The sequence below is a fragment of the Gracilibacillus orientalis genome (assembly GCF_900114645.1).
GTDB classification, from domain to species: domain Bacteria; phylum Bacillota; class Bacilli; order Bacillales; family Amphibacillaceae; genus Gracilibacillus; species Gracilibacillus orientalis.
Genome location: NZ_FOTR01000010.1, coordinates 1 through 185,279, shown reverse-complemented (window position 1 = coordinate 185,279; position 185,279 = coordinate 1). Strand labels below are relative to the sequence as shown.

General features: G+C 36.8%; 157 protein-coding genes, 1 tRNA gene, 1 other RNA gene, 1 pseudogene and 2 riboswitches. Of the genes and pseudogenes, 133 read left to right on the top strand and 27 right to left on the bottom strand.

Translation table 11 applies throughout. The features are described 5' to 3' along the window. Window positions 1–620: 620 nt before the first annotated feature. The 5 genes and pseudogenes from BM121_RS17080 to BM121_RS17060 all read left to right on the top strand — a co-directional run bounded on the left by BM121_RS17080 (window position 621) and on the right by BM121_RS17060 (window position 5,639). Window positions 621–1,952 carry an extracellular solute-binding protein gene (locus BM121_RS17080; protein ID WP_091484958.1) on the top strand — a complete coding sequence of 444 codons (1,332 nt, stop codon included), beginning with the start codon at window positions 621–623 and terminating at the stop codon, window positions 1,950–1,952. Window positions 1,953–2,053: 101 nt separating this feature from the next. Beyond that, entirely contained in the window at window positions 2,054–2,971 is a 918-nt protein-coding gene (locus tag BM121_RS17075; RefSeq protein WP_091484957.1) for a carbohydrate ABC transporter permease, read from the top strand. Window positions 2,972–3,018: 47 nt separating this feature from the next. After that, window positions 3,019–3,831, top strand: a complete 813-nt coding sequence (locus BM121_RS17070) for a carbohydrate ABC transporter permease (protein WP_425432254.1) — start codon at window positions 3,019–3,021, stop codon at window positions 3,829–3,831. Window positions 3,832–3,887: 56 nt separating this feature from the next. Continuing rightward, window positions 3,888–4,910: pseudogene (locus tag BM121_RS17065) on the top strand (LacI family DNA-binding transcriptional regulator); the annotation flags it as partial. A 96-nt stretch (window positions 4,911–5,006) separates the two neighbouring features. Further along, window positions 5,007–5,639, top strand: coding sequence for a YesL family protein (locus BM121_RS17060; protein ID WP_091484973.1), 633 nt, complete (start codon window positions 5,007–5,009; stop codon window positions 5,637–5,639). 180 nt (window positions 5,640–5,819) lie between these two features. On the opposite strand, the gene BM121_RS17055 is transcribed toward BM121_RS17060, so the two are convergent. Genes BM121_RS17055 through BM121_RS17040 form a run of 4 tightly spaced genes read right to left on the bottom strand, consistent with a single transcriptional unit; the run spans window position 5,820 to window position 11,280 of the window. Then, window positions 5,820–6,767 carry a substrate-binding domain-containing protein gene (locus BM121_RS17055; RefSeq protein ID WP_091484952.1) on the bottom strand — a complete coding sequence of 316 codons (948 nt, stop codon included), beginning with the start codon at window positions 6,765–6,767 and terminating at the stop codon, window positions 5,820–5,822. A 14-nt stretch (window positions 6,768–6,781) separates the two neighbouring features. Continuing rightward, window positions 6,782–8,287, bottom strand: a complete 1,506-nt coding sequence (locus tag BM121_RS17050) for a response regulator (RefSeq protein WP_175495478.1) — start codon at window positions 8,285–8,287, stop codon at window positions 6,782–6,784. 2 nt (window positions 8,288–8,289) lie between these two features. Further along, on the bottom strand, window positions 8,290–10,014 hold the full coding sequence (locus tag BM121_RS17045) for a sensor histidine kinase (RefSeq protein ID WP_091484948.1): 1,725 nt from the start codon (window positions 10,012–10,014) through the stop codon (window positions 8,290–8,292). Window positions 10,015–10,038: 24 nt separating this feature from the next. Then, entirely contained in the window at window positions 10,039–11,280 is a 1,242-nt protein-coding gene (locus tag BM121_RS17040; protein WP_091484946.1) for a HAMP domain-containing protein, read from the bottom strand. Between the two features lie 299 nt (window positions 11,281–11,579). Between BM121_RS17040 and BM121_RS17035 the strand changes: the two genes are divergently transcribed. From BM121_RS17035 to BM121_RS17005, 7 genes are all read left to right on the top strand, one after another. Continuing rightward, window positions 11,580–12,659 carry an ABC transporter substrate-binding protein gene (locus BM121_RS17035; protein WP_091484945.1) on the top strand — a complete coding sequence of 360 codons (1,080 nt, stop codon included), beginning with the start codon at window positions 11,580–11,582 and terminating at the stop codon, window positions 12,657–12,659. 84 nt (window positions 12,660–12,743) lie between these two features. Then, on the top strand, window positions 12,744–14,258 hold the full coding sequence (locus BM121_RS17030) for a sugar ABC transporter ATP-binding protein (RefSeq protein ID WP_091484943.1): 1,515 nt from the start codon (window positions 12,744–12,746) through the stop codon (window positions 14,256–14,258). A gap of 1 nt (window position 14,259) precedes the next feature. Further along, a complete protein-coding gene (locus BM121_RS17025) occupies window positions 14,260–15,303 on the top strand; it encodes an ABC transporter permease (RefSeq protein WP_245780835.1) in 1,044 nt (347 codons plus the stop codon). Next, window positions 15,300–16,286: a galactofuranose ABC transporter, permease protein YjfF gene (gene yjfF, locus BM121_RS17020; RefSeq protein WP_245780834.1), complete on the top strand. Its 987-nt coding sequence runs from the start codon at window positions 15,300–15,302 to the stop codon at window positions 16,284–16,286. The genes BM121_RS17025 and yjfF overlap by 4 nt, the downstream gene beginning before the upstream one ends. A 27-nt stretch (window positions 16,287–16,313) precedes the next feature. Further along, entirely contained in the window at window positions 16,314–21,644 is a 5,331-nt protein-coding gene (locus BM121_RS17015) for an immunoglobulin-like domain-containing protein (protein ID WP_091484941.1), read from the top strand. Between the two features lie 212 nt (window positions 21,645–21,856). Then, the gene (locus BM121_RS17010) at window positions 21,857–24,061 is read left to right on the top strand and encodes a family 43 glycosylhydrolase (RefSeq protein WP_091484968.1); all 2,205 of its coding nucleotides are present in this window, start codon (window positions 21,857–21,859) and stop codon (window positions 24,059–24,061) included. Beyond that, a complete protein-coding gene (locus BM121_RS17005; protein ID WP_091484939.1) occupies window positions 24,058–27,930 on the top strand; it encodes a family 43 glycosylhydrolase in 3,873 nt (1,290 codons plus the stop codon). Before BM121_RS17010 ends, BM121_RS17005 begins: the two co-directional genes overlap by 4 nt. Window positions 27,931–28,054: 124 nt before the next feature. Here the strand turns inward: BM121_RS17005 and BM121_RS17000 are convergent, their stop codons facing one another. The 4 genes from BM121_RS17000 to BM121_RS16985 all read right to left on the bottom strand — a co-directional run bounded on the left by BM121_RS17000 (window position 28,055) and on the right by BM121_RS16985 (window position 31,642). Further along, window positions 28,055–28,783, bottom strand: a complete 729-nt coding sequence (locus BM121_RS17000; RefSeq protein ID WP_091484938.1) for a 5-oxoprolinase subunit PxpA — start codon at window positions 28,781–28,783, stop codon at window positions 28,055–28,057. Continuing rightward, window positions 28,771–29,742 carry a 5-oxoprolinase subunit C family protein gene (locus tag BM121_RS16995; protein ID WP_091484936.1) on the bottom strand — a complete coding sequence of 324 codons (972 nt, stop codon included), beginning with the start codon at window positions 29,740–29,742 and terminating at the stop codon, window positions 28,771–28,773. The genes BM121_RS17000 and BM121_RS16995 overlap by 13 nt, the downstream gene beginning before the upstream one ends. Continuing rightward, window positions 29,732–30,412: a 5-oxoprolinase subunit PxpB gene (pxpB, locus tag BM121_RS16990; protein WP_091484934.1), complete on the bottom strand. Its 681-nt coding sequence runs from the start codon at window positions 30,410–30,412 to the stop codon at window positions 29,732–29,734. Before pxpB ends, BM121_RS16995 begins: the two co-directional genes overlap by 11 nt. Before the next feature lie 189 nt (window positions 30,413–30,601). Further along, window positions 30,602–31,642 (bottom strand): FUSC family protein, encoded by a 1,041-nt coding sequence (locus BM121_RS16985; protein WP_091484933.1) that lies wholly within the window; start codon window positions 31,640–31,642, stop codon window positions 30,602–30,604. A gap of 210 nt (window positions 31,643–31,852) precedes the next feature. Here BM121_RS16985 and BM121_RS16980 point away from each other — a divergent pair, with 210 nt between their 5' ends. From BM121_RS16980 to BM121_RS16965, 4 genes are all read left to right on the top strand, one after another. Then, window positions 31,853–32,305 carry an IDEAL domain-containing protein gene (locus BM121_RS16980; protein ID WP_425432252.1) on the top strand — a complete coding sequence of 151 codons (453 nt, stop codon included), beginning with the start codon at window positions 31,853–31,855 and terminating at the stop codon, window positions 32,303–32,305. Window positions 32,306–32,397: 92 nt separating this feature from the next. Beyond that, window positions 32,398–33,171, top strand: a complete 774-nt coding sequence (locus tag BM121_RS16975; RefSeq protein ID WP_091484930.1) for an SDR family oxidoreductase — start codon at window positions 32,398–32,400, stop codon at window positions 33,169–33,171. A gap of 12 nt (window positions 33,172–33,183) precedes the next feature. Next, a complete protein-coding gene (locus tag BM121_RS16970) occupies window positions 33,184–34,176 on the top strand; it encodes a Gfo/Idh/MocA family protein (RefSeq protein ID WP_091484928.1) in 993 nt (330 codons plus the stop codon). A 62-nt stretch (window positions 34,177–34,238) separates the two neighbouring features. After that, complete coding sequence (locus BM121_RS16965; RefSeq protein ID WP_091484927.1) at window positions 34,239–35,195, top strand: nuclease-related domain-containing protein; 957 nt, start codon at window positions 34,239–34,241, stop codon at window positions 35,193–35,195. 97 nt (window positions 35,196–35,292) lie between these two features. Here BM121_RS16965 and BM121_RS16960 read toward each other — a convergent pair whose 3' ends face one another. Together BM121_RS16960 and BM121_RS16955 are read right to left on the bottom strand one after the other, a co-directional pair. Beyond that, the gene (locus tag BM121_RS16960; protein WP_091484925.1) at window positions 35,293–37,317 is read right to left on the bottom strand and encodes a penicillin-binding transpeptidase domain-containing protein; all 2,025 of its coding nucleotides are present in this window, start codon (window positions 37,315–37,317) and stop codon (window positions 35,293–35,295) included. A gap of 55 nt (window positions 37,318–37,372) precedes the next feature. Beyond that, on the bottom strand, window positions 37,373–37,963 hold the full coding sequence (locus BM121_RS16955; RefSeq protein WP_091484924.1) for a class D sortase: 591 nt from the start codon (window positions 37,961–37,963) through the stop codon (window positions 37,373–37,375). A 302-nt stretch (window positions 37,964–38,265) separates the two neighbouring features. Here BM121_RS16955 and BM121_RS16950 point away from each other — a divergent pair, with 302 nt between their 5' ends. The 3 genes from BM121_RS16950 to BM121_RS22175 all read left to right on the top strand — a co-directional run bounded on the left by BM121_RS16950 (window position 38,266) and on the right by BM121_RS22175 (window position 39,483). Then, on the top strand, window positions 38,266–38,592 hold the full coding sequence (locus BM121_RS16950; RefSeq protein WP_091484922.1) for a helix-turn-helix domain-containing protein: 327 nt from the start codon (window positions 38,266–38,268) through the stop codon (window positions 38,590–38,592). Between the two features lie 213 nt (window positions 38,593–38,805). Continuing rightward, the gene (locus tag BM121_RS16945; protein ID WP_091484920.1) at window positions 38,806–39,288 is read left to right on the top strand and encodes a VanZ family protein; all 483 of its coding nucleotides are present in this window, start codon (window positions 38,806–38,808) and stop codon (window positions 39,286–39,288) included. A gap of 48 nt (window positions 39,289–39,336) precedes the next feature. Continuing rightward, on the top strand, window positions 39,337–39,483 hold the full coding sequence (locus BM121_RS22175; protein WP_175495477.1) for a hypothetical protein: 147 nt from the start codon (window positions 39,337–39,339) through the stop codon (window positions 39,481–39,483). Window positions 39,484–39,531: 48 nt separating this feature from the next. Here BM121_RS22175 and BM121_RS16940 read toward each other — a convergent pair whose 3' ends face one another. Continuing rightward, window positions 39,532–40,173: a YigZ family protein gene (locus BM121_RS16940; RefSeq protein ID WP_091484918.1), complete on the bottom strand. Its 642-nt coding sequence runs from the start codon at window positions 40,171–40,173 to the stop codon at window positions 39,532–39,534. Between the two features lie 156 nt (window positions 40,174–40,329). On the opposite strand from BM121_RS16940, the gene BM121_RS16935 reads away from it, so the two are divergent. The 23 genes from BM121_RS16935 to BM121_RS16825 all read left to right on the top strand — a co-directional run bounded on the left by BM121_RS16935 (window position 40,330) and on the right by BM121_RS16825 (window position 62,078). Further along, window positions 40,330–41,478, top strand: a complete 1,149-nt coding sequence (locus tag BM121_RS16935) for a sensor histidine kinase (protein WP_091484917.1) — start codon at window positions 40,330–40,332, stop codon at window positions 41,476–41,478. Between the two features lie 103 nt (window positions 41,479–41,581). After that, the gene (locus BM121_RS16930; protein WP_091484915.1) at window positions 41,582–42,283 is read left to right on the top strand and encodes a response regulator transcription factor; all 702 of its coding nucleotides are present in this window, start codon (window positions 41,582–41,584) and stop codon (window positions 42,281–42,283) included. 147 nt (window positions 42,284–42,430) lie between these two features. After that, window positions 42,431–43,285: a DegV family protein gene (locus BM121_RS16925; protein WP_091484914.1), complete on the top strand. Its 855-nt coding sequence runs from the start codon at window positions 42,431–42,433 to the stop codon at window positions 43,283–43,285. A 110-nt stretch (window positions 43,286–43,395) separates the two neighbouring features. Next, window positions 43,396–44,733, top strand: a complete 1,338-nt coding sequence (locus BM121_RS16920) for an ATP-dependent helicase ComFA (protein WP_175495476.1) — start codon at window positions 43,396–43,398, stop codon at window positions 44,731–44,733. Continuing rightward, window positions 44,730–45,428, top strand: coding sequence for a ComF family protein (locus BM121_RS16915; RefSeq protein ID WP_091484912.1), 699 nt, complete (start codon window positions 44,730–44,732; stop codon window positions 45,426–45,428). The genes BM121_RS16920 and BM121_RS16915 overlap by 4 nt, the downstream gene beginning before the upstream one ends. A gap of 43 nt (window positions 45,429–45,471) precedes the next feature. Continuing rightward, window positions 45,472–45,894, top strand: a complete 423-nt coding sequence (locus BM121_RS16910; RefSeq protein ID WP_091484911.1) for a TIGR03826 family flagellar region protein — start codon at window positions 45,472–45,474, stop codon at window positions 45,892–45,894. A gap of 199 nt (window positions 45,895–46,093) precedes the next feature. Continuing rightward, on the top strand, window positions 46,094–46,348 hold the full coding sequence (gene flgM, locus BM121_RS16905) for a flagellar biosynthesis anti-sigma factor FlgM (protein WP_091484909.1): 255 nt from the start codon (window positions 46,094–46,096) through the stop codon (window positions 46,346–46,348). Between the two features lie 30 nt (window positions 46,349–46,378). Continuing rightward, on the top strand, window positions 46,379–46,876 hold the full coding sequence (locus tag BM121_RS16900; protein WP_091484907.1) for a flagellar protein FlgN: 498 nt from the start codon (window positions 46,379–46,381) through the stop codon (window positions 46,874–46,876). 16 nt (window positions 46,877–46,892) lie between these two features. After that, entirely contained in the window at window positions 46,893–48,434 is a 1,542-nt protein-coding gene (gene flgK, locus BM121_RS16895) for a flagellar hook-associated protein FlgK (protein WP_091484906.1), read from the top strand. A gap of 6 nt (window positions 48,435–48,440) precedes the next feature. Then, the gene (gene flgL / locus BM121_RS16890) at window positions 48,441–49,337 is read left to right on the top strand and encodes a flagellar hook-associated protein FlgL (protein WP_091484904.1); all 897 of its coding nucleotides are present in this window, start codon (window positions 48,441–48,443) and stop codon (window positions 49,335–49,337) included. Window positions 49,338–49,398: 61 nt separating this feature from the next. Then, on the top strand, window positions 49,399–49,989 hold the full coding sequence (locus tag BM121_RS16885) for a DUF6470 family protein (protein ID WP_091484903.1): 591 nt from the start codon (window positions 49,399–49,401) through the stop codon (window positions 49,987–49,989). 13 nt (window positions 49,990–50,002) lie between these two features. Then, window positions 50,003–50,449, top strand: coding sequence for a flagellar assembly protein FliW (gene fliW, locus BM121_RS16880; protein ID WP_091484901.1), 447 nt, complete (start codon window positions 50,003–50,005; stop codon window positions 50,447–50,449). 1 nt (window position 50,450) lies between these two features. Continuing rightward, entirely contained in the window at window positions 50,451–50,681 is a 231-nt protein-coding gene (gene csrA / locus BM121_RS16875; protein ID WP_091484900.1) for a carbon storage regulator CsrA, read from the top strand. 123 nt (window positions 50,682–50,804) lie between these two features. Then, complete coding sequence (locus tag BM121_RS16870; RefSeq protein WP_091484898.1) at window positions 50,805–51,647, top strand: flagellin N-terminal helical domain-containing protein; 843 nt, start codon at window positions 50,805–50,807, stop codon at window positions 51,645–51,647. A 125-nt stretch (window positions 51,648–51,772) separates the two neighbouring features. Further along, a complete protein-coding gene (locus tag BM121_RS16865) occupies window positions 51,773–52,381 on the top strand; it encodes a hypothetical protein (RefSeq protein WP_091484897.1) in 609 nt (202 codons plus the stop codon). Beyond that, window positions 52,371–54,206 carry a motility associated factor glycosyltransferase family protein gene (locus BM121_RS16860; protein WP_091484895.1) on the top strand — a complete coding sequence of 612 codons (1,836 nt, stop codon included), beginning with the start codon at window positions 52,371–52,373 and terminating at the stop codon, window positions 54,204–54,206. Before BM121_RS16865 ends, BM121_RS16860 begins: the two co-directional genes overlap by 11 nt. Continuing rightward, entirely contained in the window at window positions 54,206–55,171 is a 966-nt protein-coding gene (pseB, locus tag BM121_RS16855; RefSeq protein ID WP_175495475.1) for a UDP-N-acetylglucosamine 4,6-dehydratase (inverting), read from the top strand. The genes BM121_RS16860 and pseB overlap by 1 nt, the downstream gene beginning before the upstream one ends. A gap of 11 nt (window positions 55,172–55,182) precedes the next feature. Continuing rightward, window positions 55,183–56,355 carry a UDP-4-amino-4,6-dideoxy-N-acetyl-beta-L-altrosamine transaminase gene (pseC, locus tag BM121_RS16850; RefSeq protein WP_091484891.1) on the top strand — a complete coding sequence of 391 codons (1,173 nt, stop codon included), beginning with the start codon at window positions 55,183–55,185 and terminating at the stop codon, window positions 56,353–56,355. A gap of 10 nt (window positions 56,356–56,365) precedes the next feature. Beyond that, window positions 56,366–57,100, top strand: a complete 735-nt coding sequence (locus BM121_RS16845) for a cytidylyltransferase domain-containing protein (protein WP_091484890.1) — start codon at window positions 56,366–56,368, stop codon at window positions 57,098–57,100. A gap of 14 nt (window positions 57,101–57,114) precedes the next feature. Continuing rightward, window positions 57,115–58,545: a bifunctional UDP-2,4-diacetamido-2,4,6-trideoxy-beta-L-altropyranose hydrolase/GNAT family N-acetyltransferase gene (locus BM121_RS16840; protein WP_091484889.1), complete on the top strand. Its 1,431-nt coding sequence runs from the start codon at window positions 57,115–57,117 to the stop codon at window positions 58,543–58,545. A gap of 1 nt (window position 58,546) precedes the next feature. After that, a complete protein-coding gene (pseI, locus tag BM121_RS16835) occupies window positions 58,547–59,587 on the top strand; it encodes a pseudaminic acid synthase (RefSeq protein WP_091484887.1) in 1,041 nt (346 codons plus the stop codon). A 260-nt stretch (window positions 59,588–59,847) separates the two neighbouring features. Then, window positions 59,848–61,878: a flagellar filament capping protein FliD gene (gene fliD, locus BM121_RS16830; RefSeq protein WP_091484885.1), complete on the top strand. Its 2,031-nt coding sequence runs from the start codon at window positions 59,848–59,850 to the stop codon at window positions 61,876–61,878. Between the two features lie 23 nt (window positions 61,879–61,901). Beyond that, window positions 61,902–62,078: a YjfB family protein gene (locus BM121_RS16825; protein WP_091484884.1), complete on the top strand. Its 177-nt coding sequence runs from the start codon at window positions 61,902–61,904 to the stop codon at window positions 62,076–62,078. Window positions 62,079–62,267: 189 nt separating this feature from the next. Here the strand turns inward: BM121_RS16825 and BM121_RS16820 are convergent, their stop codons facing one another. The 8 genes from BM121_RS16820 to BM121_RS16785 all read right to left on the bottom strand — a co-directional run bounded on the left by BM121_RS16820 (window position 62,268) and on the right by BM121_RS16785 (window position 69,587). Then, a complete protein-coding gene (locus tag BM121_RS16820; protein ID WP_091484882.1) occupies window positions 62,268–63,371 on the bottom strand; it encodes a hypothetical protein in 1,104 nt (367 codons plus the stop codon). 15 nt (window positions 63,372–63,386) lie between these two features. Then, complete coding sequence (locus tag BM121_RS16815) at window positions 63,387–64,142, bottom strand: hypothetical protein (protein ID WP_091484881.1); 756 nt, start codon at window positions 64,140–64,142, stop codon at window positions 63,387–63,389. A 173-nt stretch (window positions 64,143–64,315) separates the two neighbouring features. Then, complete coding sequence (locus BM121_RS16810) at window positions 64,316–65,092, bottom strand: EAL domain-containing protein (protein ID WP_175495474.1); 777 nt, start codon at window positions 65,090–65,092, stop codon at window positions 64,316–64,318. A gap of 164 nt (window positions 65,093–65,256) precedes the next feature. Beyond that, window positions 65,257–65,892: an LPXTG cell wall anchor domain-containing protein gene (locus tag BM121_RS16805; protein ID WP_091484876.1), complete on the bottom strand. Its 636-nt coding sequence runs from the start codon at window positions 65,890–65,892 to the stop codon at window positions 65,257–65,259. A 103-nt stretch (window positions 65,893–65,995) separates the two neighbouring features. Then, window positions 65,996–66,592 (bottom strand): signal peptidase I SipW, encoded by a 597-nt coding sequence (gene sipW, locus BM121_RS16800; RefSeq protein ID WP_091484874.1) that lies wholly within the window; start codon window positions 66,590–66,592, stop codon window positions 65,996–65,998. Continuing rightward, window positions 66,589–67,521, bottom strand: a complete 933-nt coding sequence (gene tapA / locus BM121_RS16795; protein WP_175495473.1) for an amyloid fiber anchoring/assembly protein TapA — start codon at window positions 67,519–67,521, stop codon at window positions 66,589–66,591. Before tapA ends, sipW begins: the two co-directional genes overlap by 4 nt. 126 nt (window positions 67,522–67,647) lie before the next feature. Next, on the bottom strand, window positions 67,648–68,271 hold the full coding sequence (locus BM121_RS16790; RefSeq protein WP_091484871.1) for a TasA family protein: 624 nt from the start codon (window positions 68,269–68,271) through the stop codon (window positions 67,648–67,650). Window positions 68,272–68,525: 254 nt separating this feature from the next. Further along, a complete protein-coding gene (locus BM121_RS16785) occupies window positions 68,526–69,587 on the bottom strand; it encodes an NAD(P)/FAD-dependent oxidoreductase (RefSeq protein ID WP_091484869.1) in 1,062 nt (353 codons plus the stop codon). Between the two features lie 247 nt (window positions 69,588–69,834). Here BM121_RS16785 and BM121_RS16780 point away from each other — a divergent pair, with 247 nt between their 5' ends. The 38 genes from BM121_RS16780 (at window position 69,835) to BM121_RS16605 (ending at window position 114,088) form a co-directional block, all read left to right on the top strand. Next, window positions 69,835–70,803, top strand: a complete 969-nt coding sequence (locus BM121_RS16780) for an AAA family ATPase (protein ID WP_091484868.1) — start codon at window positions 69,835–69,837, stop codon at window positions 70,801–70,803. Then, entirely contained in the window at window positions 70,800–71,924 is a 1,125-nt protein-coding gene (locus BM121_RS16775) for a DUF58 domain-containing protein (RefSeq protein WP_091484866.1), read from the top strand. Before BM121_RS16780 ends, BM121_RS16775 begins: the two co-directional genes overlap by 4 nt. Then, window positions 71,914–73,224, top strand: a complete 1,311-nt coding sequence (locus BM121_RS16770) for a hypothetical protein (RefSeq protein WP_091484864.1) — start codon at window positions 71,914–71,916, stop codon at window positions 73,222–73,224. Before BM121_RS16775 ends, BM121_RS16770 begins: the two co-directional genes overlap by 11 nt. 195 nt (window positions 73,225–73,419) lie before the next feature. Continuing rightward, window positions 73,420–73,770, top strand: a complete 351-nt coding sequence (gene flaG / locus BM121_RS16765; RefSeq protein ID WP_091484863.1) for a flagellar protein FlaG — start codon at window positions 73,420–73,422, stop codon at window positions 73,768–73,770. 28 nt (window positions 73,771–73,798) lie between these two features. Then, window positions 73,799–74,197: a flagellar export chaperone FliS gene (fliS, locus tag BM121_RS16760; RefSeq protein WP_091484861.1), complete on the top strand. Its 399-nt coding sequence runs from the start codon at window positions 73,799–73,801 to the stop codon at window positions 74,195–74,197. After that, a complete protein-coding gene (fliT, locus tag BM121_RS16755; RefSeq protein WP_091484860.1) occupies window positions 74,197–74,550 on the top strand; it encodes a flagellar protein FliT in 354 nt (117 codons plus the stop codon). The genes fliS and fliT overlap by 1 nt, the downstream gene beginning before the upstream one ends. Window positions 74,551–74,707: 157 nt before the next feature. Continuing rightward, a complete protein-coding gene (gene hpf / locus BM121_RS16750; RefSeq protein WP_091484858.1) occupies window positions 74,708–75,265 on the top strand; it encodes a ribosome hibernation-promoting factor, HPF/YfiA family in 558 nt (185 codons plus the stop codon). A 1,016-nt stretch (window positions 75,266–76,281) separates the two neighbouring features. After that, on the top strand, window positions 76,282–77,391 hold the full coding sequence (locus tag BM121_RS16745) for an AAA family ATPase (RefSeq protein WP_091484856.1): 1,110 nt from the start codon (window positions 76,282–76,284) through the stop codon (window positions 77,389–77,391). Window position 77,392: 1 nt separating this feature from the next. Continuing rightward, window positions 77,393–78,619, top strand: coding sequence for a TadA family conjugal transfer-associated ATPase (locus tag BM121_RS16740; protein ID WP_091484854.1), 1,227 nt, complete (start codon window positions 77,393–77,395; stop codon window positions 78,617–78,619). Between the two features lie 213 nt (window positions 78,620–78,832). Then, on the top strand, window positions 78,833–79,579 hold the full coding sequence (locus BM121_RS16735) for a type II secretion system F family protein (protein ID WP_091484853.1): 747 nt from the start codon (window positions 78,833–78,835) through the stop codon (window positions 79,577–79,579). Between the two features lie 3 nt (window positions 79,580–79,582). Further along, on the top strand, window positions 79,583–80,449 hold the full coding sequence (locus BM121_RS16730; protein ID WP_091484851.1) for a type II secretion system F family protein: 867 nt from the start codon (window positions 79,583–79,585) through the stop codon (window positions 80,447–80,449). A 41-nt stretch (window positions 80,450–80,490) separates the two neighbouring features. Next, a complete protein-coding gene (locus tag BM121_RS16725) occupies window positions 80,491–80,667 on the top strand; it encodes a Flp1 family type IVb pilin (protein WP_091484850.1) in 177 nt (58 codons plus the stop codon). Between the two features lie 26 nt (window positions 80,668–80,693). After that, window positions 80,694–81,320 (top strand): hypothetical protein, encoded by a 627-nt coding sequence (locus BM121_RS16720; RefSeq protein ID WP_091484848.1) that lies wholly within the window; start codon window positions 80,694–80,696, stop codon window positions 81,318–81,320. A gap of 27 nt (window positions 81,321–81,347) precedes the next feature. Next, window positions 81,348–83,735 (top strand): DUF5702 domain-containing protein, encoded by a 2,388-nt coding sequence (locus tag BM121_RS16715; protein WP_091484846.1) that lies wholly within the window; start codon window positions 81,348–81,350, stop codon window positions 83,733–83,735. 79 nt (window positions 83,736–83,814) lie between these two features. After that, entirely contained in the window at window positions 83,815–84,444 is a 630-nt protein-coding gene (locus tag BM121_RS16710) for a DUF4352 domain-containing protein (protein ID WP_091484844.1), read from the top strand. Between the two features lie 188 nt (window positions 84,445–84,632). Continuing rightward, the gene (locus BM121_RS16705) at window positions 84,633–85,274 is read left to right on the top strand and encodes a hypothetical protein (protein ID WP_091484843.1); all 642 of its coding nucleotides are present in this window, start codon (window positions 84,633–84,635) and stop codon (window positions 85,272–85,274) included. A 243-nt stretch (window positions 85,275–85,517) separates the two neighbouring features. Further along, window positions 85,518–86,114 carry a TadE/TadG family type IV pilus assembly protein gene (locus BM121_RS16700; protein ID WP_091484841.1) on the top strand — a complete coding sequence of 199 codons (597 nt, stop codon included), beginning with the start codon at window positions 85,518–85,520 and terminating at the stop codon, window positions 86,112–86,114. Window positions 86,115–86,132: 18 nt separating this feature from the next. Beyond that, on the top strand, window positions 86,133–86,648 hold the full coding sequence (locus BM121_RS16695) for an A24 family peptidase (protein ID WP_091484839.1): 516 nt from the start codon (window positions 86,133–86,135) through the stop codon (window positions 86,646–86,648). Between the two features lie 145 nt (window positions 86,649–86,793). Continuing rightward, window positions 86,794–87,348 (top strand): DUF4352 domain-containing protein, encoded by a 555-nt coding sequence (locus tag BM121_RS16690; RefSeq protein WP_091484838.1) that lies wholly within the window; start codon window positions 86,794–86,796, stop codon window positions 87,346–87,348. Between the two features lie 414 nt (window positions 87,349–87,762). Continuing rightward, window positions 87,763–88,377, top strand: a complete 615-nt coding sequence (locus tag BM121_RS16685) for a DUF4352 domain-containing protein (protein ID WP_091484836.1) — start codon at window positions 87,763–87,765, stop codon at window positions 88,375–88,377. A 67-nt stretch (window positions 88,378–88,444) separates the two neighbouring features. Further along, entirely contained in the window at window positions 88,445–89,062 is a 618-nt protein-coding gene (locus BM121_RS16680) for a hypothetical protein (protein ID WP_091484835.1), read from the top strand. A gap of 152 nt (window positions 89,063–89,214) precedes the next feature. After that, window positions 89,215–90,756, top strand: a complete 1,542-nt coding sequence (locus tag BM121_RS16675) for a DUF6382 domain-containing protein (protein WP_175495472.1) — start codon at window positions 89,215–89,217, stop codon at window positions 90,754–90,756. Between the two features lie 20 nt (window positions 90,757–90,776). Further along, window positions 90,777–90,938 carry a hypothetical protein gene (locus BM121_RS22170; protein ID WP_175495471.1) on the top strand — a complete coding sequence of 54 codons (162 nt, stop codon included), beginning with the start codon at window positions 90,777–90,779 and terminating at the stop codon, window positions 90,936–90,938. Window positions 90,939–90,957: 19 nt separating this feature from the next. Next, on the top strand, window positions 90,958–91,554 hold the full coding sequence (locus tag BM121_RS16670) for a DUF4352 domain-containing protein (RefSeq protein WP_091484832.1): 597 nt from the start codon (window positions 90,958–90,960) through the stop codon (window positions 91,552–91,554). A 70-nt stretch (window positions 91,555–91,624) separates the two neighbouring features. Further along, window positions 91,625–92,425 (top strand): PP2C family protein-serine/threonine phosphatase, encoded by an 801-nt coding sequence (locus BM121_RS16665; RefSeq protein WP_091484830.1) that lies wholly within the window; start codon window positions 91,625–91,627, stop codon window positions 92,423–92,425. 25 nt (window positions 92,426–92,450) lie between these two features. Then, window positions 92,451–93,215: a PP2C family protein-serine/threonine phosphatase gene (locus tag BM121_RS16660; protein WP_091484828.1), complete on the top strand. Its 765-nt coding sequence runs from the start codon at window positions 92,451–92,453 to the stop codon at window positions 93,213–93,215. Window positions 93,216–93,228: 13 nt separating this feature from the next. Beyond that, the gene (locus BM121_RS16655) at window positions 93,229–95,169 is read left to right on the top strand and encodes a protein kinase domain-containing protein (protein WP_091484827.1); all 1,941 of its coding nucleotides are present in this window, start codon (window positions 93,229–93,231) and stop codon (window positions 95,167–95,169) included. 10 nt (window positions 95,170–95,179) lie between these two features. Then, window positions 95,180–95,788, top strand: coding sequence for a hypothetical protein (locus BM121_RS16650; RefSeq protein WP_091484825.1), 609 nt, complete (start codon window positions 95,180–95,182; stop codon window positions 95,786–95,788). After that, window positions 95,785–101,715, top strand: a complete 5,931-nt coding sequence (locus BM121_RS16645; protein ID WP_091484824.1) for an Ig-like domain-containing protein — start codon at window positions 95,785–95,787, stop codon at window positions 101,713–101,715. Before BM121_RS16650 ends, BM121_RS16645 begins: the two co-directional genes overlap by 4 nt. A 443-nt stretch (window positions 101,716–102,158) precedes the next feature. Then, the gene (secA, locus tag BM121_RS16640; protein WP_091484822.1) at window positions 102,159–104,669 is read left to right on the top strand and encodes a preprotein translocase subunit SecA; all 2,511 of its coding nucleotides are present in this window, start codon (window positions 102,159–102,161) and stop codon (window positions 104,667–104,669) included. Window positions 104,670–104,688: 19 nt separating this feature from the next. Next, a protein-coding gene (prfB, locus tag BM121_RS16635) for a peptide chain release factor 2 (protein WP_139220281.1) occupies window positions 104,689–105,790 on the top strand; the annotation gives its coding sequence in 2 pieces (ribosomal slippage) (window positions 104,689–104,760 and window positions 104,762–105,790; 1,101 coding nt in all). A 71-nt stretch (window positions 105,791–105,861) separates the two neighbouring features. Further along, complete coding sequence (locus BM121_RS16630; RefSeq protein ID WP_091484820.1) at window positions 105,862–106,725, top strand: YitT family protein; 864 nt, start codon at window positions 105,862–105,864, stop codon at window positions 106,723–106,725. A 200-nt stretch (window positions 106,726–106,925) separates the two neighbouring features. Continuing rightward, complete coding sequence (gene ftsE / locus BM121_RS16625; protein WP_091484819.1) at window positions 106,926–107,612, top strand: cell division ATP-binding protein FtsE; 687 nt, start codon at window positions 106,926–106,928, stop codon at window positions 107,610–107,612. After that, window positions 107,602–108,495 carry a permease-like cell division protein FtsX gene (ftsX, locus tag BM121_RS16620; protein WP_091484817.1) on the top strand — a complete coding sequence of 298 codons (894 nt, stop codon included), beginning with the start codon at window positions 107,602–107,604 and terminating at the stop codon, window positions 108,493–108,495. The genes ftsE and ftsX overlap by 11 nt, the downstream gene beginning before the upstream one ends. A gap of 40 nt (window positions 108,496–108,535) precedes the next feature. Beyond that, a complete protein-coding gene (locus BM121_RS16615) occupies window positions 108,536–109,957 on the top strand; it encodes a murein hydrolase activator EnvC family protein (RefSeq protein WP_091484815.1) in 1,422 nt (473 codons plus the stop codon). A 102-nt stretch (window positions 109,958–110,059) separates the two neighbouring features. Next, window positions 110,060–111,538, top strand: coding sequence for a S41 family peptidase (locus tag BM121_RS16610; protein WP_091484814.1), 1,479 nt, complete (start codon window positions 110,060–110,062; stop codon window positions 111,536–111,538). A gap of 92 nt (window positions 111,539–111,630) precedes the next feature. Continuing rightward, a complete protein-coding gene (locus BM121_RS22165) occupies window positions 111,631–111,774 on the top strand; it encodes a hypothetical protein (RefSeq protein WP_175495470.1) in 144 nt (47 codons plus the stop codon). Window positions 111,775–112,888: 1,114 nt separating this feature from the next. Then, a complete protein-coding gene (locus BM121_RS16605) occupies window positions 112,889–114,088 on the top strand; it encodes a PDZ domain-containing protein (RefSeq protein WP_091484812.1) in 1,200 nt (399 codons plus the stop codon). A 3-nt stretch (window positions 114,089–114,091) separates the two neighbouring features. On the opposite strand, the gene BM121_RS16600 is transcribed toward BM121_RS16605, so the two are convergent. Further along, a complete protein-coding gene (locus tag BM121_RS16600; protein ID WP_091484811.1) occupies window positions 114,092–117,319 on the bottom strand; it encodes a DEAD/DEAH box helicase in 3,228 nt (1,075 codons plus the stop codon). 154 nt (window positions 117,320–117,473) lie between these two features. On the opposite strand from BM121_RS16600, the gene BM121_RS16595 reads away from it, so the two are divergent. From BM121_RS16595 to BM121_RS16515, 18 genes are all read left to right on the top strand, one after another. After that, entirely contained in the window at window positions 117,474–119,054 is a 1,581-nt protein-coding gene (locus BM121_RS16595; protein ID WP_091484809.1) for a peptide chain release factor 3, read from the top strand. 246 nt (window positions 119,055–119,300) lie between these two features. Beyond that, on the top strand, window positions 119,301–121,286 hold the full coding sequence (gene uvrB, locus BM121_RS16590; protein ID WP_091484808.1) for an excinuclease ABC subunit UvrB: 1,986 nt from the start codon (window positions 119,301–119,303) through the stop codon (window positions 121,284–121,286). A gap of 5 nt (window positions 121,287–121,291) precedes the next feature. After that, on the top strand, window positions 121,292–124,147 hold the full coding sequence (uvrA, locus tag BM121_RS16585) for an excinuclease ABC subunit UvrA (protein WP_091484806.1): 2,856 nt from the start codon (window positions 121,292–121,294) through the stop codon (window positions 124,145–124,147). Between the two features lie 256 nt (window positions 124,148–124,403). Continuing rightward, the gene (locus BM121_RS16580; protein ID WP_091484805.1) at window positions 124,404–124,757 is read left to right on the top strand and encodes a YojF family protein; all 354 of its coding nucleotides are present in this window, start codon (window positions 124,404–124,406) and stop codon (window positions 124,755–124,757) included. Window positions 124,758–124,775: 18 nt separating this feature from the next. Continuing rightward, window positions 124,776–125,432: a bacillithiol biosynthesis deacetylase BshB2 gene (bshB2, locus tag BM121_RS16575; protein WP_091484803.1), complete on the top strand. Its 657-nt coding sequence runs from the start codon at window positions 124,776–124,778 to the stop codon at window positions 125,430–125,432. Between the two features lie 100 nt (window positions 125,433–125,532). Continuing rightward, window positions 125,533–125,730 (top strand): PspC domain-containing protein, encoded by a 198-nt coding sequence (locus BM121_RS16570; protein WP_091484802.1) that lies wholly within the window; start codon window positions 125,533–125,535, stop codon window positions 125,728–125,730. A gap of 2 nt (window positions 125,731–125,732) precedes the next feature. Next, the gene (locus BM121_RS16565) at window positions 125,733–126,074 is read left to right on the top strand and encodes a phage holin family protein (protein WP_091484800.1); all 342 of its coding nucleotides are present in this window, start codon (window positions 125,733–125,735) and stop codon (window positions 126,072–126,074) included. Between the two features lie 694 nt (window positions 126,075–126,768). After that, complete coding sequence (locus BM121_RS22305; protein ID WP_139220280.1) at window positions 126,769–127,041, top strand: hypothetical protein; 273 nt, start codon at window positions 126,769–126,771, stop codon at window positions 127,039–127,041. A gap of 205 nt (window positions 127,042–127,246) precedes the next feature. Further along, window positions 127,247–128,209, top strand: a complete 963-nt coding sequence (gene hprK / locus BM121_RS16560) for an HPr(Ser) kinase/phosphatase (RefSeq protein WP_091484799.1) — start codon at window positions 127,247–127,249, stop codon at window positions 128,207–128,209. Window positions 128,210–128,232: 23 nt separating this feature from the next. Next, entirely contained in the window at window positions 128,233–129,078 is an 846-nt protein-coding gene (lgt, locus tag BM121_RS16555; RefSeq protein ID WP_091484797.1) for a prolipoprotein diacylglyceryl transferase, read from the top strand. A 67-nt stretch (window positions 129,079–129,145) separates the two neighbouring features. Then, a complete protein-coding gene (gene ppaX, locus BM121_RS16550) occupies window positions 129,146–129,787 on the top strand; it encodes a pyrophosphatase PpaX (RefSeq protein WP_091484796.1) in 642 nt (213 codons plus the stop codon). Between the two features lie 2 nt (window positions 129,788–129,789). Further along, a complete protein-coding gene (locus tag BM121_RS16545; protein WP_091484794.1) occupies window positions 129,790–130,332 on the top strand; it encodes an acyltransferase in 543 nt (180 codons plus the stop codon). Between the two features lie 412 nt (window positions 130,333–130,744). Further along, on the top strand, window positions 130,745–131,752 hold the full coding sequence (locus BM121_RS16540; protein WP_245780833.1) for a tetratricopeptide repeat protein: 1,008 nt from the start codon (window positions 130,745–130,747) through the stop codon (window positions 131,750–131,752). Window positions 131,753–131,822: 70 nt separating this feature from the next. Next, window positions 131,823–132,773: a thioredoxin-disulfide reductase gene (trxB, locus tag BM121_RS16535; protein ID WP_091484791.1), complete on the top strand. Its 951-nt coding sequence runs from the start codon at window positions 131,823–131,825 to the stop codon at window positions 132,771–132,773. A gap of 407 nt (window positions 132,774–133,180) precedes the next feature. After that, complete coding sequence (gene rapZ / locus BM121_RS16530) at window positions 133,181–134,062, top strand: RNase adapter RapZ (protein WP_091484790.1); 882 nt, start codon at window positions 133,181–133,183, stop codon at window positions 134,060–134,062. Window positions 134,063–134,064: 2 nt separating this feature from the next. Beyond that, a complete protein-coding gene (locus tag BM121_RS16525; RefSeq protein ID WP_091484788.1) occupies window positions 134,065–135,018 on the top strand; it encodes a gluconeogenesis factor YvcK family protein in 954 nt (317 codons plus the stop codon). A gap of 33 nt (window positions 135,019–135,051) precedes the next feature. Then, window positions 135,052–135,999, top strand: coding sequence for a DNA-binding protein WhiA (whiA, locus tag BM121_RS16520; protein ID WP_091484787.1), 948 nt, complete (start codon window positions 135,052–135,054; stop codon window positions 135,997–135,999). Between the two features lie 101 nt (window positions 136,000–136,100). Then, window positions 136,101–136,358 (top strand): HPr family phosphocarrier protein, encoded by a 258-nt coding sequence (locus tag BM121_RS16515; RefSeq protein ID WP_091484785.1) that lies wholly within the window; start codon window positions 136,101–136,103, stop codon window positions 136,356–136,358. 397 nt (window positions 136,359–136,755) lie between these two features. Here the strand turns inward: BM121_RS16515 and BM121_RS16510 are convergent. Further along, a tRNA-Arg gene (locus BM121_RS16510) sits at window positions 136,756–136,828 on the bottom strand. A 217-nt stretch (window positions 136,829–137,045) separates the two neighbouring features. Here BM121_RS16510 and clpP point away from each other — a divergent pair. The 18 genes from clpP to BM121_RS16420 all read left to right on the top strand — a co-directional run bounded on the left by clpP (window position 137,046) and on the right by BM121_RS16420 (window position 158,646). Beyond that, window positions 137,046–137,642 carry an ATP-dependent Clp endopeptidase proteolytic subunit ClpP gene (gene clpP, locus BM121_RS16505; RefSeq protein WP_091484784.1) on the top strand — a complete coding sequence of 199 codons (597 nt, stop codon included), beginning with the start codon at window positions 137,046–137,048 and terminating at the stop codon, window positions 137,640–137,642. 205 nt (window positions 137,643–137,847) lie between these two features. After that, a riboswitch (SAM riboswitch) is annotated at window positions 137,848–137,955 on the top strand. 91 nt (window positions 137,956–138,046) lie between these two features. After that, window positions 138,047–139,843 carry a PLP-dependent aspartate aminotransferase family protein gene (locus tag BM121_RS16500; RefSeq protein ID WP_091484782.1) on the top strand — a complete coding sequence of 599 codons (1,797 nt, stop codon included), beginning with the start codon at window positions 138,047–138,049 and terminating at the stop codon, window positions 139,841–139,843. A gap of 24 nt (window positions 139,844–139,867) precedes the next feature. Further along, window positions 139,868–140,875 (top strand): aliphatic sulfonate ABC transporter substrate-binding protein, encoded by a 1,008-nt coding sequence (locus tag BM121_RS16495; RefSeq protein WP_091484781.1) that lies wholly within the window; start codon window positions 139,868–139,870, stop codon window positions 140,873–140,875. A 27-nt stretch (window positions 140,876–140,902) separates the two neighbouring features. After that, window positions 140,903–141,760, top strand: coding sequence for an ABC transporter permease (locus BM121_RS16490; RefSeq protein WP_091484779.1), 858 nt, complete (start codon window positions 140,903–140,905; stop codon window positions 141,758–141,760). Window positions 141,761–141,775: 15 nt separating this feature from the next. Then, window positions 141,776–142,501, top strand: a complete 726-nt coding sequence (locus tag BM121_RS16485) for an ABC transporter ATP-binding protein (protein WP_091484778.1) — start codon at window positions 141,776–141,778, stop codon at window positions 142,499–142,501. Window positions 142,502–142,527: 26 nt separating this feature from the next. Then, on the top strand, window positions 142,528–144,210 hold the full coding sequence (gene acsA, locus BM121_RS16480) for an acetate--CoA ligase (protein ID WP_091484776.1): 1,683 nt from the start codon (window positions 142,528–142,530) through the stop codon (window positions 144,208–144,210). Window positions 144,211–144,222: 12 nt separating this feature from the next. After that, window positions 144,223–144,330, top strand: a riboswitch (SAM riboswitch). Window positions 144,331–144,407: 77 nt separating this feature from the next. After that, complete coding sequence (locus BM121_RS16475; protein ID WP_091484775.1) at window positions 144,408–145,325, top strand: alpha-hydroxy-acid oxidizing protein; 918 nt, start codon at window positions 144,408–144,410, stop codon at window positions 145,323–145,325. Window positions 145,326–145,469: 144 nt separating this feature from the next. After that, window positions 145,470–146,432, top strand: a complete 963-nt coding sequence (locus BM121_RS16470; RefSeq protein WP_091484773.1) for an L-lactate dehydrogenase — start codon at window positions 145,470–145,472, stop codon at window positions 146,430–146,432. Window positions 146,433–147,017: 585 nt separating this feature from the next. After that, window positions 147,018–147,272, top strand: coding sequence for a glutaredoxin family protein (locus BM121_RS16465; protein WP_091484772.1), 255 nt, complete (start codon window positions 147,018–147,020; stop codon window positions 147,270–147,272). A gap of 119 nt (window positions 147,273–147,391) precedes the next feature. Then, entirely contained in the window at window positions 147,392–148,411 is a 1,020-nt protein-coding gene (locus tag BM121_RS16460; protein WP_091484770.1) for a sugar-binding transcriptional regulator, read from the top strand. Window positions 148,412–148,459: 48 nt separating this feature from the next. Then, entirely contained in the window at window positions 148,460–149,467 is a 1,008-nt protein-coding gene (gene gap / locus BM121_RS16455) for a type I glyceraldehyde-3-phosphate dehydrogenase (RefSeq protein WP_091484769.1), read from the top strand. Window positions 149,468–149,570: 103 nt separating this feature from the next. After that, window positions 149,571–150,752: a phosphoglycerate kinase gene (locus BM121_RS16450; RefSeq protein WP_091484767.1), complete on the top strand. Its 1,182-nt coding sequence runs from the start codon at window positions 149,571–149,573 to the stop codon at window positions 150,750–150,752. A 20-nt stretch (window positions 150,753–150,772) separates the two neighbouring features. Continuing rightward, window positions 150,773–151,531: a triose-phosphate isomerase gene (tpiA, locus tag BM121_RS16445; RefSeq protein ID WP_091484765.1), complete on the top strand. Its 759-nt coding sequence runs from the start codon at window positions 150,773–150,775 to the stop codon at window positions 151,529–151,531. Continuing rightward, window positions 151,528–153,066 carry a 2,3-bisphosphoglycerate-independent phosphoglycerate mutase gene (gene gpmI, locus BM121_RS16440; RefSeq protein ID WP_091484764.1) on the top strand — a complete coding sequence of 513 codons (1,539 nt, stop codon included), beginning with the start codon at window positions 151,528–151,530 and terminating at the stop codon, window positions 153,064–153,066. Before tpiA ends, gpmI begins: the two co-directional genes overlap by 4 nt. A gap of 28 nt (window positions 153,067–153,094) precedes the next feature. Then, complete coding sequence (gene eno, locus BM121_RS16435) at window positions 153,095–154,381, top strand: phosphopyruvate hydratase (RefSeq protein WP_091484762.1); 1,287 nt, start codon at window positions 153,095–153,097, stop codon at window positions 154,379–154,381. 337 nt (window positions 154,382–154,718) lie between these two features. Further along, window positions 154,719–155,285, top strand: a complete 567-nt coding sequence (locus tag BM121_RS16430; protein WP_091484760.1) for a DUF4256 domain-containing protein — start codon at window positions 154,719–154,721, stop codon at window positions 155,283–155,285. 297 nt (window positions 155,286–155,582) lie between these two features. Further along, window positions 155,583–156,605, top strand: a complete 1,023-nt coding sequence (locus BM121_RS16425) for an ABC transporter substrate-binding protein (protein WP_091484758.1) — start codon at window positions 155,583–155,585, stop codon at window positions 156,603–156,605. 7 nt (window positions 156,606–156,612) lie between these two features. Continuing rightward, window positions 156,613–158,646, top strand: a complete 2,034-nt coding sequence (locus tag BM121_RS16420) for an iron ABC transporter permease (RefSeq protein WP_091484965.1) — start codon at window positions 156,613–156,615, stop codon at window positions 158,644–158,646. A 213-nt stretch (window positions 158,647–158,859) separates the two neighbouring features. Here BM121_RS16420 and ptsP read toward each other — a convergent pair whose 3' ends face one another. The 3 genes from ptsP to BM121_RS16405 form a co-directional block, all read right to left on the bottom strand. Further along, the gene (gene ptsP, locus BM121_RS16415; RefSeq protein WP_091484756.1) at window positions 158,860–160,575 is read right to left on the bottom strand and encodes a phosphoenolpyruvate--protein phosphotransferase; all 1,716 of its coding nucleotides are present in this window, start codon (window positions 160,573–160,575) and stop codon (window positions 158,860–158,862) included. A gap of 7 nt (window positions 160,576–160,582) precedes the next feature. Continuing rightward, on the bottom strand, window positions 160,583–160,852 hold the full coding sequence (locus tag BM121_RS16410) for a phosphocarrier protein HPr (protein WP_091484755.1): 270 nt from the start codon (window positions 160,850–160,852) through the stop codon (window positions 160,583–160,585). Window positions 160,853–160,955: 103 nt separating this feature from the next. After that, entirely contained in the window at window positions 160,956–161,903 is a 948-nt protein-coding gene (locus tag BM121_RS16405) for an alpha/beta hydrolase (protein ID WP_091484753.1), read from the bottom strand. Between the two features lie 134 nt (window positions 161,904–162,037). Between BM121_RS16405 and secG the strand changes: the two genes are divergently transcribed. The 5 genes from secG to ssrA all read left to right on the top strand — a co-directional run bounded on the left by secG (window position 162,038) and on the right by ssrA (window position 166,684). After that, window positions 162,038–162,268 carry a preprotein translocase subunit SecG gene (gene secG, locus BM121_RS16400; protein ID WP_091484752.1) on the top strand — a complete coding sequence of 77 codons (231 nt, stop codon included), beginning with the start codon at window positions 162,038–162,040 and terminating at the stop codon, window positions 162,266–162,268. 184 nt (window positions 162,269–162,452) lie between these two features. Continuing rightward, window positions 162,453–163,193 carry an alpha/beta hydrolase gene (locus BM121_RS16395; RefSeq protein WP_091484750.1) on the top strand — a complete coding sequence of 247 codons (741 nt, stop codon included), beginning with the start codon at window positions 162,453–162,455 and terminating at the stop codon, window positions 163,191–163,193. A 38-nt stretch (window positions 163,194–163,231) separates the two neighbouring features. Next, window positions 163,232–165,505 (top strand): ribonuclease R, encoded by a 2,274-nt coding sequence (rnr, locus tag BM121_RS16390; RefSeq protein ID WP_091484749.1) that lies wholly within the window; start codon window positions 163,232–163,234, stop codon window positions 165,503–165,505. Window positions 165,506–165,748: 243 nt separating this feature from the next. Further along, the gene (gene smpB / locus BM121_RS16385; protein ID WP_091484747.1) at window positions 165,749–166,213 is read left to right on the top strand and encodes an SsrA-binding protein SmpB; all 465 of its coding nucleotides are present in this window, start codon (window positions 165,749–165,751) and stop codon (window positions 166,211–166,213) included. Between the two features lie 131 nt (window positions 166,214–166,344). Then, window positions 166,345–166,684: a transfer-messenger RNA gene (gene ssrA, locus BM121_RS16380) on the top strand. A gap of 415 nt (window positions 166,685–167,099) precedes the next feature. Here the strand turns inward: ssrA and BM121_RS16375 are convergent. Both BM121_RS16375 and BM121_RS16370 read right to left on the bottom strand, forming a co-directional pair. Beyond that, window positions 167,100–167,804, bottom strand: coding sequence for a DUF421 domain-containing protein (locus BM121_RS16375; protein ID WP_091484963.1), 705 nt, complete (start codon window positions 167,802–167,804; stop codon window positions 167,100–167,102). A gap of 624 nt (window positions 167,805–168,428) precedes the next feature. Continuing rightward, window positions 168,429–168,995, bottom strand: coding sequence for a glycerol-3-phosphate responsive antiterminator (locus BM121_RS16370; protein WP_091484745.1), 567 nt, complete (start codon window positions 168,993–168,995; stop codon window positions 168,429–168,431). 331 nt (window positions 168,996–169,326) lie between these two features. Here BM121_RS16370 and BM121_RS16365 point away from each other — a divergent pair, with 331 nt between their 5' ends. From BM121_RS16365 to BM121_RS16335, 7 genes are all read left to right on the top strand, one after another. Further along, the gene (locus BM121_RS16365) at window positions 169,327–170,103 is read left to right on the top strand and encodes an SDR family NAD(P)-dependent oxidoreductase (protein ID WP_091484744.1); all 777 of its coding nucleotides are present in this window, start codon (window positions 169,327–169,329) and stop codon (window positions 170,101–170,103) included. Between the two features lie 48 nt (window positions 170,104–170,151). Further along, entirely contained in the window at window positions 170,152–171,591 is a 1,440-nt protein-coding gene (locus BM121_RS16360; RefSeq protein WP_091484742.1) for an FGGY-family carbohydrate kinase, read from the top strand. 27 nt (window positions 171,592–171,618) lie between these two features. Next, a complete protein-coding gene (locus tag BM121_RS16355) occupies window positions 171,619–173,061 on the top strand; it encodes an FAD-binding oxidoreductase (protein ID WP_091484740.1) in 1,443 nt (480 codons plus the stop codon). A gap of 145 nt (window positions 173,062–173,206) precedes the next feature. Continuing rightward, window positions 173,207–173,866, top strand: a complete 660-nt coding sequence (locus BM121_RS16350; RefSeq protein WP_425432247.1) for an ABC transporter permease — start codon at window positions 173,207–173,209, stop codon at window positions 173,864–173,866. A gap of 24 nt (window positions 173,867–173,890) precedes the next feature. Further along, window positions 173,891–174,868 (top strand): ABC transporter ATP-binding protein, encoded by a 978-nt coding sequence (locus BM121_RS16345; RefSeq protein ID WP_091484738.1) that lies wholly within the window; start codon window positions 173,891–173,893, stop codon window positions 174,866–174,868. 6 nt (window positions 174,869–174,874) lie between these two features. After that, window positions 174,875–175,627, top strand: a complete 753-nt coding sequence (locus tag BM121_RS16340; RefSeq protein ID WP_245780832.1) for an ABC transporter permease — start codon at window positions 174,875–174,877, stop codon at window positions 175,625–175,627. Window positions 175,628–175,651: 24 nt separating this feature from the next. After that, window positions 175,652–176,551: a glycine betaine ABC transporter substrate-binding protein gene (locus tag BM121_RS16335; protein WP_091484736.1), complete on the top strand. Its 900-nt coding sequence runs from the start codon at window positions 175,652–175,654 to the stop codon at window positions 176,549–176,551. A 104-nt stretch (window positions 176,552–176,655) separates the two neighbouring features. On the opposite strand, the gene nagZ is transcribed toward BM121_RS16335, so the two are convergent. Next, window positions 176,656–178,320, bottom strand: a complete 1,665-nt coding sequence (nagZ, locus tag BM121_RS16330) for a beta-N-acetylhexosaminidase (RefSeq protein ID WP_139220279.1) — start codon at window positions 178,318–178,320, stop codon at window positions 176,656–176,658. A gap of 306 nt (window positions 178,321–178,626) precedes the next feature. Between nagZ and BM121_RS16325 the strand changes: the two genes are divergently transcribed. From BM121_RS16325 to BM121_RS16305, 5 genes are all read left to right on the top strand, one after another. After that, window positions 178,627–179,178: a TetR/AcrR family transcriptional regulator gene (locus BM121_RS16325; protein WP_091484733.1), complete on the top strand. Its 552-nt coding sequence runs from the start codon at window positions 178,627–178,629 to the stop codon at window positions 179,176–179,178. Window positions 179,179–179,199: 21 nt separating this feature from the next. Beyond that, on the top strand, window positions 179,200–180,585 hold the full coding sequence (locus BM121_RS16320) for a serine hydrolase domain-containing protein (protein ID WP_091484732.1): 1,386 nt from the start codon (window positions 179,200–179,202) through the stop codon (window positions 180,583–180,585). Between the two features lie 208 nt (window positions 180,586–180,793). Beyond that, complete coding sequence (locus tag BM121_RS16315; protein WP_091484731.1) at window positions 180,794–182,575, top strand: cache domain-containing sensor histidine kinase; 1,782 nt, start codon at window positions 180,794–180,796, stop codon at window positions 182,573–182,575. Then, window positions 182,550–184,088, top strand: coding sequence for a response regulator transcription factor (locus BM121_RS16310; protein ID WP_091484729.1), 1,539 nt, complete (start codon window positions 182,550–182,552; stop codon window positions 184,086–184,088). The genes BM121_RS16315 and BM121_RS16310 overlap by 26 nt, the downstream gene beginning before the upstream one ends. Before the next feature lie 433 nt (window positions 184,089–184,521). Then, on the top strand, window positions 184,522–185,279 hold a 758-nt coding region (locus BM121_RS16305), incomplete at its 3' end, for an ABC transporter substrate-binding protein (RefSeq protein WP_139220278.1).

The window sequence follows — 185,279 nt, the reverse complement described above, 5'->3', positions numbered from 1 at the left end:
TTCTACATGATGCAGTAAACGCAAAAATGATTCTATATAATAAGTTGTAGAACATAACAATAGCGCAGGCCGACCGTTTCGACTCCTGGGGAATTAGCGTGATCTGGAGATCCACTTTGAAAAGCGTTTTCCTTTTCAAAGTTAGCTGAAGAGCATGCCCCCGGAAAGCGAAACGGTCAGCCGAAGCGGTTGCCGTAGCAGATAAAAACATTTCATCATTTCTAACTTGGTTAGGAACCGTCTGTAAGACCCCTACTGATGGAAGTTTCATTTACATCTAGAAACAGAAGAGCTTGCAAAAAGCAAATTATTGCTAGTGTGCTCTAATAAATTATTTTAACAAAGAAATCGTTTTCTTTGTTAAAATAATTTATTTATTAATCTTAGATAAAAAAGTATTGATTTTTTTATATTAAGGAAATATAATCATTGTAGAAAGCGATTACATTTACTGCAGAAGATGTTCGCTGGATTTTTTTAGATCTATGAAGAAACCGGTTTCCTATAAGTCCACTTAGTCAGTCATAATAAATGATGTATTTTATTTCCTACTAGAGGCTACACCTTAGAGCTTTACCTCGTAACATATTAAAATTAAAAATTCAATGGGGGTTAGGAAAATGAAAAAGTGGTTAATGCTTGTGTTAACCGTAAGCTTGTTCATGATGCTAGTGGCATGTAGTGATGATGACACCAGTGGAGATAACACTTCTGATGGTGGAAATGATAGCGAAACAACAGAAACAGAGAATGATGAAGGAGAAGCTGCCAGTGGTGAAGCAATAGAGTTAAATTTTTGGGTATATGGTAGTGCTGGATACGATGTTTTAGTAGATGAATATATGGATGAAAATCCAAATGTTACCATTAATATTAATGAAGGTGAAATGGAAGATGTGCATAATAACTTATTCACTTCGATTTCAGCTGGTAGTGGTGCACCTGATATTTCCATGATTGAGATAAGTAACGTAGCGAAATTTATGGAAGCAAATGATCAATTTTATAACCTGAACGACTATGGTGCAGCAGATATAAAAGATAAGTATTTGGACTGGAAATGGCAACAAGCAGAGAGTGTTGATGGCTCCTTCCAATTAGGATTACCAACAGATATTGGACCGACTACGATGTTCTATCGTACAGATGTAATGGAAGAAGCAGGACTTCCGACTGATCCGGTAGAATTAGCTGGTGAGATTGATACATGGGATTCTTATCGAGAAGCGGCAGAGAAAATATATGATGAAACAGGGAAACCGATCACAGACAGTCCGGAGTTAATGTTTTATGCGATTCGTGATCAACAGGAACAGCAATATTTTAATGAAGATGATGAATTAATTGTAGAAGATACGGTAAAAGAAGCGTATGACTTTACGACACAAATGATTGAAGACGGATATGTAGGACAAAACTCACTGTGGACACCAGAGTGGGGTAGTGCAATGGAGGAAGGTAGCTATGCAACTCTAATTGGTGCTCCTGCCTGGATGATCGCCAATGTCAAAGGGAATGCGCCTGATTCCGGTGGTGATTGGTCTTTAACGACGATTCCCGAAGGTGCAGGTAACTGGGGTGGCTCATTTTTAACGATACCAGCAGAGTCTGAACACCCACAAGAAGCATATGACTTTATTGAATGGTTAGTATCACCTGAAAACCAATTAAAGTCGTTCCATAACAATGGTTTATTCCCATCTGCACCAGAAGTGTATGAAGACGAGGAATTTTTGGCTACTACTGACGAATATTTCAGTGGAGCAGAAACAGCTCGCATTTTTGCAGAAGCAGCAGAAACTGTTCAACCAGTTTACATGGGAGTGAATTACTCCATAGTGAATGATGAGATTGTAACAGCTCTTACCAATGTGGCGGTTGAAGGTGCAGATCCACAAGAAGAATGGGATGCTGCGATCAGCCGAATTGAATCACAATTAGAAAGACAATAACGATAAAGATAAGGCTTGTCCCCTTAAATAGGCAAAACGGCCAATAGTTATATGTTGGTCGTTTTGCCCTTAATGGAAAATGAAGAGAGGAGTGTCCATCATTGGAGCATGTTGATTCACAATCTCGTAAGACTAGAAAATTTTGGAATGAAGATAGAAAAGAAGCTTTTTCAGCATACTTATATGTTTCTCCATTCTTTATTCTATTTGCTGTTTTTGGTTTATTTCCGATCCTATTCAGCTTCTATTTAGGCTTTCAAAAATGGGATGGCCTTGGGGAAATGGAGTATGTCGGATTGCAAAACTTTGAGTGGATTTTGACAGATCCGATCTTTTGGAAATCACTGAGTAATACACTTATTATGTGGGTTTTGGGTACGATACCACAATTAATTTTAGGAATTATATTAGCATATGCGCTGAATTCCGCTCTCATTAAAATGAAAAGCATCTTCCGTGTTTCGATATTTATGCCCTATGTAACATCAACTGTTGCTGTTGCCATTGTGTTTGGTGTCATGTTCAACAGCCAGGATTTTGGTTTGATGAATATAATCATAGGTTGGTTTGGTGTTGATCCACTCAGCTGGACAACTTCTGAATGGGGTGTGAAGCTTGCTATATCAACAATGGTTTTCTGGAGATGGGTTGGCTATAACACGATCATTTACTTAGCAGGTTTGCAAGGAATTCCCAACGAATTGTACGAAGCATCTGATATTGATGGTGCAACAGTAAGACAAAAGATTCAATATGTTACCATACCGATGCTACGACCGATCATCATTTTAACTGTTTTCACATCAACCATTGGTGCATTGCAACTATTTACTGAACCGTTAATTTATATTGGACGTTCGTATCGCGAAGAAGGTATAACAGTAGTGCTTTATTTATATCGTGAAGCATTTGCGAACCTTGCATTCGGACCTGCATCCGCAGCGGCCATTATCTTATTCGTGATTATTATTATTATTTCAAGTATAAATGTCTTTGTAGCAAATCGGATTGGACGTTAGGAGGAATGAATGTGAGTACACAAGCTTCGATGAAAACAAAAAATACCATGGAGAAAGGTTTTATCTATTTAATCTTAGCTGTAGCCGCTATTCTTTCCATCTTTCCTTTTTATTGGATGTTTGTAATGGCGACGAATCATAATAGTGTAATCAACAGTGTGCCACCTGCCTTTATTCCTGGTGCGGAATTGGTGGCGAATTTCAAAAATGTTATAAACACGATCGATTTTTTTGGCGCGATGTGGAATTCTTTGCTGGTTTCGACGATCACGACAATTGGGGTATTGTTTTTATGCTCTTTAGCAGGGTTTGCATTTGCTAAGTTAAAGTTTAAAGGAAAAAATTTCTTGTTTATTGCGATCCTGGTAACTATGATGATTCCACCACAATTAGGTTTAATTCCACAATATATTATCGTAACTAAACTAGATTGGTTAAATGATTTAAAAGCGATTATTTTTCCGGGATTAATTGATGCGTTTGGTATCTTCTGGATGCGTCAATATATTAGCAGTAATGTACCGGATGAATTGGTAGACGCAGCAAAAATAGATGGCTGTACCAACTTTCGGGTATATTGGAACATCGCAATACCCGTAATTATTCCAGCTTTTGCAACACTGGCGATTATACGTTTTATGTATATTTGGAATGATTTCCTCTGGCCATTAGTCGTGTTACGGGAAGAATCCTCTTATACGATCCAGGTTGCCTTACGTGGTCTGATTGATAATTATGTCCGGGATAATGGTATGATTATGTCAGGAACATTTTGGGCAACCGTTCCATTAATCATTATTTTCTTATTATTGAACCGATTATTTATTTCTAGCTTGACAGAAGGGGCAGTAAAAAGCTAAAAATAGAGTAGGAAATGTTTTGATTGTTTGGACATTTTAACTAGTTAAAGAGGCAGAGGGATAAAATCATGAAGTTGACGATACGAGAAATAGCAAAAATGGCAGGGGTTTCACCAGGAACTGTTTCAAAAGTAATTAACCAAACTGGCAGTATTAGCCCAAATACGATTCAAAAGGTAAAGAAGGTTATAGAAGATACAGGCTATCAACCAAGTTTTTCAGCAAAAGCTCTAGCAACCAAAAAATCGAATATGATTGGACTTATTTATGCAGGGGAAGTACATGTAGAATTTAACCATCCTTTTTTTAATCAGGTTATTAATGCCTTTAAAAATACAGTAGGACAACTCGGTTATGATATTCTCGTTTTCTCGAATCAAGCGTTTAATGTTGGGAAAGAGGACTATGTAGCACGAGCAAAACATTTTCAATTAGATGGCTGTTTAATCATAGCAGGGGAGCATATCGAGGAAGCAATATATCAATTAGACCAAAGTGATATTCCAACTGTTGCTGTCGATTTAGAATTGTCCGGAGAGAATTCCAGTTATGTGACGACCAATAATTATAAAATATCCAGACAAGTGGTTGAATATTTTTATTTGAATGGCATCCGAAAATTAGCATTTATTGGTGGGCAAGAAGATTCCATTATATCTAATGTGCGTAAAGCGTCATTTGTTCAATCGATGCAAGATTTTGGTATGGATCTTCGAGATGAATGGATTAAATATGGGAACTACTTTGAAGAAAGCGGCTATGAAAAAATGAAAGAAATTCTGCAGGAGGAAGGTTTACCAGATGCGGTCTATGCGGTTTCTGATATGATGGCATTAGGAGCATTGAAAGCGATTAAAGAGGCGGGGTTATCAGTGCCTAAGGACATAAAAATTGTCGGGTGTGATGACATTGAGGCTTGCAGATATAGTGATCCTGCTTTGGCAACAGTCAAACAGGATCAAGTAAAAATAGGTAGACTAGCAGCCAATATCCTGCACGATTTAATTAATGAGAGAAAGGTACAAAAATCTGTATTGGTTGACCCTGAATTAATTATAAGAGATTCGGGTGAAATTTAATCGCTTAATTCTCATAAGATACGTTTATTATTTTAGAAAAGGGCTATAATGTTAACACAATATTCTAAAATAATATCATGAGAAATGGGTGATGAGATGAACCAAACTGAACCAATGCTGTTTCGTATTTTACATGTATTTGCTTCGTTTGTGACATTGCAGTTATTATGGTTTTTCTTCTCATTAGGGATTATTACGGTAATTCCCGCAACTGTTGCCATGTATGCCGTTGTGTTGGAATGGTCGAAAAATGGCATCGATATAGGGATATGGAAGACGTTCTTTCATTCTTTTAAAATGCATTTTCGAAAAACGTTATTTTTGGGAGTTAATGTAGGTGTAATTGCAATTATTCTATTTATGAATGCGAGCATTATTCCGACATTAACTGGATTCCTGCACTTTTCTATGCAAGTAATATGGTTGTTTGCAGCAAGTGTTTTCCTATTTACCGTAATAGCGATGATTCCATTAATCGTAACTTCTCATTTAAAAGGGATGAAGTTATGGAAGCATGCTTGGATTGCTTCGATTACCATATTGCCTGATATCTTGCTAATTGGAGGTATTGGTGCTGTTTTTGCGATTGTGGGGCTGTATTTTCCGATCGCTATTATCATAGGTGTAAGCCTTTTTGCCTTTATTCACATTAATATATGGCAACGAGCTGTCAAAAAATTACCACAAGACTTTTTAGACCGGTGTTTATTAAAATATCGTTATCGGTAACTGCTTCTCTAATGGAGAAGCAGTTTTTTGTCTAAGAAATAATAACATGCAATAACAATCATGTTTCCTTTACATCGCAGTTTGTTCCTACGTTGAATCAGAAAAATAGAGCTAGATCGGCTGGTTCGTGTTTGGTCTTTCTTATGATGAAAGTGTCGAGAAAGTTGTATAAAGTACAGTTCACTTTTGAATGGTATCAACCTCTACCGTTTCAGTATATTCTCTTTCGTTAACTGTTTCTCCATTGATTAATTCAAATAATCGTTTGACGATGAGTTCTCCCCATTTGCCTTGATTTTGCGAGATAGTGCTTGTGATTTGTCCATTCTTCACTCCTTCCAGAATAATAGGTAAGTTATCAAATGTAACAGCTGTTTTATCAAAGCCATGTGCTTTCCATACAGTAATGGCAGCAGGTCCTGCCAGTGAATCTATTCCAACAAAACCATCAAAATCAGGGTGATGATCTACCAATTCTTCAATCTTTGTTAATGTATCAGGTGCTGTTCCGTTACTATAGGCAGTTGTTTTTATCGATAAATTAGGGTATCGATCGACGACAGCTTTTAGACCTTCTATTCGGAGTCGTAAATTTTCCATCGATTGTAATCCACTACTTACAATTAATTCTCCTTTATACTCTAATTGCTTTGCCACAGTTTCGCCTAAATGTAGGCCAGCTAAATAATTATCTGTTCCAATATAGGTATATCGATTACTGTTCGGTGCATCAGTATCAAAACAAACTATAGGTATTCCTTGCTCTACCGCCTGATTAATGATGGGAGTTATCGTTTCTGGATCTGTTGCTCCGATTGCAATTCCATCAACCTGTTGTTCGATATATGTTTGAAGAATTTTCGCCTGATCTTCAGCAGAAGCGATTTTCGGTGCATCGATAATCAAGCTAATGCCAAGGTCAGATGCGTATTCACGAGCTGTTTCTGTTACCATTTCAAAAAAAGGATGTGCGACTGGATAAATAATGGCAAATGTATGATTTGAAGGTAGTTGTTCCTCATCCTGTCTAGTTTCTTCTTGCAATACGGGAGGATTTGTTCCAGAAAATAAAATAAAAATACTACTAAAAATACTAATACTGATTATGATAAAAATCCATTTTCTCATGTCTATCCCTCTTTTTAGGTGATACTAGTCTTCGGAAAAGTCTCTATTAGATGATTTTTGTATTCCTTTGTTGTCATGCCTGTCACTTTTTTGAATATGTGGCAGAAGTAATGAGAATCATTGAATCCCACTTTATAAGCAATTTCATATGTTTTATTGTTTGTTGTTTGTAGCAGTTCTTTTGCATGGTCCATTCTTATTTTTGTTAAATATTCCGTGATCGTCTGGTTCATTTCTTTACTGAAAATATTACTAAGATAGGAAGCACTAATATTAATTTCTTTTGCAAACTCCTGAAGTGATAAACTAGAATCATGAAATCGGGTAGCAACAATCTGTTTCACTTGTTGTATAACCATTCCATATTTACTGGAATGGTTATCATGGTGAACTAATAATGGATGTAACATTTTTTTCATAAAATAGATCATATCTTCTTTAGTTCGAACTTGATGAAGCGTATTCTCTAATGGTTCAATCATTTCTTTACCACGGTTGTCATACTGTTCTGATTCGTCAAGATGATGTCGGATTGTAATCGTAAAATCTAGCAAAAAATAATAGAGAAATACATTGGAAAGATCCCTTTTTTTATAAATAAAGCTAGCATAGGTTTGAATAAACGTATCCAGTTGATTTAGCTGCCCGAATTTTAGAAAATGAATGAGTTTTCTTCTATCAAAGCACTGCATTAACTCCCGATGCACGTCCTGATGATCTTGTAAAAAGGTATAAGATTGTATTGCACGACTATAGCTATATGATTCTACCGCATTTTCATACGCTATAGTAATATGTTCGGTTCGTGTTTCGATGGAACCTAATCCGAATAAAAGCGGTTGATCATGTGATGTTAATATCTGTTTTATCTCTTTTATTTGCTTTAGTAGCATATGCTCGAAGTCATGTTTTAAAATTAGGATCCATTTCGTTCCTTTTACAAAAAGTAAGGGTTGGTAGCTTGTTAATTTTTGTTTTATCGTTTCTTCCTTTTTTTCAATTACAAGGACAGTGTAGTAACTAGCCATTAAATCTACTTGCAGATTTTTAGCTTGGTGGGTGATTTCCTCTGTTGATAATGAACCTTTGCAAAGTTGCTCATATAACTCTGCCTTTGTTTCAATACTAGTAAAAACTTTCATTGTCGTCTTCATTTTTGATTTTACTTTTCGCAAAATAGATATTAAATCCTGACTGCTGACAGGTTTCAGACAATACTCTTCTACTTGTATTCGTATTGCTTGCCTGGCATACTCAAACTCATCATGTCCGCTTAAAATAACGATTTTAACATGAGGCATTTTTTCTTTTAATATTCTTGATAAAGTTAACCCATCCATGAAAGGCATTTTAATATCAGTAATCACAATATCTGGTTGATGTTTTTCAATTAACGGTAATGCCATTTCTCCATCAGATGCATCACCACAATAGATAAGTCCCTCGTCTTCCCAATCAATTTTTTGTGCAATCCCCCGTCGGATTACTGCCTCATCATCAACTAAAAATACTTTTGTCAATGTTACTCGCCCCTTTTTGGAATTGTTATCGTTATTCTTGTACCAGAGCCTTTCCAACTATTTATTTTTAATCCATACTCTTTTCCGTAATATAATTGTATTCGTTGTTGTACGTTAATAAGTCCAAATCCGTTTTTGGAATCTGGAACTACTTCGCCAGAGATTAAGTGATTTCTCAACTTTTGTAATCGCGCTTCACCCATTCCAATACCATTATCGATAACCTCAAAATGAATCCTATCTTCACCTTCTAATGATCCGTTTATCCGTAAAAATCCCATGCCACGTTTATTTTTAATACCATGATAAATGGCATTTTCCACTATTGGTTGTAATAATAGCTTTAAAATATGATAACGGTAAAGCTCTTGGTCCACATCAACAGCTACATCTAAAATGTCTTCATATCTTGTCTTTTGAATATATAAATAACTATCAATATGGGACATTTCATCTGCAATTGTAATCCAGTCTTTACCTTTGTTGAGAGAGATTCTACTATATTGAGATAAAGCTTTTGTCAGTTCAATTACAGATTCATGTTCTTCTGTTTCAGCTAACCAGACGATGGTATCTAGTGTGTTATATAAAAAATGCGGGTTAATTTGTGCTTGCATGGTACGAAATTCTGCTGCTTTCAGTTTTTTTTGCTCTTCAATACTTAGATCTAGAAGCGATTTTATTTTTGAAATCATTTGGTTGAAACTATGGCCTAAGGTTGCAATTTCATCTTCACCAACTGGATTTACTTTTGCTTTAAGATTTCCGTCGGCAGCCTGTGTCATTTTGGTTTTTAATATACGGATTGGTAATATTAACTTGTTAGAGATAAACATATAAAGTCCGATAATGAAAATAATACTGCTGATTACTGTTAAAAAGATTAAGGTACGAATGTCATTACTATCCTTCATGATTTCGCGGATTGGTGCTTGACCGATCACTTTCCAATCTGTCATTTTAGATGTTTCATATACATAAAATGTGCCATTTTCTGTGTAATAGCCCTGTTCCTTTTCAGAAATGCGTTCCAAATCGAAATAAACATTGTCCGCAGAAGTACGTTGTGTTTTTTGAAAAAAGATATCCCGTTCGGTCGATGTAATAAAAAAGGAACTGCTCTCAGTTAAATTGACATCATCCAGCACCGAAGTGATCGCGGAAACATCAATCGTTATTTTCAACATGCCGATCACAGAATCCGTTATATCCCAAACAATAGCATTTGTTATCACTAGAGTAGGGAAACCATTTCGATAGATTATTTCCATTTTTGATTGTGTTGGATCTTCTGCAAACCCTTCCTCTATTTCCATATCGTTTCGTTGATAAACACCTTTGTTATTGCTAATTGTTTTACCTTCTAAATTCATAATTTGAATGTCAAAAACATCTTCACCTGATAAATAGCTTTTTTGGTAAAAATCAAATAAACTTAGAATTTCTTTGGCTTCATCGTAAGTTTCTTCTTGGTGTAGCAGGAATTGAACGGTACTATGCTGTTTTCCTATCTCATTAAAACGATGAATATCCTGAAAAAGGACATCGATTTCTCTCGTTATTTGACTAGTTTTAATTTGTGCCAAGCTGTATGCTCGTTCTGAAACAATATTAGAAGATTTTATATAAGTTATTAATCCGATTAAAATTAATGGAAAGACTGTTAATAGAACAAACATAACGAGCATTTTAGTACGTAAGCTTTTGTCTAACCAATTCCATTGCATGGCATATCATCCCTCAAGTAGCAGTTAAATTGTAAATTGTCTTAATTGCAGCTGTAGTTGATCTAAATAGGCAAGTTGCTTATCAGAGTATTCGGTAATTTCCTCGATGGTAGTTAATTGTTCTTCGCCTAGTGCTCCGATCACTTCCATATTTGCGAAGCATTTAGTGATTTGTGTTTTAAATTCCTCCATATTTTTTTGTAGTTGAATGATCATGGTGATAGTAATGGAAGTGTGTTCATGGATGAGATGGTGTTCCTCTGGAAGATTATTTACTTGTTTTTGAAATCTTATTTGTTTCTGTAATAATTTTTCATTCTCCCGTTGCAACTGTTCCAATTGTGTGTATTGTAGTTGTAAGTCATGGGTAATGAATTGACTTGTAGATGTCATTTGTTCACCAGCAGCCAAGTTTTCTTCTGTACTTAGATGGATTTGACGAGAGGTGTGGATAATCTTATTACTTGTATGATGAACCTGACTAATAATATGTTTTAAATAATTTGTCATCAAATGAAAACCGTTATATAGATCATCTATTTCATTTGTTGCTGTTACCGGAGTAATCAGGACATTTAAATTTCCTTTAGCAATCTCTTTCGCATGGTTTTGTAGGGAATAGATTGGTTTTAACATGTGTTTTGAAACAATCCAGATAATAAAAAATGTAATCACTACTAATAATATGTAGATGGTGATACTTATAACGATATCACGATTGATTTTTTCTTTAATTGCTTCTTTTTGTACTTCACTTTCTTGCAAGTTTTTTTGCAGTAATGTCTGGACATGTTCATTGATTAACCCAGAGGCAATACCAATATACTCTTGTGTAGTATATTTTTCTTCAGCTGGTGCATTAAATTTAATTTGATGACCAAGACGGTCGACATATTCGGTAGTTGTTTCTAGAATTGTCCTGACGTCTTCTATTTCGTTTGTAAAAGGTTGTGCCATTTCTTTACTTGCTACCGTATTTAGGTGCTCTTCCATTTGGGATAAAATTTGATATTGTCTTCCATCTTCAAAATATACTTTGCCATAAACAATATCTCGAATTTCTTCTTCTAACTGTTCTCTTAACTCCCCGTGAATTGAATTAGTTAAATGGATGGTTTCTGTCATTTCGTTATATTGCTTGATATAGCTGATAAAAAAGAAGAGCTGTACAAGCTGTATGAGGCCAAACCATACAAAAAGCAACACAAATAAAACAAGAAATTTTGAGCGAATCGATAATTTGCGCATTTTTGTAAACGCATTCATTTTGATCTTCACCTCACTTCTAGAATGTATGTAGAAGATATGCTCGTTGTATATTTCAGTTGTACTTGTTACTGACTAGACTCTCATATAGTTTAACTTATTAGAACAAGTTTCTATAGTCTATTCTACGCATTTTATAAAATAATACAATTTTAGTTAAAAAAATTGAACCAAAAAAGAAAAATTAATAAATATTTAATTTTTTTCAAAAAAATTTCTATTACATCTAATATGGAAGCGTTTTAAAATGGACATATACCAACATTTATTGGTAACGAAATAGGGGAGGTTATACGAATATGAAAAAAATTTTAGAAGCTAAAGGGTTATTAGTATTACTATTTGTTCTTTTGTTACTGTTAGCAGCTTGTGGCTCTGCAGATGAAAGCGGAGGTAATGACGAAGTAGCAGGCGACAACACAGAACAAGAGGAAGAAAATGATGCGGAAGAGACAGATAGTGATTCCGGAGAAGAAGAAAGTAATGACCAATCTGGTGAAAAATTAGTGATCGGTTTTTCACAAGTAGGTGCAGAAAGTGAATGGCGTACTGCAAACACGAAATCGATCCAGGATGCAATAAAAGATGCTGGCCATGAGCTGAAATTCTCTGATGCTCAGCAAAAACAAGAAAACCAAATTAAAGCAATTCGTTCTTTTATTACACAAAAAGTAGATGCGATTGTTTTCTCTCCAGTTGTTGAAACTGGATTTGAAACCGTACTTCAAGAGGCAAAAGACGCTGATATTCCAGTGTTTTTAGCTGACCGTTCTGTAGATGTTGAAGATGATTCTCTATGGGTTACCTTTCTAGGCTCTGATTTTGTAGAAGAAGGACGTAAAGCAGGAAATTGGTTATTGGAAGAGATGGCAGATGAAGAAGGACCAGTCAATATCGTAGAATTACAAGGTACAGTAGGTTCAGCACCTGCAATTGACCGTAAAGAAGGTTTTGAAGAAATTATTGGTCAAGAAGATAAATTTGAAATTACCAAATCACAAACAGGTGACTTTACAAGAGCAAAAGGTAAAGAAGTAATGGAAGCATTCTTAAAATCAGATGGCGAAAACATTGATGTTTTGTATTCACATAATGATGATATGGCAATTGGTGCAATTCAAGCAATTGAAGAATATGGATTAAAGCCATCAGAAGACATCAAAATTATTGGTGTGGATGCTGTAAAAGGTGCTTTTGAGGCAATGGCAGATGGAAAAATGAACGTTACAATCGAATGTAATCCATTGTTTGGTCCACAATTAGTAGATTTAATCGAACAGCATTTTGCTGGAGAAGAACTAGACAAACGTATTGCAGTAGAAGAAAGCATGTACACCATGGATCAAGCGGAAGAGCTATTACCAACACGTGAATATTAAAAAATAGAGATAAAGCAATGAAGTAGCCTAAAGCAATACTGATTTGTTTTAGGCTACTTGAATAGGAAGAAGGAGGTAAACAATTTGCCTGAACAACAACCAAAATTAGTAATGGAAAATATCGTGAAAGAATTTCCAGGAGTTAAAGCTCTTTCCAATGTACAACTGTCGCTCTATCCTGGTGAAGTCCATGCCTTAATGGGGGAGAACGGCGCTGGAAAATCAACATTAATTAAAGTTTTAACAGGAGTTTATTCAATTGATCAAGGATCCGTAACACTTGAAGGAAAGCCTGTTCATATTAATAGTCCGTTAGAAGCACAAGAAAATGGAATAAGTACCGTGTACCAAGAAGTGAATCTATGTTCCAATCTTTCGGTAACCGAAAATATTTTTATTGGTCGAGAAATTAAAAAATACGGTAGATTGGCTTGGAAAGAAATGCATCAACATGCTGAAAAATTATTAGAAAAATTACAGCTTAAGATTGATGTGACGAAATTATTATCCTCTTATTCAGTAGCTATTCAACAAATGGTAGCAATCGCACGTACACTTAATGTGTCTGCCAAAATACTAATCTTAGATGAGCCGACATCTAGTTTGGATCGTGATGAAGTGCATCATCTTTTTGCAGTCATCAGACAATTGAAAAAAGAAGGGCTTGCCATAGTGTTTGTCAGTCACTTTTTAGATCAAATCTATGAGATTACCGATCGCTTAACTGTTTTGCGGAATGGCGAATGGATTGGGGAGTATAAAACGAAGGAAATAGATCGTATGGAACTTGTTTCGAAAATGATTGGTAAAGAGTTACAGCAGATGGATGATATTTCTTCCAAAAGTACCGTAAATCAAGAAAAGATACCTGCATCTTTTCTAAAAGCAGACGAGGTTGGGGTAAAAGGAAAAATTGATCCATTTGATCTGGAAATGCGCAAAGGTGAAATCGTGGGGATTGCAGGGTTATTAGGTTCAGGGCGAACAGAGATGGCACGTGTTTTATTTGGAGCTGATAGAGCAGATAAAGGAAAAATGAAAGTAGATGGAAAGGAAGTCAACTTTTCTTCACCAAGAAATGCCATTTTAAAAAACATTGGCTTTTGTTCAGAAAATAGAAAATCGGAAGGAATAATTCCTGAGTTAACTGTACGAGAAAATATGATTCTCGCTATCCAGAGTATATACGGCTGGTTTAATTATCTATCAAAATTGAAACAAATCAAAATTGCAGAAGAATACATTGAATTATTAAATATTAATCCAGCTAATCCAGAACATCTAATAAAAAATTTAAGTGGTGGAAATCAACAAAAAGTTATGCTTGCAAGATGGCTGATAACCAATCCAACGTTACTAATATTAGATGAACCTACTCGGGGTATTGATATTGGTGCGAAGACGGAAATTATGAAATTAATGACACGGCTTAGTAAAGACAATAAGTCGATATTATTCATTTCATCTGAAATAGAAGAGATATTGAGAACGTGTAACCGAATTGCAGTACTTCGAAATAGAAAGAAAGTAAAAGAGTTTTATAACGATAAAGAGTTAACACAACAAGATTTAATGAAAGAAATGGCCGGGGGAATGTAAAATGATCAAATCTATGTTGAAATCCAGCCTATTTTGGCCAATTATCGTATTATTGCTTATTTTGATGATTAATTTATTTTTTGATAGTAGCTTCTTTTCCATAGAAGTACGAAATGGCCATTTAACAGGAAGCCTTATTGATATTTTAAATCGCGGTGCACCTTTAATGCTGATTTCTATAGGAATGACATTAGTGATTGCGACAAAAGGAATTGATTTAAGTGTAGGTACTGTGATTGCAATGTCTGGAGCGATAGGTGCAATGACCATTGCTAGTACAGATGGTACAGGTTTAGGGCCGTTATTTATGGCGATAGGCTTGTCCTTATTAATTTGTACATTAGTAGGTTGCTGGAATGGTCTGCTTGTGTCAAGGCTTGGTGTACAGCCGATAGTAGCGACATTAATATTAATGGTTGCTGGAAGAGGGGTTGCCCAACTGATCACAGGTGGTCAAATCACAACCGTATATTATGATCCTTATTCTTATATTGGTGGTGGCTATTTATTAGCATTACCATTTTCCATTTTTATTGTAGCCTTTGTTTTCTTTGTTGCAGTCTTATTAACGAGAAAAACAGCACTTGGGCTTTTTATAGAAGCAGTTGGCTCAAATCCTGATGCAAGTCGATTAGCTGGGATAAATTCGAAAAACATTATGCTCATGGTCTATATGTTTTCTGGTTTTTGTGCAGGAGTTGGTGGTTTAATCTTATCATCTAACGTAATGAGCGCAGATGGAAACAATGCAGGATTATGGTTTGAACTAGATGCTATTTTAGCTGTTGTAATTGGTGGTACGTCCTTAATGGGTGGTCGTTTTTATTTAATGGGAACTGTTATGGGAGCATTGATCATCCAAAGTTTAACAACTACCATTTATTCAATTGGTGTCCCAGCAGAAATAAATTTAGTAGTAAAAGCGATAGTAGTATTAATTGTTTGTTTATTACAATCACCGGAATTCCGCCGAAAAGTATTTGGTTTTGGTAAAGTAAAAAGATCAGGAGAACAAAAAGAAAGGGAGGGTGTGACATTATCATGATCAATCGACTTTCACTTGACTATAAACAACTTCCTTTACTTGCGACCATTTCTTTATTTGTTCTCATGTTTAGCTTTGGTTCGTTAAGGTACACAGGTTTTTTCTCTACACAAGTATTTCTCAATCTATTTATCGATAATGCATTCCTTATTGTAATAGCAGTAGGAATGACATTTGTTATTTTATCTGGCGGTATTGATTTATCTGTTGGTTCGTTGATAGCTCTGACAAGTATGGTTGCTGCGAGTTTAACAATGGAAGCACAATTATCACCCTGGATCGTCGTACCAATTAGCTTGTTGGTAGGTACTGTTTTTGGTGTTGTTCAAGGTGCTTTGATTCATTTATACAATTTGCAACCTTTCATTGTAACATTAGCTGGAATGTTCTTAGCTAGGGGGCTTAGCTATGTGATTAGCGTCGAAACGATTGCAATTGATCATCCTTTTTTCAGTTATATGGCAAGCATACAAATTCCATTACCGGGAGATAATTTTATTTCTATTAGTGTGGTTATTGCTTTAATTGTTGTCGTTATTGCGATATTTATTGGTCACTTCACGAATTTTGGCAGGACCGTATACGCAATAGGTGGAAGCGAACAATCAGCAATGTTGATGGGCTTACCAGTTGGAAGGACGAAAATACTAATCTATACGTTAAGTGGTTTCTGTGCTTCTTTAGCAGGTTTAATCTTTACTTTCTATATGCTTTCAGGTTATGGCTTGCATGCGAATGGGATGGAACTAGATACGATTGCAGCAGTTGTCATTGGTGGCACACTTTTAACCGGAGGTGCTGGTTATGTTGCTGGAAGTGTAGTTGGTGTATTAATTCTCGGGATTATTCAAACCATTATTGTTTTTGAAGGGACACTTAGCTCGTGGTGGACCAAAATAGCAATCGGCGTATTGTTATTTTTATTTATTATCTTACACAGAGTGATTGTATTAAGAAGTGAGAAGAAGCAGGCTAGTAACTAAAAATGTGATAAGGGAGTTTGAGAAAACATGAAAAATAATCGAAACATTTCTCTCCTTATAATTTTGTTATTATTTCAGGTCATAGTAGGAAGTATTCCCATCACAGTGATTGCAGAAGCAGTGGAAACAAATCAAGAAAGCAATCCCCTCGTTCATTATGATATGAAGCAGTCAGAAGAGGTAGAAGGAAAAACAATTTTTGAAAACCTGTCAGATGATGAGTTTGAAGGTATTTATCAAAATGAAGACAAAGGCCGTCTGTTGGCTAATGAAGAGGTTGGCTTTGTCGCATTAAATGGTGGTTCAGCAGGCGATAACAATGCTTTCATTGAAATTCCTAAGTCTGGTGATGGGAGTGATGTGTTATCGGATTTAGAGAATGTAACCGTAACCACTTTAGTGAATTGGACAAATGATGGTGTGAATCGTTGGATATATGGTTTCGGAAAAATAGACGATGATATTGCAAACGGAAACAGTTATCTATTTACAACACCACAACATGGTAATAGTAATACTGCTGCTTCAGGAATTTCTGAGGCTGGTTGGCAGAAAGAAGCACTGATTACCACAAGTGAAGCAATGTCTGCTAACAATTGGAATGTTGTAACATCTGTTTTTAACGGTGCAGAGGATACGTTGACATTATTTATAAATGGTGATGAAGTAGCACAGGGTTCTACTAATGGTTTACAACTTGCCAATATTATTGATTCTAAAGCCTCGTTTTCAGGATTCATCGGTAGATCGATTTTTCAGGATGATGATTACTTTACAGGAATGGTGGCGGACTTCCGCATTCACGGTGATGCACTATCATCAGTAGAAGTGGCTAATCTGTCATCAGAATTGCAAGCCAAAAAGGATCCTTTAAATCAACTTTTGCTAGAGGATCAAAGGGAACAATTAACAATCGAATCGATGTTACATCAAGGAGATAATGTGGAGCAGGTGTCACATGATTTAAACTTACCGACAAGCGGTGATAACGGTGTAGAAATCACGTGGGATTCCAGTCATCCAGATGTGGTTGCCGTGGATGGTACTGTTCAACGACCTGCCTTAGAGAAAGGGGACACAGTAGTAAAACTAACCGCCACCTTATCCTACCAAGGAGTAACAACCACCAAAACATTTGAGGTGACGGTTGTAAAAGAATTTTCAGATCAGGAAAGAGCAGACCTTGATGCTGCAGCGATTTCTATCTATAACCCTGACAGTGTCAAAGGGAATCTAAATTTACCGACAAGTGGTGATAATGAATCTGAAATTAGTTGGAAATCCTCACATCCTTCCATTATTAAAGGATCAGATGATATAGCCGATCAACCCTATCAATTGGGGTGGGTAGATCGTCCAGATGCAGACACGGAAGTAACCTTGACAGCTACTGTTCAATATAATGATGCAATTACAACAAAGGATTTTCAAGTTATTGTCAAAAAAGACCCCGGTGATAAAGAATATGATGCCTATTTCTTTAGTTATTTTACGGGAGAATATGAAGGTGGAGAAGAAATTTCTTTTGCTGTCGCCGAAGATCCTTTACATTGGCGTGCTTTAAACAATGGTCAATCTGTGATCCAATCAGATATGGGAGAGAGGGGTTTACGTGATCCATTTGTAATTCGTGCACCAGAAGGTGATAAATTCTACATGATTGCAACAGACTTAAAAATGGGTGAAAGCACGAATTTTGATCAAGCGCAAATGACGGGAAGCCATTCAATTATGGTGTGGGAATCAGATGATCTTGTCAATTGGAGTGAACAACGTATGGTAGAGGTTGCTCCAAAAAATGGAGGCAACACCTGGGCACCAGAAGCATTTTATCATGAACCGACTGGTGAGTATGTGGTGTTTTGGGCATCTTCCATACCGAACGAAGAGACATATGGAGATTTCTCAAATGGTCGCCCAAATGGCCAGTATAATGTTATGTACTATGCCACAACAAGAGATTTTCAAACGTTTTCCGATCCCAAAGTATTTATAGATGATAGCTTTCCAACTATTGATACAACGTTTATTGAACACGATGATACATTTTACCGTTTTACAAAATCCGAAGCAAATTACAAAGTCTACTATGAAAAGGCACAAGATATTTTTGATGATTTAGATGGAATAGAGGAAAACGGCTTCCAATTTGAAGAAATTGCAGGAACGAAAGATGGTAATCAAGGTTTAATTGGACATGGCGGTAACAACGAAGGACAAACTATTTTCAAAGCAATTGATGAAGAAAAATGGTACCTTTTCTTAGATTCCTGGCCATATCACGTGCGTTGGACAACTGATTTAGAAGATGGGCCTCAGCTAGTAGATAATGTACTTGATCCATCTGACTATGCACTGCCACCTGGTCCACGTCATGGAACGGTTATTCCGATTACAAGTGAAGAGTACCAAGCTTTAACCAATCATTATCTCCCGGAAGGTCCAGATCCAACTGATGATCCTGTTGTCCATTACTCCTTTGATGAGGAAGAGGATGGTGTTATTACCGACAACAGTGGAAATGGTTATGATGCAACAACACAAGGGAATGCATCCATTGAATCAGAACCATCCATTGGAGATTCCCAGGGGTATATACAATTGGATGGAGAATCTGGATATGTCGATATGCCAAAAAACCTGATTCAACAAGAAAATTTGGAAAAAATGACGATATCGACTTGGGTAAAAGTAGATCGTAATCAAGCAGACCAACGCATTTTTGATTTTGCATCTGATACGGGAAGAACAGCGAACCGTAATAGTATGTATTTAAGTACACAAGGTGACGATGGACAGTTAGAGTTTGCGACAGTAACCCCTTTTACAGAGAAGTTTGCCAATGCTTCATCAGATTTACCTTCTGATTATAAGTATCGCTTAGCTTCAAGTCGGTTAGGATTAAACAATTGGCAACATGTTGCGGTCACTATTGATGGGTTTCAAGCTAGCCTGTTTGTTAATGGTGAAGAAGTATCTTCAAATGATACATTTAATGTTGAACCGCGAATGCTGATGGAGACAACCATGAATTATCTAGGAAAATCAAGTCGTAACAACCAAGCTTATTTTGCAGGTGGGTTCGATGAATTTAAGATATATAACCGCGCTCTATCTGCTACAGAAATTAAAGAGTTAGCGGATGAAGTAACAGTCGAGGTACCTGAAGAACCTGTTTCGGAAGCGTTAAAGGAAGCGATGCAGTCTTTAGTCGTACACAATATTCAGGATGTAAGAGGACATCTGACATTACCGACTAAAGTAGCAGAGATTATTGATGTCACTTGGGAATCTTCTCTTACAGACGTGATTACAACAACTGGTGAAGTAACGAGGCCTGTACATGGTGAAGGTGACACGGATGTTATGTTAATCGCAACATTAGAGTTAGACGGCGAAAAATTACGCAAAGCATTTAAAGCTAAAGTGAAGGAATTACCAGAAGAACAAGATTATCAAGGCTATGTATTCCCTTATTTTACAGGTGAAGGATATGAGAATGGGGAACAAGTCTACTTTGCTTTAAGTGAAGGAAATAATCCATTAAAGTGGCAACAATTAAACGAAGGGGAACCTGTATTCACTTCTGAGTTAGGTGAAGAAGGATTACGTGATCCATTCATTATTCGATCACCTGAAGGCGATACGTTTTATATGATTGCAACAGATCTAAAGATTTATGGTAATGGCGATTGGAACCGTGCCCAAACTCAAGGCAGTCGTTCGATTATGGTTTGGGAATCAAATGACCTTGTCAATTGGTCAGAACAACGGATGGTTGAAATAGCGCCACAAGAAGCAGGAAATACATGGGCACCTGAAATTTTCTATGATGACACAACAGGTGAGTACATCATATTTTGGGCATCGAAGTTATATGAAGAACTGAATGACCGCAATAATGGCAACAGTTATCAGCGGATGATGTATACCAAAACCCGTGATTTTTATACATTTACAGAACCAGAAGTGTATATGGACTATGGTTATTCGGTTATTGATACGACCATGATCGAATATGATGGAAAAATTTATCGTTTTACAAAAGATGAGCGAGGCAATCATCCAGAAAATTCTCCGAATGGGAAATTTATTTTCCAAGAGGTTGGAGATTCTGTGCTAGATCCAAACTTTGAAATGATTAAAGAAGGCGTTGGTAAAGGACACATTAGTCAAGGAGAAGGACCTGCCATCTTTAAATCGAACGCGGAAGAGAAATGGTATCTCTTTATCGACGAATTTGGTGGAAGGGGCTATGTGCCTTTTGAAACAACAGATCTTGATTCAGGTGAATGGACTATTCCAGAAGAATACGATTTACCAGACCGTCCGCGTCACGGTACGGTTTTACCGATTACTGCAAAGGAATATCAAGCTTTATCACAACAAATACCCCAAGAGCAGGAAGAAGTGGCTGATGAGATAACATCCATTTCATTAGTTGAAAAAGATATTACGCTACCTGTAAATGAGACAAAACAACTTTCAGTAGAAGTAACTCCAGATCAATCAATTGAATTGTTATGGGCTTCAAACAATGAAGAAGTGGTGAAAGTCGATTCAGATGGGAAAGTAACGGCTGTTAGTACAGGAGAAGCATTTGTTACTGTATCCACTGCCGAAGGTCTTCATACAGATGTTGCGAGAGTATTGGTAACAGAACAAGATGTAGAAGAACCATCAAATAAGTTGGAAATAGAAAAACAAGCAGAAGTAAAAGCTGGAGAAACTTATTATCTTCAAGGTACCAAAGTAAGTATTAAGATGCCAGATGATCTACCTGAAGGATCTTTATTGACGATAAAAGAAGTGGATGAGGAAGCACTGGCAAGTGACCAAAACGTGGCAATAGCAGGAGAAGTCTTTGACTTTGAAATGGTTTATCCAGAAGGAACAGAAGAACCAAACGATCCATTTGGGTTAACGTTAGGAATAGATGAGATGTCTCAAGAACCTACAATATCTATTTATTATTACAATCGATCACAACAGAAATGGGAAAAACAAGAAAGTGACATGCATGTTGAAGCGGGGACAGTAACATCAAAAGTTTCTCACTTCTCGATTTACGGCGTACTTGAGACGACAGAGCAACAATCAGAAAAACCTGATGAAGATCATAAGGAAAGACCTTCCCAGCCATCTGATAATGATAAGGATACACCAAGTCCAGATGGTCAGCAAAGTGGAAATAACGATGAAGGAGGAAAGCAACAACAGAATTCGGATCTGCAAAAAGACCAAGACAAAGAATTACCAAACACTGCAAACATGCTATTTAATTGGATATTACTTGGTGTAATATTACTATCCATTGGTCTTGGGCTATACTTTAAACGTAAACGAAGTGTTTCATAACTAACTAGTAGATACTAAAAGAGCAAACTGGAATATACGAATAACAAGTATATTCCAGTTGTGCTTTGTATTAACTATCGGGGTCAAATCCCCACTATGATTGGCAAAATGAATCATTTGCACAATTTTCTAAACTAGTGAACAAAGAATGGAAGCTTGTGACTACTGTTGTAAATGGCCCTTTGAATACCATAAAAGAAAGGAGAAGAAATATGTATAAAAAAATCTTTGGTTTACTGTTGGCGCTGACGTTCATTAGCATGGTTGCCACTACATTTGTACATGCAGATAATCCTATTATTAAGGATGAATTTTCAGCGGACCCCGCAGCAATTACACATGACGGAAAAGTGTATCTTTATACCGGACATGATGAAGCAGAAACAAGTGGTAATGATTATGTGCTTAAAGAGTGGAGTATCTATTCCTCTGAGAATTTAAAAGACTGGGAATTAGAGGGAAGGGTGCCTCGTGGCATTTTTGATTGGGCAGTAAATGATACGGCCTGGGCATCGCAAACTATTGAGAAAGATGGCAAATTTTATTGGTACACAACGGTTGAGAATGGTGATAGTTCAGCTCCAGGGATGGCTATTGGAGTTGCAGTATCTGATCATCCGGTTACAGGATGGGAAGATGCTATTGGTGGTCCACTAGTTAAGAGTACGGATACCGAAAACCCAGGTAATATGGGTTCTTGGTCCTGGGATGATATTGATCCTACTGTATTCATTGATGATGATGGTCAAGCCTATCTTTATTGGGGAAATACGCATGTCTATTATGCCAAATTAAAAGATAATATGATGGAATTGGATGGTGATATCCATCGTTTTGACATTCAAAATATGCCTGGTACTTTTACAGAAGCACCATGGCTTCATAAACAAGATGGCATCTACTATTTACTTTATGCGATGAATTTCCCTGAAGAATTGGTATATGCGACAAGTGATAGTCCTGAAGGTCCTTGGGAATACGGTGGTAAATTGATGGATGAATTACCTTTTACAGGGACTAGTCATCCGGCTGTATTAGAATTTAAAGGGGAAACATATATGGTTTACCATAACGCAGCACTACCAACCGGTGGAGATTACAGAAGGTCTGTTGCGATTGAAAAATTACACTTTACACCTGAAGGGAAAATAAGAAAAGTAATCCCTACTGCTTCTGGTATTACGCATGACAGTTTTGCTATAGAGTCGTATGATAAATCAAGCTATATTCGTCATTTGAATAACAGTTTAAGAGTCGATCCCCTTGAAGGAGATACCTATGATTTTAAATGGCATATCGTTGATGGGCTAGCTGATAATGGGGAAGGTACCTTATCCTTTCAATCTGAAAACAATCCAGGGCTTTATCTTGTAAGAGATGGTTCCTCTCTAAGCTTAGAAAAACATGATGGAACGAATAGCTTTGAAGAACGTGCAACATTCAAGCAAGTTCCAGGTTTGGCAGATGATTCTTTGAAGTCATATCAAACATTTCATGATTCACTTTATCTTTCGATAGCAAGTGATAACACTTTACAACTAGTAGCGGAAGATAGTATAGCAGATGAAGCAAATGCTACCTTTCGTATGATGAATGCAGATGCTAAAGGAGTAAGCGTTTCCGAAGATGAAATCGTTATGTTAGAGGATTCCACGACAACAGTTTCCGCAAAAGTATTACCAGGTGATGCATTAAGTAGGGAAGTAGAAGTATACGTGGAAAATGATGAGATCATTGATGTAGATTCCGCGTATCAAGCAGAAACAGGTGAAACGAATGTAACTATTAAAGGAAAACAAGAAGGTGTTACAACGGTTACGGTTTCCACGTTAGATAGAAACCACCAGGCGGTAATTGATGTAGAAGTGAAACAGATCAAAACAACCGTCTCATCATTAGAAGATGTAATTGTTTCTGCCAGTTCAGAAACAAAAAACGTTCAGATAACAGGTACGCTTGGAGAGACAGCAGGTAAGAACGTGACACTAAAAGTAGAAAGTCCAAATGGTGAAGTGGATTATTTGGATCAAGTTTCTTCAAATGATGCAGGTGAATTCAACATTGCATTTATGTTAAAGAGTGAGTTAACGGGTGATTATCACGTTTTAATAGGTGCTAATGATAATGAGCCCTATGAAACTACTTTTACAATAAAAACACAAGATTCAGCAGATACAGATAATGATCAGCAGGAAAGCCCAACAGACAACGATGGCGATAACAATGATCCTTCGGGAAGTGATCGCGATTCATCAACAGATCATGGACCAAAAAATGATAGTGAAAAGCAAGGAAATCAGGATTTACCTAATACGGCAACGAATCTATTTAATTTGATCTTGATTGGTGGAATCCTTATTTTATTAGGTCTCATTGCCACTCTTGTTGTCAGAAAAAGAAAGGAGGAAACGAGATGAGTGAAAGTTTGAAAAAAATCACTCTATTATTGATGATTATTACTTTGGTCATCAGTCCATTTCCTGTGACAGATCTATCCAGTGTGAAAGCGGAAGAGTTGCAATTGGAGGATGGATTGTTATTGCATTATGATTTTGAGAATGCATCAGGCAATGTTATTGAAGATAAGAGTGGGAATAATCATGATGGTGAGCTAATCAATGAAGCCACTCTTATTGAAGATGAAAAAGGTGGGGCACTATCATTAGATGGTGATCAGGACTATGCATTATTGCCTCCAAACCTTTTTGACGGATTGGAAGATGTAACGATTAGTACATGGGTGAAGATTGAAAATCATAAAGATTGGGCAACGATTTATTCTTTAGGTAACTTTATAGATAGTGAAAATAGTGATTATGCCATTAATTATGCAGCCCAAAAAGCTGACTCTGATGAGGGAGCGCTTGAATTGCTTGGACCTTGGCCTTTTCCTATAGTTGAAACAGGTCCAATCACTGAAGGGGAGTGGGTCCATGTTGCAACAATGATCCAAGATCAGGAACTACACCATTATATTGACGGCATCCATCAAGGATCAGTTGAAATTGGTGTGGATGCAGGGGACATAGACATAGAAGAAAACCGCTTTATAGGCTACCATGCTATGCCACATGAACAAGGGGAAGGCAAAGGATTAGACGGTCTTGTTTCCGATTTTCGTATGTACGACCGTGCATTGTCCTTAGTGGAACTCCGTTCTTTAGCGGATTTTGATTTTGATATTCATGCTGTTGATGAAGTAAATGTAAATACGGAGGCTGGTTCCATCCCAGTATTACCCGAAAATGTGACGGTACATTATCCGGATGGAACGTCAGATACGGCTTTAGTAACGTGGGATGAAATAAATCCGGATGGCTATCAAACGCCAGGTGTTGTAACGGTAGAAGGTACCGTAACAGGAACAGAATTAAAAGCAATTGCCAATGTCACTGTAGTTGCAGATAAGACAATAGAGGAAAAAGAGCCTGTTGTTGTTTATGCACACGAAGGAGAACAACCTGATTTACCTGAGCAGATAACAGTAACATACGAAGATAATTCAAATGAGAAAGTGGCAGTTGAATGGGAAGAAATCACTTCAGAACAATTAGCACAGACGGGTATCCATTTTGTCGTAGAAGGGATGATCCCAGAAATTTCCGAAACTGTGACAGCAACGGTATATGTTACAGCAGATGTCGAAGCAGATTTTATTTCGTGGTACAATTTCGATCAATTTCAGAATAACACAGTGTACGATATCTCTGGCAATGAGCAACATGCAACACTTGTTAATGATGCCACCTTAATAGATTCAGATAAAGGTGGTGCAGTTGACTTAGATGGAGATCGTGATCACGTCCGGATGCCAACAGGTCTTTTTGAAGGTGCTGACAATATTACAATCAGCAGTTGGGTCAAAGTTAATACAGCTAAAGATTGGGCAACTTTATATGCCTTAGGAAATTGGGATCAAGGCAATGCGATAAACGTTGCTTTAAAACAAGCAGGTACGGATGAAGGTATGCTTGAATTATTCAGACCAGGTCAATCTTTTTATGAATTGGCAACAGAACCAATTGTAGAAAATAACTGGGCGCATGTAGCAACTGTTATCAAGGATCAGCATATGACACATTATATCAATGGGATTTCCCAAGGAACTGTAGATATAGAAATGGATGCCAGTGATATCGAAGTAAATGAAAATAGGTATATTGGGTTTCATGCAATGGAACATGAACAAGTTGAAGGAAAAGGGCTAGATGGTCAAGTCGCGGATTTCCGTATTTACAATGATGGTTTAAGCGAACAAGAGCTGCAAAAAGTGTTGAGTGAATCATTAACAAATCAAGAAGCCGTTGAAAGAGCGATCACCATGTTTGAATTGGGTGACATGTCAGAAATAATTGCTGATATTGAATTACCTAATTCAATAGGAAATGGTGTCGAGCTCACATGGGAATCCAGTCATTCAGAGATTATTAACGCATCAGGTGAAGTGGCAAGACCTGAACAAGGTGAACAGGACACTGTCGTCACTTTAACAGCAACATTTACTCGTGGTGATAGTAGCCAATCGAAGTCATTTGAAGTAAGCGTTTTAGCAGATAATATTGAAACGGTAGATGAGATCAGTGTGATTACACCTCCACATCACCCAGCAGCATTACCGCGCAAGGTAGAAGTAATCTATTTTGATGGTAGCTCTGGTACGCAAACAGTAGATTGGGAGAATATTAATAGTGACGAATTATCAGAAGTTCAGTCTCCATATACAGTGAATGGTGAGGTTTATGGGACAGATATTCCAGCAAAAGCGGTAATTCATGTAGCGGAACTGGATTATGTTGAGGAGGTGTACGTTGAGACAGAAGTTGGTGTAAAGCCTGATCTGCCAACTACCGTTACTGCACATTATACAAATGGCATGTCAGATGAAATAGCGATAGGATGGAATGATATCGATTCGAATCAATATAAGGAAACAGGTTCCTTTAGCGTAAAAGGAGAAGCAGCAACCTATACGTATACGAATCCATTAATTGAACAACGTGCAGACCCTAACATCTATAAGCATACAGATGGTTATTATTACTTTACAGCTTCTGTTCCAGAATACAATCGCATTATTATGAGGAAGGCTAAAACAATCCAAGGTCTAGCAACAGCTGAAGAGAAAGTTATCTGGGAAGCACATGAATCCGGAGACCAAGCGGCACATATATGGGCACCAGAAATCCATTATGTCGATAACAAATGGTATATCCATTATGCGGCAGGAGCTTCTGATGATATATGGCGGATTCGACCATATGCATTGGAAAATACTAGTTCAAATCCAATGGAAGGTAAATGGGAAGAAAAAGGTATCATTCAAAAGTCATCAGAAGATAATTTTTCTTTTACAGGCTTCTCGTTAGATGCAACTATTTTTGAGCATAATGGTAAGAATTATTATATATGGGCCCAGAAAGTCAACAATGCCTCTAACTTATATATGGCGGAAATGGAAAACGGTTATACGATAAAAGGAGATCCAATGCTTTTATCTACACCGGATTATGCATGGGAACGAATCGGTTTTTGGGTGAATGAAGGCGCTGATGTGATCAAGCGTAACGGGAATATTTTCGTTTCGTATTCTGCAAGTGCGACAGATGATAATTATAAAATCGGGCTCTTAACAGCAGAGGAAGACAGCGATATTATGGATCCGACTTCTTGGACTAAATCACCTGAGCCTGTGATGGAAAGTAATGAAGTAACCGGTCAATACGGTCCAGGTCACAGCACCTTTACCTTCGCAGAAGATGGAGAAACGGATGTTTTAGTCTACCATGCTCGTTCTTATAAAGAAATTGAAGGGGATCCATTATATGATCCAAATCGTCATACTCGAGTTAAAGTATTGCATTGGAAAGAAGATGGTACACCGGATTTTGGTGTTCCGAATGGAGATGGTTTAGTTAACGGTCCAGCTGTAGAGGTAAATGCAACAGTAGAAGTGAAAGAAGCGACAAACTTTAATGTGAGTCAACAGTTTAGTCATGACCAATTAATAGCAAATGAAACACTAACATGCCAACTAATTCTTGAAAATAAGTCGGAAACAGATGAAACGGTAACTGCGATTATTGCACTCTATAATCAAGATAAGCAAATGGTGAAATGGAAGGAAGAACCAATCACGATTAAAACAGGCGAAGAAGAATCAACAGAAATCAGCCTTGATCTGCCTGATGATGTAACTGATCATCTGGTAAAAGTAATGGTTTGGCGTGGAGAAGGGATCAATAATACATCCATGCAGCCAGTTTCACAAGTTTATTCATTAGAATAAGCAAATAGAGAGACTGTCTCATAAAGTTAGTTTGCGAATGTACTTGACGTAGTAACAGTGTTTAGTACAGTAGTGGGGTAACTGAATGAGACAGTCTCAATTTTTTTGAATGAAGCAATATAACTCAAGCAATCACTTTCCGAATGGCTTGTACTATGCTCAATGCTTCTTCTGTATCTCCGTGCACGCAAATCGTATCTGCTTTGATACTGATTTTCTCTCCAGTAACAGTAGTAAGTTTGCCGTCTGCCACCATTTCTTCTACTTGTTTCACTACCTGAGATGGATCGTGAATAACTGCATTAGGCTCAGTTCTTGGTGTTAAGCTGCCATCAGCCTGATAGGTTCTGTCAGCAAAAACTTCATTTACTACGCTTAACCTTTTTGCTTCTCCAGCATTAATTAACTCGCTATCGGCAAGTCCCACTAAAATTAAATTCGGATCCACATCATATATTGCTCGAGCGATGGCATCTGCTAGTACACGATTTTTACATGCCATGTTGTATAAAGCTCCATGCGGTTTGACGTGTGCCAAGCGCATTCCATGTATTGTCAAAAATCCTTGTAATGCACCTAACTGGTAAACAACCAAATCATAGGCTTGTTCCGGTAGTATATCGATATTTCTTCTGCCAAAACCTTGTAAATCCTGAAACCCTGGGTGTGCCCCTATATTAACTTGATATTTTTTAGCTAATTGGACAGTTTTATTCATCGTATGGGGATCCCCGGCATGAAAACCACAAGCAATATTCACTGCATCTACCAGCGGAATGATTGCTTGATCATTACCGATTCGGTACGCACCAAAACTTTCACCTAAATCACAATTCAACGTTATTTCTGACACAGCTTAATCCCTCCCCATTTTTCATGGACAAAGTACTGAATAGTTCGTATTAATCTCTCTCGTCTTGCTAAAAGGGTGATTGCTTTATCGATGGTTATTTTTTTGAATCTAAAAGGCTGACCAGGCCTTAGCTGGCTTACCTTATTCAAATCTACTTCTGCAACCTGTCCGATTTTTGGATAACCTCCTGTTGGTTGACCATCTGCCATTAAAATAATTGGCTGTCCATTCGATGGTACTTGAATCGAACCGAAAGTAGTTGCTTCAGTTAAAAGCTGTTGATCTTTTCTTTGTTTTATCGGGTTCCCTTCTAAGCGGTATCCCATTCGGTTGGACTGGGTGGTGGCAATCCATTCCGTTTGTTCAAAACTGTTGGGCTCGAACCAGTCATACTGGGCACCTTCGATATATCGTATAGTTTTTGCCGGCTGTTCAATATATGTAAAAAGGTCTGGAGTGATTCCCCAGTTGAGCTGATATCCCGTAGTGTAGGAATGAGAAAGGGGAATAGTGTCTCCAACAGAAAGCTTTCTTCCTAACACTCCTTTTACATCTGCTCGTACAATCGTACTGTGACTTCCCAGAATCTCAGGTAAGTCAAGTCCACCTTTAATGGCCAAATATCCAAATCCACCTGTTTTCACCGTGCGAAACTGTAAGATATCATTCTTTTTTACTTGGACAGGTTGGGCAAGAACAACAGGCTGTTCATTTAAATTAGCAGACATATTTCCACCAGTTATCGCAATAATTGTATTCTGATGAAATATAATAGTTGGACCAATAAAGCTCATTTCTATTACTGCTTCGTCGGGGTTATTATCAACAAGTATATTTGCCATCCTGGCAGCGAAATCATCCATTGGACCACTGACTGGAAACCCATAAGATTGAAAACCTAGACGTCCTTGATCTTGGATGGTGGTGTGTAATCCTTCTTCTATTATTTCAATTGCCATTTTTAATACGCTCCTCTTTCTGAAGCTGTTCAAATTCCGTTTTGTTGATGGGATAAAATCTAATCTGATCCCCTGGTACCAATAATGTTGGTCTGTCAGCGTCTAATGGTAATAGATTGATTGGTGTACGACCGATGATTTGCCATCCTCCAGGAGAAGTGCTAGGGTAAATCCCTGTTTGACCACCAGCTATTCCAACTGAGCCTTTCGGTACTTCTAGTCTTGGGTTGTTTTTCCTCGGTGTAGCAAGATGTTGATTCATACCCGTTAAAAAAGGGAACCCCGGTGAAAACCCTAAAAAAGAGACGTTATATGTGGGTGTTGTATGTAATGCAATGATTTTTTGTAAAGAAAGTTGATGTTCTTTCATTACATGTTCTATATCGATGCCAAATGCTTTATCATAACAAACCGGAATGTGATGCAATGTACTATGTATTTGCTCTGCTTGTTTTTGTTCCCAGGTAGCAGTTATGAACGTTAATATCTCTTGGTGAGTAACTTGCAAAGGATTAAAATATACGGTTATGGTTCTGTAACCAATGACTGTTTCCAAAATAAACGCCTGATTGTCTAAGTGGTGCTTGACAGCAATCAAATAAGTAGATAAGTCAGGATTATTTGGTAATGTCATCATGATGGTATTTTCTGAAATAGATTGAAGACGCATCTCCAACAACCTTCTTTCTTTTCAATAATCATTCATTATATTATAACACACAAGAAAACCATCCCTATCAGTTGCAAGGTGTGTAATATTGGACATTTCTTATAAGTAACTTAATGGAAGAAGTATCATCTGATTCTAGATAATTTAAGATTTAAATAGACAAAACTCCCAAACATCTTGGGAGTTTTGTTATTTCTTAATGTCATTTTCGCTAATTAATATCTTTTCTACCAGATTATAAATAGACAATAATTCATATAAGATAATCACTTCTGGTGTGAAAAGGGTAGGATTTTTATCCTCATTTGGCTTTTTACTCTCCCAGAATTGTTTCATCAATTTTTTTACTTGTTGTCGATAGGCACTGGCCTTATAATGATCAGGATATTTCATAAAATCAACTAATGTTTCCACCATTTCCATAATATCTTCGCACTCTTGTTTCGACCAACAGATACTTTGGATGGGTGTATTAATTAAATTACCAATGTGATAATGAATCAATCGCAATCTTACCAGGTTTTTTTTCTCATAGTCAAATACACTTTTCGTTTGCTTGTCCAGTCGATGATATTTGGACTCAGCTGCTTGAAAGTTCAACAATTTATCAGTCTGATCCAAGGTATTTTTTAATGTAAGAAAACGTTGGTCAATCTCTGTTTTCTGATTTGTGCTCCGATCTCTTCCAACTAATTGCTTTAAGATGATCTCTAATTCTTCTCCGGTCTGTTTCAATAAATCATGGATATTAGTCATAATCTTTTTCGTATAGTTAGGTGGTAAGATAAACATATTGACTAATGTCGATACTGACAGGCCAATCGTTGTCGTTCCAAGGCGAATAAAAAATGAGACAAATAAATTAGTATGAATAACTTCGATCATCGCAACCGATGTTAGTGTTGCCACAAGCAGTCCTGCATGAAGGCCTAATCGATAACATGTGATAATCGTTAATAATACGGATAGTGTATACGTAATTGGCGAGTTCCCAAATAAGTAAATAAATAAAACGGCATATGCCGAACCTATCGCCGATGCAGGGAAACGGATAACCCCTTTTTTTATGGAATCAGCAACTGTTGGTTCAATTGTGACAATAGCGGTAATGACAGCGAAAACTGGCGGCCAGCCAATCCATTCACATAGTAGAGAGGTTAAAAAGACAGCCAATGCTGTTTTGATTATTCGTCTACCAAAAATACGGTAGCCTATTTTTGACCATTTCATTAGAAAAAATCTCCTTCAAACATTCTATTGCATAGTATACAGCAGAAAACTGTAGCTTACCATGTTGAATTTTTTTAGTTGACAATACAACAGTTACCATCCAAAAATTTCTTTTTGTTAATTAGTTGTAAACGCTTTCTTATTTCTTGCATATGATGTAAGATAAGAATATATCTCAATCAAGTTAGTGCGTTGTGAATTTTTGAGGAGGTGTTGAACTTGCTTTCCGTGAAAATGTTAAAACCGTATTATGTCAAAGAAGAAGGCAAACACATTCGGGTGGTACTCGCTTATCAATATTTTTCTTTATTAATGGATGATGAAGTATATCATTTTGTTCCTCTCGAAGCTCGAGAAATTCGAATTAATCGCGATACACAACAAATTGAAAATGAAAATGATGTTTTTGTTTTTCAAAAAGGAAAGAAGTATAATCGGATCATTTTATCAGATCTGATAAAAGTAAACGATTTTCAAGAACATCTTTCTACCATATTAAGCCCATACATTATCATGTCACAAACTGATGAGAAAGAAGATAACATCGACCATGTGATTATGGAATTAGAGAGAAGTAATTTATTAAGACTTATTGATCGGGCTTTAGAAGAACACAATCCAGAAAACTTCCATTTATATACAACGATATTAAATGAAATGTAGCAGTTGCTTAGGCGACTGCTTTTTTTTTCAAAGCTCTTGTTACTTGCTATTGTAATCGCATCCCTTTTAAAATAGAGTATAGGAGGTGCGCCATGGATTTAGGAGTAAAGGGTAAGAAAGTTCTTGTCACAGCTGCAAGCAAAGGTTTAGGTAAGGCATGTGCAAAAGCCTATGCAGAAGAGGGAGCGCAAGTTTTTATCGCAAGTAGAAATAAAGCGCAATTAGATAGAGCAGCAAACGAGATTATCGAACAAACAGGTAATGCTAACGTTGAAGCTATTGTCTGTGATCTTACTAAAAGTCAAGATATTGAAAACATGATGCAGTCGATTGGCCGTGTTGATATTTTAATCAATAATGCCGGAGGGCCACCAGCAGGTAAATTCAATGACTTTGATGATGCTGACTGGCAACATGCATTTGAATTATTGCTAATGAATATTATTCGTACGGTCCGAGCTGTAACGCCTGCCATGAGAGAACAACAATTCGGACGCATTGTTAACATTACATCAAGCTCCATGAAACAAGCATTAGATGGACTATTACTATCCAATACGTTTCGACCTGCAATTGTCGGCTTATCCAAGAGTTTATCCCAGGAATTAGCGTCTGATCAGATTTTGATTAATTCAGTAGGCCCAGGCACAATGGAAACCGATCGAATTCGTGATATTTATAAACAGCAACCTTCAGACGAATCTGTCGAAGAACGTTTGAACAAAGCAGGAACAAACATCCCGATTGGTCGAATTGGACAACCTGAAGAATTTGCAAAAGCAATCCTTTTTCTAGGATCAGCTGCTAATACATATATTACCGGCCAAACACTAATCGTAGATGGTGGGGCAATGAAAACATTATAAAGGAGAGGTAAGATGGCAACATTAAAATGGGGAATTTTAAGTACAGCAAAAATCGGAAGAACACAAGTTATACCAGCAATCCAACGATCTGGTAATGGGGAAGTAGTGGCAATCGCAAGTAGGAATCAACAAACGGCAAAAGAAGCCGCAGAAGAACTTAACATTCCGCGTACTTTTGACAGCTATGAGGCGTTAATAGACGACCCAGAAATTGATGCAGTCTATATTCCGCTGCCAAATGCTTTACATAAAGAATGGGTAATCAAAGCAGCTGAAAAGAAAAAGCATGTGCTTTGTGAAAAACCGGTTGCTGTTACCAATGAAGAACTGGAAGAAATGATAATCGCATGTGAAAAAAATAGTGTAGTATTCATGGAAGCGTTTATGTATCAATTCCATCCACAGCATCAAAAAGTAAAGAAATTAATTCATGAGGGTGTGATTGGTGATGTAGCTTTCATGCGTGCAAGCTTTTCCTTTTATCTAGAAGATCGTTCCAACATTCGCTTAAATCATGACCTTGGTGGCGGATCGATGTTTGATGTCGGATGTTATTCATTACACGCGATTCGCAATATTTTAGAGCAAGAACCAGTTTCCGTTTATGCCAGTGCTCATTATCATCCAGAATTAAATGTCGATACTACCATGACGGGCACGCTTAACTTTGGAAATGGTATTGTCACATCTTTTGACTCCAGCTTCGATTGTGCATCACGTGAACAATATGAAGTAGTCGGTTCAAAAGGAAACATTACCATAACATCTGCATTCCGTCCAGATACGAACGAAGGCATGATTGGAGAAATTCATGTAAAAACAGATGAGGGTACAGAAGTGTTGGAAGCGGCTGGAGATCAGTATACATTAATGGCAGAAAACTTCGCCAACGCAGTCCTTAACAAGCAATCATTATTTTACGATACCACCAAAATGCGTAATCAAATGAAAGTACTCGACGCTGTCTATGAAAGTAGTAAAACAGGGCAAGTAATTTCATTATAAAGGAAAGCACAGTAGATTTCTGCTGTGCTTTTTGCTACTATATATTGGAAAGGGGAGGAGAAATGATACCAGATACTTCATTAAAATTATTGAAGCACAAAGTACTAGTGGAACGTCTTCCGGAACATCATCCACAATATAGTCATATTTATCAAAAATGGCGGCAATTTGAATCAGGACAAGCAGGAGAAGCAAACCTCGAATATTATCTTCAACAAGCCAACCTTGATTCACCCCAATTCCTTAACGGTCTCCGCATCGAGCACAAATCAGCATTCCAGATCGACTGGATCCTTTTTGATCTAGGCTATCGTGTCATATTAGAAATCAAGAATTATACCGCACCCATCTACTTTGATCCGCATTCCCGACAGTTAATACGAACGAAAGCAGGGGAAAAAGAAGGATTTCCCGATCCATTACTGCAAGTAGATCTCCAACATGCACAATTACGCCGGTTTCTGGATGAGCATAACATCGAGCAGCTCCCCACCTTTACCATAGCCGTTTTCGTCAACCGTAAAGCTATATTACACCTTCAGGATTATCCCGAAAGGCGCCGTATTCTCACAGCACAAGCAATTCCATCCTTTTTAGAAAAAATCGCACGAAAACACCCAGCCAAGATATCATCTGCACAAAATCAAGAAATTGTCTCTTTTTTGCGTGATCACCACCAAGAAGCTCATTTTCCTATTCTCGAAAGATTTGGGATTGAGTGGAGAGATATCATCAAAGGTGTGCCCTGCCCCAGATGTGGGAGATTTGCTATGAACAGGATACGGTTGCGTTGGCAATGTCCACATTGCGACGAGCGCAGTACCGATGCCCACTTGCACACCTTATTTGAATTAGCATTACTATCGGAGAATAGGATAACAAAGAGGATGGCTCGGGAGTTTTTAGGAGAATTATCTCCAGATGCTGCAAGGAAAATAATGCAACGAGCAGGATTTGTCAAAGTGGGAACTAGCAAAGGTGCTTATTATAGACATCCTGATCTAGCACCATTTATATAAGTGTCCAGATAATATGAAAAAGTGTCCAGATTATCATCAAAAGCGTCCAGATAAAAAATAGCTAGCCCCAAACCAGGGGCTAGCTCACTTTCTATTTTTATTTAATTTCAGAAAAAACATTCCCGACTTTTTCTGCGACATAGCCACTGCCATGATCTTTGTCCTCAATATTTTCTACCATCATAGAAATGATTAAACTGCCGTCTTCCGGATAGCCGACGAACCAGCCATTCTCAGCAGCACCTTCTTCATCAAGGGTTTTCTTCAGTTCAGCAGTTCCGGTTTTTCCAGAAATACCTAATCCACTAACATTTGCGCTTCCTCCGGTACCGTCTGTTACGACAGCACGTAATGCATCGCGAATGATGTCGGCATTATCACTGGAGAGCAGTCCTTCTTTCCATGTTTGCCCTTTTTCTTCATCCATTAGCAATGTTGGCTGTACAATGTTGCCATCATTTTGCAAAATTGAATAGCTGGATGCTAGTTGCAATGCGCTCATTTCGATTTGCCCTTGACCATAGCTGGTGTCTGCCAGTAACACTTCTTCGCTTAAACTTCCGTCAGAAGAGATAGTGCTTGATTGGATTGGATAGGTGAAAGGGAAGTCCTCACCAATACCGAAAGCTTCCAACCCGGAAACAAAAGCATCTTCACCCATTTCCAGTGCCTGCTTGGCAAAGTAAATATTGTCGGAGCGGACGAGAGCATCTCGTAAGTCAACCGGACCATTTGATTCAGAAACACGTCTTACTGAGTAGTTACCCCAGCCTTCTTTTTGCCATGTAAGTCCTTCTATGGTAAGTCCTTCATTTGGATCAATGGAGCCATTTTCCAAGCCAATAGTACTGGTAATTGGTTTGAAGGATGAACCAGGTGCGAAAGTCGCGCTAAATCGATTTAATAATGGTTTTTTTGGATCTTCCTGCCACTCATTCCATTGATCACCGCTAAGTCCATACAGAAAAGCGTGCGGGTCAAAAGCTGGACTACTTACTAAAGCCAGGGTTTCGCCGGTAGTAGGATCGATTGCTGCTGCGGTTCCGGCATCTCCATCTAATGATTCAAAAATGCTTTCTTGTACTTGTGCATCAATCGAGAGTGTGATTGTTTCACCATCTTTTACTTCTTTTTCGGCTATCACGATTGGATCCTGTTCTTCTTTACTCACATAAATTTGGACACCTTGTTCACCGCGGAGCTCTTCTTCAAAGAGTTCTTCCAGTCCACGATAACCAATTAAATCACTTTCAGAATAGATATCAGAATCGACTTCTTCTAATTTGTCTGCTGTAATCGGTGCAATATAACCAACTAAATGAGCAGCTGCTTCATCTAAAGGATAGATACGCCCTGTAGTGGTTTGCTTCGTAAATGGTTTTATCGATTGTAACGCTTCTTCCAAACCATTTTCACTAATACTGGGAACTACTTTTAATGGAACAAACACTTCCGCTGTTACCCAGTCAGCACTTAATGCATTATCGATATCTTCTACCGTAATATCTAACAATTCTGCTATTTCTTCTTTTTCCTGCTCTTCATTTTCCGTAAACCAATCTTGTACGACACCTAATTCGTAGATACTTTCATTGACAGCAAGTGCTTCACGATTTCGGTCATAAATTTCTCCACGGACCGGCTCCACGTTATTAACACCAATTTCTCCTCCATCTTCTAACTCAGGAAAAATAAATCCAGGGTTCCAATTAACGAGCCAATTCATTTCTTCTTCACCCTCGACAGTTTCTATTGTTTTCACCATTTCGATCTCAGTATCAAAAGAAATAGGTCCAGCCAATGTTTCCATAGTTACACTTAGTGGGAAAGTCATCGACTCAATCTCTTCCAAGTCAACTTCTTCCTCATCTTCCGCTGGTTCTGGTACTTCGTATTCAACTGATAGATCTGTTACTTCCAGGTCTTCATATATTTTAGGATAACGATCAAATTCTTCTTTATCTACATCTTTCTCAACCATTGGATACATACTTTCAAAGTCTTCTGCCATCCATAAGTCTACATATTCCTGTAAACGATCTTCAGGCTTAACCTGTTCATCCTCTTGACAGGCAGCTAAAAATGCTACCAAACCCATACATACTACTAATAACCGTTTCATCTAATATATACCCCCTCTAAAACAAGTGAAAAGCGTATTGCAACAGACAATACGCTTAATAAATTGGTTTTGCATAAATAATATATCTTTCAGGTGCGTTTCCTACATAGGAAAATGGATAACAAGTAGTGATAACCAATTCTTCATCAGGCGCTGTTGATTTAATTATGCTTGTATCGTCTGCATCGACAATTTTGGAATCAACCATTTCATATTCAAAATCGCCATGTTCCAATTTTATGGTAAATGTATCACCAACTTCTACGTCACCTAATTCACGAAAAACCGTATCCCTATGTCCGGATAGAACGATTTGATCATTTTGCATCGGATAGGCAGAACCACGGTAATGACCGACCCCTTTTTCTAAATCATCTGGGTCTGTTCCTTCTACTATAGGTAGTTCAGCATCGAGTGTCGGTATTTCCAGAATTCCAACTGTTTCCCCCATGTCTGGAAAATAGTCTTCAGGTGTTTGTTTTTCTGCTTCGTTAGTTTTGTTTGTTTCGTTGGAAGACTGTTCTAATAATTCCTTTGCCTCAGACATTGCCTGGTTTTCAGCAGCTTGTATTTTAAAATATTTATAACCGCCAAAGCCTAAAAGTACGATCCCGACCAGAATAAAAAGTAGAGCTAACTTCTTCATATTATGCCACACCTCTTTAGTCTATGTATTATCCATATTATACTAATAATAATGGTAAAATGCACGTATTTATGAATAGAAATAGTTGCAAATGTTCGACAATTGACCCATCCTCCCAAAAACATAAACAAATTATTACGTTTTAACGAATATTTTTACAGGACTTTAGTCTTTATTTTTTAATAATCATGTAAAAATAGTCATAAACCCTTGCGTGATTCGACAAAAAGACGTACCTTTATATAGAACAGAAAAAACCATTTATGTTATAATTATATTAGCAGGAAAGTGGGTGAATTTTTGTGATAGGGCAAAAAATTCAAGAATTAAGAAAACAAAAAAGAATGTCATTATCAGAAGTTGCAGATCAAGCTGGGATTGCTAAATCCTATTTAAGTTCAATTGAACGTGGAATTCAATCCAATCCATCGATTCAATTCATGGAAAAGGTGGGTAAAGTTCTTGGTGTGACCGTTAATGAATTATTAATGTCTGAAACGGATGAAGAAATTAAAGAACAATTAGATGAAGACTGGTTAAAACTTGCAGAAGAAGCGATGCATTCAGGTGTCTCTAAGCAAGAATTCAAAGAATTTTTAGAATTTAACAAATGGAAGCAAAGTCATTAACCAAACAGACAAGTCAGCCACTTGCAGAAGTAGCTGACAATTTTTTTGTCTAAATTTACTACTCAAAACGAAAAATATAGCCAATGGAAGGAAGTAATGTCATAATGAAATCTAGTATGACATTTTTATGTGTGGAAATAGATTGTTCGACGGTCAGAAAATGTTCCTAAATTTAGAAAATATATGTAGAATAAAGAGGAGTTTTAGGGATTAATGAAGAAGTTAATATATTGGGTGTTTCCTATTCTATGGATGGGAGTTATATATTATTCATCTGATCAGCCATACGAGAAACAAGACATTAAACCCTTGCTTTCTCAATATATCGACATATCCTTTTTAGATGTCATTCTACAGCCGATTGCCTTTAGCTATCATCAATCGATAGTGAGTGTCGAGCAATTGGGAGTAGAAGGGGTTGTTGAATTTTTCATTCGAAAAGGTGCTCATGTAGGAGTATTCTGCATGCTATGCGGTCTATTTTATCTAGCGTACAGAAAGACGTGGCAGAATAAGAATGTAACTCTATTAACTTTTTTTGCATTTTTCACTACTTTATTGTACGCTGTTTTTGATGAATGGCATCAAGGGTTAACGCCCAACCGTACACCGTATACAGGGGATGTCGTATTGGATGGAATAGGGGCTTTGATAGCGCTTTTTGTTATTTTACTAGTAAACAAGTTGCGAAAATAGAAGTACGAACATATTGTATAATTAGGATGGGTAAAGGGGTTGAGTCGCTTGACGGAGCAAGAAGTTTATCGATCGATATTGCAAAAAATGCTAGATCAAACGGAGACGCAACAAATCGATAATTCACAGGAATTTATAAAAAGGCTGAAGAATGAACTTAAACAGGCAAATCTATTATCATTTCAAGAAAAATAAAAAAGAGTGTGAAGCTGTTTCACACTCCATTTATTTCCGGGGAAATAGTCACTCGGTCGAAATGGCTATTTCTATATAAGAATCTTCACCTTCCTGAATCTCAACTTTTCCACTAGTCAAATTTGTGATCCAATCCATGAACGTCGTTTCTTCCCCGTTTAGCGTTCGCACATGTAAAGTTACTTGGTCTAGATACTCCATTTCGCCTAATATATAAGAAGATTGTCGTAACTCATTTTCCACTTTGCCTAATAAGGTATAGTCAACTGTTACAAAATACTTCTTCATTCTCTTTCGTTCGACAACACCGGTTGTATTGATCGCTAATGTTGTAGTACTAGAATATGCCCGAATCAATCCGCCAGCACCAAGCTTGGTTCCGCCAAAATATCTGGTAACTACTACAGCAGTGTCTTTCAGTTGCCGTTTCTTTAATACTTCTAATATCGGAACCCCTGCCGTACCACTCGGTTCTCCATCATCATTTGCTTTCTGAATCTGGTCATGTTCCCCAATCATATAAGCAGAACAGTTATGTGTCGCATCAGCATGCTTTTTTTTAATGCTTTGAATGAATTGCTGAGCATCATCTTCATTTGCTACGCGTTGTACATATCCGATGAACCTGGATTTCTGAATCAACTGTTCATCAGTCCCATTAGGTTTTACTGTGAAATAGTGGTTAAGCATATATAATTCCTCCTATATACGGATAAATTTGTATTGATTAAAACAGTACGTGTAAAATAATTGTAATAGGGAATAAAGAATATTATTATAACCCCCTAAAAAAGAACTATATATTTCGTATGGTATAAAATGAAACTAGGTGGTGAGGTTTGGTATATGAAAAGTACAGATCATACATTAGATTATATAATAGACGAGATGATAGATACAGTAAAAAACAGCAAGGATGAAGTCTTTGAAATTGCTGAGGAATCTCGTAAGGAATATGAAACGTTAGAGCAAGAACTAGCAGTGTTGAAAGAAGATGTAGCAACGGTTATTGCTGAAGGAGATATACTTGAAAAGAAATCAAATTTATCCAGAAAAAAATTATCAGAAGTCAGTAAAAACTTCAAAAAACATTCAGAAGATAAAGTTAAGGAAGTATACGACCAAGCCCATCAGCTTCAAACAAAATTAGTTGTTACACGTGATAAGGAAAAAGCACTTAGATTAAGACGTGACGAAATCGAGTTACGCCTAAAAACAATCGAACAAATGGTGGAACGGGCAGAAGGGCTAGTCGGAAAAATTTCAATCGTGTTGAATTATTTAAATGAAGACTTTAAAGAAGTTTCCGAATTGATCAGTGATGCCCATGAAAAGCAGGAATTTGGTTTAAAAATTATTGAAGCGCAAGAAGAAGAACGTAGCCGCCTTTCAAGAGAAATGCATGATGGACCAGCACAGATGCTGGCAAATATTATGCTACGATCAGAAATAGTCGATCGTACCTATAAAAAAGGCGATGTAGACAGTGCAGTCCAAGAAATGCGCAATGTAAGAGTAATGATTCGCGATTCACTATATGAGGTAAGGCGTATTATCTATGACTTACGACCAATGGCGCTGGATGATTTAGGATTAATACCTACGATAAAAAAGTACATAAGCACATTAGAAGATCAACACCCTAACATCCGGTTCAAGTATCAGTCGACTAACGAGCGATTACATAGTCATTATGAAGTAGCTTTATTTCGTCTAATACAAGAGTCCATTCAAAATGCAATCAAACATGCTGAAGCAGGACTGATTCTAGTGGAGTTAGATATTTCTTGTGAAAAAGTCGTTGCTACTATCACTGATAATGGTAAAGGAATTGAACAATCCGAGAAAAAAGATAAATCTTTTGGTATAATAGGCATGCACGAGCGAGTCGAGATTCTCGGAGGAGACTTAAAAATTAACAGCAGTGAAGAAGGAACAGGTACTAGAGTAAGCATAACGATTCCTGTTGAACAAGAAAACACTACTGCAAATTAACCAGAATCAGGTATAATAGTAGGGATAGGAGACCAATCGTATTACAACGACGATTATGTCAAATAAATGAAGAAGTTATTTAGGAACTTGAGGAGGAGTAATCATGACAACCAACATTGTATTAATTGACGATCATAAGTTATTTCGTGAAGGGGTAAAAAGGATATTAGAATTAGAGACTGGCTTTAACGTATTAGCAGAAGGTGATGACGGCTCCGCAGCAACAGAGCTTGTTAAAAAGTACAAGCCCGATGTGGTATTGATGGATATTAATATGCCCGGTGTTAACGGCGTAGAGGCAACTGCTGAGTTATTGGAACGTTATCCAGGCGTAAAAGTCATTATTCTTTCGATTCATGATGACGAGAATTATGTTACACATGCACTGAAATCAGGTGCACAAGGCTACTTACTAAAAGAAATGGACTCTGATGCATTGATTGACGCTATTTCAGTAGTATCAGAAGGTGGCTCTTATCTTCATCCGAAAGTTACACATAATTTAGTGAAAGAATATCGCAGGTTAGTTTCTGAAGAAGATGCGTTATATGATTCTGATACATCTCTTTCAAAATTAAAAGAAGTAGAACATCGTAAACCTCTCCATTTACTTACAAGAAGAGAGTGCCAAGTATTACAACTACTAGCAGAAGGTAAAAGTAACAAAGGGATCTCAGAATCTCTTTATATAAGTGAAAAAACCGTGAAAAACCATGTAAGCAGTATTCTGCAAAAAATGAAAGTAAAGGACCGTACCCAAGCAGTCGTTATAGCAATCAAAAAAGGTTGGGTAGAAATCCTTTAAAAAATAGCTCCTATGGGGCTATTTTTTTGTCTAGAAAATACTGTTGAAAAGTTTTATAAGCTTGCGTTTTTGACTATGCAACCAACAGAATATTAGGTAAAATGAAATATAGTAAACTAATAACTAGAAGAAAGGTTAGATATAAGTATGAAAGTTGCGGTCATTACCGATAGTACGGCATATATTTCAGATTCGCATAGAAAAGAAAAAAATATACATATGGTTCCCCTGAATGTTGTTATTGGGAATGACTCCTACCAGGAAGAAATCGATATTTCTACAGAAGAATTTTATCAGAAAATAAAAGAGGTTGAGCAATTTCCCAAGACTTCTCAACCCTCTATCGGACTCATAACAGAAAAATTAGAAGAACTTGCAGCAAATTATGATCAAGCTATTTTTATTACATTATCCAGCGGCATCAGTGGTGCTTTTCAGTCTGTTGTAACTGCACAATCCATGGTAGAGGGAATTGAAGTTTTCCCATTTGATTCAGAAATCAGTTGTATGGCACAAGGATTCTATGTACTAGAAGCAGCTGAAATGGCACAGGATGGCCAAGATGCTGAAACGATAATATCACGTCTGCATGAAATAAAAGGATCACTTCGCGCCTATTTCATGGCAGATGATCTAACTCATCTTCATCGTGGTGGTAGATTGAATGGTGCTCAAGCCTTGATTGGCAGCATGCTGCAAGTAAAACCAATTCTGCATTTTGAAGATACAAAAATTGTGCCATACGAAAAAATTCGAACTAAGAAAAAAGCCTTAAAACGAATCTTTCAATTATTTGAAGAAGATGCGTCCACGGGTGTACCGATTCGAGCAACAGTTATTCATGCCAACCGTGAGGCAGAGGCTGAAGAACTTAAACATCAGTTAGAAACACGATTCGATAATGTAGAAGTATCAGTAAGCTACTTTGGTCCAGTTATTGGTACACATCTCGGTGAAGGATCACTCGGGATGGGATGGTATAAAAAGAAAAGTGCTCGTTAAGTGACGTTTATCTCGTATAGAGGCATGAGATAGTCTCACTAGTCGCTGGATCTGGATATAAGAAATAATGTGGTGGGGCTTGTCCTCACCATCTATACAGGAGGTTTGCTATGAATTTTTCCAAATTCCTCGCCGGAAAGCTTTTATTAACCTCGGAACTTCCCCTTACAAAACCAACAATAGATTATCTATTCCGCACCAATCAATCGAAGCAATTACCAAGTATAACAACCAAATATGGTCGGCATCAATGTAACCGTTGCGGCAATAGAAATCAACAGCTGTTTGCCGATATACCTTGTGCGAGATGTGATCACCCCCATCTCTATTGCCGCAATTGCATCCAGACAGGTAGAGTACTGCAATGTGACATACTCATTGTTTGGAACGGATCAAAGCCTGCTTGGCCACTTCAAACACAACCGTGCCATTGGACAGGCACATTAACCCCACCACAACAAAAAGCAGCAGACGCAATTGAGCAAACGATCGAATACAAGCAAAAAGAACTACTTATTTGGGCTGTATGTGGATCTGGTAAAACCGAAATGCTATTCCCGGCAATAACCAAAGCTATCACAGAAAGCAAACGAATCTGCATTGCTACACCAAGAGCCGATGTGGTAAGAGAACTATTTCCCCGCCTCAAGCAAGCCTTCCCTGACACAGAAATTGAAGCATTATATGCGGATTCACCAGATCGAACCGATAAAGGACAACTGATCATTAGCACTACCCATCAGTTAATCCGTTACCAGGAGGCCTTCGATGTCATGATTATTGATGAAATTGATGCTTTCCCTTTTCACCATGACAAAACTTTAGCTTACTTAACCACCCGAGCTTGCAAAAAGGATGCCACATCTATTTATTTAACAGCCACCCCGAGACCAGAACATAAACAAAAAATTAGTCACAAGAAACTACCTGTACAATTTGTACCGATTCGCTTTCACGGTCAACCACTGCCAATACCCCAACTTAAGATCGAAATAAACCTAAGAAAAAAACTCCAAAAGGGAACAGAATCAAAAGCTTTGCAACAGTTCCTTACCACAAGACCTGAATCGCGTCAATTATTAATATTCGTTCCAAAGATCCCACTACTAAAAAAAGTAGCAGAACGATACCAAGCAATTGCAGTTCATGCCGAAGACCCCGACAGAAAAGAAAAAGTAGAACAATTCCGTCAGAAGAAGATTGACATCCTTGTTACAACAACGATTCTTGAAAGAGGTGTAACATTTCCTTCCGTTGATGTCGTTATCCTTGATGCTGGACACCATGTCTTTGATGAAGCAGCATTAGTGCAAATTGCAGGACGAGCTGGAAGAAGTCCTGATGATCCTGGTGGAAACGTTCTGTTCATTCATCAAGGCAAAACCAATGCCATGGAGGATGCAATTGCTCAAATTAAAATGATGAATAAGAAGGGAAAAAAGCTATGATGTATTGTTTAAAATGTCAGGATTGGATCAGTCAACCTGTCACATGGAGTACACTTTTTCTTCCAAATGAACAGACTCAATTATGTGACAGCTGTCAATCCCAACTGAAAAGAATTGCAGGCACTATTTGTGAACGGTGTGGAAGACAAATGCCAAATGAAACTATGTGTGAAGACTGCAATAAATGGCAATCTAACAAAAAATATCGAGATACTTTACTGTTTAATCGATCGCTTTTTCAGTACACACCGTTTATGCAAGAGGTCATTACTCAATGGAAATACCGTGGTGATTATCAATTGAAAGACATATTTTCTCCTTACATCAAAAAAGAGATACGAAACTTTTATCCAACAAAATCCTTCACGATTGTACCAATCCCCCTAACTAATGAAAGACTTCATGACCGAGCATTCAATCAAGCAATAGCCATTGCAGAAATTATTGCTCATCATCATAAGAACCCGGTCATACACGCACTTTCAAGAAATGTAAGTCATTCAGAAAAGCAATCAAAAAAATCAAGACAACAGCGAATCACCACAAAAAATCCTTTTTTCTTAACAAAATCACTTGAAACGGATGTCTTACTTGTCGATGATATATATACAACTGGTATGACGATTCATCATGCAGCAAAGTTACTTCAAGAGGCAGGATGTGCCCATATTTACAGTTTTACATTAGTTAGGTAAATACACATAATGAAACAAAATAAATAGAAAGAGGGTGCTAGCAATGGGAGAATTAGCAAATTGCGCCAGATGTAATAAAGTCTTTGTCAAAATAACGAAATCGATTTGTCCTGATTGTGTGAAGGACGATGAAAAACAGTTTCAAATTGTTTATGATTTTCTTAAAAAACGGGAAAACCGACAAGCGACCATTCCGGAAATTGTGGAAGCGACCGGAGTAAAAGAGGATATTATTTTACAATTTGTTAAAGATAACCGTCTTCGATCTTCTCAATTCCCAAACTTGAGCTATCCATGTCAACGTTGTGGTGACCCAATTGCAAGTGGGAAAATCTGTGAGAACTGCACAAATAAAATATCATCAGACCTTCGCTATCAGCAGGAAGTCGAGAGAGTAAAACAAAAAAACGAGCAAGAGCAAAAACAAATTGAGAAAACATATTACACAAGAAACCGTAATAACTAAAACCTCCTTTCAGATAAAAGGAGGTTTTCCTCTTGATAAGATAGTTACTACTAATTCAAAAGATCCCATTCTAATACTTTAGTCCTCTTTCCAATACCCAGTCAAATCGATATACTAAAAGAATATTAAACAATTCAGATAATCGTCCGATATAAATAATAAATAAATATGCACGAAAATAGGAAAGAGGTGAAAGGTCTTGAAAATACATGGACCAAACCATTCAAAAATGAATCCATATCAAAAGCTACAACAAATAGAGAAACAAACAGCATCCAAGTCCCATTCACTTAAACCAGATCAATTGCAAATATCAGATGAAGCACTAAAAATGCAACAAAAGGACTCTCGCCAGGCTTATGTGAACGAAATTAAACAGCAAGTAGATAATGGCGAATATAACGTCAACAACAAAGAAACGGCGAAGAAGCTGTTGAACTACTGGAAAGCTTAATAAAATGGAAGAAAAAGGAGCAGACCACTTATGTCCGTTCAGCCTATTATCCAACATCTAAATAAATTGATTGAGTTACATGACAGTCTGCTGCGCATCTCCAAGCAAAAGACAGAAATTTTAAAAGAAGGTAACACGGATGCATTGCAAAAGTTAATGACTAAAGAACAAAAACATGTGCAGGCAATCAACCAAATCGAGCAAAAACGAATCGATGCAGTAGCAAGCTGGGCAACCAAGCAAAACTTGGACCAGAAAACTGTCACCGTATCAACCATCATTGAAGAATATACAACCGGAGCGGATCAACAGCAATTGGAACAAGTGACGTTAACATTAGCGGAGCAATTAGTCGAATTGCGCCGACAAGAGGATTTAAATAAACAATTAACCCAACAGTCGTTACAATTTGTCCAGCTGTCATTAGACATGATGCAGCCATCGATGAAAAATATGACATATGGAAATGCTAAGCATCAATCAAAGCCATCAGCACCGAGACGATCGGTATTTGATTCAAAAGCGTAAGTAGGAGGAACAAACAATGTCATCAACATTTAATGGATTGGAAGTAGCAAAACGAGCACTCCATACGCAACAGTCAGCATTATATACAACGGGCCATAATATCGCCAATGCCAATACGGAAGGCTATACAAGACAACGAGTGAATATGACCCAAACGGCGCCATATCCACCAGCATCACGAAATCGACCGGAAATACCAGGTCAGGTCGGCAGTGGGGTGGAAGCAGGCTCTATTGAACGAATTCGTGATAGTTTCATTGATAAGCAGTTTCGTCAGGAAAATACTAAGGTAGGTTATTATGAATCAAAAGCGGATATGATGTCGAAGATGGAAACCATTTTGAATGAACCATCTGAGCAAGGTTTATCCCATTCAATGGATCAATTTTGGCAATCTTTACAGGATCTATCGGTAAATCCTGAAGATTCAGGGGCACGATCTGTAGTGAAAGAACGAGGGGTAGCAGTTGCAGATGCCTTTCATTATATTGATAGTTCTTTAAAAGATGTAAAGGTAAATTTTAAAAATGAAATTGATGTCAATAATACGGAAGTTAACTCCTTAATTGATCAAATTAATGGATTAAATGAACAAATATCAGATATTGAACCACATGGGTTTGTACCAAATGATCTATATGATGAACGCGATCGTTTAGTTGACAGTCTATCGGAATATGTAGACATCAATGTGTCTTATGATAAAAGCTCAGGTCAACCAAGCCCGATAGCACAAGGGATTGCAACAGTTGAAATCAAAAGTGAGGGGCCATCGGATGGCGTGAAACTAGTTGATGGAAATACAGGTGCTGTAAACCATATTGATTTTTCATTTAATGAAAACAATAATGCAACACAAATTGAATTTTCTGGTGGTGCAGCGGGTACCACAGTTCCTGCAGATGAATTTGTGGTAAACGGTAAACTGAAAGCAATGATGGAAGGCGCTGGATATGTAGATGGTGCTGGTGATCCGGCCGGAGAATATAATGATATGCTAGCCGACTTAGATGAGATGGCAGATAATTTTATAAAAGAATTCAATAATGTTCATGAGAACGGTTATACCTTAGTCGATAGTGATAGTGATGGTAATGGGGACCAAGGTGGCGCATTTTTCACAGGGAATAGCGCTTCCGATATAGATATAGCTGCTAGTATTAAAACGAATGTTGATAATATTGCAGCTAGTGACTTAGGACCACCAGGTGATGGCGAAAATGCGGTGGAATTATCAGATGTCTATACGAGACTAGGTGAGAATTATAATACAGCAACCACAATGAATGACAAAACATCTATAAAAAGTTTTTTCGAAGGTGTAATCGGTGAAATGGGTGTCAGTGCAGAAGATGCTAACCGGATGCAAAATAATTCCGAAATACTTAGACAGCAAGTGGAGGGAACGAAGCAGTCAATTAGTTCCGTATCACTGGATGAAGAAATGACCAATATGATTCAGTATCAACATGCGTATAATGCAGCAGCAAGAAATATGACAGCAGTAGATGAAATGCTAGATCGAATTATAAATAATATGGGCTTAGTAGGGAGGTAATGAATAATGCGTGTAACACAAGGAATGTTAACGAACAACATGTTGCGTAACCTCAGTAGTAGTTACGATAGTTTGGGTAAGTATATGGAACAATTGTCAACTGGGAAAAAAATTAATCGTCCTTCTGATGACCCCGTTGTTGCGATGAAAGGGATGAATTATCGAACCCAAGTTACAAATTCAGAGCAATTTGAACGTAACATTGGCGAAGTGCATAATTGGATGGATAACTCTGATGATGCATTAGATAAGACACAAAAAGCTTTAGAACGTTTACGTGAACTTGCGGTACAAGGAGCTAATGGAACATATGAAGAAGGACAACGTGGTAATATGGCAGCCGAAGTCGATCAGTTAAAAGAACATATCTTAGATATCGCAAATACTGAAGTAAACAATAAATATATATTTAATGGCACCAATACAACAGGTGTAGATGGAGATAAACCATTTGACATTGATGCGGATGGTAACTTCCAAAATGCGATTAACAATCAAGATGTAAATATTGAAGTGTCAGAGGGTACGAAGCTGCGTGTTAATGTACGACCAGATGACGTGTTTAATGAAGAACTTTTCACCGATTTATCTAATTTTGCAGAAGAACTTCGCACTGGTACGGACGATGATGCGATCAGTGCATACATTGGAGAAATCGATGACCATATTAATAACAATGTGGACACGCGTGCCGATTTAGGTGCGCGACAAAATCGTATTGATTTAATTGAAAATCGTGTACTGGAACAAGGAGTTTCAGCAAAAGATATGATGTCGAAAAACGAAGATGCCGATATCGAAAAAGTAATTATGAATTTAACCTCACAGGAATCGATACACCGTGCAGCACTTAGTGCCGGATCACGTATTATTCAACCAACCTTATTAGATTTCTTACGATAATCAAAAGCCTTGCCTTTATGAAAGGTGAGGCTTTATTCATCCATAGGAGGGGATTCTATTTATGCGATTACCTCAAATTCGCATACAATCACAAAATGCTTTAATTGGAATTCAAACTAGCGATGCCCAGCTTTCGATTCAATCAGGATCAGTAAAACAAACCATCAGACAACCTCAAGCTGATTTGCGAATAAATACCAGACCAGGAAAGATGACCATTGATCAATCGAAAGCATTAGCAGATGTGGGAATTATTCCAACCGAACAATCAATAAGAAAAATGGCTCAAGAATCAATGCAAACAGCTATTCAAGGTTCAAAAAAACGTCGTCGTCAAGGTGATGAATTAATGAAAATTGAAAATGGTGGAGATCCTATTCTAAGGCAGTCCAAGGTAAATGGTGACAGACCAATGAAGCAGTTCAACATCGGTTGGATCCCATCAGGTGATGCAGTCAAATTTGATTATCAACCAGCAAAAGTGAACATTGAATCTACAGCGAATAAACCGCAAATTGAAGTTCAAACGACAGAAAATCAATTTCATTATCAGCCAGGTGGAATTGATGTCTACTTGGAACAGAAAAATTCAATCAACATTGATTTTGAAAATGTGAAATTTGTCGGAAATAACTTTGAAATGCAAATATAAGAAGGGTGAATGTATGCAAATTAATACGAAATATTTTGGAGAAGTAGATATTAACAAACAAGAGATTATCCATTTTACAAAAGGAATTCCAGGTTTTTTAGATGAAAAAGAGTTTGTCCTACTTAGTTTTGAAGAAAGTGGATTATTTCAAGTATTGCAATCAACTAATGGAATCGACCCAACATTTGTGGTGGTGAATCCATTTTTGTTTGTAGAGGACTATCAATTGGATCTAGATGACCAAACGATAGAACAATTGCTGATTAAGGATGAGAAAGATGTTATGGTTTTAGCAATTGTTACCGTAAAAGATCCGTTAACCACAAGTACAGCAAATCTCCAAGCTCCGATTGTCATTAATCAATCGTCAAAAAATGCGAAACAATATATTACGAACAACAAAGATTATACAACACGGGAGCAAATATTCAACAAAACCTCCAAGGAAGAGGAGGCATAATATGCTGGTACTGACTAGAAAAGTAAATGAAGCCATTCGAATCGGTGATGATATTGAGGTGAAAATTGTTGCTATTGAAGGGGACCAAATCAAACTAGGAATCTCCGCCCCAAAGCATGTTGATATCCACCGACAAGAAATTTATCAATCGATACAGGATGAAAATAGTGAGGCAGCTGATGTTTCGACAAAATTATTAGATTTAATTAAAAAAAATGATAAAAAGGACTAAACATCTGCTAACAACGACCGATATTTAAAATAGAGCTAATTCTAGTGATCGGCGGCCGCTTTCACTAATTAGTATATACCACAAGGATGTGGGAAACACAAAACTCAAGGAGGAACTATACTTATGATTATTAACAATAATATTCCAGCGATGAATACTCATCGTCAAATGGGAATCAACCAAAACAACATGCAATCTTCAATGGAGAAATTATCTTCAGGTCTTCGTATCAACAGAGCAGGTGACGATGCAGCAGGTCTTTCAATTTCTGAAAAAATGCGCTCACAAGTCCGAGGCTTAGATCAAGCTAGCCGTAACTCTCAAGATGGTATCTCAATGATCCAAACTGCAGAAGGTGCGCTTGATGAAACACACTCAATCCTTCAACGTATGCGTGAACTTGCGGTTCAATCTTCCAACGACACAAATGTAGGAGAAGATCGCGCTGCTTTAAACAATGAATTTACACAACTTGGCGAAGAGCTAGGAAGAATTAAGGATAATACACAATTCAACAAACAGAATCTACTAGATGGTAGTGCTGGAGCTGCAGGTTCATCAGGTGCAGTAAGTATTCAAGTAGGTGCAAATGAGGATGAAGTCACAGTAATTGACTTTGCTACTTCTGGTGTAAACTTATCAGGTGTAGTTACAGCAGCACAAAGTGGTGATATTTCTTCTTTATCAGGTGCTCAATCAGCTATTACTAATATTGAAAGTCAAATTGCAACAGTATCTGAAGGCCGTTCTTATTTAGGTGCTATGCAAAACCGTCTTGAGCATACAATTGCTAACTTAGATAATTCATCTGAGAATCTATCTGCAGCAGAGTCTCGTATTCGTGATGTGGATATGGCTAAAGAAATGATGGAGATGACAAAATCAAACATCCTTTCCCAAGCATCTCAATCTATGCTTGCTCAAGCAAATCAACAACCACAATCAGTGTTACAATTATTAGGTTAATCGTTAATATGTTTAAAAAGACTCTGGATTTCTCTTCCAGAGTCTTTTTTGTTTAAACGTATTAAAAGTTACTGAAAAATGCCGATATAGTTATTAGGTAATTTAAATTAGTGGGAGGGATCATCATGAAAATAGTTTTGAATAATGATCAAAAATCATTAATGCTAGATAATACGAATAACATAAAAGCTGTTATCCAAGCTGTAAATAAATTGATTGGAACAGAGTTAATCCTTAGTCATCTGATTATTGATGATCAAACCATTTATATAGATTATGAAACATATATTGGCGATCACCTAAAAGATATTCATGTTATCAATGTAATTGGACGAACCAAACCAGAATTTATTAATGAAACATTATTAACAGCTGAAACATATTTAGAGAATTCTTTCACTGTGATCAATAAGTTAATAGATCAATTATTGAAGCAGCCATCAGATGATACGTGGAAAACATTCACTCAATTAACAGATGGTATACAATGGTTAACAGATATAATTTTCATGATTGATAGAATGGAGGAAAGACCAACTAATTGGCAAGCATATGTAGAAGTGTATCATCAGTTAGAAGAAAATGTAGCAGAGTTGGCAGACGCATTAGATAATCAAGATACTATCTTAATTGCTGACGTGATTAACTATGAAATAAAAGCAATATTTGAAACATTGATAGAATTAATAACTAATACGATTGATCAAGAAGGAAGTCGTCCAAATGCTAATTGATAATCGCAATCTATTACGTATAAAAAATCGCCCATTACTAGACCAACTTAATCAGTATACATTAGTTGAGAACAAAATTGTGACAGAAACATCCAAAACTGGTATACCAACATTAAAATTGAATGTAGATGGTAAGTTTAAATATATACATAGTAAATATGATCCGGAGAAAGAAGCAAGACGAACGATTAATCATTCTGATATACCTAATGAAACAAAACATGTTATTTTATTTGGTGTGGGTTTAGGTTATCATATTGACTTGATAACAGAAATATACCCGTCGTTAACGTTCACTATTTTTGAGCCAAATATAGATATCCTAGTTAACTTTTTAGATACTTATTCACTTGATAAAGTTGATCAATTAAACAGTGTCATTCACGGAAAAACCCAAATCAATAATGAACTGACACGACTAATTGATCGTTATAATAACTCTATAAAAATAGTTGCATTGCCGTCCTATGCACAAATATTTAAAGCAGAGTTAAATCAATTGTATGGAAGAATGATAGATATATTAAAAAATAGAAAAAGTAAACTAGTAACAAATGTAGCTTTTCAGAAGCGATGGACAATCAATGCAATCAAAAACTTTCCGAGTGTACTGAAAACACCAAATATTCTTAAAGATGTTGATCACTCATCATTTGAAGGAAAGCCAGCAATTATTGTTGCAGCTGGTCCGAGCTTAAATGAGGAATTTGATAACTTAAAATATATCAAAGAAAATGGATTAGCTTATATATTTTCTGTTGGATCGGCAATTAATTCTTTAATTGAGCAAGGAATTTATCCTGATGCTGTTTGTACATATGATCCGCAAGCACATAATTACCAAGTTATACAGAAAGTAAAGAATAAGAACATCGAAACAATACCGTTAATATTCGGTAGTACAGTTGGTTTTGAGACACTAGATAGTTATAAAGGTCCGATATTACATATGCTCACAAATCAAGACACAGTAGCCCAAACTTTACTTAAAGATGAAGGTGCAATAGATATTGTCTCGGATGCACCTTCTATTGCACTAGTAACCTTCCAACTGTTAACAAAGTTGAATATTAAAGCAATATATTTGGTTGGTCAAAATTTGTCCTTTCAAAATAATCGTCGCTATGCAACAGGAATTGAATATGGACAAGATTCTGTAAACGAGAATAAGATGTTTTCTGTTAAAAGTGTAGATAATGATATTGTTTGGACAGATGATGGATATAATCGTATGCGTGAACAATTAGAGTCTTATATTAAAGCAACACCAAATATAGAAGTATACAATACTACTAAAAATGGAGCTGATATCGAAGGAGCACCATTTATAGCGATGGAGCAGGTAATAGAGGATCATTTTACAACAAAAAATCAAGTCACGGACAATTGGTTTCATGCAAGTCCAACATACAATGGTAATAATGTTAAACTAAGTCTTAATAGATTGAACAAAGTGAAAGATAGTTTTACAGTTTTATTAAATGAACTTGAGAATATTGTGAGCCAAATTCATAAAATGAAGAATCAAAGCAGTACACAACTAGAGAAGCAATTTGTTAAATTTGATAAAAAATTTAAGAAGTTAAAAAATAATAAATATTACGTTACATTTTTATCACCCATGCTTCGGGTCCAACTGGAAAACTTAGCAAGTAATTCATCAAAAATTAAGAATGAATCAGATCTTGTTAAGAAAGTAGAGTTATTCTTTGAAGCATTTGACAACTTATTTATGCAATTAAAAAGTCTTGAAAATGAAATAGATTCCTATTTCACTGAATTGATAGAACTTATAGAATTAGAGCAGAGAGAGGTAACTAAATAATGTACTTTGACAACAAAGTTGTACTTATAACAGGTGGTACAGGTTCCTTTGGGAAAAAAATAACGAAAAGAATATTGGAAACAACCGTACGAAAAGTTATCATTTTTAGCCGTGATGAATTGAAACAATATGAAATGAAGCAAGAGCTTACAGATGATCGCTTAAGATTTTTTATCGGTGATGTACGCGATAAAGATAGATTATATCGAGCTTTTGAAGGAGTAGATTATGTTGTTCATGCAGCTGCCATGAAGCATGTAGGAGCATGTGAATATAATCCATTCGAGGCAGTGAAAACAAATATTCATGGTGCGCAGAATATTATTGAAGCAGCAATTGATAAAGGTGTACAAAAGGTTGTGGCGCTAAGCACGGATAAAGCAGCAGCACCCGCTAACCTATATGGTGCGACAAAATTAGCGTCTGATAAACTATTTGTAGCTGGAAATTCATATGCTGGAGATAAGAACACTCGATTTGCTGTCGTCAGATATGGAAATGTAGTAGGTAGTAGAGGTAGTGTCGTACCTTTCTTTGAAAAAATGAGAGAAACAGGCCGATTACCGATTACGGATGAAAGAATGACACGTTTTTGGATTACCTTGGACCAAGGTGTACAGTTTGTTATCGATAGCTTTGCTAGAATGCAAGGTGGAGAAATATTTGTACCTAAAATTCCTAGTATGAAAATAACAGATTTAGCAAGAGCAGTAGGCCCTGAATGTGAAATTGATATCATTGGAATTAGACCTGGCGAGAAGCTTCATGAAGTAATGATAACGGAAGATGATGCTAGGAGAACAGTAGAGTGTGATAATTATTATATTATTCAACCGGAATTTCCATGGTGGCAAGCAACTGAAATACAAGACCATGAGTTGTTAGATGATGGATTTAAATATAGTAGTGAAACAAATGAAGATTGGTTAAGTATAGAGGACTTAAAAATGCTTATCAATGAATGAGGAGTAATATGATGGTCAATAATAAAAATAGCTTTATCCCTTATGGACATCAAACGATCGATGATGATGATATTAATTCAGTAATTTCTATATTGAAAAGTGATTATCTAACAACAGGACCAGCAGTTGAAAGATTTGAAAAATCAATTGCAAACTATGTTGACACAAAGTATGCTGTTACTTTTTCAAATGGAACAGCAGCCTTACATGGTGCATGCTATGCTGCTGGTATTCAAAAAGGTGACGAAGTAATTACTTCTCCAATGACGTTTGTTGCTAGTAGTAATTGTGTTCTGTATATGGGAGCTACTCCTATATTTGTAGACATCGATCAAAAAACATATAACATAGATCCAAAAGAAATATGGAAGAAAATTACTAGTAAAACAAAAGCAATTATACCTGTCGACTATACTGGACAACCTTGTGATTTAGATGAAATTAACGAAATGGCAACTAAACACAATTTAATTGTTATTGAAGATGCAGCACATGCGTTAGGAGCAAGACATAAAGGGAAAAAAATTGGTAGTATTAGCGATATGACAATGTTTAGTTTTCATCCAGTTAAACATATTACAACTGGGGAAGGTGGAATAATAACTACCAATAACAAGGAATATTATGAAAAATTGCTTGAGTTTAGATCTCATGGTGTTACGAGAGATCGCTCGAAATTGAAAGAAGATCACGGGCCTTGGTATTATGAAATGCAATTTTTGGGATATAATTATAGAATGTCGGATATCCAGGCAGCATTAGGAGCTAGCCAATTAAGTAAGTCAGATGACTTTTTAAAGAAAAGAAAAGCGATAGTGGATAAGTATAATGCTGCCTTTGCCAATATTCGAGAAATTAACACTCCTTTTCAGAAACAAACTAATAATAGTAGCTGGCATTTATATGTACTGCGTTTCAATATAGCAGAGCTTGTCGCCTCTAGGAAACAAATTTTTGAAGAGCTTAGAGGTCAGAACATAGGGGTGAATGTTCACTATATACCTGTATACTATCAACCATTTTATCAAGGATTAGGATTCAAAAAAGGAATTTGTCCTAATACAGAAAAGTTATATGAAGAAATAATTACATTGCCATTATTTCCAAGTATGACAGAAACAGAAGTAAATTATGTAATTGAATGTGTAAAAGAAATAGTGAAAAAGCATTCCAATAGAAATTAAGGTGATTTCGATGAAAGTCGTTGCAATAATTCAAGCGAGAATGGGGTCAACTAGGCTACCAGGAAAAGTACTAAAGCAACTAAAGGGTGAAACAGTACTGTCACATGTTATGAAACGAGTCTCACAATCTAATTTAGTGGATGATATCGTTGTAGCAACAACTGTTGGGCAGATAGATGATCCAATTGTGAAGGAAGTAGTGAAAAGTGGGTATCAAATTTATCGAGGTTCCGAAAATGATGTTTTAGATAGATATTATAAAGCAGCGCTTCAATCATCTGCTGATATAGTTGTGCGAATTACATCAGATTGTCCTTTGATTGACCCTATTGTTATTGATAAGATGCTTAATATATATATTAGGAAAAATTATACATTAGTAGCGAATATTGGGTTGAAATCATTTAATAGAACTTTCCCGAGAGGTTTGGATGTTGAGATATTCTCAATAGATACTTTAGATAAAGCTGTCCATAATGCTAGTGCATTTTATCAAAGAGAGCATGTAACTCCATATATGTATGAAAATGAATGTGAAATCTTTTATTTTAAAAATAACAAAGATATGTCAAACCATAGATGGACTCTAGATACTGCAGAAGATTTTGATTTAATTAAAGAAATCTATGAAAAATTATATTCAGGGGAACATGACTTTTTCATGGATGAAATATTATCTTTATTTGAAATGGATAAAGAATTATTTAATATTAATGCACACATAGAGCAAAAAACATTAAAATAAGAAAGGTTAATGTTATGAGAGTTTTAATATTCACAGAAGGCGGAAGTAAGAGCGGGTATGGTCACATAATTAGATGTTCTTCTATCTATGAAGAACTAAAAGCTCTGAGTATTGAAGTTCACTTCATGATTTGTGGAGACGTTAAACCGTATGAAATGCTACAGAATATTGAATTTGAAGTTGTGAATTGGTACTCTCATGCGTATTTAAAGAAATTTATTAAAAAAGATGATTACTGTATTATTGATTCTTATATTGCTGAACAAGATATCTATGAATTAATCTCATATTTAGCAAAGAAATGTTTATATTTAGACGATTATTATAGGTTGAAATATCCTAAAGGTACTGTAATCACACCATCATTAGAAAAAAGAGTCTATGTCGAAAACTCAACACATTATATAGCTGGTCCGAATGTTATTTGTTTAAGAAGAAGTTTTACCGATATCCAAACACGATGTCCAGATGAAAAAATATCTAATGTATTAATTACTTTGGGAGGATCGAATTTAAGGAGTTTAATATTAAAGATAAGCAATCATTTTTGTGACAGATATTCAACTATTAATTTTAATTTAGTTGTGGATCAAGTAGAACAATATCAAGCAGTAAACAAAAAATATAAAAATCTAACAATATATAGTAATATATCAGCTGATAGAATGAAACAATTAATGGAAACTGCAGATTTAGCAATAACAGGGTCTGGACAAACTATCTATGAGTTATTAGCAACTGGTACTCCTTTTATACCTTTAAAAGTAGCAGAAAATCAGCAATCAATTATTAATAGTTTATTAAAGTTAAAAGTAGTCGATTACTACTTCGACCCAAATGATGAGGATGATTTAAAGGATTTAATGATTTATTTTGAAAATATTGTCGACTCTTCTATTAAAATAAAACAAAATTATAATATTATTGATTTGTCGGGGATTAAAAATATTGTTAATTATTTATTAATTGACCATGAAATTGATGATAACTATAGATTGAGAAATGTAAAGAAAGAAGATATTTATCAAGTATATAATCTATCGAATGATCCAACTGTCAGATATTTTTCTTTAAATCAAAGAGAGATATCATGGGCAAATCATACTGAATGGTTTAGTAAAGTGAGAAATGATCAAAATTATTTGTTTCTTATTATTGAAGATATTAATGGCAACTTTGTGGGTCAAATTCGATTTGAAATAGATGAAGAAAATGCATCAATAAGTATAAGTTTTAATGAAGAACATAGAGGAAAAGGACTCGGCTTAACTCTACTATTCAAAAGCATTAAAAAACTAAACTCGGATTTTCAAAATATATCAAAAATTATTGCGTATATTGATAAAAGTAACCACGCTTCTAAAAAACTTTTCGAAAGAGCGGGTTTTAAATGCAGAGATATCGAAGGGGCATTTTTAAAATATGAATTATTGGTAGGTGCTTAGTTTGTTAATAGGAGATAAAGATATTAATCAGCAGACAATAATAATTGCAGAGTTATCAGCTAATCATGGACATGATATACAGGTGGCAAAAAATACTATTAAAGCAGCCAAAGAAGCTGGTGCAGACGCGATTAAACTGCAAACATATACAGCTGATACGATTACCCTTGATTGTGACAATGAATATTTCCAATTGAATAATGGTACAGTTTGGGATGGGCGCACCTTGTATGATTTATACAAAGAAGCATCTACACCTTGGGAATGGCATGAAGAATTATTTGATTATGCTAACGAATTAGGTTTAATATGTTTCTCCAGTCCATTTGACTATTCGGCAGTGGATTTACTTGAGAAATTGCATGTTCCTGCATATAAAGTAGCTTCTTTTGAAATTACGGATATACCTTTGATTGAATACATAGCATCAAAAAAGAAACCAGTAATAATATCTACTGGGATTGCTACTTTATCCGAAATTAATGAAGCTATTGAAGCATGTAGAAGAATGGGAAATGATCAAATTATTCTTTTAAAATGCACGTCATCATACCCTGCTAAAATTGAGGATGCTAATCTAGTCACAATGAAAAACATGAAGGAAACATTTGAAGTACAGGTTGGATTATCAGACCATACATTAGGTATAACTACACCTATAACTGCTGTTGCTCTAGGTGCGAAAGTAGTTGAAAAACATATTATATTAGATAAATCTATAGGTGGTCCTGATGCTAGTTTTTCATTAGATAGAAATGAATTTAAGCAAATGGTAAATGCTGTGCGTGATGCGGAAAAGGCTGTCGGTAAAGTCGACTATGAATTAACTGATAAAAAGAAAGAGAGTAGAAAGTTATCCCGTTCTTTATTTGTTGTTCAAGATATTAAAAAGGGTGAAAAACTTACTAGAGAGAATGTTAAGTCTATTAGGCCAGGGTATGGTATTTCGCCAAAGTATTATGATGATATTTTAGGCAAAGAAGCGAAGAAAGATTTGTTAAAGGGAACTCCATTGGATTGGAGAATGATGCGACAGTGTTGAGAGCTATTATAATATTTCTAACTCTCTAAAAGAAACAGATGAAATGATATATACCAAGAAATGCTCCCACGATTCAGAGAGTAATATTTGAAATCATTATTAAAATCCTATTTTTAATTAATTAAATGGCATTTAAACACTGTACTGGCAAATCTGTCTCTTTTTATAGTGCCAACTCATTTATTAAAATTTTTCACTAAAGATTGTGATACTATGTCCGATATAATAAATAAGATCAAATGGATAAAGGACGTGAAACCATGAGAATTAACGGTATGGCTAGTGGTATGGATATTGACCAGATGGTTCGTGATCTGATGAAAGCTGAAAGCATGCCATTACAGCGCATGGAGCAAGAAAAACAAGTATTAGAATGGAAACGGGACGATTATCGTGAAATGAATACCTTAATGCTCGATTTCCGTTCGCAGTTAACCGATATGAGAATGTCGACAAATTACCGTGCACGTCAAGTAACCTCTTCTGACGAATCAAAAGTCACAGCAACAGTAAGCAGTTCTGCTAGTGAATCTTCTTATGACATATCTAATGTAACACAACTAGCGTCTGCAGCGACTTTAAAAAATGGTGGAGCTATTTCTGCTGATAGTACAGATAAGATTGATGCATCTAAAAGTTTATTTTCACAAGATGGGAAATTAGCCGCAGGTGTGACATGGAAACAAGGCGCAATTAAAGACCAAAATATTACCGCAGAGGCAGACAATGAAGTCATTCAGCTAGGAGATGCAGTTAGCGACACAGGTGCTATGGACATTCAAGTGAATGGAAAAGGCTTTAAAGTGATTACGGATCAAAATACAACTTTAGCTGATGATGAAGTATATGTAAATGGTACTACTGGAGATTTAACTTTTGCGGATGGTGTTGTAAAGCAAGGGGATACAATTTCTGCTGAATATGTAACTGCGGATCGTACTGAAACAAAGACGTTAGAGAGTGACATTACATCTTATCAATTGGATGGTGGCTCAATAAACAGTTTAAATGTAGACATAGATGGTACATCCTACACCATTGGTAATACTACCGGAAATGAAAATGAATATGAATTAACAGATGGAACAAACTCTATCGGTACCATTAATACAAACACAGGTAAGTTAAACTTTGATAATGCTGTAACATCTGGATCAGCGATTTCAGCAACATACGATCAGAATTATGCTTCTTTTGACGTAGGTGCACATACTTCAGATGGAGAAACATATCAAAATTTTGTGATTTCAGGTAATGAAACTTTAAATGGACTAACTAGTAAAGTATCTAATGCTGATTTAGGGGTATCAATGATGTATGATTCGTTCTCCGATCAATTGACATTAACTAGAACAGAGACCGGCGATTATAATACGAGTGGAACTGAAATTATGACTAATGGTGATTTTATTAACAATGCCCTTAAGTTCGGGACAGGAACGGAAACTGGTGGTAAAAATGCTCAATTCACTATAAATGGGTTAGATACGGAACGTGAAAAAAACACTTTTGAAATAGATGGTGTGACGTTTAATATAAAACAGACATTCACTGACTCTGTTTCTACAAATGTTTCCAATGACACCGAAGCGGTTTATGAAAATATTACCGAATTTGTTGATACGTATAATACATTGATTGATGCGGTTAATAGCAAAGTGTATGAGGAACACCACCGTGACTATAAGCCATTAACGGACGAACAACGAGAATCATTATCCGATACACAACAAGAAGATTGGACGGACATGGCAAAGAGCGGTTTGTTGAGACGTGATTCGATTCTGCAAGGTGCTTTATCGGATATTCGTTCCGACTTTTACGCATCGGTGAATAACGATGACTCCGTTAACAGTTTTAGTCATCTTTCTGACTTAGGTATAACCACAACTAGTGACTATATGTCTGGTGGTAAATTAGAAATTGACGATAAAAAGCTAAGAGAAGCAATTGAGTCCGATCCTGATGGGGTACAAAATATCTTTAGTAGTGATGGAGATACTTACGAAGAACAAGGTATTACGACACGCTTATTCGATACTGTAAATAGTTCGATGGACCGCATTTACGAGCGGGCTGGACGTGCTACAGCAACGGAAAGTCAGTATACGATTGGACGAAACCTAACTGATATTGAAGACCAAATTACTCGATTTGAAGATCGTTTACAACAGAAGGAAGACCGTTATTATAGTCAATTTACTGCAATGGAGCAAGCGATGCAGCGCTATAACTCACAAGCTCAATACATGCAACAGGCACTAGGTGGCATGGGTGGCGGTGGCATGTAGTCTAATCGAAAGGGGGGGTTAAAATGGATGTAGCTGCAATGTCAGTGGTGATGAACCAAGCACAAGTTAAGCAGCAAGCGAGTATTTCTGTCATGGATAAAGCATTAAATAATGCCGAAACACAGTCAAATAATTTGATAAAAATGATGGAATCCTCCATGCAACCACATCTGGGTAGTAACGTAGATATTAAAGGCTAACTGCCTCTTTTAAAAAAGGTCAAATAGCCCTCATAGATAGGGTTATTTGTTCCTTACAAAAGGACTAAACTTTAACATAGTCATACCTCCATATAAATAATGAGCAGATCTATGGGTGTGACATTATTTATATGGAGGTATTGTTTTATGATTTATAAAAAAATAAGCAAGAGGTCACTAACCCCTTGCTTAAAATCCATTTATCATTTCAAAGTCATACAAAAACTGCTCACTAACTCCAAAAAACTCATCACCATCTAATTCCAAGTCATCTTCCACTTCCAACTCCATTAAGTCAATCTTTTTTATCGAGGCCGTATTCGTCATTTCAAAAAGATACAGCTTATTTTCTGACCATGAAGGAAAAAGAAACGTGCTATCATCATTTGCGTCTGGGATGTCATAGGTTGTATCTAACTCGCCATCTTTGTTAAATTGATACAAATTACCTTGTCCATCTAAGAAAAATAACTGGTTATCTGACCAATGAATACTATTGTAGACGGAATGTGGCAAATGTGCAGACATTTCTTCAGAAGAATCGAAAGATAAAAAGTTTTTTTCGCTGACTTCATCTGTTTTTTTATTTATCATCAATACGGAATATGCCTGTTGTATATTGACGATACCATAAATATATTCTTCCGTAACGATCATATCAGTTAATGGTACTAGCTCGTCAGTTTTATAATCTAATGGTAAGAATAATGAATCGTCTTGGATAGTTTCACCTAAGGTAATTTCATGCAGGGTCATGACTTCATCTGCTTCTTTTTCCTCTAAAACATAGAGCGAGTCTTCATATATACCTGCTGTTGTAATAAAATAAGGTAAATCTTGATACTGCATCGAGCCATCTTGTTCCCAATAAAGGTGAGAATGATAGGTTCCATTTTCATCATATCCACTGTTGTATAGTTCCACTCGTTTATCATTCATATAGCCAGCGAATATAGCTGTATATTCTTTTTGATCGCGCTCTTCTTCAATGATTTTTTCGTTTTCCATGATATAACTAGTTGATACATCATTAAGGATCACAGTATTATTATGATGATATAATTCTCCTAGCTCCAATCCTTCCGTTTTTAATGCATCGGAAACATTACCAGATGAATCTATTGTGTAAAGACTACCTTTTCCATCGGTTTTATCTATTGAGGAAGAAAAATATAGTAGACCAAGAGCATCATTAATACTATCAGCATGTGTACTTTTTTGCATCACGATACCATAAATCACTATTAAAATGATCAATGCTAATAACGTGAAATAGAGTAAACATTTTTTCATACAGTCTCCTAAGCATTAATTAATCGTGTTATATGTCACGGTATAGCTACTATCTCGAATGTCTGCAGGATATACCCCAAATCCTTGGTTCTTGTCAAGATCAATGTTCGCCTCTAACATAAAGGCACTCCATATTAATTTAGAGCAATTCTTGTCGCCATATTTATCTGTAAAGCGGTTGGTAGCAAAGTTATAGGAATATGCATCTATTGCTACTCTTTCATTTGCCCAATCAGCAGCCTTATCCCTAGTTGATTGCGAGGATTGAACATATTGCATCACAGCATTTGCTTCGACATTCCTTGCATTATATTTAATTTTTCTAACACCTGTATCAGGAATGGATTCTACGATATTAGTAGTCGTGTGATAGATTCCATTGTGGCCGTGCTGGATACCCAATGTAGAGGAAGGAGTATAAAATAAGTCCCCTTTGTTTCTAGCAGGTACTAATTTATAAGTTCCGGCACTTCCACCCATAATCGAAATAGAGGTATTTTTCTCTGGCTTCTCCTGTTGGATTGCTTGGTTCAGTTCACGTAAAGCCTGTTTGGCAATGACTATTTCTGGTTTTCGAGTTTCTTCAGAAGCTAATATGATGGCTTCTTCCATTTCATCTGTAGTAATACCAGGTTGCTTATGGACAAGTTCTGAAACATAGTAATCTAACTTTTCTTCCTTTGGATCAACATGGACCCCAGCAACAAGAGAAGGGGAGACAGTCAACATTACAACAACCAACAACGTAAAAACAGCAATAAACTTCTGCATTTCATCCATTCCTCCTATCTATTATTTTACAAGTCTAGTGTAGCACCATAAATTGTAAAAAGTGTTAATACCATATTAAAAAAACAATAAGATTTATCAATGAAAAATATATCGTTTGGAGAGGAGTGGAAAGGATGGAAAATAAATAGAGCAGAAGCCCAATGGGTTCTGCTCTATTTATTCGCCGTAAAATGGTCATCTTCTCTATCATCCATTTCAAATTTCTTTATCACTTCTAATGGTTCTGGTCGTGCTAATAAAAATCCTTGTACAATAGATACACCAATTGACTTTGCCATTTCTAAATCTTCTAGAATTTCAACGCCTTCTAATACAAATTTGGTATTTGTATTTAAACAATAAGTCACAATGGACTTTACCATTTCTTGTTTTCGACTGGACTTTGCTAAATGTTTGGCAAAATATCGATCCATTTTAACAAAATCAGGTCGTAATTCAACGATTGCTTGGAGGGAGGATACTCCTTTTCCTACATCATCTATTGCGATTAAATATCCTTCTGATTTTAATTTCTTCACCGTTGTTCTAAAGTAGTGGACGTTCTGAATAATTTCGGACTCATTAATTTCAATAATGATTTGATTAGCTGATAGGTTCGTTCCACCTATTATATTATTTAATTGACCTAAAAATTCAGGATCAGCTAAGTTATTAGGAAAAACATTGATTAGAATCTTTTTGTTGTTATATGTACGTTGGTTAATCGTGTTATATGCTTGAAGCGCTTTTTTTATCGAGCGCATTTCTAACTCAAAAAATCGATTGGTATGACTTGCTTTTTCGAAGAGAATTTCGGGATTCTTAAATAAATCAGTTCTCAATAATGCTTCATATCCAATAGGAGTTAAAGTATACAGGTCATAGAGCGCCTGAAAATGGTGCTCAAACTTTTCGTTATCAATCAAATCATTGATTTTTGCAATAGACATCCATCCATCCTCCTCGAACACAACACTGACATTATTACCATTGATCATAAAGCTATATATATTACTCCGTTACAATGTACCTAACATTTTACAACAATATTTACTTATTTTCTATACTATTTAATAGATTTCTTTGTACATAAAAAAAGAATAGGTGTTAGAACCTATTCTTCAGCGGATTTATTTCGTTTGAGATAGAGTAGGACAAATGCACCTGCTAATAAGAGAATACAACCAATTAAAAGGACATTAAACATAATAGTAGCTGTATTTGGTAGTAGCGAATCACTCGTTGATTGACTGTCAGTAGAGATCGGAAAAGTAGAAGTTTCCGTTTCCGTGTCATCATATGCTGTAATGATAATTTCCGCGTTTGTTGTTAAGCCTTGATATTCATTGCCTGATTCAGGAGGGAAGGTTAGGTAAAAAGCAATATTGTCTTCACTATTAGCTAGTAAAGGTAAATCGGTCATTAAGGTGAATTGGGATAATTTATCATGAAATAAAACATCATCACCTTTTGTTATTTCAAGTGATAGTTGCTGATAGAACATTTCGGATCCGTCCAAATGACGAAGGTCCATATCATAGGTAATATCATGGTCCGTTTGATTACTAATAGTGATTTCTCGTTCAGCCCAATCTCCAGGCTTCAGGTTATCCAGGTCGAATAAATTGCCATTTTCACTAAATGAACCGTTTAGGTCAATAATATTATTGTTATTTGCTGCTTGTAGAATAGGAATAAACAATAGAAAAAACAGTAGGATAGTGCTGAAAAACATTTTCGGTTTTATCAATTTTATTCACCCACCTTTCATGAAGTTGCTTTAATTCGAATAGGATTTTATCACGGTGCTAACCGTCTGTAAGCCCCACACCGATATAGTAAGTATCAATTCATTACTCTTGCTTAATCGTATCCGTAACTTTAGATTCAGAGGTTTGTTTAACTTCTAATTGGGATATCGCTTGCCAAATGGTAAGCGCTGCGTATCCTAGTAATAAAATACCGGGTAGGATTAATAAAATAGCACTGCCTGTTTGCGAATGTGCAAAATTGACTATATATCCTAAGTAGGGAATGGTGAAACCTTCATATTCCGCCACAACATTATCTGAAAGAACAGGGGATGGATCAACTGCATTATTATTATCCCCTTTTGTTTCATACATGATATGCTCACCACTCTGATTGACATTGGCAACACGGTGGGTAATTAAGTTTTCATCTTCATTCATGAAGGTAATGACATCACCTTCTTTAAATCGTGTCATGTCTCCATCTGGTTTTACGGCAATAATGGATCCTGTTTGAATATCGGGTTCCATGGACCCTGATAACACGGATTTAAATTGATATCCCATTAATTCCGGTTCTCCATCTGAGGCTTTTGTTGAGATAGTGATAAACACCATCAATGCTAGCGTAATTAATAGTAGAGTGGTAATAAGCAAACTAATCAAACGTCTCATCTTTTTAAATATGCTTTTTTTCATTCCTGTTCACCTTCTTTTAATTTTTCAGTTGGAGAGATTTCTTGTTTTTTAGGTTCATCTGGGTTATCTTTTTCAATTTGTTTATTTTCTGATTGCTTTGGTTCATCATCAGTTTCTTCATTGTCTGATACTTTTGGCTCTTCACGGGATTCCTTATTTGCTGTACTAGAACTTTCTTGTTTATTTTCTTGCTCCGTGTTCGTTTGTTCGTTTTTACTATCAGATTGTTCAGACGATTTATCTGTTTCATCTTCAGCTTTTTCTGATGATTTTTGTTCTTGCTGTTCTTCGGTATTTTCTTTTGATTCCTCTTTCTTTTTTTCTGGTTGCTTTGTTTGTTCTTCATTTAAATCCTCACGCTCTAATGGTTCAACATCATCAGATTGTTTCTCTTTTTCAATGTTTTTCTCTTTCTTCGGACATTTAACCTTTATTTTTTCGCTCCAAATAACTTTCTCTGCTTCCCCTTCATATTCTGGATGTTGAAAGGCTTTAACTGCATAAAAGCCTTCATCTTCGGCTTGATAAGATAGGGTGGCAACATCCCCAGCTTTAATAGGTTCTATCGTTCCTTCTGCAATTTTTTCGCCATTTTTCGGATTGCCGTTTTCGATATAAAAGACTTCATAATTCGTTGAGCTAATCATGCTGTAACCATTGTTTTTTAGCTCGACTGAAAATTTTACCGGTGGACAAGCATCATTTAAATTCTGATTACCATTTCCAATAAAAGTTAAGTCACTTCCGTCCCACCACGATCCAGTGGGTATCGAAACACTGACCGCTCTCGTATTATTAAAAAAAGCACTAGTATTAGAGGTGAGTAGCGATACAGAAACTAAGGCGGCATATAAAATGAACAAAATTTGCACAGCAATCATTATCTTTTTATACTTCTTTCCGTACTTGGCTATTCTTGTACTTCTCATGGTCATTCCTCCATCTTGGAAAAAATTTATATATTTTCGTGAACCCATAAACTAGTTATAAACTCACGGTAATAAATAAATAGTTGGAAAGGTGAGACTTGCTCACCTTTCCTTATAAAATGGAACTTATCTTCTTTCTCCTTCTTCTTGTTCAGCAGTGAATTGCCATTCAAGCTCTAAAGAGTCACCTTGGAAGATGTTTTGATCTTCATCATTATCTACAAATTCAATTTTTACAGCCATGTAATCAGTTCCACCAGCAGGAATACCGTCTTCTTCATAATCCCAGAATAAGAAATCTTCTAGTTCTACAGCTAAATCATCTGGTGTCATAGTTGATAAATCAGCAAGGGAAATCTCTTCAACTACTGTATACTCATCATTATCTAACCAACTTTCTGGGTGTCCTTCGTTTTTAAGGAATTTAACAACAAAGTGCTCACCTAAATCTTCATTACCATTATTATCATTTGCATCTGATACATTATAGGAAGTATCCAAGAGCACTCTTGCAATATCCAATGAACCTGTATTTTGCATTTCAAAGTATCTCTTCATTGAGTCCCCGGGTTTTAAGTTATCTACATTAAATATTACTTCCGGGTCCAACGTAAGATCCAATGTTCCTGCTGCAAATGTGTTTGTAGAAGTCTCTGTGTCATTGAAATATGCATATGTACCTCCTCCTACTAAAGTAAGTCCTAGTACCGCTGATGCTACGCCTAAACCTAATTTCTTTTTTAAAGACATAAATAATTCCTCCTTAACATTTTTGTTCTTTATTAAGAACTAATAGTATTGTACCTCTACATATACTTTTTTAAAAGTCCGAAAAAACGGTGAATTCAGCCTTTTTGATCGTTATAAAGAACATAAGATTTAAATTCCTTTAGATTTCAACAAATTTCAAAAGTTCTTGATCTTTTTTGTTCTCCGTAAAGAACAGTTGAGTCAAATAAACAGACATGCTATATAACATGTCTGCTTATTTGACCTTATCTAATTTAATGTCGTTTATTCAACCAAAGTACACCGGATTTCGCCAAACGTGGCAAAAGGCCTGTTACGGGCTTACGGTACATATTACCGAATCCGTCTGATTTACCAAGGGAACCGAGTTGGCCTTTAAGCTTAATATCTCCTGGTTTACGAGCTTCTTTTCCATTTAACACGTCAGCGAGAATATCACCGATTTGTTCCCCTTGAACCCCTGCAAGCTGAGCACTTGGTGAATGCTCAGAGGCAACACAGTCACCAACAACAAATACATTAGGGTTGGAAGGGACTTGATAAAATTCATTCACGATAATTTTTTCCTGACGATCTTTTTCAAAGGGGAGACTACGTACTAAATAATTTGGTCGTACCCCAGCTGTCCAAATGATTACATCACTTTCAATACCCTCACCATTATTATAGAAGATGCCTTCAGCAACTAATTCTACATTACTGTGATGCAAAATTTTCACTTCATTTTTGTTGAACCAATCTTCTACATATGATTGAATTTTTTCATCGAAAGCTGACAAAACAGAGGAACCGCGATCTAATAAGCGAATATTCAAATCAGGTCTGCTTTCTCTGATTTCAGATGCTACTTCAATACCACTTAAACCCGCACCAACAACAGATACTTGACTATATGCTGGCAAACAGTTGATCTTGATGCTTGCCTGGCGTGCTTTAGTGATCGTTTGCACACTTTCCGTATATTCCATTGCACCTTGAATGCCGTGATAATTATCCTCACAACCTAAGCCAATTAATAGAAAGTCATATTCGACAGGTACTTCATTATCTTTCATGCGAATGTGTTCTGTTTCCGTGTTAATTTCGACAACTTCACCAAATATGTATGAAATTTGTTCATGAACAGGGAAGTCAATCCGGACTTCCTTGTCTGATTTCGTACCTGCTAAAATGGCATAAAATTCCGTTTTCAATGAATGATACGGGTTACGATCAATCACCGTGATTTGCACATCATTTGGTATCCCATTATCAATTAATTGGTGTAAGGCGTTCATTCCTCCGTACCCTCCACCGATTAAAACAACCCTTTTCATCTTTTCAAAACCCCTGTCTATCGTAAAATCAATATTCATTAAAGATAGTTTCCCAATCTTTTCTATAATTAGACTACCAAAATTAGTGCGATAAAACTATACAAAACCATAAAAAATCTTGATAAAATCGAATGTTTGATTTTTCTGAAAATATAATGGAAATTTTTTGCCTAATATATAAAGAAATGTTATAAATATAACATACCGTGTTGTAAGCGCAAACATTACGTAAAGGGGATTTTAATTGATGGAATTAACGGAAATTCAAGAGATAACGAGCAAAATAAAAGCGAATGTTAATCAAGTTTTAGTAGGTCAGGGAGAAACGATTGATCTTTTGTTAGTGGCGATGATTTCTTCTGGTCATGTGCTATTGGAGGATGTACCTGGAACAGGAAAAACGTTGATGGCCAAATCATTGGCAAAGTCACTTGCGGGAGATTTTAAGAGGATTCAATTTACGCCGGATTTACTGCCTACTGATATAACAGGTATCCATTTTTACAGCCAGCAAAAAGCAGAGTTTGAATTCCGTCCGGGCCCGATTTTTACCAATATATTGTTAGCAGATGAAATTAACCGTGCGACACCAAGAACGCAGTCCAGTTTACTGGAAAGCATGGAAGAACGTCAGGTTACGATTGACGGAAATACGCATACTCTCGCAAAGCCTTTCTTAGTTATCGCCACACAGAATCCGATCGAAAGTCAAGGTACCTTCCCTTTACCAGAGGCACAATTAGACCGCTTTTTATTAAAAATAAATATGGGATACCCGAGTCGTGAGGAAGGTCTGGAAATTCTGAAGCGATTCAAGGCAGAGAATCCGTTAGAGGCATTGCAGTCGATTATTACCGTTGATGAGATTGTTAAGATGCAACAAGTTTACAGTAATGTTGATGTTAACGAAGATGTACTTGGATATTTGATCGATGTAGTCGAACAAACACGTGATCATGATAGTGTAGCACTGGGTGTTAGTCCGCGTGGAAGTCAAGCATTATTGAAAGCTGTACAGGTATATGCTTTGTTACAAGGAAGAACCTATGTCATTCCCGATGATATTAAGAAAATGGCAAAGCCTGTACTAGGTCATCGTATTGTCCTTGCTCAAAGAATTGGCGTTAAACAAGGTGAAGTAGATGGTGTACTACATGACATTTTACGTCAAGTCCCTGTTCCAACAGAATCTGAGAAGGAACTGGTTCAAGAATGAATATCGCCTGGGTCATTGTAGTACTATTAATCATTATATTATTACAGGGAATGCTTTATAGTAAGATCGGATTAAAGGGGATTTCCTATAAGCGTGCTTTTAAACAGGATGCGGTTTTTGAAGGAGAAACAATTGAGATGGTTGATGAAATTATCAACAAAAAACTGTTACCTATCCCGTGGATCCGCTTAGAGTCCAAAATGAGTCCCTATCTAATCACCCAATCGGAAAAAGAGAAACAGCAGAAAGAAGGAGACATGTTTCACCGTACACTCTTTAGTCTGTTACCATACCAAAAGATAACGCGTCGACACCAATTAATCGGGACTAAACGAGGTTATTATCCGTTGAACACGGTTTCAGTTACTACGGGGGATGGTGTCGGTTTTTCCGAGGTGTTTCATTCCTTTGAGGCAAGTACAGCAATAACCGTTTACCCGAATCTGGTACCGATCGATGATATTCCTTTGCCATCGCATAGTTGGTTGGGAGATATTACTGTAAAAAGATGGATTGTAGAGGATCCATTTTTACAAGCGGGGATCAGAGAATACCAACAAGGTGACCCACTTAATTCAATCAACTGGAAAGCCACAGCAAGAACGCAATCATTGCAAATTAACAAAAAGGATTTTACAGCTGACCACCATTTAATGATTTATGTTAATTTTGACACGAACGAAGATATCCGGATGCCGATTGAACAGCCAGATGTGATTGAAAAAGGATTATCGTATGCTGCTTCCTTAGCGAACTATGCGATAGAACAGGGGATTTCTACCGGTTTTGGCTGCAATGGCTACTTTGTTGAGCCATTCACTAATACAACCGATCGGATAAAACCATCTATTCGTGTGGAACCATCCAACAGTGGTCAGCAATTTGCTTATATTCTTGATGCCATCGCAAAAGTGAAGATGGATCGGAGTAGAAATTTCCGAGCCTTTTTACAGGAAGATATTGATCAAGGTTTAACTAAAACAGATATAATTATTTTTGCTGTTAAAGTAACTGAAAAGATGGAAAAGCAAATAGCGTATCTTGAAAGCCTTGGCAATGCAGTAGAGGTAGTCGTGATTGGGGACGCAAAGGAAAAGGGGGCAAAAGCCCATGCCAGCTAAAGTGAAACAGCATCTCTCATCGATTTGGCACGGGATAATTGAGTTTATTGGATTTTTCCCAGTTTTCTTACTGATAGGGGTTATTACTTTTGGTGAACCTGCTTTGTATTACTGGTTTCTGTCGTTACTTGTTTTATTTACTGTTTCATACTTTAGCCGTTGTTGGTTGGTCAATCGCTGGAAGGTGCTCATTAGTGCAATTATAATCACTATCACGGTAAGCTTAGTTGTTTCACCAGATATCTGGGCATTGATTCCGGGATTGATTTTCAGTTTGATCGTTTCTTATCGGGGAATTCAACATGCAGAAAATGAATGGCAGGATATTTTACCAAGTCGGGTTTTTTGGGCTTTCAGTATGCCCATTTATTTCGTTGGTTACCTCGTTTTTATCAATTTTGATTCGCTGACAGGATATCAAAATTGGATTAGTTATTTGGGCTTTTTGTTTATCATTATTATGTTATTCATCACCAATCGCGAGCATTTACAAAAAGAATCACTAGCAAAAGACAAAAAGAGAATTGGCCCAGAGATTACTAGATTAAATCGGGTGTATTTAATCTTAACCCTGCTTGTTGTTTTTGCGATTACGAATTTCCAGGTGGTACAATCAGCTCTCTACCATGGTGTGCGTTCCATTATTCAATCGGTAATATGGCTTGTTAGTTTATCTGAAAATGATGAAGAAATGGTGGAAGAACAGCCACCTTCAAATGACATGTCTGGACTTCCACCGGCAGAAGAGCAGGAGACATCCTGGTTTGGAGAGTTGATGGAGACTTTAACTTATATCATGGGATTTGTTCTTATCGTTATTCTCTTTATTCTGTTCATTGCGATCTTATTTAAGAAGTTCCGCAGATTGATTATTCAAGCAGTAAAGTCATTATGGAATGTGATTCAACAGGTTTTCGGAAAGAAACATCTAGCCGAAACAACGACAGACTATGAAGATGAGAAGGAGAGTCTTTTTGACTGGAAGAAATGGCGAAAGGAAAATCAGGAAAAAATCAGTGAAACTTTTCGTCATATAACAAGAAAGAAACCGAAATTCGAACGATTAACAAGCGAAGAAAAAGTGCGTTTTCTTTATCGTCGAATTGCCCGCGATATCAAAAAACAAGAAAAATGGCGCAAATCCCTTACCGCACATGAAGTATTGGCATTAACAGAAAAAAATCAACGATTCGCCCAATTAGAAAGATGGTATGACGATATCCGTTATGGCAATCAACACTTTAATAGTGACTATGAGAGCAAACTAAACGACATATGGAATCAGATGAATCAGAAATAACCGCCTGATAATGGTGGTTATTTTTATTTCATTAACCTAAATTTGGTAATAACATTGATATCAAAGGTTAATAGGGGCGAAAAGGAATCTAAGTGGAGAGTACTTTTACCAAAGAAAATCAAGAAAATGCTAAACCTTTTTATAGAAAATACCGATATTAATAGAAACAATTGAATAAGGGAGATGAAAATTGTCATGGAAGTTGGTAAAATGATCACTGGATCTCAACCCGTGCAACCGACAGAATCCACATCAACAAGAGAGCAATCCCATAACCATGAACAAACAGAACAGCAATTATTGAACGGGAACGTTGAATTAAATAAAGATCAATTACAAAGTATGGTAGAAGGACTTAATTCCTTTTTAGAGCCTTCCAACACCAGTATTCGTTATGAATTACATGATAAATTAGATCGCTATTATGTAACGATTGTAGATCAAAATACTGATGAAGTCGTTAAAGAAATTCCGCCAAAGAAAATGCTCGATGTTTATGCATCGATGGCAGAATTAATGGGATTTATCGTTGACGAAAAAATATAGTAACAATGAATAGAGGAGCGTACGTTTTATGGCTTACCAACAATACGAAGCATACCAGAACAATTCAGTTAACACGGCATCACCAGGAGAATTAACATTGATGTTATACAATGGATGTTTAAAATTTATCAAGCGGGCAAAGAAGGCTATTGAAGAAAAAGATCATCAAACAAAAAATGAAATGATCCAAAAAACACAAGATATTATTCGTGAATTAATGGTGACTTTAGACCAGGAAGCCCCAATAGCAAAAGAAATGATGCCCTTATATGATTTTGTTTATCATGCGTTAACACAAGCCAATATAAAAAGCGATCTGGATCAATTAGAACAGGCACGAGAAATTATCGAGAATTTCCGTGATACATGGAAAGATGTGATCAAGCAGGAGCGTATTCGTCAGCATGGTCAAGGTGTTAATGCCTGATGGAAGCACTTAAACAATATTTTCAAAAAACAAAAATGATGCTACAATTACTAGAACAACCTTTTAAAAATGATGAACGGGAAAGAGCGATTGAAAAAATAAATCAATTACTAGAAGAACGAGAACCTTTAACTAAAGAAATAAAGCCTCCTTTTTCTTCTGAAGAACAAGTACTAGGGAATAAAGTCCTTGAGCTTGACCAGCAGCTAGATCAACAATTAAAAAAAGTATTTCAGCATATAAAAAAAGATATGCGTAATGCGAAGAAACAGCCACGCTCTAATCATTCATATTTAAATCCATATAAAAATGTCGCAAGCTATGATGGCAGATTTTTAGATTCGAAGAAATAATCACTGTAAAAGAAACAGTGATTATTTTTTATGTAAAGGAATTGTAAGAATATTATGAAATTTATTCACAATTTTTTTGTTTAACTTTTACAAACTGTGGTATTATAGATATATAGCTTATTATTATAGCTTGATAGTTTGAAAGGAGGACACTTTCATGAAATATAACTTCCGAGGAGAAAATGTAGAAGTGACAAGTGCCATTAAGGAGTTTGTTGAGCGAAAAATAGGTAAGTTGGAAAGATATTTTGACACTCCTCCCACTTCTGATGTAAATGTAAATATAAGTGTCTATAATGACGAACAGCAAATCGAAGTAACCATTCCAATGACAAACTTATTACTACGAGCAGAGGAACATCACGTTGACTTATACGCTGCGATCGATCTTGTTGTCGACAAACTAGAAAGGCAAATTCGTAAGCATAAAACAAAAGTAAATCGAAAATTCCGTCAGCAAGGTGCAGCAAAGCACGTATTTGCGGAATTGGAAAAAGAAGCCGCTCAATTAAGAGAAGAACAATATGATGATGATGAAATAGACATTGTAAGAACGAAGCGTTTTGATTTAAAACCAATGGATTCTGAAGAGGCAGTGTTACAAATGGATATGTTAGGACACGTATTCTTCGTTTTTGAAAATTCTGATACAGGTATTACGAATGTTGTTTATAAACGTCGTGATGGCAAATACGGCTTGATAGAACCAAGCTAACAATACTTAATAAAATAAATATAATATAAGATAGCAAGACTAACCCGTTTCAATAAAATTGAAACGGGTTTTTAAATGTGCACTTTATAACCATCACCCCTCCAATAAGTTCTTTTTACCTATACTCACGTAAAAATAAATAGGTATATATTACTCTTTTTCTGAAAAAGCTATTAGTATTTAGCTGTTTCTTTTTGATGCGTTTTCAATTCTAACTTGTAATATATTAGAGGTATTCGTATTTAAATCATTTAATGAATGGATCACTTGTTTAAGATTTTTAGTTTAAACACTTACATTAAACCTTGAAATTCAGATTTCACCTATATTAATTGTTAAAATGTCTTATTTCCAGTCATACCAATGGATGGAAGTTTATCCATAAGGATTTCGAATCAGATTGGAAAGGATTACATATTATGTTGAAAAAGTCCAAAAATTCAACTGAATATTCAACTTAGTACAATTGAACGTACCTATTAAATTTGGCTTAGTAGAATTAACTTAGAGAAATATAAAAGATGTCTATTAATCTTGAGTTCAAATAGTAAGAATTCAAGGTAATTTGACATTGAATTAAAGGAGTCTAATGTCCTATATTTAAAGTTTGTCAGTAAATGTCGAAACAAAAACAAGACTTTATAACTATGAAGAAAAAACCTCCTTATATCATGTTCATAGCAATTATAACCAAAAGAACAAAAAAATAAAACTAGTTAATATAACCTACAAATAATAAAATAATGACTTTTAACCTATATTAAAATGAGTGTATAAACCTATATGAATAATATGCATATGTGGTTAAATGTAGTGTAGTAACATTACGAGAATTTTGTAGAAATTTACAAAAAATTATTCTGAAGTGTCTTCTCACCTTGTGAGGCTTGATATTTGGAGGAAATCAGAAAATGAATTTACATATGAAAATAACAATCTTATTAATAGTGTTGTCGCTAGTATTTATAATAGGTGGAATTTTAAAGTTTTTAGGTCTTTTTTAAAAGGGGGATACCATGAAGAAATTACGTCTTGTATTATTTGATCTTGATATGGAGTATATAGAGTTGTTTGCTAATTATATTAGAACTTCAGAATATGCAACAAGATTTGATGTTAAATTGTTTTCCAGATATGAGAGTTTACAGGAGTATTTAAAAAGTGGAGAACGCACCGATATTTTGTTGTTATCTTCTGAAGGTATGCAGGTTGAACCTGAAATTGAAAATATCGGTACTCTACTCTACTTGGTAAATGATATGGAACAAGAACCAGGGAAAGATGAGCTGTTTAAATATCAGCCGCTGAGTCAAGTGATGTCGCGAGTATTATCGTCCCATTACGAGCAGGGTGATAAAAAAACGAAAATAAAAAAACCTCAGAACGCAAACACAAGTGTTATCTCTGTATTTTCGGCATCAGGAGGAGCAGGCAAAACAACAACTGCCTTCCATTTAGCAAATCAGATGAAAGAAAATGGACTGAATGTTTTCTATTTGAACTTGGAATTAATTAATACTAGTCCATTGCTTTTTGATGTAGAGAACCTTTCTTCTTCCTCTCCGCTTTTGTATTATCTAAAAACAAATGCGGATCAATTACAATCAAAAATGAAGGAATTGGTAGCAGTAGATCAGGACACAGCTATTCCTTTCTTTTATTTTATGCCAAGTGCAGAAGAAGTTCTCGATTTAAGTGAAAAGGAAATCGAATTGTTGATGGATAATCTCATCAAGATGGAAGAGTATGATTATATTATTGTCGATTTAGAAAGTACAATAAATCCTACGGTCCTAACTGCACTAAAGAAAAGTGATCATGTTCTGTGGCTTCTAGCAAACGATATGTATAGCTTTCATAAAACAGGCTATCTATTAGAGGAACTACACGGATTTGTTAACGATGGCTCTTTTAGTAACAGAGTCCAGTTAATACTGAATAAGTACACCGGTTCAATGGATCCAGCGCTTTCTGAAACAGGAATTGAAATCGATCATTATCTTCCATATGTTCCAGAATGGAAGCAACTAGTGGACAAAGAGCAACTTAATAACCATGTGTTCGAGGAGTATATTCAAAAACTCATTTCTTCCTTTAGCAGAGCAACAAGTGGGGTAGGTGGATGAGATGGAGCAAAATCATGATTTAACAGAATCCATTATCGCTCATGTCCGTGATATGTTAAATGAAAGACAGACCATGGAAGACAAAGCATTGCATGAATATATTGAACACTATGTTTTTCAGCAAGCGGATGAGCATAGATTAACATCCATGCAAATGAAATGGATGATTGATAGAACGTACAATGCATTTCGAGGCCTGGATGTACTCCAGCCATTAATTGATGATCCTTCCATAACAGAGATTATGATTAATGGTTATGATGAAATTTTTATTGAACAAGATGGACGGATTTTCAAGAGTGATGTGCAATTTGAAAGCTCCGAAAAACTGGAGGATATTATTCAGATGATTGTAGGAAGAGTTAACCGTACAGTTAATGCTTCATCACCAATTGTCGATGCACGTTTGCAAGATGGTTCACGTGTGAATGTGGTTTTACCACCCATTGCACTTAAAGGTCCGACAATGACCATTCGGAAATTCCCAGAAAAACCTTTAACCATTAATGATTTAGTCGAAAAAGATTCAATTTCTGAAGAAGTTGCAGATTTTCTCAAAAAACTCGTTCTGGCTAAATATAATATCTTTATTAGTGGTGGTACTGGTTCAGGTAAGACAACCTTTTTAAATGTTTTATCTAACTTTATCCCAAAGTCAGAAAGGATTATTACGATCGAGGATTCTGCTGAATTACAGATTAAGAGCGTGCCTAACCTTGTCAGCTTGGAAACACGTAATGCGAACACAGAAGGTAAAGGGGAGATCACCATAAGAGATTTAATCAAATCCTCTTTACGGATGCGTCCTGACCGTATTGTTGTTGGTGAGGTGCGTGGTGTGGAAGCTTTAGACATGCTCCAGGCAATGAATACAGGCCACGATGGTTCACTTTCAACAGGTCACTCCAACTCAATAGAGGATATGTTGAGTAGGCTGGAAACAATGGTATTAAGTGGGGCCAATTTCCCGATACCGGTAATCCGCCAGCAAATTAGTTCAGCAGTTGATATTATGGTCCACCTTTCTAGGTTACGGGATCACTCTAGAAAAGTTGTGGCTGTCAGTGAAGTAATAGGTGTGGAAGATGGAGAAGTCCAACTATCACCATTGTATGAATTTGTTGAAGAGGGTGATGGTCCGGTTGATAGAGTAATAGGTTCTTTAAAACCGACAGGTGAAACTATACAGAACAGACTCAAATTAGAAATGTCAGGAATCAAGCTGTGAAAAGGGGTGATCTAGATCGAGATTTTTATTATTGCTGCGGTAGTAGTAGTCATTACGATTCTTATATTTATAATCCTTGATCGAAAAAAGAATAAAAATAGGGATGAATCTGAGGAAAAAAAGGCTACGATTCAAAAATCGAAAGTCAAAGAGAAACAACCAAAGGAAAAGAAAACAAAGAAAGTACAAGAGCCTCCATTTAATGAACATGGCATGACAAATTATAACGCCTATCAATATAGCACTATTGAATTTGTTTTCTGGGCAATAGTCGGATGTGGGATGTTATTTGCAATAGGATTTATCTTTTATCAAAATGTCATAATGGCAGCTTTATTTTGTCTCATCGGACTATATTTCCCGAAGATGAGAAAAGAGCAAATCATTCAAAAGAGAAAAGCAGAACTAAGCCGTCAATTCCAGCAAGCACTCTTTTCATTGTCTTCCTCTCTTGTAGCAGGAAGATCGATAGAGAATGCATTTAAGGAAGTGACGAATGACTTATATTTACTATATCCAGGAAAAAAAATCATGATCATTCAGGAATTTGAACATATTAACAAGCGGCTCGAAAACCGGGAGCCAATTGAAAGAATGCTCGAGGAATTCAGTGAAAGAACAGGTATTGAAGATATTACAAACTTTACAGATGTGTTTGTGACCTGTAAACGAACCGGTGGCGATTTGGTTGAAGTTATCAGAAGAACAGCACATATGATCAGCGAGAAATTCGAAATCCAACAGGAAATTTCGGTAATGGTTGCCCAAAAACGCTTTGAATCGAATGCCTTGGCGCTAATCCCAATTGGAATCGTAGCAATGCTAACATATTTCTCTGGTGACTATATGGAGCCGTTATATAAGTGGTCAGAATTCGGTCCAATCGTTATGACAGTCTGTTTAAGCTTACTTGCTTTCTCTTTCTGGATTTCTCAACGAATAATGAAAATTGAGGTGTAAAATATGCTAATTAGCGGAATATTTTGCTCTGTTGCTGTTGGATTGGTCATAATATGCTTCATTTTTGCTGGCTCTAAATATAAATTGTTTATTGAAGAAAACCAGGCAGATTTTCAGTTTTTATTTTTGGCACCAGCATCTTTATGGTTAATTGATCGTACAAACCTGTTTGAACGGTTGTCATCGTATATCACACCAGTTCAGCATAAGGTAGCAATTCTGTATTCAGCAGGTAAAAAAGTACCTCAATATACGAAGATGTTCATGGCCCAAATGATATCGATTGTACTGCTTTGTTTAGCTGGTGGAAGCTTATTCGCAGTATTAAATGGAGGCGATACAAGATTTGTTGTATTCGCAGTTGTACTGGCTATTCTTATTCCAATTGTTTCAGTGAAGAAACTGGACGAAAAAATGGAGAAACGAAAACAGGATATTATTATAGAACTTCCAGAATTCGCAAGTAAGATTGCGTTACTTGTTAATGCTGGGGAAACCGTTCAGCAAGCAATTGTCAGATGTACCATGATGAAAGCTGATATAGACCATCCTTTATATAGAGAATTAACTGATGCTGTAACGAAGATTAAAAACGGGGATTCTTTCAATGGAGTTATGGAGGATTTCAGTAAACGTTGCGGTGTGCAAGAAGTATCGATATTCACCACTACAATATTATTAAATTATAAGCGTGGTGGTAATCAATTATCATTATCCTTGAGGGAAATCTCAAGGGATTTGTGGGAGAAGCGTAAATCGATTTCGAAAAAACGAGGTGAAGAAGCTTCTTCCAAACTCATTTTTCCAATGATGCTAATTTTTATCGCAGTACTCATTATTGTTGCGTATCCTGCGTTAAGAATTTTTTAAGCATACATCTAAGTCAGTCACTTTAAAGGAGGTGAGGGAACATGAAAGGATTTTTAACTAATCTGTGGACAGAAGAAGATGGTATGGGTACTTTAGAGCTATTATTAATTGTTGCAGTACTTGTTGCAGTTGCAATTCTATTTGGAAATCAAATTATTACTTGGGTAGAAGAAGTCATTGATGGAATTAGTGTTACTCCACCAACTACAGACAACTAATTAGGTAGAAGAAGGGGGACTACATTATGTTCCTTTCAATACATGAAAAGTGGAAGATGCTCAAGAAGGATGATAAAGGGATGTTCACTATCGAGGCATCCCTCATTTTCCCTGTTATATTCATATCAACAATTGCCCTTATACTGTTCAGTCTCGTTATCTACGAAAAAGTTGTTATTTATCAGAAGGCTCAGATGATAGCAGAGCGGACTGCATTCACATGGGATAACAGCTATAAGGATTTTGAAACTGGAGAATTCGCAGAAAATGAGTATACTACCATGGATGGCGGAGATGGACTTTATTGGCGCAGTAATTATATAGGTGAGGAATTTATTCGTAAGATATTCAGCTATCGCTTGACTAGTGATGCAACAGGTAGAAAAGAAACCCGTGCAAATACAGAAGGTAGTGAAATGTTTACGAGTGGAAATGTAGTAGTTTCTAGGGCAGATAGTATGGGCTTTGATAGAAAAGTAGATGTTACGGTTTCAGGAAATTTAAACTTCCCAGACTTTCTAGGTTTTGTGGTCAGCGATAACTTTGAGGTGACAGCCAGTGCTTCAATTAAGGATCCAGTTGAACTAATTCGGACGACGGATTTTATCGTGCATTACGGTAAAGAGATAATAGGGGCAGTCGTAGACCGATAGCTATGAGGTTAACTTAGAGGTGAGTGTATGAGGCGATTTTTTAATAAATTAAAATATGATACAAAAGGTGCTGTCACAATCTTTTTTTTATTAATCATTGCAGTTGTTTTTGCTTTTAATGCTGTACTGATAGACTATGCACGAATTATGTCCGCTGAACAACAGGCTGAATATGCTGTACAAAGTGGAGTCCGTTCTGCAATGGCTGGATATGAAAACGACCTTAGAGAATATGGGCTTTTTGGGGTAGATGAAAGCTCTGTTGAATCAGATTTTGAAGATCTTCTGAAAGCGAATATTGAAGCCACTTCTAATGAAGATACTTTTAACTTTATAAATCCTAAGGTAGAAAGTGCTGAAATTGACTTTTCACGTGCTTTGGCTAACCCAGAAATTTTAGAGCATCAAATTTTAGAAGAGATGAAATATAAGGCTCCCGTTGAGGTAGTGAAGGAATTAATAGAAAAATTCTCATTCCTAACAACAGCATTAAAAGAAACATCAGCTTTTGTTGATACTGCAGAAAAAATACAAGATGACTTTGAGGATAGGGAAGAACTATTGGATGAAGTTGAAGGTGAATATGAAAGCCTTCAAGAGCAAATTTCTCTTTTTAGGGAAAATTTAACACATGATGAATATAGTAACTATCCAAATGTCTCTTTTTTTACGGATGTTGTACATCATTATTCTACATATAGTCAAACAGATAGCGATATAAGTCAATTGGAAAACGAAAATGTAGCCACAGAGGAAAGTAATGAAGATATTCAAGACCAATTAGAAGAAATGCGTACAGAATTAGAAGATTTGGAAAAGGTTGAATCAGGTGAAGAACTTGACCCACCAATGACAATTGAAGAGTTAGAAGAGGAAATCGAAAAGTTAGAAGAAGAAATAGAAGATAAAGAAAATCAACTTGAAGTAAATGATCAAAACTTTTCAGACAATGAAGCTGAAATAGAGCAGTTAAGAGAAGATAGTGAAATCTTTAAAGAGCAGGCGGAAGCAAAAGCATCGGAAATGTATACATTATCCAGTGATATAGTAGATTCTTTAAAAAACATAAGAGAAAGTATAGATGAAGCAAAAGAATTAAATGAGAATATAGCCAATGCTGTAAATGACGCTAATGATGAAGCACAAGAAAATTATGGAGAGGCCGAGCAACACGTAGAACCTCCGAGAGGCGGCATAGGTACTGATTCTGTTGATGATGTTGCTGGGGCTATAGAAGAGACTAGTGCAAAGCTTGACGACTATCCTTATGAATCAGAATTTTTTGATCATATACTTGAAGCAACAGATGAGGCTATTACTAATGTAGAAGATTTACCGAGCTTATTTGAAGAATTGAAGACGGATATAGACTCATCAAGTGTACAAGCAGTGCTACAAGCAAAAAATGATGCGTTAAACATGATAAATACCGGTAGAACCGAAGTCGATTCAGGTGCAGACAAGTTAGACAATGATCGAAAAGAATTCGAGGAAGACCAGGAAAAGTCAATGGAAGAGCATGAGGAGGATGCTGAAGAATCAAGGGATGAAGCAGAAGGAGATTTTGGAGATATTGAAAATTTAGCAGGAAATCTCGAGGAAGATAGCGATGCTTATATTGAATTGGCAGACTTGGTAAATGATTATGAAGAGTTTATTGAAGGCGTCGATCAAGATGTTCCTGAACTAGATTTCAGTGGAGACGCCGGTAATAGTGGAAAAAGCGCCATGAATATAGTTGATACTATTTTTAATGGTATTGGAAACATACTTAATTCTTCAAGAGATAGATTGTATATAAATGAATATATATTATTACATTTTGAAAGTGCGGAGCCAACAAGTATTACGAATTCGGATGATTATTTATTCGAAAATCGTGAGGTGGAATATATTCTATACGGCCAACATGAGGTTGGTATGAATTATTCAATGGCGTTAGGCCAATTGTTTGCACTTCGGTTTGCTATTAGATTTATCGATGCTTTTATGCAGACAGAGGTCCGATCAGCAGGTCATCCTCTTGCAATATTTATTGCGGCAGTGGCTTATGCTTTAAAAAGTTCAATTGAAGATACTAACAACTTAGCTAAATCAGATAGTGTTCCTTTAATTAACGATGAATTAACTTCAACTCGTGCACTTCCTGTAGTGTATAAAGACTATTTACGTTTATTCCTATTTATAAACCCAAGTGGTGATGCTCGCTTAAGAAGAATTATGGCTGTTATTGAAAAAAATACTGGCGTGAGTTTAGCAGAACGTCAAACATACGTACAAGGGAGTGTTAAAACCTCTGAAAATCTAATATTTTTGCCACAAATAGCTGATACATTAAACCTTGTTGGAGCAATTGATGGTCAGTCAGATGATGGGAAATTCGTTTTTGAAAAAGAAGCACATTTTTCATATTAAGTATAATACATCAAAATATTGAATATTCATGGCTTATAGAAAATGATTAGTAAAAATATGACTCAAAGGAGAATGAAGAATGAAAATGTTTCGTTTAAGTTTGATAGGAATGTTATTAATGATTGTATTAATAGCTTGTAGTTCTAATGATAAGAGTGATCAAGAGACAAATGATAATTCTAATGACAATGAGACATCCCAAGAGAATGCTGAAACAGAACCAGCAGACACAGAAGATGAAGAAGACGAATCTGCGGATGATAATGAAGGGTCAGGGGAAGAGATTAATAACGAAGAATATTTAAGTTTAGGAGAAACTGGTGAGGTTACCGGTGTCCTGGGTAACTATGAAATAACTGTTAATTCTTTTGAAATTATTGATGAGATTGAAGGAGAACCATCACTTATGGATGTGCTTGTATTAGTAAAATTCGAGGTGACAAATATAGATGACTCACCTATTGTTGGTAAGGATGTATATAATGGAAGGTTGTTTAATGATGAAGATTCAAGTCAAGGAAATCTTTATGATTTTGAATCGGTAAAAATGTTAACGGAAGAAGAAATAGAGCCTGGAGAAACAGTAGAAGCAGAAATGATCTTTGATCAAAATAATTCTGATTACTATGAGTTAGTTTTCAACTTCGGAGCATTGGAATCAAATGCAACCATTTTAACTTGGCGTTTTGATGCAGATGAAGCAAGTTAATAATTTAAAAATATAAGGAGAGAATATTCTCTCCTTATAGATACTATATTCATTCACCTAAAAATGGATAACTGTATTTCTATTAATGTTGACTAACACTTTACTACTTTTATTTTTACTTTTTGCTATATACATAAGCTGTATTAAAAAGTAATAATAAAATATTTCATACAAAGGGAGAGTTTTCAGTGAAAAAATATTTAGCGATCTTCGCAAGTCTTTTAGCAGTTTTAATTTTAGCTGCATGTAATTCAGAAGGATCAGATGAAGATGAGGAAAATGAAGAAACATCTGTGGAAGAAACAACGACATCGGAGGAAAATGAAAGCGAGGAAGAAGAGACAGAAGAGATACCTGAAGAAGAGTCGAAAAAAGATGATTCTGAATCAGCAGGAAGTGACATAGAAGCAGTAAAAGAAAAAGCATTAGAACGATACCCGGATGATGTAAGAATTGGAGAAGAATTAGAGTTTGAAAGAAATGATATTGCTCATGATCATGTTAATCAAATAGTAAATTCTTTTAAAATAGTAGATGAAATAGATGGAGTAGAGCCTAAAAATGACCATTTCATAATAGTCAATATGACAATTGAGAACTTAATTGACGATTTTGCATATGGTTTAGATTTTTTAAAACCAGTAGGATACGATGATAGTACAAGCACTTTTCAGAGAGAATCCGGTGAATTGGAAGAAGAATTTGTTGATGAAGGTGACGGTATAACGACAGGTAATATAATTATTGATATCGAAGACTCTGATTATTATCGCATTAAAGTGAACGGAGGATATATTATATTATTCCGTGATGAGGCAACTGAAGAATAGAAAGTATCTGAAGATAAATGAAGAGAGTTTCTCGAGTTAAAAAGAGGTGAGTTTTACAGTCGTTTAGCAGTATTAATGTTAGCAGATTGTAATTCAGAGGAAACTGATGGTGTCGAACCGGATAATGACTGTTTCCTTGTGGTAAATCTCACAGTCCGTGATGAAGAATCATCGAATGATTAATACCAAACTAAAGATTAACAAACATTTAATAATTTGATCTATGATACAGGAGGTGAGGGAATGAAGCGGCTTATTAGAAAAGAAGATGGTAGCATTACATTGGAAGCGGCAATTGTTATGCCATTCTTTATCTTATTCTTAGTTTTTCTAATCTATATGATTAAATTTGCCTTGGTAGATATTGCAATCAATCGAGCAACCTCAGAAGCTACCAAACAGGTTGCAACCCAACTATACCCTGCAGAAGTAGTTGTAGATGAGGTACATACAGTTGTCGAAGGGACAGATATTTATCAGGATTTGGTACCAGGTATACAAGAAAATATCGGTAACATTGAAGAAACAGTAATAGATACGCTAGGCAATGAAACTTACAATTCGATTAAAGAAGGAGCAGGTGCTGTCCTTGATGAAGCTGGTGCCGCTGCCTTCACCTCTGTTGTGAATATGTACTTGGAAAAAGAAGAAGAAATGAATATTGTCAATAGGGACAATATCAAAGTTACGTCTGTCGTAATTCCTAATATCTTAACAGGTAGTGGAGATAAATATGTAGAACTCACTACGGAGTATGAACTAGATTTACCAATACCATTTATCGAAGAAGCTTTCATTATTGAAAAACATTCTAAAGAAAGAGCATGGGTTGGATCATAGGAAAGGAAATTGTTACATATGGCATTAAATTTCTATATTCTGTTTATTTATCTATTGATTGGCTTATACACAGATGTACGCTATAGCAAACTTCCAAATTGGTTAACGGTAAGTGGTGTATTAGTAGGTGTGCTATATCATGTCGCTACTGATCTAATTGGAGGTCTTATCTTTACCTTACTAGGGCTTGCTGTAAGTATTTTCGTACTCATTTTATTATATCTCTTCAAAGCATTGAGCGCAGGCGATGTGAAGCTTTTCGCCGGTATTGGTGCGATTGCAGGGATGGAATTTTCTTTATACAGTATCCTTTATTCAGTACTCGTAGCTGGACTCATAAGTGTAATTATTTTAATTGTGTTCAAGCTGAAATTTTTAAAAAAACTCATGTATCCAGGTTACTACCGATTGTTAACAATTTTAAAGAAAGAACCGAAGCATACTCGTGAAAGTTTTATGGATTTAAAGATTAAACAATTTCCTTTTATGTATGCAGTTATACCAGGGGTCCTCATTACCTTGTACTATTTTTAATAACATGTGAAGGGGGGACACTCCTCTTCACAAAATAATGTTCATGTAACAATCAATAATAAATATTTTATTATTACTTTTCTAGATATGTCTACATGTATGGAAAGGTAATAATAGAATGATGAAAATGAAGGAGAATTAGAGCATGAAGAAAATAATATTAGCCATTACAAGTTTAATAGTTTTGCTTGGTTTAGCCGCATGTAATTCTGATGAAGAAGCAACGGAGGAAGAGTCAACTAATACTGAAAATGAAACCTCGAATGATGAGAGTAATGATGAAGAGTATTTAAATCTTGGCGATACAGCAGAAATTCAAAGTGTAGTAGGGGATTATAACATTACCGTTAACTCATTTGAACTTTTGGATGAATTTGAAGGGAGTCAACCTTCTAGAGACACCTATATTTTAGTTCAATTTGAGGTTGAGAACATTGGTGATTCACCGATTGTTGCAGAAGAAATATATGGTGCTACAATTTTTGATACAGAAGAACTGAGCGCAGAGAGTGCTTATCATTACGATTCAATAGAAGTATTTGGAGATGAGGAAATTCAACCAGGTGAAACAAAAGAAGGAGAATATATATTTTCTCACACTGAATCCAATTCATATACATTGCATATTAACTATGCAATGTTAGATTCTGTAGCAACCAATGTAACTTATGAGTTATTTGTAGAGGATGCCAGTAACTAATGAGTTTCTTGTGAAGAGAGGCTTTCCTCTTCACAAAATTAAATATTACATATAACTAACATATTATTTTCATTCAAACTTATCCAAACATATATAAATATCTGGGAAGGTAAGAATAAAACGAAAAATAGAGACGCACGGTTAAAAAGAATAGTGTACGTTATTGAAAAAATACAGAGATAAACCTTGTTGAAAGGCAAACATATGTGGAAGGAGTGTCGAAACTTCAGCCTATCTTATATTTGTTCCGCGAATTGCAGATAGCTTAAAGTTAATCGGTGCAATTGATGGTCAATCACAGTATGGAAAATATGTCTTTGAAAAGGAAGCATATTTTCCATACTAGATGAAAGATGCTAATAAATATACTGTGTGAGTATCTGAATAGTTTAATATAGGAAAGAGGAATGGAAAATGAAGAAGTTAACTGTTATAGGGGTATTACTAGCAATGTTGCTAATTGCTTGTAATAATGAGAATGAAGAGGACAATGATATTAATGACTCAACCGGTGATGCGTCGGAACAAGAATCTTCCACAAATGATGACTCAGAAAGTGAGAAGCAGGAAGAACAGGGAAGAGAAACAACAGATAAGGATAATAGCAATAATGAAGGATTAAAGCTAGGTGAAACAGGAGCAGTAACCAGTGGGGTTGGAGATTATAATATAACAGTCGATTCTTTCGAAATTTTAGATGAAGTAAATGGGGAAGAATCGATGATGGAAATGTTTGTGTTAGTACACCTAAAAGTAGAGAATACAGGAAATGAACCCTTTGAAGGAAAAAGTATATACAAAGCAAAGTTATTTGATGATCAAGAACTAAGTCAAGGAAACCTATTTCACCACGGCATTAATGAATTAACTGAAGAAGAAATACAACCAGGAGAAACAGTTGAGACAGAAATGGTGTTTTACGCAGATCCCTCAGATTACTTTGAATTAGTATTCAACTTTGGCTTAGTGGATGATGTAGCTACTACCTTATCATGGGAATTTGAACTAGATGAGGCAAGTAAACAGTAATTCAAATCAAGTATTCTGTATACTTTTTGTATTAATATAACTACCCAGAAAAAAAGGAGAGGTGAAATTGAAGAGAAAATTAGTTTTGATCACCGTTTTTTTAGTGCTTATAATCCTTGTGGCGTGTAATGAAGAAACAAATGTTGAACAAGAAGAAACGGAAGAACCTGTTCCAGAAGAACATGAAGCAGAGAAAGAAACGGAAGAACAAGATGAAGCTGAAGATACAGAGGGAAACAATTCAGATGATGCTGTAACGGAAGCATTAGAAACATTTCCGGATGCAGTTCGTTTAGGAGAAGTAATAGAATATGAAAGCGAAGATTCAGCCTCACAAGATCATATTAACCAAAAAATAAACCATTTTCACTTTGCTGACGAAATAGATGGAGTAGAGCCTTCAAATGACTTTTTCTTGGTAGTAAACATTACCATTGAAAATTTAATCGATGATTATTTTTATGGGGTTAATTTCTTGAGTTCTGTTGCGAGGGACGATAAACGTACTACATATAACAGAGAACCAGGAGAACTGGAAGAAGAGTTGACGGATGAAGGAGACGGTGTCAGTACAGGAGATATAATTTATGATGTGAATGAATCTAAATTCTACAGAATTTCGATGCACGGTGATAAAGAATTCATTTTATTCCCAGATGAAGCGGAAGAGGCACCAGAAGAGTAAGGGCGGTATAGTTTACCAAAAGTGTATTGTCCTCTTCACGATAAAATGTTCAGATTCTGTACAACTTATCAATTATGCTAGTAAATGATGAAGTAAAAACATCTTTTTGATTTTTTTAATAAAGATAGAAATTCAAAGCGGGGTGAACAATGATGAGTGAAACAATATATGGGTTGAAATGTGATTTTGAACAACAACAGGGTCACTTTATGACTATATTTCGTGAGGAACCTTCTCCAATTCATAGTGAAGAGTTAGCAAAAATTCAGGTGAACATGATGAGTGCAAACAGTATCGATCATGTCTTACCTCTTGAAGTTCAGGAAATCGATTTTAATGTCAAATTCTACTTTGACATTTCTTCTAAAAAAATGCTTTCTCATTATGTGAGAGAAAGTTCGCTAACCATGCATGATCTGTATGAATTGTTATATGAAATAGGATCAGTAATTAAATCAAGCAAGGAATTGATGTTAAATGAACAGCAATATGTCTTACACGAAGATTTTATTTTTGTAGAAGATAATGTAAAGCAACTTTATTTAACCTACATACCGTTAAAAGAGATTAATCAAAAACCTGATCTCCATCAGGAGTATAGAGAGTTGTTCTTCCGATTAGTCGGTTCTGTAACAGAATTATCTGGTGATGGTGTACAGCAATTAACAAGTTATTTAAATGGATCTAACTTCCAATTGGACGACTTGTTGAAGAAATTGGATTCACTGCGGAAAAATGTTTCGCGGCAGTCGGTTCCTTCGCAGTCTGCTCCATCTGAGCCTGAAATGAAACGAATTGATTACGCAAGACCAACAGTTCCAAGTACTAGTAAACAGCAATCAAATAGGCAAAACGAAGCTACTCCAAAAAGAGCTCCTTCGAAACCTAAACAACCGGTTAAGAAAAACGAACCGAATAAGCAGACCGAAAAAGAGGAAATTATCGAGGAAACAATCGAAAGAAAAGCGCCTAGCCCTATTATTATTAGTTGTTTGGCTCTTCTTGGAATTGCGGTTATCTGGAGATTGTATATGTCCTTTCCAACTGAAGGTATCTTCTATATTTGTATTGGATTATCGATAGCTATTGTAGCTATAGGTTATTATTTCCTGATGGTTTATCCCAAAGCTACGAAAAAAATAAATTATTCAACAACAGGTAAAAAAACAAAGAAAAATAAGGTGGATAAAAACCTTAAAAAAGATAAAAAAGTAACAACTAGCCATGAAATTAGCCCAAGAAAAGTAGATAACATGGAAGACACACCACCGGCAAAACCGCACAAGCCTGAAGTAAACAGTGCTAACTACTTTCAAAACTTGAATCATGAAACAACACTTTTATCCCAGCCAGAATCTACAGTCGCCCTTGATGATAGTTTACAAGGAGCTGAGCCTACAGCATATCTTAAAGTTGACCGTAATGGAAAAATGGAATCTATTCCGATTAACAGTGAATCTTTTATCATTGGCAGACAAAACGATGGCGTCAATTATGTCGAGGATTCTGTTGGGATATCAAGGTCACATATCGAAATAGTCAATAATGGCACATCCTTTATCGTAAAGGATTTGGGTTCCAAAAACGGTAGTAAGCTTAATGAAGAGTCGATGATTGCTTATAAAACTTATCCATTGAAGGATGGGGATCAAATTAGATTGGCAAAAATCATCTATACTTTTAATAGAGGATGAAATAATGGCTGAAGTTAGTGTTGGACAACAGTTTACTAATTCAACTGGGAGAAACTAAAGAAGCAGAAATGGTTTTTTATCATGACGATTCCGAATCATATGAGCTAACTTTTAATTATGGTGCACTAGAAAAAAACGCAACAAATTTAACTTGGCGATTCGATACAGATGAAGCAAGTTAATAATTAGGGAGAGTTTTCAATGAAAAAACATTTAGCGATCTTCGCAAGTCTTTTAGCAGTTTTCATTCTAGCTGCATGTAATTCGGAAGGATCAGATAAAGAAGTTGAAAGTGAAGACACATTGGTGGAAGAACAGGGATCAGAGAAAACTGAAACCGATGGAGAAGAACCAGAAGATTCTGAATCAACAAGCGAGGAGTATTTAAGCCTAGGAGAAACTGGAGAAGTTACAAGTGTTATGGGTGACTATGAAGTAACAGTTCAGTCCTTTGAAATTTTGGATGAATTAGAAGGAAGAGAACCATATTTAGATGAGTTCGTATTAGTTAAATTTGAAGTGGGGAATATTGGAGATACAGTGATTGTCGGAGAAGACCTACTCAGCGTAAAGTTGTTTGATGACAATGAATTAGGTGAAGATATAATTTATGACTTAGACACCGTCAATATGCTTGATGAGGAAGAAATTCATCCGGGTGAGTCGAAAGAAACAGAAATGGTATTTGAACAAGATCAATCAGAATCATATGAATTAGTATTTAATTTTGGTGCCTTAGAAAGCAATGCAACAAATGTAAGTTGGAAATTCAATGCAGACGAAGCAGAGAACCAATAAAAATCAGCTTGCTATTTATGAATTCGAGTAACAAACATTACCGAAAACTTTAAATAAAGGATTAAATCAAATGCTACGAAAAAAAGAAAAATGGAGCTATGGGGTATCCACCCATAAAGGATCTGTTAGAGAAAACAACGAAGATAATGCATATCTCAATTCAAAAAAGGATCGAAAAGGCAATCATTTATTAGTCGCGGTCGTAGCGGACGGTATGGGTGGTTATCATGCAGGTGATGTGGCTAGCAGTATCATTGTTGCAAAAATTGATGAATGGTACCGAAAGAAGGCATCCATCTTTTTGCCATTACCGTACCCATTAGCAAAAATAGAACAAGAAATGGAGCAATTGTTAAAAGAAGCGAATCAAACATTGCTTGAAGAAGGGGAACGTCAGGGGAAACGAATGGGTTCTACTGCTTCGATCCTGTTTCTCTATAATGATAGATATTTAATTATTCATATAGGAGACAGTCGAATCTATCAGATCACTAGATTAGAAGAAATGGATTACAGTATCAATCAACTGACAGAAGATCATTCCTGGGTGATGGACCAAGTGAGAAAAAATTTGCTGACAGTTGAAGAAGCGGAGCAGCATCCCAAAAAAAATGTACTCATGCAATGCCTAGGAGTAAATGAACAGCTTTCTCTTTTTGTAACAGAAGGAAAATATGATGAAAATGATCTCTTCTTTCTCTGCAGTGATGGTTTTTATAACATCTATCCAAATGAAGCATTATTATCCAACCTAAATAAATGTGAACAAGAGAAACAACCGTTCCAAGAATTTGCTGATTACCTAGTGGAAGATGCTGATGATAGAGGGGCAACAGACAATATTACGGTATCACTTGTTGCACTGAAATAATCAATAACGAAAGGATGGCAAGCCGGTGCCGTTTATTACCGCTTATCAAACAGAAAAAGGAGACACCAAACCAATCAATCAAGATTCATTAATGATTCAATCTGCAAGGAGTAAACAAGGATCGGTCGGCATGTTTGCTGTTTGTGACGGAATGGGTGGGCTGAACCAAGGTGAGGTTGCTAGTTCTACCATAGTCAAACAACTGTCAGACTGGTTCAAGCACAAGTTGCCAATCCTTTTAGATACTGCAGATGTTGAGGACTTGCCTTTTTACCTCATGGAAAAAATTGAAGCTATTAATCAAGATTTAATAGAAGACAGTAACTTACAGAAAACACAAATGGGATCAACACTTACAGTTATTCTCATCGTAGATCAGCAATACTTTACCTTTCAACTAGGTGACAGCAGAGCTTATGCGGTAGGACAGAAAATCACACAATTAACAAAGGATCAATCATTAGTAGCAAGAGAAATAGCGAGAGGCATGATAACAGAACAGCAGGCGTTGACACATCCACAACGTCACGTTCTATTGCAATGTATGGGGGTTCAATCAGACATACAAGTAGCAATGACAAGTGGAGTTTTAGCAGAAGGTGAGCAGCTTATGCTTTGTACAGATGGCTTTTACAGGTCTCTGACTCCAGAGGAAATACATCATGCTATTACATCAGATGTATCAGTCAACAAAGATGAAATGCAGGAGACCTTAAACTTTCTTATTCAAACTGTTAAAAACCGGGAAGAAACGGATGACATTACTGCATTGCTAGTACAAACCATATGAGAGGAGGACAAGCATGCTGGAGAGTGGAGTCGTCATTGATGGCAGATATGAAATCCTGAAGGAGATTGGCAGAGGCGGGATGAGTATTGTTTATCTCGCAATGGACAACCGGCTGAAAAAATCGTTAGTAGTCAAGGATATTCGCAAGCGCCAGAACAATAACCATGAAATCCTGTTGAATAGTCTCGTTGTCGAAGCTAATATGCTGAAAAAACTAGAACACCCTGCTCTACCAAGAATCTATGACATTATTGAAACAAAGAACGGTATTTATGTTGTGATGGACTACATTGAAGGGGAATCACTCAAGGAGAAGCTGGAGCGCGAACACCGTGTTGGCCCGGATGAAGTGATTGAATGGGCGAAGCAGATCGCCAATGTGCTCGGTTACCTTCATAGCAGAGAGCCATACCCGATCATATATCGTGATATGAAACCGGATAATCTTATGTTGACCCCAGATGGCAAAGTTAAGCTGGTTGACTTCGGTATTGCCAGGGAATATAAAACAGAAAACTCATCAGACACTACTAACTTAGGAACAAAAGCCTACGCAGCCCCGGAACAGATTGCCGGTAAACAAACGGATAAAAGAACCGATATTTACAGTCTTGGTGTAACACTTTATCATTTGGTAACTGGCAAAACTTTGAATGAGCCACCCTTCGAAATCAGACCGATTAGAACATGGGATCCGTCGCTACCTGAAGGGCTGGAATATATTATTCAGCGTTGTACACAGATAGAGCCGGAAGACAGGTATCAGCAGGTAGAAGATTTATACGCAGACCTGTATCAAATCAATAAACTTACTCAAGGCTATAAAAATCAATTATTTAAAAAGCTATCATACTTTCTCATCCCAGCAGTGCTTTTTCTCACCTTTACAACTACAGCGGTTTTTGGCTATACCGGTATACAAAAAGAACAGTATCAGGAGTATGTTAATTTGTTAACTGAAGCAAATATGGCATTGGTAGATGGTAACGAAACGAAATCGATGGAGCTTCTGCAAGACGCTATCAAAGTTGATAACTCAAGAGCAGAAGCTTATAACCGTTTAATTGACCTATATATAAATAGAGACGATACCGAAACAGGACTTTCAGTTATCGAATCAGATATCAACTCTGGTTATGGTAGTTTGGATCAGAATAATGAAGTGTTATTCAAAGTCGGAATGACCTATTTTGATATACAGAGGGATTATAAGACAGCACTTGATTATTTCCGTAAAGTTGATGAAGAGGAACTAGAAGATGCTAAGTATTATAAAATACTTGCTAATCAAATGAGTAACTTGAATATTGATTATCAACAATTTAAAGAGGAATTGGAAGTATTTGAAGGTTACAATGATAGTCTAGCTAACAATAATAGAAAAGTAGAAAATTACAATGCTTTGGCTAATATCTATTTATCTTATAAAGGTCAAATAGATGAAGCAAATTCTAAAGCAATCAGTGTTCTATTGAAAGCCCAAGAAATTTATGAATTGCTTGATGACCAAGATGTTATGCCGCAATTTGAAGAAAATTCCCCTAGGAAATTAGCACAGGCCTATTTCAGTCGTGGAGTCTTTTCTGAAAATGATGATAATGCAAGTGAAGATTTTTATCAAGCTATTGAATACTACAATCAATTGCTCGATCAGAATGTGTCAGATCAAGAAAATGTGATGATTTCGATAGGAAATGCTTATCAAGAAATGGGCGAATATGAGAATGCCACTAGTCAGTATCAGCAAGTAATGGAACAGTATCCGAAATCTGCCAAACCATATGTTAAGCTTATTAATTTGCTTATTGACATCGAGCAGGAAAAGCAAGCATCAGACCGAAATTACAATAATATATTGGACTTTTATGAAGAATTAATAGAACTAGATGATGCTAGAAATAATTCGGAGGTAGACAAGCTAGAGCGAAGATTACAAAATAATTCCATTATATAGGAGGGGTGATATGGAAGAAACATACAGAATTATGCTATATGGAGGTATTGTTGGTGCACTTATCACCCTTTCGATTGCAATATGGCTGTACATTAAGTTAGATATTCGCCATGTGATGGAAGATTTAACAGGAATCCGTTTAGGCAAAAGCAAAAGAAAACAAAGCAATACCTCATTCGAGATGTGGAGTGAGAGGGAACATACATCCAGTCAAATCGAATTAAAGAAACTGGAACAAACGGATGAAAGTGCCCGACAAAGTCAGAAGATCCAGAACATTCCACAAGGAAATAAAAGTCAGAAAATGAAGGAAGAGAATTTCTCGAGAGTTGATAAGTTCTCCGTTCCAACAAACAAGCATTCCGATGAACAAACCGAATTATTAGAAGAAGAAAGTGCCAATTACCATACCGAACTATTAGATGATGTTTCGGACGATAATCATACCGAGTTATTGGATGAACAGGATTATAATCAAACTGAATTGTTGGAAGAGACAAGCCTTTTGAAAAACGAAAACGAAACCGAATTAATCGGTGAAGAAGAAGCATCATTTGAAATGGAAGAGGAAGTTATCGTGACTCACAGTGCGTCAAACAAAAAGGAGGGATTCAAGTGAGGAGTAGCAAAAAGAAAAGTAGTAGAAGGTTTCCGTTGTATGCAATTATCACTTTTATTATTTTCTCAGCCGTTATTTTTACATCAAACGCAATTGCATCAGATGAATTGGACATGAGAATTCAGTATGAAGGGGAAACATGGGATTTGAGCAATGAACCGACAAATGATCCAGATTGGTACACCAGTCAGGACCAAATGAAATTTAAAGTGAATTTAAGTGACTATTATCAAGACCTTGAGAAAGAAGATGAAGATGGCTCAACCATTCAATATGGACAGCCTTTTGAAGCAGATGTTTCACGAGCATCCGTTAGTGTTGCTCAAGTAACAAATGCAGACGGGCAATTTAATGGTGTCTATGAGGTAACCGTGGATCCTCATGGTAATCATGAAGGTCAAATTGAAATCAATTTAAATATAGAGGAAGACAACAACTGGGAAATCCCTTCTGAACAAAGTCCGATTTCCTTTACAATTGTGAAAGATACGGAGTCGCCTGAAATCAATTATTCAGGTATTGAAGATCAGAAGGTGTATTATAGCGAGCAGGAATTACAAATGGATATCGATGAAGAGAATATCGATACGAAGCGTGTATCTGTTACACATAATGGTAATGAGATGGATCCAGCTGTTGAATGGAATGATAACAGAGGTACAGTTTCATTTTCAGAAAGTGGTAACTATCAGGTAGAAATTACTGCGGCAGATAAAGTAGATCATCAAGTCAAGGAAGAACTTACTTTTTATTTAAATACGGATGATCCAGTATTAGAAGTAGAGACAAATTCCGGTGATGTAGTAGAAAATGGAACAGTACTGACAAATGAAAATTTCACATTTACAGTAGAAAATGGTATAGCAGTGAAATCAGCGAGGGTAACGATCAGCGAAGATAATAGTGTAATAGATCAAATAAATATGACTACGAATGGTAAAAGTGCAAGCGGTGATTATGAATTTGAAGAAGAAGGAACATATGAAGTAGAGGTAGAACTCGAGGATGCTCATGGTGGTGAAAGACATGAATTGGAAACTTTTACGCTTACAGTCGATCAATCCAACCCGGAAATAACGATTACGGATAATGATGATCAACCAGTTACAGATGAGGAAGTCTATAAAAACACATTTGATCTGGACTTTCTTGTAGAGGACCCCAATCTGAATCTGGATCAAAGTTCTATTACAGTGAAACACAAATATGCTAACAGTGACACGAAAAAAGAAGTGGCATTATCCTATAAAGATGGGTTCGCCACAGCAGAGTACGATGTCGATGCTGAAGGGGAATATGAGATCAGCGGAACATTGGTGGATGATGCCGGTAATGAAAACACTATTGATCTAAGTTTTGCATTGTATACGGATAGTGATCTTATCGACATTTCTGATGAAACGAACAATGGAAATCTAAAAGAATATTATCAAGATGACGTATTAGTGAACGTGAAATATTGGGATTTTAACCCGATTGAAAAATCATTTACCGTTACAAAACGTAATCTGATTACAGGAGAAAATGAACCATATTTAGATAGTTCTGATCTTTCCAGTGTAGTATTTATGAGCTGGATTGAACACTTCTTTAGTGAGGGCGAGTACTATTTATCGATAGAAACACAAAATGTAACTGGTGATACAGAAACAGAAAAGCGCAAGTTTATTGTCGACAAAACAGATCCGAAAGTGAAACTTGGTTCACCTATTTCTAACAACCAGCACATTACATCTGCTTTTCTTGAAGAGCAGGAAGGCAGCCTGTTCAACCTAAGCGTATCTGATGACTATCTAGAAGATTATCAGGCACAGCTTGAATTTACTGATACAGATGGCGAAAAGCAAACATGGGTAGATGATGATGCAGGCAGCTGGGTAAATCGTGAAGGAACCTATCATTTTAATCTAAATGAAGAACTGATTGGTGCTGAGGGCGATTATACGATTTTGTTGCGTGCTGAAGATGAAGTAGGACGAAGCGCAGAAAAAAGTCTTTATTTTACCATTGATAATACAGCACCAGACATTGAACTATCTGATGTAGACCGATTTAATGATAAAGAATTAGTTAATACCGTAACAGTAAAAGAACATAATTATGAGAAAAATAACGTAACCATTAATATTGAAAAACGTAATAAATCAGGTGAATTTAAAACTTATGAGTCAGAAGACTTTGATGAATGGGAAAACAATGGTTATTTATCAGAAGCAGATTTCCCATTTCACGAAGATAAGAAAGATGAGAGCAAATCTATTGATGGGACTTATCGTATCACAGTAGATGCTGTTGACGCTGCGGGTAATAAAGCAACAAGAAAACGTGCTGTTTTCACTATTGATACGAGTGATCCTAAGTCAGCGATTTCGGGTGTCGAACACCAGGAACACTATATAAAGGGAAAAACCGCACAAGTAGATATTAAAGATAATAATATTAATGAATCAGCTTCAAGCCTTACGGTAAATAAATGGGATCACAACAGTGAAAAATTTGAAAAACACGATATTGATACAAATTTAGAGTTTGAACGCAGACAAGCAGAATGGCAACATGATTTTGAAGAGGAAGGAACATATGAAATCATTGTAAAAGCCATCGATAAAGCTGGCAGAGAAGCGGAAGAGGCACATGCAATCTTTACAATTGATAACACTGATCCGGTTGTGTCGATTGATAATATGAAAGACCAAACATATTACGATAGCGAACTAACCGCTATATTTGGTGTAGATGAATTAAATTATCAAGATAATAACGTTACCTTTGAAGTAACTAAAGATGGTGCAGAGTATACGGAACAAGTAGAAGGAGATACTGACGAAGGTTGGAGAAATACAGCAAAACAATCTGAATTGACATATACCTTTGAGGAAGACGGAGATTACCAAGTAACACTGCGCGCTAAAGATAAAGCGGGTAATACTTCAAAAGAAATCAACAAAACATTTACAATTGATACAAATTCTCCTTCGATCTCAGTAGTAGGTGTCGAAGATGGTGAATATTATGACGGTAACAAAGACGTAGACGTAGGTATCAGCGATACGAATTTTGCTGATTATCAAATGACGATTACGAAAGATGATGAAGAGTATGAAATGGAGGACATTGAGGAAGAAGATACAACCATCTCCTTTGAACATGAATTTGCAGAAGATGGAGACTATGTCATTAATCTTTCTGCAACAGACCGTGCTGGTAATCAGTCGACTGAAAAAGTCAGCTTTACGGTAGATAAGACGGACCCTGCCATTTCAATCGATGGTGAAATACCAGAGTTTATTAGCAGTGATGACATTCAAGAAAACTTCATTCCGATTACTTTGACAGAAACGAATAGTAAATCTAAAGAAGTGAAGATTTCACGCGTAGATAATGATGGTAAAAAGAAGACATATCCTGAAGAGGAAACTGGCGAATGGACAACAAATGGTGACATACATCGATATGATCTGAACGAAAGCTTTTTCGAAAAAGATGGTGATTATGAGATTGTCGTTGTTGCAGAAGACAAGTCTAATAATACAGATAAAGCGAGCTTTTCATTTACTGTCGACAATATTGCGCCGGTAATTGACTTGTCTGACCTAAATGAATTTAACGATGCAGCTAAGACAGAAACGGTTAAAGTAACAGAGCATAATTACAATACAAATGAAGTGGATATTAAAATTTATCGAGAGAATGCTCAAGAAAAGTTCGTTGCATATGACGATGATTTTAATAGTTGGAAAAATAGAAAAGAAGTAACGTCATTAGATTTTCCTTTCACAAAAGATGGAAAATATAAAGTGGAGGTACGTGCAACAGATGCAGCGGGAAACACTGCAGATCAGCAAACGGACGTATTTACAATTGATACGGTAACCCCTGATTTAAGTATTACAGGTGTCAAACAGGATACACATTATCGTACCAGTAAAGAAGTGAGAGCTTCTGTCGAAGATGCCAATGTTAGTAAGGCAGATACCGTATTAGGTGTATATCGATTAAATTCGTCAACAGGTAGAATGGAACCATTTAACAGAAATAAAAAACCAACTTTTACAAGACGTTCGATGGATTGGCGATATAATTTCTCTACATCAAATGAAGGAACCTATCGTGTTCAGTTAAATACAACTGACTTGGCTGGTAATAAAGGCGCAGAACAATCTGTTGACTTTACGATCGATAATACCGCCCCAGTTTTAGCTATCAACCATATTACAGATGGTACGTATTACGATGCTGGCAGATCTGCTGAGATGACCATACAAGAAACGAACCATAGTCAAAACAAGGTTCAATTCGAGGTCAGTCGAAATGGTCAGGAGATTACCAATACCGTAGAAGGACAGAGAGGACCGTCTTGGAGAACTGCAAGTGAGTTATCAAAATTAAACTATAACTTTACTCAAGATGGTGCATATAGCATCGAATTAAATGCAACAGATGAAGCTGGAAACAGAAGCGAGTCTAGTCAAAAGAATTTCGTAATTGATACTGTACAACCAGATATCGAAATTTCTGGTGTAGAGGATGGAGAATATTACAATGAAGATGTACCATTTGCAGTAAGTATTGCAGATGTGAATCTTGATGAGAATACTATTCGTGTAACTAGAAATGGTCAAAATTATCCAGTAGGCGGCTTTGCTGTTACTGATAATACGTACCAAAATTCCATTGCAAGTTTGAGTCATAATTTTAGCCAAGAAGGCGATTATGAAGTCGTTGTAGAATCCATTGACAAGGCAAATAATCAACAATCACAATCTGTTTCCTTTACCATTGATAAGACAGATCCGGTTCTTACCCCTGTAATGGGTGGAGAAGATCAGGAGCTTGTAGATGGCTCATACATTAATCATGTATTCCAGCCACAGTTCTTATTAGATAATGATGAAGATACGATTGTATCTGTACAATTAAATGGTGGTTCCAATATTGCTGGTAATATCCCACTTGCATCAAGTGAAATGGAATATAATTATGAAGTATTAGCACGAGATAAAGCAGGTAATGAAACAACATTAACAATAAGCTTTACATTGGATACAAGCAAACCAGAATTAAGTATCACTGGTATAATCGGCAACTTTACAAATGAAAATGTCAGACCACAGGTAACATATTCTGATAAGCATTTAGATGAAGAAAGAACTTCTGTGACCTTGAACGGAGAACCCTTCAGAAACGGTGTAGAATTAGATAGGGAACAGGATTATAAACTGGAGGCAGTCATTACAGACTTGGCAGACAATGTTACAGAACAGTCCATTGTGTTTACCATCGACAAGACTGGTCCAAAAATTACTTTTAATGAGGTATTGTCAGGTAAATATTTTAGTGAAGTTCTGATCCCAGATATTCTTGTTGAAGATATGACTGGCTATGATATTATTGCATTGACCCTTAATGGAGAACCTTATGAATTAGGTGATCCAATTGAAACAGAAGGGAAGAATGTACTCTATTTTGAAGTTATGGATCAAGCTGGAAATGTCGAACAACTAACGGTAGAATTTATGATTGATTTAACGCCACCAGCAGTTATTTTTGATGGGGTTGAAGAAAATAGTGAGAATGTAGAGGCAGTTGACTTATCTATTCAATTAGATGACCCAGAGGACACGATTCAATCCGTATCTGTTAACGGTGAGGATCATGGAGGGGAAGTGACGGAGGAAGATGGAACAAAAGTAATTAACTTAAGCTTCTCAGAAATCGGCGAATATAATGTAGAAGTTTCTGCATATGATAAAGCAGGTAATGAAGTTACTGAAAACTTACAATTTGTAATAGCAGAAAAAAGTTTACTAGGAAAGTTCAGTGAAAATAAACCATTATTTTCAGGAAGTATTGCAGGACTTCTAGCGTTGATAATCGGTATTATTGCAGTATTAGCGCGTAAAAGAGCAAGAGCTACAGCAGAATAAATAAGAAACATAAAAACAAATAGAGCGGAGCCTCTATTTGTTTTTATTTAATATGAAAGAAAAAAGTTACATCTACTGGCTTGTTTTGCTGCTAGCCATTTTCATTAAAAAAGACAAAATTGATATTTCTATTACCGCAAACATATAAAAATACCTAAACTTTTAAACGAAAAGTATATTTTCTACGACTTCACTGTTATGAAAATCGGAAAACACTGATTTTGTTTTGTGATGAAGCTGTGTTATAAAAAGAGTAGCTCCTTTTTGGGGGGCTAAAACCTCCCAATCTTCCTTTCAATCGAGAAGCAATCAGGGCCCCTCCGATTGCTTCTCGTTTCTTTTAGCGGATTATTGTAATTTTTGTCAAGCAAGTGTTATGATAGTTAATGGAAAAATATTTTATTAAACATGTATCGACTTTAGGATAAAGAGGAGCGGCTAGAATGCGTGGATTATTAAAAAAAGTATTCGGTGATGATAACCAACGTCAACTCAAAAGCTTAGAAAAAATAGCAGATGAAATAGAAGCGTTAGAGCCATCGATACAGCTATTATCAGATGATGAATTGAAAAATAAAACGCAAACTTTTAAGGAACGCTATCAAAAGGGTGAAACACTAGATGAACTTCAGGTTGAAGTATATGCCGTAGTTCGTGAAGCAGCGAAACGTGTGTTAGGCTTACGACCATTTTATGTACAACTAGTTGGTGCGATAGCAATGCATAACGGTAATATCGCAGAAATGAAGACAGGGGAAGGGAAAACGCTCGCTTCCACCATGCCAGCATATTTAAATGCCATAACCGGAAAAGGTGTACACATTATCACGGTAAACGACTATTTAGCTGATCGTGATGCCAAAGAAATGGGGGAATTATATCAATTCCTCGGTTTAACCGTTGGATTTAACCAAAACAGTATGCCTAAAGAAGAAAAAAGAGAAGCTTATGAAGCAGATATCACTTATGGTACAAATAACGAATTTGGTTTTGACTATTTGCGTGACAATATGGTGTTGTACAAAGAACAAATGGTACAACGTCCATTACACTTTGCCATTATTGACGAGGTCGACTCGATTTTAATTGATGAGGCGCGTACTCCACTTATTATTTCTGGTACTGCACAAAAATCAGCAAGTATGTACCAACAAGCGAATTCTTTTGTTCGTACATTAAAGAATGAAGAAGATTATACATTTGATGAAAAATCAAAAGGTGTACAGTTAACAGAGGAAGGAATGAACAAGGCAGAACGTTTCTTTAACATTGAGAATCTTTTTGACCTTAACCATGTGACACTAATGCATCATATTAATCAAGCATTAAAAGCACATATAGCGATGCATCGGGATACCGATTATGTCGTGGATGAAGATCAAGTGGTAATTGTTGATCAATTCACAGGCCGTTTAATGAAGGGTCGACGTTACAGTGATGGTTTGCACCAAGCGATTGAAGCAAAAGAAGGCTTGCAAATTCAAAACGAAAGCATGACCCTTGCATCGATCACATTCCAAAACTACTTCCGTATGTACGAGAAGCTTGCTGGTATGACTGGTACGGCGAAAACGGAAGAAGAGGAATTCCGTAATATTTATGCAATGGATGTTGTTGCGATTCCGACTAACCAGACCATTGTCAGAGACGATAAAGCAGATTTAATTTATAAGACGATGGATGGTAAGTTTAAAGCAGTTGTCGAAGAGATAAAAGAGCGTTATGACAAAGGTCAGCCAGTATTAGTTGGTACAGTAGCGGTAGAAACGTCTGAATTAATAGCTAAGTTACTGAAAAAATCCGGTGTGAAACATAATGTGTTAAACGCGAAAAACCATTATCGTGAAGCTGAAATTATCGAAAATGCCGGTCAAAAGCATGCTGTGACGATTGCCACCAACATGGCTGGTCGTGGTACAGATATCAAACTAGGCGATGGTGTGACAGAGTTAGGTGGCCTTTCTGTTATCGGTACAGAACGTCACGAATCTCGTCGTATTGATAACCAGTTACGTGGTCGTTCCGGTCGTCAAGGGGATCCAGGTGTAACGCAATTCTATTTATCAATGGAAGATGAATTAATGCGCCGGTTTGGATCAGACAATATGAAAAATATGATGGAACGCCTTGGAATGGATGATACGCAGCCGATTGAAAGTAAAATGGTATCTCGTGCAGTGGAATCAGCACAAAAACGTGTTGAAGGGAATAACTTTGATGCTCGTAAAACCGTTCTTTCATATGATGATGTGTTACGTCAGCAACGTGAGATTATTTACAAGCAACGTTTTGATGTGATTGATTCTGAAAATCTACGTGAAATCATTGAACAGATGATTCAAACGACAGTGGAAAGTGCTATCGACACTTATATGGCAGATGATATTCCGGAGAATTGGAACTTATCTGGTTTAATCGAATATATCCATGCTACCTTACTGGAGAAAGAATGGATTACAGAAGATGATCTGAATGGGAAAGAAAAAGACGAAGTAATCGACTTGATTATGGAAAAAATCAAGAAAAAATATGAGGAAAAAGAAGAAGAAATGACTCCGGAAAGAATGCGTGAATTTGAAAAAGTTATCCTTCTTCGTACAGTTGATACGAAATGGATGGACCATATCGATCAGATGGATCAACTTCGCCAAGGTATTCACCTGCGAGCATACGGTCAAAATGACCCACTGCGCGAATACCAGATGGAAGGTTTCGGTATGTTTGAACAGATGATTGATGTGATCAATGAAGAAGTATCGAAATATGTAATGAAAGCACAAATTCGTGAAAACTTAAAACGAGAAGCAGTTGTGAAAGATACCCAAGCTGTTTCTGGCGGAGATCAGCAAAAGAAAAAAGTAAAAAGACCTTATGTCAGAGCACAAGCAGTCGGACGAAATGAGCCATGCCCTTGTGGCAGTGGAAAGAAATATAAACACTGTCATGGACAATAAGGTTAAATGAGGTGGAAAGATGGAATTAGTAGAAATTAAACAAGAATTAGATAAAATCGCTAAGCGTTTAGCGGATTTTAGGGGGTCTCTTTGACTTAGATGCCAAGAGAGCCCGTATTGCCGAATTAGATGAAACCATGTCAGATCCGAGCTTTTGGGATGATCAAAAAGCAGCTCAGAAAACGATCGGTGAGGCTAATGGATTAAAAGAGTTAGTACATGCATTTGATAAAAATGAAGAATCCTTAGAAAATGCAAATGTTTCCTATGAACTAGTAAAAGAAGAAAATGATGAGGACCTTCGTGAAGATGTGGAAAATGAAGTGCAAGCTCTCACCGAAGCACTCAATCGATATGAATTATTTATTCTTTTAAGTGAACCATATGATAAGAACAATGCCATTTTGGAATTGCACCCTGGTGCAGGTGGTACCGAATCACAAGACTGGGCAAACATGCTTTTACGTTTGTATACAAGGTGGGCTGAATCAAAAGGATTCAAAGTGGCAACCTTGGACTATCTCCCAGGTGAAGAAGCAGGTGTCAAAAGTGTCACTCTTCTCATCAAGGGGCATAATGCCTATGGTTATTTGAAAGCTGAAAAAGGGGTACACCGTCTTGTTCGCATTTCACCATTTGATTCATCTGGTCGTCGTCACACATCGTTTGTTTCCTGTGATGTAACGCCGGAATTAGATGATGATATTGATGTTGAGGTTAATACTGAAGATTTGAAAATTGATACCTACCGTTCGAGTGGTGCTGGGGGTCAGCATGTCAACACAACCGATTCAGCTGTCCGTATTACCCACCTACCAACGAAAACGGTAGTGACGTGTCAATCTGAAAGATCGCAAATCAAAAACAGGGCACAAGCGATGAAAATGCTTAAAGCGAAATTATATCGATTAGAAATCGAAAAACAACGAAATGAAATGGCAGAGATACGTGGAGAACAAAAAGAAATAGGTTGGGGTAGTCAAATTCGTTCTTATGTATTCCATCCATATGCCATGGTGAAAGATCACCGTACGGATTATGAAACAGGGAACACGCAAGCGGTAATGGATGGAGAGATAGATAATTTTATTGATGCTTACTTACGTTCTGTCATGAATTAAACGAGCAAAAGGGGGAAGCTCTCCTTTTGCTCGTTTTACTGTCTAATTAACAAATGAGGAGAGATGCAAATATGCTAGCAAAATATCGGAGAAAACAAATGCCTAATGGCTTACGCCAAACATTAGATTATAGTTTTGTACTAGTAGGTGCTTTTTTTGTCGCCATAGCCTTTAACCTATTTTTATTACCCAACAATATCGCCTCAGGTGGTGTGGCGGGGGTCAGTACGATTACTAAGGCTGTCTTCAATTGGGAACCTTCCATAGTACAATGGGGATTGAACATCCCGTTATTTATCGCTGGGGTTGTCATACTAGGAAAGAATTTCGGGGCAAAGTCCCTTGTTGGTACGATTATTTTACCATTTTATGTATTTTTAACGAGAGATTTGCAACCAGCTACAGCTGACCCACTGCTGGCAGCTATTTTTGGTGGTATGATAGTCGGTATCGGAATTGGCATTGTCTTTCGTGGAAAAGCTTCAACAGGTGGAATGGATTTAGCAGCACAAATATTACACAAGTATACTGAATTACCATTAGGCATTTGTTTAGTCGCATTCGACGGTTTAATCGTACTAACAGCGTCATTTGTATTCTCGATTGAAGAAGGCTTATACGCATTAATTGGTTTATTTATTACTAGCCGGACGATTGATTTTGTTCAAGTGGGGCTAAATACCTCCAAGAATGTGATGGTTATAACGAATCAACCTGAAGAAGTTCGTCGAATTTTGTTGAATGATATTGACCGAGGTGTTACTATTTTTAAAGGATTTGGTGGGTATACAGACGAAGATCGAAAAGTGTTAATGTGTGTTGTTCAGCAAAATGAATTCAGTAAAACAACGCGAGCTGTCAAATCCATAGACCCAAATGCCTTTGTTATCGCCATGAACGCAACAGAAGTGTTGGGAGAAGGATTCAAACGATAGTTTCCATTAATTGGTATGAAACCCTAGACTTAGGTAACGAAGTAAGTAGTTTTAACATTTTGAAATATAATTGTAATAAAAAATAAGGTAAAAAATATCGAAAATGATGTTATAATGTATATGGTTAGGAACAGAGCGTCGAAATTTGATGCTATCATTCGAGAAATTTTTATATAATCTGATAAAAAGGTGATTGCTTTATGATAGAGATGCAAGAAGTATATATGACTTATCCTAACGGGGTTGTTGCCCTTAACGGATTAAATGTAACAATTGAGCAGGGAGAATTTGTTTACATAGTAGGACAGAGTGGTGCGGGAAAATCAACCTTTACCAAACTGTTATTTCGAGAAGAAATACCGACAAGAGGTTCCGTTGAAGTAAATAATAAAGACATAACATCGTTAAAATGGAAGGAAGTACCTTTCTTTAGAAGAAATATTGGTGTTGTATATCAGGATTTTCGTTTGTTACCGAGATTAACAGTATATGAAAATATAGCATTTGCTTTAGAAGTAATTGAAGAATCACCAAAGAGCATTCGTAAACGGGTGATGAATGTGTTAGAACAAGTCGGGTTAAAAAATAAAGCACGCTTTATTCCTGATGAGTTATCAGGTGGGGAACAGCAACGTGTCGCCATTGCAAGGGCGATGGTAAACCATCCGTCCATATTAATTGCGGACGAGCCCACCGGAAACTTGGATCCAGAGACATCTTGGGAAATTATGCGAATATTAGAAGAAATTAATGCAAGTGGTACAACGATTTTAATGGCAACGCACAGTAGAGAAATTGTGAATGCAATAAAAAAACGTGTGATTGCTATGGAAGACGGTATGATTGTACGTGACGAGCATCGAGGAGAGTATGGATATGAAGTTTAGTACGTTAAAGCGACATTTCAAAGAAGGTGCTAGAAACACGTGGCGTAATGGATGGATGACTATCGCATCTGTTGGTGCAGTAACGACCACGCTAATTTTGGTCGGGGTATTTCTTGTATTAATGCTGAACCTGAATCATATTGCCAGTGAATTGGAAGAGGATGTCCAAATCAAAGCATTGGTCGAGTTAACTGCAGAGCAGAGTGATCTGGATCAAATAGAAGAAAATATTAATGACATTAGTGGTATTGAAAGTATAAATTTTGTGACGAAAGAAGAAGAGCTTGATAATTTAGTTGACAGTATGGGTGAGCAAGGACAAGCATGGGGCTTATATGAACAAGAAAATCCGCTGAATGATGCCTTTATAGTGAAAGCGTCAGATCCACTGGAAACAGAAAGAATTGCAGCAGAAATTGAAGAGTTTGATTTCATTTATCGTGTGAATTATGGTCAAGAATATGTAGATACTCTATTTAAATTCAACGAATATGCTAGAAACATAGGGTTAGTTTTAATAGGAGCATTAGTATTTACCGCCATTTTCTTAATATCCAATACGATTAAAATTACGATTCTAGCTCGTAAAAAAGAGATTGGTATTATGAAATTGGTTGGTGCAACGAATAACTTTATCCGCTGGCCATTTTTTGTGGAAGGTATGTTGTTAGGGGTATTAGGCAGTCTGCTTCCGATTGCAGTGATAATAGTAGGCTACTATTTCTTAACACAGAACGTGACGATATTACAGCAATTTGATTTTGTGAAGATCTTGGACTTCTACCCGTTTGCACTACAGATTTCACTGATTATTGTGGGTATAGGTGCCTCTATTGGGGTATGGGGTAGCCTAATGAGTGTCCGTAAATTCTTAAAAGTTTAATAGAATACGAGTAAATTGCTATATAGAGAGGAGAAATTCTATGAAACGGTGTTATTTAATCCTAACTGTATTGATTATGGGTATTATTTTCTCTTCGACATCAGTTTTTGCTGAGTCGGCGAATGAATTGGATGAAAAAGTCGATGAATTAGAAGAGGAAAAAAATCAAATTAATCAAGAAGCTAATGGTGTAGAAAGTGAAGTAAATGAGACTGAGGGAAAAATTGATGAAAATCAGGAACAACAAGAAGAGACAGAAAGTGAAATCGAGGTTATAAATAGTGATTTAGCAGACACACAAGCTAAATTACAAGCAAAAGAAAGCGATATTGCTGCAACTAACAATAAAATAGCCGAAACGGAAGATGAAATAGCAAAGACCGAAGAAGAAATACAGGAATTAAAAGATGAAATTGAAGCTTTAAAAGATGAAATTAAAGAGCTTGAAGAGAAAATTGATTCTAGAGAAGAATTATTAAAAGACAGATTGCGTTCCATTCAACAGAACGGTGGTAACACTAGTTACTTGGAAGTAATCTTAGGTGCACAAAGTTTTGGTGATTTTATTAATCGTGCTACTGCGGTAACGAAAATCATGGATTCTGATAAAAAAATCATGGAAGAACAACAAGCTGATAAAGAGAAAATGGAAGAAAACAAGGTTGCTGTAGAAGAGAATAAAGAAGACATGGAAGAAAAACAAGAAGGTTTAGAAGAAGACAAACAGGATTTAGAAGATACAAAAGCTACATTAGTAGTTCAAAAGCAGGAATTAGATGGGATTCAAGTTACATTAAATGATCAAATGGATGATAGGCAAAATTTGATGGAACAATTGGAAACGGAAGAAGAAGAGTTACACGAGCATAAGATGAGTTTAGCTGAAGAACAAGAAACACTTCAGCAGCAAGCAACTGTGATTGAGCAGGCAAAGAAAGAAGCAAAACAAAAAATCGAACAATTAGCAGAGGAACAACGTAAGGAAGAAGAAGAAGCAAATAATTCTTCAGGTGGTCCATCTGATGCAGGAGTTCAATCCAATAATAATCCTTCTCTTTCAGCAGGAGGAAATGGAAGTTTAGCATGGCCGGCAGCAGGCACAAAAACTTCGAACTATGGTTATCGTTCATTTGATGGTGGTGGTTTCCACTACGGTATTGATATTGCGAACGGTAAAGGCACAGCGATTAAAGCTGTTGCTGACGGTGTTGTATCTAGATCGTACGTATCTTCCAGTTATGGAAATACCATCTTTATTTATCACCCAGAACTGGACCTTACTACAGTATATGCACACTTAAATAGTAGAGGTGTATCATCCGGTGATTCGGTCTCACGAGGTCAGCAAATAGGTGGAATGGGCGATACAGGTCATTCATTTGGAGATCATTTACACTTTGAAGTACATATAGGTGGGTGGAAACAACATAATGGTGTAAACCCACTAAATTATTTACCATAAAAGCGAAAATCGAAAGACATCACAAAATACTTGTGATGTCTTTTTTAAACCTTCATAATATAGAAGTAAAGAAGTTTTTATTTAAGGCAATGGGGTGGAATGATGAATATTAGAAAAAGGTATCTCGTGTTATTTTTGTTTGTAGCGATTGCCTTAGGGGCAGTTGGTACTTATGCAGGCTTGTACTTTTTCGCAGGTGGAACAAGCTCTAATGAGAATATAGCTAGTTCTGATCGGAATTTATTAGCGGAACTGGCTGATCAACAGGAAACCATAGAAGAAAATATGGGTGAAATGTCAAAAGTAGTAGATGCATTTTCTATTATTAAAGAAAACTATGTAAAGGAGGTTGAAGATAACCAATTAATCGAAGGTGCCATTCAAGGCATGCTCCAATCTCTTGAAGACCCTTATAGTGTTTATATGGATCAGGAAACAATGGACCAATTCAATGAACAGATTGAGTCCTCTTTTGAAGGAATAGGTGCTGAGGTTTCCATGACAGAGGGAAATGTGACGATTGTTGCACCGATAAAAGATTCTCCAGCTGAAAAAGCAGGTTTGAAGCCAAATGACCAAATTCTTTCCGTTGATGGAGAAAGTGTTGAAGGGTTAGACCTTTACGAGGCGGTTAATAAGATCCGTGGTGAAAAAGGTTCACAGGTAATGTTAGAAATCAGAAGACCTGGTGTCGATGATTCGTTAGAAATAGAACTAACAAGAGATGCGATACCGTTAGAAACGGTTTATGCCGATACAAGAGAAGAGGATGGAAAGTTAATAGGTATCATTGAATTAACTTCATTCTCAGAGGATACTGCTAGTGATTTTGAAAAAGAGTTAGCAAATTTAGAGGAAAAAGGTATTGATGGTTTAGTAATTGATGTGCGTGGGAATCCAGGTGGCTTGTTACCTTCTGTACAAGATATTTTGAAGAATTTTGTTCCTAAGGATACCCCATATCTTCAAATTGAGGATCCATCAGGAAAGAAAGAAAGATATTTTTCTGATCTTGAGTCTCCCAAAGAATATCCAGTTGTAACATTGGTTAATGAAGGTAGTGCCTCTGCATCTGAAATCTTGGCTGCTTCCTTAAACGAATCGTTAGATTATGATATTATTGGTGAAACTTCATTTGGAAAAGGAACAGTACAGCAGACCGTATCGATGGGTGATGGTAGTACAATTAAAATTACCCGATTCAGATGGTTGACACCTGAAGGTAACTCGATTCATGAAGTTGGGGTAGAACCAACCATTGAACAAAAAATGCCTGATTATTATTACACCAATCCAGTTCAGGTTGAGGAACCATTAACTTATAATCAGAGTGATGACAAAATAGAAAATGTTCAAATTATGTTGGAAGGATTGGGTTATGAGCCAGGCCGAACAGATGGCTATTTTAATGAAACAACCCAAGCAGCAGTTGAAGCATTCCAGCAAGATCAGGAACTTAATGTAACTGGTGAAGTGGATGAAAAAACAGCAGAAGTACTGCAAACTTCTATCATCGAAAAAATTCGAAGTAGTGAAGACGACCAACAATTAGAAAAAGCCTTAGACACCCTAACCCAATAATCAGAACAAATGCCACCATTGTTCACAGAGAAAAGCTGCCATAGGAGTCCCTATGGCAGCTTTTTTTACAAGTGGAGAAAGTATAAACGGAGATGTCTAGCTCTAAGCGCCAAAAACTAGGCGACTTCCCGAAAGCGCTCTACGATAAAGAAGACTTACCGATTGGTGAAATGAGAGGCTTAGTCGCACTTATGCCTTTAGGTGAAAGTCATCATCGATTCGCGTGCTCACCGTGATTCCTTTATCTTAGTTGCTTTCGTCCAGTCGCTCTTGTTTAAGCGGGCGCTCCTGAGCTTTTGTAATAAGTATAGAAAGCATATAATCATTGGTATCACAACTAATAGCTCTTTATTGCATCAAACGAAATGAAGTTAGTTCGTAGGTCGTTCCTTGTATTTATCGGGTTTGATCGCCTCGATCGCTACGTGTTACCTTACTTTTTGATAAATATCGAAAGGTTCACTTTTATTTAATGAACTTGGCAGAATAGTATTGGATTTTATCGATGCTTGCAACAGTGTGGATTCAGGGTTAACGAAAATAACTATTATTATATAATAAACCCAAATAACAATAAATCTATTAAGAATGAGGAAATATATGTTTTTTTAAAACTGATATAACTGACAAATCTCAGGAGAGAATCTGAAGATTTGTCACAAAACCAGATATAACTGACAAATCTCAAGAGAAAGGCTGAAGATTTGTCACAAAAATTGATATAAACGACAAATCTAATCGTATTGAGTGGAGATTTAATGATCGAAGTCGAACTGGATTTAGATACTCGTATGTTGGCAGTATACAAGGAGAGCACTCAGATAAGCAAGGGTGTTCTTGTAGAATTATATGGCGATGTTTTTGTTGTCTGTGTGATTGCTAGTCCATAAACACCATGGCATAGGAAGCTACAGGCTGAACGAAAAAATCCCGATTTCTTTATTATTAAGGTAGAAGGAGTATAAGCGGCGATGTCTAGCTCCAAGCGCCCTACGATAAAGAAGTCTTGCCGCTTGGTCGCACTTATGCCTATGGGTGAAAGTCATCATTGTTTCGCTTTCCGTGAGCACAGCCTCTCCCCTGAAGAAGAACGGTAGTAAGAAAACCTGATTTTTAATTATCTCGTAGTTTGTTTCTATCGTTAGATTCCATTTTAACTAAAATTACATTTATGGGTAGCCAAATGTTGTTTTTTTTATCATAATAAAGATAATATACATATTTTTTACTATCAAAACATAACTAGATGTTTTATGATGAAGGAAAAAGTAAAACTAAGCTTTTCGCTATAATGATTTCGCGAAAGCTAAGTTTTGCTAATGATGTTTTGTTGGGGAGGGGTTGTTTGGGATGGATTGGTTGATGGAATTTAGCGGAGTTATTGCACGTGTTTTTATGCAGCCGTTTATCTATTTATTTTTACTGCTCCTATTGCTGAGTGGTTACTGGCGTATTAAAAAGGATCGACAACACTTTGGAACGAAAGTGTATCCGTATTTTCATGAGACAAAACATACATGGTCGATATCGATCATCATAGGGTTGATCTTATCGATTTTATCCATTGGGTTTGGTTTTGTCATTTCGATTCCATTTGCTCTATTATTAGGCCTGGTTATGTTAATCGTTGCGATTGGTAATCGATTCAGTTGGATGTCGGCAGGGTACACGTTAGCCATCGCGTCTGTGATTATGTATTTTCTCAATATATATGGGGATGATTATCTACCAAGTAATTGGCTTGACTTACTTGATGCAACAGATTTATTCTATATACCTTTTATCATTGGCATCCTGTTACTAACAGAGACGTGGATCTTATCCAGAATACATCACGATGATACATATCCTGAACTTGTTAAAAGTAATCGCGGTAAATACTTAGGTCAGCATCGAATTAAAAAATTGACCATTATACCATTCATTGCTTTAGTACCTGGTGGGTGGATAGAGCCCTTTGCGGAGTGGCCACTATTAGAAATATCTGGACAATCGTATGGGGTAATGATATTACCATATGTATTTGGTTTAGAATATATCGTTAAGTCCCGATTACCGCGCGAGGCAGCAAGCTGGTTATCCAAGAGGGTTGCTCTATTAGCCATTGTCATTTTACTAATAGCAGTAGGTAGTTACTTCATTCCGTTTTTAACCGTTGTTGCGTTTGCTGTTGCATTTTTAGGGAAGGAATTGATACAGCTTGTTTACCGGGCTGCAGAAGAGCGCCGTACTCCTTATTTCCGACCTGCAGAAAGGGGTTTGTTAGTACTTGGCACATTACCAGGTACGCCAGCTGTTGATTTAGGTCTAATTCCCGGGGAAAGAATTGTTAAAGTGAACGATATAACAGTAGAAAATGAAGATATCTTTTATCAAGCAGTTAATCAAAACAGAGCTTTTTGTAAATTAAGTGTTAAAGATTTAAACGGCGAAGTCCGCTTTGCTCAACGTGCTCTTTATGAAGGTGAACATCACAAACTGGGTATATTGTTTGTGAGAGAAAATGATAGTTATGTACAAGAAGAAATAATAGAAAAACAAGAGAGCTGATCATCAGCTCTCTTGTTTTTCATTAAATTGCAATAGTTCTCGAATTTCTTCTTCAGATAGTTTGGATAGTAAGGTCTCACCAGGCTGAATGATTTGATCGACTAATTCGCGTTTCTTTTGTTGCATCTGATAAATTTTTTCTTCAATTGTTCCTTCGGTAATAAAGCGAATCACTTGGACCACTTTTTTCTGACCGATTCGATGTGCTCTTCCAGCTGCCTGTTCCTCAACTGCCGGGTTCCACCATAGATCATATAAAATAACAGTGTCTGCTCCGGTTAAATTAAGTCCTGTTCCCCCAGCTTTCAGGGAAATTAAGAAAAATCCTTTTTCACCCTCGTTAAATGCTTCGACCATTTTCATTCGTTCTTCAGAAGGAGTCGAACCATCTAAATAAAACACTTCCTGACCATTTGCTTGTAACGTATCACGGATAATCTCGAGCATGCTAGAAAATTGGGAGAAAATTAGTGTTCGCTTGCCGTTCGCTTCTAATTCACCTGTTAACTCCATCAACTGTTCTAATTTTCCTGATTTCCCACTGTAATTTTCCAAAAATAAACTTGGATGGCAACAGATTTGCCGTAGTCGGGTGAGCCCGGCTAAAATTTGCAGTTTTCCACGGTTAAATCCTTTTTCTTCAATTGTCTCGTCTAATTCATTTTGGATTCGTTGTAGGTACCCAACATATACTTCTTTTTGGTCTTTTGTCAGCTCTGAATATTGAACTGATTCAATTTTGTCCGGTAGTTCATCCAGTACTTCTTTTTTTACACGTCGTAAAATAAATGGTCTGGTAATCCGGGAAATATAGTCTGTATCCAGATTGCTGAATGCCTTTTTACTGCCAAATAATCCAGGTGATATCGTATAAAAAATTGACCACAATTCATCCAAAGCGTTCTCGATTGGTGTTCCGCTCAGTGCAAAAAATTGCTTCGCTTGCAGGGAACGTACTGCTTTTGCTGTTAGGGTCAAATGATTTTTAATCACTTGCGCTTCATCAAGAATAATGCAATCAAACAAATGATCTTCGTACAGATCCTGGTCTTTTCGTAATGTTGGATAGGATGTAATCAAAATATTAGTATCTTGATGTTGCTCTAGCAATTTTCGCCGTTCATGCTTAGGTCCGATAATTACACCGGCACTCAATGTCGGTGAAAATTTTTCGATTTCCTTTTTCCAATTGTATAAAAGCGAAGCAGGCGCAATGACGAGCGCTTGATAACGATCAGTTTTTTCATTTGCTTCAGATAGAATGTAACTGATCGTCTGCAATGTTTTCCCTAACCCCATATCATCCGCTAAAATGCCGCCTAAATGGTAATGGGATAATGCCTTCATCCATTGAAATCCGGTTACTTGGTAGTCACGGACATCCGCTTCTAATTGATCTGGTAATTCAAATTGTAACTGTTCCGGATGTTTGAGTTGCTCCAGTATTTGTTGGAATGATTCACTATAGCGATGACTGGTCTTTTTCAATGCTTCTTCGACCTGGAAACTGCGAGCAGCCGGAATCGATATTTTGCCATCTTCCATCTGTTTTTTGGATAAATCTAATGACTTTTGCAACCTTTGAAAGGAAGAAAAATCATCCGATTGTAAATGGATAAGTGCTCCGTTTGGTATACGATAGTATCGCTTTTTCTCGACTAAAGCTTGCAAGATATTTGTTACATTTTCTTCCGAAATACCCTCCATGTCAAATTCAATATCTAACATACCTTCAGATGGGCGATAATCCACATTAGATTGTAATGTCATCTGATCGATACCTTCCAGCATTTGTTTGACACTTCTGGATAAGTAGACAGACGCAATTTCTTCCAATTGGTAGACGCCTTCATGGATGAACGAATAAATTGCATCATCATTAAATAAATAAAATGTTTGATTCATTTCGATAAAAGCTTCATCACGAAGCAACTGCAACATTTCTTGTTCCCTGTGGGTTTCGCGTTTGACAATGGTTTCTCCTGCCCCATGTTCAGAGAAAGGGGTGAATACTGACTCCCCATATTGATATTCCACTTCAGCTTTTAATGCCCCATCTATTTCGTCAACATAAATTTTCGTTTGTAATGGTGCTGTGTTAATCTGTTTCTCCATTCGATCTGTCATATTTAAATTTCCTACTTGCTCAAATTGCGGCATGACATTTTTGACAAAGACATCCATTTCATTTGGCGAGATCAACTGTTTTTTCTTATTTTGAAAAGGGACAACCCGAAACAATTTGTCTAAAATTACTTTTTGTTGATAGGTGATTTTGTAGAAATGATGTTCATGTACCACATAACGATAACTATCTAAAAAGTAATATTCAGATAGATCTGTCATCTCCAATGTATAATTATTTGGTTGTTGGTAATCGAGATGAAACTGTAGCTGATCATCCATTTCGCTCACTTCAATTACTTGATATTCTTTACTGTTACCGAGTCGGAATACATAGTCCATATCAACTAGTTGGTCTAACAATTGGTCCACTAAACTTGGAGGAACATAAATACTTCTAGGTTGTTCCAGCTTCAAAACATAGCTATTTCCGAATAGACGCTCCTGCTCATAACAGGTCAATAGCATTTCGATCATTTTTTGGTCTTTTGATGTAAAGTAGTGAATAGCTGGATTAAAAGTAAAGCTTTGATTTACTTTATGGGATTCACCGCTACTTAATGCTTTTAAGAACGTGCGAATATCCCGAATTACATAGGGTCTTTTATCCCCGATTTTCACTTCAATACTAAGGGCGTACTGGGAGTTTTTATTTGCCTTAGTTAAGGACAAAAGATACTCCGTCTCAACTACTAGCGGTGTTTCGGTCTGTTCTTTTTTATTACGAAATGTATGTAATAATTGTTTAGCGAACAGATCTGTATCTTGTGCAGGTGCTTGGTGGGCACTCCGGTCAACTGCAAATTTTCTGCGATTGGATTGAGCACCCTGAGTGATGGCTAATAGCACGGCAGCTATGTGCTTACAGGAACCATGTGTTTCACAAGCAGGGCAGTTGCATGTCGTATCCACCTTCATGTCATCTGTAAAATAAATACGAACGGTATAAATTTTAGTGCCCTTTACAAGTCCGCGCCAGGAATTAGATTCCGGATTATAGGAAAGTCCGTAAACTTTTCCAGCTTGATAATATTGATAACCTCTATTAAAGAAACGTTCACCGGTTAACTGGCGAATCGATTGTTCTGTCATTTGAATTTGTTGCAAATTGATCCCATCCTTATTTAAAGAATCCATCATTATATTATATCAGATTCTGTTTTTGATGCCATCTTATTGATGTTTTTTATTTTCACTCTGTTTGATAAGTGTTAAAATAGGAGAGATTAATAGGTACGTCAAGCAGAAAGTAGGTAACAATATGGGATTACAAGAAGAAGTGAAAAAAAGAAAAACATTTGCGATTATTTCACACCCTGATGCAGGGAAAACAACGATGACAGAAAAGCTATTGTTGTTTGGAAAACTAATTCGCTCAGCAGGTACAGTAAAAGGGAAGAAGTCAGGAAAATTCGCGACATCGGACTGGATGGAGATCGAAAAACAACGTGGAATCTCAGTGACTTCCAGTGTGATGAATTTTGATTATAAAGGGCATAAAGTCAATATTCTCGACACACCTGGTCACGAAGATTTTAGTGAAGATACCTATCGGACGCTGACAGCTGTCGATAGTGTAGTTATGATTATTGATGCAACAAAAGGGATTGAAGCCCAAACGATTAAGCTATTTAAAGTATGTAAAATGCGAGGGATTCCGATCTTTACGTTTATCAATAAATTAGATCGTGAAGCACGCGAACCTTTAGAGTTATTAGACCAGATTGAAGATGTGCTGAATATCGAAACTTATCCAATGAACTGGCCGGTTGGTATGGGAAAACGTTTCTTGGGTACTTTAGATCGTTACCATGATCAATTTATCCGCTATAATGGTAATGAAGAAGAAACATATATTCCAATGGCTGACATGGAAAAAGAAGAAGATATTTATAACCATCCAACATATCAGGAAACAGTAGAAGAATTAGAATTGCTCGATGAAGCGGGAGATCAATTTTCGATAGACCGTGTATGGGATGGTGAACAGACCCCGGTATTTTTCGGAAGTGCGCTTGCACCATTTGGTGTACAGACTTTCTTTGATACATTCATAGACATGGCGCCTGCACCAAGACCACGTCGAACGGAAGAAGAAGTGATCAGTCCTGATTATCCGGATTTTTCTGGATTCATTTTCAAAATTCAAGCAAATATGAACCCACAGCACCGTGATCGTATTGCTTTTTTACGTGTTTGCTCTGGCCGGTTTGAACGCGGTATGAATGTAACACTCGCTCGTACTGGTAAAAACATACGCTTGGGACAGACACAGCAATTTGTCGCTTCCTCTCGAGATACGGTACAAGAAGCTTTTGCCGGAGATATCATCGGTGTCTATGATCCCGGTTCTTATCGAATTGGCGATACATTGATCGAAGGAAAGAAGCCGTTTGAATATGATGAATTACCACAATTCCCGCCAGAAATGTTCCAGCGTGTAACGGCAAAGAACGTTATGAAGGCAAAGCAGTTTAGAAAAGGAATCGAGCAACTTGTACAGGAAGGCGCCATTCAATTGTTTCGCGGTTATCCAACCGATTCGATGATCATCGGTGCTGTTGGCCAACTGCAATATGAAGTGTTCCAGTATCGTATGCAAAATGAGTATAACGTAGAAGTAATGCTTGAATCGATTGGAGATCGCATTCCGCGTTGGCTTAATAAAGAACAAGTCGATCCTAAATTATTTGATGAACGTAATCTGCTAGTCAAAGACCGTGAAGGCGAGTTTCTTGTTTTGTTTAAAAATGATTTCGCTTTGAGATGGTTCACCGATAAACACCCAGAAATTGACCTGATCGATTTATATGAAGTAAATCAATACGATCAAAAGACATAAATAGTAAAACCACAGCTAGGAATAGCTGTGGTTTTTGTTTTAATCAGGTTAAAAAATAGAGCATCCACATATATTTCTGTTGTTTCACATGCCATAATTCCACAAAAAACATCATATCTTTTTATCATCCCGGTACCTTTGGTTATAATGAAGAAAGAGAATCAAAAAACGAAACGAATATTTGTTCGCTTTTTATTGGGATATAGTGTATAATATTATAAGAAGTATGAGAACGGAGGTATCAGAGTGGAAGAGCAAACTTTTTCATTACAAGCACCTTATCAGCCACGAGGGGATCAGCCTCGCGCGATTAAGGAGCTGGTAACAGGTATAGAGAAAGAGAAGCGTCATCAGACCTTGCTCGGTGCCACAGGGACTGGGAAGACGTTCACCATCAGTAATGTCGTCACAGAGATCAATAAACCAACATTGGTGATTGCACATAATAAGACGTTAGCGGGACAGCTCTACAGTGAGTTTAAAGAATTTTTCCCGAACAATGCTGTCGAATATTTTGTCAGTTACTATGATTATTATCAACCAGAAGCATATGTGCCGTCGACAGATACATTTATTGAGAAAGATGCGAGCGTCAATGACGAAATTGATAAATTGCGACACTCGGCAACTTCTTCATTATTTGAACGTAGTGATGTCTTAATTGTTGCCAGTGTGTCCTGTATTTACGGTTTAGGGTCACCGGAAGAATATCGAAGCCAAGTGTTATCCTTACGAGTAGGAATGGAAAAAGACCGTGATGAACTTTTAAGAGGTCTTGTCGATATTCAGTATGCTCGTAATGATATTGACTTTCAACGTGGTACATTCCGTGTTCGTGGTGATTCAGTTGAAATTATTCCAGCTTCACGGGAAGAGCACTGTATTCGCATTGAATTTTTTGGTGATGAAATAGACCGGATTCGCGAAGTAGATGCGTTAACAGGTGAAATTATCGGTGATCGTGAACATATTGCGATTTTCCCGGCATCACACTTCGTTACCCGTGAAGAAAAATTAAAAGTAGCTATGGAAAATATCAAAAAAGAATTAAATGAACAACTGGAAACGTTCCGTGAAGAAGATAAATTGTTAGAAGCACAAAGATTGGAACAGAGGACCAATTATGACCTAGAAATGATGGAGGAAATGGGTTTTTGCTCCGGAATCGAGAACTATTCCCGTCATCTTACATTAAGAGAAGCAGGTTCGACCCCATATACATTAATTGATTATTTTCCGGAAGATTCTTTAATCGTCATTGATGAATCTCATGTTACCTTACCACAAATTCGTGGTATGTATAATGGAGACCAGGCACGGAAAAAGGTGTTAGTCGATCATGGTTTTCGTTTGCCGTCTGCATTAGATAACCGTCCGTTAACATTTTCAGAATTTGAGAAAAAGGTGAATCAACTGATTTATGTATCTGCCACACCGGGTCCATATGAGTTAGAACATACACCGAAAATGACCGAGCAGATTATCCGACCGACAGGTTTATTAGACCCAGAAGTTGAAGTTCGACCAATTGATGGTCAAGTAGATGATTTAATCGGCGAAATTAACAAAAAAGTGGACCGAAATGAGCGTGTGTTAGTAACGACACTCACGAAAAAAATGTCAGAAGATTTAACGGATTATTTAAAAGAAGTCGGTTTAAAAGTTGCCTACTTACACTCTGAAATAAAAACACTAGAGAGAATTGAGGTCATACGTGACTTAAGGGTAGGAAAATATGATGTATTAATCGGTATTAACCTTTTGCGTGAAGGGTTGGATATTCCCGAAGTATCGCTCGTTACGATCTTAGATGCTGATAAAGAAGGCTTCTTACGTTCACAACGCGCCCTAATCCAAACGACGGGACGTGCAGCACGTAATGAAAATGGTAAGGTTATTATGTATGCCGACAAAATGACAGACTCGATGAAAACCGCCATTGATGAAACGTATCGTCGTCGTGAAAAACAACAGGCTCATAATGAAAAACATGGTATTGTACCAACGACGATCAAAAAGGAAGTGCGCGATGTGATTCGTGCTACGATGGCCGCAGAAGATGAAGAATCATATGAAAGTAACGCAAAACAAGTGAGTGAAATGACGAAGAAAGAAAAGCAGGAACTAATTGAAAAAATGGAAAATGAAATGAAACAAGCAGCTCGCGAACTCGATTTCGAACGAGCAGCGGAACTTCGTGATCTTGTTTTAGAATTGAAAGCAGAAGGGTGAAATGAATGGCTAAAAAATCCATTTCCATAAAAGGAGCACGTGCACATAACTTAAAAAACATATCCATCGAGATTCCAAAGGATAAGATAGTTGTTTTAACAGGATTGTCTGGTTCAGGTAAATCATCATTAGCTTTTGATACCATTTATGCTGAGGGACAACGTCGGTACGTAGAATCACTCTCGGCATATGCTCGTCAATTTTTAGGGCAAATGGACAAACCGGACGTTGATTCTATTGAAGGCTTGTCGCCTGCCATTTCTATCGATCAGAAAACGACAAGTCGTAACCCACGATCTACAGTTGGTACCGTAACAGAAATTTATGACTATATGCGTTTACTTTTTGCAAGAATTGGACATCCGATTTGTCCGATTCACGGCGAAGAAATCACTTCACAAACCGTTGAGCAAATGGTTGATAGAATTATGGATTATCCGGAACGTACAAAATTGCAAATACTTGCACCAGTTGTCTCTGGTCGTAAAGGAACACAGGTAAAAGTGTTGGAAGATCTACAAAAAGAAGGATATATCCGTTTACGCATCAATGGAGAAATGCGAGAAATCAGCGATGATATCCAATTAGACAAAAACAAAAAACATTCGATTGAAGTTGTGGTCGACCGGATTGTTGTAAAAGACAGTATCACAGGTCGTTTGTCTGATTCCTTGGAAACAGCATTAAAATTAGGTGATGGCAAAGTCATTGTCGATGTTATCGGAGATGAAGAACTGTTATTTAGCGAAAATCATGCCTGTCCGATTTGCGGATTTTCGATCGACGAATTGGAACCGCGACTATTTTCTTTTAATAGCCCATGGGGAGCATGTAAAACTTGTGATGGCCTCGGTTCACAATTGGAAGTAGACATTGAACTGGTAATCCCGAATAAAGACTTAACCCTCAACCAGGGGGCGATTGCTGCATGGGAACCGACAAGTTCACAATACTATCCGGAATTACTGAAAAGTGTTTGTAAGCACTACAAAATAAACATGGATGTACCAGTGAACAAACTGCCTAAAAAACAACTAGAGAAGATTTTATATGGTAGTGGTAAAGAAAAAATCCATTTCCGTTATGAAAATGATTATGGTATGCTTCGCGAAAATGATATTTATTTTGAAGGTGTATTAAACAATATAGCTCGTCGTTATCGCGAAACATCATCAGATTTCATCCGTGAGCAAATGGAAAAATATATGGCAACTAATGATTGTCCAACGTGTGAAGCTTACCGTTTAAATGATGAAGCACTCGCAGTTAAGGTAAATGACTTGCACATTGGTCAAGTAACAGCATTGTCAGTGACAGAAGCACATCAATTTTTCACCACACTTCAACTATCAGAAAAAGAAGAACAGATAGCAAATATGATCATTAATGAATTAGATGATCGCTTATCATTTTTGAAAAATGTCGGATTGGAATATCTTACTTTATCCCGTTCTGCTGGTTCATTATCAGGCGGGGAAGCACAGCGTATTCGCTTAGCAACACAGATTGGTTCTGCATTAACAGGGGTGCTTTATGTGCTGGATGAACCATCAATCGGTTTACATCAAAGAGATAATGATCGATTGCTTCAGACATTGGAACGCATGCGCGACCTCGGTAATACACTGATTGTCGTTGAACATGATGAAGATACGATGTTAGCAGCAGATTATTTAATTGATATCGGGCCAGGTGCCGGTGAACATGGTGGAGAGATTGTAGCACAAGGGACACCAAAGCAAGTAATGAAAAAGAAAAAATCTTTAACTGGTCAATATTTATCAGGAGACCAGTTCATACCAATTCCTGCTAAACGTTCTGGATCTGACGGACGTTTTATCGAAATCGTTGGTGCCGAAGAAAATAACTTAAAGAATGTCGATGTAAAGATTCCGATCGGCATTTATACAGCAGTTACCGGTGTTTCTGGATCGGGAAAAAGCTCCTTAATCAATGAAATATTACACAAAAGTCTTTCCGTTCAATTACACCGTGCCAAACAAAAACCGGGTAAGCATAAAGAAATTAGGGGTATCGAGGATTTAGAGAAAGTTATCGATATCAATCAATCTCCAATCGGTAGAACTCCTCGGTCGAATCCGGCAACATATACTGGTGCTTTTGATAATATTCGTGATGTTTTTGCTCAAACCAATGAGGCTAAAATTCGTGGTTATAAAAAAGGACGCTTCAGTTTTAATGTTAAAGGTGGCCGTTGTGAAGCATGTCGTGGCGATGGGATTATAAAAATCGAGATGCACTTTTTACCAGATGTCTATGTTCCTTGTGAAATCTGTGAAGGTAAACGATATAACCGCGAAACATTGGAAGTGAAATATAAAGGGAAAAATATTGCCGATGTTCTTGATATGACTATCGAAGAAGCATTAAAATTCTTTGAAAACATTCCGAAGATCAGACGAAAATTAGAAACGATTTATGATGTTGGTTTAGGTTATGTTCGACTTGGACAATCAGCAACAACGTTATCTGGTGGGGAAGCACAACGTGTGAAATTGGCAAGTGAATTACATCGTCGCTCCAATGGAAAATCATTGTACATTTTAGATGAACCGACAACAGGTTTGCATATCGATGACATCTCCCGTTTGTTAGCCGTGATCCAACGTCTTGTAGACAATGGAGATACCGTCATTATTATCGAGCATAATTTGGATGTAATCAAAGCAGCAGATCACATCATTGACCTTGGTCCAGAAGGAGGAGACGGTGGTGGATCAATTGTTGCAACCGGGACACCAGAAGAAATAGTAGAAGTCGAGGAATCCCATACAGGCAGATATTTGAAACCAATTTTAGAACGTGACAAAGCAAGAATGGAAGCGAAGATAGGAAGTTAATGAAAAGATGGCTGTCCAGTAGTTGGTCAGTCATCTTTTGGTATGTATATCATGGTGCTAATCGTCCGTGAAAACCGATATCAAGGTGAGTAAATCAAAGAAGTTAAGTGAGGGATAACGGATACTAACAACCTGATGGAACTCTCGCTTTATATAATATATTAGTGAATAGATCACTATAATTCTAAGACGAGAACTTCAGCTCATACTATGCTAGAATAGAACAAGAATCAGGAAGAGGAGGAGTCCATTTTCTATGGAACCAATTGAAATTAATCAACTACAAAACCATATTGATAAACTTGCAAATAAAGAAGTATATGTTCACTTGGAAACAACCAATGGAGCATATGCAAGCCATTTTAACCAAGATGCCTACAATGTAGGTGCATTTATTCGTAACGCCCAAGTGACCTATCAGCGAGGAAAAGTAGTTGGAACAGGAACTACGTATCGTGTAGGATTAAAGCTTGATATTGGCTGGATTTATGCAGAAGGCGTCAACCAGTATGAAGTAGAAGATCAAAATAAACTTTTAATGGCAGGACATGATCGTGAAGGAAGATTAATGGTAGCCTTACAAATAAGTGAAACACCATTTCAGTATTAATCTATAGGGGGAATTATTGTGACAGAGCACGTGGTCGTTATTTATCCACATCCAGATGATGAAGCGTTTGGTGCATCAGGAACCATCACTACGTTTCGGGAAAAAGGAATTCCGGTAACTTATTTATGTGGTACGTTAGGTGAGATGGGTCGAAATATGGGGAACCCTACTTTTGCAACAAGGGAAACTCTACCAGAGATAAGAAAAAAAGAACTCATCAAAGCATGTGAAGTACTTGATATCAACTTGGAGATGCTGGGGTATCGTGATAAAACACTAGAATTTGAATCAACTGAGGAAGTTGCAGCACATCTTTTTTCTTACTTAGAGAAAATTAAGCCATCATTGGTGATTACACATTACCCTGGACATGCAGTACACCCTGATCATGATGCATTTGGGGCAGCAGCAATTAAAGCGGTAGAAAAACTTCCTGAAAATGAACGTCCAACAGTATGGGCACAAGCAATTAGTCGTAACCACCTGGAAGATGTAGGTGAACCGGATATCCAAAACGATGTAAGTGAAGTGTTCACCAAAAAATTCGAGACGATACAAGCGCATAAATCACAGGCTGATGGAATGCTCTCAAAGGTAAGAAATGAAGCAGATGATATCGTAGAAGCAACTAAGCAATGGCTAGGTGTAGAATCTTTTTACACTTGGAAATTTTAAGCATCAACTTTAATCATCAACATAGCATAATAACATAGGTTTATTCTCGCTGTTTTGTGGAAATGTAATAACACAACACAGTCATAGGAGGAGCAACAGGGTGGATAATAAATTATATCGGTCCGAAACAAATCAAATGGTTGCTGGAGTAATAGGTGGGATCGCAGAAATGACCAACTTAGATGCTACGATCTTACGATTAATTTACATCATCTTGCTTATTTTTACAGCAGGAATACCATTATTTATTCTATATATAGCAGCTTCTATCATCATACCAAAAAGAGGTGTTCATTAAGCATGCGCTGGATTCTATCGCTCGTATTTAATGCATTAGCGTTAATGTTAATTGACTATCTGTTTGATGGCTTTATCATTGACAGCTTTGTCGTCGCTTTGATTGCTAGTGTTATTCTTGCAGTATTAAACGCTATTGTGAAACCAATTTTAGTTGTACTAACGTTACCAATCACGATAATAACATTAGGGTTATTTTTATTAGTGATCAATGCCGTTACTTTATGGCTTACACAAGCGTTATTAGGTGACAATTTCATCATCGAAGGATTTGGCACTGCATTTATCGCAGCCATACTATTCTCGATTATGAACTTAGTCATAAATAAGATTGTAAAAGACTAAACCGTTATGTACCCACATAACGGTTTTTTATAAGGAAAGAAAGTATAAAATGTGCGGTATCATAGGATTTCTGGCAATCATAAATGGATTACTTTGAAAAGCACAGCTTGCTCTTGAATCGCTACGGCTGGCTACTTCCCTTTCCGTGGCGTATTACCTTCAGCTAACTTTTTTAAGCAAAAATCGCTTTAAAAAGTGGATCTTCAGGTAAAACTATTGCCACAGGAGTGGAAGCAGCCGGCCTTCGCTAAAAATGATGCTACAACGTTTGAGACACGGAACATATCGAGTTTTTAAAGCGAGGAATGCACAGTTATTCTATCACTACCCACAGCAAATGTAGAGCTGACGAGCATGCCGAAGTGAGTGTTACCTCTACGATAACTTTCAACATAATCGTTATTGCTTTTTTTACGCTTTAAGATAGGTTCTACACTTATGGTGATAGCTAATATGTTGGCTTTTTATAGCGATAGAAAATAGGGTTCTACATGATGCAGTAAACGTAAAAATGATGCTATATAATAAGTTGTAGAACATAACCATAGCGCAGGCCGACCGTTTCGACTCCTGGGGAATGAGCATGATCTGAAGATCCACTTTGAAAAGCGTTTTTCTTTTCAAAGTTAGCTGAAGAGCAGGCCCCCGGAAAGCGAAACGGTCAGCCGAAGCGGTTGCCGTAGTAGATGAAAACATGGCATCATTTCTAACTTGGTTAGCGAACATTATCCAGGTTTTTCTTACTATATCGGCACAGCTCCGGAAAAATGCGACACTGAAGATCCCGCAAGAAGCGTTCCACACGGAAAGGGAGCGTTTTTCCGCAGCGATGGTTTACCACTCATTCACAAAAGAATGGATACAAGCCTCATTAAATAGAGAATTTTCATTACTTCGCACCATCTATTTTGGGCTAATAAGTATCGATCCGTCTTTGTTTTTCTTATTCAAGCACAGACATGCATAAGTATTTAATATGGAAATATATCAGTTACTCTGCTCATATACTTTGGTAACAGTGAGGCTATCAAATAGACTCGAATTTTTTCGACCAAATCTGTACTATATCTTTCAAAAAGTGCTACAATAGTTACATCATGAAATAAAAAAGATGAGAAAGAATGGGACAAGGACACACTGTCCCTCTGTCCCAAAATAAGGGGGCTTTTTGTATGGCGAAGGTGCGTACACAGGATTTGTTGGATCGTTTTCAGATTGAGCTGATTGCTGGTGCGGAGGGAGTTCATCGTGAGATTTTCATGAGTGAAGTTTCTCGACCGGGCATTGAGTTGACAGGTTATTTTAAATATTATCCGAAAGATCGGTTGCAATTATTAGGGAAAACGGAATTATCTTTTTTCTCCGAATTAACACAAGAGGAAAAAAAGGACCGTTCTTATCGTTTATGTACAGATATCACGCCGGGCATTGTCGTAACAAGAGATATGGCTGTCCCAGATGAATTAGTGGAAGCTTGTGAAGCTTCAGGTGTGCCATTAATGCGTTCACCATATAAAACAACACGCGTCATCAGTCGTATTACGAACTTTTTAGAGGCGAAATTTGCTCCTTTTACAGCAGTGCATGGAGTCTTAGTCGATATCTACGGGATAGGTGTTCTGATTACAGGGCAAAGTGGAGTTGGTAAAAGTGAAACAGCACTGGAATTAGTGAAAAGAGGACATCGCCTTGTTGCAGATGATAGTGTTGAAATTCGCCAAGAGGACTATGACCGTTTGATTGGATCATCTCCTCCTCTAATTGAGCACTTACTGGAAATAAGAGGGCTGGGCATTATTAATGTCATGACATTATTTGGTGCCGGATCAGTACGTTCACATAAACGAATTTCATTAGTTATTAATCTTGAAACATGGGATCAAAAGAAACAGTATGATCGATTAGGGTTAGAAGAGGAAACCATGCAAATTATTGATGTGAAAATTCCAAAAGCAACACTTCCTGTTCGACCTGGTCGTAACTTAGCTGTTATTATAGAAGTGGCTGCGATGAACTTCCGTCTGAAACGAATGGGTGTCAATGCAGCAGAAGAGTTCTCACAACGATTATCGAGAATGATTCAAAATGGGGAACAAGAAATATCAGAATTTGAAACAGATCTTGATATGGATTAATAAATGAACGGAGGAGATCGACTTTGGCATGTGAAGCTCCTGCACTTAATCCCGTTTTCCTGCAACTAGGTCCATTACCAATCTATTGGTATGGCTTAATTATCGCAACAGGTGCTTTTTTAGGATTATGGATTGCGACGATGGAAGCAGACAGATTAGGTGTAAAAAAGGATTATATTGTCGATTTAGTAGTGTTTGCTATTCCAATTGCTATTTTATCTGCAAGAGTATACTATGTAATTTTTGAATGGGATCGTTATGTCGGAGAACCTTGGTGGAAAATGTTTGCCGTTTGGGAAGGTGGTATTGCCATACATGGTGCTTTGATTGGTTCTGTGTTAACGGCTATCATCTATACTCGTATTAAAAAATTATCCTTTTGGCAAATTGCTGATATTGCAGCTCCTAGTATTATTTTAGGGCAAGCGATTGGGCGTTGGGGTAACTTTATGAATCAGGAAGCACATGGTGGACCTATTTCAGAAGCTACATATCAAAATTTCCATCAATACTTACCAGATTTCATTATGAATCAAATGTGTATTGAAGGTACGATGTATCACCCAACCTTTCTATATGAATCAGTTTGGAATATCATGGGATTTATTTTATTATTAATATTGCGCAAATACTCGTTGCGTCGTGGTGAAATGTTCTTAACTTATGTAATTTGGTATTCATTCGGCCGATATTTTATTGAGGGTATGAGAACTGATAGTTTATATATTGTTGGAGACCTGAGAACGGCACAGTTTATTTCGATTCTGTTAATCGTTGGTGCAGTACTTACTATGATCTACCGTCGTAAAAAAGGCTTAGCAGATCGTACGTATCAAGGTAAAAAAATAACACAAGATAAGAAAAAATAATGGAACTATGAGCTTTTGCTATGTTCAGGCAAAAGCTCGTTTCACGTCATTTGGAGGTAAAAAAAACATGAAAACAAAAACGATATTATTTGATTTAGATGGAACGTTAATCAACACAAATGAATTGATTATTGCTTCCTTTAGCCATACGCTGGAAAAATACGGTGACCGTACTTATACGAGGGAAGAAATTCTTGATTTTATCGGCCCACCTTTAGTAGATAGTCTGAAAAAAGTAAACCCAGACAAAGTGGAAGAAATGATTACTGCCTATCGTGAGCATAACTATGCTAATCACGAAAAATATGTGGAAGCATATCCAACAGTAGTCGATACTATGAAAAAATTGAAGGAATCAGGATTTCAGATGGGAATTGTCACTACAAAACTGAGCGATACCGCTAAACTAGGTTTAAAGATAACAGGTATGGATCAACTGTTTGATATTTTAATCGGTCTTGATGATGTTGATAATGCCAAACCGCATCCGGAGCCAATTTTAAAAGCTATTGATGAATTAAAAGCAAATCCGATGACAACGATGATGGTTGGGGATAACTATCATGACATTGAAGCAGGTCATAATGCTGGCGTTCAAACAGCTGGTGTTGCCTGGACGATAAAAGGAAGAAAGATTTTAGAAGACCATGATCCGAATTATATGTTAGAAGAAATGAGTGATCTATTACAAATCGTTGGAGTGGAATAAACATGCGAAAAACAGATCGATATCGTGTCCATGGTGCCAATAGCTTATGGCATGTCTATAAAACTGTTCCTTTCTGGAAAGTTATCAAAAACTTTATTATCATCCAACTTGCTAGATACACCCCTTTTCTAAAACTGAAAAATGCAATGTATCGCACTTTTTTGAGGATGGATGTCGGGAACGAAACCGCATTTGGACTAATGGTCATGTTAGATATCATGTTCCCAGAAAAAATTCATATCGCGGAAAATACGGTAATCGGTTATAACACCACGATTTTAGCTCACGAATATTTAATTGAAGAATACCGATTAGGGGAGGTCTATATTGGTGAGGAAGTAATGATTGGGGCCAACAGTACCGTTTTACCTGGAGTGACGATTGGTGATAGAGCAGTTGTTGCAGCAGGTACGGTTGTACATAAGGATGTCGAAGCTGGAACTTTTGTTGCAGGTAACCCGATGCGTATGATCTTTACGAAAGAAGAAATGCAGGAACGCAAACAAAATGATACTTTCTTCCAAAAAGCTGATGATCAAACATGAGATCATCAGCTTTTTATCAGGTTTTCTCTGCGCTGGCAGTGATTTTTTGACGTTTCCTAGCTAACTATTGACAGTGGTTATTCCCGAATTTGCAGTAATAAACATATACTTATATCAGCCATAACTTGCGATTTCTGCTGATTGTTCGCCAATTGCTATCTATCCTTTTGTTTAAGGAATCAAGTCGGATTTAATCAATTTTACTTCTTAGCTCTTTTTTTCCAAAAGATATATTGCATATTTGGCACCTGGTTTGGACCAACGGGTGTCAAAATAACCTTCTAAAGCGCCTCCGCCTTATAAAAAGCTATTTCATTGTAGTGAAAATGTGTTATAATGCTAAAGTCATTGTATTTAAATGAAGGAACGACCATATAGAAGTTATAGTAAGAATGGGAGGGGAATACGAAGCGTGTCTAATCCATATCAAATAGAAGGAAACATCATACCTTTCATACCTGAAGGGGATTTTTATTTTTCAAAGGGAGTAGAAGCCTTTCAAAAACGAAAATTTGACCTCTCCTTAAAATGGTTTAAAAAAGCGATTGCTGAAAAGCCCGATAACCCACTATATAAATGTCAGACATCGATTGTCTATACGGAAATAGGTTCGTATCATTTAGCTAATCAATTGTTGACGAAAGTACTGTCAACACATGGTGAAGATTATGTCGATTGTTATTACTTACTAGCTAATAACTATGCACATTTAGGCCTGCTACAGGAAGCGATGAAATATGCCGAATTGTATGTAGAAAGAGCGCCAGATGGTGAGTTTACAGAAGAAGCGCAATCCTTATTAGAAATATTAGACTTTGATGAAGAGGAAGAAGACGATGACGATGAGTGGGCGTTAGAGGAAGAAGACGACGTTTTAATTTATCAGGAAACAGCTTTTTATCACTTAGAGCGTGAAGAATGGGAAGAAGCGATTGCCGTGTTAGAAGATATGATCGCCTTGTTTCCAGAGTTTTCACAAGCAAGACATGAGTATCATTATGCGTTATTTTTCGTAGGAGAACGAGAAGAAGCCATTGAAAAGGAAGAAAAATATTTAAAAGATCATCCTGATGCATTGTTCAGCTGTATGAATTTAGCGATTTTTTATGCACACGAAACAGATAAGGAAAAGTTAAAGTATTATACCGAGATGCTTGATAATATTTATCCGATACATGAGCAACAAAAACTAAGAATTGCGGTGACGTTAACTCAAATCGGCCTTTACGAAAAAGCATTGCTCCGATTCAAAATGTTGCATAAATCAAAACTAAAAGGCCATCCTTCCTATTATAGATGGTATAGTACTTGTCAGTATTTTTTAGGAATGGAAGAAACAGCGCAGCGTTTATGGGATGAAGGCTGTAGGCAACATAATATCTTAGCCATACAGACACCTCCATGGAAATGGCAAAAGTGAGCAAAATAGTAGACCTTTTATTGGGACCATAGGATAATGGTTTTAAGATAAAGAAGAAAGGATGACGATAATGACTGGAGAAAGAATATACGATGTTATTATTGCAGGTGCTGGACCAGCTGGTATGACAGCAGCGGTTTATACATCTCGTGCAAATTTAGATACATTAATGCTTGAAAGAGGAATTCCTGGTGGACAAATGGCAAATACGGAGGATGTCGAAAATTACCCTGGTTATGATCACATCTTAGGGCCGGATTTGTCGAATAAAATGTTCGACCATTCTAAAAAATTTGGTGCGGAATATGCTTATGGTGACATTAAAGAAGTAATTGATCACGGTGATTACAAAACAGTTGTCGCCGGAGCAAAAGAATATAAAACAAAAGCGATCATCATTACAACAGGTGCACACTTTAAAAAGTTAGGTATCCCGGGTGAAGATGAACTCGGTGGCCGTGGTGTATCTTATTGCGCAGTTTGTGATGGGGCTTTCTTTAAAGAGAAAGAGCTTATCGTCGTTGGTGGCGGTGACTCTGCTGTTCAAGAAGGTGTATATTTGACAAGATTCGCTAGTAAAGTGACAATTGTGCACCGTCGCGATGATTTACGTGCACAGAAAATCTTGCAAGATCGTGCCTATAGAAATGACAAAGTTGATTTTATTTGGGATACGATTGTGAAATCCGTTAATGAGAAAGACGGAAAAGTCGGTAGTGTTACATTGTTCAATAAAAAGACTGGTGAAGAATATGAGCATAAGACAGATGGTGCTTTTATCTATATTGGAATGGTGCCATTAAGTAAACCATTTAAATCATTGGGTATTACTAATGAAGAAGGTTATATCCCAACAAATGAGAATATGGAATCAAGTGTACCAGGTGTATTTGCTGCTGGAGATATTCGTGAAAAAGAGTTACGTCAAATTGTGACAGCAACAGGTGATGGCAGTATTGCGGCACAAGCAGCACAAGAATATATTGAAAACTTAGAAGAAGCGGTCAATACACCAAGTTAGTTTCTGTAATCTTTTGACATAAATACGTAATTAGAAATTAACGTGGCTGTAACACGGACGAAATATAAATTAGATATAATGTAGTTAACTAATTGACCCCCTTTTAATAAATATAAAACTTGACGGCATAGGTTTTTCATACCTATGCCAATTTTTTTTGAGTTTAGAAACTAAAGCTGAGAGCAACATACTATAATATCATGTTACGTCAGATCGATAAGTGAGAGCTAATGGACACAATAATGGAAATTAAAGAAAATTCTGCAATAACGGCTACTATTAGACATATTACTTAGTAAGTATTATCAGCTTTTTTGGTGGTAGAGGTTCTTCACTCTGTGTATAATAGAGATATAAACAAATGTAGTATTCTTACATCAATTTGTGAAAGAGAGGAGTGTTTGAACTTGGGGAGACAATCTGAGGAAATAAAGTTAGTGATTATCACTGGGATGTCAGGGGCCGGTAAAACAGTTGCCGTTCAAAGTTTTGAGGATCTCGGTTATTACTGTGTCGATAACCTTCCACCAGCACTCCTGCCGAAATTCCTTGAACTCATGAAAGACGCCACTAATAATATCCAAAAAGTAGCACTGGTAATGGACCTACGAGGCCGAGAATTTTTTGATACATTATTTGAAGCACTAGACACACTCGGACAAGTGGAATGGTTAGAAGAACACATATTATTTTTAGATGCAAATGACCAGGTTCTTGTATCCCGTTATAAAGAAACACGACGATCTCATCCATTGGCACAGGACGGACTACCATTAGAGGGAATTCATGCTGAAAGGAAAATATTAGATGAACTCCGCGGGCGGGCACAACATTTCGTTGACACGTCTAAATTAAAACCAAAGGAATTGCGCGAAGAAATTGTGCAACGCTATAGTAAAAAGGACCAAGAAATATTTTCTGTCCATACTGTTTCTTTTGGATTTAAATATGGTTTACCGATAGATGCAGATCTCGTATTTGATGTCCGATTCTTACCGAATCCACACTATGTGGAGCAAATGCGTCCGCTGACTGGTTTAAATACGGAAGTATCGTCTTATGTATTTAAATGGTCTGACACTCAGAAATTTTTAGAGAAAACGATCGACTTATTGCAATTTATGCTTCCACAATATAAGCGTGAGGGGAAAAGCCAGCTCGTAATTGCGATTGGATGTACAGGTGGGCAACACCGGTCTGTTGCAATAGCCGAGCAACTCGCAAAGCATTTCCAAAAAAATTATGTCACACATGTCAGTCATCGTGATATAGAGAAACGAAAGGGATAAAAATGTCACAATCCGACTTAAAAAAAGTAGTAGTTATCGGTGGTGGAACGGGTATGCCAGTTCTTCTCCGAGGACTAAAAAAACAACCCATTGACTTATCCGCGATTGTAACTGTTGCTGATGACGGTGGCAGTTCTGGGCGCTTACGGACGGAAATGGAGATGCCGGCACCAGGAGATATCCGTAATGTAATTGTAGCACTTTCAAATGTCGAACCAATGTTGATGGATTTATTTCAACATCGTTTTACAAAAGGAAATGGACTTTCAGGACACTCCATGGGTAATCTCTTACTAGCAGCAATGACATCTGTTACCGGCGACTTTTACAACGGCATTAAAGAAATTTCACGCGTATTAAATGTAAAAGGGAACATTTACCCGATTGCCAATCAAAGTATGTTTCTTCATGCGGAATATGAAGATGGGGAAGTAGTAGTAGGAGAATCCAATATACCAAAAGCTAATAAACGTATTAAACGCGTTTTTCTACAGCCAAACCCAGTACTTCCTTTACCAGAAGCAATGTCAGCTATTCATGAAGCAGATCTAGTCGTGATTGCACCAGGCAGTTTATATACCAGTACATTACCAAACCTGATTGTTCCGCAAATTGGTGAGGCATTGCGCAAGACGAAGGCAAAAGTTGTCTATGTGTGTAATGTTATGACCCAAGCTGGTGAAACTAATCATTATACTGCATCAGACCATGTACAGGCAATTATGGATCATATTGGTACTGGATGTCTTCAATCCGTTATTGTTCACAATAAAACAATCGCCCGTAACGTGCAGATGGTATATGCCGAGGAAAATGCAGAACCGGTAAAATATGATCTTGACAGGTTACGTCAAATGGGCTTGGAAATTATTGAAGAGGATATTGTGAAAGAACGTAATCACTCACTACGTCATGATACGGATAAAGTAGCAAACGTGTTGTATTCGTTAATGTAGTTGGAAGTGGTTGGAAAGAGGGGAGGGAGAAAGTTGTCGTTCGCAGCAGAAATAAAAAAAGAGTTAACGAAAATCGAAAGTGATGATTGTTGTCAGCAAGCAGAGTTAGCGGCATTGATTCGCATGAATGGCGCCATCTCGTTTTCAAAAAATCATTATTCCTTAGATGTACAAACAGAGAATGCAGCAATCGCACGTCGTATTTATACGTTAATTAAATCAATATACCAAATACCGGTAGAATTATTAGTTCGAAAAAAAATGAAACTGAAAAAGAATAACGTCTATATCGTTCGAATGAATGAGGGCGTAAAAGAAATGCTTCAAGACATGGAGATATTAGAGGAACCACTACGGTTTATCCCTACAATATCTAAAAAATATACTAAAAAACAATGTTGTCGTAGAGCTTATTTGCGAGGAGCTTTTTTAGCCGGTGGGTCGGTTAATAATCCAGAAACTTCTTCCTATCATTTAGAGATATATAATTTTCATGAAGAACACAATCAATCGTTGTGTGATTTATTAAATGAATATGAGCTTCATGCTCGCGTTTTGGAACGCAAAAAAGGGTTTATTGCATACATTAAAGAAGCTGAGAAAATTACCGAGTTCTTAAATTATATTGGGGCACACCAAGCATTATTTAAATTCGAAGATGTAAGAATCGTTCGAGATATGAGAAATTCTGTTAATCGATTGGTGAATTGTGAAACAGCTAATTTAAATAAAACGATTGGTGCAGCATTCAGACAAGTTGAAAATATCCGTTTTATTGACAGAACGGTGGGATTGGATGCATTACCAGGTAAGTTGAACGAAATCGCAAAGCTGAGAATGGAGCATCAAGATATTTCTTTGAAAGAATTAGGTGAAATGGTATCCGGAGGTAAGATTAGTAAATCTGGCATCAATCACCGGCTGAAAAAAATCGATCAATTTGCTGATCAACTACGAAAAGAAGAAATAACAATGAAATAAACAAGAGGAGGATTTTTCCTCCTCTACTATATTATAAGAATAAGATAAGCTGTTCTATAGTAGAATGAAATGATAGCGCTTACTAAACAGGAGGGGTTAGCATGTTAGAGAAAGAAGTTGTTATTGCAGTAGATCCAGGGTTACAAGCAAGACCAGCGGCTCAATTTGTCCAAAAGGCAAATAGTTTTACTTCGGAAATCTTTATTGAGAAAGAAAATAAACGCATTAACGCTAAAAGCATTATGGGGCTAATGAGTCTGGCTTTGTCAAAAGGAAATACCATTAAAATTATTACAGATGGCAGTGATGATCAAGAAGCATTAGACGAACTTGTGGATTTTGTCGAAGGAAAAAAATAAAAGTAGTACCTATCTGTTGAAAAAATGAATCGTGTTACTGATGATTAACACTGCTCTTGCAGTGTTTTTTATTGAAAAATTGTTAATATCGCAATATTATAGGGAAAGTAGGAGATAAACGTTAGGGGTAACGACATGAGTCTTAAATCGAAAATAAACCATCTGTAAGATCCCCACTTCAAGCTTCAAGACAGCAGGTAAAGCTGTTAGAAAATTGTTTGAATAGCAGGATAAGGACAGCTCGGCCTGAAGATCCCGGAGTGAATAGTCTTTGCTCGTGGCAGTCTATCTTTTTCTTGGTATGATTTTAAAGCTTTTTAATCATATAAAAATGCACTTCTCAATCTGCTTCAGAGCGTGAGAAATGCATTAGTTAGGGATTACCTGTTATTATTAGTGCGCCCGGAGGGATTCGAACCCCCGACACATGGTACCGGAAACCATTGCTCTATCCCCTGAGCTACGGGCGCATAAAATGCGACAAGAATAATTATAGCGAAGTGTACGTATAATTTCAACACATTTATCAAACTTTGAATATTTGATCTTACATGTTTAATTCGCTAAAGTTAAGGGTAGGATGAAGTTAGAAAATCAAATCGTTTGACCTTTTTTGACCATTCAGTTAAGATAAAAATAGTTACAATTCATGAATGAAAAAGTAAGTGCTAAAAGGAGGAATTTTTCATGAACTTAATCCCTACAGTAATTGAACAAACCAACCGAGGCGAACGCGCATATGATATTTATTCACGCCTTTTAAAAGACCGAATTATTATGCTAGGTAGTGGAATCGATGATAATGTTTCAAACAGTATTGTAGCACAAATGTTATTCTTAGCAGCAGAAGACCCAGATAAGGATATTTCACTATACATCAATTCTCCTGGTGGCTCTATTACAGCTGGTATGGCGATTTATGATACGATGCAATTCATTAAACCAAATGTATCAACTATCTGTATCGGTATGGCAGCATCCATGGGTGCTTTCTTATTAGCAGCTGGTGAACCTGGTAAACGTTTTGCATTACCAAACAGTGAAGTAATGATTCACCAACCATTAGGTGGTACACAAGGTCAAGCTTCTGACATTCAAATTCATGCTAACCGTATCATCGAAATGCGTAAGAAATTAAATCAAATTCTTGCTGACCGTACAGGTCAACCACTTAAAGTAGTGGAAAAAGATACAGATCGCGACAATTTCATGTCAGCAGAAAAAGCAAAAGAATATGGTTTAATCGATAAAGTAATGGAAAACAAATCATCAGAATTAAACTAAAGAACCAAAAGTGGCGGAACTAACCGCCGCTTTTTTTTGTGGGAAAATTTAAATGATGAAGTTGATAGTTAACTTCAACTCGGATTAGTGCTTATCTACTTAATTTGAGTTAATTTTCAGAAAATATATTGACATCATTTTGACGTCATGCTAAAGTGTTAGATATCTAAAGTTAAAAACGAGTAAACAACTCGGAATTATATACTTCTTATCGAGAGAGGCGGAGGGACTGGCCCGATGATGCCCAGCAACCATTAAGCAACAGCTTAAAAGGTGCTAATTCCTGCAGGATACTAATCCTGAAAGATAAGAGGAAGTCTACTGTTATGTCAGTTAAAGCCTTCTTCTTATCGAAGAAGGCTTTTTTGAATTTTTAGAAATTGTACTTGGGGAGGAAATAAAAAATGACTAATAACAAACGTTCAACTTACGATCCGGAAACAATTCATCTACATGGTGGGCAAGCGCCTGATCCGACAACAGGTTCACGAGCAGTACCAATCTACCAATCTACTTCATACGTGTTTCACGATACAGAGCACGCAGAAAGTTTATTCGCTCTTGATGAACCAGGAAATATTTATTCCAGAATTGGTAATCCGACGGTAGATGTTTTTGAAAAAAGAATGGCACTATTAGAAGACGGGGTAGCGGCAGTGGCAACAGCTTCAGGGATGTCTGCTATCACCTTATCGATCCTAAACCTGGCAAGTGCAGGGGATGAAATTGTCGCAGGTATTAACTTATATGGCGGAACATACAATTTATTCAATGTAACACTTCCGCGCTATGGAATTAACGTTAAATTCGTTGATCCCACCGACCCTGAAAATTTCAGGGAAGCTATTACCGATAAAACAAAAGCTGTGTACGGTGAAATTATCGGTAACCCGGGCTTACAAGTATTAGATGTAGAAGAAGTATCTGCAATCGCACATGATGCTGGTATACCTTTAATTGTTGATAATACATTTGCAACACCATTTGTTTGTAGACCAATCACATTAGGAGCAGACATTGTCGTTCACTCTGCAACAAAATGGATTGGTGGTCATGGTACATCAATTGGTGGAATCATTGTCGACGGTGGACGTTTTAACTGGAATTCTGAAAAATATCCAGCATTTATTGAACCGGATCCGAGCTATAATGGCATCCGCTATGCAGTAGATTTCGGAACTTTGGCGTTTATTACGAAAGTGCGTGTTCAATTGTTAAGAGATTTTGGTCCAGCACTTAGTCCGTTTAATGCCTTTCAATTGTTGCAAGGATTGGAGACATTGCATATTCGTATTGAACGACATAACCAGAACGCTCAAGTTCTTGCAGAATACTTAAATGAACATGAAGCAGTGGAATGGGTGAGATACCCAGGACTTGAAAGTCATCCATCTCACGAGTTAGCAAAACAAATCTTAAACAATGGCTTCGGTTCGATTATTGTATTTGGTATTAAAGGTGGACGTGATGCAGGACGTGGTTTAATCAATAATGTTGCATTGTGGTCACATGTTGCAAACGTTGGGGATGCAAAATCATTGATTATCCATCCAGCTTCTACAACACACCAACAACTATCAAAAGAAGAGCTTGATGATACGGGTGTTACTGAAGAATTAGTGCGTTTATCTGTTGGTATTGAATCCGTTAGAGATATCAAAAATGATTTAGATCAAGCCTTAGTCAAGGCAACAGGAATTGGTGAAGAGAAAGATAGACAAATTGTTGTTAACGATGAAGGTATTATCAAATGGGCATTAAATTCACCATATGAACGATACACTAAAAACGGCGAAGAGGTAACACATCAAAAAACATTAGCAGTCGTTGGTCTTAGTGGAAAAGAAGCAAGACCTAGTTATCGCCTGGCAAGAAAAATGCAACGACTAGGCTATAAAATCATTCCGGTTAACCCTAGAGAAACGGAAATCTTAGGAGAAAAAGCTTATCCAGATCTCAAAAGTGTTCCGGTTGATATTGACATAGTACAAGTGTTCCGTAGTCCAGATGCAGCGATAGAGATTGCTAAAGAAGCAATTGAGGTAAATCCAAAAGTATTCTGGCTGCAAGAAGGGGTTGTCTCACCAAAAGCAGAAGAAGTAGCGCTTGAGGGAGGCTTGCAAGTAGTTCATAATCGATGCACATATAAAGAAGCGCAACGGTTAAGAGGAACAATTTCCACATATGCTTGTGAAATTTAATTGAAATTTAGGGGGATATCAATTATGAAAAAGATACCATTAATTGATTTAAGAAGCTTTCTTGCGATTGTGACATTTGGAATTATTATCATCTTAGCAGTAGGGTGCTCATCAGACAGCCAAGCTGACGAAGGAAAACCATCTGAGATCCGATTAGACTATGCCTATTATTCACCAACAAGTATCGTATTAAAGGAATTCAAATGGGCTAAAGAAGTATTTGGTGAAGAAGATATTGATGTAAAGTGGACATTAAGTCAAGGAAGTAACAAGGCAATTGAATATTTAAATAGTGACAGTGTTGATTTCGGTTCTACTGCAGGTGCAGCAGCGCTTATCGCCGAATCTAACGACGTACCTTTAGAAAATGTGTATGTGTATTCTCAGCCGGAGTGGACTGCATTAGTTACCAATAAAGGTTCAGGTATTGAAAAGATTGAGGATTTACAAGGGAAAAAGGTAGCCGCAACTCTTGGTACAGATCCTTATATTTTCTTAGTAAGAGCACTTGACTCGGTTGGAATGTCTATTGATGATATTGAACTTGTCAATTTACAACATGCTGATGGTGGCAATGCACTTGTTAATGGTGATGTAGATGCATGGGCAGGACTTGATCCACACATGGCAAAACATGAATTGGAATCAGGTACGGAGTTATTTTTCAGAGATATCAATCTTAACACATATGGATTTTTAAATGTTCGAGAAGAATTTGCTGAAAATCATCCGGAATACGTTGAAAAAGTAATTGAATTATATGAACGTGCTCGTCAATGGACACTTGATAATCCAGAAGAAGCGGCAGAACTTTTAGCAGAACAAGCTGAGATTAGTGTAGATGTAGCAAATATTCAATTAGTAGAAAGAACAGATTTAACTAATCCATTACCTGGAGATGAACATGTGGAAGCAATTGCCGCTGCAGGGAATGTACTGAAAAATGCAGAGGTTTTAACGGAAGAAGACGATGTGGAAACATTAACGAATGAACTTATCAATCCAGAGTATGCAGAAGCAGTTATCGAATAACTGTTTGAGGAATTAGGAGGGACAAAAATGGCTGAGCAGCAAAATGAAGTATCGGCTGGATACGTAAAAACAGTACAATCAGAAGTGAGCGGAAAAAAAGCAGCAAGCAAAACAAATAAAGATTCACTGCTTAAAACTGTATTAATAGGTAGTATTATTCCCGTTGCTTTAATTGTGTTATGGGAAATCTTAAGTCGTGCTGGTGTTGTCCCTCCTAATCAACTTCCTGCACCGACTACTATTCTTGATAAAATTGTAAGTATGGCACAGGATGGGTCACTATGGGGGCATGTTTGGATTACAACATATCGAGTACTTGCTGGGTTTGTGATCGGAACCGTTGCAGCAGTTATACTTGGGTCACTTGTCGGTTTTTATAAAAAGGTAGAACAGCTTTTTGACCCGATGGTTCAGGCATTTCGCTCCATTCCATCTTTAGCATGGGTCCCGTTGTTTATTTTATGGATGGGTATTGGTGAAACATCAAAAGTAACGATGATTGCAGTTGGGGTATTTTTCCCTGTCTATTTAAATATTTTCAGTGGCATTTTAGGTGTAGATCGTAAATTAATTGAAGTTGGTAAAATGTACGGATTAAATACTTTTCAATTGGTGAAACGGATTATTCTACCAGCTTCATTACCTTCCTTTTTAATAGGCATGCGTAGTGGTTTAGGGCTTGGTTGGATGTTCGTGGTAGCAGCAGAACTGATGGGGGCTAGCCAAGGCTTAGGATTCTTACTTGTCTTTGGACAGAATATGACACGTCCTGAAACAATTTTAGCAAGTATTATTCTATTCGCGATTATCGGTAAACTAACCGACTGGATTTTAAAGCTTGTAGAAGATCGTTCTTTGCATTGGCAGGACCGTGTTCAGAAATAAGAAAGGATGAAAGAAATGAGTCTAGCACTAAGAGATGTAAGCCGTACATTTAATGGAACTACTGCCGTGAAGAATGTCAATTTAGAAGTGAAACCTGGTGAAATTATTGGTTTGCTTGGAACAAGTGGATGTGGGAAAAGTACCTTATTAAGAGCAATTTCAGGACTTGATTCAGAATATGATGGTGAAATTGAAATAAATGGCACAGTATCAAAAGAAATTCACGATACAACTGGTTTCATTTTCCAAGAGCCGAGACTGCTTCCGTGGTTAAATGTGTTAGATAATGTGACATTCGGGTTGACAGGTAGTCGTAAAGAAAAGGAAAATAAAGCTATTGATTATTTAGAAAGTGTTGGTTTAAGGGGGAAAGAAAGGTTATATCCTCGTGAACTATCAGGAGGTATGGCTCAACGTGTAGCCATTGCAAGAGCGTTGGTGACATCACCAGAAATTCTCCTTTTGGATGAACCATTTAGTGCACTTGATGCTTTCACAAAGATGCAATTACAAGATCTATTATTAGAAGTGTGGAAAAAATATCAATCTACTATCGTCTTAGTAACACATGATATTGATGAAGCAAACTATCTATGTGACCGTGTTGTTATCTTAAGAGGACAGCCGGGAGAAGTAGATAGAGAATTCATCATAAGTCAAAAACGACCAAGAGATCGCGGAAGTGAAGAGTTAGCACATTTTAAATCAGAAATTTTGGAATCTTTAGACTTAAACAAATAGTAATTGCCTTCAAGGGGGATAATCGAATGTCACAAGCAACAACACATATAGAAACAATTGAAGGTGAATATAACCTTAACAACTATGATGAAATTCGTGAAAATTTTGATTGGTCAGACGCAAAAGCATTATTATCTGCTGCTAAAACAGGAAAGATTAATGCAGCATATGAAACGATTGATCGTCATGTAGATGAAGGATATGGAGATAAAATAGCCCTTCACTATATTAATGAGGGTGAAAAGCGATCTTATACGTTTAAAGAAGTAAAAGATCAAACCGATCATTACGCTCGTATATTAAAAAGACATGGTGTGACAAGAGGAGACCGTGTATTTGTTTTTCTTCCTAAAACACCAGAATGCTATATTGCCATATTGGCTGTCATTAAAGTAGGTGCAATCGCTGGTCCTTTATTTGAAGCTTTTATGGAAGATGCAGTTAGAGATCGTATCAATGATTGTGATGGTACGTTATTGATTACGGATCAGCAATTAGTGAAACGCGTTCCCAAAAAAGATATTCCATCATTGGAAACAACCCTATTTGTGGAGGATATTGAAAAAGAACCTTTACAACCGGTTGACGGTGACGACTATGTGGAATGGGTGGACTGGGAAGATGGTTTAATCATTCATTATACAAGCGGTTCTACTGGTAAACCAAAAGGGGTATTACATGCCCATCGTGCTGCTCAACACCATATCGTAACAGGTAAATGGGTACTAGATATTAAAGATGACGATGTTTATTGGTGTACGTCCCACCCAGGCTGGGTCACAGGAAGTGTCTACGGTTTGTTTGCTCCACTACTGAACAGAGCAACAGTTGTGATCCAAGGCGGGCGTTTCAGTGCCGAGAATTGGTATTCCTTAATTGAAGAATTAGGGGTAACGATTTGGTATAGCGCGCCGACAGCTTTCCGTATGCTACTGTCAAAAGGCGATCTTTACAAAGATTATGATTTATCATCTGTTCGACATGTGCTAAGTGTCGGTGAGCCATTAAACCCTGAAGTAATCCAATGGGCATGGAACAGTTTAAATGTCCGTATTCATGATACATGGTGGATGACGGAGACAGGAGGACATTTAATCGTAAATCTTCCTGCTGAGAAAATTAAACCAGGTTCGATGGGGAGATCTTTTCCTGGCATACAGGTTGGTATCTTAGATGAGGAAGGTAATGAATTGCCTCATGGTGAAGTTGGTCAATTAGCGGTTCGTACACCATGGCCAGGACTAATGAAAGAGATTTGGGGAAATCAGGATAAGTTTAAATCCTATTTCCAATATAAGGGCTGGTATATCTCCGGAGACCTAGCGTTACAGGATGAAGAAGGCTATGTCTTCTTCCAGGGACGTAACGATGACATGATCAACTCTGCTGGTGAGCGCATTGGTCCATTTGAAGTGGAAAGTAAGTTGATCGAACACACGGCAGTTGAGGAAGCAGGCGTAATTGGTAAACCTGATGAATTACGCGGGGAATTAGTCAAAGCATTTATTACATTAAGATCTGGATATCAAGAATCAGAGCAATTATTAGAAGAGATTCGATTATATGTTAGAAAAAACCTATCAGCACATGCCGCACCAAGAGAAATTGAAGTAATGGATGAATTACCGAAAACAAAAATTAGTGGAAAGATTTTAAGAAGACAATTAAAAGCATTAGAAATAGAAAGAGCTAATAAAGTGAAAAATTAAAACATATAGATACTCTTATGAAGAGTGGTGGAGGGACTGGCCCGAAGAAACCCGGCAACCTTAAGTGATTTACGCTTAAAAGGTGCTAAATCCTGCAAACTTTAGTTTGGAAAATAAGAGGGAGATAATCGCCAGAGTCTCTCTTGTTTATCAAGAGGGACCTTTTGTTTCCCTGAATTATTAGGAGGAAATATAACATGGTAAAAACAAAAGTAAAAAAAAGTGTCGTAGAGGATATAGAGGAAGTAGCTGAAAAACAATTATCAGAAGCAGCAAAATTATTTTTAGATCAAGTAACATCTCCAAAGCTAAATTCTACATCATTCATACTCAATCGCACATCACCATCAAAACTAAAAATTTCTCCACTTTTATTAGGAGCGGTTGGTGCTCAGACCTATTTTCACGAAGATGGTGAATTAGCAACCGCACAAGCTGCTAGTAAGCAAGGGGTACCTTTTATCGTTAGTAGTCATTCATCCTATAGCATGGAAGAAATTAGTGATGCTGTACCAGATAGTGAACTTTGGTTTCAAGCTCATATTTTTCAGGATCTAGAACTTACCAAACATTTTATCCAGCGTGCTGAATTAGCAGGATATCAAGCAATTATTTTATCCGTTTCGAATGATAAGATTCATCACCAAGCAGATCAATTAGTAAAAGGAACGGCCAATTTTGTAGTGGATCCGATTTTTACCAAGAAAAATTATCTTAGTAAAAGTACTCTGACTGAACAAATAGCTCACGAATATCAAAAGCGCTACATTAACTGGGACGATATTCAATATCTAAAACAATTTACAACGTTACCGATTTTTATTTACGGAGATTTGTCACTTGATGATGTTCGTTCGACACTAGAGCAGCAAGTGGAAGGTATTATCCTGTCTAATATTAATCAATCTAATCTTGATTTACTGGAAAAAATCGATATTATAGCAAGTGAAAGGTTAACTGTTGTTGTTGAAACAGAAGTGAAAGCGAAAGAGGAATTAAATCACTATCTACAACAAGGTGCTGATGCTATTTCGATACGAAAAAGTTATATTTATGGATTAGCGACATCGGGTGTTTTAGGGGCAGAAGAGGCAATTGCTCATTTATTCACATAATTGTCAGAGAGAGTCTGTTTCATAAATATCTTAAATGGGATATAGTATAACTATATCCCATTTTGTAATATAAGCGTAACAGATTTTATGGATGATAGTATAAGTAAGACTAAGACTTTCTAATAACGGAAGGAATGGTTGTTTATGCCAATTCGTAAGACGAAATTAAGAAAAGTAGTTATTATTGGAACAGGGTTTGTAGGAACTAGTTATGCTTATGCTTTGTTAAATCAAGGTGTGGTCAATGAACTGGTACTGATTGACTTGGATGAAGCAAAAGCAGAAGGAGAAGCTCGTGACTTAAATCATGGTATGGCGTTTGGCAATCCAATGCGTATTAAAGCAGGGGATTATGAAGAGTGTCATAATGCAGATTTAGTTGTCATAACTGCAGGTGCTAATCAAAAACCAGGAGAAACTAGGTTAGACCTTGTAACCAAAAATGCGAAAATTTTTAAAGGCATTGTCACTAAAGTTATGGATGTTGACTTTCAGGGCATTTTTGTTGTTGCAACCAATCCGGTCGATATTTTAACACATCTGACAAGAGAAATATCCAACTTACCAAAAGAACGTGTAATTGGTTCTGGAACTATTTTAGATACTGCTAGGTTCCGTTACTTATTAGGAGAACATTTTGAAGTGGATGCTCGAAATGTTCATGCTTATATTATTGGAGAACATGGAGATTCAGAGTTGCCGGTATGGAGTCATGTGCAAATTGGTGGTGTACCATTAGGCCAATATGCAGATATCGATAACCTTTATCAAAATAAGGACATGATAGAAATATTTGAGAATGTACGAGATGCTGCCTATCATATTATTGAACGGAAAGGTGCAACCTATTATGGCATTGGCCTGGGATTAGTTCGACTAACAAAAGCAATCTTAAACAATGAAAATGCTATTTTAACCGTTTCAGCAAAATTAGAGGGGCAATACGGATTAAATGATCTCTACATCGGCGTGCCGGCACTGCTAAACGAAAACGGCATCCGCGAAGTCATAGAACTAGACCTAACCGAAAAAGAATCCCAACAACTACACGAATCCGCCGCAGTCATCCAAGAAATGATCGACACAGGAATGAAAGCAATAAACTAAACACACGTAGTTTCCTGATAAAATTAGAAAGTTTAAACATTTGTGCTCAAAAACTTTGGCGTGAATTTACTTCCTAACAAAACCTGCACTGCTAAATCGATAAAGATAAAAACTGTGAACTAGTGAAATTTATTATAGTGAGACTTTCTTCCATTCTTTCCAAAGATAATGCTGGAATACCGTTCCGGCAGAATACTGCGCTTTCCGTGGGCACAGGCTTTGAGCTAACTTGATAAAGAAAACCACATTATCAAGTGGATCTTCAGCCCGTGCTGTTCCCACAGGAGTCTCCGTATTCTGCCTCCACTAAGCAATCATTCTATCTTTTAAAAGTGGAAAATCATAAAAATTAATTCCTGTGAATTTATTCTTTCAAAAAATCAGAACAATACCCTAAGCGGAGGCAAGATACGCAGACTCCTACGGGAACAGCGCGAGCCGAAGATCCCGCAAGAAAACGTTCTTTGTTTTTTGAGGAAGCTGAGGCCGTGCCCGTGGAAAGCGCAGTATCTTGCCGTAGCGTATCCTAGCACTCATTAAAAAGAAGAAGAGAAGGATTTCTAATCAACTCAAAGGGTGGGAATGATGAAATTAAAACTATATGGTAAAGAAAATTGTAGCCTTTGTGACGATGCGAAAGCAACACTGGAAATGTTGCAACAAGACTATTTATTTGAAATAGAAGAAATTAATATTTATAATGATGATGAGTTGTTAGAAACTTATCAACTCATGATCCCAGTAGTCAAAGACGAAGATACCGTTGTAGACACCGAAATAATTGACATGGATAAGGTCGAAAACTATCTAAAGATGAAAAATAATTCAGAAAATAGTTGAGAGATGCTATACCATTTGATACAATTATTTATGGAAGTTGATTTTTTTTGTTCTGTGTGGGACGGAATGCGACTGCGAGGGACAAATATTCCCCGGTAAAAATAAAGGAGCGTTTCCGATTGAAGGACTTACTAGATATTCAAGAAAAATTGTACCCTGATTTACTCGATATCATGCAGAAAAGATACAAAATACTTCAATACATACAAATGATGCAGCCAATCGGACGCCGTAGCTTGTCAGATAATATCAAACTAAAAGAACGAGTAGTTCGTAGTGAAATTGAATTTTTAAGCAAGCATGGATTTATCATGGTGACCTCAAAGGGAATGCGCCTTACTGATGATGGGGACACGATTATTGAGAAGTTATCGTCATTTATGAATGAAATTTCTGAATTTCGTGTTTTAGAATCTCAAATTAAGGATAAATTACAATTGGAGCATGTCATTATCGTATCGGGGAATAGTGACACACAATCATCTGTTAAACAGGATATGGGGAAAGCATGTGTGCAATTTTTAAGTTCCATATTAACTTCCAATCAAACAATAGCAGTTACAGGTGGTACATCTATGGCGGAAGTTGCCAACCAGATGAAGCCTTTAGAACATGCTGCGAATTGTACTTTTGTTCCAGCAAGAGGTGGGCTAGGAGAGCAAGTAGAAAACCAAGCTAATACCATTTGCGCACAGATGGCTAAAAAAGCAAATGGTAATTATCGCATGTTATATGTCCCTGACCCATTAAGTGAGGAAACATACCATTCGATTATTGAAGAACCAACTATTAAGGATATTTTAGCAATGATTCATGATACTAAAATAGTACTTCACAGTATTGGTGACGCAATTACGATGGCAAAACGCCGTAAAGCTTCTGAACAAGTGTTAAATGAATTAGGAAGTGGTAACGCTGTGAGTGAAGCCTTTGGCTATTACCTTGATGAGCAAGGGAAGGTCGTTTACAAGGTTCGCACTGTTGGTATGCAATTAGAAGAACTGGAACGTGCGCAATATGTTATTGCTGTAGCTGGTGGTTCTTCAAAAGCAAAAGCCATTCAATCTTACTTTAAGCAAGGAAAAAGTAGTGTGTTAATCACAGATGAAGCGGCAGCAAATCAGTTGTTAAAGGGTTAGTCCCTTTAAATATAAATCATAAAGGAAACTTTAAGGAGGAAATTTAGCATGGCAGTAAAAGTAGGTATTAATGGTTTTGGCCGTATTGGTCGTAACGTTTTTCGTCAAGCTTTAAAGAATGATGAGGTAGAAGTAGTAGCAGTTAACGATTTAACTGATGCGAATATGCTTGCACATCTACTGAAATATGACTCTGTACACGGTAAACTAGATCAAGAAGTTTCTGTTAATGGAGATTCTCTTGTTGTAGGTGGAAAAGAAATAAAAGTACTCTCTGAGCGTGACCCAGCTAACTTACCATGGGGTGATCTTGGAGTAGAAGTTACTGTTGAATCTACTGGTATCTTCACTCAACGTGATGCAGCAGCAAAACACTTAACTGCTGGTGCGAAAAAAGTTATCATTTCTGCACCTGCGAAAGAAGAAGATATTACAGTAGTTATGGGTGTTAACGAAGATAAATATGATCCTGCTAAACATGATGTAATTTCTAACGCTTCTTGTACAACAAACTGTTTAGCTCCATATGCTAAAGTATTAAATGATAAATTTGGTCTAAAACGTGGTATGATGACTACTATTCACTCATATACTAACGACCAACAAATTCTTGATTTACCACACAAAGACTATCGTCGTGCTCGTGCAGCTTCTGAAAATATCATTCCAACAACTACTGGTGCTGCAAAAGCAGTTTCTCTAGTATTACCTGAATTAGAAGGTAAATTAAATGGTATGGCAATGCGTGTACCTACTCCAGACGGTTCATTAGTTGACCTAGTTGCAGAACTAGATCAAGATGTAACTGCAGAAGATGTAAATGGTGCATTCAAAGAAGCAGCAGAAGGCCACTTGAAAGGTATTCTAGGATTCTCTGATGAGCCACTAGTATCTGTTGACTATATCGGAAACACTAACTCTTCTACTATTGATGGACTTTCTACAATGGTAATGGAAGGTAACATGGTTAAAGTAGTATCTTGGTATGACAACGAAATGGGATACTCTAGCCGTGTAGTAGATCTAGCTGCATATCTTAAAAAACAAGGACTATAAGTGTAACAAATGAACGGGAGGGGGAATGGTCCTCCTCCCGTTTTTGCCTACTATCAAGACGTAAATACAGCTGAAATCAAAGTCCTTAAGGAGGTTCATTTTAGTGAACAAACAAACGATTAAAGACATTGACGTAAAAGGAAAAAAGGTATTCTGTCGTGTTGATTTTAACGTCCCAATGAAAGATGGCGAGATAACGGACGACACACGTATCAAAGCAGCATTACCAACTATCAAATACTTATCAGAACAAGGTGCAAAAGTAATTCTTGCCAGCCACCTAGGCCGTCCGGGTGGAGAAGTAGTAGAAGAATTCCGCATGGATGCAGTTGCAAAGCGTCTGAGCGATCTAAGCACCAAATCAGTTATCAAAACAGATCAAGTATATGGCGACGAAGTGAACGAAGCCGTAAGCCAGCTAGCAGACGGTGACCTCTTGTTAATTGAAAATGTACGATTTGAGCTTGGTGAAACAAATAATGATCCAGCACTAGCAAAAGAATTCGCTAGCCTTGCAGATTTCTATGTAAATGATGCATTTGGTGCTGCTCACCGTGCACATGCTTCAACAGCAGGTGTAGCAGAACATATTCCATCTGCAGCAGGATTCCTTTTGGAAAGAGAATTAGAAGTACTAGGAAAAGCACTGTCTGATCCAGATCGCCCATTCACAGCGATTATCGGTGGCGCAAAAGTAAAAGACAAAATCGGTGTGATTGACAATTTATTAGATAAAGTGGATAACCTGATTGTCGGTGGTGGTCTAGCGTATACTTTTGTCAAAGCATTAGGCCACGAAATTGGTAAATCACTATTAGAAGAAGATAAAATTGAATTGGCAAAAGAATATATGCAAAAAGCAAAAGACAAAGGCGTGAATTTTGTTTTACCTGTTGACGTTATTGTTTCGGATGACTTTTCAAATGATGCGAATACTCAAACCGTAGACATTGATGCAATTCCGGCTGATTTAGAAGCGTTGGACATCGGACCGAAAACTCGTGAGAAATATGCACAAATCGTTGCAGGCTCTAAACTAGTTATCTGGAACGGGCCAATGGGAGTATTCGAATTAGAAACGTTTGCAAATGGTACAAAAGCTGTCGCAGATGCACTAAGCAAAACAGAAGGTTATACTGTAATTGGTGGTGGAGATTCTGCAGCAGCAGTTGAGAAGTTTAACTACGCAGAGCAAATGGACCACATCTCAACTGGTGGAGGAGCTTCCTTGGAGTTTATGGAAGGTAAAGAACTGCCAGGTGTTAATGTACTAACCGATAAGTAATCAAAGGAGAGGTGATGAACATGCGTAAAAAAGTAATTGCAGGTAACTGGAAAATGAATAAACTGCTAGGTGAAGCTGTTCAGTTTGTCGAGGATACAAAAGACAAAGTGGCTAGTAAAGACAAAGTGGAATCTGTAGTTTGTGCGCCTTTTCCTTACTTACCAACATTAGTAGAAAAAACAAAAGGAACTAACTTAGAAATCGCTGCTCAAAACATGCACTTTGAAGAAAGTGGTGCATTTACAGGAGAAGTAAGCCCAAGTATGCTTGCGGATATCGGAGTAACATATGTAGTACTTGGACACTCTGAGCGTCGTGAAATGTTTGATGATACAGATGGAGTAGTGAACAAAAAGGCGAAAGCTGCATTTGCTCATCATTTAACTCCAATCATTTGTGTTGGGGAAACACTAGATCAACGTGAAGCGAACGAAACAAAAAGTGTTGTAGAAACTCAGGTTAAAGCAGCTCTTGAAGGTCTGAGTGAAGACCAAGTAAAAGAATCGATTATTGCGTATGAGCCAATATGGGCAATTGGAACAGGTAAAACAGCTACTTCTGAACAAGCAAATGAAGTTTGTACACATATCCGTGAAGTCGTAGCAGATGCAGTTTCTGCAGCAGTTGCAGATGCTGTTCGTATTCAATACGGTGGAAGTGTAAAACCAGCTAATGTAGACGAATTATTAGCACAATCGGATATCGATGGCGCATTAGTAGGTGGTGCAAGTCTTGAGGCTGATTCTTTCTTACAGCTAGTGGAGGCTGGTTCTAAATGAGTCAAAATCGACTAGCAGCATTGATCATTCTTGATGGTTATGCGATAAGAAACGAAGAAAAAGGCAATGCAGTTAAACAAGCTAATACACCAAACTTTGATCGTTACTGGAATCAATACCCGACAAGTCAATTAACAGCTTCAGGGGAAGCAGTTGGTCTTCCAGCGGGTCAAATGGGGAACTCAGAAGTAGGTCATTTAAATATTGGTGCAGGTCGTGTTGTGTATCAAAGTTTAACTCGTGTTAATTTATCAATTAAAGAGGGCGACTTCTTTGAAAATCAAGTATTAATAAATGCAGTAGAGCATGCAAAAAATAACGACAAAGCTCTGCACGTTTTTGGTCTGCTGTCTGATGGTGGTGTGCATAGTCATATCAAGCATATGTATGCTGTATTAAGGCTTGCTGCAGATAAAGGGCTTAAAAAAGTATATGTACATGCCTTTTTAGACGGTCGCGATGTAGATCAGAAATCAGCAAAAATTTATATTGAACAAGCTTTAGAGACAATGAAGGAATATGGTGTTGGAGAGTTTGCAACCATTTCCGGACGTTACTATTCCATGGATCGTGATAATCGTTGGGATCGTGTCAAAAAATCTTATGATGCCATGGTACATGGAGAAGGACCTAAATATACGGATCCGTTCGAAGTTGTAGAAGATTCTTATAAAAACGAAATTTATGATGAATTTGTCATCCCATCAGTGATTACAGATGACCATGGTGAGCCAAAAGCTACGATTCAAGATGAAGATTCTGTGATTTTCTATAACTTCCGTCCAGACCGTGCAATTCAAATTTCACGTACGTTTGCAAATGATGATTTCCGTGACTTTGACCGTGGTGACCAACCACCAAAGAATATTCACTTCGTTTGCTTAACAAACTTTAGTGAAACAGTGGATGGTTATGTGGCATATGAGCCAGTCAATCTAGACAATACAGTAGGTGAAGTATTAGCACAAAATGATCTAAAACAACTACGTATTGCCGAAACGGAAAAGTATCCGCACGTTACCTTTTTCATGAGTGGGGGACGTGAACAAGAATTCCCTGGCGAAAAACGTGTTCTAATCGATTCACCTAAAGTGGCAACATATGACTTGCAACCAGAAATGAGTGCTTACGAAGTAACGGACGCGTTACTAGAGGAATTGGATAAAGATGAGCCAAATGCGATCATTTTAAACTTTGCTAACCCTGACATGGTTGGCCACTCTGGTATGTTAGAACCCACTGTGAAAGCCATTGAAACCGTTGATGAGTGTCTTGGTAAAATTGTCGACAAAATCACTGAAAAAGGTGGCCAAGCTATTATTACTGCTGATCATGGTAACTCTGATGAAGTAGTAACGCCTGACGGTGATCCGATGACAGCTCATACAACCAATCCAGTACCAGTCATTGTGACAAAAGATGGTGTTCAATTACGTGATGGCGGAATTTTAGCCGATCTGGCGCCAACATTATTAGATTTATTACAAGTAGAAAAACCAAAAGAGATGACAGGCGACAGCCTTATTCAAAAATAATTTTTTATAAAAAGGAGAATTTTACATTATGCCTTACATTACAGATGTTTATGCACGCGAAGTATTAGATTCCCGTGGTAACCCAACAATTGAAGTTGAAATTTTTACTGAAGCAGGAGCTTTCGGTTCTGCACTAGTTCCAAGTGGCGCATCTACTGGTGAGCACGAAGCAGTAGAATTACGTGACGGTGACAAAGATCGTTACCTAGGAAAAGGTGTATTAAAAGCAGTAGAAAACGTAAATGAATTAATTGCACCTGAATTATTAGGTATCGACGTAACTCGCCAAGTTGTTATTGATCAACTTTTATTAGAACTTGACGGTACAGAAAACAAAGGAAAATTTGGTGCGAATGCAATCCTTGGCGTATCAATGGCAGCAGCACATGCAGCAACTGATTACCTAGGTGTACCGTTATATTCTTACTTAGGCGGATTCAATGCAACTACTCTTCCTACACCAATGATGAACATCTTAAATGGTGGGGAGCATGCAGATAACAACGTAGATATTCAAGAATTTATGATCATGCCTGTAGGTGCACCAACATTCCGTGAAGCACTTCGTATGGGTGCTGAAGTATTCCACAACTTGAAAAAAGTTTTAAGTGGAAAAGGCTACAACACTGGTGTTGGTGACGAAGGTGGTTTCGCACCAAACTTAAAATCAAACGAAGAAGCTCTTTCTACTATCATTGAAGCAATCGAAGCTGCTGGTTACAAGCCAGGAGAAGAAGTGAAGCTTGCAATGGACGTAGCATCTTCTGAATTCTATGAAGATGGCAAGTATAACCTTAAAGGAGAAGGCGTTGTTCGTACTTCTGAAGAAATGGTTGCTTGGTATGAAGAAATGATCAACAAATATCCAATCGTGTCTATTGAAGATGGTTTAGATGAAAACGACTGGGAAGGTCACAAGCTTTTAACTGACCGTATCGGTGACCGTGTACAATTAGTTGGGGACGACTTATTTGTAACTAATACGAAGCGTCTAGCTCAAGGTATTGAGCAAGGTGTAGGGAACTCTATCCTGGTAAAAGTGAACCAAATCGGAACACTTACAGAAACATTTGAAGCAATCGAAATGGCGAAACGCGCTGGCTACACTGCGGTTATTTCTCACCGTTCTGGTGAAACAGAAGACGCGACAATCGCGGATATCGCTGTTGCAACTAACGCTGGTCAAATTAAAACAGGTGCTCCATCCCGTACAGACCGCGTTGCTAAATATAACCAACTACTACGTATCGAAGATGAACTAGTAGGCACAGCAAAATACGCTGGAAAAACAGCATTCTACAACCTAAACAACTAATGATACAAACAGAAAAAAATTGAGTTAGGTTGTACACAACATGTTTGTGAGTTCGAAATTTAGTCATACACTGAATTAAGACATACAACTATTTATTACGGAACCCCCCTATTTACATGTGATTAAATCACAATGAATAGGGGGTTTTTATGTTAAATAAATAGATCGAATGCGCTGTTAAAGTACTTCAACCATCCGTCCCCACCACTCGCTTTTATATTTATAAAATTTTATGTATAATTAATAGAAAGTTATTTAATATTGAGGTGTTTTTTGTCAACTAATTGACAGTTAGTCGTTAACTATTATTAGTAAAAATAATAAGGAGGAAACTAATATGACAAAGAAAAATAAGGAGTTATCACTAGAACAACGTGAAGAAATACTCGAAGTATTGAAGGACCGTTTTGAAAAGAACATGCACCGTCATGATGGTCTTGAATGGGCTAAAGTTCAAGCAAAGCTAGAAGCTAATACTGAAAAACTTTGGTCACTCCATGAAATGGAAAGAACTGGCGGTGAACCGGATGTTGTTGATCATGATAAGAAGCAGGGCGAATACCTTTTTTATGATTGTTCGGCAGAAAGTCCTAAAGGCCGTAGAAGTGTTTGTTATGACAGGGAAGCGCTGGAGTCAAGAAAAAAATACAAACCAGAAAATAGCGCTATTGATATGGCTACTGCTATGGACATAGAACTTTTAACAGAAGAAAAATACCGCGAATTGCAGAAACTTGATAATGTCGATTTGAAAACATCTAGCTGGGTGCAAACACCTGCTAATATTAGAAAACTCGGTGGAGCTCTATTTTGTGATCGTCGCTACGATACTGTCTTTGTGTACCACAATGGAGCAGAATCCTATTATGGTGCCAGGGGATTCCGTGGTATGCTAAGGGTCTGAATTTTGGCATAGACAGCAAAATTGGAGAACGATTCATCTAGGGAAAGGCTTTAATATCATAATTGCAAAGCTATAAAACCAAAAGATCTTCAAGATACATAGGTTGAAGGTCTTTTTTATATGTAATAATATTCTGCCCCTCCATGCATGAGTTTAATGCCAAGTACAATTAGATCAGTACTTAAACCGAAACAGAAATCTACTTGACAGACTGCTAGCAGGCATGTAATATAATTATTGTTGCAATTGATAATCTTTTTCAATTAGAAAATACATAAGAGAGGGGCTAATCTTTATATGAAAAAGAGTTTACTGTTATTATTCATTGGTTTATTCGTGAGTGTATTCGCTGTTGCTTGTGGAACTGACGACAGTGAGACAACAGAAAAAGAGCAAAACCAGGAAGAAACAAATACAGAAGATGAATCTGCAGAAGAAAATAGTTCCATTACCGTATCTGATATATATGGTGAGCAAACGTTTGAAGAAGTTCCAGAACGTATTGTAGTCCTAGAGTGGGTGTATGCTGAGGATTTATTGGCACTAGGTGTACAACCTGTCGGGATGGCAGATATTGAAGGGTACCAATCTTGGGTAAATATTGAGCCTGAACTAGGTGAAAACGTAGAAGATGTAGGTACCCGTCAGGAGCCAAATTTAGAGGCAATTCACGCTTTAAATCCAGATGTAATTATTACTTCAAATTCTCGCCATGAAGCAATCCTTGACAGTTTAAAAGACATTGCTCCGACATTGGCTTATAATTCATATCCTGAAGAAGGAGAAGGTACACAGTATGAGGAAATGGAAGCTACCTTCAAAGAAATGGGGAAACTTGTGCAGAAAGAAGAGCAAGCAGACGAAATTTTAGCTGACCTAGATCAAACCTATCAGGATACGGAAGCAGAAATTGCTAATGCTGGAATTGAGAATACTGACTTTGTTTTATCTCAAGCGTTCAGTTCTGAGAATACCCCTGTTATACGCTTATTTAAAGATAATGCGATGGCTACGGAGATTATGACTAATATCGGTTTGGATAATGCCTATCAGTCAGAAGAATTCCAACTATACGGATTTGATGAAACTAGTGTAGAGTCATTACAAACAGCACAAGATGCACATTTCTTCTATATTGTTCAGGAAGATGACAATGTTTTTAGTGATCAATTGGCAGGCAATCCGGCATGGGAAGAGCTTGCATTTGTAAAAGAAGATAGAACATATAGATTACCGGGTGATACATGGACATTTGGTGGTCCGTTGTCTGCAGAAGTTTTTGCAAATCAAATTAAAGAAGCAATATTACAAGAGAAGTGATAAAATGATGTCAAAACAGAGTTATATAGGAAGAACGGTTCTGACCTTCGGGGGCGGAACCGTCCTTTTGCTTTTATTATTTTTTATACATATGAATCAAGGAAGTGTATCAATCGCGCCATCTACAATCATCCATGCGATTTTTATGCCAGAAAATCAGTTAGAGCACCATACCGTTCGTTATTTGCGAATGCCACGAGCGATTATAGGGATCTTGGCGGGTGGTGCTTTAGCGGTATCTGGTGTGCTTTTGCAAACAATAACAAAGAATCCATTAGCATCTGCTGGTACACTGGGGATCCATTCAGGCTCGTATTTTGCAGTAGTATTTGCAAGTGTATTTATCTCTGCAACAAGTGGATGGAGTGGCTTACTGGTCGCATTCCTGGGAGGTATTTTAACTGCGATTTTAGTTTACACATTAGCAGGTGTTGCTAATTCGAATCCTGTCAAAATGGTCTTAGCAGGCATGGTTATTACCATGATGTTCTCAGCCTTCACTTCGCTATTACAGATCTTTTTTGAAAATGAAACCGCTGGCCTTTTTTTATGGGGAGCAGGAACACTGGTGCAAAATAACTGGGAAGGTGTGCAATTCTCATTACCTTTTATCATAATGGGACTTATTGGTTCATTATTTATCTCGAAAACATTAGATTTGTTTCAATTGGGAGAAGAAGTGGCGACTGGTTTAGGGCAAAAAGTACAGCGAACAAGGATGGTTACTGTAATACTTGCTGTTTTTCTCACGTCAGTTACAGTCAGTGTTGTAGGTCCAATTGGGTTTGTTGGTTTAATTGCACCTCATCTTATTAAATTATTGGGCTTTCAAAAGCATTATGTTGTCATATTAGGTTCATTTTTATGGGGAGCAGTTGTCTTACTAGGTGCTGATGTTCTGGCCAGAGTGTTAGATCCTAGTTTTTCCGAATTGCCAGTAGGGGCGATTACAGCGTTTATCGGTGCTCCATGGTTAATCTGGTTAATTATGAACAAACAAAACAAGCATTATGGTAGCAAGGATACTGGTATACTAGCTGGACAAATCAATTCTGCTACAATGGGAAAATGGATTATCCCCATTCTTAGTGTTGTCGCTTTATTGGTGGGTTTTGTTGGAATTTCTACTGGAAACAATGGTATACAATTAGTTCAGACTTTTCAGGCGATCTTTTTAAATAATGATGAATTCATTAAAAATATGGCACTTGATTTACGGTTGCCAAGGTTATTGGTAGCGGCAGGAAGTGGCGTATTGTTGGCCATTAGCGGCTATATTTTTCAGGGGGTATTACGTAATCCATTAGCTGATCCGTCTGTGATTGGTATTACATCAGGTGCCGGTGTAGGAGCATTAATGTTTCTATATATCGGTTCCATTTCAGCTGTATGGGTTCCACTAGGAGCATTTATTGGTGCGCTTGCTGCCTTTTTAGTTGTCATGTTGTTAGCTTATCGTGCGGCATTCCAACCGGCATTGTTAGCACTGCTAGGTATTGGTGTATCAGCGTTTGGTTCAGCAGTGATTCAAATTATGGTTGTGCGTTCAGATATGGCGGTAGCCTCTGCATTAACTTGGTTATCGGGTACGACTTATGCGACAAGTTGGACTGAATTGAACTATTATTTATTAGGACCACTTCTTATTCTGGTTCCAATCGTTTATTTAGTGAGTGATCGAATTCATACTTTGGCACTAGGAGATGACACGGCTAAAGGGTTAGGATTGTCGGTGTGGAAGACGCGATTTAATTTAGCATTGTTAGCTTCTGTAGTAGCTGCTGCAAGTGTAGCAACGGTTGGTACGATAGGATTTGTCGGATTAATCGCACCACATGTTGCTCGCTTGATGCTAGGACCAGCACACAAGCACTTGTTTTTCACTACAGCATTATTAGGTGGCGTAGTTCTCATGGTTGCTGACGTACTAAGTAGAACTCTATTAGTACCAAAAGAAATACCATCAGGAATCATTGTAGCCATCATCGGAGCTCCATATTTTCTATGGTTAATGAACCGATCAAATAAATGGAAAATGTAAAAGCTGAAGGATGAAGTGAGGCATGGGAAACGTCCCGTTTTTTGAGGATTAGTACCTTTGCCCTTATACCTCAATTGTTGAAATCAAATCCGTTTCGTATTAAAATAATTGTTAGACTTTTATGTATGCGCTTTACTACTGAAGTGTTGATAGTAGAGGAGTATCGAAGTAAGAAAACGACCCAGAATAAATTCTGAGTCGTTGTTTTAACCATTATTGATTTGTTTTTTCACGGATAAATGCTTCTACTTCATCTGCTGTACCCATGCTTAACAATTGATCTTTATAAGATGCTAATTCCTCTTTTGACAGGTCTTTCATTTGTGTACGAGCGGGCAAGACTGATGTTGCACTCATACTGTATTCATCGAGACCTAATCCAAGAAGAATCGGAATTGCGATGGAATCACCAGCCATTTCACCACACATTCCAGCCCACTTACCTTCTGCATGTGCTGCTTCAATCACGTTGTTGACAAGGTTAAGGATTGCTGGGTGGTATGGTTGGTATAAGTAGCTTACACGCTCATTCATACGGTCAGCTGCTAATGTATATTGAATTAAATCGTTCGTACCGATACTAAAGAAATCAACTTCTTTAGCAAATTGACGAGCAATAACCGCAGTGGAAGGAATTTCGACCATAATACCAACTTCGATATTATCAGATACTTCTGTTCCTTCTTTTGTTAAGTTTTCTTTTTCTTCCAGTAAAAGAGCCTTCGCTTGACGGAATTCGTCCAATGTTGCAATCATCGGGAACATAATTTTTAAATTTCCGTATGTACTTGCACGAAGAAGTGCACGTAGTTGTGTACGGAAAATATCATCACGTTCTAGACAAAGACGGATTGCACGATACCCAAGGAATGGATTCATTTCATCTGGCAATTCTAAATATGAAAGTTCTTTGTCTCCACCAATATCTAGTGTACGAACGACTACAGGCTTGTCTCCCATTTGTTCTAATACTGATTTATAAGCATCAAACTGTTCATCTTCTGTTGGAAGTTCAGTTTTACCCATGTATAAGAATTCAGTACGATATAAACCAACACCTTCACCACCATGGTTGAGTACACCTTCTACATCATTTGGTGTACCAATGTTAGCTACTAACTCAACATGTGTACCATCTTTGGTAACAGTTGGCTCATCTTTCAGTTTAGCCCATTCTTGTTTCTGTTTTTCATAGTCTTCTTGCTTCTGTTGATACTCATTGATTTCATCTTCTGTTGGATTGATGAGTACTTTACCATCAATACCATCCACTATTAAGTTGTCGCCTTCTTTTACTTGCTCTGTAATTGCTTTTGTCCCAACAACTGCTGGAATTTCTAAAGAGCGAGCCATAATTGCTGAATGAGAAGTACGACCACCAATATTGGTGGTAAAACCTTGCACAAATTGTTTATTTAATTGTGCAGTATCAGATGGAGTTAAATCTTCAGCAATGACAATTACTTCTTCATCTATTAAGGCTGGATTTGGAAAGGAAACCTCTAATAAATGTGCCATTACTCGTTTGGTAACATCCTTGATATCCGCAGCACGTTCTCTCATATATTCATTCTCCATATTTTCGAACATTTCAATAAACATTTGTGCCGTTTCATCTAATGCAAACTCTGCATTGACTTGTTCAGTCTCAATCTTATCCTTGATCGGATTGATGAGCTCAGGATCACTTAGTACTAGTAAATGTGCAGAAAAAATTTCCGCATGCTCATCACCTAAAGAAGCGCGAGCATGCTCTTTGATTTTTTCCAGTTCAGATGTAGAAACATCCAACGCTTTCGTTAAACGCTCGACTTCACTTGTTGTATCATCTACTTTCTTTTTATCAAAAGAAAGATCTGGAATAGCGAGTTTGTATGCTTTAGCAATTGCTATTCCATTAGATGCAGCTATACCTGTTAATTGACTCATGGATGAATTACTCTCCTAGACCTTCTGATTTAATTACCTCAACCACTGAATCTAGTGCTTCTTGTTCATCAGAACCGTCAGCAACGATTTTGATTTCAGCACCCTGAGGGATACCTAGAGACATAACACCCATAATGGATTTTAAGTTAATGGATTTACCGTTATATTCTAAGTTCATATCAGATGCAAAGCTACCTGCTTTATTCACTAATACTGTTGCTGGACGTGCGTGAACACCTGTTTCATCTGTAATTGTTACTGTTTTTTCTACTGCCATAAAGAAAAACCTCCTAATAAAATTATATTTGAATAGTACTACAACCTAATTTTACTCTTTATCTAGGTTATATTTCAAGAGAAATAATAAAGTAACATGCTTATTATAAAGATTGTGTAAAGTTGTGACAAGCCATTTGCTTTCGAATCCATGTGACAATATCGTGAAAAACCTCTTTTTTGTTAGTTTCATTCAAGATTTCGTGCCTACCTTTTTCGTATAAATGATAATTAACGTTTTCCATATCTATGGAACGGTAAAATGCGACGGCTTTTTGAACACCTTCTCCATATTGTCCAACAGGATCTTCTTTTCCACTCACGAAAAATAATGGGAGATCTTTTGGAATGTTGGCGGTTTTATCTTTTGATTGAATCCATTGTAATCCAGTATATAGATCGTAAAAAAATTGATTGGTAGGTGTAAAACCACACCATTTATCTTCTGTGTATTTTTCTACTTCTTGTTGATCTGAACATATCCAATCAAAAACCGTTTGATTGTCTGTATGTTTGTTATAGCCGAAAAAGGTAAGTTTATTCATTAATTTTGCTTCTGTATTGCGGCCTTTGAAGTAACCAACTGTTTTGGCCATCTGTTTAGCAACTTTCAGCAATCCACTTGGTTGAAAACCTGTACCAATTAGGATAGCTCCAGCTAAATGATTAGGTGCTAACATCATATATCTTCTGCAGATAAAGGAACCCATACTATGACCCATAAGAAAAATAGGTGTTTGTGGATATTTTTTCTCAATCATCTCTGTTAATTCGATACAGTCTTGCACAACACGATCAAACCCGTTTTCTTCAGCGAGATAGCCAAGCGAGTTTGCGTTTTCTCCTGTTTTACCATGTCCGCGATGGTCATGACCATATACAGTGAATCCCTGTTCTGTCAGGTATGTTGCAAATTCATGGTATCGCTCAATGTGTTCTACCATGCCATGTGCAATTTGAATAATTGCTTTTGGTGATGAAGTATGTTGCCAGTGTTTTACGAAAAGCTCGTGTTGATCATTGGTATGAAACCAAAAAGATTCTTCAAGCATTCCTTTTCACTCTCCTTCTTTTAGTTTATGTTATCATGGATAGTAGTATATAATTAGTAAAAACTTCTTGCTATTTGATATACTTTTTGCTACATTGTAGGTATGTATTTGTACGTCTAAGGGGGGTTTGCAACATGTTAACCGTTGCAATGACTTTGTTAATTATTGATGCTATCGTATTAATTGTATTTGTATTATTACAATCCGGTAAGAGTGCAGGACTATCTGGAGCCATTTCAGGTGGTGCAGAGCAATTATTTGGAAAGCAAAAAGCAAGAGGTGTCGATGCTATATTGCACCGAGGGACAGTTACAACTGGTGTTTTACTATTTGTTCTTACATTTGCAATTGCTTATTTATTATAATCCAAAAATGGGACAAAATAATATTGCATCAATATAACATCCTTTGCAAAGTGCAGAGGATGTTTTTGTTTAGATGTAAAGAATGTAAAAGGGATTTAAAGGGAAATATACATTAATAGTTAAGAGAAATGGCGATAATGTGCTTATTTCACAGTGCAAATTCACGAAAGGGGTTTACATAGAGATGAAGATGAAGCAACCAGAACCTTTCATGTTTGAAGGGGACGATCGTGCGGTATTATTATTACATGGGTTTACTGGGCATTCTGCTGATGTGAGAATGCTTGGCAGATATTTAAATAGTGAAGGATATACTTGTTATGCTCCGATTTACCGTGGTCATGGTAAGTCACCGGAAGAGTTAGTCGGAGTTACTGCTGATGAGTGGTGGGAAGATGTCCAGGAAGCATATCAGCATCTAAAAGACAAAGGTTACCAAAAAATTGCTGTAGTAGGTCTTTCACTTGGAGGAGTATTAGCATTACGGCTGGCTGGTAATACCCCATTACAAGCAGTTGTCACGATGTGTTCTCCGATGTTCTTTGACAATGAGAAGCAATTAACGGTTGGTTTCCGTAAATTTGCCAAAGAATATAAACAATTAGAAGGAAAAGACGACGACACTATCGAACAGGAGGTTGAGCAATTACTTGAAAATTCGAAAGAACTATTCCGGGAAATTGAGACATCGATTACACGTGTCAAAGAAAATGTGGATATGATTTACACCCCAACCTTTGTAGTACAGGCAACTAATGACGAAATGATTAATCCAGATAGTGCGAATTATATTTATGAAAATGTGGAATCGGATAATAAACAAATTAAATGGTATGAAAATGCCGGACATATTATTACATTTAGTAAGGAAAAAGATCAAGTACATGAAGATGTTACAGCATTTTTAGAATCAATAGACTGGTAAAAGCCATACTAAACAAAAAAGGTGAAAGAGGTGACGATATGGAATCACTACAACAACAAATACTAGACTTTTTTAAAGAAAATGCTACCAAGCCTTTATCTGTACAGGAAATAGAAGAGGTTTTAGAACTTGAAGATGCAGATCAGTTTACGGAATTGATGAAATCTTTAAACATGTTGGAAGAATCAGGTGAATTAATTCGTACCCGAAAGAATCGTTATGGTTTACCGGAAAAAATGAATTTAATCCGTGGAACGATTCAGATGCATGCGAAAGGATTTGCCTTCTTACTCCCTGATGACGAAACGATGGAAGATGTTTATATTAATCATGCAGACCTAGCCTCTGCAATGAATGGGGACAAGGTTTTTGTCCGTGTCGACCGACGCGATGATGATGGTAAAAGAGCAGAAGGCGTCGTCGTAAGGATCATTGAACGTTATTCGAAAGAAATTATCGGTACTTATGAAGATAACGGTGCATTTGGTTTTGTTATCGCAGACGATAAACGAATACCAAATGATATATTTGTACCAAAAGGACAAGCAAAAGGAGCAGTAAATGGCCATAAAGTTATTGTGGAAATCACAAAATATCCAGAGGGTAGGAAGAGTGCTGAAGGCAGTGTTTTGAAAATCCTCGGACATAAAAATGACCCAGGCATGGATATTTTATCGATTATTTATAAAAATGGTATTGCCATTGATTTTCCACCGGAAGTACTAGAACAAGCGGAAAATATTTCCGAGGAAATAAGAGAGGACGAAATCCAAGGGCGCCGTGATCTACGGGATGAAACGATCGTTACGATTGATGGTGCAGATGCGAAGGATTTAGATGATGCAGTAACAGTAAAAAAATTAGATAATGGTAATTATAAATTAGGCGTTTATATTGCTGATGTTACCCATTATGTAAAAGAAGATTCACCTATTGATAAGGAAGCTTTTGAGCGTGGGACGAGTGCGTATTTAGTCGACCGAGTTATTCCGATGATTCCGCACCGTTTATCCAATGGTATTTGCTCATTAAATCCACAAGTTGATCGTCTGGTATTAGGTTGTGATATGGAAATTAGTACAAAAGGTGAGGTAATAAATCACGAAATATTTCAGGCAGTCATTAAAACGACGGAGCGAATGACCTATACAGCGGTGAACCAAATATTAGTGGATAATGATCAGGAAACAATTGATCGATATGAATCGTTAGTACCTATGTTTCAGGAGATGGAAGATTTAGCTAAGATTTTACGTGGAAAACGATTTGGACGTGGTGCGATTGACTTTGATTTTAAAGAAGCACAGGTATTAGTTAATGACGACGGAAAAGCAGAAGATGTCGTGATTCGAGAACGTTCAGTAGGAGAACGATTAATAGAAGAGTTTATGTTGTGTGCCAATGAAACAATAGCTGAACATTTCCACTGGATGGATGTACCTTTCATTCACCGTATTCACGAAGATCCAGACCCTGCTAAGCTGCAAACATTCTTTGAGTTTATTGCAAGATTTGGTTATGTTGTAAAAGGGACATCGAATGAAATTCATCCGCAAGCTTTACAAAATGTTTTAGATGAAGTAGCTGGAACAGACGAAGTTATGATTATTTCAAAACTGATGTTGCGTTCGATGAAACAAGCGAAATATGATCCAAATGGGATTGGACATTTCGGTTTAGCAACAGAATTTTATACCCATTTTACTTCGCCGATCCGAAGATACCCGGACTTAATTGTTCATCGTTTGATCAGGACCTATCTAATCGATAATAAATTAGATGAGCAGACTAGACAGCACTGGAAAGATAAAATGCCAGTCATTGCCAAACAGTCTTCACTAAAAGAAAGAGCTGCAGTAGACGCTGAACGTGAAGTAGATGACTTGAAAAAGGCGGAATACATGCAAGATAAAATCGGTGAAGAGTATGAAGGTGTAATCAGCTCAGTTACTAATTTTGGTCTGTTTGTTGAACTGTCTAATACAGTGGAAGGTCTTGTTCATGTAAGTTATTTAACAGATGATTATTATCATTTTGACGAGAAGGCCTATGCGATGATCGGTGAAAGAACCGGTAATGTATTTCAAGTCGGTGACGCGATCACGATTAAAGTCGCGCAGGTCAATTTAGATGAGCGGGCTGTTGATTTTGAGGTTGTCGGAATGTTACCAAGAAAGAACAGACCTTCTAAAGCAGGGAAAGTCATAAATGCCAACCGTGGTAATGGAGAATTGAAGAAGACAGCTAAAAAAAAACAGAAATCAGGGGAAAATGGCAAGAAAAAGAAACAAGGACGTAAAAAGAAGAAATAATTAACGATAAGATATGTACGACGCAACTGGAATATATTCGCTTCCACGGTGTATGGTTCAGTCTCCACGTTTTAGACGATAATTGCTACCGTAGGAGGTTCATATATTCCAGTTGCTGAATGTCTATTCAAGGTATGAAATAATCGTTTTATTTAACCACGTTAATAAACTTCTTACTAACTATTCGCACGTTTCTCGATTTTTTGTTAAAATAGCTTTACGTTGCAGTAGGAGGAACGGAATATGGGAAAAAGTTATGGAAGAGTAATCGCACAAAACAAAAAAGCAAATCATGATTATTTTATAGAGGAAACCTTTGAAGCTGGACTTGTCCTTCAAGGGACGGAGATTAAGTCAATCAGGGCTGGACGAGTCAACTTAAAAGACAGTTTTGCAACAATTAGACAAGGGGAAGCGTACGTAAACAATATGCACATTTCAGCTTATGAACAAGGAAACCGTTATAATCACGAGCCTACTCGTCCCCGTAAATTATTATTACATCGTAAGCAAATCGATAGATTAATCGGGGAAAGTCAGCGAACAGGATATTCGATTATCCCGTTAAAGGTGTATATTAAAAATGGCTTTGCTAAAGTGTTAATTGGATTAGGCAAAGGGAAAAAGAAATATGACAAACGGGAAGACTTGAAACAGAAACAGGCAAAACGAGATATGGATCGAGCAATTAAAGATAGACTAAGCTAAATATTACCAAGTAAGTTATCTTGAATTTCATATGTTTTATGTTATAATAAGAATATCGGCAGGACATCTATAATTGAATAAGAGCATGATTGCTCTTGTCCGTGTGCCCTTATATATTTATATGGGGACGTTACGGATTCGACAGGGGTAGATTGAGCTCAGGTTGCGCGTCGAGGTTACGTCTCGTAAAACGTTAACGCCAATAATAACTGGCAAAGAAAACAATTACTCTTTAGCAGCTGCGTAAGCACTGTTGAAGGATCCTTCCTACCATCGCCCATGTGGTAGATTGAAGGGTCACACTCATTAGTGGGCTACGCTACTATCCTCCGTCTGGGGATCGGTAGAAGAGACTAATCAGACTAGCTACTCGGACGCCTGTTGGTAGGCAGATGAGCTAGCGAACTCTTAATATACCGACTATGCGTGTAGATGCCTGAGTGGCGATATCTTTGGACGTGGGTTCGATTAGAAAATAGTCGCCTTATGTGGTAACACATGAGTGAAAATTCGGCTTTATCGGTGAAACCTACGTTACCATTTTGGTAATAAGGCAACATCGAGCGGTATGTGAAGTAATTCAACAGCCGTGTATCGACTTATAGACTGCCCTTTTATTTGGGTAGTACTAGGATGCAAAATGCTACTTTCTGTCATAAGAAAGTAAATCTAAATTTTGTATAATACGCCGAGGAACCTGTTAAGACTATGCAGGCTCAAGATATAGTCAGTGCCATGGCGAAAGCATGGAAGAGCACGTCCCACCGTCTCCACCAATACATAATTGGTGGTTTTTTATTTTTTGTAACTAAAAGTTTATACCCATCAAATTCTTGATATGATTTGGAATGCAAGAAGGAACGAGCTTATTCCTTCTTGCATTTTATTATTGCTTGGGAATATTATCATCCCTAGTGTCTATATATAAAGTTCCATCTTTTTGTATCTCAGCGAAAAAAATTTCGGATATTGAATTAACTTCAGCTTGTTTTAATTGTTTTTCAAGCCAATTTTCATCGAGATTTAATTTTGATAAATTTGACGTGTTGACCTTTCCGTCAGAAATGACTTCGGTAGACATGGGAAATGGTTCTGTTTTTACTTGTTGTATATTCATATCACTTTTTGTTATTGTCTGTTTACTATCTTTTTTCATTACAGAGAGTGTCCCATCACTTTCGAAAATTGCATAGTCAACATCAGCAAGAGAAAATACATTTTTCTTTCTTAACATAGCATTTAAAGCATTGATATCTAATCTGGCCTTTCGTAGTTCGTCTTCCATAATTTTTCCTTGTTTAATAAGAATCATCGGTTGCCCCTGGATAACTTCTCGAGCATTCTTTGATTTAATATCAATTAAACCCATTATGATGGTTAGAATGGTCCATCCAGTTAAAGCATATATCCCAGCCCAGATGTCTAAATTCTGATTCACAACAAGTGAAGCTGCGATCGAACCAACTGCAATGCCAGAAACAAAATTAAAAAATGTTAGCTGACGCAGCTCTTTTCTTCCCATTATTCTAGTTAGAATTAAAAGAACAAGGAATGCAGATACAATTCTAATCGTTATTTCTATTAAATCCATAGCAAACTCCTTTCCATAATTAAAATTCATCTTAATTATTCCTTCTAAAAATCTCCATGTACCACTATACGGTTATAGGTTAACCAAATTAATTTTATTTAACTATTGAGGAAAAATTATATTCTTTTCTAACGGTGCTATAAAAGCAACGATAATCATCTAAAATAAATGGAGGAAAGCTAAAACGGGACTAATCATTTGCATGGACATGTACCTGTAAAGGCTGCTGATACGATGTGTTATGACATTGACAAAATTACAAAAGAAGTAAGTGCTTGTAGCACTTACTTCTTTTGTATGTACGAATCTCATTAATCGGTGTGAAGTGAGAAAATATTCTGGATGAGCAGGTTACTTTCTAGTATTTATAAAGAGGTTTGTAGAACAGAGTTATAGTATTAACTTAGAGTAAACTTCTCCCTATCATGTAGAACTTTCTGTTTAGTTGTTTAAATAGAAGAGGAAGGGGGCTTAAAAAATGATTTGTGTAAAAAGCCGAGAAGAATGAATTAATGAAGATAATTCTTCAAAATCAATAGTTGAAGTAGCAATTTAAAGGAGAGGTTTAGAGAATGTCGGCAAAGTTTTTAATTAACCTATTGCCGTATTCTCTAGGAGAAAAAGTTACATGTACCATACTTCGTTGTTAGTTGTTGAAATAGAAATTGCACCAGCCTGTAATGCTGTAACAACGTCATCTTTCTCGCAAACAAGTCCACTTGCGATAATGGGGATGTTCGTTTTATCTTTCACCCAACCAATCATTTTTGACATACCACCCGGCAAGACTTCAATAAAGTGTGGGTTGGAATTGGCAATCTGCTTATCGATATTGTGAAAAGAGAAGGAATCGACAACAAAAAATCGATGGATGGTGAAGAAACCGTAATTTTTAGCTGCTCGTACCATCTGCGCTTTAGTACTAATAATCCCATCTGCATTAGTACTTTCCTTCAGGAATTCCAAGGCTACTTCTTGGTTAGAGGTCCCCTCAAGTAAGTCAATATGTACAAAAGCTAGTTTGTTATGAGATTTAATTTTACGGACGATATTGTCGATATTTATGATATTACTATTTAATATGAAAATGATATTGCAATCAGTTTGGATAGCTTCCTCTAAGCCCTTTTCGTTTTTCACTGCTGCAATTATTGGATTTTCTTCCATAGCTTGATAAATTTTTTCTTTCATTATATATCTCCTAATTCTAAGAAATTACTGTCTCTATTATATATTAAGCTAAGGTAAATTAAAAGGTTTCTGCTTTAAAGTTAAACTGTTACCGGAAGAAAAATGCTAAAAAAAGCCTTGAACATCTTCCGTATTAAGAGATGTTTTTTCGTGAGCTGTTGACAGTTTAGTAAAGGAGCAATATACTAAGTAATGTTAAAAGTTACTAGAGCCGAGAGAAAAGTAACTTCCCTTGGGGGAAGTCTGCTTTTCTCTCTTTTTTTTGAGCAAAAAAATAAATAAAAGAAGTGAAGAGAAAATAAAAAATGGAAGTGAAGGGCGGTGAGACAGAATGAATATGGTTGATTTTACAATGGATTTCTTTTCTTTAGAAGGGAAGACGGCCGTTGTCACAGGAGGTAATTCTGGCCTCGGGAGGGCATTTTCTCTCGCGTTAGCTAAGGCTGGAGCCAATCTATTCATCCCAAGTATCATTGATGACGATGATACGACGAAAGAACTAATAGAAAATGAAGGTGTTAAGATAGAATTTATGAAAGTAGATATAACTGATGAAGGAGCACCGAAGCGGATTATCGATCAATGCATCGAGAAGATGGGAGACGTAGATATTCTCGTGAATAGTGCTGGTCTAAATAAAGTTGCTTCATTTGAAGAATTCGGCAGGAAAAAATGGGATCCAATGATTAATGTTAACTTAACTGCTTCATTCGAATTAAGTCATGAAGCGGCAAAGCACATGATTACGAAACACCAAGGGAAGATTATAAATATCTGTTCGATGTTTTCATTTCATGGCGGACAGGGGTCACCAGCTTATGCAGCCACTAAACATGGGATAGCTGGGTTGACAAAGGCTTACTGTGATGAGCTCGCTCAATATAATATCCAGGTGAATGGACTTGCTCCAGGTTATTATGCTACAGAACTTACTAAAAAAACGAGAAATGATCCAGAGGCAAATCAACGGGTTATGGATCATATTCCTGCAAATCGTTGGGGTGATCCTATGGATTTAATGGGAGCAACGGTATTTCTGGCCAGTAGAGCATCAGATTATGTGAATGGTCACATATTAGCCGTTGATGGAGGATATCTCGTTCGTTAGGAAAGAGTTTCAATTGAATTAAGAATATAAAGGAAATGTGATAGACATATGGTTGAGAAGTACATTATCGGTATAGATGGAGGTTCACAGAGTTCTAAAGTAGTTATCTTCGATTTAAATGGAAACGAAGTAAGCAGGGGCCAAGAAAGATTACAACCAATGAGCACACCTGATCATGGCGTAGTTGAACATCCAGGTGATGACTTATGGGATTCATTGTGCAAGGCTAGTCAAAAGGCGATGGGTTCGTTTCCTGGTAACGAGGAAGATATTATTGGTATCGGGCTTTGTACCATTCGATTCAATCGCTGTTTACTAAAGATGGATGGCACCCTAGCATCTCCAGCAATAAGTTGGATGGATGATAGAGTATCGAAGCCTTATGAACACAAAAATGACGATGTGGCCTATGTTACCACATCATCGGGATATATCACGCATCGCTTTACTAATGAATTCAAGGACACGAATGCCAACTATATGGGAATGTGGCCCATTGATACAGATACCTGGCAATGGAGTGACAGTGATGAGGTATTCGATTATTATAATATACCTCAAGACATGTTGTTTACTATTCAAGACCCAGGAACAATTCTAGGAAATGTGACAGATAAAGCAGCCAAAGAAACAGGAATTCCTGCTAATATTCCAGTTATAGCGACTGCTAACGACAAAGCGGTTGAAGCATTGGGATCGGGAATTATATCGAGTCACAGCGCTCTAGTCTCTTTAGGTACATATATAGCAGGTATGATTCTTGGACAAGAGAATACCAAAAATTCCAAGAGTTTTTGGACCAATTTTGCATCTATTCCAGGAGAGTATCTCTACGAGAGTAATGGAATCCGTCGAGGAATGTGGACAGTTAGTTGGTTCACAGATCTTTATGGAGAAGAATTAACGGTAACAGCCCGAAAGCACGGCATGTCACCGGAAGAATTCCTCAATGAGGAGGCAGCAAAGTCGGTGCCTCCAGGTAGTGATGGGCTGATGACTGTTCTCGATTGGCTGCCACCAGCAGATAAACCTTTTAAAAAAGGAATGATGATTGGCCTTGATAGTCGACATACTAGGGCCCATATGTATCAATCCATTTTAGAAGGTATTGCCATGACGATGAAGACGAATATGGATTCCATGCTAGATGAGGTGGATCAGAATATAAAAGAAATGGTTATTTCAGGCGGTGGATCCAATAGTGATTTAATGATGCAAATTCTTTCTAATGTTTTTGGACTGCCAACTAAGCGGAACGTAACGAATGGGTCAGCTAGCTTAGGTGCAGCTATTAATGTAGCAGTTGCTTTAAATGTTTATTCTACCTATGAGGAAGCCACTAAACATATGGTGAAGGTAAAGGACATGTTTCATCCCGAGGAGGATAAACATGCATTCTATACGCGAATGAACAATGAAGTTTACCAACATATTTCTGCTTATACAGATGGTATATTGCGGAAATCCTATTCTTTTTTCAATAGCTAAAAATTTACTAAAAAAGGAGTACATGAAATGGTATTATCAAAAGAACAAATAGTGAGCGATGTAAAAGCTATCTTATCAGAATCGCAAGTGATTACAGATGAAGAAGTGTTAAGAGAAAATAGTGTAGACCGTTTTCGAAAATATGAGACGATTCACGAGGTTTATACACAACCATTACCGGCAGCGGTGGTGAAAATTAAAAATGAGGAGCAAGTATCACATATTCTGAAATATATGAATGAACATAAAATCAATGCTGTACCTAGGACAGGTGGTTCAGCGACTGAGGGTGGTTTAGAAACTGCAGTAGAAAACTCCTTAGTAATTGATGGGTCAGAAATGGATGATATTGTACAAATTGATCCTTACAACATGCTTGCTACTGTTCAATGCGGAGTACCATTAGAGAATTTGGAGGATAAGTTGCGAGAACAGGGTCTAACTACAGGACATTCCCCACAGTCTAAACCTTTAGCTCAAATGGGAGGGCTTGTGGCAACCCGAAGTATCGGACAGCTTTCTACTTTATATGGTGGTATTGAAGATATGGTTGTGGGTGTTGAAGCTGTTTTTCCTAATGGTGAAATCACTAAAATTAAGAATGTACCAAGACGTGCTGCTGGACCAGATATCAGGCATGTTATTATTGGGAATGAGGGAGCTCTTTGTTACATTACAGAAGTTACAGTGAAAGTTTTCCAATACAAGCCTGAAAACAATCAGTTCTATGGATACTTGTTGGATGATATGAAAACTGGTTTTGAAATGCTGCGTGAAGTAATGGTTCAAGGCTATCGACCATCTGTAGCACGTCTTTATGATCCAGAAGATGCAGCCTATCATTTTGATTTCTCAGAAGGTAAATGTGTACTCATTTTCATGGCAGAAGGTCCAAAGCCAATTGCAGAAGCAACAGGTAAAGCAATCGAAGACATTGTAGCTAAATCTGGCAAAAGTGATAGAGTAGAGAGTCATTTGATTCAAGAATGGTTTGAAAATTTGAATTGGGATCCCTCCAATGTAATGGAAGAGAGGAAGGAGATTAAGCAATCCAATAATATTGGCTTTACTACAGAAGTTTCTGGTTCATGGGGAATAATCCATGATATTTATGAAAATTGTATCAAGCGAATTAGAGAAGAAATCCCTCATATTACAATGTTAGGAGGACATTCTTCTCACAGTTATATGAACGGTACCAATATGTATTTTATTTATTATTATGATTTGGTTGATATTAAACCTGAAGAAGAAATTACAAAATATCATTATCCAATTAATAAAATAATTGTAGAGGAAACCATTAAGGCAGGAGGATCCATGGTTCATCACCACGGTGTTGGTAAGCACAGAACACCATGGATTAAAGACGAGTATGGTTCTTCATATTACATCTTAGAAACCTTGAAGAAAGCATTTGATCCAAACGGAATTATGAATAAAGGGACCATTTTTCCAATGGAAGAATAAAGTGCAATTTTGTGTGCATAATGCAGATTACTGCTAAGTATAAGGGTTTCAAGACCCTGCATAGTATTTTCTGAAAATAAAAGAAGCTGAAACTAGAGATATCGAAAAGTTGGAAACTAGTTAAAATGTCCATTCTGTTTAGGAGGTGTTTACTATTAGTCAATTATTTAATTATATTCAAAGTGATTTAGGCAATATAATAACATACACCATCGAACATGCTCAGTTGGTTGGACTGGCTATTCTTATAGCAATCATAATTGGTGTTCCTTTAGGTATATATTTAACCACTAATGAGGAATTAGCAGAAACCATTCTACAAATCGCATCTATTTTTATCACAATTCCTAGTATTGCGTTATTTGGTATTATGATTCCGATTCTATCTAATATTGGCCAGGGCATTGGTTTTCTGCCAGCGTTAATAGCTTTGGTTCTGTACTCGCAACTCCCGATTATTCGAAATACTTACACGGCTATCAATAATGTGGATCCAAATATTCGTGATGCCGCAAAAGGAATTGGAATGACGAACTTTCAGCGGCTAATCAAAGTGGAAATTCCAATCGGTATGCCACTAATTATGGCAGGTGTCCGCACAGCTACTGTCTTAAATATAGGTATTGGAGCAATTGCAGCCTTTATTGGATCTGGCGGATTGGGTGTCTTGATTAACTCAGGTATCAGTCGAGGCAACACTAACATGGTTATGACGGGAGCTATCTTTGTTTCTATTTTGGCGTTAATTGCCGATTTTCTGTTAAAGTGGATTCAAAAAAAGGCTACACCGAAAGGGATTCAATAAAGAAGTATAAGAAGGGTGATTCAAGTGATTGAGTTTCAAAATGTATCAAAAGTTTATCAAGGCGATGTAAAAGCTATTGATGATATTAATATGACAGTGAATGACGGTGAATTTGTAATATTGCTAGGGCCTTCTGGCTGTGGAAAGACAACGTTACTTCGAATGGTAAACGTATTGGAATCCATAACGGAGGGAGATATTCGTGTTCAAGGGAAAAGCAGTAAAGAATTAAATCCGATTGAACTTAGAAGAAATATCGGTTATGTTATCCAAAGTAATGGATTGTTTCCCAATATGACGATTGAAGATAATACGATGATTGTACCTGACTTACTAGGATGGGATAGAAAAAAGAAAAGAAATCGTTTCAACTACTTGATGGATTTGGTGGGTTTGAATCCAGATGACTATCGAAAACGTTTCCCACATGAGCTATCAGGAGGGCAACAACAACGTATTGGAGTAATCAGGGCTATGGCGTCCGATCCACCAGTAATGTTAATGGATGAACCATTTGGTGCTCTAGACCCGATAATCAGACATCGAATACAGGACGAGTTCTTAGCTATTCAACAAGAAGTTAAAAAGACAATCCTATTTGTCAGTCATGATATTGATGAGGCCATTCGAATGGGTGATCGGATTGCTCTAATACGTGAAGGGAAAATCATGCAGTATGATACTCCTACTGAAATATTGACCCACCCAAAAAATGAATTCGTCTCTGAATTTGTCGGTCAAGATCGGGTACTAAAAAGTATGAGTCTTTATAGTGTTCAAGATTTGGTGGATGCATTTAATCTTGAATCAAGTAAACAGGAAGTAGCAGATACGAAGATGATTCATTCTGATACTTCGTTAAGGGTAGCTATCTCGATGTTACTAAACCAAGAGGCAGATCAGATTGTTATTGTTGATCAACAAGATAACCAACTTGGAAGTCTCACCTTGAATTTAATTGAGAAATTCTTGCATAGAGAAGTCAAAGGTAAAGAGAGGTGACTAGATGTGAATGCTAAAAAAACACTTGCTACCACAACTAAGATTATACTTTGGCTGCTTGTTATAGTCTTTTTTTGGTGGGCTTTATCTAATCATATGTTTTCAAAAATCGTTGAACAGCCTGCCCAGTTTATCAGTCTTCTTGAAACACATCTAAAGCTAGTAAGTATTTCTGCAGGAATAGCAATTTTGACATCCATTCCCTTGGGGATTTTGATTACACGTCCTAAATTCCGTAAATTTGAATGGTTGATAGTTAATACTGCTAATTTAGGTCAGACGATCCCAAGTTTAGCCATATTAGCTTTGGCAATGGGGTTTTTAGGGATTGGTATTAAAGCAGCGATTGTAGCATTATATATTTATTCTCTACTGCCGATTTTACAAAATACAATAGCGGGTCTTGATTCTGTAAACCCTGCTACTAAAGATGCTGCAAAAGGTATGGGACTGACGTCAACACAAATTCTCTTTCGTGTGGAGCTTCCATCGGCGGCTTATTCTATTCTAGCGGGTGTCCGAACTGCCGTGGTACTTAATATAGGTACTGCAGCCCTTGCTTATTTAATTGGTGGGGGTGGTCTAGGAGTATGGATTTTCACAGGTATACAGTTATTTGATAATTCATTTTTGATTTCAGGTGCCGTACCAGTAACATTGCTTGCTGTAATTGTAGATTTATTATTTCGAGGACTGCAACTATTGTTAGTTCCTAAAGGATTGCGTTTAGCACGTAAAGCGGCAATAGATTCTGTGTAAAAGAAAAAAATAGGAGGAATATATATGAAAAAAATACTAGGTTTACTTACCATTATATTATTGACTACACTTATCCTTTCTGCTTGTGGAGATGACGAGAAGCATGTAACAGTAGGAGCGAAAAATTTCACAGAACAATTTTTAATTGCTAAGATGACTGAATTAATCCTTGTAGAAAATGGATTTGAAGTTGATATGAAAGATAACTTAGGATCTACAGCCCTACGTAAGGCACTTGAAAATGATCAAGTGGATATTACATGGGATTATACTGGTACTGGATTGGTAACATATAATGACCAAGAACCAATTGCAGACAAACAAGAAGCTTATGAGAAAGTAAACGAAATTGATACGGAAGAGAACGGTATAACATGGACTAATCTTTCTGAGGTGAATAATACGTATACACTTGTTATGCGCTCTGACCAGTCAGATGAACTTGGAATTAAAAGTATTAGTGATCTTGCAGAATACGTGAACAATAATCCAGGAGAGTTGAAGATGGCAACTGATGCCGAATTTGCTAACCGCCCTGATGGACTTCCTGGTGTATATGAAGCATATGGTTTTGAATTTGGTAGTGACCAAGTTTCTGAAATGAGCTATGGATTGAACTATGATGCGCTTAACAATGATGAAGTAGATGTTGCTGTAGGTTTTGCAACTGATAGCCGAATTCGAGAGTACGATTTGATGAACTTAGAAGATGATCAACAGTTCTTCCCATCTTACAATGCAGCAATTTCCATGACAAGTGAAGTATATGAGAATTATCCAGAGATTGAAGAGATCTTTGAACCATTGGCCGAGCAGTTGAATAGTGAAACAATGCGTGAATTAAACTATCAGGTAGATGTGGAAGAACGAAGTGTGCAAGACGTTGCTGAAGAGTATTTATCTGACAATGGTCTACTTGAATAAGAAGAATTATAAAAAAGTGCCAATAGCTTAAGCTATTGGCACTTTTTTGATCATATTTACTAATCATTTCAATCTAGTTGAGCCACTTCTGTCATTATTTTGTATTAGTCTAGCGAGGAGGAGTCTAATACTTCCTGTACATCTTGATTTAGCTTTTCTACGTCCACAGACTCTATTCTTTCATCTGTTATGCCGTGTTTCTCCTTCAATTTTAATACCCGATTCACACTATCATCCAAACTTTGCATTGAAATATCTCCGTTATCTACTGCTTTTTCAATTGCTTGAAATACTGCGTTCATTTGGTCATATCCGTGACAAACCAGTAATAAATCTGTTCCCGCCTGAATTGCTTTGACAGCTGCAGCACCAATCTCATAATTTTCTAAAATTGCCCCCATCGTTAAATCATCGCTTATCACAAGGCCATCAAAACCTAATTCCTGCCTTAACAATCCTTGAATTATTTCTTTGGATAAAGTAGCTGGATTGTCAGGGTCAAGCGATGGTACCATTAAATGACCAACCATCATTGCTTCAGCCCCATGGTTAATAGCTTGTTGAAAAGGTACGAGCTCCACTTGATGTAACCTTTCAATGGAATGATCAAGCAGAGGGAGATCGATGTGTGAATCAACATTTGTGTCTCCATGACCAGGAAAATGTTTTCCGACTGGAATGACATGATTGTCAGTCATTCCTTGCATTTGTGCGATTGCCATGTCGCTCACCAAAGAAGGTTCAGATCCAAATGAACGGTCTCCAATAATAGGGTTATCTGGATTACTATTAACATCGAGTATAGGAGCAAAATTGAGATTAAAGCCAAATGCTTTTACCTTTTTGGCTAGTAGTTTTCCGATTTGATATGATAAATCACTGTCCTTTTTTTCTCCTATCGTCTGACTTGTTGGTGTTGCTATGATTTCTTCGGGAAGTCTTGTAACTCGTCCGCCTTCTTCATCAACTCCTAAAAATAAAGGTATTTGGTTGTCATTAGCCTGTTTTAAGTCATTAATTAAATCAACTGTTTGTTGGGTATTTTCAATATTTCTCTTAAATAAGATAAACCCGCCAACCTTATTTTCTTTTATATAATTCGTAGCTTGTTGATCGATGGTTGTACCTTCCAATCCAATCATCATTAACTGACCAATTTTTTCGGGTATTGTCATTGAATCGAGAGCATAGGATGGTTCCGTTTCTTTAACAGAAGGATCCCATGGTAAATAAACTACAGAGACATGACTTAGCTTTCTATCATCACCATCTGCTACTGGAGGAAATATAAATTTTAATTGATATGTTTGGTTCGTTTGATAGACATAAATATTTTGGTCTTGAAAATGTCTTATTTCATCAGGTGCACCTAATACTTGTTCCGTCTCATTTTGGGTAATGTGTTGTAATTTATTAGAATGAGACCGTATATCGTAAATTTGACCTTGTTCATTAAATCCAAATACTCTATGTTTTTTTTCGTATGTCGAATAAGTACCAGAACTAGCTTCTGCCTTGTCATCAGCTACTCCCCAGTCTTTCTCCACTTCCATAATGGTGTCTTCACCACTTTTCCATTTGTCTTCTGATACTTTTCCTGTTTTAGCCATTTGATATAACTGAGTAATTAACCTGCTGTTAGATTCAATAGTTGTTAAAGGTGTCAGGTTAGGACTGGAAAAAGAGTGTTCTTTTATTGGCTTGTTACTGCAACTGCTTATAAACATGAGTAAAAACACCATCGATAATAATACTAATTTCTTTGTCATCATTAAATAACTCCTATTAATAGAATGTTGTCCATTGCTTATGACCAATGGTTAGTGTATCAAATTAAGTCTGATCGGAATCTTGTTGGCTATTTTTACATTACAAACTTTTAATCTATATTAAAGCAACTTCATTTTATCAAACCTGTCAAAGCATACTCATCTTGAGCAGTCAATAATTCTTGAATTTAATTGGATAGCAAAGAAATCTAGTCAAGTTTATATGGACTTGCGTTTCTAATTATCGTTTGATATTCTTCTTATAGGAAATTGGTTGGTTATTCAAACAAAAAGGGAGGGGAGAAAATGAGTGCAAAAGGGGAAAAACGACAACAGATCCTTGATGCAGCCTATAAGGTTTTTAGTACAAAGGGATTTAATAGTTCTTCCATTAAAGATATTGCTAACGAAGCAGGGATTGCAGCTGGTTTAATCCATTACTATTTTAAAAGCAAAGAAGAGTTATTATTAACCGTTCAGCGAGATATTCAGCAAAGTTTCCATCAGCAATATCAAAATAACAAAGACGTGGATCCTGCAAATGTATTAACCGAAATAAAAGAACGAGTAAACAATTTTCCTGATTGGTACCGATTTCGATTTGAGCTTTATGCTTTAGGCTTAAAAGATGAAAATCTTCAGTCTGAGGTAAATCATATTTTAAATGATGGAAGGGAAAGTCTGGCATCATTCCTTCAGGAATATATCGATAAGCAGGAAGATACTGACGCGCTTGCTAGTATTTTATTGGCTTGTTTTGACGGAATAGCACTTCAAAAATTATTTGATGAAAATTTTAATATGGATAACGCATATCAAATGTTACAAGACATTATGGTAAGCTATACCAAAAAATAAAATGTAGTTAGAGGAGAGATTATGAAGAAATTATTAATTAGTATGCTAATATTCTTTTTTGTCTTGCCAGGTAGCCTTTCAGCAGAAGAAATAAGTACAGAAGAACAAATAAACGAATTTGTAGAGCTGTCGCTACAAAAGTATCAAATACCTGGAGCATCTCTTGCTGTATTTACCAATGGTGAGGAGTTTTATAATAATTGGGGGACAATGAGTGATGGGAAGGAAGTAACAGCCGATACCCCTTTTTTAATTGGCTCATTAAGTAAACCGATTACCGCCCTTGCCATTATGATGCTAGTTGAAAAAGGCGAGATTAACCTTGATGAACCTATTGATACATATTTGTCTGAATTTACTTATCAATCAAAAAGCTCAAAAAAAATCACCGTGTCAGAGCTCTTAAAGCAAACGAGTGGTATTAGTCCTTTTGATGGCCTAAAAGTAACGGATAAAGCTGACAGTGAAAACACGATTTTTCAGGCAGTCGAAGAACTTAGTGGAGTAAAATTAACGACAGAACCAGGAGAGGAATATGCTTATAATTCAGCAAATTATTTATTATTAGGTGCCATAATTGAAAACGTAACTAATCAAACTTATGCTGAATTTATAACCGAGAGTATTTTCACTCCTCTTGGAATGACACAGTCAGCAGCTGACTATGATAACACGTTAACAAAAGGGCTTGTGTCTGGTTATCGATCATGGATGGGAAAACCAATACCCGGTAAGTTGTATTTTGATAACGCTGGCGCTCCTTATGGTTATTTGGTTTCAAGTTCGACTGATTTAATGACTTTTTTAAAATTAATGTTAAGGGGCGGAGAGATTATATCGAACGAATCATTAACATTAATCAGTACCCCACCGGATGAAGGTAGATATGGGTATGGTTGGCATTTTTCCAATACAGATTCTTTTCCCTATCATGGTGGTGCAACTAGAGATTATCGGAGCGAAATGTATTTTAATCCTGATCAAGATGTAGCTGCGGTTTTGTTGACGAATAAGTACCATAGTTTAGAAGATGCTCAAGTTACCTATATTATGAATGGTATTCAATCGATTCTAAACGGGGATGAACCAGATCCATTACCAGATCAAAGCTTTGCTACGCAGTGGACTTTAATTATAACCATTATAACCTTCCTTTTGTTGACGGTTATTCATTTTATAATGCTCAAGAGAAGGAAACGACAACTGGTTTTCTATATAATCGGCATATGCTCTGTTGTGTTGGGAGCTTGTGTAATCCCAATATATGTTGGTATCTTGGACACCCCATGGAAAACGATTCGCTTGTTTGCACCTGACATTGCACTATTAACATATATTATCATTGGAATACTTACATTTAATGGGCTAATGGCATTTGGCTATGGAGTGATAAAGAAAAAAGGATAGATTCTTCATTGTAGGATAATACGAGAAATTTTTATGACGGACATTTGCTTATATTAGAGTGTCCGTCATATTTTTTTGTGAATTTGAAATCCGCAAAATCCCCCCTGATGGAGGTCTCACTATATGGTTCAAACCAAAGTTGACGAGTAACCAGTATACCAATATAATTAGGTGAAAGCGGTGTCAGATTAAGGTGGAGTGATGTTAGATGATACGAAAAATTCGTCAAATTTATATGGACTTGCGTTTAAAATATAAAATGGTTATATTAACTTCGCTAGTATTACTCGCTTTTAGCATCGGCGGTTTATCGATATTACAGTATGCCTTTCAAAAATATAATAACGAAATATATCGACAATCTGCTCAAGCTATACAAGTTTCTACCAACTCTGTCGAAGCTGAATTAAAAAAAATGGAGCGATTATCTTACCAAATTTCAACTGATATGTATGTACAAGCTTATTTACAAGAGTTAAATAATACGGATTCTAATTATAATAAATTTACAATAGGTATGGAGTTAAGAAAAAGACTTATCTCCATAGGAGCACTGAATAAATATGTCCAATCCATGCAAGTTTATGATAGGAACGATAAGGAATATGCGAGTGGTAATTTAATTATAAAATTATCAAAAGATAGATTGAATACAATGAAAGAAAATGCAGCAGAAGAAGAGGGAGGTGTTAGTTGGGTTTCTTCATCAGAAGAGGATCCAACTTTAATTGCAACACGAGAAGTAAGAGAATATATGGATTTTTCATTTGAACAACTAGGAACAATTGGAGTTAGAGTGGATATCCAAGAGATTGTTCATGATCTTACAAATAATTTGGAAGAACAAAAAACTAGCTTTCTCATTTTTGATAGTGAAGATAGGAGAATTTTTTCTAATAATAGTCAAGTAGAAAATATTTATCCATCACAATATAAGCAAGGAGAACAAGGCTATCAAATTGTAAAATACAAGGGTGAAAGGTTTTTTTTAACATATTCGGATGAGAACCATTTAGGCTGGACTTATATGATTTTAACCCCATATAACAATCTTTTTAACGTTATTACCCAGACAAGAACTGCGGTGTTTTTAACCTATTTTGGCTTATTTCTATTAATGATTTTTTTAGGATCTAAATTTACAGGAACCATTGTGAACCCAATTGAAAGTCTTAATAGAAAAATGAAAAAAGTTCAGACCGGTAAGTTCGATTATGATGATTCTGATCTAAAGCCAAAGTATCCAAGAGACGAAGCCGGACAGATGCATGAGAATTTTCAAATAATGATGCAACAAATCAATGATTTAATTGTAGAAAATTATAAAAAGCAGCTGCTTATTAAAGAGTCGGAATATAAAACCCTACAAGCTCAGGTAAATCCACATTTTTTATATAATACACTGGAATCGATAAATTGGTCTGCTAAAATTGCAGGAGAGAAAAAAATTTCACAAATGGCTGAATCTCTAGGCTATGTACTAAGAGCGTCTATCAATATGAAAGGAGCTTTTGTTACGTTAGCAGAAGAAGTAGCTATTGTAGAACATTATATAACAATACAAAGCTTTCGATTTGAAGAAAGACTTGATTTTCGTAAAAATATTCCACCAAAGTATGATGAAGTATTGATACCAAAATCAATCATACAACCAATTGTAGAAAATTCCATTCGATATGGCTTACAAGAAATGATAGGTGTTTGTACTATAAAAGTGGAAGTGGAAGAAATAAATGAAGATTTATTAATCTCGGTATCAGATAATGGTCCTGGTATGGAAGAAGATTATTTAAATAAAATAATGACTGGGGACTACCAACCAAAAGGTACAGGGATAGGTTTAAAGAATATAGAGGAAAGAATTAAAATTTTGTTTGGAGAAAGCTATGGAATTTATATAGAGAGTGTAGAAAATCAAGGGACCAAAGTAATTATCAAGGTTCCTAAAAAGGGGGAAACAACATATGTACAAAGTGTTGTTAGTGGATGACGAAAGGATGATTCTAGAAGGAATAGCAAAGATTGTGGATTGGGAAAAACATGAAGTGGAATTAATTGATAAAGCAATGAATGGTCTAGAAGCTTTGGAGTGTATTGCAAATAATTGTCCTGATATAGTAATTACGGATATTACAATGCCAGGACTGGACGGAATTGGTTTAGTATCAAAAGCCAAGGAAGAGTATCCAGACATCAAATGGATCTTTTTGTCTGGTTATAGTGAATTTGAATATGCACAAAAGGCTATACGTTTTGGAGTAAAACATTACTTACTCAAACCTTGTAATGAAGAAAAAATTGCAGAAGCGCTTGATGAAGTGGTAACGGAGAAAAAAAAGGAAGATGAGGCTATAAAGTATCTTCAATCAATGCAAGATGAAGCGTTGAAGCTATATCATTATGAATATGAGGATATATTAAAAAAATATTTAAATTATCAAGAATTGCCCAATGAATTAATAAAACAACTTAAGGTAATGTTAGAAAAAAAATTCAATGATCATTTGATTTGTTTTATCGTTCTTTGTTTAGACGATGAAAATGAATATATTTTACTTCAAAAGTTATTAGAAAAGTATAGTAATACAAACAATAATGAACATATATGTACAATTGTTGATGATAGTGTAGTTATCATGGAGAAATATACCCCAACTATAGAAGATAGACTAACAAGATACCTTCAGCACTTACCTGATCAGAGTAATCAGAATATTACTGCTATTATATCTCCAACTTTTACAAAAGATGAAATATTTAACTCTAGTTTTCGCTTAGAGAATGCAATTGCGCAGTCCTTTTATGTAAGTTCTTCTAAGGTAATTAGAAGTCAAGATTGGATTACATTTCTAAATACTGATAAAAATGATATAGAAATAGATTTAGATAAAATTATAATTGACTTGAAGAAAAGCGAATTGAAAAGAGCAAATCAGATAATTCAGGAGTTTTGCCAAAAATTACAAGACTATTATATACATCCCAAAATAGCAAAAAGTTATTTTATTAAAATATATATATTAATATTAAGCAAATATAATTCAAATATAGAAGAGAATAGGATAGGTTCTATAACCAAAATGGAGAATTTCTTACATATTCAACATGTTCAACAATTTTTTCATGATTTGTTCGATGCTTTATTGCAAAATGATCAAAATTCAAAACATTATTCAAAAGTTGTAAGACAGATGTTAGACTGTATCGAAAAAGAAATCGAGAACCCTAATTTGTCTTTAAGATGGATTGGAAATAATTGTTTGTATATGAATCCAGATTATCTAGGCAAAATATTCAAGAAAGAAGTAGGACAACGATTTTCTTCATACGTAACGAATCTGAGAATTAATAAGGCTGTAAAAATTATCGAAACAGAAGAGGAAGTAAGGGTCTTTGAGTTAGCAGAAAGAATGGGATTTGGCAATAACCCTCATTATTTTAGCCAATTATTTAAGAGAATCAAAGGCTATACCCCATCAGAGGTTATAAAATCACATGATTAAAAGATAACTTATTCATTTAAATATCTGAAAAATTCACTATTTTTTACACAATTATATCTGTTTTTTCTATCAATGAATTATAGTAATTTTGGTATACTAATCTTACTTTCTATAATATCTTGATGATAACGATAAGTTTTATGAAACATAATAGAATAATATTTTATCGCGGTGCTAATTGTTCAATAGACTTCCAAACTTCCAAGAATAACGGACGCTAACACCCTGATAAGTTTCACTAACCATCAATGGTGATCAAAAAAAACAACTGATGGAAGTCACTCTTTATAAATATTACTAGAGTTTTAATAGAACTCTGGTAATATTTTTTGTAGTTAATTACATAGTTCAAAAAGGTTTAAAATGAATGTTTGTTGCCTCGATATTCTACCATGTATTTTACTGAAGTTTTTTTGAAAAGGGAGGCTATTAAATGAGAAAGAACATGTTCATTTTAATGGTTGTTTTATTAGTTGCTTGTAGCAGTAATGGAAGGACGGCTGAAATAGGTGAAGAAAATAATGAAGAAGTCACCATTAGAATTGCATGGTGGGGGGATCAAAAAAGAAATGAGGATACTTTAAAAGTAATTGAACTATTTGAAGAAGAAAATCCAGGTATTACTGTGGAACCAGAACATGCAAATTGGGATGACTATTGGCAAAAGTTACCGCCTAGAGCCGCTGCTAACGAACTACCTGATATTATTGCTATGGATCAATCTTATATCTCCCAGTATGCTCAAAAGGAGCAGTTAGCCGATTTGTCACCTTTTATTGGAAATGAAATTGATGTATCCAATATTCCAGAAGATGTTGTGAATACTGGTGAAATCAACGATGGACTCTATGGGTTCAATTTAGGTGTAAACGCTTTAGGTTTTCAATATAACCCAGAGGTGTTAAGTGAAATTGGTGTAGATACTATTCCAGAGGAATGGACATGGGACGATTTTATGGAAATATCTGATAAAGCAGTAGAAGCAGGATATTACTTTGATAATGGTCATACTGCTGATGTCATCTTAAACTATTATTTACGTACACAAGGAAAGCGTTTATATGCTGAAGATGGAAGCGATTTAGGTTATGAGGATGATCAATTATTTGTGGATCTATATACCATGCTTACTAATCAAGTAGAAAAAGAAGCAACACCAACGCCGGATTATTTAGCGCAATTAGCAGGTCC

Bases quoted from the DNA above. Each gene is read 5' to 3' on its own strand.
- BM121_RS16870 (WP_091484898.1), top strand. From the start codon at position 50,805: ATGATTATTAACAATAATATTCCAGCGATGAATACTCATCGTCAAATG.
- BM121_RS16320 (WP_091484732.1), top strand. From the start codon at position 179,200: ATGAAGAAATTATTAATTAGTATGCTAATATTCTTTTTTGTCTTGCCA.
- flgL (WP_091484904.1), top strand. From the start codon at position 48,441: ATGCGTGTAACACAAGGAATGTTAACGAACAACATGTTGCGTAACCTC.
- BM121_RS16900 (WP_091484907.1), top strand. From the start codon at position 46,379: ATGTCCGTTCAGCCTATTATCCAACATCTAAATAAATTGATTGAGTTA.
- BM121_RS16365 (WP_091484744.1), top strand. From the start codon at position 169,327: ATGAATATGGTTGATTTTACAATGGATTTCTTTTCTTTAGAAGGGAAG.
- BM121_RS17080 (WP_091484958.1), top strand. From the start codon at position 621: ATGAAAAAGTGGTTAATGCTTGTGTTAACCGTAAGCTTGTTCATGATG.
- BM121_RS16920 (WP_175495476.1), top strand. From the start codon at position 43,396: ATGAATTTTTCCAAATTCCTCGCCGGAAAGCTTTTATTAACCTCGGAA.
- gpmI (WP_091484764.1), top strand. From the start codon at position 151,528: ATGAGTCAAAATCGACTAGCAGCATTGATCATTCTTGATGGTTATGCG.
- BM121_RS16700 (WP_091484841.1), top strand. From the start codon at position 85,518: ATGAAGCGGCTTATTAGAAAAGAAGATGGTAGCATTACATTGGAAGCG.
- gap (WP_091484769.1), top strand. From the start codon at position 148,460: ATGGCAGTAAAAGTAGGTATTAATGGTTTTGGCCGTATTGGTCGTAAC.
- BM121_RS16730 (WP_091484851.1), top strand. From the start codon at position 79,583: ATGCTAATTAGCGGAATATTTTGCTCTGTTGCTGTTGGATTGGTCATA.
- BM121_RS16360 (WP_091484742.1), top strand. From the start codon at position 170,152: ATGGTTGAGAAGTACATTATCGGTATAGATGGAGGTTCACAGAGTTCT.
- rnr (WP_091484749.1), top strand. From the start codon at position 163,232: ATGGAATCACTACAACAACAAATACTAGACTTTTTTAAAGAAAATGCT.
- ppaX (WP_091484796.1), top strand. From the start codon at position 129,146: ATGAAAACAAAAACGATATTATTTGATTTAGATGGAACGTTAATCAAC.
- BM121_RS16490 (WP_091484779.1), top strand. From the start codon at position 140,903: ATGGCTGAGCAGCAAAATGAAGTATCGGCTGGATACGTAAAAACAGTA.
- BM121_RS16355 (WP_091484740.1), top strand. From the start codon at position 171,619: ATGGTATTATCAAAAGAACAAATAGTGAGCGATGTAAAAGCTATCTTA.
- BM121_RS16545 (WP_091484794.1), top strand. From the start codon at position 129,790: ATGCGAAAAACAGATCGATATCGTGTCCATGGTGCCAATAGCTTATGG.
- BM121_RS16935 (WP_091484917.1), top strand. From the start codon at position 40,330: ATGAAAAGTACAGATCATACATTAGATTATATAATAGACGAGATGATA.
- BM121_RS16410 (WP_091484755.1), bottom strand. From the start codon at position 160,852: ATGGCAGTAGAAAAAACAGTAACAATTACAGATGAAACAGGTGTTCAC.
- BM121_RS16335 (WP_091484736.1), top strand. From the start codon at position 175,652: ATGAAAAAAATACTAGGTTTACTTACCATTATATTATTGACTACACTT.
- BM121_RS16430 (WP_091484760.1), top strand. From the start codon at position 154,719: ATGACAAAGAAAAATAAGGAGTTATCACTAGAACAACGTGAAGAAATA.
- BM121_RS16715 (WP_091484846.1), top strand. From the start codon at position 81,348: ATGAGGCGATTTTTTAATAAATTAAAATATGATACAAAAGGTGCTGTC.
- BM121_RS16725 (WP_091484850.1), top strand. From the start codon at position 80,491: ATGAAAGGATTTTTAACTAATCTGTGGACAGAAGAAGATGGTATGGGT.
- BM121_RS16780 (WP_091484868.1), top strand. From the start codon at position 69,835: ATGGAATTAACGGAAATTCAAGAGATAACGAGCAAAATAAAAGCGAAT.
- BM121_RS16475 (WP_091484775.1), top strand. From the start codon at position 144,408: ATGGTAAAAACAAAAGTAAAAAAAAGTGTCGTAGAGGATATAGAGGAA.
- secG (WP_091484752.1), top strand. From the start codon at position 162,038: ATGTTAACCGTTGCAATGACTTTGTTAATTATTGATGCTATCGTATTA.
- BM121_RS16420 (WP_091484965.1), top strand. From the start codon at position 156,613: ATGTCAAAACAGAGTTATATAGGAAGAACGGTTCTGACCTTCGGGGGC.
- flaG (WP_091484863.1), top strand. From the start codon at position 73,420: ATGGAAGTTGGTAAAATGATCACTGGATCTCAACCCGTGCAACCGACA.
- BM121_RS16820 (WP_091484882.1), bottom strand. From the start codon at position 63,371: ATGAAAAAATGTTTACTCTATTTCACGTTATTAGCATTGATCATTTTA.
- BM121_RS17055 (WP_091484952.1), bottom strand. From the start codon at position 6,767: ATGAGAAAATGGATTTTTATCATAATCAGTATTAGTATTTTTAGTAGT.
- fliD (WP_091484885.1), top strand. From the start codon at position 59,848: ATGAGAATTAACGGTATGGCTAGTGGTATGGATATTGACCAGATGGTT.
- BM121_RS16675 (WP_175495472.1), top strand. From the start codon at position 89,215: ATGAGTGAAACAATATATGGGTTGAAATGTGATTTTGAACAACAACAG.
- BM121_RS16770 (WP_091484864.1), top strand. From the start codon at position 71,914: ATGCCAGCTAAAGTGAAACAGCATCTCTCATCGATTTGGCACGGGATA.
- BM121_RS16825 (WP_091484884.1), top strand. From the start codon at position 61,902: ATGGATGTAGCTGCAATGTCAGTGGTGATGAACCAAGCACAAGTTAAG.
- BM121_RS16945 (WP_091484920.1), top strand. From the start codon at position 38,806: ATGAAGAAGTTAATATATTGGGTGTTTCCTATTCTATGGATGGGAGTT.
- BM121_RS16685 (WP_091484836.1), top strand. From the start codon at position 87,763: ATGAAGAAGTTAACTGTTATAGGGGTATTACTAGCAATGTTGCTAATT.
- ptsP (WP_091484756.1), bottom strand. From the start codon at position 160,575: ATGAGTCAATTAACAGGTATAGCTGCATCTAATGGAATAGCAATTGCT.
- fliT (WP_091484860.1), top strand. From the start codon at position 74,197: ATGGAAGCACTTAAACAATATTTTCAAAAAACAAAAATGATGCTACAA.
- BM121_RS16815 (WP_091484881.1), bottom strand. From the start codon at position 64,142: ATGCAGAAGTTTATTGCTGTTTTTACGTTGTTGGTTGTTGTAATGTTG.
- BM121_RS16710 (WP_091484844.1), top strand. From the start codon at position 83,815: ATGAAAATGTTTCGTTTAAGTTTGATAGGAATGTTATTAATGATTGTA.
- BM121_RS16845 (WP_091484890.1), top strand. From the start codon at position 56,366: ATGAAAGTCGTTGCAATAATTCAAGCGAGAATGGGGTCAACTAGGCTA.
- BM121_RS16810 (WP_175495474.1), bottom strand. From the start codon at position 65,092: ATGTCTATTGCAAAAATCAATGATTTGATTGATAACGAAAAGTTTGAG.
- BM121_RS16930 (WP_091484915.1), top strand. From the start codon at position 41,582: ATGACAACCAACATTGTATTAATTGACGATCATAAGTTATTTCGTGAA.
- BM121_RS16580 (WP_091484805.1), top strand. From the start codon at position 124,404: ATGGAACCAATTGAAATTAATCAACTACAAAACCATATTGATAAACTT.
- sipW (WP_091484874.1), bottom strand. From the start codon at position 66,592: ATGAAAAAAAGCATATTTAAAAAGATGAGACGTTTGATTAGTTTGCTT.
- BM121_RS16470 (WP_091484773.1), top strand. From the start codon at position 145,470: ATGCCAATTCGTAAGACGAAATTAAGAAAAGTAGTTATTATTGGAACA.
- BM121_RS16735 (WP_091484853.1), top strand. From the start codon at position 78,833: ATGACAAATTATAACGCCTATCAATATAGCACTATTGAATTTGTTTTC.
- pseB (WP_175495475.1), top strand. From the start codon at position 54,206: ATGTACTTTGACAACAAAGTTGTACTTATAACAGGTGGTACAGGTTCC.
- secA (WP_091484822.1), top strand. From the start codon at position 102,159: ATGCGTGGATTATTAAAAAAAGTATTCGGTGATGATAACCAACGTCAA.
- BM121_RS17070 (WP_425432254.1), top strand. From the start codon at position 3,019: ATGGAGAAAGGTTTTATCTATTTAATCTTAGCTGTAGCCGCTATTCTT.
- BM121_RS16565 (WP_091484800.1), top strand. From the start codon at position 125,733: ATGCGCTGGATTCTATCGCTCGTATTTAATGCATTAGCGTTAATGTTA.
- BM121_RS16310 (WP_091484729.1), top strand. From the start codon at position 182,550: ATGTACAAAGTGTTGTTAGTGGATGACGAAAGGATGATTCTAGAAGGA.
- acsA (WP_091484776.1), top strand. From the start codon at position 142,528: ATGTCACAAGCAACAACACATATAGAAACAATTGAAGGTGAATATAAC.
- BM121_RS16670 (WP_091484832.1), top strand. From the start codon at position 90,958: ATGAAAAAACATTTAGCGATCTTCGCAAGTCTTTTAGCAGTTTTCATT.
- BM121_RS16605 (WP_091484812.1), top strand. From the start codon at position 112,889: ATGGATTGGTTGATGGAATTTAGCGGAGTTATTGCACGTGTTTTTATG.
- pxpB (WP_091484934.1), bottom strand. From the start codon at position 30,412: ATGCGTCTTCAATCTATTTCAGAAAATACCATCATGATGACATTACCA.
- hprK (WP_091484799.1), top strand. From the start codon at position 127,247: ATGGCGAAGGTGCGTACACAGGATTTGTTGGATCGTTTTCAGATTGAG.
- ftsX (WP_091484817.1), top strand. From the start codon at position 107,602: ATGAAGTTTAGTACGTTAAAGCGACATTTCAAAGAAGGTGCTAGAAAC.
- BM121_RS16745 (WP_091484856.1), top strand. From the start codon at position 76,282: ATGAAGAAATTACGTCTTGTATTATTTGATCTTGATATGGAGTATATA.
- BM121_RS16720 (WP_091484848.1), top strand. From the start codon at position 80,694: ATGTTCCTTTCAATACATGAAAAGTGGAAGATGCTCAAGAAGGATGAT.
- BM121_RS17035 (WP_091484945.1), top strand. From the start codon at position 11,580: ATGAAAAAAATTTTAGAAGCTAAAGGGTTATTAGTATTACTATTTGTT.
- smpB (WP_091484747.1), top strand. From the start codon at position 165,749: ATGGGAAAAAGTTATGGAAGAGTAATCGCACAAAACAAAAAAGCAAAT.
- BM121_RS16910 (WP_091484911.1), top strand. From the start codon at position 45,472: ATGGGAGAATTAGCAAATTGCGCCAGATGTAATAAAGTCTTTGTCAAA.
- fliS (WP_091484861.1), top strand. From the start codon at position 73,799: ATGGCTTACCAACAATACGAAGCATACCAGAACAATTCAGTTAACACG.
- BM121_RS16690 (WP_091484838.1), top strand. From the start codon at position 86,794: ATGAAGAAAATAATATTAGCCATTACAAGTTTAATAGTTTTGCTTGGT.
- nagZ (WP_139220279.1), bottom strand. From the start codon at position 178,320: ATGACAAAGAAATTAGTATTATTATCGATGGTGTTTTTACTCATGTTT.
- trxB (WP_091484791.1), top strand. From the start codon at position 131,823: ATGACTGGAGAAAGAATATACGATGTTATTATTGCAGGTGCTGGACCA.
- csrA (WP_091484900.1), top strand. From the start codon at position 50,451: ATGCTGGTACTGACTAGAAAAGTAAATGAAGCCATTCGAATCGGTGAT.
- BM121_RS16405 (WP_091484753.1), bottom strand. From the start codon at position 161,903: ATGCTTGAAGAATCTTTTTGGTTTCATACCAATGATCAACACGAGCTT.
- BM121_RS16375 (WP_091484963.1), bottom strand. From the start codon at position 167,804: ATGGATTTAATAGAAATAACGATTAGAATTGTATCTGCATTCCTTGTT.
- BM121_RS16925 (WP_091484914.1), top strand. From the start codon at position 42,431: ATGAAAGTTGCGGTCATTACCGATAGTACGGCATATATTTCAGATTCG.
- BM121_RS16790 (WP_091484871.1), bottom strand. From the start codon at position 68,271: ATGTCTTTAAAAAAGAAATTAGGTTTAGGCGTAGCATCAGCGGTACTA.
- BM121_RS16315 (WP_091484731.1), top strand. From the start codon at position 180,794: ATGATACGAAAAATTCGTCAAATTTATATGGACTTGCGTTTAAAATAT.
- BM121_RS22165 (WP_175495470.1), top strand. From the start codon at position 111,631: ATGTCTAGCTCTAAGCGCCAAAAACTAGGCGACTTCCCGAAAGCGCTC.
- BM121_RS16665 (WP_091484830.1), top strand. From the start codon at position 91,625: ATGCTACGAAAAAAAGAAAAATGGAGCTATGGGGTATCCACCCATAAA.
- BM121_RS16970 (WP_091484928.1), top strand. From the start codon at position 33,184: ATGGCAACATTAAAATGGGGAATTTTAAGTACAGCAAAAATCGGAAGA.
- BM121_RS17005 (WP_091484939.1), top strand. From the start codon at position 24,058: ATGAGTGAAAGTTTGAAAAAAATCACTCTATTATTGATGATTATTACT.
- BM121_RS16775 (WP_091484866.1), top strand. From the start codon at position 70,800: ATGAATATCGCCTGGGTCATTGTAGTACTATTAATCATTATATTATTA.
- BM121_RS17010 (WP_091484968.1), top strand. From the start codon at position 21,857: ATGTATAAAAAAATCTTTGGTTTACTGTTGGCGCTGACGTTCATTAGC.
- fliW (WP_091484901.1), top strand. From the start codon at position 50,003: ATGCAAATTAATACGAAATATTTTGGAGAAGTAGATATTAACAAACAA.
- BM121_RS16485 (WP_091484778.1), top strand. From the start codon at position 141,776: ATGAGTCTAGCACTAAGAGATGTAAGCCGTACATTTAATGGAACTACT.
- BM121_RS16975 (WP_091484930.1), top strand. From the start codon at position 32,398: ATGGATTTAGGAGTAAAGGGTAAGAAAGTTCTTGTCACAGCTGCAAGC.
- BM121_RS16595 (WP_091484809.1), top strand. From the start codon at position 117,474: ATGGGATTACAAGAAGAAGTGAAAAAAAGAAAAACATTTGCGATTATT.
- BM121_RS17060 (WP_091484973.1), top strand. From the start codon at position 5,007: ATGAACCAAACTGAACCAATGCTGTTTCGTATTTTACATGTATTTGCT.
- BM121_RS16610 (WP_091484814.1), top strand. From the start codon at position 110,060: ATGAATATTAGAAAAAGGTATCTCGTGTTATTTTTGTTTGTAGCGATT.
- BM121_RS16370 (WP_091484745.1), bottom strand. From the start codon at position 168,995: ATGAAAGAAAAAATTTATCAAGCTATGGAAGAAAATCCAATAATTGCA.
- BM121_RS16995 (WP_091484936.1), bottom strand. From the start codon at position 29,742: ATGGCAATTGAAATAATAGAAGAAGGATTACACACCACCATCCAAGAT.
- BM121_RS16325 (WP_091484733.1), top strand. From the start codon at position 178,627: ATGAGTGCAAAAGGGGAAAAACGACAACAGATCCTTGATGCAGCCTAT.
- BM121_RS16650 (WP_091484825.1), top strand. From the start codon at position 95,180: ATGGAAGAAACATACAGAATTATGCTATATGGAGGTATTGTTGGTGCA.
- ftsE (WP_091484819.1), top strand. From the start codon at position 106,926: ATGATAGAGATGCAAGAAGTATATATGACTTATCCTAACGGGGTTGTT.
- BM121_RS16940 (WP_091484918.1), bottom strand. From the start codon at position 40,173: ATGCTTAACCACTATTTCACAGTAAAACCTAATGGGACTGATGAACAG.
- BM121_RS16630 (WP_091484820.1), top strand. From the start codon at position 105,862: ATGCTAGCAAAATATCGGAGAAAACAAATGCCTAATGGCTTACGCCAA.
- BM121_RS22305 (WP_139220280.1), top strand. From the start codon at position 126,769: ATGGCATCATTTCTAACTTGGTTAGCGAACATTATCCAGGTTTTTCTT.
- BM121_RS16655 (WP_091484827.1), top strand. From the start codon at position 93,229: ATGCTGGAGAGTGGAGTCGTCATTGATGGCAGATATGAAATCCTGAAG.
- BM121_RS16885 (WP_091484903.1), top strand. From the start codon at position 49,399: ATGCGATTACCTCAAATTCGCATACAATCACAAAATGCTTTAATTGGA.
- BM121_RS16515 (WP_091484785.1), top strand. From the start codon at position 136,101: ATGTTAGAGAAAGAAGTTGTTATTGCAGTAGATCCAGGGTTACAAGCA.
- BM121_RS16695 (WP_091484839.1), top strand. From the start codon at position 86,133: ATGGCATTAAATTTCTATATTCTGTTTATTTATCTATTGATTGGCTTA.
- tpiA (WP_091484765.1), top strand. From the start codon at position 150,773: ATGCGTAAAAAAGTAATTGCAGGTAACTGGAAAATGAATAAACTGCTA.
- BM121_RS16860 (WP_091484895.1), top strand. From the start codon at position 52,371: ATGCTAATTGATAATCGCAATCTATTACGTATAAAAAATCGCCCATTA.
- BM121_RS16500 (WP_091484782.1), top strand. From the start codon at position 138,047: ATGACTAATAACAAACGTTCAACTTACGATCCGGAAACAATTCATCTA.
- hpf (WP_091484858.1), top strand. From the start codon at position 74,708: ATGAAATATAACTTCCGAGGAGAAAATGTAGAAGTGACAAGTGCCATT.
- eno (WP_091484762.1), top strand. From the start codon at position 153,095: ATGCCTTACATTACAGATGTTTATGCACGCGAAGTATTAGATTCCCGT.
- BM121_RS16960 (WP_091484925.1), bottom strand. From the start codon at position 37,317: ATGAAACGGTTATTAGTAGTATGTATGGGTTTGGTAGCATTTTTAGCT.
- flgK (WP_091484906.1), top strand. From the start codon at position 46,893: ATGTCATCAACATTTAATGGATTGGAAGTAGCAAAACGAGCACTCCAT.
- uvrA (WP_091484806.1), top strand. From the start codon at position 121,292: ATGGCTAAAAAATCCATTTCCATAAAAGGAGCACGTGCACATAACTTA.
- BM121_RS16840 (WP_091484889.1), top strand. From the start codon at position 57,115: ATGAGAGTTTTAATATTCACAGAAGGCGGAAGTAAGAGCGGGTATGGT.
- BM121_RS16915 (WP_091484912.1), top strand. From the start codon at position 44,730: ATGATGTATTGTTTAAAATGTCAGGATTGGATCAGTCAACCTGTCACA.
- yjfF (WP_245780834.1), top strand. From the start codon at position 15,300: ATGATCAATCGACTTTCACTTGACTATAAACAACTTCCTTTACTTGCG.
- BM121_RS17040 (WP_091484946.1), bottom strand. From the start codon at position 11,280: ATGAATGCGTTTACAAAAATGCGCAAATTATCGATTCGCTCAAAATTT.
- BM121_RS16525 (WP_091484788.1), top strand. From the start codon at position 134,065: ATGTCACAATCCGACTTAAAAAAAGTAGTAGTTATCGGTGGTGGAACG.
- BM121_RS16465 (WP_091484772.1), top strand. From the start codon at position 147,018: ATGAAATTAAAACTATATGGTAAAGAAAATTGTAGCCTTTGTGACGAT.
- BM121_RS16615 (WP_091484815.1), top strand. From the start codon at position 108,536: ATGAAACGGTGTTATTTAATCCTAACTGTATTGATTATGGGTATTATT.
- BM121_RS16495 (WP_091484781.1), top strand. From the start codon at position 139,868: ATGAAAAAGATACCATTAATTGATTTAAGAAGCTTTCTTGCGATTGTG.
- clpP (WP_091484784.1), top strand. From the start codon at position 137,046: ATGAACTTAATCCCTACAGTAATTGAACAAACCAACCGAGGCGAACGC.
- tapA (WP_175495473.1), bottom strand. From the start codon at position 67,521: ATGAGAAGTACAAGAATAGCCAAGTACGGAAAGAAGTATAAAAAGATA.
- BM121_RS16785 (WP_091484869.1), bottom strand. From the start codon at position 69,587: ATGAAAAGGGTTGTTTTAATCGGTGGAGGGTACGGAGGAATGAACGCC.
- BM121_RS17045 (WP_091484948.1), bottom strand. From the start codon at position 10,014: ATGCAATGGAATTGGTTAGACAAAAGCTTACGTACTAAAATGCTCGTT.
- BM121_RS16985 (WP_091484933.1), bottom strand. From the start codon at position 31,642: ATGAAATGGTCAAAAATAGGCTACCGTATTTTTGGTAGACGAATAATC.
- BM121_RS16965 (WP_091484927.1), top strand. From the start codon at position 34,239: ATGATACCAGATACTTCATTAAAATTATTGAAGCACAAAGTACTAGTG.
- pseC (WP_091484891.1), top strand. From the start codon at position 55,183: ATGGTCAATAATAAAAATAGCTTTATCCCTTATGGACATCAAACGATC.
- BM121_RS16425 (WP_091484758.1), top strand. From the start codon at position 155,583: ATGAAAAAGAGTTTACTGTTATTATTCATTGGTTTATTCGTGAGTGTA.
- BM121_RS16740 (WP_091484854.1), top strand. From the start codon at position 77,393: ATGGAGCAAAATCATGATTTAACAGAATCCATTATCGCTCATGTCCGT.
- BM121_RS16395 (WP_091484750.1), top strand. From the start codon at position 162,453: ATGAAGATGAAGCAACCAGAACCTTTCATGTTTGAAGGGGACGATCGT.
- BM121_RS17015 (WP_091484941.1), top strand. From the start codon at position 16,314: ATGAAAAATAATCGAAACATTTCTCTCCTTATAATTTTGTTATTATTT.
- BM121_RS16955 (WP_091484924.1), bottom strand. From the start codon at position 37,963: ATGAAGAAGTTAGCTCTACTTTTTATTCTGGTCGGGATCGTACTTTTA.
- BM121_RS16865 (WP_091484897.1), top strand. From the start codon at position 51,773: ATGAAAATAGTTTTGAATAATGATCAAAAATCATTAATGCTAGATAAT.
- BM121_RS17025 (WP_245780835.1), top strand. From the start codon at position 14,260: ATGATCAAATCTATGTTGAAATCCAGCCTATTTTGGCCAATTATCGTA.